This is a genomic window from Staphylococcus sp. 231237_7MaSpsaltlick (assembly GCF_043107035.1).
Map to the genome: position 1 here is coordinate 1 of NZ_JBICNX010000007.1, position 230,686 is coordinate 230,686.

Annotated in this window: 213 protein-coding genes, 1 other RNA gene, 1 riboswitch and 3 other annotated features (1 of these 218 cut by a window edge); of the genes, 27 read left to right on the plus strand and 187 right to left on the minus strand. The window is 32.7% G+C overall.

Annotated features, from left to right (window positions below; all coding sequences use genetic code 11):
• The 23 genes from comGC to ccpN form a co-directional block, all read right to left on the minus strand.
• On the minus strand, positions 1–186 hold a 186-nt coding region (comGC, locus tag ACF91D_RS14470), incomplete at its 3' end, for a competence type IV pilus major pilin ComGC (protein ID WP_392437250.1).
• Between the two features lie 19 nt (positions 187–205).
• Entirely contained in the window at positions 206–1,273 is a 1,068-nt protein-coding gene (comGB, locus tag ACF91D_RS14475) for a competence type IV pilus assembly protein ComGB (RefSeq protein ID WP_052253437.1), read from the minus strand.
• Positions 1,245–2,219 (minus strand): competence type IV pilus ATPase ComGA, encoded by a 975-nt coding sequence (gene comGA / locus ACF91D_RS14480; protein ID WP_039068406.1) that lies wholly within the window; start codon positions 2,217–2,219, stop codon positions 1,245–1,247. Before comGA ends, comGB begins: the two co-directional genes overlap by 29 nt.
• Positions 2,220–2,317: 98 nt before the next feature.
• Positions 2,318–2,941, minus strand: coding sequence for an MBL fold metallo-hydrolase (locus ACF91D_RS14485; protein WP_039068407.1), 624 nt, complete (start codon positions 2,939–2,941; stop codon positions 2,318–2,320).
• A gap of 1 nt (position 2,942) precedes the next feature.
• The gene (locus ACF91D_RS14490) at positions 2,943–3,266 is read right to left on the minus strand and encodes an MTH1187 family thiamine-binding protein (protein ID WP_039068408.1); all 324 of its coding nucleotides are present in this window, start codon (positions 3,264–3,266) and stop codon (positions 2,943–2,945) included.
• A complete protein-coding gene (locus ACF91D_RS14495) occupies positions 3,266–4,252 on the minus strand; it encodes a glucokinase (RefSeq protein ID WP_039068409.1) in 987 nt (328 codons plus the stop codon). The genes ACF91D_RS14490 and ACF91D_RS14495 overlap by 1 nt, the downstream gene beginning before the upstream one ends.
• Positions 4,253–4,659: 407 nt before the next feature.
• Positions 4,660–4,860: a YqgQ family protein gene (locus ACF91D_RS14500; RefSeq protein ID WP_237282755.1), complete on the minus strand. Its 201-nt coding sequence runs from the start codon at positions 4,858–4,860 to the stop codon at positions 4,660–4,662.
• Complete coding sequence (locus tag ACF91D_RS14505; protein WP_039068410.1) at positions 4,838–6,295, minus strand: rhomboid family intramembrane serine protease; 1,458 nt, start codon at positions 6,293–6,295, stop codon at positions 4,838–4,840. Before ACF91D_RS14505 ends, ACF91D_RS14500 begins: the two co-directional genes overlap by 23 nt.
• An 11-nt stretch (positions 6,296–6,306) precedes the next feature.
• Positions 6,307–6,849, minus strand: coding sequence for a 5-formyltetrahydrofolate cyclo-ligase (locus ACF91D_RS14510; RefSeq protein ID WP_039068411.1), 543 nt, complete (start codon positions 6,847–6,849; stop codon positions 6,307–6,309).
• A gap of 128 nt (positions 6,850–6,977) precedes the next feature.
• On the minus strand, positions 6,978–7,127 hold the full coding sequence (gene rpmG, locus ACF91D_RS14515; protein WP_002483181.1) for a 50S ribosomal protein L33: 150 nt from the start codon (positions 7,125–7,127) through the stop codon (positions 6,978–6,980).
• A 122-nt stretch (positions 7,128–7,249) separates the two neighbouring features.
• Positions 7,250–9,301, minus strand: a complete 2,052-nt coding sequence (locus ACF91D_RS14520) for a peptidoglycan D,D-transpeptidase FtsI family protein (protein ID WP_039068412.1) — start codon at positions 9,299–9,301, stop codon at positions 7,250–7,252.
• Between the two features lie 121 nt (positions 9,302–9,422).
• On the minus strand, positions 9,423–10,022 hold the full coding sequence (locus ACF91D_RS14525; protein ID WP_017724588.1) for a superoxide dismutase: 600 nt from the start codon (positions 10,020–10,022) through the stop codon (positions 9,423–9,425).
• 258 nt (positions 10,023–10,280) lie between these two features.
• The gene (locus ACF91D_RS14530) at positions 10,281–10,694 is read right to left on the minus strand and encodes a Fur family transcriptional regulator (protein ID WP_039068413.1); all 414 of its coding nucleotides are present in this window, start codon (positions 10,692–10,694) and stop codon (positions 10,281–10,283) included.
• Positions 10,684–11,544, minus strand: coding sequence for a metal ABC transporter permease (locus ACF91D_RS14535; protein WP_039068414.1), 861 nt, complete (start codon positions 11,542–11,544; stop codon positions 10,684–10,686). The genes ACF91D_RS14530 and ACF91D_RS14535 overlap by 11 nt, the downstream gene beginning before the upstream one ends.
• On the minus strand, positions 11,541–12,314 hold the full coding sequence (locus ACF91D_RS14540) for a metal ABC transporter ATP-binding protein (RefSeq protein ID WP_039068415.1): 774 nt from the start codon (positions 12,312–12,314) through the stop codon (positions 11,541–11,543). The genes ACF91D_RS14535 and ACF91D_RS14540 overlap by 4 nt, the downstream gene beginning before the upstream one ends.
• A gap of 225 nt (positions 12,315–12,539) precedes the next feature.
• Positions 12,540–13,430, minus strand: coding sequence for a deoxyribonuclease IV (locus tag ACF91D_RS14545; protein WP_327620698.1), 891 nt, complete (start codon positions 13,428–13,430; stop codon positions 12,540–12,542).
• Positions 13,431–13,439: 9 nt separating this feature from the next.
• A complete protein-coding gene (locus ACF91D_RS14550) occupies positions 13,440–14,780 on the minus strand; it encodes a DEAD/DEAH box helicase (protein ID WP_039068417.1) in 1,341 nt (446 codons plus the stop codon).
• Positions 14,781–15,056: 276 nt separating this feature from the next.
• Positions 15,057–16,160 (minus strand): Nif3-like dinuclear metal center hexameric protein, encoded by a 1,104-nt coding sequence (locus tag ACF91D_RS14555; RefSeq protein WP_101049453.1) that lies wholly within the window; start codon positions 16,158–16,160, stop codon positions 15,057–15,059.
• On the minus strand, positions 16,161–16,838 hold the full coding sequence (locus tag ACF91D_RS14560; RefSeq protein ID WP_039068419.1) for a tRNA (adenine(22)-N(1))-methyltransferase: 678 nt from the start codon (positions 16,836–16,838) through the stop codon (positions 16,161–16,163).
• Positions 16,839–17,048: 210 nt separating this feature from the next.
• Positions 17,049–18,155 (minus strand): RNA polymerase sigma factor RpoD, encoded by a 1,107-nt coding sequence (gene rpoD, locus ACF91D_RS14565; protein WP_017724596.1) that lies wholly within the window; start codon positions 18,153–18,155, stop codon positions 17,049–17,051.
• 131 nt (positions 18,156–18,286) lie between these two features.
• Positions 18,287–20,071 (minus strand): DNA primase, encoded by a 1,785-nt coding sequence (gene dnaG / locus ACF91D_RS14570; protein ID WP_327620588.1) that lies wholly within the window; start codon positions 20,069–20,071, stop codon positions 18,287–18,289.
• Positions 20,072–20,117: 46 nt separating this feature from the next.
• Positions 20,118–20,939: a pyruvate, water dikinase regulatory protein gene (locus ACF91D_RS14575; RefSeq protein WP_039068422.1), complete on the minus strand. Its 822-nt coding sequence runs from the start codon at positions 20,937–20,939 to the stop codon at positions 20,118–20,120.
• A gap of 14 nt (positions 20,940–20,953) precedes the next feature.
• On the minus strand, positions 20,954–21,586 hold the full coding sequence (gene ccpN, locus ACF91D_RS14580; protein ID WP_107549854.1) for a transcriptional regulator CcpN: 633 nt from the start codon (positions 21,584–21,586) through the stop codon (positions 20,954–20,956).
• Positions 21,587–21,916: 330 nt separating this feature from the next.
• Here ccpN and ACF91D_RS14585 point away from each other — a divergent pair, with 330 nt between their 5' ends.
• On the plus strand, positions 21,917–23,308 hold the full coding sequence (locus ACF91D_RS14585) for a glycine--tRNA ligase (protein WP_039068423.1): 1,392 nt from the start codon (positions 21,917–21,919) through the stop codon (positions 23,306–23,308).
• A 609-nt stretch (positions 23,309–23,917) separates the two neighbouring features.
• On the opposite strand, the gene recO is transcribed toward ACF91D_RS14585, so the two are convergent.
• The 18 genes from recO to lepA form a co-directional block, all read right to left on the minus strand.
• Positions 23,918–24,676, minus strand: a complete 759-nt coding sequence (gene recO, locus ACF91D_RS14590; protein WP_039069589.1) for a DNA repair protein RecO — start codon at positions 24,674–24,676, stop codon at positions 23,918–23,920.
• 33 nt (positions 24,677–24,709) lie between these two features.
• Positions 24,710–25,609, minus strand: a complete 900-nt coding sequence (gene era / locus ACF91D_RS14595; protein WP_069792159.1) for a GTPase Era — start codon at positions 25,607–25,609, stop codon at positions 24,710–24,712.
• The gene (cdd, locus tag ACF91D_RS14600; RefSeq protein ID WP_069792160.1) at positions 25,609–26,013 is read right to left on the minus strand and encodes a cytidine deaminase; all 405 of its coding nucleotides are present in this window, start codon (positions 26,011–26,013) and stop codon (positions 25,609–25,611) included. Before cdd ends, era begins: the two co-directional genes overlap by 1 nt.
• Before the next feature lie 100 nt (positions 26,014–26,113).
• Positions 26,114–26,452 (minus strand): diacylglycerol kinase family protein, encoded by a 339-nt coding sequence (locus tag ACF91D_RS14605; protein ID WP_327620587.1) that lies wholly within the window; start codon positions 26,450–26,452, stop codon positions 26,114–26,116.
• Between the two features lie 8 nt (positions 26,453–26,460).
• Entirely contained in the window at positions 26,461–26,922 is a 462-nt protein-coding gene (ybeY, locus tag ACF91D_RS14610; RefSeq protein ID WP_039069593.1) for an rRNA maturation RNase YbeY, read from the minus strand.
• A complete protein-coding gene (locus ACF91D_RS14615) occupies positions 26,923–27,870 on the minus strand; it encodes a PhoH family protein (RefSeq protein WP_327620586.1) in 948 nt (315 codons plus the stop codon).
• A gap of 386 nt (positions 27,871–28,256) precedes the next feature.
• Positions 28,257–28,925 (minus strand): hypothetical protein, encoded by a 669-nt coding sequence (locus tag ACF91D_RS14620; RefSeq protein ID WP_069792162.1) that lies wholly within the window; start codon positions 28,923–28,925, stop codon positions 28,257–28,259.
• A gap of 16 nt (positions 28,926–28,941) precedes the next feature.
• Positions 28,942–29,925, minus strand: a complete 984-nt coding sequence (floA, locus tag ACF91D_RS14625; RefSeq protein ID WP_069792163.1) for a flotillin-like protein FloA — start codon at positions 29,923–29,925, stop codon at positions 28,942–28,944.
• 12 nt (positions 29,926–29,937) lie between these two features.
• Entirely contained in the window at positions 29,938–30,621 is a 684-nt protein-coding gene (locus ACF91D_RS14630; protein WP_392437343.1) for an NfeD family protein, read from the minus strand.
• Between the two features lie 304 nt (positions 30,622–30,925).
• The gene (gene rpsU, locus ACF91D_RS14635; protein WP_002483157.1) at positions 30,926–31,102 is read right to left on the minus strand and encodes a 30S ribosomal protein S21; all 177 of its coding nucleotides are present in this window, start codon (positions 31,100–31,102) and stop codon (positions 30,926–30,928) included.
• Between the two features lie 245 nt (positions 31,103–31,347).
• Positions 31,348–32,100, minus strand: coding sequence for a 16S rRNA (uracil(1498)-N(3))-methyltransferase (locus ACF91D_RS14640; protein WP_327620584.1), 753 nt, complete (start codon positions 32,098–32,100; stop codon positions 31,348–31,350).
• 1 nt (position 32,101) lies between these two features.
• On the minus strand, positions 32,102–33,040 hold the full coding sequence (gene prmA, locus ACF91D_RS14645) for a 50S ribosomal protein L11 methyltransferase (protein ID WP_327620583.1): 939 nt from the start codon (positions 33,038–33,040) through the stop codon (positions 32,102–32,104).
• A gap of 3 nt (positions 33,041–33,043) precedes the next feature.
• Entirely contained in the window at positions 33,044–34,180 is a 1,137-nt protein-coding gene (gene dnaJ / locus ACF91D_RS14650) for a molecular chaperone DnaJ (RefSeq protein WP_069792164.1), read from the minus strand.
• A gap of 146 nt (positions 34,181–34,326) precedes the next feature.
• The gene (dnaK, locus tag ACF91D_RS14655; protein ID WP_039069599.1) at positions 34,327–36,171 is read right to left on the minus strand and encodes a molecular chaperone DnaK; all 1,845 of its coding nucleotides are present in this window, start codon (positions 36,169–36,171) and stop codon (positions 34,327–34,329) included.
• A gap of 55 nt (positions 36,172–36,226) precedes the next feature.
• On the minus strand, positions 36,227–36,838 hold the full coding sequence (gene grpE, locus ACF91D_RS14660) for a nucleotide exchange factor GrpE (protein ID WP_039069600.1): 612 nt from the start codon (positions 36,836–36,838) through the stop codon (positions 36,227–36,229).
• A gap of 26 nt (positions 36,839–36,864) precedes the next feature.
• Complete coding sequence (gene hrcA / locus ACF91D_RS14665) at positions 36,865–37,845, minus strand: heat-inducible transcriptional repressor HrcA (protein ID WP_039069601.1); 981 nt, start codon at positions 37,843–37,845, stop codon at positions 36,865–36,867.
• Positions 37,846–37,945: 100 nt separating this feature from the next.
• Entirely contained in the window at positions 37,946–39,070 is a 1,125-nt protein-coding gene (hemW, locus tag ACF91D_RS14670) for a radical SAM family heme chaperone HemW (RefSeq protein ID WP_069792165.1), read from the minus strand.
• 98 nt (positions 39,071–39,168) lie between these two features.
• Positions 39,169–40,992, minus strand: a complete 1,824-nt coding sequence (gene lepA / locus ACF91D_RS14675) for a translation elongation factor 4 (RefSeq protein ID WP_039069603.1) — start codon at positions 40,990–40,992, stop codon at positions 39,169–39,171.
• 320 nt (positions 40,993–41,312) lie between these two features.
• Here lepA and rpsT point away from each other — a divergent pair, with 320 nt between their 5' ends.
• On the plus strand, positions 41,313–41,564 hold the full coding sequence (rpsT, locus tag ACF91D_RS14680) for a 30S ribosomal protein S20 (RefSeq protein WP_017724620.1): 252 nt from the start codon (positions 41,313–41,315) through the stop codon (positions 41,562–41,564).
• A 359-nt stretch (positions 41,565–41,923) separates the two neighbouring features.
• Here rpsT and holA read toward each other — a convergent pair whose 3' ends face one another.
• The 33 genes from holA to sal form a co-directional block, all read right to left on the minus strand.
• A complete protein-coding gene (gene holA / locus ACF91D_RS14685) occupies positions 41,924–42,898 on the minus strand; it encodes a DNA polymerase III subunit delta (RefSeq protein ID WP_039069604.1) in 975 nt (324 codons plus the stop codon).
• Positions 42,899–42,970: 72 nt separating this feature from the next.
• The gene (locus ACF91D_RS14690) at positions 42,971–44,923 is read right to left on the minus strand and encodes a DNA internalization-related competence protein ComEC/Rec2 (protein WP_392437267.1); all 1,953 of its coding nucleotides are present in this window, start codon (positions 44,921–44,923) and stop codon (positions 42,971–42,973) included.
• Between the two features lie 262 nt (positions 44,924–45,185).
• On the minus strand, positions 45,186–45,647 hold the full coding sequence (locus ACF91D_RS14695; RefSeq protein WP_017724623.1) for a ComE operon protein 2: 462 nt from the start codon (positions 45,645–45,647) through the stop codon (positions 45,186–45,188).
• A gap of 85 nt (positions 45,648–45,732) precedes the next feature.
• Positions 45,733–46,455: a helix-hairpin-helix domain-containing protein gene (locus ACF91D_RS14700; protein ID WP_232785866.1), complete on the minus strand. Its 723-nt coding sequence runs from the start codon at positions 46,453–46,455 to the stop codon at positions 45,733–45,735.
• Positions 46,456–46,503: 48 nt separating this feature from the next.
• Positions 46,504–47,220, minus strand: coding sequence for a class I SAM-dependent DNA methyltransferase (locus ACF91D_RS14705; protein WP_327620581.1), 717 nt, complete (start codon positions 47,218–47,220; stop codon positions 46,504–46,506).
• 2 nt (positions 47,221–47,222) lie between these two features.
• Positions 47,223–47,576: a ribosome silencing factor gene (gene rsfS, locus ACF91D_RS14710; protein WP_039069608.1), complete on the minus strand. Its 354-nt coding sequence runs from the start codon at positions 47,574–47,576 to the stop codon at positions 47,223–47,225.
• The gene (gene yqeK / locus ACF91D_RS14715; RefSeq protein WP_318759977.1) at positions 47,577–48,161 is read right to left on the minus strand and encodes a bis(5'-nucleosyl)-tetraphosphatase (symmetrical) YqeK; all 585 of its coding nucleotides are present in this window, start codon (positions 48,159–48,161) and stop codon (positions 47,577–47,579) included.
• Positions 48,151–48,723, minus strand: coding sequence for a nicotinate (nicotinamide) nucleotide adenylyltransferase (gene nadD / locus ACF91D_RS14720; RefSeq protein WP_327620580.1), 573 nt, complete (start codon positions 48,721–48,723; stop codon positions 48,151–48,153). The genes yqeK and nadD overlap by 11 nt, the downstream gene beginning before the upstream one ends.
• Entirely contained in the window at positions 48,723–49,013 is a 291-nt protein-coding gene (gene yhbY / locus ACF91D_RS14725; RefSeq protein WP_039069611.1) for a ribosome assembly RNA-binding protein YhbY, read from the minus strand. The genes nadD and yhbY overlap by 1 nt, the downstream gene beginning before the upstream one ends.
• An 11-nt stretch (positions 49,014–49,024) precedes the next feature.
• Entirely contained in the window at positions 49,025–49,822 is a 798-nt protein-coding gene (gene aroE, locus ACF91D_RS14730) for a shikimate dehydrogenase (protein ID WP_327620579.1), read from the minus strand.
• A 12-nt stretch (positions 49,823–49,834) separates the two neighbouring features.
• Positions 49,835–50,941, minus strand: coding sequence for a ribosome biogenesis GTPase YqeH (yqeH, locus tag ACF91D_RS14735; protein WP_039069613.1), 1,107 nt, complete (start codon positions 50,939–50,941; stop codon positions 49,835–49,837).
• A complete protein-coding gene (locus tag ACF91D_RS14740; protein WP_069792172.1) occupies positions 50,942–51,469 on the minus strand; it encodes a YqeG family HAD IIIA-type phosphatase in 528 nt (175 codons plus the stop codon).
• 15 nt (positions 51,470–51,484) lie between these two features.
• Positions 51,485–52,171 (minus strand): 5'-methylthioadenosine/S-adenosylhomocysteine nucleosidase, encoded by a 687-nt coding sequence (gene mtnN, locus ACF91D_RS14745; RefSeq protein ID WP_069792173.1) that lies wholly within the window; start codon positions 52,169–52,171, stop codon positions 51,485–51,487.
• Between the two features lie 229 nt (positions 52,172–52,400).
• Positions 52,401–53,633, minus strand: a complete 1,233-nt coding sequence (locus ACF91D_RS14750) for an NRAMP family divalent metal transporter (RefSeq protein ID WP_069792174.1) — start codon at positions 53,631–53,633, stop codon at positions 52,401–52,403.
• Positions 53,634–53,636: 3 nt separating this feature from the next.
• A complete protein-coding gene (pxpA, locus tag ACF91D_RS14755) occupies positions 53,637–54,395 on the minus strand; it encodes a 5-oxoprolinase subunit PxpA (protein ID WP_039068284.1) in 759 nt (252 codons plus the stop codon).
• Positions 54,395–55,753, minus strand: a complete 1,359-nt coding sequence (locus ACF91D_RS14760; RefSeq protein WP_327620577.1) for an acetyl-CoA carboxylase biotin carboxylase subunit — start codon at positions 55,751–55,753, stop codon at positions 54,395–54,397. Before ACF91D_RS14760 ends, pxpA begins: the two co-directional genes overlap by 1 nt.
• A 23-nt stretch (positions 55,754–55,776) precedes the next feature.
• Positions 55,777–56,217, minus strand: a complete 441-nt coding sequence (locus tag ACF91D_RS14765) for an acetyl-CoA carboxylase biotin carboxyl carrier protein (protein ID WP_069792176.1) — start codon at positions 56,215–56,217, stop codon at positions 55,777–55,779.
• A 2-nt stretch (positions 56,218–56,219) separates the two neighbouring features.
• Complete coding sequence (locus tag ACF91D_RS14770) at positions 56,220–57,218, minus strand: 5-oxoprolinase subunit C family protein (protein ID WP_101049485.1); 999 nt, start codon at positions 57,216–57,218, stop codon at positions 56,220–56,222.
• A 1-nt stretch (position 57,219) separates the two neighbouring features.
• On the minus strand, positions 57,220–57,942 hold the full coding sequence (gene pxpB, locus ACF91D_RS14775) for a 5-oxoprolinase subunit PxpB (RefSeq protein WP_392437345.1): 723 nt from the start codon (positions 57,940–57,942) through the stop codon (positions 57,220–57,222).
• 296 nt (positions 57,943–58,238) lie between these two features.
• Positions 58,239–58,715: a transcription elongation factor GreA gene (gene greA / locus ACF91D_RS14780; protein ID WP_017724640.1), complete on the minus strand. Its 477-nt coding sequence runs from the start codon at positions 58,713–58,715 to the stop codon at positions 58,239–58,241.
• 27 nt (positions 58,716–58,742) lie between these two features.
• A complete protein-coding gene (gene udk / locus ACF91D_RS14785; RefSeq protein WP_039068289.1) occupies positions 58,743–59,366 on the minus strand; it encodes a uridine kinase in 624 nt (207 codons plus the stop codon).
• A complete protein-coding gene (locus ACF91D_RS14790; protein ID WP_069792178.1) occupies positions 59,366–60,634 on the minus strand; it encodes a peptidase U32 family protein in 1,269 nt (422 codons plus the stop codon). Before ACF91D_RS14790 ends, udk begins: the two co-directional genes overlap by 1 nt.
• A gap of 13 nt (positions 60,635–60,647) precedes the next feature.
• Complete coding sequence (locus ACF91D_RS14795) at positions 60,648–61,571, minus strand: peptidase U32 family protein (protein ID WP_039068291.1); 924 nt, start codon at positions 61,569–61,571, stop codon at positions 60,648–60,650.
• Positions 61,571–62,209, minus strand: a complete 639-nt coding sequence (locus ACF91D_RS14800) for an O-methyltransferase (RefSeq protein ID WP_039068292.1) — start codon at positions 62,207–62,209, stop codon at positions 61,571–61,573. Before ACF91D_RS14800 ends, ACF91D_RS14795 begins: the two co-directional genes overlap by 1 nt.
• 657 nt (positions 62,210–62,866) lie before the next feature.
• Entirely contained in the window at positions 62,867–63,193 is a 327-nt protein-coding gene (locus ACF91D_RS14805) for a DUF1292 domain-containing protein (protein WP_017724645.1), read from the minus strand.
• A gap of 16 nt (positions 63,194–63,209) precedes the next feature.
• The gene (gene ruvX / locus ACF91D_RS14810; RefSeq protein WP_039068293.1) at positions 63,210–63,638 is read right to left on the minus strand and encodes a Holliday junction resolvase RuvX; all 429 of its coding nucleotides are present in this window, start codon (positions 63,636–63,638) and stop codon (positions 63,210–63,212) included.
• A gap of 4 nt (positions 63,639–63,642) precedes the next feature.
• Positions 63,643–63,903, minus strand: a complete 261-nt coding sequence (locus tag ACF91D_RS14815; protein ID WP_029377131.1) for an IreB family regulatory phosphoprotein — start codon at positions 63,901–63,903, stop codon at positions 63,643–63,645.
• Positions 63,904–63,971: 68 nt separating this feature from the next.
• The gene (alaS, locus tag ACF91D_RS14820; protein WP_069792179.1) at positions 63,972–66,602 is read right to left on the minus strand and encodes an alanine--tRNA ligase; all 2,631 of its coding nucleotides are present in this window, start codon (positions 66,600–66,602) and stop codon (positions 63,972–63,974) included.
• A gap of 348 nt (positions 66,603–66,950) precedes the next feature.
• Positions 66,951–69,338, minus strand: coding sequence for an SF1B family DNA helicase RecD2 (gene recD2, locus ACF91D_RS14825; protein ID WP_039068295.1), 2,388 nt, complete (start codon positions 69,336–69,338; stop codon positions 66,951–66,953).
• A gap of 3 nt (positions 69,339–69,341) precedes the next feature.
• Positions 69,342–70,007: a tetratricopeptide repeat protein gene (locus ACF91D_RS14830; RefSeq protein ID WP_327620576.1), complete on the minus strand. Its 666-nt coding sequence runs from the start codon at positions 70,005–70,007 to the stop codon at positions 69,342–69,344.
• Positions 70,008–70,142: 135 nt separating this feature from the next.
• Positions 70,143–71,255, minus strand: a complete 1,113-nt coding sequence (gene mnmA / locus ACF91D_RS14835; RefSeq protein ID WP_327620575.1) for a tRNA 2-thiouridine(34) synthase MnmA — start codon at positions 71,253–71,255, stop codon at positions 70,143–70,145.
• Positions 71,256–72,401, minus strand: a complete 1,146-nt coding sequence (locus ACF91D_RS14840; protein WP_327620574.1) for a cysteine desulfurase family protein — start codon at positions 72,399–72,401, stop codon at positions 71,256–71,258.
• 60 nt (positions 72,402–72,461) lie between these two features.
• Positions 72,462–74,093: a Sal family ABC-F type ribosomal protection protein gene (gene sal / locus ACF91D_RS14845; RefSeq protein ID WP_327620573.1), complete on the minus strand. Its 1,632-nt coding sequence runs from the start codon at positions 74,091–74,093 to the stop codon at positions 72,462–72,464.
• A gap of 288 nt (positions 74,094–74,381) precedes the next feature.
• Here sal and ACF91D_RS14850 point away from each other — a divergent pair, with 288 nt between their 5' ends.
• Positions 74,382–75,380, plus strand: coding sequence for an LLM class flavin-dependent oxidoreductase (locus tag ACF91D_RS14850; RefSeq protein ID WP_039068299.1), 999 nt, complete (start codon positions 74,382–74,384; stop codon positions 75,378–75,380).
• Between the two features lie 380 nt (positions 75,381–75,760).
• Here ACF91D_RS14850 and ACF91D_RS14855 read toward each other — a convergent pair whose 3' ends face one another.
• From ACF91D_RS14855 to cymR, 3 genes are all read right to left on the minus strand, one after another.
• Entirely contained in the window at positions 75,761–75,928 is a 168-nt protein-coding gene (locus tag ACF91D_RS14855) for a hypothetical protein (protein ID WP_172643882.1), read from the minus strand.
• A gap of 35 nt (positions 75,929–75,963) precedes the next feature.
• On the minus strand, positions 75,964–76,146 hold the full coding sequence (locus tag ACF91D_RS14860; RefSeq protein ID WP_017724656.1) for a CsbD family protein: 183 nt from the start codon (positions 76,144–76,146) through the stop codon (positions 75,964–75,966).
• Between the two features lie 134 nt (positions 76,147–76,280).
• Positions 76,281–76,700, minus strand: a complete 420-nt coding sequence (cymR, locus tag ACF91D_RS14865) for a cysteine metabolism transcriptional regulator CymR (RefSeq protein WP_017724657.1) — start codon at positions 76,698–76,700, stop codon at positions 76,281–76,283.
• 86 nt (positions 76,701–76,786) lie between these two features.
• Here cymR and ACF91D_RS14870 point away from each other — a divergent pair, with 86 nt between their 5' ends.
• Complete coding sequence (locus ACF91D_RS14870) at positions 76,787–78,064, plus strand: replication-associated recombination protein A (protein WP_039068300.1); 1,278 nt, start codon at positions 76,787–76,789, stop codon at positions 78,062–78,064.
• A gap of 102 nt (positions 78,065–78,166) precedes the next feature.
• On the opposite strand, the gene ACF91D_RS14875 is transcribed toward ACF91D_RS14870, so the two are convergent.
• From ACF91D_RS14875 to ACF91D_RS14990, 24 genes are all read right to left on the minus strand, one after another.
• The gene (locus ACF91D_RS14875; RefSeq protein WP_039068301.1) at positions 78,167–78,937 is read right to left on the minus strand and encodes a tRNA threonylcarbamoyladenosine dehydratase; all 771 of its coding nucleotides are present in this window, start codon (positions 78,935–78,937) and stop codon (positions 78,167–78,169) included.
• A 162-nt stretch (positions 78,938–79,099) separates the two neighbouring features.
• A non-coding RNA gene (ssrS, locus tag ACF91D_RS14880) (6S RNA) lies at positions 79,100–79,290 on the minus strand.
• 64 nt (positions 79,291–79,354) lie between these two features.
• Complete coding sequence (aspS, locus tag ACF91D_RS14885) at positions 79,355–81,121, minus strand: aspartate--tRNA ligase (protein ID WP_327620572.1); 1,767 nt, start codon at positions 81,119–81,121, stop codon at positions 79,355–79,357.
• 12 nt (positions 81,122–81,133) lie between these two features.
• Positions 81,134–82,396: a histidine--tRNA ligase gene (gene hisS, locus ACF91D_RS14890; RefSeq protein WP_327620571.1), complete on the minus strand. Its 1,263-nt coding sequence runs from the start codon at positions 82,394–82,396 to the stop codon at positions 81,134–81,136.
• A gap of 326 nt (positions 82,397–82,722) precedes the next feature.
• Entirely contained in the window at positions 82,723–83,598 is an 876-nt protein-coding gene (locus ACF91D_RS14895) for an N-acetylmuramoyl-L-alanine amidase family protein (protein WP_039068304.1), read from the minus strand.
• Complete coding sequence (gene dtd / locus ACF91D_RS14900; RefSeq protein ID WP_039068305.1) at positions 83,595–84,047, minus strand: D-aminoacyl-tRNA deacylase; 453 nt, start codon at positions 84,045–84,047, stop codon at positions 83,595–83,597. Before dtd ends, ACF91D_RS14895 begins: the two co-directional genes overlap by 4 nt.
• Positions 84,048–84,059: 12 nt before the next feature.
• Positions 84,060–86,249 carry a RelA/SpoT family protein gene (locus ACF91D_RS14905; RefSeq protein WP_039068306.1) on the minus strand — a complete coding sequence of 730 codons (2,190 nt, stop codon included), beginning with the start codon at positions 86,247–86,249 and terminating at the stop codon, positions 84,060–84,062.
• 459 nt (positions 86,250–86,708) lie between these two features.
• Positions 86,709–87,227, minus strand: a complete 519-nt coding sequence (locus ACF91D_RS14910) for an adenine phosphoribosyltransferase (protein WP_039068307.1) — start codon at positions 87,225–87,227, stop codon at positions 86,709–86,711.
• A gap of 12 nt (positions 87,228–87,239) precedes the next feature.
• Complete coding sequence (gene recJ / locus ACF91D_RS14915) at positions 87,240–89,519, minus strand: single-stranded-DNA-specific exonuclease RecJ (RefSeq protein WP_107549611.1); 2,280 nt, start codon at positions 89,517–89,519, stop codon at positions 87,240–87,242.
• Between the two features lie 234 nt (positions 89,520–89,753).
• On the minus strand, positions 89,754–92,030 hold the full coding sequence (gene secDF / locus ACF91D_RS14920; protein WP_069792187.1) for a protein translocase subunit SecDF: 2,277 nt from the start codon (positions 92,028–92,030) through the stop codon (positions 89,754–89,756).
• 413 nt (positions 92,031–92,443) lie between these two features.
• Positions 92,444–92,704 (minus strand): preprotein translocase subunit YajC, encoded by a 261-nt coding sequence (yajC, locus tag ACF91D_RS14925; RefSeq protein ID WP_039068310.1) that lies wholly within the window; start codon positions 92,702–92,704, stop codon positions 92,444–92,446.
• An 18-nt stretch (positions 92,705–92,722) separates the two neighbouring features.
• Positions 92,723–93,862: a tRNA guanosine(34) transglycosylase Tgt gene (gene tgt, locus ACF91D_RS14930; protein ID WP_039068311.1), complete on the minus strand. Its 1,140-nt coding sequence runs from the start codon at positions 93,860–93,862 to the stop codon at positions 92,723–92,725.
• Positions 93,863–93,882: 20 nt separating this feature from the next.
• Positions 93,883–94,908, minus strand: coding sequence for a tRNA preQ1(34) S-adenosylmethionine ribosyltransferase-isomerase QueA (gene queA / locus ACF91D_RS14935; protein WP_039068312.1), 1,026 nt, complete (start codon positions 94,906–94,908; stop codon positions 93,883–93,885).
• A 2-nt stretch (positions 94,909–94,910) separates the two neighbouring features.
• Complete coding sequence (gene ruvB, locus ACF91D_RS14940) at positions 94,911–95,915, minus strand: Holliday junction branch migration DNA helicase RuvB (RefSeq protein ID WP_039068313.1); 1,005 nt, start codon at positions 95,913–95,915, stop codon at positions 94,911–94,913.
• 31 nt (positions 95,916–95,946) lie between these two features.
• The gene (gene ruvA, locus ACF91D_RS14945) at positions 95,947–96,549 is read right to left on the minus strand and encodes a Holliday junction branch migration protein RuvA (RefSeq protein WP_039068314.1); all 603 of its coding nucleotides are present in this window, start codon (positions 96,547–96,549) and stop codon (positions 95,947–95,949) included.
• 12 nt (positions 96,550–96,561) lie between these two features.
• A complete protein-coding gene (locus ACF91D_RS14950) occupies positions 96,562–97,017 on the minus strand; it encodes an ACT domain-containing protein (protein ID WP_017724673.1) in 456 nt (151 codons plus the stop codon).
• Positions 97,018–97,029: 12 nt separating this feature from the next.
• Positions 97,030–98,325, minus strand: a complete 1,296-nt coding sequence (obgE, locus tag ACF91D_RS14955) for a GTPase ObgE (protein ID WP_039068315.1) — start codon at positions 98,323–98,325, stop codon at positions 97,030–97,032.
• A gap of 131 nt (positions 98,326–98,456) precedes the next feature.
• Positions 98,457–98,741 carry a 50S ribosomal protein L27 gene (gene rpmA / locus ACF91D_RS14960; RefSeq protein ID WP_017724675.1) on the minus strand — a complete coding sequence of 95 codons (285 nt, stop codon included), beginning with the start codon at positions 98,739–98,741 and terminating at the stop codon, positions 98,457–98,459.
• Positions 98,742–98,753: 12 nt separating this feature from the next.
• Entirely contained in the window at positions 98,754–99,074 is a 321-nt protein-coding gene (locus ACF91D_RS14965) for a ribosomal-processing cysteine protease Prp (protein WP_039068316.1), read from the minus strand.
• A gap of 2 nt (positions 99,075–99,076) precedes the next feature.
• Positions 99,077–99,385, minus strand: coding sequence for a 50S ribosomal protein L21 (rplU, locus tag ACF91D_RS14970; RefSeq protein ID WP_017724677.1), 309 nt, complete (start codon positions 99,383–99,385; stop codon positions 99,077–99,079).
• A 12-nt stretch (positions 99,386–99,397) separates the two neighbouring features.
• Positions 99,398–99,471: a sequence feature (ribosomal protein L21 leader region), on the minus strand.
• A gap of 29 nt (positions 99,472–99,500) precedes the next feature.
• A complete protein-coding gene (gene mreD, locus ACF91D_RS14975) occupies positions 99,501–100,025 on the minus strand; it encodes a rod shape-determining protein MreD (protein ID WP_327620570.1) in 525 nt (174 codons plus the stop codon).
• On the minus strand, positions 100,025–100,867 hold the full coding sequence (gene mreC, locus ACF91D_RS14980; RefSeq protein ID WP_039068318.1) for a rod shape-determining protein MreC: 843 nt from the start codon (positions 100,865–100,867) through the stop codon (positions 100,025–100,027). Before mreC ends, mreD begins: the two co-directional genes overlap by 1 nt.
• A gap of 978 nt (positions 100,868–101,845) precedes the next feature.
• Positions 101,846–102,007, minus strand: a complete 162-nt coding sequence (locus tag ACF91D_RS14985) for a hypothetical protein (protein ID WP_172643883.1) — start codon at positions 102,005–102,007, stop codon at positions 101,846–101,848.
• 70 nt (positions 102,008–102,077) lie between these two features.
• Positions 102,078–102,536: a DUF4930 family protein gene (locus tag ACF91D_RS14990; protein WP_039068319.1), complete on the minus strand. Its 459-nt coding sequence runs from the start codon at positions 102,534–102,536 to the stop codon at positions 102,078–102,080.
• 149 nt (positions 102,537–102,685) lie between these two features.
• On the opposite strand from ACF91D_RS14990, the gene ACF91D_RS14995 reads away from it, so the two are divergent.
• Entirely contained in the window at positions 102,686–102,862 is a 177-nt protein-coding gene (locus ACF91D_RS14995) for a hypothetical protein (RefSeq protein ID WP_101049511.1), read from the plus strand.
• A gap of 243 nt (positions 102,863–103,105) precedes the next feature.
• Here ACF91D_RS14995 and ACF91D_RS15000 read toward each other — a convergent pair whose 3' ends face one another.
• The 6 genes from ACF91D_RS15000 to ACF91D_RS15025 form a co-directional block, all read right to left on the minus strand.
• Positions 103,106–103,387: a hypothetical protein gene (locus ACF91D_RS15000; protein ID WP_039068320.1), complete on the minus strand. Its 282-nt coding sequence runs from the start codon at positions 103,385–103,387 to the stop codon at positions 103,106–103,108.
• Between the two features lie 146 nt (positions 103,388–103,533).
• Complete coding sequence (gene radC / locus ACF91D_RS15005; RefSeq protein ID WP_039068321.1) at positions 103,534–104,211, minus strand: RadC family protein; 678 nt, start codon at positions 104,209–104,211, stop codon at positions 103,534–103,536.
• Positions 104,212–104,213: 2 nt separating this feature from the next.
• A complete protein-coding gene (locus tag ACF91D_RS15010) occupies positions 104,214–104,915 on the minus strand; it encodes a prepilin peptidase (protein WP_039068322.1) in 702 nt (233 codons plus the stop codon).
• Between the two features lie 279 nt (positions 104,916–105,194).
• Positions 105,195–106,013 (minus strand): squalene/phytoene synthase family protein, encoded by an 819-nt coding sequence (locus ACF91D_RS15015; protein WP_327620569.1) that lies wholly within the window; start codon positions 106,011–106,013, stop codon positions 105,195–105,197.
• Positions 106,014–106,260: 247 nt separating this feature from the next.
• Complete coding sequence (locus ACF91D_RS15020) at positions 106,261–107,526, minus strand: bifunctional folylpolyglutamate synthase/dihydrofolate synthase (RefSeq protein WP_039068324.1); 1,266 nt, start codon at positions 107,524–107,526, stop codon at positions 106,261–106,263.
• Positions 107,527–107,537: 11 nt separating this feature from the next.
• A complete protein-coding gene (locus tag ACF91D_RS15025) occupies positions 107,538–110,168 on the minus strand; it encodes a valine--tRNA ligase (RefSeq protein WP_327620568.1) in 2,631 nt (876 codons plus the stop codon).
• Positions 110,169–110,210: 42 nt separating this feature from the next.
• Positions 110,211–110,451, minus strand: a binding site (T-box leader).
• Between the two features lie 58 nt (positions 110,452–110,509).
• Between ACF91D_RS15025 and ACF91D_RS15030 the strand changes: the two genes are divergently transcribed.
• Positions 110,510–111,088, plus strand: coding sequence for a DNA-3-methyladenine glycosylase I (locus tag ACF91D_RS15030; protein ID WP_101049519.1), 579 nt, complete (start codon positions 110,510–110,512; stop codon positions 111,086–111,088).
• 156 nt (positions 111,089–111,244) lie between these two features.
• On the opposite strand, the gene ACF91D_RS15035 is transcribed toward ACF91D_RS15030, so the two are convergent.
• From ACF91D_RS15035 to ACF91D_RS15170, 28 genes are all read right to left on the minus strand, one after another.
• The gene (locus tag ACF91D_RS15035; protein ID WP_327620696.1) at positions 111,245–112,330 is read right to left on the minus strand and encodes an AbrB family transcriptional regulator; all 1,086 of its coding nucleotides are present in this window, start codon (positions 112,328–112,330) and stop codon (positions 111,245–111,247) included.
• A 94-nt stretch (positions 112,331–112,424) separates the two neighbouring features.
• Positions 112,425–113,708: a glutamate-1-semialdehyde 2,1-aminomutase gene (gene hemL / locus ACF91D_RS15040; protein WP_101049522.1), complete on the minus strand. Its 1,284-nt coding sequence runs from the start codon at positions 113,706–113,708 to the stop codon at positions 112,425–112,427.
• Positions 113,709–113,721: 13 nt separating this feature from the next.
• Entirely contained in the window at positions 113,722–114,702 is a 981-nt protein-coding gene (hemB, locus tag ACF91D_RS15045; RefSeq protein ID WP_039069373.1) for a porphobilinogen synthase, read from the minus strand.
• A complete protein-coding gene (locus tag ACF91D_RS15050) occupies positions 114,692–115,378 on the minus strand; it encodes a uroporphyrinogen-III synthase (protein ID WP_039069374.1) in 687 nt (228 codons plus the stop codon). The genes hemB and ACF91D_RS15050 overlap by 11 nt, the downstream gene beginning before the upstream one ends.
• Positions 115,379–115,396: 18 nt before the next feature.
• Positions 115,397–116,323, minus strand: a complete 927-nt coding sequence (hemC, locus tag ACF91D_RS15055) for a hydroxymethylbilane synthase (RefSeq protein WP_039069397.1) — start codon at positions 116,321–116,323, stop codon at positions 115,397–115,399.
• Positions 116,324–116,372: 49 nt separating this feature from the next.
• On the minus strand, positions 116,373–117,209 hold the full coding sequence (locus ACF91D_RS15060) for a cytochrome C assembly family protein (protein WP_039069375.1): 837 nt from the start codon (positions 117,207–117,209) through the stop codon (positions 116,373–116,375).
• Between the two features lie 21 nt (positions 117,210–117,230).
• Positions 117,231–118,565, minus strand: coding sequence for a glutamyl-tRNA reductase (gene hemA / locus ACF91D_RS15065; protein ID WP_119586007.1), 1,335 nt, complete (start codon positions 118,563–118,565; stop codon positions 117,231–117,233).
• Between the two features lie 174 nt (positions 118,566–118,739).
• A complete protein-coding gene (gene yihA, locus ACF91D_RS15070) occupies positions 118,740–119,327 on the minus strand; it encodes a ribosome biogenesis GTP-binding protein YihA/YsxC (RefSeq protein WP_327620567.1) in 588 nt (195 codons plus the stop codon).
• Between the two features lie 229 nt (positions 119,328–119,556).
• A complete protein-coding gene (clpX, locus tag ACF91D_RS15075; RefSeq protein WP_039069378.1) occupies positions 119,557–120,819 on the minus strand; it encodes an ATP-dependent Clp protease ATP-binding subunit ClpX in 1,263 nt (420 codons plus the stop codon).
• A 185-nt stretch (positions 120,820–121,004) separates the two neighbouring features.
• Positions 121,005–122,315, minus strand: coding sequence for a trigger factor (gene tig, locus ACF91D_RS15080; RefSeq protein WP_327620566.1), 1,311 nt, complete (start codon positions 122,313–122,315; stop codon positions 121,005–121,007).
• 170 nt (positions 122,316–122,485) lie between these two features.
• Positions 122,486–123,406 (minus strand): hypothetical protein, encoded by a 921-nt coding sequence (locus tag ACF91D_RS15085; RefSeq protein ID WP_039069380.1) that lies wholly within the window; start codon positions 123,404–123,406, stop codon positions 122,486–122,488.
• 12 nt (positions 123,407–123,418) lie between these two features.
• Positions 123,419–124,030 (minus strand): NUDIX domain-containing protein, encoded by a 612-nt coding sequence (locus ACF91D_RS15090; RefSeq protein ID WP_039069381.1) that lies wholly within the window; start codon positions 124,028–124,030, stop codon positions 123,419–123,421.
• A gap of 199 nt (positions 124,031–124,229) precedes the next feature.
• Positions 124,230–124,586 (minus strand): 50S ribosomal protein L20, encoded by a 357-nt coding sequence (rplT, locus tag ACF91D_RS15095; protein ID WP_039069382.1) that lies wholly within the window; start codon positions 124,584–124,586, stop codon positions 124,230–124,232.
• A 61-nt stretch (positions 124,587–124,647) separates the two neighbouring features.
• Complete coding sequence (gene rpmI / locus ACF91D_RS15100; protein ID WP_002507378.1) at positions 124,648–124,848, minus strand: 50S ribosomal protein L35; 201 nt, start codon at positions 124,846–124,848, stop codon at positions 124,648–124,650.
• 29 nt (positions 124,849–124,877) lie between these two features.
• Positions 124,878–125,405, minus strand: coding sequence for a translation initiation factor IF-3 (infC, locus tag ACF91D_RS15105; RefSeq protein WP_039069398.1), 528 nt, complete (start codon positions 125,403–125,405; stop codon positions 124,878–124,880).
• Positions 125,406–125,428: 23 nt separating this feature from the next.
• Positions 125,429–125,557: a sequence feature (ribosomal protein L20 leader region), on the minus strand.
• Positions 125,558–125,617: 60 nt separating this feature from the next.
• Positions 125,618–127,108 (minus strand): amino acid permease, encoded by a 1,491-nt coding sequence (locus ACF91D_RS15110; protein ID WP_039069383.1) that lies wholly within the window; start codon positions 127,106–127,108, stop codon positions 125,618–125,620.
• 215 nt (positions 127,109–127,323) lie between these two features.
• A riboswitch (Lysine riboswitch) is annotated at positions 127,324–127,498 on the minus strand.
• Between the two features lie 60 nt (positions 127,499–127,558).
• Positions 127,559–129,496 (minus strand): threonine--tRNA ligase, encoded by a 1,938-nt coding sequence (thrS, locus tag ACF91D_RS15115; protein WP_039069384.1) that lies wholly within the window; start codon positions 129,494–129,496, stop codon positions 127,559–127,561.
• A gap of 350 nt (positions 129,497–129,846) precedes the next feature.
• Positions 129,847–130,770, minus strand: coding sequence for a primosomal protein DnaI (dnaI, locus tag ACF91D_RS15120; RefSeq protein ID WP_327620564.1), 924 nt, complete (start codon positions 130,768–130,770; stop codon positions 129,847–129,849).
• Positions 130,771–132,150, minus strand: coding sequence for a replicative helicase loading/DNA remodeling protein DnaB (dnaB, locus tag ACF91D_RS15125; protein ID WP_327620563.1), 1,380 nt, complete (start codon positions 132,148–132,150; stop codon positions 130,771–130,773).
• The gene (nrdR, locus tag ACF91D_RS15130; RefSeq protein ID WP_017724710.1) at positions 132,151–132,621 is read right to left on the minus strand and encodes a transcriptional regulator NrdR; all 471 of its coding nucleotides are present in this window, start codon (positions 132,619–132,621) and stop codon (positions 132,151–132,153) included.
• Positions 132,622–132,957: 336 nt separating this feature from the next.
• Positions 132,958–133,983, minus strand: a complete 1,026-nt coding sequence (gene gap, locus ACF91D_RS15135) for a type I glyceraldehyde-3-phosphate dehydrogenase (RefSeq protein WP_039069387.1) — start codon at positions 133,981–133,983, stop codon at positions 132,958–132,960.
• Positions 133,984–134,263: 280 nt separating this feature from the next.
• Positions 134,264–134,884 (minus strand): dephospho-CoA kinase, encoded by a 621-nt coding sequence (gene coaE, locus ACF91D_RS15140; protein ID WP_039069388.1) that lies wholly within the window; start codon positions 134,882–134,884, stop codon positions 134,264–134,266.
• A gap of 15 nt (positions 134,885–134,899) precedes the next feature.
• Complete coding sequence (mutM, locus tag ACF91D_RS15145) at positions 134,900–135,772, minus strand: bifunctional DNA-formamidopyrimidine glycosylase/DNA-(apurinic or apyrimidinic site) lyase (RefSeq protein WP_069792194.1); 873 nt, start codon at positions 135,770–135,772, stop codon at positions 134,900–134,902.
• A 15-nt stretch (positions 135,773–135,787) separates the two neighbouring features.
• Positions 135,788–138,418, minus strand: coding sequence for a DNA polymerase I (gene polA / locus ACF91D_RS15150; protein ID WP_039069390.1), 2,631 nt, complete (start codon positions 138,416–138,418; stop codon positions 135,788–135,790).
• Positions 138,419–138,821: 403 nt separating this feature from the next.
• On the minus strand, positions 138,822–140,510 hold the full coding sequence (gene pnpS / locus ACF91D_RS15155; RefSeq protein ID WP_039069391.1) for a two-component system histidine kinase PnpS: 1,689 nt from the start codon (positions 140,508–140,510) through the stop codon (positions 138,822–138,824).
• Entirely contained in the window at positions 140,510–141,220 is a 711-nt protein-coding gene (locus ACF91D_RS15160; protein WP_039069392.1) for a response regulator transcription factor, read from the minus strand. Before ACF91D_RS15160 ends, pnpS begins: the two co-directional genes overlap by 1 nt.
• 510 nt (positions 141,221–141,730) lie before the next feature.
• Positions 141,731–142,996, minus strand: a complete 1,266-nt coding sequence (gene icd / locus ACF91D_RS15165) for an NADP-dependent isocitrate dehydrogenase (protein WP_039069393.1) — start codon at positions 142,994–142,996, stop codon at positions 141,731–141,733.
• A 113-nt stretch (positions 142,997–143,109) separates the two neighbouring features.
• Positions 143,110–144,228 (minus strand): citrate synthase, encoded by a 1,119-nt coding sequence (locus ACF91D_RS15170; protein WP_039069394.1) that lies wholly within the window; start codon positions 144,226–144,228, stop codon positions 143,110–143,112.
• 353 nt (positions 144,229–144,581) lie between these two features.
• On the opposite strand from ACF91D_RS15170, the gene ACF91D_RS15175 reads away from it, so the two are divergent.
• Positions 144,582–145,940 carry an amino acid permease gene (locus tag ACF91D_RS15175; RefSeq protein WP_069792195.1) on the plus strand — a complete coding sequence of 453 codons (1,359 nt, stop codon included), beginning with the start codon at positions 144,582–144,584 and terminating at the stop codon, positions 145,938–145,940.
• A gap of 257 nt (positions 145,941–146,197) precedes the next feature.
• Here ACF91D_RS15175 and pyk read toward each other — a convergent pair whose 3' ends face one another.
• From pyk to ACF91D_RS15215, 8 genes are all read right to left on the minus strand, one after another.
• Complete coding sequence (gene pyk / locus ACF91D_RS15180) at positions 146,198–147,958, minus strand: pyruvate kinase (protein WP_069792196.1); 1,761 nt, start codon at positions 147,956–147,958, stop codon at positions 146,198–146,200.
• A 20-nt stretch (positions 147,959–147,978) separates the two neighbouring features.
• Positions 147,979–148,947, minus strand: coding sequence for a 6-phosphofructokinase (gene pfkA, locus ACF91D_RS15185; RefSeq protein ID WP_069792197.1), 969 nt, complete (start codon positions 148,945–148,947; stop codon positions 147,979–147,981).
• Between the two features lie 268 nt (positions 148,948–149,215).
• Positions 149,216–150,160: an acetyl-CoA carboxylase carboxyltransferase subunit alpha gene (locus ACF91D_RS15190; protein WP_039069845.1), complete on the minus strand. Its 945-nt coding sequence runs from the start codon at positions 150,158–150,160 to the stop codon at positions 149,216–149,218.
• Positions 150,153–151,019, minus strand: coding sequence for an acetyl-CoA carboxylase, carboxyltransferase subunit beta (gene accD / locus ACF91D_RS15195; protein ID WP_039069843.1), 867 nt, complete (start codon positions 151,017–151,019; stop codon positions 150,153–150,155). The genes ACF91D_RS15190 and accD overlap by 8 nt, the downstream gene beginning before the upstream one ends.
• Positions 151,020–151,097: 78 nt before the next feature.
• On the minus strand, positions 151,098–152,330 hold the full coding sequence (gene ystJ, locus ACF91D_RS15200; protein ID WP_392437299.1) for an NADP-dependent malic enzyme: 1,233 nt from the start codon (positions 152,328–152,330) through the stop codon (positions 151,098–151,100).
• Between the two features lie 256 nt (positions 152,331–152,586).
• Positions 152,587–155,790 (minus strand): DNA polymerase III subunit alpha, encoded by a 3,204-nt coding sequence (locus tag ACF91D_RS15205; protein WP_069792198.1) that lies wholly within the window; start codon positions 155,788–155,790, stop codon positions 152,587–152,589.
• Between the two features lie 21 nt (positions 155,791–155,811).
• Complete coding sequence (locus ACF91D_RS15210; protein ID WP_069792199.1) at positions 155,812–156,747, minus strand: DHH family phosphoesterase; 936 nt, start codon at positions 156,745–156,747, stop codon at positions 155,812–155,814.
• 26 nt (positions 156,748–156,773) lie between these two features.
• A complete protein-coding gene (locus ACF91D_RS15215) occupies positions 156,774–158,066 on the minus strand; it encodes a DRTGG domain-containing protein (RefSeq protein WP_069792200.1) in 1,293 nt (430 codons plus the stop codon).
• A gap of 226 nt (positions 158,067–158,292) precedes the next feature.
• On the opposite strand from ACF91D_RS15215, the gene ACF91D_RS15220 reads away from it, so the two are divergent.
• A complete protein-coding gene (locus ACF91D_RS15220; protein WP_039069880.1) occupies positions 158,293–158,706 on the plus strand; it encodes a universal stress protein in 414 nt (137 codons plus the stop codon).
• A 73-nt stretch (positions 158,707–158,779) separates the two neighbouring features.
• Here ACF91D_RS15220 and ACF91D_RS15225 read toward each other — a convergent pair whose 3' ends face one another.
• Entirely contained in the window at positions 158,780–159,469 is a 690-nt protein-coding gene (locus ACF91D_RS15225) for a metal-dependent hydrolase (RefSeq protein ID WP_069792201.1), read from the minus strand.
• A 208-nt stretch (positions 159,470–159,677) separates the two neighbouring features.
• On the opposite strand from ACF91D_RS15225, the gene ACF91D_RS15230 reads away from it, so the two are divergent.
• Together ACF91D_RS15230 and ACF91D_RS15235 are read left to right on the plus strand one after the other, a co-directional pair.
• Positions 159,678–160,730, plus strand: a complete 1,053-nt coding sequence (locus tag ACF91D_RS15230) for a M24 family metallopeptidase (protein ID WP_327620562.1) — start codon at positions 159,678–159,680, stop codon at positions 160,728–160,730.
• Positions 160,727–161,356, plus strand: a complete 630-nt coding sequence (locus tag ACF91D_RS15235) for a copper homeostasis protein CutC (protein ID WP_101049554.1) — start codon at positions 160,727–160,729, stop codon at positions 161,354–161,356. Before ACF91D_RS15230 ends, ACF91D_RS15235 begins: the two co-directional genes overlap by 4 nt.
• Before the next feature lie 119 nt (positions 161,357–161,475).
• Here the strand turns inward: ACF91D_RS15235 and ald are convergent, their stop codons facing one another.
• Complete coding sequence (gene ald, locus ACF91D_RS15240) at positions 161,476–162,591, minus strand: alanine dehydrogenase (RefSeq protein ID WP_101049556.1); 1,116 nt, start codon at positions 162,589–162,591, stop codon at positions 161,476–161,478.
• 142 nt (positions 162,592–162,733) lie between these two features.
• On the opposite strand from ald, the gene ACF91D_RS15245 reads away from it, so the two are divergent.
• Both ACF91D_RS15245 and ACF91D_RS15250 read left to right on the plus strand, forming a co-directional pair.
• Complete coding sequence (locus ACF91D_RS15245; protein ID WP_017722132.1) at positions 162,734–163,237, plus strand: universal stress protein; 504 nt, start codon at positions 162,734–162,736, stop codon at positions 163,235–163,237.
• 246 nt (positions 163,238–163,483) lie between these two features.
• On the plus strand, positions 163,484–164,662 hold the full coding sequence (locus tag ACF91D_RS15250) for an esterase-like activity of phytase family protein (protein WP_327620561.1): 1,179 nt from the start codon (positions 163,484–163,486) through the stop codon (positions 164,660–164,662).
• Positions 164,663–164,862: 200 nt separating this feature from the next.
• On the opposite strand, the gene ACF91D_RS15255 is transcribed toward ACF91D_RS15250, so the two are convergent.
• From ACF91D_RS15255 to ezrA, 9 genes are all read right to left on the minus strand, one after another.
• Positions 164,863–166,062 carry an acetate kinase gene (locus ACF91D_RS15255; protein ID WP_039067111.1) on the minus strand — a complete coding sequence of 400 codons (1,200 nt, stop codon included), beginning with the start codon at positions 166,060–166,062 and terminating at the stop codon, positions 164,863–164,865.
• A gap of 85 nt (positions 166,063–166,147) precedes the next feature.
• Positions 166,148–167,095: a class I SAM-dependent methyltransferase gene (locus ACF91D_RS15260; protein ID WP_039067109.1), complete on the minus strand. Its 948-nt coding sequence runs from the start codon at positions 167,093–167,095 to the stop codon at positions 166,148–166,150.
• Between the two features lie 169 nt (positions 167,096–167,264).
• Positions 167,265–167,759 carry a thiol peroxidase gene (gene tpx / locus ACF91D_RS15265; protein ID WP_039067108.1) on the minus strand — a complete coding sequence of 165 codons (495 nt, stop codon included), beginning with the start codon at positions 167,757–167,759 and terminating at the stop codon, positions 167,265–167,267.
• Between the two features lie 91 nt (positions 167,760–167,850).
• On the minus strand, positions 167,851–168,393 hold the full coding sequence (locus ACF91D_RS15270; protein ID WP_069792206.1) for an RDD family protein: 543 nt from the start codon (positions 168,391–168,393) through the stop codon (positions 167,851–167,853).
• Between the two features lie 8 nt (positions 168,394–168,401).
• Complete coding sequence (gene sppA / locus ACF91D_RS15275; protein ID WP_202847933.1) at positions 168,402–169,394, minus strand: signal peptide peptidase SppA; 993 nt, start codon at positions 169,392–169,394, stop codon at positions 168,402–168,404.
• 281 nt (positions 169,395–169,675) lie between these two features.
• Complete coding sequence (locus tag ACF91D_RS15280; RefSeq protein ID WP_039067105.1) at positions 169,676–170,449, minus strand: sulfite exporter TauE/SafE family protein; 774 nt, start codon at positions 170,447–170,449, stop codon at positions 169,676–169,678.
• Between the two features lie 42 nt (positions 170,450–170,491).
• The gene (gene thiI / locus ACF91D_RS15285; RefSeq protein ID WP_327620560.1) at positions 170,492–171,715 is read right to left on the minus strand and encodes a tRNA uracil 4-sulfurtransferase ThiI; all 1,224 of its coding nucleotides are present in this window, start codon (positions 171,713–171,715) and stop codon (positions 170,492–170,494) included.
• Entirely contained in the window at positions 171,712–172,848 is a 1,137-nt protein-coding gene (locus ACF91D_RS15290) for a cysteine desulfurase family protein (RefSeq protein ID WP_039067123.1), read from the minus strand. Before ACF91D_RS15290 ends, thiI begins: the two co-directional genes overlap by 4 nt.
• A 170-nt stretch (positions 172,849–173,018) precedes the next feature.
• The gene (gene ezrA, locus ACF91D_RS15295; RefSeq protein ID WP_039067102.1) at positions 173,019–174,710 is read right to left on the minus strand and encodes a septation ring formation regulator EzrA; all 1,692 of its coding nucleotides are present in this window, start codon (positions 174,708–174,710) and stop codon (positions 173,019–173,021) included.
• Positions 174,711–174,934: 224 nt separating this feature from the next.
• On the opposite strand from ezrA, the gene ACF91D_RS15300 reads away from it, so the two are divergent.
• The 3 genes from ACF91D_RS15300 (at position 174,935) to ACF91D_RS15310 (ending at position 176,978) form a co-directional block, all read left to right on the plus strand.
• Complete coding sequence (locus tag ACF91D_RS15300) at positions 174,935–175,399, plus strand: GAF domain-containing protein (RefSeq protein WP_069792208.1); 465 nt, start codon at positions 174,935–174,937, stop codon at positions 175,397–175,399.
• Between the two features lie 255 nt (positions 175,400–175,654).
• Positions 175,655–176,257 carry a 30S ribosomal protein S4 gene (gene rpsD / locus ACF91D_RS15305; RefSeq protein WP_002483023.1) on the plus strand — a complete coding sequence of 201 codons (603 nt, stop codon included), beginning with the start codon at positions 175,655–175,657 and terminating at the stop codon, positions 176,255–176,257.
• A gap of 208 nt (positions 176,258–176,465) precedes the next feature.
• Positions 176,466–176,978, plus strand: a complete 513-nt coding sequence (locus tag ACF91D_RS15310) for a GNAT family N-acetyltransferase (RefSeq protein WP_039067098.1) — start codon at positions 176,466–176,468, stop codon at positions 176,976–176,978.
• Positions 176,979–177,067: 89 nt separating this feature from the next.
• Here the strand turns inward: ACF91D_RS15310 and ACF91D_RS15315 are convergent, their stop codons facing one another.
• Positions 177,068–177,808, minus strand: coding sequence for a glycerophosphodiester phosphodiesterase (locus ACF91D_RS15315; protein WP_069792209.1), 741 nt, complete (start codon positions 177,806–177,808; stop codon positions 177,068–177,070).
• A 79-nt stretch (positions 177,809–177,887) separates the two neighbouring features.
• Between ACF91D_RS15315 and ACF91D_RS15320 the strand changes: the two genes are divergently transcribed.
• The 3 genes from ACF91D_RS15320 (at position 177,888) to serA (ending at position 181,264) form a co-directional block, all read left to right on the plus strand.
• Positions 177,888–178,328: an SACOL1771 family peroxiredoxin gene (locus tag ACF91D_RS15320; protein ID WP_069792210.1), complete on the plus strand. Its 441-nt coding sequence runs from the start codon at positions 177,888–177,890 to the stop codon at positions 178,326–178,328.
• Between the two features lie 166 nt (positions 178,329–178,494).
• Positions 178,495–179,655 (plus strand): pyridoxal-phosphate-dependent aminotransferase family protein, encoded by a 1,161-nt coding sequence (locus tag ACF91D_RS15325; RefSeq protein WP_039067093.1) that lies wholly within the window; start codon positions 178,495–178,497, stop codon positions 179,653–179,655.
• Complete coding sequence (gene serA / locus ACF91D_RS15330) at positions 179,648–181,264, plus strand: phosphoglycerate dehydrogenase (protein WP_039067092.1); 1,617 nt, start codon at positions 179,648–179,650, stop codon at positions 181,262–181,264. The genes ACF91D_RS15325 and serA overlap by 8 nt, the downstream gene beginning before the upstream one ends.
• A 276-nt stretch (positions 181,265–181,540) precedes the next feature.
• On the opposite strand, the gene ACF91D_RS15335 is transcribed toward serA, so the two are convergent.
• The 3 genes from ACF91D_RS15335 to ACF91D_RS15345 form a co-directional block, all read right to left on the minus strand.
• Positions 181,541–182,662 (minus strand): HAD family hydrolase, encoded by a 1,122-nt coding sequence (locus ACF91D_RS15335; RefSeq protein WP_069792211.1) that lies wholly within the window; start codon positions 182,660–182,662, stop codon positions 181,541–181,543.
• Between the two features lie 199 nt (positions 182,663–182,861).
• The gene (nagE, locus tag ACF91D_RS15340; RefSeq protein ID WP_039067090.1) at positions 182,862–184,352 is read right to left on the minus strand and encodes an N-acetylglucosamine-specific PTS transporter subunit IIBC; all 1,491 of its coding nucleotides are present in this window, start codon (positions 184,350–184,352) and stop codon (positions 182,862–182,864) included.
• A 177-nt stretch (positions 184,353–184,529) separates the two neighbouring features.
• Positions 184,530–185,150, minus strand: a complete 621-nt coding sequence (locus ACF91D_RS15345; protein ID WP_069792251.1) for a lysophospholipid acyltransferase family protein — start codon at positions 185,148–185,150, stop codon at positions 184,530–184,532.
• Positions 185,151–185,316: 166 nt separating this feature from the next.
• On the opposite strand from ACF91D_RS15345, the gene ACF91D_RS15350 reads away from it, so the two are divergent.
• Entirely contained in the window at positions 185,317–186,615 is a 1,299-nt protein-coding gene (locus ACF91D_RS15350; RefSeq protein WP_069792213.1) for a S1C family serine protease, read from the plus strand.
• 291 nt (positions 186,616–186,906) lie between these two features.
• Here the strand turns inward: ACF91D_RS15350 and tyrS are convergent, their stop codons facing one another.
• Entirely contained in the window at positions 186,907–188,169 is a 1,263-nt protein-coding gene (gene tyrS, locus ACF91D_RS15355; RefSeq protein WP_327620558.1) for a tyrosine--tRNA ligase, read from the minus strand.
• Positions 188,170–188,555: 386 nt separating this feature from the next.
• Here tyrS and ACF91D_RS15360 point away from each other — a divergent pair, with 386 nt between their 5' ends.
• A complete protein-coding gene (locus ACF91D_RS15360; protein WP_069792215.1) occupies positions 188,556–189,455 on the plus strand; it encodes a biosynthetic peptidoglycan transglycosylase in 900 nt (299 codons plus the stop codon).
• A gap of 217 nt (positions 189,456–189,672) precedes the next feature.
• Here ACF91D_RS15360 and ACF91D_RS15365 read toward each other — a convergent pair whose 3' ends face one another.
• Both ACF91D_RS15365 and acsA read right to left on the minus strand, forming a co-directional pair.
• Positions 189,673–191,340, minus strand: coding sequence for a formate--tetrahydrofolate ligase (locus tag ACF91D_RS15365; RefSeq protein WP_327620695.1), 1,668 nt, complete (start codon positions 191,338–191,340; stop codon positions 189,673–189,675).
• A 320-nt stretch (positions 191,341–191,660) separates the two neighbouring features.
• Positions 191,661–193,370 carry an acetate--CoA ligase gene (acsA, locus tag ACF91D_RS15370; protein WP_069792217.1) on the minus strand — a complete coding sequence of 570 codons (1,710 nt, stop codon included), beginning with the start codon at positions 193,368–193,370 and terminating at the stop codon, positions 191,661–191,663.
• Between the two features lie 180 nt (positions 193,371–193,550).
• On the opposite strand from acsA, the gene ACF91D_RS15375 reads away from it, so the two are divergent.
• Together ACF91D_RS15375 and ACF91D_RS15380 are read left to right on the plus strand one after the other, a co-directional pair.
• Positions 193,551–194,183, plus strand: a complete 633-nt coding sequence (locus ACF91D_RS15375; protein WP_069792218.1) for a GNAT family N-acetyltransferase — start codon at positions 193,551–193,553, stop codon at positions 194,181–194,183.
• Between the two features lie 13 nt (positions 194,184–194,196).
• Complete coding sequence (locus ACF91D_RS15380; protein ID WP_119585797.1) at positions 194,197–195,354, plus strand: acetoin utilization protein AcuC; 1,158 nt, start codon at positions 194,197–194,199, stop codon at positions 195,352–195,354.
• 299 nt (positions 195,355–195,653) lie between these two features.
• On the opposite strand, the gene ccpA is transcribed toward ACF91D_RS15380, so the two are convergent.
• The 10 genes from ccpA to ACF91D_RS15430 form a co-directional block, all read right to left on the minus strand.
• Positions 195,654–196,643 carry a catabolite control protein A gene (gene ccpA / locus ACF91D_RS15385; protein ID WP_039067077.1) on the minus strand — a complete coding sequence of 330 codons (990 nt, stop codon included), beginning with the start codon at positions 196,641–196,643 and terminating at the stop codon, positions 195,654–195,656.
• A gap of 512 nt (positions 196,644–197,155) precedes the next feature.
• On the minus strand, positions 197,156–198,247 hold the full coding sequence (locus ACF91D_RS15390) for a bifunctional 3-deoxy-7-phosphoheptulonate synthase/chorismate mutase (protein WP_039067075.1): 1,092 nt from the start codon (positions 198,245–198,247) through the stop codon (positions 197,156–197,158).
• A 393-nt stretch (positions 198,248–198,640) separates the two neighbouring features.
• The gene (locus tag ACF91D_RS15395; RefSeq protein ID WP_039067074.1) at positions 198,641–200,062 is read right to left on the minus strand and encodes a hypothetical protein; all 1,422 of its coding nucleotides are present in this window, start codon (positions 200,060–200,062) and stop codon (positions 198,641–198,643) included.
• A gap of 80 nt (positions 200,063–200,142) precedes the next feature.
• On the minus strand, positions 200,143–200,637 hold the full coding sequence (locus tag ACF91D_RS15400; RefSeq protein WP_039067073.1) for a DUF948 domain-containing protein: 495 nt from the start codon (positions 200,635–200,637) through the stop codon (positions 200,143–200,145).
• Between the two features lie 70 nt (positions 200,638–200,707).
• Entirely contained in the window at positions 200,708–202,021 is a 1,314-nt protein-coding gene (gene murC / locus ACF91D_RS15405; RefSeq protein ID WP_039067071.1) for a UDP-N-acetylmuramate--L-alanine ligase, read from the minus strand.
• Between the two features lie 23 nt (positions 202,022–202,044).
• Positions 202,045–205,875, minus strand: a complete 3,831-nt coding sequence (locus ACF91D_RS15410; RefSeq protein WP_327620557.1) for a DNA translocase FtsK — start codon at positions 205,873–205,875, stop codon at positions 202,045–202,047.
• A gap of 17 nt (positions 205,876–205,892) precedes the next feature.
• Entirely contained in the window at positions 205,893–206,492 is a 600-nt protein-coding gene (gene ytpR, locus ACF91D_RS15415) for a YtpR family tRNA-binding protein (RefSeq protein ID WP_107548847.1), read from the minus strand.
• Between the two features lie 13 nt (positions 206,493–206,505).
• On the minus strand, positions 206,506–207,369 hold the full coding sequence (locus ACF91D_RS15420; protein WP_107548846.1) for a DUF1444 domain-containing protein: 864 nt from the start codon (positions 207,367–207,369) through the stop codon (positions 206,506–206,508).
• A gap of 130 nt (positions 207,370–207,499) precedes the next feature.
• Positions 207,500–207,808, minus strand: a complete 309-nt coding sequence (locus tag ACF91D_RS15425; protein ID WP_069792223.1) for a thioredoxin family protein — start codon at positions 207,806–207,808, stop codon at positions 207,500–207,502.
• A gap of 15 nt (positions 207,809–207,823) precedes the next feature.
• Positions 207,824–208,867 (minus strand): M42 family metallopeptidase, encoded by a 1,044-nt coding sequence (locus ACF91D_RS15430; RefSeq protein ID WP_392437348.1) that lies wholly within the window; start codon positions 208,865–208,867, stop codon positions 207,824–207,826.
• A 115-nt stretch (positions 208,868–208,982) separates the two neighbouring features.
• On the opposite strand from ACF91D_RS15430, the gene ACF91D_RS15435 reads away from it, so the two are divergent.
• On the plus strand, positions 208,983–209,300 hold the full coding sequence (locus tag ACF91D_RS15435) for a PepSY domain-containing protein (RefSeq protein WP_039067062.1): 318 nt from the start codon (positions 208,983–208,985) through the stop codon (positions 209,298–209,300).
• A gap of 208 nt (positions 209,301–209,508) precedes the next feature.
• Here ACF91D_RS15435 and ACF91D_RS15440 read toward each other — a convergent pair whose 3' ends face one another.
• The 8 genes from ACF91D_RS15440 to ACF91D_RS15475 form a co-directional block, all read right to left on the minus strand.
• A complete protein-coding gene (locus tag ACF91D_RS15440) occupies positions 209,509–210,336 on the minus strand; it encodes a YtnP family quorum-quenching lactonase (protein WP_039067060.1) in 828 nt (275 codons plus the stop codon).
• A 196-nt stretch (positions 210,337–210,532) separates the two neighbouring features.
• Positions 210,533–211,168 (minus strand): tRNA (guanosine(46)-N7)-methyltransferase TrmB, encoded by a 636-nt coding sequence (trmB, locus tag ACF91D_RS15445; RefSeq protein WP_039067059.1) that lies wholly within the window; start codon positions 211,166–211,168, stop codon positions 210,533–210,535.
• Between the two features lie 12 nt (positions 211,169–211,180).
• Complete coding sequence (locus ACF91D_RS15450; RefSeq protein WP_039067057.1) at positions 211,181–211,972, minus strand: phosphotransferase family protein; 792 nt, start codon at positions 211,970–211,972, stop codon at positions 211,181–211,183.
• 458 nt (positions 211,973–212,430) lie between these two features.
• Positions 212,431–213,276: a D-amino-acid transaminase gene (dat, locus tag ACF91D_RS15455; RefSeq protein ID WP_039067056.1), complete on the minus strand. Its 846-nt coding sequence runs from the start codon at positions 213,274–213,276 to the stop codon at positions 212,431–212,433.
• A 2-nt stretch (positions 213,277–213,278) separates the two neighbouring features.
• Complete coding sequence (gene pepV / locus ACF91D_RS15460) at positions 213,279–214,688, minus strand: dipeptidase PepV (protein ID WP_119585787.1); 1,410 nt, start codon at positions 214,686–214,688, stop codon at positions 213,279–213,281.
• 319 nt (positions 214,689–215,007) lie between these two features.
• Positions 215,008–215,421, minus strand: coding sequence for a YtxH domain-containing protein (locus ACF91D_RS15465; RefSeq protein WP_039067054.1), 414 nt, complete (start codon positions 215,419–215,421; stop codon positions 215,008–215,010).
• 18 nt (positions 215,422–215,439) lie between these two features.
• Complete coding sequence (locus tag ACF91D_RS15470; protein ID WP_069792227.1) at positions 215,440–216,138, minus strand: pseudouridine synthase; 699 nt, start codon at positions 216,136–216,138, stop codon at positions 215,440–215,442.
• A complete protein-coding gene (locus ACF91D_RS15475; RefSeq protein ID WP_039067052.1) occupies positions 216,135–217,772 on the minus strand; it encodes a putative polysaccharide biosynthesis protein in 1,638 nt (545 codons plus the stop codon). Before ACF91D_RS15475 ends, ACF91D_RS15470 begins: the two co-directional genes overlap by 4 nt.
• 129 nt (positions 217,773–217,901) lie before the next feature.
• Between ACF91D_RS15475 and ACF91D_RS15480 the strand changes: the two genes are divergently transcribed.
• The gene (locus tag ACF91D_RS15480) at positions 217,902–219,176 is read left to right on the plus strand and encodes a BaiN/RdsA family NAD(P)/FAD-dependent oxidoreductase (protein WP_327620555.1); all 1,275 of its coding nucleotides are present in this window, start codon (positions 217,902–217,904) and stop codon (positions 219,174–219,176) included.
• Between the two features lie 348 nt (positions 219,177–219,524).
• Here ACF91D_RS15480 and ACF91D_RS15485 read toward each other — a convergent pair whose 3' ends face one another.
• The 3 genes from ACF91D_RS15485 to ACF91D_RS15495 form a co-directional block, all read right to left on the minus strand.
• Positions 219,525–219,836: a rhodanese-like domain-containing protein gene (locus ACF91D_RS15485; RefSeq protein WP_327620554.1), complete on the minus strand. Its 312-nt coding sequence runs from the start codon at positions 219,834–219,836 to the stop codon at positions 219,525–219,527.
• Positions 219,837–219,854: 18 nt separating this feature from the next.
• Positions 219,855–222,269: a leucine--tRNA ligase gene (leuS, locus tag ACF91D_RS15490; RefSeq protein ID WP_069792229.1), complete on the minus strand. Its 2,415-nt coding sequence runs from the start codon at positions 222,267–222,269 to the stop codon at positions 219,855–219,857.
• Positions 222,270–222,835: 566 nt separating this feature from the next.
• Positions 222,836–224,005 (minus strand): MDR family MFS transporter, encoded by a 1,170-nt coding sequence (locus tag ACF91D_RS15495; protein WP_069792230.1) that lies wholly within the window; start codon positions 224,003–224,005, stop codon positions 222,836–222,838.
• 109 nt (positions 224,006–224,114) lie between these two features.
• Here ACF91D_RS15495 and mnmL point away from each other — a divergent pair, with 109 nt between their 5' ends.
• Positions 224,115–225,068, plus strand: a complete 954-nt coding sequence (gene mnmL, locus ACF91D_RS15500) for a tRNA modification radical SAM protein MnmL/YtqA (protein WP_039067044.1) — start codon at positions 224,115–224,117, stop codon at positions 225,066–225,068.
• Positions 225,065–225,625 (plus strand): tRNA 5-(aminomethyl)-2-thiouridylate-methyltransferase MnmM, encoded by a 561-nt coding sequence (gene mnmM, locus ACF91D_RS15505; protein ID WP_119586248.1) that lies wholly within the window; start codon positions 225,065–225,067, stop codon positions 225,623–225,625. Before mnmL ends, mnmM begins: the two co-directional genes overlap by 4 nt.
• A 99-nt stretch (positions 225,626–225,724) precedes the next feature.
• Here mnmM and ACF91D_RS15510 read toward each other — a convergent pair whose 3' ends face one another.
• The 3 genes from ACF91D_RS15510 to ACF91D_RS15520 all read right to left on the minus strand — a co-directional run bounded on the left by ACF91D_RS15510 (position 225,725) and on the right by ACF91D_RS15520 (position 228,289).
• Entirely contained in the window at positions 225,725–226,126 is a 402-nt protein-coding gene (locus tag ACF91D_RS15510; RefSeq protein ID WP_039067042.1) for a transcriptional regulator, SarA/Rot family, read from the minus strand.
• A gap of 150 nt (positions 226,127–226,276) precedes the next feature.
• Entirely contained in the window at positions 226,277–227,233 is a 957-nt protein-coding gene (locus tag ACF91D_RS15515) for an L-lactate dehydrogenase (protein WP_039067040.1), read from the minus strand.
• Positions 227,234–227,464: 231 nt separating this feature from the next.
• Positions 227,465–228,289: an alpha/beta fold hydrolase gene (locus ACF91D_RS15520; protein ID WP_039067039.1), complete on the minus strand. Its 825-nt coding sequence runs from the start codon at positions 228,287–228,289 to the stop codon at positions 227,465–227,467.
• Between the two features lie 267 nt (positions 228,290–228,556).
• Between ACF91D_RS15520 and ACF91D_RS15525 the strand changes: the two genes are divergently transcribed.
• A complete protein-coding gene (locus ACF91D_RS15525) occupies positions 228,557–229,558 on the plus strand; it encodes a proline dehydrogenase family protein (protein ID WP_119586104.1) in 1,002 nt (333 codons plus the stop codon).
• 199 nt (positions 229,559–229,757) lie between these two features.
• Here ACF91D_RS15525 and ribH read toward each other — a convergent pair whose 3' ends face one another.
• Together ribH and ribA are read right to left on the minus strand one after the other, a co-directional pair.
• Entirely contained in the window at positions 229,758–230,216 is a 459-nt protein-coding gene (ribH, locus tag ACF91D_RS15530) for a 6,7-dimethyl-8-ribityllumazine synthase (RefSeq protein WP_039067036.1), read from the minus strand.
• 13 nt (positions 230,217–230,229) lie between these two features.
• Positions 230,230–230,686, minus strand: partial view of a GTP cyclohydrolase II gene (gene ribA / locus ACF91D_RS15535; protein WP_101093709.1) — the final stretch only. It continues 725 nt past the right edge of the window; the window shows 457 of its 1,182 coding nt (coding positions 726–1,182); its start codon lies off the right edge, out of view; the stop codon is at positions 230,230–230,232.

A 230,686-nucleotide genomic window follows, 5' to 3' on the forward strand; every position in this document is an offset into this window, starting at 1 on the left:
ATAGGCTTCAATTTGACTATCTATCATTTTAAGCTGTGCTTCACAACTCTTAGTCTGTATATGCGAGGATTGTTTAGCTATATTAGGTATAATTAATATTAATAATAAACTTATTATTAGCAAAACCAATAACATTTCAATAAGCGTGAATGCTTTTTTATTAAATTTGTTTTTAAAAATATTCATATATCGTTAAAACCTCATTTCATTTTATTGTTTGCATTAAATCAAACATTGGTAACATAATGACTAAATATAATGACACAATCATAATTGCTATTATTAAAAATATGCATGGTTGTATAAACTTGATAATGAATTGCATAGATTGCTGAATTTTATCAATAATAATTTCACTGTATAATTTTAATTCAACTTCAAGATGTCCTTTTTTCTCACCTTCTTCTATAAAAATAACTAATTCATCTTCAAAGCATGATAATTTTGTTAAAATTTCACTCAAATTCAAACCTCTCTGTGTGCCAGTTGAGAGCGCGTCAGCTAGATAAGTTAAATAACTGTCGTCTTTTTGTTGGGAATATATATCAACAATCTTATGAAGACTAATCCCATTTTTATAAAATAGTGAAAACTCTGAAGACAATCGAAATGTTTTATAAAGTTTATAAAATTTTGAAACTATTGGTATTGATAACATTATCTTAAGTTTATGGTTTATTGGGAGTTTTACATACACTAAGTAAAATAGAATTATGAATATTAGTGCAACAATAAGTAAATAAAATAAAAAAGAAGGAAGATTCAATATTATAAAAGATAAATATCGTTGTGTTAAAGAAATTTCCACTCCCATACTATGATATAAATTTTGAAACTCTGGAATAATAGTATGATTTAGAACTATGAGCATAATGGTAAATATAGATAGTAAAAGCAGAGGATATTGTAATGTTTTAAGTAAGCGCTTCTTAGTTTTATAATTTTTCATTAAATATTCTTGCGCATGGGGTAAAGTCACTGTTAAATCACCAAACATCTCAGCAAAATAAATTAGCATAACAATTGTTTGTGGATACCTTAATAATTTAAGTACTTGAGAACAATCTGCTCCATGTTGTAATTCTTCCTTGATTAGCGCTTTAATGTTTAGAGACCTAATATTAGTATGCTGTAATAAAAAATTAAATGAGTCGCTTAAAGTAAATCCATGTTCCAGTAAATCTTTTAGTTTTGATAATAATATTATTTTCTCCTTTTCACTTAAAATAACACAAGGGATAAATTTAGAGATAACGTTCCATTGATGTTTCACAAATCATTCCCTCTTTTGACATTTTATTTAATTTATAAGACAAATTATGGAAACCTTCAGGTAATGTATAGCTATTTTTAAAGAAGTGATAGATATCTGCTTTGGTTATCTGTTCATATACAAGCTCTCTTTTATTTTCGTTAGTAGTGATAAGCCTTTGATTTAATATACTAACGATTGACTGTATAAGCTGTTGGACTGTTATACCCATTTCTAGCAGCCTTAATATTACACCTTTGCAATTACTGGCATGTATTGTCGAAAGCACTAAATGACCACTTAAACTGGCTTGTATAACATATTTAGCTACGTTTGCATCTCTTATTTCTCCTATTAAAATAATATCTGGATCACAGCGCAGTATCGCCTTAAAAGAATTCTCATAATTTATCCCTGCTTTTTCATTTAATGATATTTGTGTTATACCATTTATTAATTGTTCAACAGGTTCTTCAATCGTAATAATATTTAAATTTAAATGCTCTTTAGCATACATCAACATGTGATACATTAACGTACTCTTTCCTGAGCCAGTAGGACCACTCAATAAAATTAATCCTTGTTTTTTATTCATTAGATTGTATAGATGAGTTATGTTCTGATTGTTTTTATGCTTTTGAAAGTATTGCGGGATAATTCTAATAACGCAACTTTCATTTCCAAGAGATAAAGGAAGCGTAGAAATTCTAAGGAAATAAATTTGCTTTAATTTATAAATATATCTACCACTCTGTGCAGTATTATGTTTAGAGACATCTAAGCCAGCTTGATATTTCATATAGGTTAGTAATTTCAAATAATTATTTAATTGCAATGTCTCTATTGACTTCAATTCGTCACCGATTCTAAATTTAATCAAAACTTCTTTATCTGCAGGGATAAAATGAATATCTGACGCGTTAGAATTAATTGCCTTTTCAATCATACTATTAAACAATAATTTCAATAAAAAACACCTCCTACATATATACACGTAAGAGGTGTGAGAATTACTTTTATTTTTCATGACTAATATTAATATGAGCGTGCTTAATCCAAAAGAATTTAACCATGTAAATAAGGATTCAATTGTTCATCTTCCACTGTAGTATATGGTCCATGACCCGGGAATAAAGGTAAATCATCGTCTAATTCAAATAATTTATCTAATATTGAGTTAACTAATGTTTCGTGATCACCTTTATATAAATCTGTTCTTCCTATACCTTGTTTAAATAATGTGTCTCCAACAACAGCAAACTCATTAAAGACAAACGTTAAACTACCAGGAGAATGACCAGGAGTATGTAACACTTTGAAATTGAAACCTGCTACATTAGCATCGCCTTCTTCTAGTGATTGTGGCGTAGCATGGCTAATTACATTAGGTAATCCATATTGTTTGAACTTTTCTGAACCATTTTTAGTTGTATTTGTTAAGAAATCAAATTCCGATTTATGCATAAATACTGGCACATTGTATTTCTCAATAATATCGTCTAAAGCAGCAATATGATCAAAATGACCATGAGTAAGCAATACAGCTACTAATTTTTTATTAATTTGATTTAACTTTTTGATAATCAAATCACTATCATTGGCAGGATCAACTAAGATCACACTTGTATCATTTTCTATAAAATATACATTTGTTTCAACTAAACCTAAAGATAAACTCGAAATTTTCATTCTAGTTACCTCCGTTGTTTAAATATTGTTGTACAGCCTTAACTTTTTCGTTCATATTACGTGATTTATCTCGACGGTCATCAATTCTTATGTTAGTACATACACGGCTTAGTCCTTTATCAAATGGTAATTCATGAATCGCTTGTACAACTTCAAATAAATCTTTTAAATCGCCTTCAATTAATGTGTTCATTGGCGTTAATTGGTAATCAATTTTCCCTTGCGCTTTATATTCTTTTAATTTACTTTGAATTTCGGCAATATATTTACTTACACTCGGTCCTTCTGTTCCGACTGGTATAACAACTACATCTACGATAGCCATTATTTAACACCATCCTTTTCAATTATATAAGTATAAATTAAACCTGCAGCTCCTGTAATACCTGCATCATTTCCAAGCTGGGCTTGTACAATTTCAGTATTTTGTTGAGCAGGAGTAAATGTTAAATTATGATATTCTGTTTTAATATTTTCTATTAGTATCAATCCTGCAGTAGACATCCCCCCACCTAGGACAATGTATTTCGGATTGCTTGTTACACTGACGATGCTACATAAATAAGCAATATAATTAGCGACGCGTTCTGTTATAAAAATACAGAATTGATCACCAGCTTTGGCAGCATCAAAGACTGCTTTAGCACTCACGTTATTATCTTTGATTAATTGTAAAATTGAAGATTTAAATGTTAATTTAGGATAATAGAAATTAACAAGGTTTACTACGCCTGTAGCAGATGCCACTGTTTCTATACAGCCTGATTTTCCACAATTGCATTTGAAACGTTGGTCATGATCTACTCTGAAGTGACCTATTTCAGCGCCAGACCCGTTATGACCATGTACAATTTCACCGTTTGAAATAATGCCTCCGCCTAATCCAGTACCAAGTGTAATAGCAACTACATCATCAGCGCCGTTACCTGCGCCTTTGTGCTTTTCGCCTAAAGCAGCAACGTTTGCATCGTTGTCAACATAAACTGGACAATCTACAAATTGTTTGAAAATATTTCGCACATTGACTGTATCTTTCCAGTATAAATTGACTGCACCATTTACTTCGCCTGTTTCAAAATTCACAGGTCCAGGCACACCAATCCCAATACCTAAAACGTCTGAGAAAGTGTTTTCTGATTTATCTATATACTGTATGAAAGAATCATATATATTTTTTAATAGTAAATACCCTGTAGTATCTGAAGTATCTGTATCGATTGACCATTTTGATAAACGATTAAGATTTTCGTCAAAAATTCCTAGTTTACATGTTGTTCCACCAATATCTGCTGCTAATATAATTTTGTTCATTTAATTTTCATCCTTCTCTGATTTATTAAAAGGGTGCACTTCCTTTAACTTTAGTTCAAAAAATCTTATATATCAAGGTTTTTGGAGATTTTACACCAACAAAAGTTCCAGATACTAAAACTCTTTGAATCTAACCTTTATAAACCACTAAAATTAGATTTATATTTCCTTATTTACATTTTAATCTTAATCAATTCTCAATTGCAATAATTATGAAGCAACTTACTTAACAGTGCAAAATGCTTGTGATTTATATCTTTTATAACTAAAAAACAATTATACGTACAATATAAAAACATTGGATTTAGATTATCTTTATAATGCTTATGCTAGGTTAAGGTAATTTGTTATACATATATTATTTTAGGCCGAGACAACATTTGCCTCGACCTAAAATCTTTGTACGTTTATTTTTTTCTTTGATTAATAATTATTCGACATTTTAAATAATCATCGTTTGAAATAAGACCTATATTATATAGTGATTGAATTTCTTGTTCCATCATTTCATACATGTCTGCCTTATCTTTAAAATATACGATAAAACCAAATTTTTTAAGGAGTTGCTGCACGTCATAAAATGTATTAATTTGCTGAATCACTATCATCGCTCAATTCTTTATTTAAATTAATATAATCATTGTTACTAGGGTCAGATTTTAACGCAGCTTTTATATATTTCTTCGCTTTATCTTTGTTATCAAGTGACCTGTTCGCAATTGCTAATTGGTAGTTTAAGAGGCCTGAGTTAGGGTATTCTCTTAGCCCCCTTTCCCATGTTGCAATACCTTCTGCTTTCGAATCTAAGGTTGCTTTAATAAGACCGCTTAAATAATATGTTCCATCATCAGCATATTTCTTATTAATAGTATGCTTTACCATATCTTTTGCATCATCATAATTTCCTTGTTTCATTTCGTTTGTAATAATCGTATTGTATATATTATCTTCTTTAATCGTAAAAATTCTTATTTGAGAGGCTATAAATAATACTAGTATTAATATTAGCAGAAACCAAAACCGATTTTTATTTGTTTTAAAATAATAGCCTATTAATGTTATTAATAAACCACCAATGAAGCCTCCTACATGAGCAACAATATTTACATTTTGCATAAATAACGATAACCCAATCATAATGACAAGTACAATTAATAATTGACCAATTAATTTACGGTTAAATTGTTTTCCAACGTACATAAACGTAAAAATTGCTCCGATCATTCCAAATATAGCGCCGCTAGCGCCCACGGAAACTGTATCAGTATTAAAAGATAGTGATGCAAAGTTACCGAATAAACCAGCGACTATATATATTACAAACATTCGCCAATGGCCAACGATGGCTTCTACAATTTTTCCAAATATAAATAGACTCAACATATTCATTAAAATATGTTCAAAATTATAATGTAAAAAGATAGAGCTAATCAATCTATACCATTCACCGTGCACCACGTTAAAATGAACAAGTCCACCAACATCTAATAATTTTAAATCTGAGAAACGATTTAAAAACAATGTCATAGCTAACCAAATAATGATATTAATTGCTATTAGAGTATATGTAACGGGGGCAAACTTAAGCATATGTTTTTCAATAGGATTGTTATTTAGAGCTCGTTTTTTATAGTACGATTTTGTATGCTTTGTTGTACGATTATACATTTTTTTTACCAAAAAGTTTGGCATAATTCTTTCAACATGCTCTGTTTCTCTAATAATTTTAACTTTAAATTTAACCGGATGAGTTTCGTTTAAGTTCTCATCTGTAAACATTTTATCTGTAAAAATATATAATTCATAATTCTTCGGTTCAAATCCTAAAAAAGTAATGATATTATTTTGGTTTTCTTGAATTCGAGTTTTATCAAATCGAACATCTTGAGTTGAATTAGCGCCATATTTAAATATTACAATACTTTCTGATTTCTTATTCGCTAGCCAAATTTCATCATTATCTTTATTAGTATGAACAACATGATAATTCAGATATTTAATCCAAGTATATATGGACTTCCAATAATGTTTTTCGGTAACCATATTTGCCTCCATTATTTAGTTGTTGCTATGATTAATTTTTCAACGGGCTCATCATGCGCTTCTGTTTCAAACGAATTCAATTGAAAATCATAAAGTAAACTAATAGTTGGTTGCTTATTATTACTTAAGAATTTATCAAAATATCCGCCACCATAACCAATGCGATAACCAGTGCTATTAAATACGACTCCGGGTACTACTAGTAAATCTAACTTATTGGTAATTTCGGTTTTTGTATTTACATGATTGATACCTTTGTCGTCCGGACCAATGTGGTTTAAATCATCTACATGTTTAAACGTCATGTCCTTTATTTGATAATTAGTTTCAGGTACAAAAACAGTTTTTCCGTCGTCTATCATTTGTTTAATAATAGGATATGTATTCACTTCATGTGGCATTGATAGTACAATACCAATTCGTTGTGACAGACTGTATTCATCAGTTTTAAAAAAATGATCTCTTAGATACTGATCCGCCTCTTGCTTATTTGCTTGTTGCATAAATTGTTTCATTAAATTAATATTTTTTTGACGCAAAGCTTTTTTTGACATATGAGCACCTTCCATAATACATACTTTTATTATTATAACGTTAAAAATTTGTAATGTCATTCAACTGCTTTTTAGAATAAGCCAAAAAATAACCAGATCCTGAATCAGAATCTGGTTTAAAATATTAATTATTTTGTTTCACGATGCATAGTGTGCTTGTTATCACGTGCACAGTGTTTTTTCATTTCTATACGTTCAGGATTAGTACGTTTATTTTTTGTAGTAATGTAGTTTCTTTCTCCACATTCTGTACAAGCTAGAGTTACGTTTACGCGCATGCTAATTCCTCCTTACCTTTTCAAAATACGACCTATTAATCATACCATTTACTTATAAAATTGAAAAGTATTATTTTTCAATAAAGACGACTATATCAGTATTTATAACAAAAACGCTTATTTTATTTTTCAGCTCGTTCTTTGAAATAGTAGTTTATAACATCTCTACCTAAGTCCCCACCATTTAACCATGGTTCAGGTACAGGTTGGTTTGTATACACAATTGAAAACGCAAGTTTAGGGTCTTTAATTGGTGCATAACCTACATACGTTGAATTTACTCTTGATTCACCGTTTTGGAAAACTTCAGCTGTACCTGTTTTACCTGCAGATGGAACTTCAGTATCGTTAAAGCTTTGATAACCTGTACCAGGCTTTTCATTAAATGCCATTTCAAAGCCATCTTGGATTTGCTTAATTTGTTCCCCAGAGTTATTTACTCTATTAAGGACTTTCCCTTTAACTTTCTCTTTAACAGGCCCTAAAGTATCTTTATTTGTTGCCTGTCTAATTTCTAATCCAATATGTGGTTGAACTCTATAACCATTATTACCAATTGTAGAAACATATTGGGCTAATTGTAGAGGTGTATAGGTATCATATTGTCCTATTGCTAAATCAAGGAAATTACCTGGATTATCTGTTAATGGTTCAATTTGTCCGTTTGTTTCGTTAGGTAAATCAATACCTGTTTTAATGCCTAGCCCTACTTGGTTTAAGCCTTTACGAAGCTTTTGACCTGCTTCAGAGATGTCATTTGGTAATGTCATATTCGCTGAATATGGCGATCCAGCCATCTTCAAGGCTGTCTTGAACATATAAACGTTAGATGAGTGCATTAGTGCTTCTTTATCATTTATCGTTTTCCTACCATCTTGGTTAAAGTAAGAGCGTTTTGTCAGACCACCAGCAAATTTCAATGGCTCATCGACCATTTGATCACCAACATTAATTGCATTATTTTGATAACCAGCTAATAAAGTACCGCCTTTTACAGATGAACCAACAGCAAATTGTGATGTAAAGGTGCCTATATCATAATCTGTTAAATCGCCGTTCTTATCAATTTGTTTACCAGCCATTGCTAAAATATCGCCGTTATTAGGATTTTGTACAACAATTAATGCGTTGTCCATATCCTTAGCGCCTTCACTACGCAGTTTAGATATTTGTTTCTCTAGGTATTCTTCGGTTTTTTTCTGTAAGTCAATGTCAATGCTAAGTACTAAATCATCTCCACGGGAACCTGGATTAATTACTTTGGAATCGATGACTTCACCTGATTTATCAGTGGTATACTTCATCTCTTTTTTCTTACCTTTTAAAATGTCATCATATTGATATTCTAGATATGATTTTCCTACTCGATCATTACGAGAATATCCTTTAGCCAAGTATTGCTCAGTTAGTTCTTTAGGAATACCTTCTTCAGTAGTAGATACATCTCCAAAGATACCTCTTAATGTATCACCATTAGGATATTTTCTATCCCAATCCATTGTCGTATTTACACCTGGCAAATCAGATAATTTTTGTGATACCGCTGCGTATTCTTCATCAGTCACATCTTCGTTTTTAATCATCTGTGGATCAAGAGCTGAACCAGACATCATTTCTCTATAAATAGCTAAGACTTGTAAATCTTTGTCACTTAATGTATTGGTTTGTTTTTCCCCAATTTTTTTATATAAAGCTTCGTCATAGTCATCTTGAGAAATACTTCCATCATCAAGTAATGCTTGTTCGCTTTGCATTAATGTTCTCGCTTTATTTGGATGTAATTGAATCCAATAGTCTTGTTTATCTCGATCTGTTATTTTGTCAGTGTTCATTTTAATTAAATCTGATAAATCTTTTGCAATTTTTAAAACCTCTGTTTGCGAAGTTTTTCTACCACGCGCGTATGTAATCGCTTTTTTAGAAGCGTTATCAACAAGGACTTTACCATTTCTATCTAATATGCGCCCTCTTGGTACGGCTTCATTAACTGTTAAATTTTCGCTATTTTTAATCAGTTGCTTATAATGAGAACCTTGTGCAATTTGTAAATAACCTAACCTTAAGACAACTACTGCAAAAATAAATACAATCACACCAAATATAAAGCTAATTCTTTTATTCATTGTATTTCTAATTTTTTCATCATTTGACTTTTCTTTTAATCTTTTTAACAAAACAGCATACCTCAATTCAAAAGTTCTCACTACAAATGATATATGAAATTAGCGAATATTTCTATTATTTTAATTAAAAAAATGACGACCTAGTAAAAGGCCGTCATAATCGCTAGCTCAATTATTTAGCTGCGTTATATAATTCATCAACTTTTTCCCAATTTACAACATTCCAGAATGCACTGATATAGTCTGGACGTTTGTTTTGGTATTTAAGATAATAAGCGTGTTCCCAAACATCTAATCCTAAGATAGGTGTTTTACCTTCAGTAATTGGATTATCTTGGTTAGGTGTAGTAACGATTTCTAAGTTACCGTTATTAACTACTAACCATGCCCAACCTGAACCGAAACGTGCTGCTGCTTTATCTGCAAATTCTTCTTTAAATGCATCTAAAGAACCCCATTGTTCTTTAATTTTATCAACAACAGTACCTTTTTCTTCTGAGTTTGGAGTTAATAATTCCCAGAATAATGAATGGTTTAAATGTCCACCACCATTATTGCGAACAGCTGTTTGAATATTTTCTGGAACACTGTCTAGGTTTGCAACAATTTCTTCGATTGATTTAGATTCTAAATCAGTTCCTTCTACTGCTGCATTTAATTTAGTTACATAAGTGTTATGGTGTTTGCCATGGTGAATTTCCATTGTTTGTTGATCAATGTGTGGTTCCAATGCATCAAAACCATAAGGTAAATTTGGTAATTCAAAAGCCATAAATAATCATCCTCCTAATTAATCTTTAAATAAAGCATAACAACTAATTATGATAACAACAATTAATCTGCTTAAAGTTTAATTGAAAAGTTATTGAATAATATTTGTCATCTTTAGTTACTCTATTAGTATATCTCAAATTGACCTTATTTAAACATGTTTATTCAACAATTTTAAAAATTCAATTTAATTCATACGAAAGACCTATGATTTATGGAAAATTTTTTGTATTTCGAATCTTTTTTGTACAATTTACAATCAAGCTTGTTGGCAAGTTTCACACACGCCATAAACCTCTAATTTATGCGTATGGATATCTACTTTAGGAAGAAATGCTTTAATTTGTTCAATCGGACAAAAATCAATCACCTTAGTATCGCCACATGATTCACATATAAAATGATGATGGTGATGATCTGTGCAAGCAATTCTAAATTTCATTTCACCATCCAATTCTGTACCTTCGACAATGCCTAAATCTTTAAATAAATGTAAATTACGATAAATTGTGTCGAATGATATCCCAGGGAAATTTTTATCCATTTCCTGTTGAATTAATTTAGCGTTAATATATTTATCTTCTGAGACAAATATATCGAGCATTTCACGTCTTTTATTTGTATATTTGTGACCGTGGTTTTTAATGATACTAATAGCTTCTTCAGTTTTCATCGTTAGCATCTCCTTTTATTGTTCTTGTTTTAAATTTCTGATACATCATCGTAATAGCGAGTATAAGTACAAGGAATACTACAATTACACCACCAGGGGATATATTCATGTAAAATGCTAATACGAGCCCTCCAATAACTGAAATCTCTCCAATAACAACACTTAAAATGATTAACTGTTTAAAACCTTTTGTGAGTCGCATAGAAATTGCCACAGGTAAAGTGATCAATGCACTCACTAATAAGATACCTACCACACGCATAGAGGCAGAAATAACCATTGCTACAATAATAATAAATATAAATTGAATCCATTTAGGTATTCCTATTACTTTACTATATTCTTCATCAAAGGATAATATAAATAATTCTTTGTAAAAAGAAAGTATAAATACAAGGACAATGATGACAATTACAATAATTGTAAATAGATCACTTAAGGTTACAGCACTGATAGAGCCAAACAATAATCCTACAATTTCTTGATTGAAGCCATCTGCTAGTGAAATAAATATTGCGCTTAACGCAATACCAGCACTCATAATAATTGGAATAGCAATTTCTTGGTAGTTACTATAAGATGTTCGTAACTTTTCAATGAGTAATGCACCGATTACCGCATATAAAATACCAAACCACATTGGGTTAATAAATGCCAAAGTTGGCATTACGGTTACAATAAACATCCCAAATGAAATACCACCAAGCGTAACATGACTTAATGCATCTGCAATTAATGATAGTCTCCTGACCACAATAAAAGCACCAATTAATGGTGCAATCAAACCGATAAGTAACCCACTTGCAAGTGAATATCTCATAAAATCAAAATTTAGTAAGGCTTCAATCATGATGAACAACACTCCCTACTATGCTGATGATCAACAAATTGGATAGGGTGACCATAAATTTTTGATATTTCAACTTCGTCTAATGATTTAAAGTCTTCAGTTGTTCCGTGAAAATGTAAATGCTTATTCAAGCATGCTACTTCAGTCGCTGTATCTGCCACAACCCCAATATCATGTGTAACAAGTATGATGGTTACACCTTCATGTTTTAGTGTATCTAAAGTTTCATAAAATTCACTCACATGTTTTGCATCAATACCACTAGTTGGTTCATCCAGAATCAGTACTGATGGTTCACTAATTAACGCTCGTGCAATTAACACTCGTTGTTGTTGGCCACCTGATAATTCAGCTATATTTTTATCAATTAAATGTTCAATGTTAAGACGAGATAGAACAGCTTTTACGCTTTGTTCATCTTTTTTATTGAACCACTGAAATAATTTCTTACGCTTGGTAAGCCCACTGATAACAACTTCTTTAACACTAGCAGGGAACCCAGCTTTAAATGCCTGTGCTTTTTGGGAAACGTAACTAATTTTTAGTAAAGACTGATTACCATTATAGTCTTTACCATCGACGTAGATTTGCCCTTTTTGAATTGGTAATAAGCCAAGTATAATTTTTAATAAAGTTGATTTTCCAGCACCATTAGGTCCTACAATTGCAACAAACTCTCCTCGATTAATTTTAATGTTTATATTTTCAAGCACCTGTTTGTTGTCAAAATAATAATCTATATTTTTTAATTCGAATACTGGTGTAGACATGTTTTCACCTCGTTCTATACTATACATCGAGATATCAATTATGTAAATAGTAATGTTTCCGAATTAATAAAAAAGAGTAACATGTGAATTCTAATTAAATCATCAGAGTTCACATATTACTCTTTTTTGTTACGGTTAAATAAATTGCTAATCTTTTTCTGATTTTAAAGCGCAAGAATATTTAATTAAAATCTTTACATTCTAATCCATTTTCAAGGAAAATCATTATTGATGCAAAATTTTATTCTTTAAATCCGGATCAAATTGTTGTTGTTTTAACATTTCAATCTCTAGTTTATAAGGTGGTTTTTTGTTCTTCTTATCTTCACCTACATAAGGTGTTTCTAATATTTTCGGAATCTCTTTAAAAGTATCGTGATGTACAATATAGTTAAGCGCATCAAAACCAATATAACCAAATCCGATATTTTCGTGTCTATCTTTATGTGCGCCAATATCATTTTTACTATCATTCACATGCACAACTTTAATTCTATCAACACCTATAATTTTATCAAATTCATTTAAAACGCCATCGAAATCTTCTTTGACATTATAACCGGCGTCGTGTGTATGACATGTATCAAAACATACTGATAATCTTTCATTATGATCTACGCCATCAATAATTCTAGCTATCTCTTCAAAATTTCTGCCAATCTCAGATCCTTTACCAGCCATTGTTTCTAATGCTATTCTAACATCGTTATCATTCGTTAGAACTTCGTTAAGACCTTCTATTATCTTTTTGATACCTGTATCTGTACCTTCGCCAACATGAGCACCTGGGTGTAATACTATATCTTTTGCGCCTAGTGCTTGTGTACGTTCTATTTCACTTTGTAAGAACTCCACACCAAGTTCAAAGACATGTGGTTTAATTGTGTTAGCGATATTTATAATATAAGGTGCATGCACAACAATATTTGATAGACCATGAGCTTTCATTACTTCATGCCCTTTTTCAATATTTAATTCTTCGATAGGTTTTCTTCTTGTATTTTGTGGCGCACCTGTATAAATCATAAATGTAGACTCACCAAACTTTTGAGCTTCTTCGGCTGAACCTTCTAACATTTTTTTACCATTCATCGATACATGAGACCCTAATAACATAAAATTCACCTATCCTTTTTTATTTTTTCTTTCTTGTCTACTCTTTTGTTTACTAAATTGCTTACGTTCTTTACGTTTTAAATCATCCAAATCACGTTTGAATTTCTTCTTATAACCTGGTTTTACTTTTTTCTTATTGCTTTTAACTTTATATTTTAATTGATTTGTTAAGTGATCATCTTTATTTTTACGTGATTGGCGTAAATTATGAGCTTTAATTGCTTTTAATTCATTGTCTTTAATATCTACGTTTTCAAAATGATAACCACGTTGTTCGATTAGCGCAACATTATTTTCTTCATCGGGACTGTATAAAGTAATTGCAACGCCTTTATATTGCCCTCTACCAGTACGTCCTACACGATGTGTGAAGAAATCAATATCATTTGGTACATCAAAGTTAATTACATGACTTACACCATCAATATCAATGCCACGTGATGCTAAATCACTAGCTATCACATATTGGAATTCTAAATTTCTAATACGTTTCATTTGTTGTTTACGTTCTCTAGGTGAAAGTCCACCATGAATCATACCTAATTTCAAACCAGCCGCATTGAGTTGGTTAGCTAATTCATCAGCACTGTCTCTACTATTACAGAAAATGATACATAAATATGGGTTTAGTATGTCAATTAACTTTAAAGTCTTTTCTATTTTAGCTTCACCTTTTGTCGGGATTAAATAGAATTCTATATTTTTTTTGTTCTTTTCTGTATTTTCTATCTCAACAAAATCGGGATTTTCAAGATATTTATTTAAAAATGGATGTAACGATTTAGGTATTGTCGCACTAAACACTGCAATATGCGCTTTCTCATCTAATCTTGTAGCAATATGATCAACTTCATCTATTAGCCCTAAATCTATCATTAAGTCTGCTTCATCAATGACTAAGTAGGATGCTAAGTGTACATGTAAATCCCCGTGTTTAGCTAAATCATTTATACGTGTAGGCGTACCGATAACAAGTTGTGGTTGATTCTTTGCACGACTACGATCTTTTTCAATATCTGTGCCACCTATGAATAGTTTTACTGACACATCTTCTTTAAATTTTGTTATATGGCTAGCAACATCAAAAAGTTGTTGCGCTAATTCTCTTGTAGGAGCTACAACAATTGCTTGTGGTTCTTTGTATTCTGTATCTATTGAATTGATTAACGGTAATAAAAACGCATGGGATTTACCTGTCCCTGTTTGTGATTGGCCGATTAAATTTACTTGTTTTATTATTTTTGGTATTACTCGGCTTTGAATTTCAGTCGGTTGATCAAAATTCAAATCTTTCACAGCGTCAATCAGACTTGGTTCTAAATTAAATTTCTCAAATGGGTGATTTGCCATGTCTTGGCCTCCTTAAATCTTCATCTTATCCATTATAAAGCATTACCGTATAATTTTGAACTAAATTATTATATCAGGTCAAATAGGTAATAATTGCCACAAAATGTTTGTCAGTAGTAATATCAATATAATTTTATAGCAACATCCTAATATTTCTCTCTAAGAATGCTTACTTTAATAAATTATGTTTGTCAAATATCAATTATATTTTAATTGTCATGCAATATTTCATATTAACGGCTGAAGCATTGATTACGCCTCAGCCACGAATTGTTGTTATAAATATTCAAATGGGTCTGTATTAATCACAGACGCTTCAATATTAAAATATTTGCTTTCAGTATTTAGCCAATCTTCTAAAAGTTGGCATAATCCTTCTCTCATTACATATTCACTGTAATGATTAATATCTAATAAATTAACACCTGCGATTTTAGCGTCTAATGCATCGTGATGCTTAATATCGCCCGTTACAAAGATATCAGCGCCTTTTTGTTTAGCTGTGTACTCAAATCCAATACCTGAACCACCAATAATAGCTACTGTTTCTATGTTAGCATTGATATCACCAGAAAAACGTACGCTTGGCATTTTTAATTGTGATTTAGCATGGTCCACAAATTTTCTCGCTGTCATCGCTTCACTAAGTTTACCTATCATACCCAAACCATAATTCGCTTGTTTTTTTAGCTCTATAAAATCATAAACCGGCGTTTCATATGGATGGTGTTGCGTTATTAAATCTTGTGTTAAACTTCTTTGCTGATGCTCAATCATAAATTCCAATTTATATTCATCTACATGAGCAATTTGATTTTTTTCACCAATATGCGGATTCGCATTATCTACTGGCTTAAATTGACCAGTGCCCTTACTTTCAAAAAAGCAATATTGATAGTCTCCCTCTTGAGCAACGCCTGCTTCGCTTAATGCATCTTTAAAATTGTTTAAGTTTTCCTCAGGAATAAATACTTGCACCTTATAATAAGATATAGTTTCAGGGTTTAAAATTTGTTGCTCTTTTAAGCCTAATTTGTTAGAAAGCATCGCATTTACACCTTGTGGGTGAACATCTAAGTTAGTGTGTAATGCAATAAGATTAACATCATGTTGAATTAATTTACGTATGATTAACCCATAACCATCTTGTTGAGTAATATTTTTTATGCCTTTAAAAATAAGAGGATGATGACAAATAATTGTATTATAGCCTTTCTTTATCGCTTCATCAACAATTTCTTCAGTACAATCTAGTGCTGTCAATATACCTGTTACTTTGTTAGCCTTATCACCAATTAATAAACCCACGTTATCCCATGATTCAGCTGTATTAAAAGGTACATGCGTATTAACGGTTTTTAATAATTCATCGATAATCATTTATAACACCTCGTTAATTAGATCTAACTCATCATTTATCTCATTTAAACGTTTAGCATGAGTATTAGGATTCAAATTATTTTTTATTTTTAATAACGCTTCTTTTTCACGTTCCCATTTTTTGTTAAATAAATCATTTTTATCTTTAACTAATTCAGGGCCGAATTTTAATTCTGCTCGAGTCATAGTTGGTTTATTTTCAAAATACTCAGCAACAATAATTTCATATATATGGCCCTTTTCTTCCATGATTTCTTCATTTATTATGCCATAATTTAATTCTGTAAGTTTGATTCTAATAGCACTTGACTGTATATTACTTTGTAACACTAACCTTGGTTTGTTATGCAATTTATCAGCGCCATCACTAATAATTTTGGCTATTAGAGGTCCGCCCATGCCACAAATAGTAATTGAAGTAATTGCATCTTCATGTTGTATAACTGTTAACCCATCACCTAGTCGTACATCGATATGGTTACTGAGTTGATGTTCACTAACATTACGTTTAGAGGCATCAAAAGGTCCTTTAATGACCTCGCCTGCTATTGCTTTTTTAGTTAATTTATTTTTTATAGCAAAAATTGGTAGATAAGCATGATCTGAACCAATATCTGCTAAATAGTCACCTTTAATATAATTACTTACTCTTTGTAATCTTTGGTTTAATGGAATCATAAAAGTGCTCCTCTTTTAATATGTAAAAAAGGAGCGGAAGTGAAATCAAAATTTTAAATTTGATCTCGAATTCCCGCTCCTTTTATCACTGACTTAGTTTTTAAAGCTATTGGATAGCGTATTGTACACTCCATGAGCTACTGTACATGTGTACATAGAGACGTAACGACATTGATAAATGCGTAGTTGATTAGTCTCAAGCACTAAAAATTAGTCCATAAAATCTTTTAGACGTTTGCTTCTACTTGGATGTCTTAATTTTCTAAGTGCTTTTGCTTCTATCTGACGAATACGTTCTCTTGTAACACCAAATACTTTACCAACTTCTTCAAGTGTACGTGTTCTACCATCGTCTAATCCAAAACGTAAACGCAATACATTTTCTTCACGATCAGTTAATGTGTCTAATACATCTTCTAATTGTTCTTTTAATAACTCATAAGCAGCATGATCAGAAGGGCTTTGTGCTTCTTGGTCTTCAATGAAGTCACCTAAATGACTATCATCTTCTTCCCCGATTGGTGTTTCTAATGATACCGGCTCTTGAGCGATTTTTAGTATTTCTCTTACTTTCTCAGGAGGTAAGTCCATTTCTTCACCGATTTCTTCAGGAGCAGGATCACGGCCTAAGTCTTGTAATAATTGTCTCTGAACACGGATTAACTTGTTTATTGTTTCAACCATGTGAACAGGGATACGAATTGTACGGGCTTGGTCAGCAATCGCACGTGTGATTGCTTGACGAATCCACCACGTTGCATAAGTTGAAAATTTAAACCCTTTATTAAAATCGAACTTTTCAACAGCTTTAATTAATCCCATATTACCTTCTTGAATGAGATCTAAGAATAGCATTCCACGACCTACGTATCTCTTCGCAATACTAACGACAAGACGTAAGTTAGCTTCGGCTAAACGAGATTTAGCAACTTCATCGCCTTGCTCAATTTTTTTAGCTAATTCAATTTCTTCTTGAGCATTTAATAAATCTACGCGTCCAATTTCTTTTAAATACATACGAACTGGATCATTTATTTTTACGCCTGGAGGTGCACTTAAATCATTTAGATTCAATTTAGAATCTTTATCAGAACTATCTTTTTCATTAACTAAACTAATATCGTTATCAGTTAATTGATCAAATAATTCATCCATTTGGTCAGAATCCATTTCGAAGTTTTGTAATTTTTCAGCAACTTCTTCATGGCTTAGGTGCCCTTCTTTTTTACCTTTTTCAATTAATTGTTTTTTTACATCTTCTAAAGTTAGAGATGGGTCAATGGTTTGTTTTTTAACTTTAACTTTATTTCCAGACATGAAAAGGCCTCCCGAATATAATATCAACTTGATATCAAAATATTTTATAGATAAAATTAGTGAAATCTACTCAAAACATTGTATCGTATACACATTAAAGTGTTATAAACATACAGACAAGTACATATTTTTCAATTCATTCTATTTTTATTGTGATTTACAATTTTTTCTAAATAATATTTTTGCAGTTCTAAATCACCCAATCTCGAAGCTTCTCGGAGCTTTTGATTAAGCGATTCAATCGTTTCTTCATTTCTATTAGTTGTCAGTGTATTTATATAGTCATCAATTTCATGTTCAAAAGGTTCTTCATTTATCAAATAGTTATCTAATGATATAAATGCTTCTTTAATTTCATTGGAATCAATGTACTGTAATACATCACTAATATTGAACGTATCATTTTCAGAGTAAAACTCGTGTAAAATATTAAATATACGCTTAAAATATTCATTTGTAAAGTCTTCTAATTGAAGTAATTTGTGATAATTTAAAAAAGTATCTTTATCATTCATAAAATGTTTAAGTAAAGCGCGTTCTGCTTTCTCATTCTTATTTAAATTATTGAATTGCGGCACGGATGGCACATGATAATCTTGAGGTTGATAATAATCTTGTTGCTGTCCTATTACATTATTTAGACTATCCAAGCTAACTTTAAACAATTCCGAAACTTCTTGCAATATCTTTTTCTGTAAAATAGTAGAACTCATATAAGAAATATCATTAGTGATTTCCTTTAAATATCGCTCATACGCTAAATCATTATTTTCAATTTCGTCTTGATGAGTATGCACTTTATAAATAACGAATGATTTTTTCTCATGCTCTACAAAGTAATTAAATGCTTCGGTGCCATGCTTTCCAATATACTCATCAGGATCCATATCTTTAGGTAATTGCACTACAAATACATTGAAACCTTGTTGTAACAGTATTTGTCCAGTTTTTAATGTAGCTTCTGTACCTGCGTAATCACCATCAAACATTAATGTAACATTAGACGTTAACTTTTTGATAAATGCTATATGTTCTTGTGATATTTGTGTACCCATACTAGCAACAACTTGTTTAAGCCCAGCTTGATCAGCTTTAATAACATCCATAAAACCTTCCAATAAAATTAATTCATCAGTTTTTCTGATGGATTTTCTAGCGTGATCAACGTTGTATAGTAATCTACGCTTTTGAAATATTGGTGTTTCTGGACTATTTAAATACTTTGGTTCTTGATTTGTATATGTTCTGCCTGAATAGCCGACAGTCCTTCCTTGTGCATTGGTTAACGGAAACATAATACGATCTCTAAAACGGTCATAATAACTAAAATTTTCCTCGTTTCGAGATAACAATCCAGCTTCATAAGCTAGTTGAATATCGTACCCTTTTTTCTTTAGAAAATCATGACAAAAATGAGAATTTTTAGGCGCATAGCCAATTTTCCTTGCATCAATCAGCGCGTCAGTAAAACCACGTTCTTTCAAATAATTTAGGGCTGCTTCACCTTCAACTGTTTTTTTCAGTGCATAATGATAATACTCTTGCATTAACTCATGCATTTCAATCATTTTCAAATCGTCTGAGGCAACTTGGTGCGAAGTCTCTTGGTTTACACCAGATGACTCTGTTTCAACTTTAATATTAACGCGCTCTCCTAATTCTTTCACAGCATCAGTAAATGATATATCTTTTATCTCTTGTGTGAATTGGAAAACGTTACCCCCTTTTTTACAACCGAAACAATGGCAAATTTGCTTATCTTCTGAAACGGTAAAAGATGGAGTCTTTTCATCATGAAAAGGACACAAACCTATATAATTGCGTCCTCTTTTCTCTAACTTTACATACTCGCTAACTAAGTCGAGAATGTCAGTTTTTTCTTTTATTTCATTAATTGTGGATTGTTCGATTCGCAAAATAATCACCTATTAGACATTAGTTACACTATTATAAATGTTTTATTTATTTTTTGAAACTATTTTGCTCTATAATACTAATAATATCATTAGCAGTTTCTTCAATCGCTTTATCTGATACATCAATTACCGGACAACCGATTCTTTCAACTAAGTTATGGAAATAATTAAGTTCTTCTTCAATACGTTGTTCAGTTGCATATCTAGCACTGTCTCCTAACCCAAGCTGCTTTAGACGTTCTTTACGAATTTTATTTAATTTTTCTTCGCTAATTTTTAAAGCAATGCATTTAGATGAATCAATATTAAATAAATCATCTGGCGGCGTGACCTCTGGAACAATAGGAATATTCATGACCTTGTAACTTTTATGGGCAAGATATTGAGATAATGGTGTTTTGGATGTTCTTGAAATCCCCAACAGAACAATATCTGCTTTCGATAAACCTTTAGGATCTTTACCATCATCATATTTAACTGCAAATTCGATAGCATCAATCTTCTTGAAATAGGCTTCATCTAACTGATGGACAAGTCCCGGTTCAAAATATGGCTGTTCATCAATTTTATCTAATAAAATATTCATTAACGGCCCCATAATATCTACAGATTTAATATTAAATTCACTGATTTTTGCTTCCATATATTTTCTTATTTCTGGTTTTACTAATGTATAAACTACAATGGCTTCTGTATCTTTCGCGACAGAAATCACTTCATCTACGTTTTCTAATGCTTCAATATATGGGTATCTGCTAATTTCACTATCACATTGGTTTGGATTAAATTGTGAAATACAGGCCCTTGCTACTAATTCTGCTGTTTCACCTACTGAGTCAGATGCGACTATTATTCTAATATTTTCCATTAATTTAATACCACCTATTCATTTAATAATGATACAAAGATTTTAGTTATTGTTGTTTTTGAAATACGACCTTTAACTTCATATTTACCATTTTCTTTTTTAACCACAATAGGTAAAGAATCGATTTCCTTTTCAATCATGAGATTTGCTGCAAATATTACCCTTTCGTCCTCTAAAACGTAACTTAAATTTGGCATGCGTGTCATAATAATATTCACTGGCATTGTATGTATATCTTCTCCAATCATTGATGCTCTCAATAAATCTTTACGTGAACAAACTCCCATAAAATCCCCATTGTTGTTAATTACAAATAGTGTACTAACATCTTCTAAAAATATAGTACATATCGCATCATAAACAGTCATCTCACTCTTTACTACTACTGGGTGAGATGCGTAATCTTTAACTACATATTGTTTTAGTTCATCGGCTATTAATTTATTTTTCGGTTTCCCAGAATAATAATAGCCAACGCGTGGTCTAGCTTCTAAAATACCAGACATCGTTAAAATGGCTAAATCAGGTCTTAAAGTCGCGCGTGTTAAATTCAGTTTTTCAGCTATACGTTCACCAGTAATCGGGCCATTATTCTTCACAATTTCAACAATTTGCTGTTGCCTTTTACTCAGTTCTATAACGCTCACCCCTTTAATCAATTTATTCAATTATACATTGAAATTTAAATTGCTACAAATACATATATTTACTTGCTTATAAACTGCCAATACATTAAAATTAGATTTAAAGCGAGTTAAGGATAGTGAAAGCTTAACAAAAATTAATGGCTACAATTAAATGATTTGTAAAAGCGAGTGTTCACACTAACTTGGGTGGAACCGCGGGTTAATAATATTCAGTAAACAAGCGCATATCTTGAATATGTGATTAAAAATGATTAACTCGTCCCAAGGCACAGATAAGATTTTATTTTCCGTGCCTTGGGACGTTTTTATGTTAAAAGGAGTGTATTTTTTATGGCAAAAGATATGGAAACAATTGTTTCATTAGCAAAACATAGAGGATTTGTATTCCCTGGTAGTGACATTTACGGTGGTTTATCAAATACATGGGATTATGGTCCACTAGGAGTAGAATTAAAAAATAATATTAAAAAAGCTTGGTGGCAAAAATTCATCACTCAATCCCCATATAACGTAGGTATTGATGCTGCAATTTTAATGAACCCAAAAACATGGGAAGCATCTGGTCACCTTGGTAACTTTAACGATCCTATGATTGATAACAAAGATAGTAAAATTCGCTATCGTGCTGATAAAATTATCGAAGATTACATGGCAAATGAAAAAGGCGATGAAAATTTTGTTGCCGATGGTTTAAGCTTCGATGAAATGAAACGCATTATTGATGAGGAAGGTATCGTTTGTCCTGTAAGTGGTACAGCTAACTGGACTGATATCCGTCAATTCAATTTAATGTTCAAAACTTTCCAAGGTGTAACTGAAGATTCTACAAACGAAATTTTCTTACGTCCTGAAACTGCACAGGGTATTTTCGTAAACTATAAAAACGTACAACGTACAATGCGTAAAAAATTACCATTTGGTATTGGTCAAGTAGGTAAATCATTCCGTAATGAAATCACGCCAGGTAACTTCATTTTCAGAACACGTGAGTTCGAACAAATGGAATTAGAATTCTTCTGTAAACCAGGTGAAGAAATAGAATGGCAAAATTATTGGAAGACTTTCGCAAGTCAATGGCTTAAAGATTTAAACTTAAGCGAAGAAGCTACACGTTTACGTGACCACGATGCTGACGAACTTTCACACTACTCAAATGCAACTACTGACATTGAATACCGCTTCCCATTTGGCTGGGGTGAACTATGGGGTATCGCTAGCCGTACTGATTTCGACTTGAAACAGCATAGCCAACATTCAGGTGAAGATTTCCAATATCACGACCAAGAAACAGGCGAAAAATATATCCCTTATTGTATTGAGCCATCATTAGGTGCTGACCGTGTAACATTAGCATTCTTATGTGATGCTTATGATGAAGAAGGTGTTGAAGGTAGTAAAGATTCTAGAACAGTATTACACTTCCACCCTGCGCTTGCTCCATATAAAGCAGCAGTATTACCATTGAGCAAAAAATTATCTGGTGATGCAATTAAAGTATTTGAAGAATTGAGCGCTAACTTCTCTATAGACTTCGATGAGTCTCAATCAATTGGTAAACGTTACCGTCGTCAAGATGAAATCGGTACACCATATTGTATTACTTTCGACTTTGATTCTTTAGAAGATGAAAAAGTAACTGTACGTGACCGCGACACTATGGAACAAGTTCGTATGCCAATCACAGAATTAAATGCTTTCTTAGCTGAAAAAGTTAAATTTTAATTTTATTATACTTAATATTACTTAAAAATAAACCAAACGTTAAATATAGCGTTTGGTTTATTTATATATATTTATACCAAGAGATTTTTGTGTAATGATTTTACTAAATTGGTAAGCATGAACATAGAGTGTTTAATTAGTTTTTGTTGAGCATTTAACGTATTAGTCCATACCACTGCTTTCATTTTAATTGTTTTCACAGATAACAAAAGCTAGATTTAACTTTTATCTAAATTTAATAGCTTTACTTCCCTTAAACTTCGAAAGTTTTATAGTAAGTATCATAAGGTTGATGTTTCTATCTACTTTATCGTCAATCCTTATAATAGGTTTTTGATCTTATATAATTATATTATAGGGTTACATAATATAATTATAGTTTATTAAAAGTAAGATTTTTCTTTTATTCGGATATATATCATTTAGTAAAAAGCTATAGCGTTTTTACTTTTGACTGTTTATATGAACTATACTTAAAAATTAAAAAAAACACCCTAATACAAGATTATTATATCTTATATTAGAAGTGCTTTCATACTTAGTCTAATTTATGTTTATTTAGTTGATTTTATATGCAAACTGATAAGAACCAATGCTTATAGGACGTAATCAAGATAAATTATCTAATCTATGTAATTGATTGATTAGTTTTTGACTTTTAAAATACATTCCTACGTATTCTTTATATAATAGTATCATTAATTCAGACATCTCATCGACAACATCGTCATGAATACTAAGTGAACTCATTTGATTAATTGGTAATTTTTGAAGAACATCTAGCAAATAAAGCGTCTTATTAGATAACAACATTGCATGTGAATCTTGATATTTAACACCTTGAGAAATGGCTCCATCAAACTTAAAACTATATGCTATTAATTGGGACTGATCATCATTGCCAGTAACAACACACTTATCGAATGTAGCATTAAATCCGAAACGGTTCATACATTTTAATAAAACAACTACAGACATCAGTTGCGCTGACACACCATTTTTAATTTTATCCAAAACAAAATGTAAAAGATCATAGCTATATTTAGAAACTTCATCTGCTTCAAGTGAACGATCAATTGTTTCGGCACATAAACTAGCAAAACTACTTTCATAAATATCTAAACGTAAGTGATAATTTTGTTCAATCACATCGACGGAGCTCAATGTTCCCATGCCTTTCCACTTAGAATAAATAAACAAGCCATACACAAATAATTGGGTGTTGGCTTGTAAACCACTCTTACTCTTTTTAGCTCGCCTTACCATTAAAGGTACCTTTGCGCCATGTTCGTTTAAAATTGTTATAATTTTATCGGATTCGCCGTAATCAACTGTTTTAATGATTATACCTTTTTGTTTAATCAACATAATAGCACACCGACTTCCAAAAAATTCTTTGCCTTAATCTTGATCTTCTAAATAGCCCATTTGACGTATAAAGTTTACTTTATTACGCCAATCTTTCTGAACTTTAACCCATAGTTCCAAATAGACTTTAGAACCTAGTAAACGTTCTATGTCGAGACGTGCACGTTTACCTACTTCTTTTAACTTTTTACCGCCTTTTCCAATCACAATACCTTTTTGCGAGTCTCTTTCTACGAAAATAGTAGCTTCAATCCTCACTCTATCCTCATCTTCTTTAACCATACGGTCTACGTTAACCCCAATAGCATGCGGTATTTCTTCGCTTGTCAAATGTAGAATTTTCTCGCGAATAAGTTCACCGACTACAAATTGTTCTGGGTGATCTGAAATTTGGTCGTCCGGATAATATTTAGGTCCTTCTGGTAAGTAAGATTTTAATACATTAATAAAATGCTCCACATTGTGTCCTTCTAAAGCTGAAATCGGCACAATTTCAGTGAAATCCAAATATTTTTTATATTTTTCAATTCGTGGCATCAGTTCGTCTGGATGTACTAAATCAATTTTATTCAAAACTAAGAATACTGGTGTTTTAATAGTTTTGAGCATATCCATAATATACTCATCACCACGTCCGATATCTTCGTTAACATTCACCATAAACATAATGGCATCAATTTCAGATAAGGTGTTTGTAGCCACACGCATCATGTAATCACCTAATTTATGTTTAGGTTTATGAATACCTGGTGTGTCTAAAAAGATAATCTGAGCATCTTCTTGTGTCATAACTCCTTGTATCTTATTTCTAGTAGTTTGTGCCTTGTCAGACATTATTGCGATTTTATGTCCAATTACACGGTTTACAAAAGTTGATTTACCAACATTGGGTCTACCTATAATTGAAATAAATCCTGATTTATGTTCTGTCATTAATTTAAATCCTTTCCTGAAAATCCTAATGGTAATAGTTCATTTACTGTCGACGCTATCATGTCCCCGTGATGATTTGTCATGTACACTGGCATATCATCATCGCATAGTTCTTTCATCACCTGTCTACAAGATCCGCATGGCGAAGAAGGCTCATCTGCATCAACAGTAACAGTAATTGACTCAAAATCCCCTGGTCGATAACCATCTGCAATTGCAGCCACTAAACTAGATCTTTCTGCGCATATAGACATAGGATAAGCAGCGTTTTCTACATTAGCACCATAATACGTTTTTCCATCTTTAGTCCTTAAATACGCACCAACCTTAAAATTACTGTATGGCGCATATGCATTTGCTTGAGCGTTTCTTACTTCTGTAAAATAATGTGATTGGTATGTCATAGTTTATCTCCCCTACTTAATAATAAGTTATCCTCAAATATTTTAATTTTGTTAATAGTTACGTCTTATTAGTATAAACAATATTCACCGAATTGCACTACTATTTAAATACATATGGTAAGAAAATAATGAGTCCTATAACTAAGGCAACGAGAGAAGCAAGTACTACGCTGAAAGCAGCAACATCTTTAGCTTTTTTCGCTAAAACATGATAGTCACTGGTAACCAAGTCTACGACATATTCTACAGCGGTATTAATTGCCTCAAACGCAAGCACTAGCCCAATTGATATAATGATAAAAAGCCATTCTACTTCATTAATTTTAAAAGCAAAACCCGCGATAATAACTACTAAAGCCAATAAAAGATGTAATAAAAATTTATAATCTTTTCTTATTAACACTAACATACCATGAAAAGCGTAACTAAATCGTTTCATATGCGCCTCTAATCTCTTGTTAATCCATAAGCATTAAGTATTTGTTCTTGTCGGCCGAACATTTCTTTCTCATCTTGTTCATTCATATGATCGTAGCCTAATAAATGTAAAAAACCATGTAGTGCAAGAAAACCAAGTTCTCTTTCAAAGCTATGACCATAATTATTAGCTTGTTCTTTCGCAACATCAGTACAAATAATAATATCACCTAACACCCTTGGCATATCAAGACCAGTTATTTCTGGTTCATCCTCTTCTAATGCAAAAGAGATAACATCTGTTACTTTATCTTTGTCACGATACATTTTGTTGATTTCTTGAATCTCTTCTTTATCAACAAATGTTACAGATAATTCTGCTTCTTCTTCAATATTTTCCTGTTTTTTTGCAAAAGTAAGCAATTCATCTATTTGTGTTAACCATTCATTTTGCACTAATTCTGTATGATCACTAAAATCTATCGTAAACATTTATTCTTCTCCCTCATAACGATCAATAATTTTACTTACTAATGGGTGACGCACAACATCGCTTTGGTCAAGATTATGAATACTTAATCCTTTTACATTTTCTAACTTTTTAATAGCTTCTTTCAAACCACTTTTAACACCTTTTGGCAAATCTATCTGCGTTTTATCTCCAGTTACTACCATTTTAGAACCGAAACCTAATCTAGTTAAAAACATCTTCATTTGGGCATGAGTAGTGTTTTGAGCTTCATCCAATATGACAAAAGCATCATCTAATGTTCTACCTCTCATATAGGCTAACGGAGCAATTTCAATTATACCTCTTTCTATAAATCTAGCAGTTTGTTCTCTTCCTAAAACTGTATTCAAGCCGTCATATAACGGTCTTAAATATGGATCTACTTTTTCCTTTAAATCACCAGGTAAAAAGCCTAACGATTCTCCTGCTTCAACGGCAGGTCTAGTAAGTACAATACGTTTTACGTTACCTTTTCGTAATTGTTTCGCGGCATAAACAACTGCTAAGAATGTTTTACCAGTACCAGCTGGTCCTACACCAAAAACTAAATCATTATGGTGCATTGCATTGACATACATACGTTGTCCCATTGTTTTTGCACGAATCGTTTTTCCATATGCATCTTTAGTTATTTCATCTTCGTATAAATCTAATAAGTATTGAATCGTACCATTTTGTGCCATTTTCACAGCAGCTTCTACATCTTTAATAGATATCGAAACACCTTGTTGGATGACTTTCAGTAAGTTTATTAGTACGGATTCTGCTTTCTCAACATGCTCAACTTGCTCACCTTTTACAGCGATTTCTTGTCCTCGAGCATGTACAATGACATCAAAGCCTTCCTCAATTGATTTAAGGTGTTCATCATTATTACCAATGAGTGCTTGCGCTTCGTTATTGTCATCTATTTGAATAATTCCAGGCATATAAGTACTCCTTTACAAATATATTCGTTACTTCTTATTTTATCCTATTAGATTTTAAGTTACAAAAAGTTTTTAATAAACAATAAATCATTTCAGATATTTATTCATTTGAATTTTCATGATTCAAGCTTACTAATCAAGTTACATCTTCATTATATCACGAAAATAGCAGATATTATTTTAAAGAGGATTGAATCGTAAGTGATTTCTACAATTTTAACAGAAGATTTACATTCTATCTAATTGAATAAATTAAGTAGCACTCAAATTGAGTAATTATTCAATAATAGTTAAAAAGGTTTTATTTGTACAGTATTTTGTAACAAAAAATAACGCCTTATAAAAAACCTACATATGTTGATTTTTATAAGACGTTAAATATTAAATTATAACCTTTTAGGTCTTTCCAGTACTTCTGACCAAATAATACCATTCACAACTTCATCATCGGCAAATCTAAACTGATCATTATTAGCAGGACTTTGAATAGCATGTGCATTCATTAATTGTTTCAAACGAAATCTTTTCGTTCTTTCAGATAAGTATTTATCTGCAATAATTTCACGTGCTTGTTTCTCAGTTCTCTGAAGTCTTTTCTCATTTTCACGATCGATTTCAGTTCGAACATCTTGTATTTGTCCCATTAAATCAGCTTCAAGCTCTTTTTGTAGCTTATCATCTTGTTGTTGTTGAGCTCGTTTTACTTTATCTGCTTCAGTTTCATTATCTTTTCTTGTTTTACGTTCAGAACTTGGTGATTCCATTTTTTCTGCACGTGTTTCTGTTGGTGAAGATTGAGAATGATCAGGTTGAGACATTTGCTCGGGTTCTCTTTTTTGTGACATAGGATCTTCATTGATATGTTTTTCAATCTCTTTAAATGTTTTACCTATTTCGTCTAAGAATCCGCCTTTTTTCGGTTGCTCACCATTACTGTTTGGTCGTTTATTTACTGGTGGCTTTTGATTTTGTCTATCTTTATGGCTATTATCATTAATAGCTCCGATTATTGTTACAATCACAGATATTACAAAAATAATAATACCTATATTCATTTAATCACCCCTAAAGTTATTTATCCGGTGATTCATCATCTTGTTGATTTGTACTTTGGTTAATAGAATTTCTCATACCTGTATCTGCTTCAACATTTTTCAAGTTGTAATAATCTTTTACGCCTAAATTTCCAGAACGTAAAGCTTCTGCCATTGCCAATGGTACTTCAGCTTCGGCTTCAACAACTTTAGAACGCATTTCTTGTACTTTCGCTTTCATTTCTTGTTCTTGCGCTACGGCCATAGCACGACGTTCTTCAGCCTTAGCTTGTGCAATATTCTTATCTGCAAGTGCTTGCTCAGTTTGCAAGTCTGCACCGATATTTTTACTAATATCAACATCAGCGATATCAATTGATAAAATTTCAAAAGCAGTACCAGAATCTAAACCTTTACTTAAAACAGTTTTCGAAATATTGTCTGGATTTTCTAATACTTCTGTATGATGTTCACTTGAACCAATTGTAGAAACAATACCTTCACCTACACGAGCGATGATTGTTTCTTCACCGGCACCACCAACTAAACGAGCAATATTAGCACGTACTGTAATACGGGCTTTGGCTTTTACTTCGATACCATTCATAGCAACACCAGCTATAAACGGAGTTTCTATAACTTTTGGATTTACTGACATTTGTACAGCTTCTAAAACATCACGACCAGCTAAATCAATAGCAGCGCCACGTTCAAATGGTAAGTTAATATCTGCTCTTTGTGCTGCGATATTCGCGTCAACTACACGGTCAACGTTACCACCAGCTAAATAATGGGATTCAAGTTGATTTGTAGTTAAGTTAAGCCCTGCTTTATGTGCTTTAATAAGTGGTGAAATAACTTTTCTTGGTGATACTCTACGTAATCTCATACCTACCAATGTACCGATTCCTACTTTAACACCAGCGGCAATTGCTGAAATCCATAATCCGACTGGGACAAATGAAAATAGTAACAATAATGCTATTACTACTATAGCGACAATAATAATTAATCCGATCATACTTTCTCTCCTTTATGATTCGTTTTCTCTCACAACAACTCTTGTACCTTCTACTTCTAAAATGGTGACTTGTTTATTTCTTAAAATAAAAGAACCATCAGATACTGCATCAATACGTTCATTGTTGTAAGTAATAATCCCTGCAGGTCTTAAATCAGTTGAAGTTGTTGCAGTTTTCCCAACTAAATGAGAGCGATCTTCGTGTGAAGTGTAGCCTGCTTCTGCATTTGTAGAATCTTTCAATACAACCTTGTCTAAAAATGGAATTTTCCGTTTAAATATCTTCACAAGTATCACCCATTCAATAATTGATAGTATTAATGCAACGATGACATTGGCAATCATATAAACTAAATTATCTCCTAAAGTAATAATACTAAAAACTATAAGTGCCATACCGATAATACCGATAACTGCGCCGACTACAAAAAGTTCAATTATTACAAATATAACGCCTATGCCAAATAAAATTACAGAATATAAATTGACGTCTCCTTTTATATAAAATCCTAAAAAGAATATCAATAAAGTTAATGTGGCGACAATCCCTATTATATTAATTCTATTTGAATACAATTGGTATAAAAAACCTAGGAAGATAATACATGTTAAAATTAACGCAACTACTGGATTTACAATGAAGTTAGCCACATCGTCAATCCAGGTCCCACTTTCAACAAAATTAGCAGAAAATATTGTATGTAAACTACTTGAAAGAATCACTCTATCACCTCGCTCTCAATTTAATTATACATGAAATTAATACGTGATTATAGCGTTTACACCATAAAATTTCATAATCGACAAATTAAATTTCATGTGTTCCTTGATTGTTAGAATATACTAAGAAATGCTAATAATTTGTAGTGGTAATGACTGTAAATAACTATCGTTATATTAGGAGCTTAGATAAAAATAATAGCCTTTAGTTGGTCATCAACTAAAGGCTAATTTGGTTTATAATTAATGTTGGTGTTGAGGGAGTCAACGAAACAATTAATTATTTGAATTTACGTTTACGTGCAGCTTCTGATTTCTTTTTACGTTTAACGCTAGGTTTTTCGTAAAACTCACGTTTACGTACTTCTTGAATTGTACCGCTTTTAGAAACTGTACGTTTGAAACGACGTAACGCATCTTCAAGTGATTCGTTCTTTTTGACTACTGTTTTAGACATGTGTATTTCCCTCCCTCCAAATATCAACGAAACTTTATTATCATGACATGGTACTAACCATGTATAACTTAGTATAATATATCTGATTAATGTGGTCAATTAGTAAAATTTACATTTTTTAATTTAACGTTATTCTAACACTTCTTTTTAGCAGTATTTTAAATTTCTTTGTAAAAATTATTAATATCAATAAAACTGTCGTTAGGTTTAATATGTTAATTAAGTCCGAAAACTTTTATATAAAATTAATCAAACAGTTCAACTTCATAACTGACTATACTCAATACATATAACGGGGCTGTTTCAGCTCTTAATATTCTAGGACCAAGCCCTACTTGATATGCACTATCATTAAATAGTGCCAACTCTTCTTCGGCTAATCCGCCTTCAGGTCCAAAAACCACTAAAACACGATCATTAGGCTGAAATTGTTTTACCACTTTTTTTAAGTTACTACTTTCACCTTGCTTGGCAGCATCTTCGTATGCTATTAAAATATAATCATAAACATCAATTTGTTGAAAAACTTCTTTTAGTGATGCTTTATAATCGATAGAAGGTATTACTAATCTATAACTTTGTTCAGCAGCTTCTTTAATAATTTTCTGCCAACGCTCTAATTTCTTAGTTACCTTACTTTCATTTAATTTTACCACGGAACGTTTCATTCCTACTGCTAAAAATTCACTAGCACCAAGTTCAGTTGCCTTTTGTAACAACCATTCATATTTATCCGCTTTGATCAGACCACTACATACGGTAATATTTTGAGGTAATTCTGAATCTATATCAATTCGTTCAACTAGCTCAATATCAATTTCATCAATAGCTATATTTATAATTTTACATTTATAAACAAATTGATCCAAAAAGGTAATAATAATTTCATCATCAATTTGATGCCTCATTACATTCGTAATATGATGGATGTCACCTTTATCGATAATGGAAAAACGCTGAAGGGAATCAGCGTTTTGATTAATAAAATATCTTTGCATGTTAATCGCTCACTTTCTGTCCTACGATACAGACCCAGCTATTTTCATGATTAATAGATATAACTTTAAAACCAGCGTTTTCCATCTGTTCTACAATCGCTTCATGTTTTTCTTCTATAATACCAGACGTTATAAAATACCCATCTTTATTTAAAGTATTATAAGCATCATCTATCATTTCTTCAATAATATGAGCTAGTATATTAGCAATTACAACATCAAATTTTTCAGTTTCTTCTTGTAACAAATTTCCAGTTGTAGCTTCAATTGCATGTTCACAATTATTTTTCTCAAAGTTTTCTTTAGCAACTCTCACTGCCATTTCATCTACATCTAATGCTTTAATCCGTTTAACACCTAATAAATGAGCAGCAATACTTAATATACCTGAACCAGTGCCGACATCAATAACAGAATCACTTGGCTTCACATATGTTTCTATAGCTTTTAAACACATGCTAGTGGTAGGATGGTCGCCTGTGCCAAACGCCATACCAGGGTCTAGCTCAATGCAAAATTCACTCTGGTCTTCTTTTTGATATGTTTCCCAACTAGGAACTATCGTGAATTGTTCAGAAGCTCTAAATGGGTGGAAATAATTTTTCCATTCATTTTCCCAATCTTGCTCACGCAACGTTTGTTCTGTGTATTCAAAGAACGAATAATCCAGAGAGGCAACTTGCTCAATCGCATTAATAAGTTCTGTTTTTAACGTTTTTGTATATTTAATTTCATTGAAATATGCTTTTATTCTTACTCCTTTTTGAGGATAATCATTGGCATTTAATGCATAAATTTCACCGAATTTATCTTCAAAAGCATGTTCCAAATCTTTAGAGTCTTCTATAACTACGCCATTTGAACCAAAATCTTCTAATATATCAGAGATTATTGATGATGCCTCGTGATTAATGATAATTGATACTTCAGTCCAGTTCATATATTATTCTCCTTTAAAGAATCTTTTAGCTTTATCTCTAAAATTTGATGGCTGCTCTGAAATTTCTTCACCATCAATTTCTGCAAATTCTCTAAGTAATTCTTTTTGACGTTCACTCACTTTAGTTGGCGTAACTACTTTAATATTTATAAATAAGTCGCCATAACCATAACCATGTACATTTTTAATACCTTTTTCTTTAAGACGGAATTGCTTATCTGTTTGAGTACCTGCAGGAATAGTTAACATTACGCTACCGTTTAGCGTTGGAACTTTAACTTCATCACCTAACGTTGCTTGAGCAATACTAACGTCTAGAGAATAATAAATATCGTCGCCATCTCTTTCAAATTTTTCTGAAGGTTTAACTCTAAAGACGATATATAAGTCGCCTTGCGGTCCGCCATTTTCACCTGGTGCACCTTCCCCAGCTAATCTAATTTGTTGTTCGTTATCAACACCTTCAGGTATTGTTACGCTGATTTTAACATTTTTGTTTTCAGTACCTTTTCCGTGACAAGTTGGACATGGTTCTTCAAATTCTTGACCTGAACCACTACATACTGGACAAACTTTTTCTGTTCTAACTCTGCCAAGTATCGTATTTTGTTCAACAGAAACATGGCCTGCACCACTACAATAATGGCATGTTTTTTTCTTAGTACCTGGTTTAGCTCCTTCACCATCACATGTATGACAAGCAACATCTTTACGTATTGAAATCTCTTTTTCGCTACCAAAAACTGCTTCATCGAAAGTAACGGTCATTGTGTATTGTAAATCATCACCTTTTCTTGGTGCATTTGGATCACGTTGTTGTCTGCCGCCTCCGAAGAACGAACTGAAAATATCTTCGAAACCGCCGCCTCCAAATCCGCTAAAGTCCTGACCGCCAAATCCTTGTCCACCAAAACCACCTTGTGGTCCGTCATGACCAAATTGGTCGTAGTTGGCACGTTTATTGTCATCACTTAAAACTTCGTATGCTTCTGAGATTTCTTTAAATTTCTCATCAGCACCTTCTTCTTTATTTATGTCTGGATGGTATTTTTTCGATAATTTACGATAAGCCTTTTTAATTTCATCTTTAGAAGCGCTTTTACTCACGCCTAAGACTTCATAATAATCTCTTTTGGCCATTGCTATCTCTCCTTTTACGGTTTTATTAAATCTTTTATAAAAAAGGAAAAAGTCAAAGCCAATGTTCAATTGACTTTGACTTAATTTGGCTAAGCAATTGTGTCATATATTTCTATCAATAACAATTATTTAGTCCATGACTACACTTATTTTTGCTTATCTTCGTTGTCGTCATCTTTAACTTCTGTAAAATCTGCATCTTCAACATTGCTGTCTTGAGAAGCATTAGCATCTTCACCTTGAGCTTGTTGTTGAGCTTGTGCAGCTTGTTCGTAAACTTTAGTTGATAAGTCTTGAACAACTTGTTCTAATTCTTCTTTTTTAGCTTTGATATCTTCTGTATCTTCGCCTTCAAGCGCAGATTTTAATGCTTCTTTTTTATCTTCAGCATTTGTCTTATCTTCTTCGCTGATGTTTTCACCTAAATCAGTGATTGTTTTTTCAACTTGGAATACTAAGCTATCTGCTTCGTTTCTTAAGTCACTCTCTTCACGACGTTTTTTATCTGCTTCAGCATTTTCTTCTGCATCTTTAACCATGCGATCGATTTCATCATCTGAAAGTGCTGAGCTTGATTGAATTGTAATATTTTGTTCTTTGTTAGTGCCTAAGTCTTTTGCAGTAACATTTACAATACCATTTTTATCGATATCAAATGTAACTTCGATTTGTGGTACGCCACGAGGTGCTGCTGGGATATCTGTTAATTGGAATCTACCAAGTGTTTTATTATCCGCTGCCATTGGACGTTCACCTTGTAATACATGGATATCAACTGCTGGTTGATTATCTGCAGCTGTAGAGTATACTTGTGATTTTGATGTTGGAATTGTAGTATTTCTTTCGATTAATGTGTTCATACGTCCACCCATAATCTCGATACCTAAAGATAATGGAGTAACGTCTAATAATACTACATCTTTAACATCACCTGTGATTACGCCACCTTGAATTGCAGCACCCATTGCTACTACTTCATCAGGGTTAACACCTTTATGAGGGTCTTTACCTACTTCTTTTTTCACTGCGTCTTGTACTGCCGGTATTCTTGTAGAACCACCAACTAAGATAACTTCGTCGATATCAGAGCTAGATAAACCAGCGTCTTTCATTGCTTGACGAGTTGGTTCCATAGTTCTTCTGATTAATGAATCTGCTAATTCTTCAAATTTAGAACGAGTTAAAGTAAGTTCTAAGTGTAATGGGCCGTTTTCCCCAGCAGAAATAAATGGTAATGAAATTTGTGTTTGAGAAACACCAGATAAGTCTTTTTTAGCTTTTTCAGCAGCGTCTTTAAGACGTTGTAAAGCCATTTTATCTTTTGATAAGTCAACGCCATTTTCTTTTTTAAACTCTGCAACTAAGTGATCGATAATTACTTGGTCGAAGTCATCCCCACCAAGTTTATTGTCACCTGCTGTTGAAAGTACTTCAAATACGCCGTCACCTAATTCAAGGATTGAAACGTCAAAAGTACCGCCACCTAGGTCAAATACAAGTACTTTTTGGTCTTGTTCTGTTTTATCTAAACCGTAAGCTAATGCAGCTGCAGTTGGTTCGTTAATAATACGTTCAACTTCTAGACCAGCAATTTTACCAGCGTCTTTAGTAGCTTGACGTTCACTGTCATTGAAATATGCAGGAACTGTGATAACCGCTTTATCTACGCTTTCGCCTAAATAATCTTCTGCTGTACTTTTAAGGTTTTGTAATACCATTGCTGAAATTTCTTGTGGTGTATATGATTTACCTTCAACGTCTACTTTGTAATCTGTACCCATATGACGTTTGATAGATTGAATCGTATTAGGGTTAGTGATTGCTTGACGCTTAGCAACTTCACCTACTTGAGTTTCATCATTTTTAAATGCAACTACAGATGGTGTTGTTCTAGCACCTTCAGGATTTTGAATTACTTTTGGCTCATCGCCTTCTAATACTGCAATACATGAATTTGTTGTACCTAAGTCAATACCTATTACTTTACTCATAAATAAATTCCTCCTGTTATGTTTGAAAATTTGGTGTTTTCAACAATAAAATAATTTATTGATTTACTTTAACCATTGAAGGTCTTAAAATTCTTTCTTTCAACTTATATCCACTTTGTAGCTCTTGAGTAATTTGTCCTGATTCAAAATCAGGGTTATCATCTTGAACTACTGCTTGGTGAAAGTTAGGGTCAAATTGTTGACCTTCAGTTTCAATTCTTTCTAAACCATTATTTTTCAATGCATTTAATAAGCTTTCATGAACCATTTCTACACCTTTTTTAAGTGATTTAAACTGTTCATCTTCGCCATCAATTTGTAAAGCACGTTCAATGTTATCTATTGTTGGTAAGATATCATTTAAAACGTCTTGCGCTTTATACTCTTTCATTGTTTGGTTTTCTTTTTGAATTCTACGCTTATAGTTTTCAAATTCAGCGTATAATCTCAAATATTTTTCTTCATTTTCTTGAACATCTTTTTTCAATTGTTGAATTTCTTCATCTTTAGGATCTACGTCTTCTGAGATATTTTGTGAATCGTCCTCCTGCAGATTATCTTTTGATGTTTCTGTAGTTTCATCAGTACTTTCAACCGTGTTTTCTTCTGATGTTTGTTCATTTACATCTTCATTTTGGTCGAAAACTGATTCATTTTTTTCTGTCATTGTCTGCCCTCCAATACAATTGTTAATTACCAAATCGTATTTAGTAATCTGATTACGTTCTGATAATTCATTGCCGTTGGTCCGATAACCGCAATTTGACCTTTAAGTCTATCATCAATGTGATATTCACTTGTTACGATTGAAATATCACTTAAACTTGATTCGATTTCATGACCAATTTTGACATTAATAGCTGAATTAGACATTTCATCAAGTAATTGAGTGATTTTATTTGATTCTATATATTGTAGAATCGGTTGAATTGATGATACGTTCGTTTCATTCAACGCATCTATGAGTTTAACCTTTCCGCCCATAAAAATGCCATTACTTTGATTATCAAAATGAATATCTATTGTATTCAGCATGTCTTTTATAAAATCCTTCTCAATATCTGATTTCACAAAAGCATTTAAATCATTTTCGAAATGATGATTATTCCACTCATTATATTTAGCTGTAACAAAATTAGAAATGTTTGTAAGTTCATTATTTGATAATGGAACTTGAGATGCTAAATGTAAGTTTTCAACATGACCTGATGAGAATACAACGACCATTATAACCAAATAAGCATTCGCTCTAAACAAATGAATGTTGTTAATAATATCTTTTTTATGATTTGGACGCATTACCAACGTTGTATATTGAGATTGATTTGAAAGTTCATTTGCAAAATCACTGAGTGAAGTCGCAATATCATAATGATTTTCAACTAATAAATCTCTTAAACGTTGAATTTTTGTTTGTTGTTGATGAGATGTTTCCTGTAATAATTGATTCACATAATATCTGATACCTGATTCTGAAGGATATCGCCCTGACGACGTATGCGTCTTCTCTATTAGTTCGAGAAGCTCTAATTGCTTCATCTCATTCCTAATAGTAGCAGGACTAACATTCAATTTATGCCGTTCAATCAGTGTTTTTGAACCAATTGGCTGACCTAAATCAACATAATCTTCAACAATTGCATTTAGTATGCTTAATTGTCTATCACTAATCATGTTTTCACCTCATTAGCACTCTTTTGTTTCAAGTGCTAATTATAATTTATCAAATTGGTCAAAGTAAGTCAATGTTAAAGCACTGGATTTTTATAAATTTTTATACATTAAGTAAAAACGCTTCAAATACTAAGTTTCCAACAACTTTTCCACGATCAGTCATAGAAATATAGTCATCTTGTTCAACGATAAGCCCTTTTTGAATTAAATCTTTAAGCGCTTGCTCATAAACTTGCTCAACTGTTTGATCAAATTTTTCAAAAAACCTACTTTTACTTACACCTTTATTCATTCTCAAACCTAAGAACATTTCTTCTTCCATTTGTTCTGTTTTTGTTGGGGAAGTTGATTGTAATATAGGTCTTTCATTGTTCTTTATTTTTTTTATATAGTGATTTACAGGATTAACATTACTGTAACGTTCACCATTCACATAGCCACTTGCACCTGCACCAAAACCATAATACCCTTCATTTTTCCAATAAACTTTATTATGTTCTGATTCATGGCCTATTTTCCCAAAATTTGAAATTTCATATTGATGTAAATCAGACTTGTTCATTCTCTCAATTAGATATTCATACATTTCTTCACCAATATCTTCATTAGGAATTTTCAACTTACCTTTTTTATACATATTATAAAATTGTGTTTTAGGTTCCAATATAAGCCCATAACTTGAAATGTGGTCAATATCCATGGCCAATGCCTTTTCTAAACTATCCTTAAAATCCTCTAACGTTTGTTGTGGTAAATGGTACATCAAATCTAAACTTATAGAGGGAATACCTACCGCACGCGCATTAGTAACAGCTTGATATATATCAGTAGTATGATGCGTTCTACCTAATATTTCTAATAGTTCAGGTTTAAACGTTTGAACACCCATAGATAGTCTGTTAACACCAAAATCTTTTAATAACTGAACTTTTTCAAGTGTTAATTCATCTGGATTAGCTTCAAAACTAAATTCACCTTTAATTTCGAATATATCAGTAATTGCAATTAGTAACCGCTTGAGTTGCTTATAACTTAGGGCTGTCGGTGTTCCACCACCTACAAATACAGTTTCTAAAACTCTAACCTCGCTATCGCACATCTCTTTAATTAAGCAATCTAAATATTCATCCACCGGTTGATTGTGTATAAAATATTTATTGAAATCGCAATATGTACATATTCTTACACAAAATGGAATATGGATATATGCACTTTTCACTTCCATATTGCGTGCACCTTCTTTCGTTTATTGAAGACTTAAAATAATCACAAAAAACTGGGCCATAAATCTTTTGGATTTAAGGCCCCAATTTTTAATTTATATTAATCTTCGTCCATCTTAAGTACAGCTAAGAAAGCATCTTGAGGGATTTCTACATTACCTACTGCTTTCATTTTAGCTTTACCAGCTTTTTGTTTCTCTAAAAGTTTTCTCTTACGAGTAATGTCGCCACCATAACATTTTGACAAAACATTTTTACCCATTGATTTAATATTCGTTCTTGCTACGATTTTTTGTCCTACGGCTGCTTGTACAGGAACTTCGAACTGTTGTCTAGGTATCAGCGTTTTAAGTTTCTCAACTAAGGCTTTCCCACGATCGTATGCAAATTCTTTATGCACGATAAAGCTTAGAGCATCAACTTTCTCGCCATTTAACAAGATATCCATCTTCACTAGATCACTTTCTTTATTATCGATAAATTCATAATCGAATGAAGCGTAGCCTTTAGTATTAGATTTTAACTGATCAAAGAAGTCAAACACTACCTCTGATAATGGAATTTCATAAATGATATTCACACGGATATCATCCATATATTCCATATTTATAAACTGACCACGTTTACGTTGGCATAGTTCCATGACTGCACCTACGTAGTCATTTGGCACCATCATAGTCGCGCGCACAAATGGCTCATATATTGTTTCAATCTTATCTCTATCAGGCATGTTTGCAGGATTATCTACCGTTACTTCATCACCCGTCTTTAAGATACATTCATATATTACTGAAGGTGCTGTAGCAATAAGTTCTATTCCAAATTCACGTTCAATACGCTCTTGGATAATCTCCATATGTAGCATACCTAAAAAACCTGTACGATAACCAAATCCTAAAGCTTGTGATGATTCTGGTTCAAATTCTAATGAGGCATCATTTAACTGTAATTTTTCTAATGCTTCTCTTAAATCATTATAATCTTTGTTATCTATTGGGAACAAGCCACAGAAGACCATTGGGTTCATTTTTTTGTAACCTTGTAAAGGTTGAGCTGCAGGTCTATTTGCGTGAGTGATGGTATCCCCTACACGTGAATCATCTACATTCTTAATGCTGGCGATAATATAACCTACATCACCGACAGTCAATTCGTCAACTTGCAATTGTTTCGGTGTATTGATACCCACTTCAGTAACTTCGAATTCTTTACCAGTAGCCATCATCTTAATACGGTCTCCTGCTTTTACAATACCTTCCACCACCCTAATAGAAGATATAACTCCTCTATATGGGTCATATTCTGAATCGAATATAAGTGCTTTTAAAGGTTCTTCTGGATCTCCTTCTGGAGGTGGCACAACTTCAACGATTTTTTCCAAAATGTCTTCAATACCAATATTTGATTTTGCACTTGCTAGTACGACATCATCTTTATCGATACCGATAACATCTTCTAATTCTTGTTTTACTCGTTCAGGTTCTGCTGCTGGTAAATCTATTTTATTGATAACTGGTAATAATTCTAAATCATTATCAAGTGCCAAGTACACATTCGCTAAAGTTTGTGCCTCTATGCCTTGTGCTGCATCCACAACTAATATCGCACCTTCACATGCTGCAAGTGATCTAGACACTTCATAAGTAAAATCGACATGTCCTGGTGTGTCGATTAAGTGAAACGTATATGTTTCACCGTCTTTAGCATCATATTTCAAGCGTACTGCATTTAATTTAATAGTTATACCGCGTTCTCTTTCTAAATCCATAGAATCCAATAATTGAGATTGCATCTCTCTAGTTTCAACTGATTTTGTATTTTCTAAAATCCTATCAGCTAACGTAGATTTACCATGGTCTATATGTGCGATAATAGAAAAGTTTCTAATATTTTTACGTCGATTATAGCGTTCTTGTTTATCCATGTATTATCCTTCTCACTTTCATAATTCTAGCCCGTAATATGTATGACATTCTTTGATATAATAACGTTTTTAATAGTTAATTGCAAACTTGCAAAGCATTTTAACAGTAATACTTATTTATTCATAACATTCTTAAGCGAAATTAAATTGAATTTTTGTGTTGCTTTCTTATCTTTCTATAGTATATTGTATCATTTATATCTATTTTACGCGCCTTAGATAAATAAATGATTGCAGAAAGTTGCTTGTTTTGATAAAATATTTCTTGTTGTAATCAAATTAACTTTGATAGCGAAGATCACTTTTAGGAGGTGACACACATGCCAAACATTAAATCTGCAATTAAACGTGTTAACACAACACACACTGCTGAAGCTCGTAATATTTCTCAAAAAAATGAAATGCGTACAGCAGTTAAAAGAGCTCATTCAGCTATAGAAGCTGGTGCTGATAACAAAGCTGACTTAGTGAGTTTTGCTTTGAAAAAAGTAGATAAAGCTGCTCAACGCAACTTAATCCACACTAACAAAGCTGCTCGTATCAAGTCTTCATTGATGACAGCTGCTAAATAATAAACAGATTCAAGCAACTGCTCGAATCTACTAATCAAACAAACCAAATGCTTTTAGCATTTGGTTTGTTTTTTGTTGTTTTTAAAATTTATTGTGAGCTGATTTTTAGAGTTATTCTTCTAAATAACACTTCAAACTTATCTCTCCCATATTGAGAATATTACTTCCTACTTTTAACTTGCCAAAGTAATAAGCAAAAAACTACTGACAAAACAAAAGATATCATCAGCAGTCAAATCCTATATATACTCTTAATCTTTAACTAAAGCTAAATTTAAAACAATTCGCTGCTACCATTTACAACAATATGAACAACAGTCTTCAATTAATTAAAAATAAGCATAATTAATCCTATATGATCAGAGTGACAAAATAAAAAGTTCTAAAATTAATTGTTTATCCATATATGAGGACTTCAATTTATAATCCGTTTCTGCACATGTATCAATAATGTTTAATAACTTCTCTAATTGATAATTTCTTGCTTGGTTCAAAGCTAGTTTAACTCGGTATGGATGTACATTGATTGTTTTAGCTATTTGTTGGCCGCTGTAGCCTTTTTGCCCTAAAATTTTACATTGATAAAACAAGCGATAATTACTTGTAATTAATGCTAATAATTTAATGGGTTCTTCCTTCATTGCTATCAAGTCTTTCACCAATTGTATAGCTTGAGATTTTTTATTTTTCTGAATATAATCAGTTAATAAAAAGACATTTTGTTCTAAACTTCTATTAACAATTTGATGAACATCTTGCTTATTTATCGTAGCCCTATCGCCTAAAAATAGTATTACTTTTTCAAGCTCTTGTTTTACAATATTAAAATTAATACCCGTAAGTTCTAAAAATAAGTCTAACGCATCTTGTTTTATATCTTTGTAATTTTCGTGAAGTTCATTTTTTATCCACTTTTTAATTTCATCTTCAGTCATTTGTTCAATCTTGATTAAATTGGCATGTTTCTTCAAAGTTTTAACTAACTTTTTTCTTTCATCTAACTTTGATTGATAGACTTCAAATATTATTAACGTTTCACCATCATATTTTTCAATAAATTCAATAAGTTGATCAGTATTATGATTTAAGTCTTTTGGCGCTTTTTCGCCTGTAAACACATATGCATTTTGAACTAATACTGCTTTTTTGTCAGAAAAAAATGGTAAGGTTAATGTTTCTTCAATTATAGGAGATAAATCACTTTCATATAAATTATATTTAACAAAATTAAAATCATCTTTAGGGGCATTTAAGTAACGGGCAATGATATCAGCTGACTTCTTTTCAATAAGTTCAGGTACTTCACCGTAAATTGTAATAATCTTATCGCTCATTTTTAGCACCCTTTCTTCACTATTACACATTTAATCATTATAGCATGGTACAATTGATCTCTCTACTTAAAATCATTGATTTATCTCAGTATTTATAGTTAGTTTTGACTTCAATTTTATAGTTACCTCTCCATATTCACTTGATTGAAAAACTTGTGCTCCCAATCTTTTTAACTTGGCTATAATTTCTTGATTAGGCAGATGATAATGATTTTTCTTCCCTACAGATACTAGACAAATAGTTGGTCTTATTTTTTGTAACAATTCATCACTAGTGCTTGTTTTACTGCCATGATGGCCTACTTTTAATATATTTATCTTTGGTAATTTATATTTGCGTAAAAGCAATTGTTCATTATTAATGGTAGCATCTCCCATAAATAACATTTTTATTTTATTATATTCAATATAGGTAATAATAGACTGCTCATTTAAATCCTCTGAATGATTAATAGTTGAATCAAGTAAAGAAATATTTGCCTTACCTAGTTTAAATCGTTGTATATTTTTAAAATCGATAAGTTTTACATGATTTCTTTCACATTGTTTGATTAAAAGTTTTAGTTTATTTTTCTCAAAACTTCTTGTATTTATGATTATATTATTTATCTTATACTTAGTTATTAAATAACTTAATTCTCCCATATGATCAATATGAGGGTGTGTAATAATAATATAATTTATAGTTTTAAGTCGGTGCTTTTTTAATGTAGGGATAATATGATATTTAGCAATATTGTGATTTTCTTTTATGCCTGACTGCATCAATTTTCCACCAGTATCAATAAGTATGCTTTCGCGTTTATTTGTCTCGAATAGAAATGCATCACCTTGCTTCACATTTAACATTGTTAATTTATAAGAATTGTCGTGAGGTATTATTGTAGAAATGATATATAAAATACTCACGGTTATGATGAAACAGGTATAATATTTGTGAACTAACAAAACTAGTGCTATAAAAACAGTTATAAAAGTTAAAGTAGTATATAGTTCATTAAGTTCAGGAATATACCATTTATAAATATTCACATGTATAAAAAGACCCATGACTAGATCATGAATCGACATCAAAAAATTTAGGAGCTTAATAAAGAAACTTAGTTCAAATGGTAAATGTATGAGGAGGAATATAAAAATAACATACGGAAACAAAATAAACGTATAAAAAGGTACAAAAAACAGATTACTAATTATACCAATCCATTGAATATGATTAAAATAAATCGCACTTATTATAAAGGAGCCGAGTTGTGCAATTAAAGATATATATATGGTTTTTTTAACCCAATGAGCATTTTCTAATATTGGAAGAGCAAACAAAATAAAAAATGTAATGAGAAAAGAGAATTGAAAGCCTATATGATAAACAAAAGGAGGATAAAACGAAGTCATCAAAACGAACGCTACAGATAATAAATTAAGCGCATTTCTTGCAAGTGATTTAGATAATAATATTAATAAGAGACAAGTCATGGCCGCTCTTATTGCACTCGGCGCTAAATCTGTATAAAACACATACAATGGTAAAACAACACAAATTATTGATTTTACGATAACTATTGGACATTTTATAGGTTTCAACAAAAAATAAATTATACTTACTAACGCCCCTATATGCGTTCCGCTAATGGCTAATAAATGGTATATACCAATTTCTTTATATTTCTCAATATCGTCATCACTAATTGCTGTTGTATCTCCACTTATAAGTGCTATAATTTTGCCCGGATATTTAATTTGAAAATGTTTAAGTCGATCTAATACATACTGCTTATGGTAATCTAATATATTTGAATAAGTAATTTTGGAATTACTACAACTATCTAAATCTATATTATTTATAAAAAGTGAAAGTTGGCTGTAAGGGTGATTGTTCAACGACTGAATTGTAGTATCGATATAGCATTTTTGTCGAACAATTTTTGCTTGAATTTTACCAACGTTTTTACTTTTTATTCGATAATAATATTTAAATGTACGTTTTCCTATTTTAACTTTTCCTATTAACTTTTGATTGTTCAAAACTGGCTTATTTGTAAAATAAGCTTGTGTATGTATGGTTTGCTTCGTTAAAAAAGTTCGTTGTTCAATCGTAACTTTTAAATGGTGCTGAAAATAAGAAGTTGACAATACTGGTATTAATAGAATAAATAGTATTTTAAACCATTTTAACCGTTTCCTTACAGCGATTAATATTATGATTATAAAGATCAACGTCGACAGTAATTTGACATGTAGCCATAAAATACCAACTAAATATGCTATTGCATAAAAAATCAAAAAGTTATTGATTCATTAAGTATTGTGCTACATGTTCTTGGTTGAAAGGAATTTTCGTATGTTCGATACCTGATTGATCTAATAGTTTCAACGCATAATCATGATTATGATAATCTTCAGCGTAATAAATTGTTTTAATCCCTGCTTGTATAATTGATTTCGTACAATTTAAACATGGAAAATGCGTGACATAAATTGTTGCGCCGTCAGTTGACACTCCTTGTTTGGCACATTGCAATAATGCATTCATTTCAGCATGTATCGTACGTATACAGTGGCCATCTTCTAGTAAACAACCTTCATCAATACAATGAACTTCACCCGATACAGACCCATTATATCCTCCAGCTATAATTCTATTATCCTTTACAACAGTAGCACCTACTGACAAGCGTTGACATGTAGAACGTAATGCCAACAAATGACTTTGTGCCATAAAATATTCTTCCCATTTAATGCGATCCATGATGATAGCCCTCCGTATTATGATTAAAATATAATTTCGATTTAATTATAGGTTAATTTGTATCATTTAAAAATGCAACAAAAACTTAAACCACAAAAAAATCACTTATTCTTTCTAGCGTCTTTGTACCTATGCCTTTAACTTCTTTTAATTGCTCTACTGATGCAAAGTTTCCATGCTGTTCTCTATATTCAATAATAGCTTTAGCCTTGGTTGGGCCAATACCATCAACACTTTGCAATTGAGTTTCGCTAGCACTATTTAAGTTTATTTTCTCTTGTTGGCTATCGTTCAATTCAGTTTTCAAAGCTAGCGTTTGGCCTTGGCGAAGGTCATTAGAATTACGTAAACTGTTGGTATTTGCCGCTACAATTTCTCCTTTTTTTGGAATATATATAACTTTTTGATCTAACAATTTTTCTGCAAGATTAATTGTTGATAGATCTGCATTATCCAAAACTTGTGCTTTATCTAACAGCTGTTTAACTCTATCTGTACGTTTCATCTTATAAATATTAGGGTGTTTAACCGCACCTTTTATATCTACAATAATAACTTCATTTTCGGATTTCTGTAGTTTTTCTTTGCGGTTCATATTAACTTCAGCTTTTTCAGATTGTAGTTCATTACCATCTTTATTTATCTTGTTAATAGATATTGATGAAACTTCATTTAACTCATTATTATCCATATGAATGAACATATTGCATAAATAAATGATTACCAATAATGAAGCAATCGAAATAACGCTAAATAAAATTTTATTTTTGCTAATAATTCCTTTCCATCTTTCCCATTGTGAAAACATAAAAATCACTCCTTTATACAATACACGTACAAAGGAGTGATTTTACTTTTATTTTTTTACAATGAAGAACAAGCGATGTCCCTCAGCATCATGATTATCTATTTCAAAATCTACAAATGTCTGAATATGCTTAAAACCTACTTGTGTTAGCATGTCATTGTACTCTGTTTCTAAATAAGTACGCTGATAATGTGATTCATCAAATCGACTATATTGATTATCAGATTGTTTAATGAAAAATGACATATCATGCCATACGCTTAATGGTTCTTCGCCTTTAACAGCTTCCCATCCAAGAAAGATATCTTCCGATTCGTCAACATAGCTTTGATTGTTAAATAAAGTATCCATTTTAAAACTTGTGTGTACATCAAACATAAATACACCATGATCATCTAAATGTTCGAAAACACGTTTGAAAGTAGCAACAACATCCTCTGTCGTTGGCAGATAATTTAATGAATCACAAAAAATAGTGATAACATCAAATGATTTGTTGAGTTGAAAATCAGTCATATCGCCTTCTAACCAATTAACATGATTTGATTTTTGTGCTGCTATTGCAAGCATATCAATACTAAGATCCATACCAGTCACTTGTTTAAATTCATTGAACAAAGATGTTAAATTGCCTGTTCCACATCCTATATCTAAGATAGAACCTTTATTTTCTGTAAAATAATTTACAATTTTCAACCAAGATTCATAGGGGTGATCAAGCGTTAACTGATCATAAAACAAGCTCATTTCTTCGTATTGAGACATGACTAATACGCTACCTGTCTATGTGATTCTAATGGCGCGTCTCTATATAATTTTTCAATGTTATAATAATCTCTTTCGTCCTTGTGAAAAATGTGTACGACTACATTTGCCAAATCAATAAGAATCCATCTCGCTTCATTAAAGCCTTCCATACGCTTAACTTCAATTTCTGCTTCGTTAGCTGCGTCTTTAACTGCGCGTGCAATTGATTGAACTTGTTTTTCATTATTTCCGTGACAAACTACGAAATAATCTGTCATATCGCTGATACCTTTCATTTTTAATGAAATAATATCTTCTGCTTTTTTATTCTCTGTTGCTTCGACAGCTAGCTTTAATAACTGATCTGATTTCATCTAATCATCCTTTACTCTTTCGTCACTGTAATTATAATAATTTAAACATGCAATCGTAGCGTCATATACATTAATATCTTTATTAATTAAATACAACACTGTTCGCTTAGATATTTCATATATTGTTTTATCTAAGCTACCTTGATTGTATGCTAAATCTCTAATTTCTTCAACGCCTGGGGTCTGACGGCCTGGTTCTATATAATCAGCAATAAATACAAGTTTTTCGGTTTTCGTCATTTGAGCACGGCCAGTCGTATGGTTTTTAATGGCAAGTAAAACCTCTTCATCCTCAACGTTGTAGTGTTCTTTCATAATTATTGCGCAAACTGGACCATGTAGTATTTCAGAACCGTAACTTAATAAATTACGATCTAAATTATGTTGAGTAACAATTTGATACATTGAACCTAAATCATCGTACTTACAATAATCATGTAAAATGCCTGCAAGTTCTGCTTTATCTTTGTCACCATCATAAATATCTGCTAATTTCACAGCTGTTTCTGCTACTCTTAATGAATGATTAAACCTTTTTTCAGGCAATTTTCCTTTAACGATTTCAACTGCTTGGTCAATTTTCATATAATCCTTCCTCTCGGATATATTGCTCAACACTTGGAGGAACTAAAACTTGAATGTTCTTATTAGATTTTATTCTATCTCTAATTAATGTTGAACTAATATCAATACGTGGGATTGTAACTGATATCATCCCTGAATCAACGCTTTGTTGCGACTTTTCTCTGTTAACAATTACAAAAGTGATAAGCGTTTTCAATTTATCTATTTTATACCACTTATCTAGTTGATTATACTGGTCTGTGCCAATCACCAAATATATTTCAGCCTTTGGGTTTTCTGATAATATAGAACGAACAGTATCAAATGTATAGCTCTGTCCCTTTCGCTCTATTTCGTCTAGATAAACTTCGCCGAATCCAAGTTCTTTAATAACATTATGAATCATTGTTACCCTATGATTTGCGGCTAAATAATCATCATGAACCTTTAAAGGTGACATATAACTTGGCAAAAAATAAAATACATCCGGTTTAATGACATCATTAACTTCACTAGCCACTACCATGTGGGCAAGGTGAATCGGGTTAAACTGCCCACCATATATTACGATTGATTTTGACATTATGGTAATTGAATTTGCTTATTGTCTTGAGATTCTTTATACAACACAATCATAGACCCGATTACCTGCACAATATCACTACGTGTTGCATCACTTAAAGTTTGTGCTAAATCATTTTTATCTTCAAAATTATTTTGTAACACATGTATTTTAATTAATTCTCTATTTTCTAAAATATCTTGAAGTTGATCTACCATATTATCATTTATACCGGCTTTACCTATTTGAAAAGTTGGGTCGACATTATGGGCTTTACTACGTAAAAATCTTTTTTGCTTACCTGTTAACATAATTAACTCCTTTATAAATGCTTTAAAACTGCCTCTTTCATAATTTGGATTTGAGGTAGTTCATTAGTCCATATTTTAAAACTTTCTGCGCCTTGATATACAAACATATCAAGACCATTGTGAATGGGGTTTCCTTTCGCTTCTGCTATTTCTAAAATAGGCGTTTTAAAAGGTACATACACAATATCACTAACTAAAGTTCGCGAATCTAAATTATCTAAATTTATAACTACTTCCTTGTTTTCATGCATACCAGCAGGTGTTGTATTGATCACAATATCAAATTCATCTAGTGCTTTTTCAGCTTCTTTTAAAGTAATTTGGTTCACATCTAAATCCCAATTTTCAAAACGATGCAAAGTCCGATTGGCAATTGTTAATTTAGAGTGTACATGCTTAACTAATTCATTTGCAATACCTTTACTTGCACCGCCCGCACCTAAAATTAATATATAGGCATTTTCCAAATCTGGATATACTTGTTTCAACCCGGTTACATACCCAATACCATCTGTGTTGTAACCAATCCACTTGTCATTCACGATTTTCACCGTATTCACGGCACCAACTGTTTTAGATTGCTCATCTATTTCATCTAAATATGGCAAAATATTTTCTTTATGAGGAATCGTCACATTAAATCCAGAAAGTGCTTTTTCATCAATAATTTTTTTGATTAAATGAAATTGATCTTCCGGTATGTTAATTGCTTCATAAGATGATGGAATGTTTAACGCGTCAAAATTTGCATTATGCATAATTGGGGATAATGAATGTGCTATTGGATTACCTATTACCGCATATTTCATGTTTATTCCCCCTTACATTATTGAATTTCTTAATATTACATCAACATTTTTAGGTACGCGAATTATAACTTTAGCACCTTCATCAATTGTAATAAACCCTAAACCAGAAATCATCACGTCGCGTTTTTCTTTTCCAGTTTCTAACCTTACCGCTTTAACATTTTGTAAGTCAAAGTGTTCTGGGTTATTTGGTGGTGCAAGTACATCACCTAACTGATTACGCCATAACTCGTTTGCATTTTCAGTTTTAGTGCGATGAATATTTAAATCATTAGAAAAATAACAAACCAGTGGGCGTTTGCCACCACTTATATAATCAATTCGTGCTAAACCACCAAAGAATAAAGTTTGCCCTTCATTCAATTGATATATACGTTGTTTAACTTCCTTTTTCGGCATGATTGTCTTAAGTTCATTCTCAGTGACATAATGCGTCATCTGATGTTCTTGAATAACCCCAGGTGTATCGTACATGAAAGAAGTATCATCCAATGGAATATCAATCATATCTAATGTCGTACCTGGAAACCTTGAAGTTGTTACTACATCTTTTTCACCAACACTGCGTTCAATTAATTTGTTAATAAGTGTTGATTTTCCGACGTTTGTTGTACCTACAATATATACGTCTTCATTATTTCTCAATAAATTGATTGAATTTAACAACTCTTCAATTCCATCATTTTTTTCAGCAGAAATAAGCACCACATCATCAGCTTCTAAGCCATATTTTCTTGCGGTCTTTTTCAACCATTCTTTCACACGACGCTTATTAATTTGTTTAGGCAATAAATCAATTTTATTGGCTACTAAAATAATCTTTTTGTTACCTACAATACGTTTAATTGCATTAATAAATGAACCTTCAAAGTCAAATACATCAACAACATTAACAACAATTCCACTTCTGTCAGCTAAGCCATTAAGTAATTTTAGGAAGTCTTCACTTTCTAGACCTACATCTTGTACTTCGTTGTAATTTTTCAATCTGAAGCATCTCTTACAAATGACATCCTCGCGGTATAAATTATGTTCTGGTACATAACCCGGCGCATTTGGATCTTCAGCTTGTAATGGAGCGCCACAACCAATACATTTTAATATTTCAGTTTCAGCCAATCAGTTTTCCTCCCATGTGATATAACCTTTTTTTCTAAAATGTTGTAACAATCTTCGCTCGATTAACCGGTTGAACTTTGTTATAAAACCATCTGTTTGTTTAACAGGGACAACCATAATTGTAAATAGACCTCTTCTATTACCACCAAAAACATCTGTTAGCATTTGATCCCCTATTACTACAATTTCAGAAGGTTTCAATTTCATTAATTTTGAAGCTTGATTAAATGCTCTACCTCTTGGTTTTTTTGCTTTAAATATATAGTCAACTTTTAATGATTGTGAAAAACTTCCGACACGTTGTTTATTGTTATTAGAAACAATCGTCACTGTGATGCCTGCTTCTTTCGCTTGTTCAAACCACTGTTTAACAGCTTCTGTAGGATCAGCTACATCCCAACCTACGAGCGTATTATCTAAATCTGTAATTATACCTTTAACACCAGATGCTGCAAGTTTTTCAATATCTATTTGAAATATAGATTGAACATATTCATTTGGCATAAAATAATGCTTTATCATACCCATTTTATTTTCACCTTTTTATATAGTTTTAATTAAGCGTTCCACGATTTCACTTGAAGATATTGCTGCTTTTTCTAAAAATGCTTCAAATGTAATACCAGCATCGCCATCTGCTAAATCCGAAATTGCTCGAGTAATGATGAATGGCATGTTAAATTGATAACAAGTTTGTGCAATCGAAGTAGCTTCCATTTCTGCTGCCATAGCTTGTGGAAAGTTTGTTTTAATTACCATTCGTTGTTCACTTGTCCCAATAAAACTATCGCCACTAACAATCAAACCTGTTTGGGCTTTGATTTGTTGTTGCTCAATAGCTTCTGTTGCTTTGTGTATTAAATCTTTATCTGCCACAAATTGTGCTGGCATTTGTGGAATTTGTCCTAGTTGATAGCCAAAAGCTCGTGCGTCAGCATCATGATAGGCTACCATATCACTTACGACGACGTCTCCTACATTTAATGTTTTATCTAATGCACCGGCAGAACCTGTATTAATGATTAGATCAGGTTTAAATTGATTGATTAATAATGTAGTTGAAATCGCTACATTCACTTTACCAATACCACTTTGTGTGAGAATTATGTCTTTACCTTGTAATTTCCCTTTATAAAAAATTACATGCGCAATTTTAAGTTCTTCTAATTTTTCTATTTTATCTTTTAAGATTGCTACTTCTTCTTCCATAGCACCTATAATACCAATCACATTCATTCACCTCGTCTTAAAATCCTAGCCTTAGTTATTCTACCACATTTAGCGTAATAGCTCGATATTAGTTCTATGTTTTTATTTGAACTTTAAATATTCAATTCATTATATATTTCGATTGTTAATCTAAATCATTTCTATCACATTTAATTATTATATTTTCAATAGTTAAAACCCTGTAAGTATCCGTCAACGACTTTACTTACAGGGTATATAAAATTATTTATTAACTACCAAATAATTCAGTTAGTCCTTGTAGTGAAAACACCCCAGTGACAATAGTTACAACAACTGCAACAATACCGAAAATCAGCATCCATGTTGGGTGTTTATAATCTCCAACAATAGATTTACGTTTACTAGCAATCAATATTGTACCTAATGTAATTGGCAAAATCAAACCATTTAACGCCCCTGCAACAATTAATAATGTTACAGGCTTGCCAAGTGATAAGAAAACTAAAGTTGAGATAACAATAAAAATAATTACTATAATATTTGTTTTATTATACACTGATTTGTGAAGTGTTTTTAAGAACGTAGCACTCGTATACGCAGAACCAATGACTGAGGACATAGCTGCAGCAAATAATACAATACCAAAGATATTACGTCCTATTGGTCCTAAGACATGTTCAAACACAGAAGCTGGTGGATTTTCTGAGTTTAATGTTACGCCAGTAACTACTACACCTAACACTGCTAAAAATAGTAATGTCCTTAAAACACCTGTCGTTAAAATACCCGAGATGGCTGCTTTGTTTACAAATGGTAAATATGCTTTACCTTGAATACCTGAGTCTAATATTCTATGTGCTCCTGCAAAAGTGATGTAACCACCAACAGTTCCGCCGACTAAAGTAATAATAGGTAATACTAGTGCAAGCGGTTGTTCTGGCATTACTAAATGCTTAGCCGCTTCAGCATAAGGTGGATTAGCTTTAAACATAACAAAGGCTACTACAATAATCATTAATACACCTAAGAACATTGTAACTACATCCATAATTTTCTGTCCGCCTTTACTGATAAAAATACCAATTGACAAAACGGCGGTAATGGCTGCGCCAATTTTAACATCTAACCCAAATATGGCATTTAATCCCAACCCAGCGCCAGCGATATTACCAATATTAAATGCGAGGCCACCTATTGCGATAAGAATTGAAATAAATGTCCCTAGTCCATTGAATATTTCATTAGCTATCTCTTGTCCACGTTTTCCGGTTACAACTAGCACACGCCAAATATTAATTTGTGCACCTATATCAATAATTATTGATAACAAAATTGCAAACGCAAAACTTGAAGCAAACTGTGCAGTAAAGACAGCAGTTTGTGTTAAAAATGCTGGCCCTATTGCGGAAGTCGCCATTAAAAATACTGACCCTAATAGTAGTCTTTTATGATTCTTAGTAAACTTAAATTCTTGCTCATCTGACTTTAATTTATCCCCCATAATTTAGCCCTCCAGCCTTGAAATAGAAATACCTTCTTTCGTCAATCTTTCTCTTATTTGCGATACAAATTCAAGCGCATGCGCACCGTCCCCATGTACGCAAATAGTATCAGCTTCTATATCTATTGTATTGTTATTTTTGGTAATAACTTTTTGTGATTTTACCATATTTATAACCTGTTCGATAGCTTCATTTGTATCTGTAATAAGCGCATCAGCATCTTTTCTACTTACAAGTTGTCCATCATCTTCATAGCGTCTGTCAGCAAAAACTTCTGAAGCAGTTGTTAGCCCTACTGATTTAGCTTCAGATATAAGCAGTGTATTTGAAAGTCCAACAAACACCAGTGATTTATCAAAGTCATAAACTGCTTGCGCAATAGCTTGTGCAATAGCTTTATCTCTTGCCCCCATTTGATATAGTGCGCCATGAGGTTTTACATGGTTCATTGAAACATCATGTATTTTACAAAATCCATAAAGCGAACCTAGTTGATAAACTACAATATCATAAATCTCTTTCGGTGTAATGTCCATATTTCTACGACCAAACCCTTGCAAGTCCGGTAAACCTGGGTGTGCACCAATTCCAATGTTATGTTTTTTTGCGAGTGTTATCGTTTGGTTCATAACATGTTGATCACCTGCATGAAAACCACAAGCAATATTTGCAGATGTGATTAGCGGTATAATATCTTTATCTCCACCAAAAGAATAATTACCAAACGCTTCGCCTAAATCACAATTTAAATCTACTTTCATTATGTTACCTCCTTAATGATTTGATGCCTATCTAAAAACTTGATATCTACTTCTTCAGCATTCCCTTCTGCGTATAAAGGATATGATAGTACAGCATATAGAAAATCAGCAGTAGTTGTAAACCCATCTATAACCATTTCATCAAGCGCGACTTTTAATTTTTTAATCGCTAATTGGCGGTTCGATGATTTAACAATTACTTTAGCAACTAACGAATCATAATTAGGAGAAACTGTGTAACCATGATATAACAAACTATCTACCCGAATATTAAATCCTTGGGGTAAATGTAAAGCTTGAACAGTACCTGGCGAAGGTTGAAATTGCTTTTCTGGGTTTTCAGCATTAATTCTAGCTTCGATTACATGACCATCAAAAATAATATCTTCTTGATTAAATGGTAATGTCCCGTGTTGCATCAAATAAAGTTGCGCTTGTAATAAATCACGATTTGCTCTCATTTCAGTTACAGTATGTTCTACTTGAATTCGTGCATTCATCTCAATGAAATAGTACGCATCTTTAGTAACTAAATATTCTATAGTGCCAGCACTTCTATAGTTCGAAGCTTTTGCGACCTTAACTGCGTCTGAACACATTGATTCTCTCATTTCCTCAGTTATGGCTGCACACGGTGATTCTTCAATTAACTTTTGGTTTTTCCTCTGTACTGAACAATCTCTTTCCCCTAAATGTATGTAATTCTCGTTTCCATCACCTATCACTTGAACTTCAACATGTTTTGCAACTGGTATAAAGGCTTCTACATAAATTCGATCATCATCGAAATATTTTTTTCCTTCACTTTTTGTCTCTTTAAAAGATTTAGTTAGCGTATCTTCCGATTTAACAATTCTAATTCCTTTACCACCACCACCACTAGCAGCTTTCAATACGAGTGGATAGCCAATTTCTTGTGCAATGTTTTGCACTTCTTCAATTGATTCTACAGCTTTAGTTGACCCAGGAATAATAGGCACCCCTGCGTTATCGACAGTTTGTCTCGCTGTAATTTTGTCCCCCATCATTTCCATTGTTTTTTGCGTAGGACCTATAAAGTAAATATCATTATCTTCCACTTTTCGTGCAAAAGAGGAACTTTCTGATAAAAATCCATAACCAGGATGAATCGCATTCGCGCCAGTAATTTTAGCTGCGCTTATAATTCTATCTTGATTTAAATAACTTTCTAATGGATTAGCTTCTCCAATGCAAACTGCTTGATCCGCTAAACTGACATGCAAACTTTTCTCGTCACCTAGAGCGTAGATAGCAACTGTTTCAATATTAAGTTCTCTACATGCTCGAATAATTCTTACTGCTATCTCACCTCTGTTTGCAATTAAACAACGATACAATACAAACACCCCTTTTTTAAAACTTATTTCACTTTTATAATTTGTTGGTTATATTCAACATTAGATCCATGTTCCACAAGAATTTCGTCAACCACGCCAGAAACATCACTTATTACTTCATTTAAAACTTTCATCGCCTCTATATAACCAATCGTATCTCCTTTTTTAATTTCGTCACCAATATTTATGATTGGATTAGTTAACTCTTTCTCATCTTGCAAGAAAAATGTTCCGACCATAGGTGATTTGACTGTCTGGTAACTTGATTCATTTGACTCATCATTAGATGTATCATTTGAATATGATTCACTTGACTGATTCGATGGTTGATTTGAAACAACATTATTAGTTACACCTTCTGTGAAATCTATGGATATTTCATGTTCAAAATCTTTATATGTGAATTTCTTAACATCATTTGTTTTAACTAATTTAATTAATTGTTCTACTTTTTCTAAATTCATTATTATTCTCCTTTAAGCAATTTATTAATACGATTTGAAGTCATTCTCAGCTGAGATATATCAAAAATAGGTGATTTTAATACTTGTTTTTGTTTTTTATTAAATTCTTGTTCTTTTTGTTTTAATTTCTCTGTAGCTGCTTCTACCGTTATCCATTCAAACTTGATGGTTTCATTAGGTTTTTTCTGTGCAAGAATCGGTAAATCAGCAGCACACACTGTTGCAATTTTAGTATAACCACCCACTGTTTGTTTATCATTTAATAAAATAATTGGATTACCATCATTCGGGACTTGTATACTACCCAAAGCTAAAGGTTCAGAAATGATATCTGCAGATTCTATTGGTGCAATATTTTCACCTTGTAAACGAAAACCCATACGGTCTGATTTTTCTGAAATTTCAAAGTTTTCGTTTACTAACTTTTGTTTAGCTTCATCACTAAAACGCTCTATTTGAGGACCTTCTATTATATGAATTAATTCTTGATTTAACGTATCAACTGGACAACTCAAACCTATTCGCTCTGTGTACATTTTATTTTGTTGACATGTGATTACATCAGAAGACTTTAATGCTCTGCCATGATAGCCACCTATCTTACTTCTAGTATGTGTTGAATAACTATTTGCTACCTTTGGTATTTCGAGTGGGTTCCCGAACAATATATATCCTCTTGCCCCATCAACAACTGAACCTATTTTTAATTCATCACCCTTCTCAACAAAAATAACTGTTTGATGAGAGATAGCTTGATCGTTTAATGTTGCTTCAAAATGCCCACCTGTTAACACAAATGTATTATCGTTTAGAAATTGTATTGTCGGCCCAATTATCGTGAATTCAATGGCCGGTCCTTCATTGCCTATTAATGTATAACCTATTCTTAAAGCATAAGTATCTAGTGCACCAGCTGTTGAAAAACCTTGGTCTTGATAACCAACTCTGCCTAAATCTTGAACTGTACTAAATAAACCAGGAGTTAATATTTTAATACTCATACTATATATTCACCCACTTTGCAATTTCAAAATCATCTTGTAGTTGTGACTGTTGTATATGCTCAAATGTTTCTTCATCAATTGAATAAAACTTAATTGTATCTCCCGAATTATATAAACACATTGGAGAACGATTAATATCGAATACTCGAATTGGTGTGCGACCAATTATCTGCCATCCTCCCGGTGATTCCTTTGGATATAAACCAGTTTGATTATTAGCAATACCTACTGAACCAGAAGGTATACTTGTTCTTGGTTGCTGCCTTCTTGGAGTATGTAATTGTGGATTCAAACCTCCTAAAAATGGAAAACCAGGCATAAATCCAAGCATGTATATTAAATATGTATTATCTGTATGTAATTGCACAACTTCTTCTTCTGATAAATTATTATATGAAGCAACTTCACTTAAATCTTGACCATATGCTCCACCGTAAAGTACAGGGATATTGATTTGCTTAGTTTCCCTGTTTGTATGCGCTTCCAATTCATTGTCTGATTGATCCAATTTAAGTTCTTTAACTACTTGTTGAACATCATATTGTGTAATATCAATATTAAGCATAATTGCTCTATAACTCGGTACTATATCTATAATTGCAGGGTGTTTTTGATTTTTAATATGGTTTACTACTTGTTGAACTTTATTAAAAGTATCTAGATCTATTTGTGCTTCAAAGTAAATCATTATTGCTTGCTCATTTATTAATTTATACTCCAGAAACGTAGCCTCCTTTATGCTTTCTACAATTAATTTTAAATAAAAAATTAATTATGAGATTAACATTGCTATTATATCACTTATTTTAAATTCTTGTTTAATAGCAAATAATTATCAACTATAATAATAAATACAAATACATAAAACCTTAATATTCAAGTATTCAACAGAGCTGGTTTTTATCATTATTATATAAATTTTATTTGAAATCATTTTACTGAAATAGCTCGAAATACTTCAATATATTTTAAGTACCCCCCAACATTTAAAACTTTGTTAGGGGGTACTTAATTATATTATTTAATATTAACAATTTTTACGTTGATTTCTCCACCATTTGGTAGCGGCACGCGTACTTCATCATCTAATTTTTTACCAATCAGACTTTTTGCCATTGGTGATTCATTAGAGATTTTTCCTTTAAACGCATCAGATTCTGCAGAACCTACAATTTGATATTCTTCTTCTTCATCGCCTGGTAATTCTACAAAAGTTACTGTTTTACCTAACTGTACTTGGTTATTATCACCGTTATCTTCGATAATAAGTGCATTACGTAACATGTGTTCTACTCGTTGGATATCTTGTTCAATAAAACCTTGCTCATCTTTGGCTGCATCGTACTCTGAGTTCTCTGATAAATCACCGAAAGAACGCGCAACTTTAATTTTTTCAACGACTTCAGGTCGTTTTACAGTTTTTAATTCTTCAAGTTCGTTTTCTAACTTTTCAAATCCTTCTTGAGTCATTGGATATTGTTTTTGATTTTCCATTATGTCATCTTCCTTTACATATAAATACTATTGTTTACTTACTAATGTTTGAATCTTAGTTGTCATTATATCGATCGCTACTTTATTACTTCCACCTTCTGGAATAATAATGTCTGCGTACCTTTTTGTAGGTTCTATAAATTGATTATGCATTGGTCGAACTACATTTAGATATTGATTGATTACAGAATCCATTGTACGTCCTCTTTCTTCAGTATCTCGAAGAAGACGTCTTAATATACGTAAATCAGCATCTGTATCGACATAAATTTTTACATCCATTAAATCTCTTAATGTTTTGTTTTCAAGTGCAAATATACCTTCTACGATAATAACATCTTTTGGCTCAAATGCAATCGTTTCATCGCTTCTCGTATGATTTGTGTAGTCGTATGTTGGCACTTCAACTTGTTTACCATTTCTTAAGTCAGTTAAATTTTCAATTAATAAATCATTATCAAAAGCAAAAGGATGGTCATAGTTGGTTTCTAAACGTTCATCAAAAGTTAAATGTGATTGGTCTTTATAATAATAGTCTTGAGCCAATAGTGCAACACTATGGCCTTCTAAATTTTTCATAATTTCATTTGTGACTGATGTTTTACCTGATCCAGACCCACCAGCTATACCGATTATTGTTGTACTTTTCATTATCCAATTTCCTTTCTCATCATGTTATTTGCATAAATTGGATGATTAACTTTAATTTGCACAATTTGTAATGGGTGACGGGCAGCATCAAGTTTATTACCCTCTTCGTCATAAATTGTATCTACAACTTGTCGAAAAGTCTCAATTTCTGGGCCGAAAAATTCTATTTCTTGCCCAGGTTCAAATTTATTTCGTTGTTGAATCGTTGCAATCTTAGTTTTCTCATCATAATCTAATACTAATCCACAGAAGTCATAAGCTGAATTTTTCTTATTCTGGTGTCCAAACATCTGCTCTTCATAACCAGGAGTACCTTTTATAAAAGCAGAAGCTGTATCTCTATTGGCACATTTATCTAATTCAACCAACCATTCCGGTTTAATTTTGAAATTTTCAGGATCGTTTGCATAAGCATCAATCACTTTTCTATATACCGAAACAACGGTAGCAATATAGTGAATCGATTTCATGCGTCCTTCTATTTTCAAAGAATCAACGCCAATATCCATCATATTAGGAATAGATTCTATTAGCTTTAAGTCTTTCGGGCTCATTGCAAATGGTGTGACTTCCTCATCACCATAATATAGATCTAGTTCTCCATCAGATTCCACTTGCAGTAAATCATAATCCCAACGACAACTTTGACAACAACCACCTCTGTTTGAATCTCTTGCAGTCATATGATTACTTAAAGTACATCTCCCCGAATAAGCAATACACATAGCTCCATGTATAAATGATTCAATCTCGATATCTACTTTCTCTTTCATCTCTTTCATTTCCATTGCGCCCGTTTCACGCGCTAATACAACTCTGTCTAAACCTTCTTCTTTCCAAAATTGGACTGCTTTATAATTCGAAAGAGATTGTTGGGTGGATAGATGAATTTCTAGCTCTGGCGCGACACTTTTACAAGTCTCAATAATTAGCGGATCTGCAACAATAATCCCTGTGACACCCACTAAAGCTAAGTCGCGTAAATAGTCATCTAAACCTTCCATGTTTTCATCATGAGCGATTATATTTGTAGTAACATAAATTTTAGCACCATAACATTGAGCAAATTCTACGCCTTCTTTTATTTCTGCTAATGTAAAATTATCTGCATTTGACCTTAAACCATAAGCTTGTCCTCCAAGAAAAACAGCATCTGCACCATAATGTACGGCGATTTTCAGTTTTTCTAAATTTCCAGCTGGTGCAAGAAGTTCAGGCTTTTTCATTTTAGGTTTATTTTGAATGTTAATTTCTTCTAAAATTTTCACTGTTCAACCTCCATTAATATACTGTTTGTTTATATAAGAAACCTTCGTCAAATGGGCGATGTTCTGGTTGTATTGCTTCAATAGGGTCAACTAACATAAATTTTTCGTCTTCATATGCTTCAGAATCTTCATTATACAAATCAATGGCTTCTCTATATTGCTCTGTACATATATTTATATACTCTTCTGACTGTAATATACCATCTATTTTTAATGAATCTATACCAGCTTCTAATAGGGGTTCTAATTCTTCTATTAAACATATATCATGTGGAGACATAATATGCGTCCCATTATAATCTTCGAACACTGGATATTTGTTATCACGTTCTTCGTCATATAATAATAGTTCATCAGCTGCTAGATTACGTTCAATTTTTAATTGTCGTTCTTGGAAAGTGTAATAGTTGCCTAACAACATACGCTTAGACTGGAACATACATGTCATACCGTGTACTTGTACCTCAATTTCCACATTTGCATTGGCTTTAATATTTAGTATTTCTTCTAAATTCAATTCTCTTGCTAACTGTGCACGTTTAGCACCTTTTTTACCCCAGTAATTACACTGAAAATAATTTGTCACTAACGTTTCAGCATCCCAATTAAGTGGAATTGGATTATCGTGCTTTTTAACAAACATAATTACAGCGGGGTCACCAAAAATAATGCGATCAACGTTGATTTCGTGCAAAAACTCTATATAAGATTCAACGGCATTAAGATGGTAATTATGAAATAGCCCATTTACTGCTGCATAAACCTTTTTATTATTATTGTGCGCCAATTTAACAGCTTCTCTCATGGCTTCTCTATTAAATTCGCCTGCAAGCCTCAGACCAAATTTCTGCTCGCCTATCACAAATGCATCAGCGCCTTTTTCAATTAATATTTCAATATGTTTAACAGATTTGGGTGTAACTAATAATTCTGTCATTATGATTCTCCTTTAATTGAAATTGCTAAACCATCATCTATGTTTAAAAAATTAGTTGTGTAACCTTCATGATTGATTAACCATTCGTTATACTCTATAACTTTTTTAACCATTTGGCGTACATTACGTGTGCGTACTACTGATATATCAGAAACGAAACCGTGGTATAGAACATTATCTGTAATGACGACGCCACCATCTTTTAAAATTGGAGTATAAAGTTCAAAGAATTTCTTCGATTGCGCTTTTGCTGCATCTATAAATATCATATCAAATGTCCGATCATTCACATTATCGAACTGTTCTAATGCATTACCTTCCACCAGTTTCACTTGTTTATTAAACGCATATAAATCTATATTTTCTTTCGCTTTATTTATCATTTCTTCGTCACGTTCTATTGTCGTTACATGAATTTCTTTAGATATCGAAGCAAATTGCATCGCGCTATATCCGATAGCGGTACCAATTTCCAATATGTTAATAGGTTTATGTAACCTGATTACTTGTTTTATCATTTCAAGTGTTAGTCGGTCTACGATCGGGACACTATTTTCCTCGGCAAACGTTCTAAGAGTTTCTATATTTTCATCTGTTTGCTTGTGTAAATTTAATAAATAGGATTGATTATTATCCATTTCTTCATAACTTCCTTTGTTGTAAAATCATACTTTGGATTCAAGCAATAAAATAAATCAGTCATTAAGTGACTGATTAGATAATTTAAACAAAATATTAAATCCTAAATTCAATTTGCGTATTTAATTTTAATAATGATTCACTATAAAACTTTTTCTTTTATGTATGTACGCACAAATTTAACTTTATATATTTTATCACAAACGCATAAAGAATATAAGTGTAAAGTCATAGTGAATACTAAATAAGCAAAAATATATTTGAAAATCCGGTATAAATATAACTAGTTTTAATTGAGTTTAAAATTGAAATTTCTATTGATATTAAAATTGAAGTCGTTTTAGAACATTAATATAAAAAGCATCCCTTCTTAAATTATGTACGGATAATTTTATTATACGAAACTTCATATTTCCTTGTATTAAAACACATAATTTATTATCGTGCTAATATATGAAGGTACAGTATTAAGATTAAATTACAGACTCAACTTATACGCTCAAACTAAACCCTAAACAAGCATACACGGCCAAAGTTATAATATTTTAATATAAAAAGGGCTAATCCATTTTGTTACGGATTAACCCTTTATTTTAAGCATGAGATTTATATCCCAAGCTCTTATGCGTATTTACACTTTAATTAATTATTCTTTATTATTCGTGGTCGTGATCATGATCATCCATTTCAGTATTAACTACTTCTTCAATCATGTCCCATTCTTCATCTGTTTCTACAGGTAAGAATTTACCACCTTCACCATTTTCATCTGGTTCATTGATCATTGGTACCAATTCTATTAAATCATCATCGTCAGATTCTGCGCCTTCTTCAGCAAGAATCACATATTCTTTTTTAAATTCTGGGTGGAAGAATTCTAATACTTTACGATATAAAACTTCGTTACCTTCTTCATCGTATAGAGTAAGTAATTCTTCCTCGTTGTTAATTTCTAATTGAGAATCGTGATTGTGTTCAGTCATAATTAAACGCTCCTTTTTATTGTAATGAGTCTAAATAGCCTTGCAGAATAAAGACTGCAGCCATTTTATCAATTACTTTCTTTCGTTTCTGTCTAGAAACATCTGCTTCAAGCAGTGAACGTTCTGCAGCCATAGTGCTTAAGCGTTCATCCCACATGATTATTTCTAATGATGGCAGTGCTTCTTGAAGTTGCTCCTTGTATTGTAACGAAGCCTCGCCTCGAAATCCAATAGAATTGTTCATGTTTTTTGGTAATCCGACAATTACGGTACCAACTTTCTCTTTTTGTATAATATCTACAAGTTGATTTATACCTAATTCATTTTTTTCTTCGTCTATACGGAGTGTATCTAATCCTTGGGCTGTCCAACCCATAAGATCACTTATTGCAATGCCAACAGTTTTACTACCTACATCTAATCCAATGATTTTATGTTTTAACATTTAATTAGTTAGATTTCTCTTGTAAGTAACTAGAAACTAATTCTTCCATAATATCATCACGGTCTATGCGACGTATTTGATTTCTAGCTTCATTATTACGCGGAATATAAGCCGGATCACCCGATAGTAAATAACCTACGATTTGATTCACTGGATTATATCCTTTTTCTTTTAACGTATTATAGACATTTTGTAACACTGTTTTGACATCTTCTTTTGGAATTTCATCATAATTAAATTTCATAGTTTTATCAAAATTTTCCATATATTATACTCCTTTTGTATCGAATAAAAAAGTACTTAATTCACATTCTACATGAGAATGACTTGAAGTTATAGGGATTTAATGTAATCTTTAATAAATCGTAATGCTTCTGTTATGTTTTCTGGCTGAGTACCGCCACCTTGAGCCATGTCAGGGCGACCGCCACCTTTACCTCCAACAATTGGCGCCATATTTTTTATAATGTCACCAGCTTTTACTTTATCAGTAAGTGTTTTGGGCACAGTCGCTACTAAAGATACTTTACCATCTACATTACTAATTAATACAATCACTGTATCTTGTAATTTTGATTTGAAATCATCCATCGTTTCACGTATAGCCTTAGCGTTTGGCACTTCAACTTCGGTAGCAAGGAATTTCAAACCGTTAATTTCTTCAACTTGGTTTGTAATGTCTCCCATTTTCAGTGAAGTAACTTCTTTATTTTTTTGTTCTAGTTGTTTCACTAATTCTTTTTCTTCTGTTTGCATTTGTATTACTTTATCTAATACTTGGTCATCTGTTTTTACTTTTACTTGAGTTTTAACAGCATTAAATTGCGTTTGTATTGTTTCTAAATATAGAAAAGCTGATTTACCAGTTAAAGCTTCTATTCGTCTAACTCCAGCACCAGTACCAGATTCACTCACGATTTTAAATAGACCGATTTCAGATGTATTATTAACATGAATACCGCCACATAACTCAATTGAGAACGGCGCCATATTTACTACTCTAACTACATCACCGTATTTCTCACCAAATAATGCCATTGCACCAATTTGTTTAGCTTCTTCAATAGGCATTTCTTGGATATTAACTTCAATGCTGTTCCATATTTCTTCATTAACTCTGCGTTCCACTTGATCAATTTCTTCTTGAGTCATTGGACCAAAATGTGAAAAATCAAATCTTAAACGCTCTGCTTCAACCAATGAACCAGCTTGATTAACGTGTTCGCCTAATACTTCTTTTAAGGCTGCATGTAATAAATGTGTTGCACTGTGATTTTTCTTAATTGCACTACGGTCTTTATGGTTAACGCTTGCGGACACTTCTGCATTTGTTTTTACTGTACCAAATTGAATCTCACCTTTGTGTAAGTTTTGACCATTAGGTGCTTTTGTAACTTCAGTTACTGCAATTTCAAAGTTTTCATTACTTACTTTACCTTGATCGGCAACTTGACCACCACTTACTGCATAAAATGGCGTCTCTTTAAGGATGAAGTAAACGATCTCACCAGCTTCTGCAGTATCAACTAATTCGCCATTATAAATGATATCAGTTATTGTAGTAGCTCTGTCCATTACATCATAACCAACAAACTTACTTTCAGTCGTAATTTTCTTCAATACTTCACTTTGCACTTGCATTGATTGTGAATTTTGTCTTGCTTGTCTAGCTCTATCTCTTTGTTGCTGCATTTCAGACTCAAATGTGGCCATATCTACTGTTAAATTTTCTTGTGTTGCAATCTCTTCAGTTAGTTCTACAGGGAACCCGTAAGTATCATAAAGTTTAAAAGCATCTTTACCACTAATTTCATTAGATTGTTCTTTTGCTTGAGCCACAAGATTATTTAAAATAGCAAGCCCTTCTTCCAATGTTTCGTGGAAACGTTCTTCTTCAGATTTAATTACACGTTTAATAAAGCCAGACTTTTCTTTTACATTTGGATAATATGGTTCCATAATATCAGCAACTATATCAACTAATTGATACATAAATGGTTCATTGATATCTAAAGATTGGCTAAATCTTACAGCACGACGTAACAAGCGACGTAATACATAACCACGACCCTCGTTAGCTGGTAATGCACCGTCAGCGATTGCAAATGCAATCGTACGAATATGATCTGATATAACTTTAAATGCCACATCGTATGCATCTTTTTCTAAATATTTTTTCCCTGATAACGTTTCTACTTCACGGATTATTGGCATAAATAAATCTGTTTCATAATTTGTACGTACATTTTGAGCTAATGATGCCATTCTTTCTAATCCCATACCCGTATCAATGTTTTTATTTGGGAGTGGTGTATATGTGTGGTCTTTATTATGGTTAAATTCACTAAACACTAAATTCCACACTTCAAGGAAACGCTCATTCTCTCCACCTGGATACATTTCTTCAGCTGGATCATCTTTACCATAACTATCTCCACGATCATAGAAAATTTCTGTATTAGGACCTGAAGGGCCTTCACCAATGTCCCAGAAATTTCCTTCAATTCTAATAATTCTACTTTCCTCTAAGCCAATGTCTTCATTCCATATACGATACGCTTCAATATCTTCTGGATGTACAGTCACATATAACAATTTAGGGTCCATTGCCATCCATTTCTCACTAGTTAAAAATTCCCATGCAAATTCAATTGCTTCTTTTTTAAAATAATTACCAATTGAGAAATTACCTAACATTTCAAAAAATGTATGATGACGTGCAGTAAACCCTACATTTTCAATGTCATTTGTTCTAATTGCTTTTTGTGAATTCACAATACGTGGTTTTCTTGGCGTTTCCCTACCATCAAAATATTTTTTTAACGTTGCTACACCAGAATTAATCCATAGTAAAGAATCATCATCAATTGGAACTAATGGTGCTGATGGTTCAACCATATGACCTTGTTCTACAAAATAATCGATAAAATTTTGTCTAATTTCACTTGCTTTTAAGTTTTTCATACCTTAAATTCCCTCCATCTCAACTCAAGTTATAACAGTAATTCATAAAAAATGAAAATAAAAAACGCCCATCCTCATAAAAGGGACGAACGTTTCGCGGTACCACCCTAGTTATAAGCATCAGTAAATCTTTATAGACGTCATTGTTAAAATTATGTAATTCAACAGTCTTAACAAATTTACTAACATACACTTATCACTCAATTAGTTATTATGCTTACTGACACAAAGTAGCTTTCAACTATATTCATTGTACTTTTCACCAACCAGTACATCTCTTGGGATAAAACATAGTTTACTTATCTTCATGCGAAGTTATTTATATTGTATTTATTTTCAACGACAATGTCAATCTTCAACGAAGTCATATGGGGAAAACTCTCCCATATTAATCATTGGATTTATCTTAAATATATTTTCTTCAGATAAAATAATATCAGCATCAAAAGAATTACTGACATCATCACTTTCAGTTTCTTCATCATTATTAAAGTACATTTTAAGAAAAGTACACAATTGTGTCATTCTCACTTGGCCATGAGTCTTGAGACCAATATCAAATGCTTGTGGATCTCCTAAGAACACAAGTGACTGTTTGGCACGTGTTAAACCAGTATATAATATGGGTTTTTGTAGCATTCTAAAGTACTGTTTAACCATCGGCATAATAACGATTGGAAATTCTGAACCTTGTGACTTATGGATTGATGTACAATAAGCATGCGTTAATTCCATTAAGTCTTGGCGAACAAATGTAATCTCGTTACCTTCAAAATCAACCACCAAAACATCTTTGTTTAATGCATTTTCTTTAGCCCAGAAGATGCCTACAATAACCCCAATATCACCGTTAAATATATTATCGCTTGGTCGGTTAACAAGTTGTAATACCTTATCACCTTTTCTAAAAACAATATCACCAAACTCAATTTCTCGAGTATCCTGTTCTTTAGGGTTCAAGATATCTTGCAATATTGTATTTAGTTTCTTAATACCTGCAGACCCTTTATACATCGGAGCTAATACTTGAATATCACTCATATCATAACCTTTATTCACTGCACTTGATACTACTTTTTCGACAACAGAGGGTATCTGTTCTGTTGTACAGTTTATAAAATTACGATCATGAAATCTTTGTGTAATATCAATTGCTTCTCCTAGTTTCATCCTATGCGCTAATTCAATAATACTTGAACCATCTTGTTGGCGGTAAACTTCAGTTAAATTCACACGAGGAATCACTTTCGAATCAATTAAATCCTTAAATACTTGACCTGGTCCGACAGATGGCAGTTGATCTTCATCCCCGACTAGTATAACTTGCGCATCGATAGGTACAGCACTCAAAAACTGATGGAATAACCATGTATCAACCATGGACATTTCATCTATAATAATAAGTTTTGCAGAAATCTCATTATCCAAAATATCTTCCGGTTGTGTATCTTGATTCCAACCTATTAGACGATGTATCGTCATAGCTTCCAATCCAGTTGACTCTGACAAACGTTTTGATGCTCGGCCAGTTGGCGCACCTAGGACTACTGGATAATCATCATTTTGATAATCATCATAATCTAATGACAAACCATGCAACTCTGCATACAGTTCAACAATTCCTTTAATGACAGTAGTTTTTCCTGTGCCTGGTCCACCGGTTAGCAACATGATTTTAGAATTAATAGCTGTTTGCAAGGCTTCTCTTTGAGAATCTGCATATGTTACTTTATTTCGTTCCTCAATTTCTCCGATTTCAAGTAGCAAATCAGATTGTTCAATTTCTTTAAGTTTATTTGTATAACTAAAATTACGGTATAAATTTTGAACGCTTTTCAGTTCTGAATAGTATAGACTTGGAATCGCAACTTCATTTTCTTGTTGGATTAATTTAGTGTCATTGACTAAATCCTGTAACACTTGTTCTAATTGTTGTATTTCTATTAACTCGCCTGGTGGTTGTGACAACATATCTTGTGTCATCTCTAGTACATTATTAGTTGGTAAATAAGTATGACCCTGTTTTATGCATTCTTCTTCTAAGACATAAAGCAACCCTGCTTTAAGACGTTCTGCATCGTTAAATTGAATGCCGACATTACGCGCTAATATGTCCGCCTTATTAAAACCGATACCTTTGACGTCATATACAAGTTGATAAGGCTTGTTTTCAACTACGTTGAGCGTTTCGCCTAAATATGCTTGGTATATAGCCATTGCTAACTTTGGCCCAAAACCCAAATCATGAAGTCGAATAATAATTTGTTCTGTTTCTTGATTACTTGCGATTTGTTCAGCGATTTGTTTTTGTTTCTTTTTAGGTAAACTAGGTACTTTTTCCAATATACTTGGATCATTTAAAATGTCACTAATCGCATTCTCACCTAATTTATTTACTATACTTTGAGCCGTTTTTTTACCTATTCCTTTAAAAAGATCACTTGATAAATAACTTATAATCGCTTCTTTGGTTTGTGGTAACTCTTTTTCAAAAGTTTCAGCTTTTAATTGTTTACCATATTTCGCATGTGTAACTACTTGCCCTTTAAATGTATAAACGTCACCTTCTGCAATATCTGGAAAAAACCCTACAATTGTAGGCATTGAATCGAATGTCTCGTTGGATTCAATTGTATCAACTTTTAAAACCGTATAAAAATTTTCTTTGTTTTGAAACAAAATCGCATCAACGGTCCCTTTAATCATTGAATTATTAAATAGTGTAGGGTTTTCCATAAGTTATTCCTCCTCTGCGATAGATTTAAAAGTTTTAATAGCATGATGGCTCATGACATGATCTGGATTAGCATCGACAGCCGCTTCAAAGTGACGAATAGCTTCGTCAGTATTCTCCGTTTGCATATAAGTCGCTAAACCTAGATTATAAAGCGCATCTGCATGTTTTTTATCGATTGTTAATACTCGGTTTAGCTGGTCAATAGCTGGTTCAAACATTTCTAAATGACATAACACAAGCCCGTATTGGAATTGTACCTCAGCATCATCACGGTCATCTTGTTCCGCTGCAGTCATTAGGAATGGTAAAGCTTCGTTAAATGCTTCTAGTTGATTGAAAGACATTCCAATCATGTAATTTGTATCAACTTTATCAACGTTAAATTTCAGCGCTTGTTGGTATAATTTTATCGCTTCATTAAAACGACCTTCATTGTAATATACATTACCTAAATTATAATAAATTGCACCGTTTTCCGGATCTAAAGTGATTGCTCTTTGAAAGAATTTTTCAGCTTTTTCTACTTCTCCCGCTTCAGCCAATAATATTCCGGCATTTATGTAATTTTCAACTTCTTTTGGACTAGCTTCTATATTTTCAAATAATGCTTTAAGTGCTTCTTCAAAGTTACCCTGTTTAATTAATTTATATATTTGCTCTTGATTCAACTTTAACCCTCTTTTCTGACTATTAATTATAACATTTACTCATTTTTTTGAAATATTAATTTTAAAAAAAGAAATCGCTAGATACTATATTATATAGTCTACTAACGATTTCTAAATAATACTTCATCTTTTGGTTTATAAAACGTAACTTAATTGTCCAGATTCTTTGAAAACATCATCAATTGTAGCACCACCAAGACAGACATTCCCATCATATAGCACAACAGATTGACCAGGAGTAATCGCACGAACAGGTTCATCGAATACTACTCGAATTGCGTTATCACTCTCTTTTTGCACAAATACTTTAGTATCTTTTTGGCGGTATCTGAATTTTGCAGTACATTCAAATCCATTTTCCAAGTCAATATCATTTACAAATGAGATATCTGATGCAATCAAGTAGTCACTGTACAATGCTTCATGGTGGAAACCTTGTTCAACATATAATACGTTGTCATTTAAGTTTTTACCAACTACAAACCATGGATCACCGTCTCCACCAATACCTAGGCCATGACGTTGTCCGATTGTATAATACATTAATCCAGCATGCATACCGATTTTTTCACCTTGTAGTGTTCGCATTTCTCCAGATTGTGCTGGTAAATATTGTGAAAGAAATTCTTTGAAATTACGTTCTCCAATAAAACAAATACCTGTTGAATCTTTCTTTTTAGCAGTTGCTAAATTTTGTTCTTCAGCAATACGACGTACTTCTTTTTTATCGATATCACCTATTGGGAACATTACACGAGATAATTGATCTTGTGATAATTGATTTAAAAAATAAGTTTGATCTTTATTGTTATCCACGCCTCTTAACATTTCAACGTGGCCATCCTCATGACGACGCACACGTGCATAATGACCTGTGGCAACATAGTCAGCACCGAGTTTTAATGCGTGTTCTAAAAATGCTTTGAATTTAATCTCTTTATTACACATTACATCAGGGTTTGGGGTACGTCCTTTTTTATATTCATCTAGGAAATACGTAAATACTTTATCCCAGTATTCTTTCTCAAAATTCACTGCATAGTATGGAATATCTAATTGATTGCATACTGCGATGACATCATTATAATCTTCAGTAGCTGTACATACGCCATTTTCATCAGTATCATCCCAATTTTTCATGAATATACCTATGACATCATAACCTTGTTCTTTTAACAAATGTGCTGTAACGGAACTATCTACGCCACCAGACATCCCAACAACAACTCGTGTATCTTTATTTGACACTTACACGTCCTCCTTAAATTTATGATAAATTTTATGAATTTCTGTAGCTATATATTTTATTTCTTGTTCAGTTGTTTGTTCGTTAAAACTAAATCTTACAGAATGTTTTGCTCGATTATCTTCTTCATCATACATTGCTTGTAATACATGTGATGGTGTTGTAGTCCCTGCAGTACAAGCTGAACCTGATGAAACATATATATTGGATAAATCTAATAAAGCCAGCATTGTTTCTACATCTATAAATGGTAAATATAAATTTACAATGTGACCAGTTGAATCTGTCATAGAACCATTTAATTCAAATGGGATTGAGCGTTCTTGTAATGAAACTAAGAATAAATTTTTAAGATTCATTAAATGTACATTGTTTTCGTCTCTATATTGGTTTGCAAGCGTAACAGCTTCAGCTAATCCAACAATTTGCGGTAAATTTTCAGTACCAGCTCTACGTTTAGCCTCTTGTTCTCCACCTAATTGTTGATATTTTAATGAAGTACCTTCTTTTAATAGTAGTATGCCGACGCCTTTAGGACCACCAAATTTATGTGCAGTAATGCTCATAGCATCAATATCAAATTCATGAAAATCTATTTCTAAATGACCAATCGCTTGTACTGCATCAACATGAAACAGTGCATTGGATTTACCAATAATTTCTTCAATATCGTACATTGGTTCGACAGTACCTACTTCATTATTAACAAACATGATTGAAACTAAAATCGTCTGTTCTGTAATAGCATTTTCTAATTGCTGAAGGTTTATTATACCTTGTTTATCAACATCTAAATATGTGACTTCAAAACCTTCTTTTTCTAGTTGCTCAAATACATGGAGTACAGAATGGTGCTCAATTTTGGAAGTGATAATATGTTTTCCTCTGTGCATCTGGTCATAAGCCATCCCTTTAATAGCAGTGTTATTAGATTCTGTCGCACCGCTTGTAAAAATCACTTCACTTGGTTTTGCGTTAAAAGAAGATGCAATTGTACGACGTGCTTCATCTAAATACTTTCGTGCATCTCTTCCTATACTGTGAATGGAAGACGGATTACCATAATGAACAGAATAAATATCCATCATTTTATCAATTACTTCTTGCTTAACTGGTGTTGTAGCAGCATAATCTGCGTATACTTCCATGCTTGACACTCCTTAAATTTTTATCAATGTTCCAATGATAGCACCATATAATTAATTTTTCTAGTTGTCTGTTTCAAAATGACCATTTTCATCAATATCTTTAAAATCCTCTAATAATTTCATAGTGTTTTTAATATCTGATGGTTGTTTACTATTCAATGACATATTTTGCAATCGCTTATCATTAATATGCCAGTGCGTAGCAGTGATTTTTGATTGTAAATACTGATCATGTGTAACGATAAGTACTTGACCTTGAAAACTTTCAATCATTTTTAATATTAAATCTTGTGTAGCTATATCAAAATAATTGGTTGGTTCATCTAAAATAAGTAGATGTGGGTTAGAGAAATATAATAATACAAACTGTAATCTACTTTTCTCACCCATGGATAAAAATGCGATAGGTTGATTAATTTTTTCCTTATTAAAATCAAAAGAAGCTAAAATCGTTTGCGCTTCACTACGAGTTACACTGTCCAATGCCATCACCATGTCCAATGGACTGCTGTTAAAGTTCAAGTTGTTATTTTGCTGATCAAAACTAGCCATTTTAAGCGATGGTGTAATATATATATCACCTTTATCCGGTTTTATATCTTGTTTAATCATTGCGATAAATAATGATTTGCCACTACCATTCGGACCCGTTAAAAGTATATTTTCTTTATTTTTCATTTCAAAGTTAGCATTCCTATAAATTTCCTGTCGGTTTATAGTTATACTAACATTTTCAAATCTTATTAAGCTGCGCTTTCGTAAACGCGTTTGCTCATTAAAATGAAAATCCCTATTATCATTTTCGGGTGCTTCAATTTGTTTTTCATTAATATTTTGTTTTAGTTGTGATTCCTTTACTTTAGCTTTTTGAGCTAATTTACTTAATCTTTTTTGTTGTATTGGATCGCGCACACTAGTTGATTTTTGTGAAGCTGAGTGCCATTCATTCACTCGTCTAATAGTCGCTTCAAGTGCTATGATTTCTTTTTGTTGTTTTTCATAAGCGTTGACTTGTGATTGATGAGCCAAATCTACAACTTGTTTATAATGATCATAATTACCTTGAAATTTTCTCGTTCCGTTACGCGTTATTTGATAAATGTGTGATGCCGTTTGATTGATGAAACCTCTGTGATGAGACACAAAAACGATAGTCTGTTTAGATTTATTTATATTCGTTATCAAATTATCTAGCATTGTCATATCAAGATGATTAGTAGGTTCATCAAGTAATATTAACGATTTTTTTGATAAGAATGCTTTTAATATCGCTACACGTGTTTGCTGTCCTCCGCTAAGCGACGCAATCTTTTTATCTAAGTCGATTTCCGTTAAATCAAATAATTTTGCTTGCGTAATGATTTCTTGTTCAAATTCATAGCCTTCCAATGCAACGTAATCACTTATTTTTTCATAATTATATCGTATTTCTTTTTTCAATTGAGCTAATTGTGGTTTTAGAAATAGGATAAAATCCATTGCTGTCATCTCATAATAATCAGTCATATCTTGTTCCATTAAATAAGCACTTTCTTTATAGGTATCCTTAAGCGCATGCAAGAGTGTTGATTTTCCAACACCATTATCTCCTAAAAATGCAATATGTTCTCCTTCTTCTATCTCAATTAGCACCTTATCAATCAGCATTCGTCCATACTGTTCAAATGGTTTTTGTTCATAATAAAAAGACATATCAATTCCTCCACTTTTAGGACATGACATATCTTTACCGTGTTATATATTACTTTGTATGTGGTTGTTTAAGTATTTTCACGTAATTTAGACAGGGTCATATCCCATAACTTTTATTTATATTTAATTGGTTTGTATATTTCTTATGAGATTTATCCATTGTCTTAATTAAGCCACCTAACGTTTTAATTTTGTATAAGTATAACAATGAGCAATTTCTTACGCAAGTTTTAAATCGCCTGTTATACTACTTTGTATTAACAAGCTCAAGGAGGATTACGATATAAAATGAACAATTTAAAATTATCTGCGCTTAACTTAGTACCAATCCGCGAAGGTCAAGATGATCAAGCAGCAATCAAAGATATGGTTAAACTTGCGCAAGATTTAGAAGCACTTGAATTCGAACGTTATTGGATAGCTGAACACCACAACGCTCCTAATCTAGTTAGTTCGGCAACTGCATTATTAATTCAGCACACACTAGAACACACTTCAAAAATACGTGTCGGTTCTGGTGGTATTATGTTACCAAATCATGCACCATTAGTTGTTGCAGAACAATTTGGAACAATGGAAACTGTTTTCCCAAACCGTGTAGACCTTGGATTAGGACGTGCGCCAGGAACAGACATGATGACTGCTAGCGCCTTACGTAGAGATCAACATAACGGCGTTTATGAATTCCCTGAAGAAGTTGAACAACTTGCAACTTACTTTGGCCCAGCTAATCAGCAAGGATATGTACGTGCCTACCCAGCTGTTAATAAGCAAGTACCACTTTATATACTTGGTTCATCTACTGATTCCGCGCATTTAGCCGCACGTAAGGGGCTACCTTATGTCTTTGCTGGCCATTTTGCACCGCAACAAATGAAAGACGCGATTCAAATATATAAAGAACTTTTTGAACCATCTGATATATTAAGTGAACCTTATGTTATTGTTTGTCTCAATGCTATCGTTGCAGATACAGACAAGCAAGCTGAATACTTAGCAACAACACAAGCACAAGTTATGGTAAGTATCACAAGAGGTAGAATGCAACCTGTGCAACCACCAACTGATGATTTAAAAGGGCTTTTAACACCTACAGAATATGAAATTGCAAAACAAAGAATGCAACAATCCTTAATCGGGTCTGAAGAGACAGTTAAAGCTAAAATTCAAGACTTTATCAAAGAACACGGTGAAATAGATGAACTGATGGCGATTAGTTATATTTATGATCAAGACGCACAGTTAGATTCTTATAAAAAACTAAAAACAATTGTCGAAGAGATATAATTTATTAAATAAGCCAAGACTTTTCACAATTCAATGTTTAATATTCGTCCAAACAGTAATTAAGTGGATGAATATATGAAGTATAAACATTAACGTTTTAATTACTTTATCAATTTTTATATTTTTAAATTCATCTTAGTCAAATTTCAAAATATAAAATTTAGGTTATTAAGGTTAAATTGACACACGCTATATTATTGTGCTTCGCAAATCGTCACAACTTATCATAAAAATTAATGCCTACTAAACAATGGAAAGCTTAAACCTAGCCCTTATCCACTGTTAGTAGGCATTATTATTAATGTTTAAATTGCAAATAAAAAGGGGCAGGACAATATTATGCCCTAACCCTCTTTTAAATAATTTTGTTTCCACAAATATTATTTTTTATCGTCTTTTTTGTCATCTTTTTTATCATCATCACTGCCGCCAGTGAATTTATCGATTTGTTCTGATGCTTGTTTTGCTTTTTCATTATCTGTATCTTTTAATTTATCTGATACATTTTTTGCAGTTTCTTTTGCTTTATCTAAAAAGTTTTCAGCCATTTAAAATCTCTCCTTTAATAGTCATTAACTATAGATTATTTTTTAAATTTATCAATAACATCATTAGCTTTATCTTTTGCATTTTCTACAAATTCTTTAGCTTTACCAGAAGTTTTATCTTCTTTACCTTCGTTTTCTAAGTCTTTGTTATCAGTAACGTTACCTAATGTTTCTTTCACATTACCTTTTGCTTGTTCTACTTTGTTTTCGTCTGCCATGTAATTTACCTCCTTGATGGTGTATATATATTGTACATACCACTAATTTTAATAAATAAACATCTCAAACATTGATTAATAAATATTTTTTAAAATTGTTATAGCATCAATACAAAACTATATTTCGGTATAATTTAGATATAGAACATATAGCCATCTAAATTATTTGTATCTTTATATTCTGCTAAATATTTTAATGATGTATTATCTAGCACATCTCTTACTGCGTCTCTCATTCTAATCCAAAGTTGTTTTTGAGCAGGTGGTTCTGAATCAATACTTTCAACGAATGTGATTGGACCTTCTAATAAACGAATAATGTCACCCGCTGTTATCTCTTCAGATGGTACTCTTAACTGGTAACCACCTTTTGCACCACGAACACTTCGAATTAACCCGGCATTTCTCAATGGACCGACTAATTGCTCTAAATACAAATCGCTCAAATTATTTTCTTCCGCAATAGATTTTAAAGACACACACCCTTGACCTTCTTTTTTAGCAAGAGATATCATTAGTGTTAACCCATATCTTCCTTTAGTTGAAATTTTCATTATATTACCTCACTTAATTCGAATACTATATAATAACATTCTATCACTTTTTAAGTTAATATAGAATTAGAAAGGTGTGAAACATTGTGTCAAACGAACCACTAGCTTCAAGAATGCGTCCAAGTAATATTGATGAGATTATATCTCAAAAGCATTTAGTAGGTCCAAAAGGTATTATAAGAAGGATGGTAGAAACAAAAAGATTATCCTCCATGATTTTTTATGGACCACCTGGTATCGGTAAAACAAGTATTGCTAAAGCTATATCAGGAAGTACTCAATTTAAATTCCGTCAATTAAATGCAGTTACAAATACAAAAAAAGATATGCAACTTATAGTTGAAGAAGCTAAAATGTCTGGACAAGTTATTTTATTATTAGATGAAATCCATCGTTTAGATAAAGCTAAGCAAGATTTCCTATTACCACATTTAGAAAATGGAAAAATTGTGCTGATTGGAGCTACAACTTCAAACCCATATCACGCAATAAATCCTGCTATTCGCTCAAGAGCTCAAATATTTGAACTTTATCCACTAGATGAAGATGATGTCAGAACTTCACTGGATAGAGCTTTAAATGACGAAGAACGTGGCCTAGCAAGTTATAATCCTATAGTGGACGAAGATGCAATGTCCTATTTCACTACTCAAAGCCAAGGTGATGTGAGAAGTGCTTTAAACGCCTTAGAATTAGCAGTCTTAAGTTCCGAAACTACAGATGGCCAACGTCACATTACCTTACAAGACGCTAAGGATTGCTTGCAAAAAGGAGCTTTTGTAAGTGATAAAGATGGCGACATGCATTATGATGTGATGAGTGCGTTTCAAAAATCAATTCGCGGTAGTGATGTAAATGCTGCACTTCATTATTTAGCACGCTTAATTGAAGCAGGCGACTTACCAACAATCGTTAGACGGTTGCTAGTAATAAGTTATGAGGATGTTGGCCTCGCATCTCCTAGCGCGGGACAACGCACATTAGCTGCTATCGAATCAGCTGAACGCTTAGGCTTTCCTGAAGCTAGAATACCCTTAAGTCAGGCCGTTATTGAACTCTGCCTATCTCCTAAATCTAATTCAGGTATCGCTGCTATTGATGCTGCTCTTTCTGATATACGCAAAGGTCATATAGGACAAATTCCTGATCATTTAAAAGATGGACACTACGCTGGCGCTAAAGAACTAGGACGTGCTATCGGTTATCAGTATCCTCATAATTATGATAGTGGATTTATTCCTCAACAATATCTACCTGATAAATTAAAAAACAGAATTTATTATGAACCGAAAACAACTTCTAAAAGTGAGCAACAATTCAAATCGGTTTATGAAAATATTACCCAAGCGCAACAAAAAAATTAAAAATTCTGGATTTAAGCTAGAAAAACAGAGATTGAGATGTCATAATCTCAATCTCTGTTTTTTAATATAAAGTGTTGGATAACTAGAATACTAGCTATAATTTTATATTTTATCTTTAATACGCGATACGGGTATATCTTTTAAAATATCATTAACGACATAGCTGGCGCTAATCAAACCAACTACACTTGGTACAAATGCATTCGAAGATGGTGGGATTTGTCCCTTTCTGGTTGGTGCGTTTGCATCACCTACAGTATCTTTAACATCCTCTCTTATAACTATGGGGCTTTCATCTGAAAATACGACAGGTATTCCTTTATATATACCTAATTTTTTCAATTTACGACGAATGATTTTAGCCATTGGATCCATATATGTTTCAGAAATATCAGCAATCTTAAATCGAGTCGGATCTGTTTTATTTGCGGCACCCATACTAGAAATAACAGATATACCTCTTTCCAAACATTCTTTCATTAAATGCACTTTATACATGATGGTATCACTTGCATCAACAAAGTAATCAATATCATAATTATTGAACAACGCTTCATATGTTTCTTCTGTATAAAACATATGTAATGAAGTTACCTTGCATTCTGGGTTAATCAATTTAATACGTTCTTCCATCAAAGTAACTTTACTTTGTCCAACAGTTGTTGTTAATGCATGTAATTGACGATTCACATTAGTGATATCTACATCATCTTTATCTATTAAAATGATGTGTCCAATATTTGTGCGTGCTAGAGCTTCGGCAGCAAATGATCCAACTCCTCCAACACCTAAAATCACCACAGTTTTCTGTTTTAATAATTCTAAACCTTCTTGGCCATAAGCCAATTCATTTCTTGAAAATTGATGTTTCATGCCATTCTCCTTAATAATAAAAGCGATTAAATATAGTTTTTCGTTTAAAATTCTGTTTCTATTATTGAATTTAATACATTTATTTTATTTCAATTTAATTAAAAATATCAAGTTTTGTATTTTATATCAAAAAAATACGCAAGACCGAAGTCTTGCGTACCGATAGAGTCCATAAGTGCCGTAGTTATAAAATGCTTGATCATTCGGCCTGCTTAAAACAGGTGGGTGCCCTGTTTCTTGTTTTGCAAGTCCTCCTAATGAGGCGTGTGCGCTGCAAGAAAACCCATTGGGCTCCCGGATCAAAGTGTGTTAGGCCCAAATATAAAGCAAACATACGAACACTACAGATGACTATCTTATGGGATTAATAATAACACAATATTTGAAATTAGCAAGAATAAAAGCTTATAACAAAAATTAATGTCTAATTCGTAATGATAATTCTTCTAATTGGCTTTCAGAAACTTCACTTGGTGCATTTGTTAATAAACATGTAGCTGAAGCCGTTTTAGGAAACGCAATTGTATCACGTAAGTTTGTACGACCTGTTAATAACATTACTAGACGGTCTAAACCAAGTGCGATACCGCCATGTGGTGGTGCACCATATTTGAATGCATCTAGCAAGAATCCAAATTGTTCTTGCGTCTGTTCCTCGGTAAAGCCTAGTACTTCAAACATTTTAGTTTGTAAATCATCATTATGAATTCTGATAGATCCGCCACCTAATTCATAACCATTTAATACAATATCATAAGCGTTAGCTTGTGCATTTTCAGGTTCAGTATCTAATTTAGCGATATCTTCTTGTTTTGGTGCTGTGAATGGGTGATGAGCTGCAGTATAACGTTTTAAGTCTTCATCATATTCTAATAAAGGCCAATCTGTTACCCATAGGAAGTTTAATTTAGATTCATCAATTAAATCTAATTCTCTAGCTAACTTAAGACGCAACGCACCTAAACTCTGTGCAACAACACTTGGTTTATCTGCTACGAACAATACTAAGTCACCTGGTTGCGCTTCAGTTAATGTTTGTAGCTTAGTAACATGGTCTGCTTCAAAGAATTTAGCAATTGGGCCGTTCACACCTTCATCAACGACTTTCACCCATGCTAAACCTTTAGCACCATAAATATTTACAAATTCAGTTAAACCATCAATATCTTTTCTTGTATATTGATCTGACGCACCTTTCGCAACTATCGCTTTAACTTGACCATTATTAGTCACAGCATCTTTAAACACTTTGAAATCCATGATTTCTCCTAATTCTGATACATCTATCAATTCCATATCAAAGCGAGTATCTGGTTTATCTGAACCAAAACGTTGCATTGCTTCATCATACGTCATTCTAGGGAATGGTCTTGGAATTTCAACATCTTTTACATATTTCACTACATTTTGTAGCATTTCTTCTCCCATTTCCATAACGTCTTCTTGATCTACAAAGCTCATTTCAATATCGACTTGTGTAAATTCAGGCTGGCGATCGGCACGTAAGTCTTCATCACGGAAACATTTTACGATTTGATAATATTTATCGAAACCGCCAATCATTAATAGTTGTTTAAAAAGTTGAGGTGACTGAGGCAATGCATAAAATTCACCGTCATGTACACGTGAAGGTACCAGATAGTCACGTGCCCCTTCAGGTGTTGACTTAGTTAATACAGGCGTTTCAATATCAAAAAAGCCTTCTTTATCTAAGTATTGTCTGATTGAACGTGTAGTTTGGTGTCTCATTTTAAATGTTTGTGCTAATTCTTGACGTCTTAAATCTAGATATCTATATTTTAATCTGATATTTTCATCCACGTTTTGATTTTCTTCATTCAACGCAAATGGAGGTGTTTCTGCTTTGTTTATAATTTCAATTTCTGAAACTTGTACTTCTACTTGACCTGTAGCAATTTTCGGGTTCACTGTTTGAGGATCACGTTTTTTTACGATACCTTTAACTTGAACTACATATTCAGATCTCACTGTTTCAGCTATTTTTAATGCCTCTTCAGAAAAATCAGGATTAAATACGACTTGTACATATCCTTCACGGTCTCTTAAATCAACGAAAATGAGACCACCTAAATCTCTACGGTTGTGGACCCAACCTTTTAATATTACTTCTTGGTCTAATAATGATTCAGTTACTAAACCGCAGTATGTTGTGCGCTTACTCATGATATCTTCTCCTTAGTTTTTAAAATAATTTATGATTTCATCTAAACGAATAGTTTCACTTTCACCTGAAAGCATATTTTTAACATTTATTTTATTATTTTCTAATTCTTGCTCACCGATAACAATAGTATAGTTTGCTTTTAATCTATCGGCTTGTTTCATTTGCCCTTTAACCTTACGTTGTAAATAATCTTTATCCGCTTTAATCCCATTTCTACGTAAATCATTAAGTAATTTCACTGCATAACGATCCGCTTCTTCACCCATAGTTACGATAAATAAATCAAAATCATGATTAACATCAAGTTCGATTTGCTCTTCATCTAATGCTAGTAATAACCTTTCTATACTTAATGCGAATCCAATACCTGTTTGACTTGGTCCATCTAATAATTCAAGTAAACCGTTATAGCGTCCACCGCCACATAACGTTGTGATCGCACCATCATAATTTGGATTATCAATCATTAATTCGAATGCTGTATGTGTATAATAATCTAAACCTCGAACTAAGTTAGGGTCTTCTACATAAGCTACACCTAAGTCATCCAAATGTTGTTTGACATCAGTATAATATTTTTTAGATTGTTCATTTAAAAATTCAGTAATTCTAGGAGCAGTTTTAACGGCTTCTTTATCTTTGTCAACCTTACAATCTAATATTCTCATTGGATTTGTGTGTAAACGAGCTTTACAGTCATTACAAAAATCGTCAATTACAGGTTCAAAATGTTTAACTAGTGCATCATTGTATTCATGACGTGATTCAATATCACCTATACTGTTAATTACAAGTTTTAAATGTTTCAATCCAAATGATTGGTAAATGTGCATAGCCATTGCTAACACTTCAGCATCTATACCTGGGTCTTCAGCACCAATCGCTTCAACGCCAAATTGAGTAAATTGGCGATAGCGTCCTTTTTGTTTACGTTCATATCTAAACATCGGACCGTTATAATATAATTTAATCGGTTGATTAGGTAAACCTTGCATCTTATTTTCAATATAAGAACGCACTACAGCTGCCGTGCCTTCTGGACGTAGAGTAATACTTCGGTCACCTTTATCTTTAAAAGTGTACATTTCTTTTTGAACGACGTCTGTTGAATCACCTACACCTCGTGCAAATAATTCTGTGCTTTCAAAAATTGGTGTACGAATTTCTTGATAATTATAAACTTCCATTAATTCATCTAATCTTGATTCAATAAAACGCCATCTTTTTGTTTCATCTGGTAAAATATCTTGCGTCCCTCTAGGTATATTTATCATAGAATCTCTCCTTTTATGCAATAAAAAAACCCTTGCATGACTAATAAGTCATACAAGGGACGAATTTCCGTGTTGCCACCCTAATTGATTATAAATGTTATACTTATAATCCACTTCATACGAATAACGCTCGCTACACGGCTTTTATCAAAGCACCTGTTCTTGTGTTCAATTTTTCTAAACTACTATGCATAATTTTTCAGCCATGAATTATGTCTCTTCGCATATTTTGCTACCATTTCGTAAAGAAAATTCAAGAATCATATCGGTTTTAATATAGAATTCATACTTAATAATAACCAGTTTATGAAGATTATGCAACCTTTTTATTCTGAAAAATATGCACGTAAGCCATCTACAACTGCTTTTTCAAGTATATGTCTGTGTAATTGATCCGTAATCATATCTTCGTCAGTAGGATTACTAATGTAACCTAATTCTAATAATACGGCTGGAATGTCAGTCTGTCTCAATACTTGGAAATTTTCCTGTCTAGCACCTTTATTCGTCAGTAATGCTCTCTTTTGCAAACTGGCACTTAATGTTTCAGCTAATGCTTTTTGATTATCTTTGAACCAATAAACTGTACTACCATTTGCTTTAGATGACTTTAGTGAATCATTATGTATACTAATATAAGCATCACCTTTTATATTCCGCTCATCCAAGCTAACGTATTTATCGGTTTCACGAGTCATGTTAACCGTAGCACCTTCTTTTTCCAAAAGTGATTTTAGCTCTTTAGCGGTTTTTAAAGTGTATACTTTTTCGATACTTTTTTTATTTGTATTACTTGATGCCCCCTGATCACTACCACCGTGACCAGGATCAAGTACTATCGTTTTATCTTTTAAAGGTTTGGCGTTATGATTAGCATCTGCTTCAATATCTAAATTTGTATGCCATCCTGCTACCCAACCTTTTTCTTTCTTGTTAGCAGATTCTACTTCTAACCACTTACCTGTCTTACCTATTTTTTGGAAGTTTTGTCCTTTATCGATGTTACTAATAACTGGATAAGCTGAACTTGGACCAGTTCTTAGTTCTGCATCTTCTATAACATAGATACTACTACTATCCTCATCATTATGATTTAAGAAAGAGATAATCATAATGATAAAGACAACAAATGTTACAACGACAATTAGCGCGGGGAAATTTTTAAGCTTATTTTTTTCTAGCCAAGTATTGATTTTTTTCATATGATTTTGCCATCCTGACTTTCATAAATAATTGTTACAGGCCCATCATTGGCAATATTAACTAACATATCAGTTCCAAATTCACCTGTTAACACATTTATTCCATAAGAACGGAGTGTTTCATTTAATTTTTCATATAATTCATTAGCGCGTTCAGGAGGCATAGATTGTGTAAACCCAGGTCTATTACCTTTTCTCACATCTGCATAAAGTGTGAATTGTGAAATCGATAAAATCTCTCCACCAATTTGTTGAAGGTTTAAATTTAATTTTCCATCCTCATCCTCAAATAGTCTTGCATTAAGGATTTTTTTGGCTAATGTAGCTATATCTGCTTCTGTTGAGGATTTACCCACACCCACAAGCAAACAGTAGCCTTTATTTATTTTGTTTTCTATAGAATCATTTGAAACTGAAGCTTCTTTGACTCTCTGGACTACTACCCTCATTTAGTTACACCTCTAATTCCAAACTCTTGTTACAGTATATACATCTCCAAGTTGTTTAATCTTATCTACAACTTGATATACTTCATTCACATTTTTAACCATTACACTGATATTAATCACTGCATTCTTATCGATATCAGAACGTCCAGACACTTTCACTAAATTACTTTGTGTTGAATTTACCGCTTGTAACACTTCATTTAGCAGACCGTTTCGGTCATACGCAGAAACTTCTAAATCTACTTGATAACGTTGGGTCGAATCTTTAGAGCGTACCCATTCTACATGAATCAAACGTTCATTTTCATTTTTGATATTTGGACAATCTGTACGATGCACTTTTATACCATGGCCTTTTGTGATATATCCTACAATATCATCACCAGGGATTGGATTACAACATTTTGATAGTCTAATCAAAACATTTTCAATACCTTCAACATAGACACCACTATCCGTGGTTATATCTTCTTTAATAGGTACTGATTTAGTAATCTCTTGTGCTTCATTTAATGCTTTTTGTTTGTCTAAAATACGTTGTTTTTCAGTTAGTTTATTGACAATTTGCAACGCTGTCACACCACCAAAACCAACTGCGGCAAATAAATCATCTTCATTAGCAAAATTGTATTTATTGTTAACAACTTCGATATTTTCATCTGTTAAAACTGCGTCTACTCTATAGCCTTGGTCTTTAATTTCAGCCTCGACCATAAACTTACCTTTTTCAATGTTTGAAGAACGGTCTTGTTTTTTGAAGAAACTTCTAATTTTACTCTTAGCACTTGATGATTTTACAATTTTCAACCAATCACGACTAGGACCATATGAGTGCTTGCTTGTTCTTATCTCAACAATATCTCCTGTTTGCAACACATAGTCAATCGGTTCAATTTTGCCATTTACTTTTGAACCAATCATTTTATTACCTACTTCACTGTGAACAGCGTAAGCAAAATCAATTGGTACTGCACCGTATGGTAATTCAATGACATCACTTTCAGGCGTAAAGGCATAAACTTTATCACTTTGTAAATCAAATTTAAGAGTTTCCATAAATTCTTCTGCATCAGAAGTAGTATTATCTGTTTCTGCCAATTCTTTGATCCAATTTAATTTCTTATTAAAATTTTGAGACTTTTCAGTAACCTTTTTACCTTCTTTATAAGCCCAATGCGCTGCCACACCATGCTCTGCAATCTCGTGCATTTCATAAGTTCTAATTTGAATTTCAAGCGGATCACCATTCGGCCCTACTACAGTAGTATGTAAGGATTGGTACATATTTTGTTTCGGCATGGCAATATAGTCTTTAAATCTTCCTGGCATGGGTTTCCATAGTGTATGAACCAGACCTAACACAGCGTAGCAATCATTAATGGAATTGACAATAATTCTAATTGCTAATAAATCAAAGATTTGATCGAATTGTTTTTTCTGTTTTACCATTTTCCTATAAATACTATAAATATGCTTTGGACGCCCGTTTATGTCCCCAACAATATGCATGTTCGACAAGTCATTTTGTATTTGATTAATAGCATTTTGAATATATTCTTCTCGCTCACTACGTTTTTTCTTCATAAGATTTACTATTCTGAAATATTGAACAGAATCTGTATATCTCAATGCTGTATCTTCTAATTCCCATTTAATTGTATTAATACCTAGTCTATGTGCTAAAGGTGCGTAGATTTCAAGCGTTTCTTTTGAAATTCGAATTTGCTTTTCTCTAGGCATTGCTTTCAACGTTCTCATGTTATGTAAGCGGTCTGCTAATTTAACTAAGATTACTCGCACATCTTTAGCTATCGCTATAAATAATTTTCTATGATTTTCTGCTTGTTGTTCTTCTTTTGATCGATACTTCACTTTTTTTAATTTAGTTACACCCTCGACAATAACTGCAATTTCTTCATTAAACATACCCTTCACATCATCAAATGTATAAGGCGTATCTTCTATAACATCATGTAAAAAACCTGCAACAATGGTTGGGCCATCTAAATGCATTTCAGTTAAAATACCCGCAACTTGAATTGGATGCATAATATACGGCAAACCATTTTTTCTAAATTGGCCTTCATGTGCCTCATAGGCAATGTGGTAGCTCTTTAACACATATTCATACTCTTCCTTAGATAAATATGATTTTGCTTTGGATAGTACTTCATCGGCACTATATGGATATTCATTGTTCACTTAAGACACCCCTATACTAAATATTAATCGCTATTAGATACCCAGTATTATATTTCGTTAGCTTCAATTAATTTTCATTTAATTATGATTGTAACGTTTTTTCACGTTATTCGGCCAAATTATGTATAATAGTTATATAATACTACATGTTAATAAATAAATAAATGAGTATGCCATACTAATAGTAAAATATGGTTTTATTTTATCTTATATATACGGATTTAAGCTATATTATTTTCAAAATCATTAGTAACTCATGCCATTTTACCCTATATAGCTAATACATTCGAAATAATATTCTCAAATTTAGTTGATTCTAGTGACACAGAACTGTTTCTCACTTTTCGTTTGGTGCACTTATATTAAATTAAAAAAATACACCTCCATTCGTAAAAATGAAGATGCATTTTTATTTTAACTAACGTTAGTAATATCTAACCTTTGGCTTAATTATACTGATTACTCATCATATGAAATTAAACTCATAACATCATAATCTCTAATTTTTTCGATTCCATTTAAATATTTAAGTTCAATAATAAATGCAATACCTACCACAATACCACCTAATTGTTCTATAAGTTTAATAGCCGCTTCTATTGTTCCACCTGTCGCAAGTAGGTCATCTGTGATTAATACGCGTTGCCCTGGTTTAATCGCGTCTTTATGCATAGTAAGTACGTTTGTTCCATATTCTAAATCATACTCATAGCGAATAACTTCTCTTGGTAATTTGCCTTCTTTTCTTACTGGTGCAAAACCTATCCCCATTGAATAAGCCACTGGACATCCAATGATGAAACCACGTGCTTCCGGTCCAACGATAATATCAACATCTCTATCTTTAGCATATTCTACGATCTGATCAGTAGCATAACCATATGCTTCACCATTATCCATAATCGTTGTTATATCTTTAAAATTAACGCCTGATTTGGGCCAATCTTCAACCTCAGACACATATTGTTTTAAATCCATGCAAACTTCCTCCTAGTTATCTATCAGCTCTGATTTAATCCATTTTTTTAAGTTACTAAAGTCATCGTATAATAGAACTTTTTCAACTTCTATTCTATCTAATCGACCTTGGTAATATTTACTGGATTCAATCTCTCTCTTTGTGGAAACACTGTTCATCTTAATTATACCATTTTCGTCTTTTATAAACTCTAAATCGAGAAAAACTTTTAAGATAAATTTAAGCATACTCGGTTGTATATTTAAAAACTCACATAATTGCATTCCGTCTTTAGCTAAATTAGTTTCACGTTTAGTTGCTAATGCTTTAAAACATTGTTTGAACTTTTCCATTTTTGGCATACCTTCAAAGTATATTGAACGTTCGTGATTTAAAACTAAATAAATTTGTGAAACGTTTACGGTTTTAAGCGTATCTTTAATTTCTTGAATAGACGTTGGTAAATCACGAAACACATACTTATCATAATGTTGTTGAATCGCTTCGCCATAATAATAATAGTGGTCACCTAATTTTTCATTCTTATTATGAATTAAATATGCGACATCCTTAGTATCCTGTTCGAAATTACTAATATTACGTTTACTTCTATAATCTAAAATTTGTAAATTATTACTAGCCAAATCTTGTATCATAAATTGAGGGGACTGGAAGCCATTCCATTCATTAATTTGTAACGTGCCAATTACATTAATTGGTTGTTGCTCTCCCAATTCCTTAACTAAGTGACCATTTTGCCAAAATATGGCTTGTAACTTACTATCACCCATAACTAATTTTAAATGTTTATTATCTTGGCCAATCGCTTTACTTTGATTAACTATAATATCTTCTAACTCAAAACAGGGACTAGAAAAATCAGTACCGAACGGACGTAATCTTTGTATATCTTGAATATTTTTAATAGTAATATCCGATTCATTAATTTTCACATCAACTTTTCTACGGGGTTCCAATGAAGTTGTACTTGCTAATTGTTCCATCCAATCATTTAAACCATTACGTAACATATCAATATTTTCAATCGGCATAGTAATACCTGCAGCCATGTGATGCCCACCAAATTTTGTTATTAAATCAGTATGTGCATTTAAAATTTCAAACATGGACACTTGTTCAATACTACGTGCAGAACCTTTAGCATGATTTTGCGCTTCATCTACGTTTAAAATTAGAGTTGGTAAGCTATAAGTTTCTACTATTTTGGAAGCGACAATACCTAATACACCTTCATGCCAATCAGGTTGGGCTAAAAGTAAAAATTTCGCTCCTTGATTAACTTGAATTTCCGCTGCTGCTAGCGCTTCTTCAGTAATTCGAGCTACGATATCTTTTCGCTCTTGGTTGAAAAACTCAACTTGTTCAGCAAGAAATTCTGCTTCCTCATCAGAGTCAGTCATCAATAATTCTGCGGCAAGACCAGCGTCTTCAAGCCTACCTACGGCATTTAGTCTCGGCCCTATAATAAAACCAATCGTTTCTTCTGTAATACTATCACTATAACCTGCTTGACTTAGTATAGCTTTTACAGATGGTGGGCAATGATTGTTTAACACTTCTAATCCTTTTTGAACTAAAGCTCTATTTTCATCTGTTAATGATACTAAATCAGCTACTGTTCCAATCGCAACTAGCCCTAAGAAATATGCTGGAGGTTCTTCCAATAGATTTTGCGCCATTTTATATGCGACCCCCGCGCCACATAAATACTTAAACGGATAGTCAAACTTTGGGTGCATAGGGTGAACTATTGCGTATGCATTGGGCATTGTGCGACCAATTTCATGGTGATCAGTTACAATTACATCAACACCTAAATCCTGCACCATTTGAATTTCATCGTGACCTTGTATGCCGTTATCCACTGTGATAATTAATGATATGCCTTCTTCATATGCGTTTTTAAAGGCCATTTCATTAGGTCCATAACCTTCGGAAAAGCGATTCGGTATGTACCAACCTACATGTGCGCCTAATTCTTTCAGCGTATTCACTAAAATCGTTGTAGAGGTAACGCCATCTGCATCATAATCGCCATAGACTAAAATCTTTTGGTTTTGATCTATTGCTAAATTAATTCGTGTTATTGCTTTATCCATATCACTCATTAACATTGGGTCATGCATTACAGGAGTACTGTTAAGGAGATTATGAATTGCGTTTTTCTCTGTTAATCCTTTACTCTCTAGAATTTTTTTTACAATAGGAGTTAGCTTTAAATCCGAAGAATCTGCTTCTGCAATTTTATATTCTGGCAAATTAACATCCCAAGTATATTTTGATTTAATCATACTATTCTCCCTCATTTCCACAAGTCATTATACAAAAGATATACCAAAATAAAAAGTAGTTTCATTTATAGAATCGTTTAAATCGACCATTTGATAGTAAAATAATCATATAACGTTAAAAACAAACTATTTACACATAGACCAATTCATATCTTTTCATAAGTGATTTAAACAAGTAAAGACCACAATTAATGCATTTGCAAAAATTGTGGTCTTTTGAAATTTAATTTTAAATTATACTAAGATTTTTTCGTCATTTGATTTTTTCTCTTTATAAACTACAAGCTTATTGTTATCAGATTTCTTAAGTTGACGTTTCTTCATAATGCCCCATAACGGTACAGCAATAAATACGGAAGAGAATACGCCTGAAATTAGTCCAATTAATAATGCTAATGAGAAATTAAAGATACTTGGAGCGCCAAATAATAATAATGCAATAACCACAATAACTACAGTTAATACCGTGTTTATAGAACGCGTCATTGTCTGACGAATCGATCTATTAACGATATCATCAATTTGAGCATTTGTAGTAATAACTTTTACTTTATGCAAGTTTTCTCTAACTCTATCAAACGTAACAATAGTGTCATTTATTGAATACCCAATAATAGTTAACACAGCTGCTATAAATGTAATATCTACTTCTAATCTAAATAAACTGAACACTGCAACAATCATAAATGCATCATGTAACAATGAAAGAATTGATGAAAGTCCCATACGCCATTCGAATCTAAATGTAATATAGATAATAATACCTATAGCAGCATATAGCAATGCGAGCATAGCATTTTTAGCAAGTTCTTGACCTATTACTGGTGAAACCGTATTAACAGTTGGTTTGTGACCAAATTGATCATCTATCGTATCCTGTATTTTAGATACTTCATCTTTAGATAAATCTTTTTTGAATTGAACCGTAGCTGTTTTACCATTTTCACCTAAGGATACTTGATTAGGTGTGAAATCATTGTTTTCTAATGTATTTTTAACTTTAGTTTCAGTAACTTTATTATCAGATTCAAAGTCAACACGTGTACCACTTGTAAAATCAATACCTAAGTTTAACTTAAAGACAAATAAAATTATTGCACCGACTACGATAATAAGTACACTCAACGCTAACAATGGTTTAGCAAGTTTCATAAAGTCCCAACGTTCATATGGCGTTTTCAAATCATGAATTTCTTTTTTATCGTTGATATCAAATATTTTTTTCTTGCTAACCCCAAATAGCCAAGTTGATTTTTTGAAATAATTAGATGACACAAGTAACGATAACAACCATCTCGATAGGAATACAGCTGTTACAAATATCATTAAAATACCTAATAGTAACATTGTAGCGAAACCTTTAACTGAACTTTCACCAAAGAAGAATAGTACAGCAGCAGCAATAACTGTTGTCAACTGAGCATCTACGATAGTTAAGAAAGAGCTCTTATTCGCTTTTTTATATGCCTGTTTAAGTGTGCGTCCAATCTTAAGTTCATCTTTTATCCGCTCATACATGATTATATTAGCATCGACAGCCATACCAACTCCGAGTACTAAAGCTGCAAGGCCTGGGAGAGTTAATACCCCTGAAATAAAGTTAAACGCTAATAACGTTAAATAAATATATGCTGTTAACGCAATAACAGCCACTAAACCAGGCAAACGATAAAATCCTAACATGAATAGATAAATAATAGCAATACCGATTGCAGCAGCAAATACCGTTTTATCTAAAGCATCTTGGCCAAATTGAGCACCTACAGAATTTGAATATATTTCATTTAAATCAACTGGTAGTGAACCAGAATTTAGTAAATCCGCAATTTGTTTCGCTTCTTCTACGCCTTCTTCACCATTAAAGCCGCCTGAAATTTCAACGCTATCAGAATTTATTGGTTGATCTACTGAAGCTGCAGAAACATATTTAGGATCTTCCTTATTCATTTCTTTATGATAAGTGTCGCCTTTTTCATGGTCTAACCACACAACCATTACATTTTCATCTTTTTTAGAAATTTCTTCAGTTACTTTTTTAAATTTATCACTGTCTTTTAATTTAAATGTAACCGCTGGTTGATTCGTGTTTTGTTTAAATTCTTGTTTTGCAGAACCTTGCTGAATATCTTTACCAGTTAATTTGATATTGTCATCAGCATCACGAATTGTTAAATTTGCTTGAGAAGATAATATCTCACGGGCTTGGGATTGGTTTTTAACACCGGCAAGTTGTACGCGAATTCTATTTTTATCTTCTACTTGTATCTTAGGCTCTGAGACCCCTAATACGTTCACACGATTTTCAAGCGTTTTAGCCGTAGCTTTTACCGCTTTATCGTCTATTTTATCACCTTTTTGTAAAGGATCTACTTGGTATAAGACTTCAAATCCACCTTGCAAATCAAGACCAAGATTAACATCCTTAACTACGCTCTTATACGTGAGTCCCATGCCTGCAAACAGGAGGACTACAAGTAATATAAACGCAACTATTCTATTACTTTTCTTCACTTGAACACCTCATTCTAAGCTTATGTTTTAAGAATACGCTTCTAATATCAATTATTGCAAGTTTTATTAAACTTCATTAAATTATCTGAACGACCTATATATCTTAACATATTACATCCAGTGTAAAAACTAACTCTATTAAATATTAAAAGAAAATTTAATTGCAAGCGTTATAAACATTAGGATTAACAACTTTAGAAGTTTCTACGCTATTAATTAAATAATGTGTAGAATATATTACAAAGTATAACACGAGCTGTATAAATTGGCCTTTAAGTAAATCAAGTTGTGGCATTTATTTTACATATTTAATTAGAATTAAAATAAAAAAACAAACCAAAAGCTAATCATTAGCAATTGGTTTGTTTTTATTTTCGAAATTAATACATTCCCATGTATCAATACGTTATTTGTTACGAAGGATCAACTTGTTTGATAGCAGGTTTTTCTAAAGTGATTTCAGTACCATTACCATTTAAAGTTAATACAACTGTAGTTTCATCAACACTACGTACAGTACCTTTGATACCGCCGATAGTTGTTACACGTTGACCAGATGTAATTTGGCTAATCATTTCACGATGCTCTTTAGCCTTTTTCTGTTGTGGTCTAATTAAAAAGAACCACATTAATACTAATAATAAAATTGGTAATATCAATGAAGTAAATTGCATTATTTTATTTCTCCCTTTTTAAAAGTTTTTTGGGTTTTCAACATTTAGTCCATACTGTTCAAAGAATTCTTCTTTAAAATCAAGAAGTCGATCTTCACGTATTGCTTGTCGGATATTTTCCATTAATTTAAGCAAGAAATGTAAATTATGATAAGTAGTAAGACGGATACCAAAAGTTTCTTCTGCTTTTATTAAATGTCTTATGTATGCTCTACTATAATTTTTACAAGTATAACAATCACAATTCTCGTCAAGTGGCCCTAAATCCTCTGCATACTTAGCATTTTTAATAGTCACACGACCATGAGAAGTCATACAAGTACCATTACGTGCAATACGTGTTGGCAGCACACAGTCAAACATATCCATACCTCTAATACTACATTCTATTAATGCATCTGGTGAACCCACACCCATTAAATAACGCGGTTTATCTTTCGGCATAAATTGTTCCGTATGCTTTACCATATCATACATAACTGGCTTAGGTTCGCCTACAGACAAGCCGCCAATTGCATATCCAGGAAAATCTAAAGCAACCAATTCTTCAGCGCTTTGTTTTCTAAGATCTTTATATTCTCCACCTTGTATAATCCCAAACAAGGCTTGATCTTCAGGTCTCTTATGTGCTTTCAGGCAACGTTCTGCCCATCTAGTTGTTCTTTCAATTGAGTCTTTCACATATTTATATTCAGCAGGCATAGGTGGGCATTCATCAAAAGCCATCATGATATCAGATCCTAAATCATTTTGAATCTCCATAGCTTTTTCAGGACTCAAAAACAATTTCGACCCGTTTGTATGGTGACGGAACTCTACGCCTTTTTCACTAATTTTTCTTAAATTACTTAAGCTAAATACTTGGAAACCACCAGAATCAGTCAGTATCGGACCATTCCAGTTCATAAACTGATGTAATCCCCCACTCTTTCTGATGATATCATTTCCAGGTTGTAACCACAAATGATATGTGTTTCCAAGGATGATTTTCGCTTCCATTTGATTTAGTTCTTCTGGACTCATCGTTTTAACTGTTGCTTTTGTCCCAACGGGCATAAACATTGGTGTTTCAAAAGAGCCGTGAGGTGTGTGCACGATACCTAATCTCGCACCAGATTGTTTACAAGTTTTAATATGCTCATATGTTACTGCTGGCATATAAACGCTCCTTTCATTCCCTAAATAATTAACATTGCATCTCCGAAGCTAAAAAATCTATATTCTGACAAAACTGCTTGATTATAAGCATTTAAAATATTATCTCTCGAACTAAACGCCGAAACTAACATTACAAGTGTAGATTTTGGCAAATGGAAATTAGTAATCAGTCCGTCAATAGCTTTAAAAGTAAACCCTGGGAAGATAAATATATCCGTCCAACCACTTTGAGCTACAAATTCTTCATTTGATTGCATAATTGTTTCTAATGTTCTTGTAGATGTCGTACCAACCGATATAATACGATGCTCTTTTTCTTTTGTTTCATTTAATAGTGCGGCAGTTTCTTGATCCATTTGATAGTACTCGCTATGCATTTCATGGTCATCTATATTGTCCACGCTAACTGGTCTAAATGTGCCTAGTCCAACATGTAATGTGATGAAAGCAATATTAATACCTTTATTTCTAATACGGGCTAATAATTCGTCTGTAAAATGGAGCCCCGCTGTTGGTGCTGCTGCAGAACCTGATGCTTTTGCGTATACAGTTTGATAGCGGTCCTGATCGTCTAAACGTTCCTTAATATAAGGGGGTAAAGGCATTTCACCTAATTCATCTAAGCGCTCTTGTAAGATGCCGTCATAATGCAGTCTCATAATACGACCGCCTTGATCAAGCTCTTTTATGCACTCAGCTACGATTTTGCCTTCACCGAATGTTAATCTATTACCTACTTTAATCCTTTTTGCAGGTTTCAGTAACACTTCCCAATCATTACCCTCGATTTGAGTAAGCATCAACATTTCTACTTTGGCACCAGTTTCTTCTTTTAAACCAAATAACCTTGCAGGCATTACTCTCGTATCATTTAATACAAGCGTATCACCGCTTTCTAAATAATCAATAACATCTTTAAAGTGTTGGTGTTCAATATTACCAGATTGTCTGCCAAGAATTAGCAATCTACTTTCATCTCTGTTTTTCAGAGGCGTTTGTGCAATTAATGAGTCAGGCAAATGATAATCAAATGCTTCAATATCCAAACTTATTCCCTCTTTCCATTCGTCTTACTAAAATGCTCAAATGCATATGGTGTTGCTTTACGACCTCGGGGTGTGCGTTCGATAAATCCTTTCTGAATTAAAAAAGGTTCGTACACATCTTCGATGGTAACTCGTTCTTCGCCAATCGAAACAGCAATTGTATCTAGCCCAACAGGACCACCTTTATATTGCTCTAAAATGCAATTCATCATTTTATGATCTATATAGTCTAGTCCTTCATCATCAACTTGTAACAATCGCAAGGATGCTTTTGTGGTTTCAATACAGATTACTTCGTCATCATTGACTTGTTGAAAATCACGAACGCGTTTTAATAATCTATTGGCCACCCTAGGTGTGCCTCGACTACGTTTTGCTAACTCTATAGCACTTTCTTCATCAATTGAAGTACCAAGTACTTCTGCAGTACGCACAATAATTTCTTTTAATTCATGTTCTTTATAATATTCTAATCTCAGGTGTACACCAAACCTATCTCTCAACGGCGCCGTCAAACTACCGGCGCGTGTGGTCGCACCAATTAATGTAAATGGCGGTAAGTCTATACGTATACTACGCGCTTCTTCACCTTTGCCAATAACAATATCTAGAAAGAAATCTTCCATTGCTGGATACAGAACTTCTTCTACTACACTGCTTAGTCTATGAATTTCATCTATAAATAAAACATCACCAGGTTGCAAGCTAGACAGAATTGCAGCTAAATCTCCTGGTCTTTCTATAGAAGGACCGGAAATTGTTCTAATATTGACATCCATTTCATTTGCAATAATGTTAGACAATGTCGTTTTACCTAATCCAGGGGGCCCGAACAATAGCACATGGTCTAATGGTTCTTGTCTAATCTTAGCTGCTTTTATAAACACCTCTAAATTCGATTTAATCGTTGATTGACCTATGTACTGACGTAATTTAGTCGGTCGCAATGAAAACTCAAATGAAGATTCTTCATCATGCATAGACTGATCTACCATTCTATCGTCCATTGTTTACACCCCTTTTAAATATTATTTATAATTATGAAATCAATAATTGTAAACCTTTTTTAACTGCATCATCTACAGATTCGAAAGTCTCTTTTGCTAATGCTTTTTCCACTTTTGTTAACTCTCGTTTTGAGTATCCTAATGCTTCCAATGCTAAGAGCGCTTCTTTAATAATCGGTGTATTATCACTGAGTGATGCTTCAACATTTAATATTTGACTACTATCTACTTCATTTATTTGAACTTTCCCTTTAAGATCTAATACGATTTGACGTGCTGTTTTTTTACCAATACCAGGGAATTTTGTTAAATAAGAATCGTTTTCGTTCTCTATCGCTATCTTAACCTCATTAGGCGAACTACTCGCTAATATAGCTAACGCAGATTTTGGACCGATGCCCGTTACTTTAATTAAGCTTAAAAACATATCTTTTTCTTCTTGGTTTATAAATCCATAAAGAAGTTGAGCATCTTCTCTAACTATTAATGACGTATGAATGACAACCTCTTGATCCATAAACTTTTGAAAACGGTAAGAATTGGGTGTTTGAATTTCATATCCTACACCAGAAGCTTCCACAACTACATGTGTAGGATTCAAAACTGCTAATGTCCCTTTAATATATGCATACATAGTTACACTTCCTTATATAGTCATACTAATTAATTCTACTTTAGAAACGTGATCAATAACTCGCAACGCTTCCATAACATCATCAATTTCTAAATTTGTGCCTTTAGCATCTAATGAAAGTGTAATCGTCGCTCTACTTTCCATTGGTATACTTTGATGAATTGTTAATACTGACAAACTTAAACTTGATAAAGTATTTAAAACTTCTGCCAACATTCCTACGATATCATTCACATATAATATTAATGTGAATTCACGTGTAGATTCCATTTTTTCATCAATAGGAAATATTGTATCTCTATATTTGTAAAACGCACTTCTTGATAAATCGAATTGTTTAACTGCTTCAAATATGGACAATGACGGATCATTTTTCAAAACTTCTTTAATTTTTAAGGTTTTTACAACAGATTCCGGTAATACATCCTCGCGAATTAAGTAAAACTTTTTATAATCTTTTTTGTCCATTTTCAAGCACTCCTATTCAACGAATTCAAATTCTCCACCAAGGATTCTAACAATATCTCCATTTTTACATCCACGTGCTCTCAACGCTTCGTCAATACCCATAGAACGCATTTGACGTGCAAATCGACGTACTGCAGGATCACTGTTAAAGTCTGTCATTTTAAACATTCTTTCGATTGCTTTACCGCTTACAACGTACGCAGCATCGTCATCACGTGTAATTGTGAATTTATCTTGACTAGGTGTATGTTTGTAAATCACTCTATTGACACCTAAATCTTCTTCTTCATCTTTACTGAAGTCAATGTCTTTTACTTCTTCTAATTTGTCTGCTATAGCATAAAGCAGTTCATCAATATGGTCATGCATAAATGTGGAAAGTGGGATAATGTGCAGAGAATCATCATTCAAAGCTTCTTTAAATGCTTCTAAATTCTCTTCTGCATTAGGCATATCCATTTTATTAGCAACCACAATTTGAGGTCGCTCCTCTAAACGATGTTCGTAGGCATTTAATTCTTCATTGATAACCTTGTAGTCTTCATAAGGATCACGACCTTCAGAGCCACTCATATCTACCATATGAACAATTACTTTTGTGCGTTCAACGTGTTTTAAAAATTGGTGACCTAATCCAACACCTTCAGACGCACCTTCTATCAATCCTGGTAAGTCTGCCATTACAAAACTTCTTTGGTCTTTCGTAGAAACAACACCAAGGTTAGGTTTTATTGTTGTAAAATGATATGCGCCTATCTTAGGTTTAGCTTTAGATACAATAGATAATAAAGTAGATTTACCTACACTAGGGAAGCCAACTAAACCAACATCAGCTAGTAATTTTAATTCTAAAGTAACATCAATTTCTTCACCCGGTTCACCATTTTCACTGAAATCTGGTGCTGGGTTTCTAGGAGATGCGAAACGAGAATTACCACGACCGCCTCGACCACCTTTAGCCACTACTGCACGTTGACCATTTTCAACTAAATCAGCTAAAACCTCTTCCGTTTCAACATTTTTAATAATCGTGCCAGGTGGCACCTTTAGTACGAGTTCCTCAGCATTTTTACCATGCATATTACTACTTTGACCGGCGTCGCCTCTTTTAGCCTTGAAATGTGTTTGGTATCTAAAATCTAATAACGTTCTCAAACCTTCATCTACTTCAAATATAATAGATGCACCGTCGCCACCGTCACCACCTGCCGGGCCACCGAATGGAACATATTTCTCTCTGCGGTATGCTGTTATACCATTACCACCATCACCTGCTTTAAGTGATATTTTAACTTGATCGACAAACATGATTTCACCTCTTTTTCTTAAAATTTATTTTTCTTATTATTCTATACATTATATCATTATCTCATTAACTAGAAAATAAAGACAAAAAATAAACACCAGAAGTGATCACTTCTGGTGTTAACGATGACAAATTACTCAGCTGCTGCGTATACAGAAACTTGTTTTTTGTCGCGACCTTTGCGTTCAAATTTAACAACGCCGTCGATTTTAGCGAATAATGTATCGTCGCCACCACGACCTACATTTTCACCAGGATAAATTTTAGTACCACGTTGGCGGAATAAGATTGATCCACCTGTAACGTGTTGACCATCAGCACGTTTAGCTCCTAAACGTTTAGAAACTGAGTCACGTCCGTTTTTTGTAGAACCAAGTCCTTTTTTAGATGAGAAGAACTGTAAATTTAATTTTAACATTATGATTGCACCTCACTTATAGTTTAATCTGATATTTTCTTTATATTCTTCTTCAATTGTTTGCAATGAAACTAACATTGCCTGAAGAATTAATTGCGCTTGTTCATTAGAAGTATCAACACTTCTAACATGGAAATGTCCACCGTCATCATTGTAATCGATATCGGGCTTCTCAGTTGTTAAACCCATTATAGCATTAACACTTCCAAAAAGCACTGCGGATGCACCTGCACAAACTATATCATGTCCATACTCGCCATGTTCTGCATGGCCATCCATGATAACATCAGTGATTTGACCGACATCGTTCAATGTAACATCAACAGTAATCATAATTATGCGTTGATTTTGTCGATAGTTAATTTAGTGTAAGGTTGACGATGACCTTTTTTACGTTTTGAGTCTTTACGACGTTTATATGTGAATACAGTGATTTTCTTACCGCGACCTTGTTTTTTAACAGTAGCAGTAACTGAAGCACCTTCAACTGTTGGCGCACCAACTTTAACTGCGTCTCCACCTACGAATAATACTTTGTCAAATGTGAAAGAATCACCTTCGTTAACATCTAATTTCTCAACAAAGATTTCTTGTCCTTCTTCTACTTTAACTTGTTTTCCACCTGTTTCAATAATAGCAAACATACTTTGCACCTCCTATAATTTAAGTCACGCCAAATTTAGGTGACATACATGTTCTTTAACCTAAATCCGAGCGGTTGTATGTAGCTAAAAACTACTCAACTACTGCATTTTAGCATTAGGGTTTCTTACTGTCAATCTTCAATTGTACTTTTCTAAAGAATTTAATAATAATTGGATAGAAAATAATGAGTAATATAAAATTAAGCCCTAATGTAGGTATTAATCTATAAAGTACAAATTCAAATAAATTAAATGCTATTAATCCTAGTATGCTATAAATAATAGCTACATAGATTTCTAGGAATATTGTACTTAATAAAACCACAAGGAACAACATCGTATAGTCTCTATAAAATGTTTTAAAGAAAAAGTCTTGAATTACAACGAACAATATATAACCAAATAAATACAACCCATAAAAACTACCAAAATATAAATCAGTAATTAGGCCTAACACAGTAGATAAAATAATAGCTACACCAAAACTTCTATAAACACATATTATTAGTAAATACATTAGAGTCAGGTGTGGGACAAATATAATATCTTTCGTGCCAATTTGCATTGGTATAATTAACCCTATTGCAGTATCAATATAAAATAATACAATACCGATAAGAAAGTAGTATAATGCACGCATTAATTATCACCACTTTCATTATCCGGTATTGTCTTAGGGTCTCTTTTAGCTACATATACATGATTTAAATCTGATAAATTCGCTGCTGTTTTCACTCTTACTTCTTTTGATAAGCCGTATTCATCATTTTCTACTTTTGAAACTTCACCTATGTAAATGCTACTTGGTAATTGATCAGCTAAACCACTTGTAACAACTTTATCTCCTTTTTTCACACTATCCTTGTTATTAATATCAGTAATAATTAATTCTTCGTTTTTAGAATCATAATGATCGATTAATCCAAAAACATTTTTATCATCATGTTGGATATTAACTGATAAACGATTAGCGCGTGTGTTTGTTGAAATCAAATCTACTTGTGATGAAAATTGATTTACTTTAGAGATTCGACCTACTAGACCTTCTGAAGTCATCACGGCCATATTATTTTCTATTCCATCTTTAGCACCTTGATTAATAACTAATGTATTCATCCATTGGTCTGGATTTCTAGATAACACCGTACTAGAAATTGGTTCGAATTTAGATATGTCTTCTATATCCAGTTCTTTTTTATACTTTTTATTCTCTGATTTCAGTCTTTCGTTTTCAGCTTCTAATTGCTTAACCTTACTGTTTTGTTCTTTCGAACTATCTTTCGCAAAAAGGTTATTGATTGAACCTGTTACGAAATGAACAGGATAACTAACCGCCCTTTGACCGAATGCAACTGAATCTCCTACGTATTGTTCTACTGGTGATTGTGATTGCGAACGTAAAGATACACCAATTAAGGCAATAAACACAATGATTGCACATAAAATAACAATCAACTTGTTGTTTTTAAAAAACTTTGACAACCTAAACACCTCTATTACCCGACTATTTTACTACTTTATATCATTTTATATTACTCGTAGATTGAAATAAAGTGGTAACCTTATTATTCGCAAATAAAATTCTAAACCCCTATTTAATATAAAGAACGCTAGAAAAATCATGCTAAAATTCTACTTTAAAACATAAAATGTAATGTTAATTTGTATTATAACAAGTTTCAAACCAAATAGTGCATTAAAGTCTCGTTTTTTCAAAAATTTTAAATTCAAAAATATATATTAGCTAAATTTGTTATCCACTAAAAGAACAAACTCCAAAATAAGATCATTAAATAGCTATTTACTATATCGTAAATATTATATTGCCGTAACATTCGCTTTCTTAATTTTTTGTTCTGAATACAAACTATGAATGGCTTTATTTAGTATCAACTTTTTGTATATTATCATTTTGTACACAACTAAAAAAACATTTTAGGATGATATGATGTAGCGCCACGATGATGTTTGAATTATTCATCGAATTCATTTTCAAGGATTGTTTCAACGATTTTATTAACATGTCGTGACATATCACTTGTGGGGATAAGAACTGAAGTTTCCATTGGTAGTGTAAGTTGAGTCATATTATAATCTTTATATATAAGGCACCTCGTTAATTTAATTTAGTAGTCTTTATTAAATTATACGTAAGGGTCTTATTTTCCAAAAGTATTTTGGCGAGACCCTTGAGGAACAAGCCAAAAAGAAGCACTCAGATGATTTAATTCAATTCATCTGAGTGCTATTCTTCTGGGATTTGTCTCCCAGTCTCTTTCGATATAATTTTTATAATAAATAGAATAGAACTTACGCTATCTACCATTACAATTTTTAAATTGAGACTTTTAAATATAAAGTGGTCACACATCACTAAGGAGCCAGGCTTACAGTTTCAATTAATTAAAAATCATGTATTAGAAACTTCTTAACACCCATTTAGTACCAGTGAAAATATAGCTATTTTTCTTCTTCGTCACTTGTTTCACTAGATTTTTCAGCTTCTTTTTCAGCCTCTTTTTCGTCTTCTTTATATAAAGTTTCTTCTTTACGCCAACGTGCGAATAAATTTTGTGCTTTTGCTTGTTCATCTACTTTTTTATCTTTAGACTGTTCACTCATAATTAGACACCAACCTTTTACGTTTTTACTTATATAAGGCTAACGCATTTTAGCTGAGAATTCAAACCACTTACTCGTAATTAGATGGTGGTTGCAATTCGATATGTTCCCCAAGTTGATTAAGGTCTTGTTCCATCTCTATTTCTGTTTTATAAACACGAATAGAGTCTGAGCCAAATTTATAAATAATAAATTCATCACCACGTTGACCTGCTAAATATTTATCACTATACCCCATTCTACCAATACCTGATACAGACATAAATTCTTTCTTATCTATCCAATCAAATACATTCTTAGCCTGACTACGAGGCACATTTTTTAATATATCATTATCTTCTACAGAATAACGTTGACCGCCTGTTAAATCACCTTCTGTTTGCATGTTGCTAGTAGGTGGCTCGTTATTATGCACTGGGTTCCATTGTTGGTCTTTTAAAAACGGCGCATATTTCAATGCGAAGAAAACAATGACTATAATGGCTATAATAGCTATAAAATTTTTAATAATACTAAAAATAAACCGCATGAACCACCCTCCTATAATTCACTCTATATTATAAAATCAATTAATTTAAATATCATCAGTCTGTAGTAGTATTCAAAAGTTAACCATAGACTGATGCATACGTGCTTTATTCATAGTACAATTATGTACAAAGGGAGTGAAATATAATTATGAGTATTATATCTATAATCCTACTTGCCCTCTTAGTTATATTATTATTTAGAGTAGGTTTATCAATTTTAAGATTTTTAATATACGTTGGAATTATCGTACTTTGTATATATCTAGGTTATCAAGGTATTCTTTGGATAATGGAGAACTTTAATAGTTACTTTAGTTTTATATAAATCAGAGTATAAAGAACACAATCTATGCATGTTATCACAGGTATAAATCATTCCAGTAGCTGATAAGATTCTTACTTAAATATACATTTTTATTTTTTGTAAGGAGTTTACCTGCTTTTATGACGGAGAAAGAAGTCAAAAGTTAGATTTGACTTCTTTCTCCGTTCTTTTTGATCTCGTTGTGCTCACACATAATTTTACTATAACCATAATATACAAATTAATGCTTCCCAAACGTTATACCTATTTTTTAACATTGTTTGATAACACTTGATAAAAATAATAACATCCACACAATAGTAGCGCCCATATAATTGCGATAATTAATGCCCCGATTAAGTATAACCAAAAAGAGGTATGATTCGTATTAAAAATAAAGAATAACATAGTAGTTAATAAAATCCCTACAATTGAAATGATTACTGTTTTTTTAGTACTTTTAAAGTCTATAGGTTTTTGATTTTTAACTAACTGCATTAAATAAATTACAGGCAGCAATAAGCCAATCAATAATATTGTTCCCACTTCACAACTCCTCCTTAATTAACAACTCGATTATACCGTAAGTAATCAATTCCAGAAAGCTAAAATTAAGTGGAACGCGTATTATAATAAGAAGTTTATACTATACATGTATATATCTCCAAATAAAGAACTACAGGCATTTAGACTTAATCAAAATACCCTTCCTCTACCATGCTCAGATATGCATGATCCCCAATAATAATATGGTCTAGTACATCTATCCCAAGAATTACTCCACATTCTCTTAGTCTATCAGTTGTTCTAATATCTTCTTTAGATGGCGTAGTGTCACCAGACGGGTGGTTATGTAATACTACAATGGCGTTACTAGCGCATTTTACTGCTTCGCTAAAAATTTCTCTAGGGTGAACAATTGATGAATTTAATGTCCCAATAAATATCGTTTTCTGCTTGATAATTACATTTTTAGAATTAAGAAATAATGCAATAAATTTTTCTTGAGTTAAATGTTCCATTTTACCCATCATAAAATTAGCAACATCTTGAGGGCTAGTAATTTGTATTTTTTCTTCTAAACTACCTGAATGCATGCGTTCTCCAAGCTCAAATGCTGCTTTTAGAATTAATGCTTTATACAAACCAATTCCCTTCACTTTATTTAAATCATTAATAGATAATGCCTTTAACTGTTTTAAAGTTTCTACTGATTTCAATAATTCATTAGCTATATCTAAACTTGAACATCCTTTCCTACCAGTATTAATTAAAATAGCTAATAATTCAGCATCAGATAAATGGGTTGGGCCATTGTTTAGCAACCTTTCTCTAGGTTTTTGATTATTGGCCAGTTCTTTTATCTTCATAACTAAAAACCTCCAAAGATAAAATTTTGATATGTTAATAGTGTTATATTAAATGCGAGATAAATAAAAGGAATAAGCGGAATTTTTGAACTTTCATTATGAAATACAATTAATATGAACAAGGCAAAAAGACCGCCACAGATAAATGTAAATAAAAGTATGATTGAAAATTCAATAGAAGGCAAAGCTAATGCTAGCAAAGAGAAAATAATTATATCACCATAACCAATGGCATTATGAAATAGTATATAAAATACATGAAGTAAACTTGTTACGAAGAGAAATGACATGATGTGAAGAGGAGTAATAAAACAAATACAAATAGCAAAAACGACTATCACATGCAATGGAACTGTGTATGTCTTAAGGTCATATATAGCTAAGACGAGTAGAAATAAATAAATTAATAGTAAAGTAGCGTTATCAATTAAATTATGAGGTACATAAAATATGTAAAAGAGAGGAATCAAAGAGAGTAACTCACCAATCAAGTAAAAAATATTTATTTTTCGATTACAACAACTTGAAGTACCTCTTAAAAAAATAAAGCTTAAAACCGGTATCAATTCCAAAAGTCTTATTTCTTTGAGACAATCATCACACCTTGAACGGAGTGTGAGATAACTTAATTCCAGCTTTTCTACAAAACATAGTTGATATAAAAAACTAAACAATATAGGATAAATTAAAAGTAGCGTTACCAACACTTCACCTCCTAATAAGCATTATAGCACCAATCGATAAAACCAATAAGAAAAATAACAATAATTAAATAATTTCAACAACACTTACCTAACAAAGCAAATTTTGTAATTAGCGTTAATATTTTAATCATCATATGATAGTTCATTTGTGAATTATATGTTCGAATAATAAAACCAGCTCGAAAATTTAATGAGCTGGTTTTATATGTATAAAGCTGATATTGGTATTTAATTTTGTAATGTTAATAAAATTTAACTATTCAAAAACATTGTTAGCATCTAATCTTTTTGAATTTCATCTACAGTTTCTTCAACTTCTTTTCTAGATATCTTCTCTCTACCATTTTTCATTGCTTTAAGTGATTTATGAGCAAACGCTAATGGCAAACGACAAAATAGTAAAATTGTTTTTTTATTAATGTCTTTCATATATGCATCCGCTTTTGCTAAATTATCTTCTGCGTAATTAAACAAATCATCTCGTGTCCAATCATCAGGCATAAAACTAACTCCGCGTTCTGCAAAATCTTCTTGTTCATTTCTAAGAATATTGACAGCTTGTAAGCCTCGTCCATATCCAATAGCCAATTCTCTATCTGTTTTAACATTTGCACATAAATCCCATAATTGTGAGAGCATGACACCGACAAGGCCCGCTACGTAATATGTATAATCATCTAAATCATCTTTGGTATGAATGTCCCAATTTGCTTTCGCCCATTTCGCCATACCAAAAGCCATTTCGCTAGAAGCATCTAATACAATTGGCAATGTCTTACTAGGACAAGCTTCTATCCACTCACCTAATCTTAAAGTAACTTCAGGCATTTTACCTTTTACTGGTTCAAGAATTTGCATGTATTTTACTTCATCAAATGGCGCTTTAAATAACTCGCTCACTTGCATCAGTATTGAATGTTTTAAACCGTTATCTAATTCCTCATGATCTTCAATTTCATCAATAGCTCTTAATACTAAATAGGCAGATGCTACAGTATGTTTTAATTCTTTTTCCAAAAAAGTTATCGGAATATAAAAAGTGCGACTTGTTTCTTTTAAAACACGCATTGCATCTTTTGGGAATTTCTTTTCAGTCATTTTAATCTAATACCTCCCCTTTTTTAAATATTATCATACAATTACAAAATAAAATAGGAAATGCGCATCACTAAAGTTAATCGAATTTCTCTCGTCAAAAAATTGTCAAAGAGCCAATTTTTCAAACTAACTTTTAGCTCTTGGTTATAACTATATTTAGTTATAACTTTTCTTTTATTTGAAACAAAAATAAGCGAACGGTCAATAAACTGTTAAACCGTTCGCTTATTTAATAAAAATTTTATATTTAACTGAAATCGACTTTAGCTTTTACTTCACTTATAAAATACAAGCTTCCAGTAATGATTAAACCATCACCATTATAAGATTCGATAAATTTCACATAATCGTCAACAAGTGCTTTTTGGTCAAATCGAACTTCATCAAAGATTGCTTCTTTTGTTAAAGCTTTCGGAAAATCAAAATCTGTTATATAGAATGTAGAAGCAATCGTTTTAAGTTGATCAACCATAGCATTTAAAGGTTTACCTTTGATTGCAGAAAATAAAATATCAATATTTTCAGTGTGATAATAATTTTTCATTGTACTTATTAACGCTTCTACACTTTCAACGTTATGCGCGCCATCGACAATCATCAACGGACGTTCTTTCACTTGTTCTATCCGGCCTGTCCAACTCACTGACTCAATACCATCAATCATTTTATTGAAATCTAAATCAACGATGTCTGACTCATTTAATTCGATGAGTGCGGTAATTGCTAACGCGGCATTTTCTTTTTGATGTTCACCTAACATATTTAATAAAAGCGTCTCAAGTTCATAATCTTTATAGCGATAAGTGAATTCTTCATCTTCGGATATAATACTAATATCTCTATCTAACTCAATACCTTCAGCATTTTGTTGTTCAACATAATCGCGAATAACTTTGAGTGCTTCTTCATTTTTTACAGCATAAATGATAGGTGTGTTTGGTTTTACAATTGCACCTTTATCTTTTGCAATATCTACATATGTGTCACCCAATATATCAGTATGGTCTAAACCTATACTTGTTAATATAGATAAGATTGGTTTAAAAACATTAGTAGAATCGTTTTTAATACCTAATCCCGCTTCAATAATTACAAAGTCAACTGGGTGGATTTCACCAAAATATAAAAACATCATAGTTGTAATAATCTCAAATTCGGTTGCAGTTCCAAGGTCAGTTTCCACTTCTAAGGCTTCGCTTACTGGTTTTACTTTTTGAACTAATTTAACAATATCATCATCACTTATTGGCACACCATTCAAGCTAATACGTTCGTTGAACGTTTCAATAAATGGCGATGTGAAAGTCCCTACTTCATATCCGTTATCAACAAGTGCTGAACGTAGATATGACACCGTGGATCCTTTACCATTTGTACCACCAACGTGAATGCCATTTATATTAAATTGAGGATTGTTCAGTCTATCTAACATCCACTCCATACGTTTGACGCCAGGTTTAATGCCAAATTTAGTTCGTTCATGTATCCAATATAAGCTATCTAGGTAATTCATCTTAAGGACTCCTATGCTTTTAATTGATTAATTCGTAATTTTACACCATCATATTTTTCTTGATACGTTTGTTTTTTCTCACGTTCTTCATTAATAACTTTTTCAGGTGCTTTATTGACAAAGTTTTCATTTGCTAATTTCTTATTCACGCGATCAAGCTCTTTTTCCCATTTCAAGAGTTCATTCTCTAAACGCTCAATTTCTTTATCCATATCTATTAGACCTTCTAATGGTAACACAACTTCACCAGCAGTCGTAACAGAAGTCATAGCTTTTTCAGGAATTTCAATATCTGTATCAATTGTCAATTCGCTTGGATGACAGAATCTATCAATATAATTTGAGTTGTTTAACAGTGTATCTTTAATATTGTCATCTTTCGCTTTAATGAAGATTGGAATTGCTTTTGACAGAGGTGTATCTACTTCAAGGCGTGATTGTCTTACTGATTTAATAATTTCAACGAGTTGTTGCATCGTTTCTTTACTGTCATCAAAAGTAAGAGCATCATTCACTTTTGGCCAAGATGCATTTACGATTGTTTCACCTTCATGAGGTAGATTTTGCCAAATTTGCTCTGTAACAAATGGCATAAATGGATGTAACATTCTCATTGTATTATCGAGAACATACGTAAGCACTGAACGTGTAACTTGTTTTTGCGCTTCATCTTCACCATTCATTGGTATCTTACTCATCTCAATATACCAATCACAGAATTCATCCCAAATGAAGTTATAAAGAGTACGCCCAACCTCACCAAATTCATATTTATCACTTAAATCAGTAACATTAGCAATGGTTTCATTTAATCGAGTTAAAATCCATTTATCTGCAAGAGAAAGGTTACCTGATAAATCTACTTCTTCTACCTTAAAGTCTTCACCAATATTCATGATACTAAATCTCGCAGCATTCCATATTTTGTTAATGAAATTCCATACAGATTCAACTTTTTCCGTAGAATAGCGTAAGTCATGACCAGGCGATGAACCAGTAGCTAGGAAGTATCTTAAACTATCTGCACCATACTCATCAATGACATCCATAGGATCCACACCATTACCTAGTGATTTACTCATTTTTCTACCGTCTTCTGCCCTAACTAATCCATGTAATAGTACATCATTGAAAGGACGTTTACCAGTAAATTCTAAACCTTGGAATATCATTCTCGCGACCCAGAAGAAAATAATGTCATACCCAGTCACTAATGCATTAGTTGGGAAGTAACGTTGAAAGTCTTCAGCTTCCGTGTCTGGCCAACCTAACGTAGAAAATGGCCATAACGCACTTGAGAACCATGTATCTAATACATCTTCATCTTGGGTCCAATTTTCAATATCATCAGGTGCTGATTCACCTACATATATTTCACCCGTTTCTTTATGATACCAAGCTGGAATTTGATGTCCCCACCAAAGTTGACGTGATATTGTCCAATCTCTAATTTCTTCCATCCAACGATTAAAAGTTTTTTCAAAACGTGCAGGAACAAAATCAATTCTATCGTCTGTTTTTTGATTATCTAGTGCTTGTTCAGCAAGTGGTTTCATTTTAACAAACCATTGCGTTGATAAATATGGTTCTACAACTGCACCAGAACGCTCTGAATGACCTACTGAATGCTCATGAGCCTCAATTTTAATAACAAGGTCTTCAGCTTCTAAATCTTTAACTAATTGTTCACGACAATCAAATCGATCCATGCCTTGATATTTGCCAGCTTTATCATTCATTTTGCCTGCTTCATCCATTACGATAATACGTTCTAAATCATGACGATTTCCAATTTCAAAGTCATTAGGGTCATGTGCTGGTGTTACTTTCATTGCACCACTACCAAATTCAATATCAACATATTCATCTGCTAATATAGGTAGTTCTCTACCAAGAATAGGTAAAATAACCTTCTTGCCTATAACATCTTTATAACGCTCATCATTAGGATTTACAACAATTGCAGTATCACCTAACATTGTTTCAGGACGTGTTGTAGCAATTTCAATAAATCCATCACCATCTGCATATGGATATTTAAAATGATAAAACTTACCTTCAACATCTTCATGTATTACCTCAATGTCAGATAAAGCAGTACGTGCGATTGGATCCCAATTTATAATATATTCACCGCGGTATATCAAGCCTTTGTTATACATATCAACGAATACTTTTTTCACAGCTTTACTTAAACCTTCATCTAACGTGAAACGTTCTCTACTATAATCTAAACCTAGGCCAAGTTTTGCCCACTGTTCTCTGATAAAAGTAGCGTATTCCTCTTTCCAATCCCAAGCTTGTTCAAGGAATTTTTCTCGACCTAAATCATGTCGTGATAAACCTTGTTCGTTTAATTTTGCTTCAACTTTCGCTTGCGTAGCAATACCTGCATGGTCCATACCAGGTAAATATAAAGTATCGTAACCTTGCATACGTTTCATTCGTGTCAATATATCTTGTAATGTCGTATCCCACGCATGCCCTAAATGTAATTTACCAGTTACATTCGGTGGTGGAATTACAATTGTATATGTCTCTTTTGAACTATCTTCTGTTGCTTTAAAGTAACCATTATTAACCCATTGGTCATAACGTCCGGACTCGACTTCGTTCGGATTATATTTTGGTTTCATTTCCATACGTTAAAATCCTCCTTAAAAATAAAAATACCCGCCCTATCAATATAGGACGGATATTCCGTGGTACCACCTAAATTCAAGAAATTATAAATGTAATTTCAAGCACTTAATTATATGATTAACGCTCAAACACGCTTTAGCCTATACTATAATTATTTAAGAATTATATTTCAGCTAAAGTTCAATGTGGGCTACCTTCAATAAGTTAAATTATACATTTACACCAACCATGTACTCTCTTATAAATTTCAGCTTATTTACTCTTCCCAGTAGACAATATTCTTTTACTTAATTATAGTATAATGGATGTTAAAATAAGTCAATGCACTGGAGTGAAATTTATGAATGAATGCGCATTTGGAACCAAAGATCCACTATACCTCCACTATCACGATGAGGAATGGGGACAACCAATTTATGATAGTTTGAAATTATTTAAATTAATTGCACTTGAATCCCAACATGCTGGTCTTTCATGGTTAACTATTTTAAAGAAAAAAGAATCTTATGAACAAGCATTTTACAATTTTGATCCAATTAAAATTTCAAAAATGACAACTGACGATATTGAACGCTTAATGACTTTTCCTAATATCGTACATAATCGTAAAAAGATAGAAGCAATTGTTAGCCAAGCACAAGGTTATTTCGATATAGAAAAGGATTATGGAAGCTTTAGTGACTTTTTATGGTCCTTCGTAGATCATAAACCAATTGATTGTGGCTATACTATGGCAAGTGATCGCATTACTGTCGATGAACGTGCTACTGAACTGTCAAAGCAGCTTAAAAAATATGGCTTTAAATTTTTAGGTCCTGTTACTGTTTTTTCTTTTTTAGAAGCTGCAGGTCTATACAACGCACATCTTCAAAGTTGTCCGAATAATCCTAAAGTATATAACGGAAAAGGTTTCGATTAAATACTTTGCGAAAATCTTAATAGACAACCTTACTATTAAGATTTTCCAATACACTACTTATATAATTGAAAATACGTTCTATACTTATCATTTATAGATAAAACCACAGCAAACCCATAGTGTTTACTGTGGTTTTATTATATTTCATCGTAATTTTTAAAATTTCTTATTAATAGAATCTTTCGCTACTCTGTATTTTAGGAAATAACTTAGTAAAGGAGCAATTAGGAATAGTATGAAGAATATTCTAAAGATGTGATAACTTGAAATCAATGCTACATCTGCACCAGTTTCAATTGCAACTAACACGATTTGACTCATACCGCCTGGCGCAGCACCTAAAAATAATTCATTAACAGAATGGTCGGAAACCATTGAAATAAGTAACACCATTACAAAAGTCAGTAATATTAATAGTATATTTTGAAATGCAATTGCTACAGCAATTCTACCTTTCATTTGGTCTAATAATTTAGCAATTTGTATACCAATACGTATCATATAAATAACTTGTGCTGCCGCAATAATATAATTGTCTAAGGTAAATGTAACGCCAGTTAATAAATTCCAACAGATAAGTACTAATATCGGTGCAAGTAATTGTCTGGTCGGAAAATTAATTTTCCCCATAATGACATATACTAAAAATACTGCAAGTGCTAATAAAAGTATATTGGGAATAGTCAATGCTTCGGTTAGTGTATTGACTACACTATCCTTTGCAGAACGATTATCGCCACTGCCTTGAAAGAAATACGAAATAAATGGCACAAGAATAACAACAAATATAATTCTTGATGTTTGCGTTAAACTGACTACCATAATATTCGCTTTCTTATTTTCCTCTGCCATTATAAGCATTTGACTTAACGCACCTGGAATCACGCTTAAAATTGCAGTTTCAGTATTTACGTTAGCAATTTTTTTAAAGAAAAAGGCTATTATTAATGCAAGCCCTAATAGCATAACTGTGATTAATATAATGGTCAGCCAATCATCTTTGATATCAAATATTACATTTTCAGTAAAAGTTGATCCTATTTGGACACCTAATAATACCAACCCAATTTGACTTAGCCAAAACGGCCATTCAACTTCCATGTGAAAGCATCTAACACAAATGACACTGGCAATTATAGGTCCAAACATAAATGGTAACAATATATTTGCTGAATTTAAGATTAGACTTAATAAAATAGCTAGCGATAAAACGATGATATTATTTCTTAATTGCTTACTCATGTTCTCACAACTTTCATAGTTATCGTCATACTTAACTGAGCTATCCATATTAAAACCCGATCAACGCTATGGTTGTTCGGGCATAATTTAAGCTTTATACAATTCGACTTAGAGCAGTATCGAACGCTTCTATTGTTTGTTTAATATCTTCTTCGGTGTGCGCTGTTGAGAGGAACGTGCCTTCAAACTGTGAAGGTGGTAAAAACACGCCCTCATTAGCCATTTCTCTGTACATTTGGCTAAACATTTCTAAATCACTATTGTTTGCTTCTTCAAAATTTGTAACAGGCCCTTCATTCAAGAAATATCCTATCATAGAACCTGCTCGATTTACAGTGATTGGCACATTATGTTTTGTAAACACTGCTTTTAATCCTGCTTCTAATTGGTCACCTAATTTATTAAAATAATCATATGTTTCTGGTTTAAGTTGCACTAATGTTTCATAACCACTAGTCATAGCTAATGGATTACCTGATAAAGTACCGGCTTGATAAATATCGCCTGCAGGTGCAATATGATCCATGATTTCTTTTTTACCACCAAAAGCGCCTACTGGTAATCCACCGCCGATTACTTTACCTAAACAAGTTAAATCTGGTGTCACATCAAAGTAGCCTTGTGCGCAGTTATAACCTACTCTAAAACCTGTCATAACTTCATCAAAAATCAATAATGAGTCATATTTAGTGGTAATATCTCTTAAACCTTGTAAAAAGCCTTCGACCGGTGGAACGACACCCATATTACCTGCAACAGGTTCTACAATAACGCCTGCGATATCGTCGCCAAATTCTTCAAATGCAACTTTAATTGCCTCTAAATCATTATAAGGCACAGTAATTGTATTTTTAGCAATACCTTCAGGGACACCTGGAGAATCTGGTAAACCTAAAGTTGCAACGCCCGAACCAGCTTTAATTAGTAAAGAATCACTATGGCCGTGATAACAACCAATAAATTTAATAATTTTATTTTTTCCAGTATAGCCGCGTGCTAAACGCAAGGTATCTAATGTTGCTTCTGTACCAGATGAAACCATACGTACTTTTTCGATTGATGGCACACGATCTATAACAAGTTCTGCTAATTTGTTTTCCAATGTTGTAGACGCACCAAAACTTGTACCTTTATCAACTGCTTCATGAATTTTATCAATAACTTGCTTATTTTTATGACCTAAAATTAACGGTCCCCAACTCAATACATAATCAATGTAAGCATTGCCATCAATATCATATATTCTTGAACCTTCACCATGATCCATAAAAATCGCTGGCGTATCTACAGATTTAAAAGCTCTAACTGGACTATTTACGCCTCCAGGCATTAAATGTTGAGCTTTTTCCATTGCTTTTTCAGAATTACTATAACGCATTTTATTCATCCTCCTATTGTTCTTCATCTATATATCGACAAATGTCTTTTGAGAAATAAGTAATAATCATATCTGCACCCGCGCGTTTCATAGAAATCATTTGTTCCATGACTACAGCCTTTTCGTCTATCCACCCGTTAATTGCCGCAGCTTTAGTCATGCTGTATTCACCGCTTACATTATACGCAACAACAGGAACATTTGTTGTATTTCTAACGTCTCTAATAATATCTAAAAAGCTTAATGCAGGCTTAACAATCATCATATCTGCACCTTCATTTAAATCACTATCAAGTTCTCTTAAAGCTTCTCTACGGTTTGCTGGATCCATTTGATATGTTTTGCGATCGCCAAATTGTGGTGCAGATTCAGCTGCATCACGGAATGGCCCGAAGAAACTCGATGAATATTTAATACCATAACTCATAATAGGTACATTATGATAACCTGCTTTATCTAAGCCTTCACGAATCTCTGCTACAAAGCCATCCATCATATTACTTGGGGCAATAATATCAGCTCCTGCTTCAACTTGAGAAATTGCTGTTTTTACTAATAAAGGCAATGATTTATCATTGTCGACATCTTTCGTTTCTTCATTGATAACACCACAGTGTCCGTGGTCTGTATACTCACATAGACAAGTATCTGCTACAATCAATAAATCACTGTACATTGATTTGGCTTTTCTAGTCGCTTCTTGTATTATACCGTTATGGTCATAAGCGCCAGTACCTACAGCATCTTTTTCATTTGGTACACCGAAAAACATAATGCCTCTGATACCTAAATCATAAGCTTCTTTAATTTCATCACCTAGTAGATTCAAACTTATTTGGTATATGCCTGGCATTGATTTAATTTCCTCTTTAACATTATCACGTTCTACAACAAAAATAGGGTAAATTAAATCTTCTTTTCTTATATGTGTTTCACGCACCATACTTCTCATTGATTTACTACTACGTAATCTTCTATGTCTATCAAATTGCATTTGTTTCCCAACTTTCTATTATTTTGTTAACTAATGATTCAAGTGTTTGAATTTCTGATACTGTACCTTTTGCATCATATTCACATAAAGTCTCCAATGTTTGCAATCCAATTACGAAATAATGTTCAAAGTTCACTGGTTCTTCATGATTAAAAAAGTAACGTACAGCCGAAGAGCTTGCAAAAGCTACAGCATCGATTTCATTTTTTTTAATCATCATTTTAACTTCACAGATATTATCAGTATGTGGAACTGGTTTATACAAGTCAATTTTCTGAACTATATATTTTTGGTTATGCAATTCATCTTGTAATAACGACCTCGCCGCACTACTTGAAGGCAACAATATTTTACTTCCTTCATCAGCACAAAACGATTCGAGAAACCCTTCTTGTGAATAGTCTTTAGGGCAAAACGACACCTTCAATCCTAGCGATTTACAGTAGTCTGCAGTTTTCTCACCTATAACTGCTATTTTATCCACTTTAACACGTGTTAGATATGGTTGAAAAAACTTCACCGCATTTTTGGACGAAAAAATAAGCCAGTCATAGTTCACATTCAATAAATTTAAATCGAATGATAATGGCTGTACACGAATAAACGGTCTGTGTAAGATACAAGCATCATTTCTTTTAAATTCACTGGTTTGTGTCATAACTATAACTGGTCTCATTATTTTCACCTCGAAGGATTATTGTTCTTCGTTTAGTGCTTTAATTATTTCATAAGCGCCTTGCGCATTTAATACTTCAGTAACTTTTTCACCGAGCTCAACTGGATTTGTACCTCGCTCTGTGTGTTCGTAACGTTCTTTGCCATCAGGCGACATAATTAATCCGGTAAACTCAATTGTACCATCACTCTCTTTAGTTGCATAGCCACCGATAGGCACTTGGCAACTACCGTTCATACGTGTTAAAAATGTTCTTTCAGCAGTCACACACGACGCAACATCACTATTGTGCACTTTGCTTAACAAATCTAGTAATTCTTTGTCATCTGAACGACATTCAATCCCTAACGCACCTTGCCCAATTGCAGGAATTAACGTTTCTTTATCTAGGTAAGTCGTGACGATATCATCAGACCACCCCATACGTCTAAGACCAGCAGCAGCAAGAATAATGGCATCATAGTCTTCATTTTCTAATTTACTTAACCTTGTATCAATATTACCTCGAATCCATTTAATTTGTAAATTAGGATATTTTGCAAGAATTTGTGCACCACGACGCAATGAACTAGTACCTACAATACTATTGTCAGGAAGTTCGTGCAATTTAACGTGATTTTTTGCTATATAGGCATCATATGGATTTTCACGATCTGGTATACAACCTAACGTTAAACCTTCCGGTATAACACTTGGTACATCTTTTAAAGAATGAATCGCCATATCTATTGTGTGGTCGAACAATTCGTTTTGTATTTCTTTAACAAATAATCCTTTCCCACCAACTTTTGATAATTGTTTGTCTATTATTCGATCACCTTTAGTTACTATTTCTTTAATCTCGATATCTAAATCAGGCTCTATTGCTTTTAATTTATCTATAAACTGTTGGCTTTGTGTCAAAGCTAATTTACTTCTTCTTGAACCAACGACTAACTTACGCATCATGCGCAACCTCCTAAAAATACAACTATTTATCATTTAATTTTTATAATTATATTCCTGTCCATTGATGAAAATCAGAAACATGTGAAGCAAAAAATAAATTTACCATACTCAAACAAAATAAGATGATATTAAAATAAATTAATTTATGTTTAGTTAACGTATGCTTCACTCTAAAAATGATATAAATACCATATAACAAAGTGATTATTATTGACATAACAACTTTAGGATCTATTAAGATATTTAACCCTAAAGCGTTGAAGCCCCACTGGGCACCTAAGATAATACTCAAAATGATAAATAAAAAACCAATTAGACTACTATAAAATACTATTTGTTCAAGCGTAGCGACACTTGCAATTCTAAAATATTTTTGATCAAATCGCTTTTGCTTTAAATTTTTATACTGAATTAAGTATAAAATACTATTTACAAAGGCAAAGGCAAATAATGCGTAACTAATAATTGCAAATGTCACATGTACAATAAGCAATTCATTGATTAAGTTTAATTTTTCACCTGTACCATGGTAATGCATTGGTTGAAAAGTGCTCATAGCAATAAAGACAAAACCAATTAAGTTAAATAAAAAAATAGAAAAATCTATTTGTTTAATGACACTAATCACAATGGAAATAGAAATAATCAACCATGCTAGTGCAAAAAACACATCAAAAATATTACCCAATGGTACTTGTTTCGTAACGTTTATATAAAATGATAAAGAGATTGTTTGTAACACCCAAACAACCCCTAATGTAACAAAACCAATTCTTCTTACTTTATAAAACTTCTTGATAAAATCGAAAAAGTAACAAGCGATACTAAAAAAATAAAATAATAATATAAGTTCATTTAATCTTATGAACATAATTTCTTGCATATCATCACCATTTGAATATGCTTATTCAAAACTTAAGATTTGGCTGTTTGACACCTTATTAGTAGTTTCCTTTTTAGGCTCATATGCATTTTCAGCTTCAATATCAAAAATGTTTTGAAATAGCTCTAATTTTTCGGTACTTTTCTTATCACTACTTAATTCTTTAGCTTGTTTTATAGGATCTTTCAACATTTGGTTGATAATACTTTTCGTATGTTTAGAAATTATTTTTCGTTCTCTTTCTGATAAACCTGGTAATTTACGATCTAAACTGTCCATAGTATCTTCTTGAATATTCATAGCTTTTTCTCTTAATGCTCGAATAACTGGCACAACACCTAACATATTCACCCATTCATTATGCGCTACAATTTCATTTGGAATGCTTTGCATAATTTGCTCAGCTGCATTTTGACGTTCTCTCAAATTGGCATCTACCAATCCTTTTAAGTCATCTACATCATAATTAAACACATCTTCTATCGCATCGATTGTAGGTTCAATATCTCTAGGAACTGCAATATCAATTAATACTAATGAATCATTTTTACGTTCAGATGCACATGATTGTAACATACGATTCGTTACAATATATTCATCAGAACTCGTTGAACTAATTACTATGTCCACATTTGCTAAAAGTTGTGGTAAAGATGTCATTGCTTCAAATTTCACGTTATGTTTCATTGCCAAGTTTTGAGCTTTGCTCAAAGTTCTATTCACAATCGTAATATCTGTTACACCTGAACCGATTAAATTAAGGAGTGATAGTTCACTCATATCCCCTGCACCAATGATTAAAGCTTGCTTGTTATTAATTTTGCCAAACACTTTTTTACTTAGTTCAACTGCAGCATATGAAACACTTACTGCATTGTCAGCAATATCTGTTTCATTATGTGCTTTTTTCGCAAAAGTAATTGCTTGTTTAAATAAATGATTAAAGATTGTACCTGTTGTATCTTCTTCTTGAGCAATGAAAAATGCATTTCTTATTTGTCCAAGAATTTGTGTTTCTCCAAGAACTACAGAATCTAATCCTGAAGTAACTTGCAATAAATGTTTTACTGCATCGTCCCCCACTTTTACTTCAGTCATTTCTTTAATTTCTTCAACATCAAAACCAAACGATCTCGCTAAAAATCTTTGAATATAATAGCGACCTGTATGAATTTGATCTGTTACAGCGTATACTTCTGTACGATTACAAGTTGACAATATCACGTTTTCTAATATAGACTTCGTTTCATATAAACCAACATTGGCTGAACGTATGGCATCATCCTTAAAAGCAACTTTTTCTCTAAGTGCTACATCTGCTGTGCGATGATTTATGCTAACCGCAATTAAATGCATTTATAACGCCCTCCATACATATTACAATAAGTAAATTATAACACAATTATAGCTTGAGTTAAGTAACTTGCACCAGTAAATTAGAAGAATTATAATTTACATTCAAATTGTTGTCATAATTAAACCTAAATATAACTTCAACTTAAAAGTTTTAATCACTCTTATTAGTAGCTACTATAGATATTTGGCAATAATATCCCATATCTGTTGTTGGTTATTATTTTTGATTGAAGAATAGCTTATTATTTCATCTTCAGGTTCCATTTTTAATTTCTGTTGTACATTTGCTAAATGTTTTTGAACTTTACCTTTGGCAATTTTATCTTCTTTTGTAGCTACTACAAATGTTGGGATTTCATAATATTTTAAATAGTTATACATTAAGATATCATCCTCAGTCGGGCTATGTCTTAAGTCTATAAGTTGTATAACTAATTTTAATTCTTCTCTTCCTGAAATATATTTTTCTATCATTTTTCCAAAAGCTTCGCGTTGTTTTTTACTTACTTTTGCATACCCGTAGCCAGGCACATCTACAAATACAAGTTGGTTATCTATATTATAAAAATTTAATGTTTGTGTTTTACCTGGTTGTTGTGATGTACGCGCCATGTTTTTCCTGCCAATCATACTGTTTATAAAAGTTGATTTACCAACGTTAGATCTACCACTTAAGCCAACTTCACTTAGTCCAGTTTCTGGATATTGCTCTGGTTTTACAGCACTAATTAATAATTCTATTTCGTTAGGATTAATCTTCATTATCGACCCTCTTTTCTTATAAATTCACTTGTTAATTATATTACAATAACTCTAATATGAATATGTATTTTTAAAACATCGTATTATTTTCATAAAAAAATGAGGCCTGACGTCATAAACGTGTCGGCCTCAAATATGATGCTGGCAGTAACAAACAAAGTAAAAAAGTATTTACCTAAAACTTAGTTCAAAGTTTGTTTGTTTTGCCAAGCTAACATATATAGATAGTTTACGCAGAAGTTTGTTCCTTGTTCACAAGGTTACCTTCTTTATCGTATAGTTCAGGATCTTTTTCTTCAGTTATTGTTTGATCAGTAATAACTACTTTTACAACACCGTCTGTAGATGGTACATCATACATAATGTCGATTAAAGCCTCTTCAATAATTGAACGCAGTCCACGTGCACCTGTTTTACGTTCTATTGCTTTATTACTTATCGCAGATAACGCTTCATCTGTAAACACTAACTCCACATCATCTAGTTCAAGCATTTTAGTATATTGTTTAACTAACGCATTTTTCGGTTGTGTTAAGATATTTTTCAATGCATCGACATCTAACGTTTCAAGGTTAGCTACAATTGGCACACGTCCAATAAATTCAGGGATCAAACCATATGATTGTAAATCTTCTGGTCTAATTTGTTCAAGAATAGCATCTTCATCGTATTTAGAAGCTTCACTACTTGAGAAACCAATAACTTTTTCACCTAATCTACGCTTGATAACTTCGTCGATTCCGTCAAACGCACCACCAAGTACAAACAAGATATTTGTTGTATCAATTTGAATTAATTCTTGGTTTGGATGTTTTCTTCCACCTTGAGGTGGGACACTTGCAGTTGTACCTTCTAAAATTTTAAGTAAGGCTTGTTGTACACCTTCACCAGAAACATCACGGGTAATTGATGTATTCTCTGATTTTCTTGCAATTTTATCAATTTCATCGACGTAAATAATACCTTTTTCAGCTTTATCTACATCAAAATCTGCTGCTTGTATTAAACGAAGTAAAATGTTCTCAACATCATCGCCGACATAACCAGCTTCAGTTAAACTAGTAGCATCTGCAATGGCAAATGGAACATTTAATGTTTTAGCTAATGTTTGTGCTAAAAGTGTTTTACCGCTACCAGTTGGACCAATTAAAGCTACGTTACTTTTTTGTAGTTCTACTTCATCCTCATTAGGACCCAATTGTTGGACACGTTTATAATGATTATAGACTGCAACAGCTAATGATTTTTTAGCTTTTTCTTGTCCTATAACATAATCATTTAATTTGTCCATAATTTCTTTAGGTGTTGGTAATTCAGTTAAACCTTCAGGTTCTGCTTGAGCTAATTCTTCTTCAACTATTTCTGAACATAGCTCAATACATTCATTACAAATATACACGCCGCTTCCTGCAACCAATTTTTTTACTTGGTCTTGATCTTTACCACAGAAAGAGCATTTTAAATTTTCTTCATCTTCATTGAATTTGAACATTCTATTTACACCCCTATTCCCTAAAGACTATACTAGATAGTATTCTAATATGCAACTTGCAGCTTTCACAAGTTATTTGCACAAAATAGTGTAGCAGATACATTTTTGAATGCATCTGCTACTAGTTTACTATATTAAACGACTAACATATAATTCACAAAATAATTTGCTCACTCTATATTTAGTTACGCTTCTGAGTCATCTTTAGATGGTTCTACTAATTTAGCTTCATCAACTAATAAGTCAATCACTTTTTGGATACGTACATCATTTTTAACAATGTCAGTATTACCAAGCGTTTGTTTAATATCTTCAACAGAGATATTAAATTGTCCACTCATTTTTTCTAATTCTTTGTCAATGTCATCATCAGATACTTCAACTTCTTCTGCATCTGCGATAGCAGTTAATGTTAAGTTTGTTTTAACACGTTCTTCTGCATCATCTTTCATTTGCTCTCTTAATTGTGACTCATCTTGACCAGAAATTTGGAAATAAGTTTCTAGATTAAGACCTTGTTGTTGCATACGTTGTCCAAATTCTTGAACCATACGATCTAACTCAGTGTTAATCATTGCTTCTGGAACATCAATTGTAGTATTGTTTGCTGCTTTGTTAATCGCTTCTTCTTTTTGATTATTTTCAGCATCAGTTTCTTTTTGTTCAGTTAGACGTTTGCGTAAGTTTTCTTTGAATTCGTCAACAGTGTTTGCTTCTGCATCTAATTCGTTAGCAATTTCATCTGTTAGTTCTGGAACATCTTTGAATTTAATTTCATTTACTTTAGTTTTGAAAGTAGCTTCTTTACCAGCTAATTCTTCAGCATGGTATTCTTCTGGGAAAGTAACGTTAACGTCTTTCTCTTCTCCAGTTTTAACACCCACTAATTGCTCTTCAAATCCTGGAATAAATGAACCTGATCCAATTTCAAGGTCATAGCCTTCAGCTTGTCCACCTTCAAATTGTTCACCGTCAACATAGCCGTCGAAATCAATATTAACTGTGTCGCCATTTTCAATAGCGCCATCTTCTTTAACTACCATTTCAGCTAAGTGACCTAATTGATGATCGATTGATTCTTGTAATTCTTCCTCAGTTAATTCAACGTTTTGTTTTTCAATTTCTAAACCTTTGTAATCACCTAATTGTACTTCTGGTTCTACAACAACATTTGCTTCAAATGTCATTTCACTACCTTTTTCAATAGATGTTACATTAATTTCTGGTTGATCAACTGGTTTTATGCCAGTTTCATCTATAGCTTCACCATAAGCTTCTGGTAATAAGATATCAACTGCATCTTGATATAATGCTTCTACACCAAAGCGTTGTTCAAAGATTGGACGAGGTACTTTCCCTTTACGGAAGCCCGGTACGTTTATTTGTTTAACCACTTTTTTGAAAGCTTGATCAATTGCTTTGTCTACTTTTTCTGCTGGAACTGTAACGGTTAAAACGCCTTCGTTACCTTCCTTTTTTTCCCAAGTTGCTGTCATGTATAAAAACCTCCATGATTATCCTATTTTATTTTTTCAACTTCACTATTATAGCACACGTCTATGCTCTACACAAACACTGTGTTTATAACACGTGATTTAAATTGTAAACTTGAAAATTTTTATTATAGCCACTTTCTTCAATTACCCGAAAATCAAATGATTAATTATTATAAACTATCAATATTAGTTATAAATTTCACAACCTCATTTGACATATCTAAATTTTCTAATCCTAGCATGGATTTAAAATAATTTACGTATGCTTCAATCCACACTGGTTCTAATGCTATGCGTTTTAACTCTAATGGATAGAATAAAATCGCATGATTATTCATTAAGCGAAGCGCTTCTTCAATCAATTGCGGCGTACTATCTTCAATTTGATTAATTACTTTTGGTATTATATTTGTTTTGAACACCGTATGTTCTAAGCCAGATAAATTTGCTGGGACAACAACTATATTAAACCCAAATTTTTGAATTTGAATGGTCTGATTGTAACCAGCGAAACGTAAATATTCAAGCATTATACTTACCACATTGGGGGGTAGCGTCATTTCATTGATAATATTAACGATTGTTTCTTGATACCTAAATTGGTTATGATCAATTAATGTTAATATAGTATTTATTTGTTCTCTAAGTGAGATAGCATCAAAATTTTGCAACATATGTGTAGCATGTTCGTTATGCTTATCAATTTGGCTTAAAGCAAATTCTTTAATTGGAAATAGTTCCATACGTGTTCTATGGTCACGGACTTCATCAATAATTTGATTAATGACCTCCACTACTTCAAAATACTGCTCTAGACCATTCAAACTTTTAATATAATATATCATCAAGTCATCATACTTAGTTGTGCCTTGTTTTAATAAAATAATAGCCTCTTCACGTAATTCAAGAAAATGCCCCATTTTATATAACATTGAACATTTCAATAAAGACATTTGTTCATCTAATTCAAATTGCTCTTCAAAGTCTTCAAATAAGTTATAAGTATGCTCAAAGTCATTATTATTAAAAGATTGCTTAATTTCTCTCACTAATTTATCTTTCGAACGCGGAAAAGGAATGATATCAGACATCTTTAAACACCCCTATTTTACAGCTTGTAATATTAAAGCGCTCCATGTTTCAAACTCATCATAATCTTCAATTTTACTTTGATCTACCCATTTTATACGTAGCGTATCAGTTTCCATAGCTTCTACGTCGTTACTGTTCACATGAATCTTGAACACAACGCCAAGATGGACTTCGCCGACTTCATTTGTATCATCATTGATAAAACCTATGTAAGCTAAATTCTGTGATTTACTTTCTGACAAGCCTACTTCTTCTTCTAATTCTCGTTGCGCATTAACTCTTAACACTTCATTAATTGATTCAGCACCTTTAACATCATTCATATGGCCGCCTACACCGATAGATGACTGACCATGCAAACGGGATTCTCCTCCGCCAGTTAAACGTTCGTATACTAATAACTCATCGTTCTCATTTTCCAATAAACAATAAGAAATTAATTGCTTAAATGATGGGTCTTCTTCCATATCTCCACGACGTTTAACTTCAAATTTAGAAAGTGTGTCAAAAATTTCTTGCCCTTTAACAGTATTTTTATCTAAGAAACCATTGAATTTATTCTTTTCATCGTTAAATAAAATTTTTCTTGGGACTACTGTAATCATTTCATCGAATTTAGACATTAGTTTCTCCTCCATTTATGACCTCTAAGCTATTTTATCAAATGATAGTTATTTATCAAAATGATAATTCGCATCCTAAAATGCAGATAAATAAATTTATTACCGCTTATGTCATATGATTTAACCAAAAATAGGGAGTGCGACAGAAATCTATTTTTTATAATAGTATTTCTGTCGCACTCCCTCTATAATTTAGATACTATTTTAAAGCATCTTTAGCTTTAGTTACTAACTCAGCGAAAGCTTTTTCGTCTGAAATAGCAATTTCTGAAAGCATTTTACGGTTAACGTCGATTTCAGCTTTTTTCAAACCATTCATAAGTCTTGAATAACTCATGTCGTGTTGACGAGCTGCTGCGTTGATACGTGTAATCCATAATTTACGGAAATCACGTTTTCTTTGACGACGGTCACGGAATGCGTATTGACCTGATTTCATAACTTGTTGTTTTGCAACTTTATATAATGTACGTTTTGAACCGAAGTAACCTTTAGCTAATTTAATCGTCTTTTTACGACGCGCTCTTGTTACTGTTCCACCTTTAACTCGTGGCATAATAAATTCCTCCTCTAAATATGTTCAATATTCAAATTGATACGTTATGACATTTTAGTTATTATTTTTTGTAAGCTAATAATTGTTTTACGCGTTTCATATCTGATTTAGATACTAATGACGCTTTACGTAATTTACGTTTTTGTTTAGTTGTTTTGTTTGCAAACATATGAGATGTGAAAGCTCTAGAACGTTTTAATTTACCTGAACCAGTTCTTTTAACACGTTTAGCTGCTCCACGGTGTGTTTTCATTTTAGGCATGATTCATTTCCTCCTGTAATATCTTTTTATTATTTTTCATTGATTGGACTTAATGTAATAAACATTTGGCGTCCATCCATTTTAGGTCTTTGCTCAACTGTAGCGATATCTTTACATTCATCTGCAAATTTCTCTAAAACACGTTGACCAATTTCTTTATGCGTAATCGCACGACCTCTGAAACGAATTGAAACTTTACATTTGTCGCCTTTTTCTAAGAATTTACGTCCATTTTTCAACTTAGTTTGGAAATCATGTTCCTCAATCGTTGGGCTTAAACGTATTTCTTTAAGGTTAATTGTTTTTTGTTTTTTCTTCATTTCTTTTTCTTTTTTCTGTTGTTCGAATTTATATTTACCATAATCCATAATTCTAGCAACAGGTGGTTTAGCATTCGGAGCCATGATAACTACATCTAAACCTACTCTATCTGCCATTTCAAGAGCTTCTGTCTTAGTTTTCACACCAATTTGTTCTCCGTCTTGACCGATTAAACGTAATTCTTTTGCACGAATCTTTTCGTTAACTTGAGTCTGATCTTTTGCTATGGTTGACACCTCCAAGATTTTTACGAAATTATCCCAAGAAAAAAGAGCGAGTATATAATATACCCGCTCTTCTCTACACATGACTACATCATGCGTATATAAGACCTGCCAACAGCTTTTGCGTCGCAACAGGTGAGAAGCGGGAGCTTCTACTTGGTTCGTTTCGTATTCAACGTTACCTATCATAACAACAATAATGACATTAGTCAACTGTTTTTTTACTATTTATTAATTTTGTCCATTTCTACATCTTGACGTAAATCAACTTGTTCTAACGGAACGATTTTCGTTCTGTATCTCAACTTATGATAAATGAAGAATGCTAAAAATACAGGTATACCCATATAAGTTATAACAAATCTATTTAGATTGAAATCGCCCGTTTTTATAAAGTCAACGTCTTGCCCAATAATAACAAGCACACAAAGTACGCCTGCAAATATTGGTCCAAATGGAAATAACTTAGCTTTGTATTTTAATTTTGATTTATCATAATTTTGTTTATCAAATGCTTTTCTAAATCTATAATGGCTGACTGCGATACCGACCCATGCAATAAAACCAGTCATACCACTTGCAGCAACAATATATTCATACGCGTCACCACTTAAATGTTGTAATACAAATATACCAATTACAATAAGTGCTGTAACCAATAATGATACATAAGGCACACCATATTTATTTGTTTTACCAAATACTGGATAAGCTAATTTATCTTTGCTCATTGAATATAGCATACGCGTTGATGCATACATACCAGAGTTACCCGCAGACAGGACCGAAGTCAAGATTACCGCATTCATAAATGATGCCGCAAATGCTAGTCCGGCATTTTGGAATACAAGTGTAAATGGAGATGTTGAAATATCATCGCCACCACCCATTAATGCTGCACTGTCATAAGGAATTAACATACCGATTACAAAAATTGCCAAAATATAGAAAATCAGTATTCTCCAAAATACTTGTTTAATTGCTTTTGGAACAGCACGCTCTGGATTTTCTGATTCACCCGCAGTGATACCAATCAATTCAGTACCTTGGAATGAGAATCCAGCAACTAAGAAGACGCCTAAGATAGTCAACAAACTGCCACCTAAACCGTCACCAAGTATTGGTCCGCCACCTTTAGTAAAGGTATCAAAACCAACGAATTCTCCACCCATAATACCTAAAATTGTTAGTAGACCTATCCCGATGAATATGATAACTGTAACCACTTTAATTAATGCGAACCAGTATTCACTTTCCCCATATACGCGGACAGATAATGCATTAAGACCAAAAATAATTAATAAGAATAGACAACTCCAAGCCCAAGCTGGCATACCAGCTAAGGGTGTCCAATATTGTATAACCTGTGCTGCAATTGTAACATCTGCCGCAACCGTAATAACCCAATTGAACCAATAATTCCAACCTAATGCAAATCCTAGAGAAGGATCAACAAAACGTGTTGCATAAGTACTAAATGATCCCGACACTGGTAAATATGTCGCCATTTCTCCTAATGACGTCATAAGGAAGAAGACCATCGCCCCAATAATTGCATAGGCCAGTAATGCACCTAAGGCTCCGGCATCGTGAATCGCTCCACCTGAAGTCATAAATAGCCCTGTTCCAATACATCCACCAATCGCAATCATGGAAATATGACGATCTTTTAGTCCTCTTTGAACTCCATTGCTTTGATTTTCTTGTTTTGCCATAGAAGTGTCCTTTCTTTAAACTTAGAGGTTAATTTACTATATGATTAAAGAATTCAATTTTTACTATGAAAAATCTAAACGCAGTGTCAAACATTTGCAAAACCGCATTCACAATAATTTTCACTCAATCCCGTAAAAGTATTAATTTTAATCATTCAACCAAAACAAAATGGTTGCATACCTATTAGATATGCAACCATTTTAATAATAGCATTTATATAGGTAGCACATCACATATGTGACAGTCCAGTTTCTTTCGATAACTGTCCCAACTGATATTGTGTAAATGGTCAATACCAGTTTCGGCATTTTTACCTTTCATGAATTCAACATACGCCCCATACGGCTTCTGAATACTTACTCTTTAAAAATGCAACCTCTAACTCAAATTTAATTTTATATTTAACTCACTAACCTGTAATATACATGATTTCTATATTACTTTCAAGGCTATCTTTGTTTTTTCAATCTAATCTCATCGACCAAGTTCCAAATAAACTCATCTTTCTCTATAGTTTCTTGGTCTTGTGAGCCATATTTCCTCACATTCACTTCACTATTTTCTACCTCTTTATCACCTACGACAAGTTGGTATGGAATTTTTTGCATTTGTGCTTCTCTAATTTTATAACCCATTTTTTCATTTCTGTCATCAATTTCAACTCGAACACCTTGTGACTTGAGCTCATCTTGAATAAGTCTCGCATAATCATAATGTAAATCAACATTTACAGGGATGATTTCTACTTGTTTAGGTGCTAACCAAGTTGGGAAAGCTCCTTTTGTTTCTTCAGTTAAAAACGCAACAAAACGTTCCATAGTTGAAACAACCCCACGATGAATAACAACTGGTCTATGCTGTTCTCCATCATTACCAATATAAGTTAAATCAAACTTTTGTGGCAATAAGAAATCAAGTTGTGCTGTGGACAATGTTTCTTCTTTACCCATTGCAGTTTGTACTTGTACATCTAATTTAGGGCCGTAGAATGCAGCTTCACCGATGGCTTCTTCATAATCCAAGCCTAATTCATCAACAGCTTCCTTCAACATGCTCTCTGCTCTATTCCACATCTCATCGTCATCGAAGTATTTCTCTTTGTCTTCTGGGTCTCTATAGCTTAGTCTGAAGCTATAGTTTTCAAAGTTAAAGTCTTTATATACATCAATAATTAGATTAACAACACGTTTAAATTCTTCTTTAATTTGATCTGGACGAACAAAGATATGCGCATCATTTAGAGTCATACCACGTACACGTTGTAAACCTGACACAGCTCCACTTGCTTCATAACGATGCATTGTGCCTAATTCAGCAATTCTTATTGGCAATTCACGATATGAATGTGGTTTATTAGCATAAATCATCATATGGTGTGGACAATTCATTGGTCTAAGCACCATTTCTTCATGCTCATCAAGTTTCATTGTTGGGAACATATCCTCTTGATAATGATCCCAGTGACCAGATGTTTTATATAAATCAACATTAGCCATAACTGGTGTGTAAACATGGTCGTAACCCATGCTCACTTCTTTGTCTACGATATAACGTTCAATTTCTCGACGGATTGTTGCACCATTTGGTAACCAAAGCGGTAAACCTGCGCCTACCAATGGGTTGTTTGAGAATAGCTCTAGTTCTTTACCAATTTTACGATGATCACGTTCTTTTCTTTCTTCAAGCATTTGTAAGTGTGCTTTCAAATCTTTTTTATCGAAAAACGCTGTCCCATAAATACGTTGTAACATTTTGTTGTTACTATCACCACGCCAATAAGCTCCAGCTGTCGATAACAGTTTGAATTCTTTAATTTTTGAAGTTGAAGGTACATGCACGCCACGACATAAATCTGTAAATTCACCTTGAGTGTATAGTGTGACATTTTCATCTTCTGGAATTGCATTTATAAGTTCTAATTTATAAGGGTCTTCTGAGAAAAATGCTTTAGCTTCATTACGAGAAACAACCTTACGTTCAATTGGATAATTCTCGTTAACGATCTGTTTCATTGTCTTTTCAATTTTCTCAAAATCATCCGAAGAAAGACTTTCTTCCATATCAAAGTCATAATAAAAACCGCCTTCGATTACGGGACCAACCCCAAAGTTCACATTTCCATACAAACGTTTTAATGCTTGCGCCATAAGATGGGCTGTTGAATGTCGTAACACTTCCAAAGCTTCATCTGTACCAGGTGTAACGATTTCTATATCGCCATCTTCTTCAATTGGTCTAGTTAAATCAATTAATTGGCCATTCAACTTTCCAGCTACGGCTTTTTTTCTTAATCCTGGACTTATTGATTGTGCTATATCTTCTGTTGTTGTGCCTTTATCAAACACTTTCGCATTACCATCTGGAAATTTTATATTAATTTGGTCCATTTAACATTCCTCCTATTTATTCAAGCACTTAAACCAAAGCGAAATACAATTTATCAATAATCGCAGAGAAAATAAAAAGACCCCATCCCTAAAAAGGGACGAGGTCTTCGTGGTACCACCCTAAATTAAAGCTTTTCTGCATAATTACAAAATAGCTTCTCTCTACGTAAGATAACGGTCTTGAGCCGGATGTTCATTACAACATCACTGACGAAGGAGTAATCAATAAATATACTTACCATATCTCAACATCTAATGGCTCTCTGTGAAGTAGTGAAATATCAATCGTATCTTCGTTTCATTTCGTTTGATTTAGATTTAATTATATTATACAACATTTATTTTAGATTTCAATCGTTCCTATAATTTTTTCCTTCTAAATAATAAGGTGTCGCCAAAGTTTTGATACGTTCCATGATTCGGGCTGCTTTCGTTTTCTCAATACCATCACGTGTTACTGAAAGGTGATACTCTAATTCTTCAAAACTTAGGTTAGAGCTAAAGAATGTTGGTAATTCCTGTACCATTCTGTAATGTAATAGAGGTCCTATTACTTCATCTCTAGCCCATGGTGTAATTTCTTCAGCACCGATATCATCTAACATTAAAATATTCGCTTCTCGTACTCTGGATAATTTTGTTTCAAAACTTCCATCCTTAAAACCGCCTTTAAGTGAGCGAATAAATTCAGGTAAATAGACAATAGTAGAAGGAATTTTTTCTGTTTTTAACTGATTCGCAATGGCGCCTAAAATAAAAGACTTCCCTGTTCCAAATGGGCCGTGCAAGTATAATCCTTTAACTTGAGGATCGTGTTTCGTAATTTTATCGCAAATTTTGTTTGCTGCCATTGCAACATCTAATCTATCTCTTCTATCCATGTAAATATCTTCAAGTTTAGCGTCTAAAGTATCACGTTGCATATGGTGCGAAGTAATTAGATGAGAGTTAAACCTTTCTTCATCATACTTTATTTTACACGGGCAAGGTAAATAACGAATTTTGATATGGTTACTTTCAATATATAGTTCTGGAACATGACCTTTTACAAAGTTGGGACAATCCTTATAAGCATGTCCATCATAGTGTTTCACTTGGTCTTTGTATTCTTGTAAAATATTTAAGTCTTCATCTATCATGGCATTTGTCAATTCTGATTGGTGCTCATTTAAAAAGCGTTTAACATCAGAATCATTAATCACATCTTTTTTTATTTTTTCTATACGTTTTGATAAATCATCTGACTCTCCCATGATATTATTAAAAGATTTCATTTATTCGCCCTCCTTCCATCTATTTTTTAATTGATTTAAAAATCGTTCTCTGTCATTTTTTAGCTTCTCATCTTCTTCATCGTTATGCTGTTGTTTATCTTTTTCTGGTTTCTCATCTCGCTCTTCTAACCATTTCGGTGTCATTTCTCTAGAAGCTAATTGTTTTTGTTTATATCTATTTTTGGTAGGATAAGATTCTTTTTTAGGTTGGTTAACTTTCATTGCATATTCATATGCCTGTTCAGCCGTTTTAATACCTTTTTTCTTCCAATTTGATGCTATTTCAAAAATATAAGTTTTAGGTAATTTCATATCTTCCTTCAACATAACAAATTGCAATAGAATATTAATAACACCAAAAGATAAGTTTTCACGTTCAATCAATTCTTCAACCATGAATTTTTGCTGTGTTGTAGGTTCTGATTCTGACCACGATGCTAACATATCAATTGGGCTTGTTTGCTCCAATTGTACCAACCAATTATCAGGTTGACTTGATGTTTCTTCAGAAGTGTTTATTTTTGAAGGAACATTATCTTTTTCTGATTTAACTTGTAAATTTGGTAACTGTTGTTCATGTTCCATTAAATAATAAGTACGTGCATGTTTTCTTAATTCTTCAAAAGATAATTCTTGCGCACTAGTTATCGATTTTAAAATAATACGTTTCATTGATTCAGGCGTCAAACCATATAATGTTGCAATTTGTGTTATTAACGCTTTAGCATCATTCGTAACTATTTTTGAACTAATAAAATGATTTTGCAACAAATCATATAATGTTTCAAAATCAAAGTGAACGTGTGTAAGGTCTATACCTCCATACGGCTTATCATCTTGGATGTGTTCTGTATCTTGCGCTAACGCTTTATTAGGTATTTTAAAAACATCAGTAAATGTACGCGTTACATCTTGATAGCTATTTAAGTCTACAGAACTTTTGGTTTCAAAGTGATGTTTTAATTGTTGATATCGTTGTTTACTTACCTCACTATACAGATAAACTGATAACATGGGGTCACTGAAAAACTGTTTTGCAGTCGGGGGTTGGTTAAGGAAATAAACAAATGAGGAGTGTTGTTCATTATGATTTACATAAGTTTTTACCAAACCAATACCTTCCAACAAATCCATTTCTTTTCTAAATTCTAATAGATTAATTTTTAACTCACTCATAATAATATAGTGTGTCAATACCGCATCTTCTTCGTGTTTCACGAATTGATTTAAATAATGATATAGTCCTGTAGCGTTGACGCCAATCATCGGCGTAAACAATCTATTCAATATTTCTAAATGATTATTGTTTAAATAAAATTCACGCACGACAGTAAAATTATCATGTGGTCTCAATCCATAATCATATGATTGTAACCCCATTTATGAATCACTCCGTTTATTATTAACTAATATACCTTGCATTGATTGTAATAATTGGTCAACATCTTTGAATTCTTTATAAACAGATGCAAATCGTACGTACGAGACTTGGTCTACATGCATAAGTAAATTCATTACATGTTCCCCTATTTCTCTAGAAGAAATTTCAGCATGTCCCTCATCACGCAACTTCCATTCAACGTTATTGGTAATATCTTCTAATTGTTGATAGCGAACTGGTCTTTTTTCGCAAGAACGCACTAAACCATTCAATATTTTCTCACGAGAAAATTGCTCTCGTGTGCCATCTTTTTTCACCACGATAAGCGGTCTTTTTTCTATATGTTCAAAGGTAGTGAATCTTGTTTCACAATTTTCACATTCTCTTCTACGACGAATCGCATTAACTTCATCTGCATGTCTAGAGTCTACAACACGAGAATGAGTCGAATTACATTTCGGGCATTTCATCGAATTATCACCCTCTCATTTATGATTATTTTCTATTATACTATAAATATGCATGTCACAAAAGAATCGCTATTACACAATTTAGGATATGGTAATTAATGGCAAATTTTTTCAAATTAAGTCTTACACATTTTCAACTTGCGACAATTCCCACCTAAATAACTTGCGTTTATTACACTATATGTTTAAATATACACATGTAGTAATTGATCATTAAGCAACTAACATTAACAAAACTCCTTCTAAATTAGCGCATATTTAAGCGCATTAATTTAGAAGGAGTTTTTAAATTATTACTTTCATATTCATATTTATTGTTAATGGTATGAACCCATTTTAGTGTGTTACAGCTGCAACATCACTTTTAAGTAAATGACCAATTTGAGCTGCAACATCCACGACTCTGTTTGAATAGCCCCACTCGTTATCGTACCATGCAATCACTTTAACTTTCTTATCACCCATAACCATTGTACTTTGCGTATCAATGATGGCTGAATGTGGGTTCGTATTGAAATCCATTGATACTAATGGTGCATCTTCAGTTGAAATAACACCTTGCAAATCATTGTCTTTAAATGCTTTGTTAACTTGTTCCCTCGTTACGTCTGTATCTAAATCTACAACCAAGTCTACTAAAGATACATTTTTAGTTGGTACTCTTAAAGCCATACCATGTAATTTACCTTCTAATTCAGGCAATACTTCTTTTAACGCTTTTGCAGCGCCTGTGGAAGTTGGAATAATACTTTCATTGCATGAACGTGCACGTCTTAAATCTTTATGAGGGTTGTCAATATTATTCTGATCATTAGTAATAGCATGAACAGTAGTCATTAATCCATTTTGAATACCAAATTCATCATTTAAAACTTTAGCAACTGGTCCAATGCAATTTGTTGTACATGAAGCATTGCTAAAAATATCGTATTGTTCTATGTCTAATTGATCATTATTTACACCCTTGACGATCATTTGCACATCGCCACCTTTTGATGGTCCTGTTAACAATACTTTTTTAGCTCCTGCATGAATATGCGCAATTGCTTTATCTCCATGATTAAATTTACCTGTTGCTTCTATAGCTATATCAACATTTAATTCTTTCCAAGGTAAATTTTCTGGATTTCTATCAGATACCAATTGAATCACATGATTATTCACTTTAATACCTGCTTCCGTCGGCTCTACTTTTAAATCATATGGACCATGTGTTGTATCATAGTTAATTAGGTGAGCAATTGTTTCAGCTGGGTAGCTAGCATTTATCGCTACTACATTTAAATCTTTATTATTGAGCGCAATTCTCAATACCATTCTACCTATTCTACCCATTCCGTTAATTGCAATATTTGTCGTCATTCGAAGCACCCCTCGTTTTAGTGTTATACTTTATGGAAATAGTATAACATAAATCCGTTTATAAGAAAGCGTTTTCTAAAACAATTATAAAATTCTTTATGTTAAGTAATCTATGCTTATAGTAATACAAATACATATATTTTATAACCGATTCTCTTTTTAAATCAAAAACATAGCTAAATTTTTTGGCTCAAGATACATTATAAATACTATCCTTCGGTGTTCATACGTAAAAAACCATCCAATTTTATAATGAAAATTGGATGGTTTTACAATTCAATTATTGTGCTTCTTCAGTATCACTCTCAATGTAACCTTCTTCAAGCAATAAATCTTCTAAGTTTTGTTTAAGTTCTAATTTGGTATCTCTATTGTCTATGACATGATCTGCCATTCTTCGTTTTTTATCAATTGATATTTGACTGTATACACGTGCTTTTGCTTCTTCCATTGATAAATCATTACGTTCCATCAATCGATCTATTTGAATGCTTTCAGAAGTATACACTAACCACACTTCGTCTACAGTTTCCTGTAAGTCATTTTCAAATAATAATGGAATATCCATAATCACGTTATAACCTTGCCCAAGATATATGGCTTTTTCTTTCTCCATTATATCACGAACAATTGGATGAACAATTTCATTTAAAATCAACCTTTTTTCTGGTTGATTAAAAATAACTTCACCAACATATGATCTATTCATATTACCATCTTCATCTATTGCTTCATCGCCAAATACTTCTTTGACACGTGTTAGTCCTTTAGTTCCTTTTCCCACAGCTTGTCTTGATGCAATATCTGCATCAACAACTTTAAACCCGTGTGCAGTTAAAAGCTCTGAAACGGTTGATTTACCTGATGCGATACCACCAGTTAGTCCTATAACTTTTGGCATATTCTCACTCTTCCTTTATTTTTGGCAAGTAGGGCAGTAATGACTGTTTCTAGTTGCAATTACTTGGGTTTCTATGTCATTCCCACAAACCTTACAAACCTTTTGTTTATAAACATTAAGATGTTGTTGCATCGTTCCAGTACTACCATCTGCATGACGATAGTCGGAGATACTTGTTCCACCATATTTTATACCCGATTCTAACACATCTCGAACATAGTAAAACAATATGTCGCGTTCTTGATTATTTAATGATTTTGATAACCGAGCTGGATGTATACCTGCCCTAAACAATGCTTCGCACGCATAAATATTGCCACACCCCGAGATTACTCTATGATCTAAAATCATTTGTTTAATCGGCTTATTTTGATATGTTTTTTTATCAAACCAAGCTATATAATGCCCTTTTGCTTCTTCTTCAAAAGGTTCTGGAGCAATTTCTAAAAATGAAGGATAAGCCTCGAAATCAGGTACATTTCTAATTTCTCCAAACCTTCTAATATCTGAATAAACTAGTAGTTTATCGTTATCTAACTTAAATATAACATGCCAATGTTTTCTATAATTTGGCACACTAATATCTTCAATTTTATCAACCACAAAGAATCCACCAGCCATACCTAAATGACTGATGAGTATCCTTTCTTCTTCACCTTTTTCTAGGTGAAACACAATATATTTACTACGACGTTCAATCTCTTTAATCACATATTGTTCCGTGAATTTTTGGAATGTATCTAATGCCATACCTTTAATTATAGTTTCGCGTTGGCTTGCCTTACCTTCCTTAACTTTCTCGGAAAATATAACAGATTCAATTTTTTGACCGGTGGCAAACGGTTTAATACCTCTTTTTACATGTTCTACTTCTGGGAGTTCAGGCATTTAAGTACCTTCTTTCTATTTTGCATCATACCATGTTGCCCCATAACTAGATTCTACTTTTAATGGAACATCTAGTTCAAGGGCATTATCCATGATTTCTTCTATAAATTTACTGAATGCTTCAACTTCATCTTTCGGTAATTCAAAAATCAATTCATCATGTACTTGTAATAATAACTTTGCGTGAAAATCAGTATGCTTAATTTCTTTATCAAAGTTAACCATAGCTAATTTAATTATATCAGCAGCACTACCTTGAATTGGGGTATTCATTGCGGTTCTCTCTGCAAAACCTCGCAAATTGAAATTTCTGCTTGTGATATCTGGAATATATCTACGACGGTGTAACAAGGTTTCTACATAGCCTTGTGCTTTACAATCTTTAACGATATCCTCCATATATTGTTTCACGCCAGGGAAACTATCTAAGTAGTCATCAATAAATTGTTTAGCTTGTTTCCGAGTTATTCCTAAACTCTGACTCAAACCATAATCACTGATGCCATAAACAATACCAAAGTTAACTGCTTTAGCTTGTCTACGCATCATGCCGTCTACTTCATCAGGCTCTACATCAAATACTTTCATCGCTGTTGCCGTATGAATATCGTCATCATTAATAAATGCTTGTTTCATACTTTCGTCTTGTGTAATATGAGCTAGTACACGGAGTTCAATTTGCGAGTAATCCGCAGAAAAAATAACATTGTTATCATCACTAGATTTAAATGCTTTTCTTATTTTTCTCCCCTCTTCTAAACGGACAGGAATGTTTTGTAAATTTGGATCGATAGACGATAATCTACCTGTTTGTGCTAATGTTTGATTGAATCTCGTGTGAATACGATTATCATCACTTATAACCTTCTGTAAACCTTCGACATAAGTAGATTGTAACTTAGCAAGTTGTCTGTATTCTAATATATATTCTATAATTGGATGTTGTCCTTGTAATTGTTCTAGTACATCTACTGCAGTAGAATATCCCGTTTTTGTTTTCTTAATTACCGGTAACTCTAATGTTTCAAACAATACGACACCTAATTGCTTTGGTGAATTAATATTGAATGATTCACCTGCAGCTTGATAAATATTGTCAATCAGTACATCTAATTTAGTCTGAATTTCTTTTTCCATTTCTTCCAAGTCACTAGCAACAGTGTAAATCCCTGTTTCTTCCATATCACTTAATATGCGCGCTAATGGCAATTCTAAATTGTCTAATAAATCTGTTTGGTTATATTCGATTAATTGTTCTTGCATGATTGGTTTAACTTGACTAATTGCTTCTATCACAGTTGCAACATAATGATTCAATACATCATCTTCAGGTAAATGTCTTTTTTTACCTTTTCCATATACTTCAACACTTTGTTGAACATAGTGCTGACCGTAATTGGTAACTACAGAGTTAACGTCATCAATAGCTCGAGAAGGATCGATAATATAACTTGCAAGCATTACATCAAAAATAATATTTTTAATATCTATACCTAACCTATGTGCAACAATATATGTTTTTTTTGCATCATAAACGTTTTTTTCTGTTGTATCATCTTCTAACCAAGTTATAAGTTCAGGATAATCATGAATAGTTGTTGCATCAATAACAATATGGTGCTCACCATCAAACAATGCAAATTTCAAAATATCATCTTTCAAATAATTAGTACCATCTAATTCAAAATGTACAGTAGCAGAAGTTAAAGCTTTAAAGTTAATATTTGTAAAATCAGATTCTACATTTAGTTCTTTTTCTTCAGCTGTAGAATGTGTCCCATCAACATCTATTTGCTCAAGCAATTGTTTAAATTCTAATTTTTTAAATAGATCAATTTTAGCTGAAGTATCTGGATTTTCTGGTAACTTTGTATCTTCTAACGAAATCTCTATAGGACTTTCACAATTAATTGTTGCGAGTTCCTTACTCATCAACGCATCGTCTTTACTATTTTCTAGTTTTTCTTTCAATTTCTTGCCAGAAACTTCATCCAAATGTTCATAAACATTTTCCACGGTTGAAAACTGTTTTAATAACTTAATTGCAGTTTTTTCGCCGACACCCGCAACACCTGGGATATTATCTGATGCATCACCCATCAAACCTTTCATATCTATGATTTGATTTGGGACTAAACCGTCATATTTTTCGGCAATAAAATCAGGTGTGTAATGATCAACATCAGTCACACCTTTCTTTGTGTAATAAATTGTAACATCGTCCGTTGCTAGTTGTGTTAAGTCGCGATCACCTGTAACAATAATAGTTTCAAATTGTGCGCTATCTGCCTCTTTACTTAATGTTCCAATGATATCATCTGCTTCATAATTTTCTAATTCATATCTTTTAATTTGGTAAGCATCCAATAACTGCCTTACATAAGGAAATTGCTCACTCAGTTCGGGTGGCGTTTTCTGACGTCCCCCTTTATATTCACTATATTTATCATGTCTAAATGTAGTTTTTCCTGCATCAAATGCAACAAGAAAATGTGTAGGCTGTTCTTCTTTGATTATCTTTTCTAGTAACATTGCAAATCCATACACGGCATTAGTGTGTATACCTGCTTTATTTTGTAATAGTGGTAAAGCATAAAAAGCTCTAAAGCTTAGACTATTACCATCAATTAGAATTAATTTATTCACTATTTTAACCTCCAACACATATTTATTTAACATTTTAGCATAAATCACTAACTTACCTATATCGAAACGTTATTATACTTTTTTTATAATCAACATATTAATTGTAAATATATTGCTACTATCATTTATTATGAAAAATTCTCTTAGCTCTAATACTAGCTTAACATGTTTATCCCTTTTAAATATACGCTTAACTGTTCAATTTCACGCAGTTTCTACCATTTAAAAAAACATAAAAAACCGACGTCGATTTTAAAATTCAGACGTCGATTCCTCACTTATATACCTTAAGCTAAACTACAAATAGTGTCAGTTCAGTGTTTAGATACGATGCATTTTTATATTTTGCTAGCAATATGCTTAATTGATAATTGTCATATTCATAAATTTTTATTTATCATCACTATTTAAAAAAAGTGACTCTAAATGTAGAACCTTCTCCAAGTGTACTATAGACATTAATCCTACCGCCATGCGCTTCCATAATGTGCTTAGTGATAGATAAACCCAGCCCAGTACCACCTGAATCTCTACTTCTCGCTTTATCAACGCGATAAAAACGTTCAAAAATATGTTTTTGATCTTCTTCACTTATTCCAATTCCAAAATCTTGCACTTCCATGATACGCTTTTGGTCTTCTTTATAAACACGGATTATCACATCACTATCTTCCTTAGAATAACTAATCGCATTTGATAATAAGTTAAGCGCAACTTGAGATACTTTATCTTGATTTGCATCAATAACAATATCAGAATCAATTTCATTAATTATAGTTATGTTTTTGTCTTCCGCAATCTTTTGTATGTTCTTAATTGTTGTTTGTGCTATGTCAGACAAACTCATATACGCAGTTTCTATTTCTGTCTGTTGTTCTACATGTGATAAATCTAATAAATCAAATACTAAAGTCTCAATACGGTCGGACTCTTTAGAGATAATTTTTAAAAAGTCATTGAGTGTTTGTTCATCATTTTTAGCACCGTCTAATAACGTTTCCGCAAATCCTTTAATTGACGTAATAGGTGTTTTCAATTCGTGCGATACATTAGCTACAAATTCACGCCTTAAATTCTCAAGTTTTTTAAGATTCGTTATATCGTGTAAAACAATGACCATACCGTAAAGGTTTTTCCTTGTTCTTGATAATATTGGAACACAAGCTGTATCAAAATATTTCTCGTGCACTTGATTGATAGTTAATTTAATTTGGTCATAAATAGGTTTCTCAACTTTAAAAGCTTCAGTAATTAACCTTTGTAATTTAATATCGGTAAAATCAACATAACTTTTATGTTCAACAGCTTCATCTGGTGTAAATACATGATAAAACGATTTATTTGCTACAACAATTTCACCATATTTATCAATCATTAATATTGAACTCGGGATATTTTCAACAGTTGTTTTCAACCTATTTGATTGCAGTTTCTGTTTATGATTAAGTCTTTGCAACCTACGTGCTAGCTCATTAGTAGTTACAAACAATTCTCTTGTCTCTTTGACATTGCTTTCTGGTACCCTTACATGATAATAACCTTCAGCCAATAGATTTGTGGCGTAAGTCACTTCATTAATCGGTCTAATATATGTTCGATTAATGCTTCTTACAACTAAAAATATAATAATTAATACAAACAAACCAATAATCGCTATATATTTCCAGACTTCAATCTGTATTTCTAAAATCTCATTGTTTATACCACTAATTAAAACATCTTTATTATTTATAGATGTCTTAAAGGTAAATCTATGGTCATCATTTTGCTTATCATATGTCAGTTTAGAAGGAATAGCGGGATTATTTATATCATTATTAATTTGCGTCCCTTGTTTTGTCGAAAACAAGACATCGTTATTTTCTTTAATATACACTGTAAGTTCTTCGCTTTTAGCAACATCTTTCATCTCTTCTTTTTTATCATCATTATAGAGATTCACAAAATGTTGTGCTTGGTGTTCTAGATCGCCTTCTTGTCCAGTTGTAATAGTATTATGGATTACATGTGTGATAATAGTGCCTAATATTAAAAAGCTAATAATAACGATGGTACATAATAAAAATAAAAGTCTTTGGTGAAACTTGAGCATTAGACTTTAGGTCTTTCCAATTTATAGCCCAACCCTCGAACTGTTTTAATGAGTTTTGGTTGTTTAGGATTTTCTTCTAATTTATCTCTCAAATGACTAATATGTACGTCCACAATTCTAGAGTCTCCTGCGAATTCATAATTCCAAACTGAATTCAACATGTGCTCACGAGTGATAACTCTTCCCTGTCTTTCAATAAGGTATAATAACAATTCAAACTCCTTTGGAGTCAATTCTAGCAATTCGTCTTCTCTATATACCTCAAAATATTCTGGTCTGATTCTTATTGATCCAATCAGTATATCATCTTCATCATTTTCAACTGGTACTGCTTCATTAACAATCGCTGATCTTCTTAATATTGCCTTCACTCTCGCTACCACTTCTCTTGGTGAAAATGGTTTAGTCATGTAGTCGTCAGCCCCTAATTCAAGGCCTAACACACGATCAAATTCATCATCTTTGGCCGTTAACATCAGAATAGGCACTAAATTTTTATCAGAACGTATTGCTTTACAAACTTCTATACCATCTTTTTTAGGAAGCATGACATCCAACACAATCAATTCAGGGTTTGTAGAGTTAACTTTTTCTAATGCATCTTCTCCATCATAAGCAACTTCTACTATGTATCCGGCTTGTTCTAAATTATATTTTAATAAGGTTACGATTGATTGTTCATCATCTACTACAAGTACTTTTTGTGACATAGTATACCTCCATAATTGTGTTTACAAATTAATTATAACTTATATTTTAATAAAAATAACATAGTTTAAAATTTTTTAACAAAAACTTTACAATGCACTTATTAGCAAACTACGCCAATATACATACGATATTTGTGACTTTAGAACATACAGAGTATCTAGCCAAGTCACTTGATTGATTACACTATTCTAATTACCCTTAGTTAATAAAATCTTAACATTTAATTCATAATATGAACACTTATTATATGATAGTCAAACAAATATCAGCTAAAAGTCATTAAAAAATTACACTTTTACATTTAATCAAAAAAAGCTGACTTACTCTAGTTTACTCTTTTTATACTATAAGTTTTAAACTTATAGAGAGAAGAAATAATCAATTTTACTATAATAATTTCTTTACTATCCATCGAGATAACTAGATAAAGAAAAGCCTGAGACATCTTATCATGTCTCAGACTTAACTAGTGATTCTAATTCAAAGCATATTAGCTTTGTTATATAGAATTATAAGTTTTTAATTAATTCGTCTGCAAATTCTGAAGTAGACACTTCTTTTGCCCCGTCCATTAGACGAGCAAAGTCATAAGTTACAACTTTAGAAGCTATCGTTTTTTCGATTGAACTTGTAATCTTATCAGCAGCTTCTTGCCATCCAAGATGCTCTAACATTAATACAGCACTTAATAACTCAGATGATGGATTCACTTTGTTTAATCCAGCGTATTTTGGCGCAGTACCATGTGTAGCTTCGAAAATAGCATGTCCAGTTTCATAGTTGATATTAGCACCAGGAGCAATACCAATACCTCCAACTTGTGCAGCTAACGCATCTGATACATAGTCACCATTTAGGTTCATCGTAGCCACTACATCGTGATCAGCTGGACGAGTTAGAATTTGTTGTAAAAAGATATCGGCAATTGAATCTTTAACAATAATTTTACCATCTTTTTCAGCTTGATCTTGTGCAGCGTTTGCAGCATCTTTACCTTCTTTTTCAACGATTTCATCGTATTGTTGCCATGTAAATACTTTATCTCCAAATTCATTATGCGCTAAATCATAACCCCATTGTTTGAAAGCACCTTCAGTAAATTTCATGATATTACCTTTATGTACTAGTGTTAATGATTTACGGTTGTTATCTATAGCATATTGAATTGATGCACGAACTAAACGTTCTGTACCTTCTTTAGAAACTGGTTTCACACCAATACCTGATGTTTCAGGGAATCTAATGTTTTTGGCACCCATTTCGTCTTGTAAAAAGTCAATTAATTTTTTTGCTTCTGGTGTACCTTCTTTAAATTCAATACCAGCATAGATATCTTCAGTATTTTCACGGAAGATCACCATATCTGTATCTTCAGGACGTTTTACAGGTGAAGGGACGCCTTGGAACCAACGTACTGGACGTAAACATGTGAATAAATCCAATTCTTGACGTAAAGCAACATTCAGTGAACGAATTCCACCACCAATTGGTGTAGTTAATGGGCCTTTAATCGCGATTAAATATTCTTCAATTGTTTCAAGTGTTTCTTTAGGTAGCCATTCGCCAGTTTCATCGTATGCTTTTTGGCCAGCTAATACTTCTTTCCATTCGATTTTCTTTTCGCCGTTATAAGCTTGTTCAACTGCAGCGTCAATTACGCGGCTTGCTGCATTCCAAATATCAGGGCCGATGCCGTCACCAATAATAAATGGAATAGTTGGATTATTTGGTACTGTTAAACCTTCATTTGTTTTAACTACTTTTTCTCCTGCCATGTAAAAAAACCTCCGTAATTTTGAGTTCTATTTTAGTAGTACTAACCAATATCATACATGAATTGTTAATAATTTCAATTTTTATAAATAGAATTATTTATTCAATTAAAAATTTATCTTTTTTCAATTGGCTCATAAGTTCTATTTGTTTCACCAATATATTTAGCTCTTGGACGCATAATTCTGTTATCTCTATACTGTTCTAAGATATGAGCGATCCAACCAGAAGTTCTACTTACTGCAAAAATTGGAGTGAATAAATCGTGATCAATATTCATACTATGATATACAGTCGCGCTAAAGAAATCGACATTTGCTATCAATCCTTTTTCAGCTTTCATTTTATCTGCAATTTTGACTGAAATATCAAACAATTGACTTTGGCCTGTTTCTGAAGTGATTTTTCTACTCATTTCTTTTAAGTATTTAGCTCTTGGGTCGCCATCTTTGTATACGCGGTGACCAAAGCCCATAATTTTTTCTTTATTTTTAATTTTATTATCAATATATTCATCGACTTCATCAATAGACTTCACTTCAGATAACATGCTCATTACACGTTCATTTGCACCACCGTGAAGTGGCCCTTTTAATGAACCAACAGCTGCTACGATGCCTGAATACATATCAGATAATGATGATACTGCACATCTAGCTGTAAATGTCGATGCGTTCAACTCATGATCCGCGTGTAAAACAAGTGCTTTATTAAATGCTTCAATTTCAATTTCAGAAGGTAATTCTCCTCTTAACATATACAAGAAATTACCCGCATAGTTTAAATCACTACTTGGTTTTACAATTTCCTTTCCTTCTCTAACACGTGCGTATGCCGTGACTAATGAAGCAATCTTAGCTTGAATACGTACAGCACGATCCAGTGTTTGACTTTCTTCTTCATCTTCAGCATGCTCGTCAAAATGAGCAATATATGAAACTGAAGTTCTTAAAGCTGTCATTGGATGAACGTTGCCTGTCGCGTATTCTTTAAAGTGGTTATACACTCTAGGATTTAAAGTCATATATTCAAACAGTTTTTGTTTTAAGTCTTTTAATTCATCCTCATTTGGCAATCGATAATGCCATAATAAGAAGATAATTTCTTCAAATTCAGCATTCTGCGCTAAGTCATCAATATCGTAACCAGCATAAGTTAATTGGCTATCGATAATAGAACTTACTTTTGTTTCAGATGCAATTACCCCTTCTAAACCTTTCTGTAACTCTGCCATATATAAATTCCCCTTTTCTATTTCATTATGAAATGGCTTTCAAAATTCATTATATCCAACATTGACTCTTTTGTGAATATTTTGAGTATATTTTCTTACCAAATCAATATGAAATACTTATTTGTTTATATGCCCTATAACACACTTCTATCTTTTACATTGTTATAAATTCATTTTAATATGGAAAGTGGCTCACTTCAATTTTTATAGCTTTTTAATTGGTTATCAAGATTAATAACAAATAATTAATGTATTATTATACTAAACACCATAGACTCTATATAAAAAAATAGTTGTTTTATTTTATATTGCATAGCATAATAATAATTAACTAAATAAAGGAGTATAATTTTATGGCTAATCATGAATTACAAAGAGAACTAAGTAATCGTCACATCCAGCTAATTGCAATCGGGGGAGCAATTGGTACAGGACTATTTTTAGGAGCAGGTCAGACTATTGCGTTAACTGGCCCCTCTATTTTACTTACATATATCATAATTGGCTTTATGCTTTTTATGTTTATGCGTGGATTGGGAGAAATATTAGTAACAAACACAAATTTCAAATCATTTGCAGATGTCACAAACCATTATATCGGTCCATTTGCAGGTTTTGTAACAGGTTGGACATATTGGCTCTGTTGGATCATTACTGGTATGGCAGAAGTAACTGCTGTTGCAAAATACGTGAGTTTTTGGTTTCCAAATATACCTAACTGGATAAGTGCATTATTTTGTGTACTTGTCTTAATGTCACTAAACTTATTAAGTGCCAAATTATTTGGTGAATTAGAGTTTTGGTTTGCGCTTATTAAAATATTTACCATCATTGCATTAATAGTAGTTGGTGCAATAATGATTATTATGGCTTACGATACGCAATTTGGACATGCATCATTATCAAATTTATATAACAACGGAATATTCCCTAAAGGTATGAGCGGTTTCGTAATGTCTTTCCAAATGGCATTGTTCTCATTTGTAGGTATTGAACTTATAGGAGTAACAGCCGGAGAAACAAAAGATCCAACAAAGACATTGCCTAAAGCTGTAAATAGTGTTCCTATTCGTATATTAGTATTCTATGTAGGCGCGTTAGCTGTTATCATGTCTATTATCCCATGGAACCAAATTAACCCTGAGGAAAGTCCATTCGTGAGATTGTTCGCACTAATTGGTATTCCTTTTGCAGCAGGAATCATTAACTTTGTAGTATTAACAGCTGCGGCTTCTTCTTGTAATAGTGGTATCTTCTCAAATAGTCGTATGTTATTTGGACTTTCAACGCAAAAACAAGCGCCACCTTACTTTGAAAAGACAAATAAAAATGGCGTGCCGCATATTGCAATATTTGTATCGTGTGCATTGCTTATGATCGCAGCACTATTAAACTATATCATTCCAAATGCCACACTTGTTTTCACATATATCACAACCGTTTCAACCGTATTATTTATTGTTGTTTGGGGATTAATCACAGTAGCATATATAAATTACCATCGTAGAAATCCTGAACTACATAAAAGAGCAACATTTAAATTACCAGGTGGAAAATATATGGCGTATGTTATTTTAACTTTCTTCTTATTAGTATTTTGTTTATTATTTGTAAATACTGATACAAGAATAGCAGTATTTTTAACACCTATTTGGTTTGTCTTATTAACTCTTATGTACCTACGTTATAAACAAGTGTCACGTAAGCAGTAATAAGCTTATAAACAGTAACACCAGATAAACCGCAAAAAACGGGACATCTATTGATGTTCCGTTTTTTTGTGTCTATACTCAACACAATTTATATGAGTATGAATACTGTTTAGTATAACCTGCTTTAAACTTGGTAATACCACAAAAAGGACGAAGCCATCTAATTTATGGCTTCGTCCTTTTATTATAAATCTAAGTAAACATACTCTAGATTTAATATAGTTTAAATTAAGTTACCAAACTAAACATCTATTAAATTATAGTACGTTTGCATAACCTTCGAAGATTTTACCTTGATTAGCATCTACAGTAATTAAAACATCATTCTGGATATTTTTAGTAGCATTTTCAACGCCTACAATTGTAGGAATTCCTTTTTCCAATCCAATAATTGCGCTTGGTGATGTAATACCATTTTCTTCTGTAATAAGACCAATTGCTTTCTCAATATAAGGTACAAGCGTTTCATCTACAGAAGTTGTAACGATAATTGATTCTGATAAATCTTTACCTTCTAATTCACTAGCGTCATTCACAACTAGTGTTTGTCCGACAACTGAGTTTCTTCCAACGCCTTGACCTTTAGCAAGTTCGTCCCCTACAAGATGTAATTTCATCATGTTTGTAGTACCTTTTTCACCTGTTGGTACACCAGCAGTGATAATAATTAAGTCACCATTTTGAACTCTTTCAGTTTCAACTGCAGTTGCTACGGCATTATTTAATAATGCATCAGTTGTCTTACGTCCTTCTTTAACTACTGGGTGGATACCCCAAACTAATGCACATTGACGTGCTGTTTCTGCACTAGGTGTAACGGCAATAATGTCTGATTGCGGACGGTATTTAGAAATAGTACGCGCAGTTGAACCACTTTCTGTTGCGGCAACAATCGCTTTAACATTTAAGTTTAAAGCAGTATGCGCAACTGATACACCAATTGCGTTTACTAGTGAAGTTTCAACTAATTTAGTACGGTCAGATAATAATTTTTTATAATCTTGAGCAGCTTCTGCTGAAACAGCAATATTACGCATAGTTTTGACAGCTTCTTCAGGATATTGTCCTGCAGCTGTTTCGCCAGAAAGCATAACAGCATCTGTGCCATCATAAATTGCATTGGCAACGTCACTAGCTTCCGCACGTGTAGCACGTGGGTTACGTTGCATAGAGTCTAACATTTGAGTTGCTGTAATTACAGGTTTACCTAATTTATTACATTGTCTAATTAAGTCTTTTTGTACCATTGGCACTGATTCCGGTGGAATTTCAACACCCATATCACCACGAGCAACCATTAAGCCATCAGAAACTTCAAGAATTTCTTTGATATTGTCAATTCCTTCTTGGTTTTCAATTTTAGGAATAATGCTGATATTTGTATTATTTTGTGCTTCTAATAATTTACGAATGTCTAATACATCGCTTGGACGACGTACGAAACTTGCAGCAATAAAATCTACACCTTCACTGATACCAAATTTAATGTCTTCAGCATCTTTATCAGTGATACCTGGTAAACTAACTTTTACGCCTGGTAAGTTAACACCTTTTTTATTTTTTAATTCTCCAGTATTTAATATGTCACAAAGAACTTCACCATTAGTTTTATCAATTGATTTAACTTGTAATTCGATTAAACCATCATCTAATAGAATATACGAACCTTCGTCTACATCATTGATAAGATTATCATAAGTTACTGAGAATTTTTCTGAAGTGCCTTCTACTTCAGTCATACTAACAATTACTTCATTGCCCTTTTCGAGTTCAATCACGCCATCTTTCATGTTGTGTGTACGAATTTCAGGACCTTTAGTGTCTAGTAAAATCCCAACTGTTTTTCCTAATCTCTTAGAAACTTCGCGAATAGTATCAATTCTCGCTTTATGTTCTGCATGATCACCATGAGAGAAGTTTAAACGCGCCACATTCATTCCAGCTTTGATTAATTTCTCAAGCATTTCTTCTGATTCTGACGCAGGTCCAATTGTACAAACAATTTTAGTTTTTCTCATTATTATTTCCTCCCAGTATTTTATATAGATAATTCGTTCGTTAATTCAAAAGTTTCAAAGTCAAATTCATGTTCATTTGATCTAAATATTTCTTCAAATGACGTATCAGTAAGTTCATTGTTTCTAATCCCAACGCCAATTGCAGTTTTACCTTCTAACAGTAAATCCACTGCATGACCACCAAGACGTGAAGCTAGAACCCTATCTGCACCACTTGGACTTCCACCACGTTGGATGTGGCCAAGCACAGAAACACGAGCGTCAACATTAATGTATTTAGTTAGTTCTTGAGCACAAACTTCACCTGACATACAACCTTCAGCAACCATAACAATTGAATGTTTTTTGCCTCGTTTGATACCATTGTCAATCTTTTCAGCTACGTCTTTCATATCAGTCTCAACTTCAGGAACAATGATTGTTTCTGCACCGACCGAAAGACCAGCCCAAAGTGCTAAATCACCACAATCACGGCCCATAACTTCAATGATAAATGTTCTTGCATGACTTGATGCAGTATCTCGAATCTTATCAACACAATCAATTATGGTATTTAATGCTGTATCAAATCCAATCGTAAAGTCAGAACCATTGATATCATTATCAATCGTACCTGGAACTCCAATCGTTTGAATTTCTTCACATTCTTCACTTATACGTTGTGCACCTCTATAGCTACCGTCTCCACCAATAACTACAAGTCCTTCGATGCCTCTTTTACGTAAATTCTCAATACCTTTTTTACGAGCTTCTACTTCTTTAAATTCAGGACACCTTGCTGAATATAAAAAAGTTCCGCCACGTTGAATCGTGTCTCCCACTGAACCGAGTTCAAGTTTCTCGATACCATCGTTTAATAAACCTTGATAGCCTTGGTAAACACCATAAACTTCAATGTTATTGTAAATCGCTTTTCTAACTACAGCTCTTACTGCTGCATTCATGCCTGGAGAATCTCCACCACTTGTCAACACTGCAATTTTTTTCATGACGACATACCTTTCTAACATGTATTTCTTATTCTAAAAATACCATAAAATTACGCTTGGTGCCATTAAAATAAGGCTTTGCGACTAATGTAAACGTTTTTAATCTAACGAATCATTTAGAAAGCGTTTCCTTTATTTTGATTATAAATAGAAGTTTAGACCTTTTATATAATACCTTTTATTTAAAATAATTAAACAAATTAAATGGTAATTATTTACAAAAACAAAACGAAGCTCTAAATTATTAGAACTTCGCTTTGTCTTTATATTATTCTTTATAAGAACCTATCGTTCTGAATTTTTGATAACGATCTTCCACGAGTTTTTCTTTACTGAATGAACTTAATTCTTTTAAATGTATCTCAAAAGTGCGTTTAATATTTTGAGCTTGTTTTTCAATATCTTGATGTGCGCCACCTAAAGGTTCTTTAACTACTTCATCTGCAATCTTTAATTCATGTAAATCTTCTGCAGTGATTTTCATTGTTTCAGCTGCTATTTTTGCAAGGTTACTATCTTTCCATAATAATGCTGACGCGCCTTCTGGAGAAATTACAGAATATGTACTATTTTCAAGCATTAATATTCGATTAGTAATACCTAATCCTAGAGCACCACCACTACCACCTTCACCAATAACAATTGAAATAACAGGTACAGTTAACGAAGCCATTTCCACTAAATTTCGCGCAATAGATTCACTTTGACCACGTTCTTCTGCAGCTTTACCTGGGTATGCACCCTTTGTATCGATAAAAGTAATAATCGGCCTATTAAATTTTTCAGCTTGCTTCATTAATCTAAGTGCTTTACGATAACCTTCTGGATGCGCCATACCAAAATTACGATAAATATTATCTTTTGTATCTTTACCACGTTGTTGCCCTACAACAGTGACTGGTTGGCCATTCAAATAACCTATGCCACCAATCATCGCTGGGTCATCCCTATAATTTCTATCTCCATGTAATTCAATAAATGAATCAAAAATATATGGAATATAGTCTAATGATGTTGGACGCTCTTGTAAACGCGCTAATTGTACACGGTCCCAGGGTTTAAGGTTAGTATAAACTTTTTCAGTTTCTCTATCTAAAGATGCTTCAAGCATTTCTATTTCTTCTTGTAAGTCCACGTCATTTTTTTCTTGAGATTCTTTTAAGGATTCGATTTTATTTTTTATTTCAAAAAGTGGCTTTTCAAAATCAAGCATTTATTTTCACCTCTTGATGCATTTTTAGAATATTAGAGAGCGTCGTTCTCATTTCTTTTCTATGAACAACCTTATCTAATTGTCCATGCTCTAATAAAAACTCAGATGTTTGAAAATCATCAGGCAATTTTTCATTAATAGTCTGTTCAATTACACGTCTGCCTGCAAAACCTATCAATGCTTTAGGTTCACTGATGTTGATATCACCAACAGATGCAAAGCTTGCAGAGACGCCACCTGTTGTCGGGTTAGTTATATAGGAAATATATAATAAACCAGCGTCAGAATGTCTCTTCAACGATACACTAGTTTTACCCATTTGCATTAATGAAATAATACCTTCTTGCATTCTTGCCCCGCCACTTGCCGAGAACAAAATAAACGGCAATCGATTTTCAATGCAGTGTTCAATAATTCTGCAAATTTTCTCACCTAACACTGATCCCATACTGCCCATTCTGAATCGAGCATCCATTACAGCGACGCCATAGGTAATACCATCTAACTGTGCTGTTCCTGTAACTACAGCTTCATTTAGACCAGTCTTTTGCTGATCTTTATGAATTTTCTCTTCATAACTCGGAAAGTCTAATGGATTAGCTGAGGTCATTCCTCTATCAAACTCAGTAAACGTACCTTCATCTGAAATAGCCTCAATGCGTTTATGCGCTGTTAAAGCAATATGGTGATCGCAATTAAAACAAACATTTAAGTTTTCCGCTAATTCTTTTGTATACATAATTTTTTTACATTTAGGACATTTTGTCATAATCCCTGCTGGTACATCACTTTGTTTCGAATCAGATACAGTTACGTACTTTTTCTTTTTACTGCTTCTATTGAAAAAATCTTTAAACATTGTAAACCTCCACTTAACCATCGCGATCTCAATTCAATACTATTCTTGAATAATATTTTTGATCAGCGTTTATGAATATTATTTATCTAAGTCTGTTAATTTCATTGTTTTGTCATAAACATCTTCAGGATTAACGTCTATTCTAGCAACACCTGATTCCGTTGCAGCTTTCGCAACTTCTCTTGCTACTGAAGGTGCTACACGTTTATCGAAAGGACCTGGAATACAATAATCCGGGTTTAACTCATCTGCTTTAATTAGATTAGCAATTGCTTCAACCGCTGCTTGTTTCATTGATTCATTGATGTGTGTAGCTTCTACGTCTAATGCACCTCTGAAAATTCCTGGGAACGCTAACACATTATTAATTTGGTTAGGATAATCTGAACGACCTGTACCAATCACCTTAGCTCCAGCTTCTTTTGCTACATCAGGGTTGATTTCTGGGTTTGGATTTGCCATAGCAAAGATAATAGGATCATCTGCCATAGATTCTACCATTTCTTTTGATAATAAATCTGCTACTGATACACCAATAAATACATCGGCATCTTTAATTACATCACTTAAGCTACCATCAATTCTATCCCTGTTTGTCCATCTTGCAACGTAAGATTTCGTATCATTCATTCCAAACGAACGATCCTCATAAATCGCACCTTTTGAATCACACATAATCATATCTCTTACGCCATAAGAATAAAGTAATTTCACAATAGCTATACCTGCTGCACCAGCACCATTTAATACTACTTTAATGTCAGATAAATCTTTACCTACAATTCTTAACGCATTAATCATACCTGCAACCGTAACGATTGCTGTACCGTGTTGATCATCATGAAAAACAGGAATTTTTGTTTCTTTTTTTAAACGTTCCTCAATTTCAAAACAACGTGGCGCAGAAATGTCTTCTAAATTTATTCCGCCATAATTAGGTTCTAGTAATTTCACTGTATTAACTATTTCATCGGTATCAGTTGTGTCTAATGCAATTGGCACACCGTCAATTCCAGAGAAACTCTTAAAGAGTACAGCTTTACCTTCCATAACAGGTATACTCGCTTCAGGACCAATATCACCTAAACCTAAAACTGCTGTACCATCAGTTACAACTGCTACCGTATTGCCTTTCATTGTGTATTCAAAAACTTTACGTTTATCTTCATGAATTTCCTTACATGGTTCTGCTACGCCTGGAGAGTAAGCTAAGCTTAACTCTTCTTTATTCGTAACTTTTACTTTCGGTGAAACTTGTAATTTCCCTTGATTTCTTCTGTGCATTTCTAAAGCGTCGTCTCTCAAAGTCATGTAAACCTACCCCTTTACATTCGATTAGTATAAATATCATTTCATATATATTTTTATTACAAAGCAACTCAAATTACAAATGATATCGTTAACATTTTTGCCAATTTACTCTTGAAGTTATTATTTGTAATAAAAATATATACACAGCTAAATTATTATATATTTTTAGAATCTTAATTTATAGAAAATAAAAACTGATGGTAAATTTATGCTCAACCATCAGTTTACTATACCATAGTTTATAGCGCTATTAAAGTTAAATAATTCGAATATCCCATGGTGAAAAGTGTTGAATCAATTTTTCTATTATAATATTTTCTCTAGGAATAAAGCCGATTGTCTTTATTGCATTTTGACTTTCATCATAATATTGTACAGGAATATTACTTTCATTTGTATCTTTCGTTAAAATTTGATCTATCCCTAACTCATCGTCAAGGTTACGAATAACAATTTTTTGTGCATGGTGAAATTTTGATTGTTCAAAACTTTCAATTGATTCAATTTTATTTATAATAAGTTGCTGTTTATTATTTCTTTTTTCATATTTCCCACTTATTATTAACATTTGATCTTTGTTCAATTCAGTTTCGTATTTTTTAAATGTTTCAGGGAAAACAACGCCATCTAAATTATTGATACCGTCATTCAATGTTATAAAAGCCATATTTTGACCATTTTTAGTTCTAATCTTTTTAAAGCTATCAATTTGAATAAAAATAGGTTGATGATCTCTAGCGTTGGCTAATTTATAAATACCCAAATATTGTTTTTGTTCAAATGCTTTCTCAACAGGGTGTGTTGATACATAAAACCCTAAATATTCTTTTTCGTAATCACTTAGCACTTTGTCTGGCAACTCTTCTTTATCTTCGTAATTCGTTTTTGGCGTTAGTACATCAAATATAAACCCATCTTGTTCAACATCTGACACATCATCTAACACTTGATCTATAGATTGTAATAATGTAGCACGATTTTTACCTAATGTATCAAAAGCACCTACAAGTATCAATGCCTCTAATAATTTCCTAGATTTAATTCTTTTAGGTATGCGTCTTGTAAAGTCAAAGAAATCCTTGTAGTTACCATTTTCTTTTCGTTCTTCCACGATTAGTTTGACACTTTGATATCCTATACCTTTAATCGTACCAAGCGATAAATATATCCCTTTTTTAGTCGCTTTATAAAACCAATGACTATAATTAATATTGGGCGCTAAGATATTGATATTTTGATGTTTTGCCTCATCAACCATTTGTGCAGTTTTCTTCTCACTGCCAATTGAGTTACTTAATATATTCGCATAAAAATAGTTTGGGTAATGTACTTTTAAATATCCCATTATATACGCAATTTTTGAATAACTTACTGCGTGAGCACGAGCGAAGCCATAATCAGCGAATTTTAAAATCAAATCAAAAATCTGTTTACTCAATACTTCTTCATAACCATTTTTCATCGCACCGTTTACAAAATGTTGTCTTTCGCTTTCAAGTACAGCACGATTTTTTTTACTCATAGCTCGACGTAAAATATCCGCTTCGCCATAATTGAAATTCGCAAATTTACTCGCAATTTGCATGATTTGTTCTTGATAAATAATGACACCATAAGTCTTCGATAATATTGGTGCTAAATCTCGATGTAAATATTGTACTTTATCCGGGTTATGTCGGCGAGAAATATAAGTTGGTATCTCTTCCATTGGGCCAGGACGATAAAGTGAGGTGACGGCAACTATATCTTCAAAATGTTCAGGCTGTAACCTCTTTAATACATTTCTAATCCCATCGGATTCTAACTGGAAAATACCAGTTGTATCGCCTTGGGATAACAATTGAAATACTTGTTGATCATCAAAAGGTATTTGTTCTATATCAATGTCGATTTGCATGTCATATTTAACTTGTTTTATGATTTGATGGATTATTGAGAGGTTTCTTAATCCTAAGAAGTCAATTTTCAACAATCCGATTCTTTCTGCTTCAGTCATTGTCCACTGCGTCAACAATCCTGTATCACCTAATGTAAGTGGCGCATAATCATAAAGTGGATGATCATTTATAATTATACCTGCCGCATGTGTAGAAGTGTGACGCGGGAGTCCTTCTAGTTTTTTACATATTTCAAACCAACGTTCGTTGCGATGATTACGATGAACAAATTGCTTAAAGTCTTCTTGTTGGTAAGCCTCATCTAATGTGATGCCTAATTTATGCGGGATTAATTTCGATATTTCATTCAAAGTTATTTCATCAAAACTCATAATTCTACCCACATCTCTAGCCACAGCCCTTGCGAGGAGATGACCAAAAGTAACGATACCAGCTACATGATTATCACCATATTTCTCTTGGACATATTGGATCACTTTTTCTCGATGTGTATCTTCAAAATCTATATCAATATCTGGCATGGTTACACGTTCTGGATTTAAAAAGCGCTCGAATAATAGATTATATTGAATGGGGTCTATCGTTGTAATGTTTAATAAATAACTGACTAAAGAGCCAGCCGCTGAGCCACGTCCTGGCCCTACTAATACATCATGCGTCTTAGCATAATGAATCAAATCACTTACTATTAAAAAATAATCTTCAAATCCCATATCAGTAATAACTTTATATTCATGTAATAAACGTTGCTTATAAGTATCAAAATGCGCTTGGTTTAAATTCAAGTCATTTAATTTAGTTTCTAATATTTGCCATAAATATTGACTTGACTGTGTATTATTCGGTGTTTCGAATTTAGGTAAGAGTGACTGATTGTAAACCATTTCTGCTTGACAGATAGTTTCAAGCTGATTTGTATGTTCCCATACAGTTTCACTCAATTCTAAATATTCTAGCTCTACTTTCGAATATAGATGTGCATCATAATCTATCGGTTCACTAACTAAGTCTAGTTTACTATTATCTTTAATAGCTGATAGCGCAGTAAGTGTTTCTGCGTCTTGTTTATTTAGATAGCGCGTACTTTGTGCCCATACTACTGGCAAATCAAATGTATAAAGGCTCGTGTGATTGACATATATATGTGAGTGACCCTCTAATTTTGTTACTAAAGCTTCATTAGATGACGAAACGTCTTTAAAAATAACAACAAGGTGTTCAACATATTTTTTCAGCCATTCTAAAGGTGTTTCTGTTTTTTCTTTCATTTTTATAGCAGAAGATAACTTAAATAAATCTTTAAGGCCTTTATTGTCTCGCGCTAATACTATTGTTTCAACGACATCTAATCCATCGGTAACATTGAGTGTCATACCAAAGATAGGATGAATATTTGCTGCGATACACGCATCATAAAATTGTGGATAACCATATAATACATTTGTATCTGTTATAGCTAATGCTGTGTAACCTTCTTTAGCAGCTTTAGCAACGACATCTTTAATTCTCAAACTCGAATACAACAAATCATACGTCGTATGAACATTTAAATGTACTACCATCAGCAAATACCTCCAATCTTTCTATAATTTATTATTTAACGCGTCTGCCAATTCGTTAAAATGGTTCCAATCGCTTACAGATACACCTGAAGCATTTGGGTGTCCGCCGCCACCAAAGTCACTAGCTACATCATTAATTATGATGCCTTTAGATCTGATACGACATCTAATCTCGGTACCTTCATCTACAGCAAACACCCATATTTTCAAACCTTGTATATCTGCAATTGTGTTTACAAATAATGATGCTTCATTCGCTACAATATCAAATTTTTCAAGGATGTCTTTAGTAATGATAACTTTACAAAACCCTTTTTCGTTCAAGTCAAAATGTTGTAAGACATAACCTTGGAAAGGTAATAATTTTGGATCTTTTTCACCCATTTTATTAAGTTCCTCATTGTGACTGAATGGGAAGGTCAATAATTGGCTCGCAACGTTCATTGTATGAGAAGTTGTATTGTTAAATAAGAAACGTCCCGTATCTCCTACAATACCTAGATAAAGTACCCTTGCCACCGAACCATCTATAATTGAAAAATCATTAAAATGTTCAATAAAATCAAATATAATTTCACTTGTTGATGACGCTTGATCATTCACGTAATTAATATCACCATATTGATCCACCGCTGGGTGATGATCAATCTTGATTAACTTACGCCCTTTGTTAAAACGTTCATCACTAATTCTAGGTGCGTTAGCAGTATCACAAACAATAACTAGTGCATTTTTGTATTGCTCATCAGCTACGTCATCAAATGTACCTATAAAGTCTAGCGAAGGTTCGGACTCTCCAACTGCATATATACTTTTATCAGGAAACTTTAATTTTAGATAATTTTTTAATCCTAATTGTGAGCCATAGGCATCTGGATCAGGTCTTACATGCCTATGTATAATAATTGTTTCTGCTGCTTCGATTTCTTGCATAATTTGGTTAAATGCTTTAGTCATCTCTATCTTCCTTTTCAATTTTGTATTTAATCTATCATCTGACATATAATCATAGCTTTAGCTACTTGCTGACCATCGCTTGTCATTGTCGTCTCTAATTTAGCAAAATTTCTTCCGACATCTAACATTTCATAACGTACATGTATTTCTGACTCAATTTGAACGGTTTTGATATATATAATATTCAAACTTTCTATCATAACTTCCAGTTTTTTTAGTTTCCTCATTTCATAACGTACAGTTTCTTCTATGATTGCTACAAAAACTGCTTTACTTAATGTACCATACTGGTTAGTTAGTAATGGGGTGGTTTGCACTTGTATACCATCATTAGCAATCGTGATATGCTTTGCAATTTGATCGTTGATTGTTTCACCGACTTGAGGCTGTCTACTTAGTAATTGCATAGCTGTCAGTACATCTTTTCTTGTAATAACTCCTATAAGCTTCTTACTTGGAGTGATCACTGGTAACAACTCAATACCTTCCCATATCATCATATGCGCACAATTAGCAACAGTCGTTGACAATTGAACGTTAATTGGCGCTTTGGTCATAAATTGTGCAAGTGTATCATTTTCTTCCATCTTTATAATCTCTTTACTAGTAACTATCCCAACAAGTCGCCATTCGTCATCTATAACCGGAAATCTTGAATGTCCCGTTTCACTTGCTTTAACTTTATAGTCATGAAGAGACATATGATCAAAGACTACTGTATCTTCATTTACAGGTTTAACTATGTCCTCCACGACCAAAATTTCTTTGCGAATCATTTGATTATACATTGCTCTATTAATAATATTTGCAACTAGGTATGTATCATAATTCGACGATAGTATAGGTAAATCGTGTTCATCTGCATATTTGATTATTTCGGGTGAAGTGTTAAACCCACCTGTAATAAGTACTGCACTCCCTCTTTTTAATGCTGCTAATTGTACGTCTTTACGGTTACCTACAATGAGTAAAGTATGATTACTTAAATATTTTACAACATCTTCTATTTCCATCGCGCCAATCGCAAACTTTGTAAGTGTTTTAATTAATCCATTTCTACCACCTAGTACTTGTCCATCTATAATCTTTACAATTTCAGCAAAAGTTAATTGTTCAATTTGTTCTCGTGATTTCTTCTCAATGCGAACAGTACCAACCCTATCAATTGTAGCTACTAAACCTATTTGGCCAGCATCTTTGATAGCGCGATAAGCTGTTCCCTCAGAAACGTTGAGATCTTTCGCAATTTTTCTAACAGAAATTTTTTGCCCAACTGCTAGAGATTCTATATATGATAAAATTTGTTCATGCTTTGTCATTTCAATAACCTCATTTATTTTGAACAGTTTCTATCATATTATAACTTTTTATAACTAAAAATGCGATGTAACGAACCAAATAAAATAATTTATATGGATTTAAGTAAAAAGGTTTCTTCAAAATTATATAAAACAGCTTTATTAATAATTTAATATGTTAAATCCAATATTTTAGTTGGCTTTATCAATAAACTTTTATTAGAATGAAGTTAAGGAGGGATGAACAATGTTCAAAAATATTTTACTTGGTGTTGATACAACACTTAAAAACGAAAAAGCACTTGATGAAGTTTCAAAATTAGCAGGAGAAGGTACAAAGGTTACAATTTTAAATGCAATTAGCGAACAGGATGCCCAAGCATCAATCAAATCCGGTGTTCATTTAGATAAACTTGTAGAAAAACGTAGTGAAGGTTTAGAAAGTACACGTAACGCTTTAAAAGAACACGGTATTGAATATGATGAAATTATCGTCCGTGGCAATGCCAAAGAGCAACTAGTCAGAGAAGCTAATAGTGGTAAATATGAAATTGTTGTTCTTAGTAACCGTAAAGCCGAAGATAAGAAAAAGTTTGTATTAGGCAGTGTAAGTCATAAGGTGGCTAAAAGAGCACGCATCCCTGTATTAATAGTAAAGTAATTATAAAAAGCCTGAAGTTCTATAAAGTACTTCAGGCTTTTTATATATAATATGTTTTAAGTTTTATTTTAATTTAAAACTGTACGGCATCTCCAGGTTTCAAAATTTGAACTTCACTTGTTGTTACAGCTTCTTTAAATGCATTAGGGTCTTGTTCAATAAGCTCAAATGTATCATAGTGTACTGGCACAGTAATATTTGGTTTTATAAATGTATTTATTGCATAACTAGCATCGTCTATTCCCATTGTGAAATTATCACCAATAGGAATAAAGCATACGTCAATTGGATGGCGATCAGCTATTAATTTCATATCACTAAACAATCCTGTATCACCTGTATGGTAAATTGTCTTACCTTCTGCCTCAATAATCACTCCCATTGGCATGCCTAGATAGACTGGCACACCATTATCATCCGTTAAACTTGAACTATGAAATGCTTGTACAAATTTCACACTTCCGAAGTCAAATTCTGCCTTACCACCTATATTCATTGGTCTTACATGCTCTACATTATGATATGTAGTTAAATAATCTCCTAATTCTGCAGATCCAATGACAGTTGCGTGGTTTCTATTAGCAAGTTCAATCGTATCCCCAAAATGATCACCATGACCATGTGTCAAAATGATATAGTCAACTTCCAAAGTAGATGCATCTAAATCTGACATACCATTACCCGTTATAAATGGATCCACAATGACCTTCTTGCCGTTCGCTTCGAAATATATTGTTGATTGTCCATGAAATGAAAGTTTCATTTTTTAATTCCTCCCATAAATCTATTTATTCTACTTATACCACGATATCACTCTTATATAACACACTAATTCATTTAAAATCGTTATGTAGCATATTTAACCAACACATAAGTGAATGAAATATGATTATTATAATATTTAACTTTTGAATTCCTTCATGAAGTGGCATAAAATTGAAATGATTATAATTTTAGGAGGATGAATAATAATGAAATTAGAACAGATTACTAAAGAATTGCAAACACAACAAGCTGATGCAGCTTGGATTACTACACCACTTAATATCTTTTATTTCACAGGCTACTTAAGTGATCCTCATGAACGATTATTAGCTTTATTAATTAAAGCTAACGGGGAACAAATATTATTTTGCCCACAATTAGAAATGGAAGATGTTAAAAATTCGCCATTTGAAGGAGAAGTTATTGGTTATTTAGATACTGAAAATGGTTTGGATAAATATCCTCTTAAAATAAATAAATTACTTGTTGAAGCGGAACATTTAACACTACATCGTCAACGCGCGCTCATAGATGCCTTTGGTGTCCAACATTTTGGCGATATCGATCAAACAATTAAAGAGTTACGCAATGTTAAAAATGAAAATGAAATTGCTACTATTAAGAAAGCATGTGAACTCGCCGATAAATGTATTGAAATCGGAGTAGCATTTTTAAAAGAAGGTGTCACAGAGCGTCAAGTTGTTAATCATATTGAAAATGAAATCAAGGTTTATGGTGTTAATGAAATGAGTTTTGATACGATGGTATTATTTGGCGACCATGCAGCCTCCCCTCACGGAACTCCAGGTGACCGTCAACTTCAAAATGATGAATTTGTATTATTTGATTTAGGCGTAATTTACGATAATTATTGCAGTGATATGACAAGAACCGTTAAATTTGGCACACCAAGTGCTGAGGCACAAGAAATTTATAATATCGTATTAAAAGCAGAACAAGAGGCTATTGCAGCAATCAAACCTGGTGTAACAATTAAAGATGTTGATGATATCGCACGCAATATCATTAGTGACGCTGGTTACGGCGAATACTTTCCACATAGGTTAGGTCATGGTTTAGGTTTAGAAGAACATGAATATCAAGATGTTTCTAGTTCAAATACAAATCAATTTGTCGCTGGTATGGTAGTTACAGTAGAACCAGGTATCTATGTACCCGGTGTAGCGGGCGTGCGTATAGAAGACGATATTCTTGTTACTGAAGATGGACATGAAAGCTTGACTGGATACGAAAAATGATTAAAGAGGCAGTAGTTGAAACAATTCAGCAAGTCGAACAAGCAATCAGCAACGGTGCGAATCGCATTGAACTGTGTGACAACTTAACTGTTGGTGGCACAACGCCAAGTGTTGGTATGGTAGAAATTGCTACAGAAATATGTCACGCAAATCGCGTTGAAATAGCAATAATGATTCGGCCACGTGGCGGAGATTTTGTCTATAATCTATATGATTTTGAGATTATGCAACGTGATATAAAGACATTAAAGCAATTTAATGTTGATTATTTTGTATTTGGTTGTTTGACGCAAGATTCAGTCTTAAATGAATGGCAAATGAAAACATTAAAACAAATTGCTGATTCTATTCCTGTAGTTTGTCATATGGCATTCGATGAAATTCATGAGCACGGTCAAATCAAAGCGCTACACCAACTAATTGATCTTAAATTCACCAGATTGCTAACCCATGGCGGTCCAAGTGATACTGATATCTTTGATAATTTAAATCATTTAGGTAAATTAGTCGTTAATTCAGGTGGTAATATTGAAATCATGCCTGGTGGCGGATTAAATAAGGATAATTTACAAGAACTTCTTGAATCCTTCCCTTTTCAAGAAGTTCACGGGACAAAAATTGTCTAATACGTTTTAATCAATATGACGATTTATAAGATTTGGACAAAATATTTAGTAATAAAAAACTGGTAATGCCCATAATGTGTTAATTCACATCGGTTTACCAGTTTTTATTTTTTATATAATTATTTTAATGCACTTTCAATATCGGTATACGATAATTTTAATGCTTCAGCTACACCTTTGTTCGTTAACTCACCATTAATTGTGTTTAAACCTAACGACAATGCTTCGTTATCTTGTAATGCTTTTAAATAGCCTTTTCCAGCGATTTGTTGTGCATAAGGTAACGTTGCATTATTTAAAGCGATTGTTGATGTACGAGGTACTGCGCCAGGCATATTTGCTACTGCATAGTGTACTACACCATGTTTCTTATATGTTGGATCATCATGTGTAGAAATACGGTCAGTGGTTTCGAATATACCACCTTGATCAATTGCGATATCAACTATGACAGCACCATCTCTCATTTCTTTAACCATGTCTTCAGTAACAAGGTTTGGAGCTTTAGCTCCAGGAATCAATACCGCACCAATGACTAAATCGCTATCTTTCACACATTGCTCTATATTTAAAGGATTAGACATGATTGTGTGTACTCGACCATCAAATAAGTCTTCCAATTCTTGTAATCGTTTAGGATTAACATCTAAAATCGTAACATCTGCGCCTAGTCCAAGCGCAATTTTTGCAGCATTTGTACCTGCTTGACCCCCACCGATAATTGATACGCGTCCTTTAGAAACGCCCGGTACGCCACCAAGTAGTATACCCATGCCGCCTTTATATTTTTGTAAAAATTCAGCTCCAATTTGAGCAGACATACGCCCCGCTACTTCACTCATTGGAGTTAACAGTGGTAACGAACGATCTGGCAATTGCACGGTTTCATATGCGATACCAACAACTTTATTATCTAATAAAGCTTGCGTTAACGCTGGTTCGTTCGCTAAATGTAAATAAGTAAATAAAATTAAGCCTTCTTTAAAATATTGGAACTCTTCTGCTAGTGGTTCTTTAACTTTCATGACCATATCTACGTTCCAAACTTCTGCTTGCTCATTAACAATTTTAGCCCCTGCTGCAGTGTAGTCCACGTCTTCAAAATATGAACCCAAACCTGCAGATTTTTCAACGATAACAGTGTGACCTTGTTCAACTAGTGCATGTACACCACTCGGCGACAAACTCACTCTATTTTCGTTATTTTTAATCTCTTTAGGAATACCTATAATCATTTCATCCACCTCCAAATTCATAGTAACGCGTATCCGATGAAAGCGCAATCATAGTTTAGGGTAGTTTTACAACATACAAATTGTGTTAATATTCTGTAAACGGTGGTATAATATAAGTAAGAAAAATAAGGAGGTAATTACGATGCTAACTTATAAAAATATTTTAATAGCAGTCGATGGTTCACATGAGGCAGAGTGGGCATTTAACAAGGCTGTAGACGTAGCAAAACGTAACGATTCAAAACTTACTGTTGTGAATGTGATCGATTCAAGAACATATTCTTCATACGAAGTATATGATGCGCAATTCACTGAGAAATCTAAAAATTTCTCTGAAGATTTGTTAAAAGGTTATAAAGAAGTCGCTACAAATGCAGGTGTAACTGATGTTGAAACACGTTTAGAATTCGGTTCACCAAAAGCAATTATTCCTAAAAAATTAGCTGCTGATGTCGATGCAGATTTAATTATGTGTGGTACGTCTGGTTTAAATGCCGTAGAAAGATTCATTGTTGGTTCTGTGTCTGAGGCTATTGTGCGTCATTCTCCTTGTGATGTATTAGTTGTACGTACAGAAGAACTTCCTGAAGACTTCCAACCACAAGTTGCTACTGATGAATTCAGATCACAATACCAAGCTCGTTAAGTTGATACGAATAGTGAATGTTATACATTGTATTATTCACGTATAACATAATAATGTTTGAAGCAGGATAGTTTGTTCACACTAATTGGACACTTTATCCTGTTTTTTTTGATTAAGTTATTAACACTACATAAATAATACTTTAATAACATTCACTTTTACAACATTGTTATCCAAAATTCAAGAGGACTTCACAATAATGACTTATCCTTTAATTAACAAGCATTTGAAAGGAGTAAAGTAATTATGCAACAGCTCAAAAAAGCCATCTTATTTACATTTCTAGCTTTTATAATGATAAGTATGATTTCATTTAATGCTTTTGCATCAAGTGAAATTGACATCGGGTCATCTTCCCGCCATGTTGATCAACTCAAACTTATAGATAGTAAAACGATACCACATAATCAAATCTACAATAACACCAAAATTGGTGGTATATCAGGCATTACATACAACCCTAAATCTAATAAGTGGTACCTACTTAGTGACGATCGCTCGGAGCATAACCCATCCAGATTTTATGAAGCAAATTTAAATTATAATCATCGTCAATTGAATAACATAAACATAAAAAATGTTCATACGTTAAAACAGCAAAACGGAAATAATTATATAAGTAAAAAACAATTTAATAACAAATCTAAGGATGTTGTTGCAGACCCAGAATCAATCCGTTTTGACCCTTGGACGAACAATATTTTATATACAAGCGAAGGTGATAGAAGTTTAGGATTAAATCCTTTTATCAGATTTAGTAATTTAAAAGGTGATTTTATTTCTGAAGTACCTATTAGTGACTCATTAAAAATGGATACTCAAACAAAAAAAGGATTCCGTAATAACCTAGCCCTTGAAGGCAGTACGTTTTCAGTTGATGGAAATTCTATATGGACTTCTATGGAAGCACCATTAATACAAGACGGTCCAGTTCCTACAGCCAATTCAGGTGCCTTATCACGTATCACACAATACGACCGCCAAGGCAACGTATTATCTGAATATGCCTACCCAGTTGATTCAGTACCTTACGCGCAAGACAACGTTAAAACTGCAGAAAACGGGGTTTCAGAGATATTAGCAATTAATAATCATGAATTTTTAACATTAGAAAGAGCCAGTGTCCAGTCATCAGATGGTTCCTTTAAAAACTATGTACGTATTTATAAAATAGATGTTAATCACGCATCTGACATAAAAAACATAACTGCTTTGCAAAATAGTCAAGTAACACCTGTTAAAAAGAAATTAGTCGCTAATTTAAATAATGAACAATTAGATAAAATAGATAATATCGAAGGCATGACGTTTGGGAAAAAATTAGCAAATGGTAATGATTCCCTTGTAATTGTATCAGATAATAACTTTAACAAATCTCAAGTATCACAAATCATTGTATTTGAAGTATTAAATAATAAAGATTAATTCCAGCACTTTAGATATATTGTTATTCACAAAAAGCACCACGAAAATCTTATGCGTGGCATGAGATTTTCGTGGTGCTTTAATTTTTAAAAGTGGTCTATGAAATACACCATTTGTTTCTAAACAGAATTAGATGAATACAACGAATTATATTTGCTATTGTATTTAGTCTAACCTTTAAGATTTTATTGTTATAAAAATTATTTAACGTCACCAAATTCTACAACGTCACGTGCGATCATAACTTCTTCATTCGTTGGGATAACAATTACTTTAACCGGTGAATGTGGGTAGTTAATAAATCCTTCTTCACCATGAATTGATTCATTTTTCTTAGCATCCCAATAAACACCCATAAATTCTAGACCTTCTAATACTTTTGCTCTAACTGGGTCTGAGTTCTCACCAACACCAGCTGTAAATACAATCACGTCTACGCCGTGCATACGCGTTGCATATGAACCGATGTATTTATGGATACGAGAAGCAAATACATCAAGTGCTAATTGTGCTCTCTCTTTACCTTCTTTAGCTTCATCAATAATATCTCTCAAATCACTAGAAGTTCCTGAAATACCTAATAAACCAGATTCTTTATTTAAAGTATTTAAGACTTCTTCGGCATTTTTACCAGTTTTCTCCATGATGAATGGAATTAATGCTGGGTCAATGTTACCTGAACGTGTTCCCATTGTCACACCTGCTAATGGCGTGAAGCCCATAGAAGTATCTACAGATTCCCCACCATCAATAGCGGCAATAGAAGCACCATTTCCGATATGACATGAAATAATGCGTAATTCTTCAATTGGTTTACCTAAGATTTCTGAAGCACGTTGTGATACATATTTATGACTCGTACCATGGAAGCCATATTTACGAATTCCAAAATCTTCATAATATTGGTACGGTAAACTATATAGATAAGATTTTTCTGGCATTGTTTGGTGGAATGAAGTGTCAAACACAGCAACATGTGGTATCTCAGGAAGTAATTTACGGAATGCACGAATTCCCATTAAATTGGCTGGGTTGTGTAATGGCGCAAGCTCACTTAATGATTCAATTTGTTTTTCAACTTCGTCATCTACATAAGTTGAAGCTGGGAATACTTCACCACCATGAACGACACGGTGTCCAGTACCATCAATATCGTAAATACTTTCAATAATACCATGTTCTTTGAAACTTTCTAACATAATATTAACAGCATCTTCATGATTATCGATATCTTTTGTTTCAGTTATTTTTTCCCCATTCACTTCAATAGTGAAAATAGAATTTTTTAGTCCAATACGTTCAATAAGTCCCTTAGTTACAATTTTTTCTTCCGGCATTTCAATAAGTTGAAATTTCAAAGATGAACTACCAGCGTTAATGGCCAAAATTAATTTTGACATAAGCATAATGCCTCCATTTTTTTAAGTTTTTAATATCCATATCTATTTAATCATTAATACAGTTCAAATACAAGAATATTACAGCTTAATTTTCAGGGTGATTTTCTTGCATCCATGCATTTAGATCTTGTAAAAATCCTTGGAATTGTTGTGGACTTTTGAAATCAGGAATATTTGCTAGTAAAACTTCTACAGATTTGGTTACATTCGTTTCTTTTTTCTGTAACACAAGTATAGATTTACGCGCTTTTTCGTTTTTAAATAGTGTAGCAGGTAAATTTAGAAAAGCTTGCATCTCTGTTTCTGTAGCAATGAAATTTTGTAACTGTTTCACATTTTCACCTTCAAAAATATTGCTTGGTACAACTAAAAAGGCATAACCAGACGGTTTCATTGCTGTAATAGCTTGTTCTATAAGTAAGAAATGTGAATAACTATGTCCTTCTTCAAAACCAAGCGACATTTTTTTACTTCTATCATCTACTGGATAATATCCAATCGGCAAATCACCAATAACAACATCTGCATCTTCAAATGGTAATGGCATAATCGCATCTTGTGGGTATACGTCAAATGGTATTTCTAAGAAATTGGCTAAATGTACACTTACTCTAGATAATACTGGATCAACTTCTACTAAATGATGCATTAATGTATGATCTGAAAGCACTTCATGCACAGATGCACTTAAATGCCCTGCTCCACTAGCAAGATCGGCGATATGCATAGCTTCACTATTTTTCAAGAAACGTTCAGAAAGAAAGCCTAGGATCAGGCCTATAGAGTCTGGTGTAATTTGATGATTCGCTTGTATATCTTCATTTTGCATCAAACTTAGATAAGCAAATTGAAATGCTTTTCTTCTATCTTGCAAAGTAGCTTGTTCTAGCAAGTCTCTCTCATTTGTATAAACATATTCCATTGCAAGTCCTAAATTCTCAATAAAACTTTGTCCATTATCTTCGTTTAACGATTTAGCTTTTTCATCTAATGTCTGGAATAACTTCTCCATTACTGTTTCTTCTTGTGTCATTTAATAGTCCTTTCTAAAAAAACTGTCCATAATTTAATTGAAATCAAGTTAGTTTCAGCTAACTTATTTTACCAAATAATTATGGACAGTAAATTTTATAATGTCAATGATACTGTTTCTCTGTATAACAATATTTTAACATATGATATTTTAAATAAAATTAATCGACTTAAATGCTACGATAAGCTTCTAAAGCAGCATCAAAATCTGGGAAGTCTGTACCTTCTGAAACAATTTCAGTATATACAACTTTATTATTTTTATCTAAGACAAAAACTGAACGTGCAAGCAAACGTAATTCTTCCATCACAACGCCATAGTTTTTACCAAAAGATAAATCTTTATGATCACTTAATGTAATAACATTATCTAATCCGTTTGAGGCACACCATCTTTTTTGTGCAAATGGTAAATCAACAGAAACAGTTAATACAACGCCGTCTTCTTTTGAAGCTTCTTCATTGAATTTACGTGTTTGTTGATCGCAAACACCAGTATCTATAGATGGTACAACACTAATAAGTTTTTTTTGACCATCGTAAGTTGATAAGTTTACTTCATTTAAATCATTATCTAATACAGTGAAATCGGGTGCAATTTCTCCTTTTTTCACTTGTGAACCTAATAAAGTAATTGGATCTTGCTTGAATGTAATTTGCGCCATTAGAACGCCTCCTAAATTAAAAGTGTTTACTCTGTAATTATAACTGTTTGTGTTTCTGAAATAAACTATTCAACTTATAAATTGTGTTAAACTACTTCAAATAAAACAATTTATCTAATTTATTTTTTATAACGACTGTATCTGCAAAATAATCGTGAATACCTCTATGTTTGTTTGTAAATATAACTACTAAGTATGGCAAATTCATAAATACACCGCTAATAATACGTCCTATCCACTCTCTAAAAAATACATCTGGCCAAGTCAAACGTTGTCTGTCTATACGCTCAACTCTTATATTACATATCATTTTCCCTAATGTTTGTTTAAAATACTTTGTAAGTAGTACAAAATACAAGTAAAATACTAATGCATTTAGCAAGTGTCCGACACTAAAATAATCAATCCACAACTTTAAAGAATCCATGTTTGTAAAATGATAAATAGGTTTCAAAACAAAACTCTCTATACCAAAAATAATCAGTAAATCTATGATAAATGCACAAAACCTTATTCCAAATCCTGCGTATAATGCTTTGGAAATTTGTGCATGGTAAAGATCACTTGTTTCGACTTCCCTGTTGTCATTGTTTATTTTTTCTTTATCTCTATATTCATTTTGTATATTTTCCATGGTCACACCTAACCTTCGTAAAGATACATAGGTTCAGTTTTAGTATCATTATTGATTACTGACTTAATATCTTTAAAACTATCTGTAAACTTAGAAACGCTCATCTTCATATCTGAAAATGATGAGAAGAATCCACCGCCTTCTGTATATTCAAATACTTCAGCATCTTTAGATTTAATATCTTTCTGTAAAGCTTTTATAGTCTTATCTTCATAACCTATTTCATCAATCAGACCGTTACTTTTTGCTTGTTGTGCACTATAAATGCGGCCGTCAGCTAACTTCCTAACTTTATGCTCTGGCATATCTCTGCCATCTTTAACAATATTCACAAAACGATCAAAGCTATCATCTAATACAGATTGTAAGATGCTTCTTTCTTCTGAAGTCATCTCTCTTGAACTACTTAAAATATCTTTATGGTCGCCAGATTTAATTACATTTTGTTTTATTCCTAGATTCTTTTGTAATTCCGAATAATCGACACTGGACATGATTACTCCGATAGAACCTGTCATTGATTGTGGTCCTGCATAAATTTTATCGGCAGGCGCTGAAATATAATAGCCTCCTGATGCTGCCATCGATTCCATATGTACATAAACTTTTTTGTTCTTCTGTTTAATTTCTTTTATTTTTTCGTATATTTCATCACTTGGGTAGGTGCCACCGCCAGGTGTATTGACTGTTAATAACATACCTTTAATAGTGTCATCTTTTTTCACGTTATCTAACTGTTTAAGAAAAGACTCATGATTATAGCCACTTTCACCAAATAATCCACCACCCGTGCCTTCAGCGATTTCTCCATTTAATGTTAAATGTGCAATACGTTTGCTCGAATCACCTTCTTTTTCTATTTTTTCTGTAAAGGGATCCATCGCTGTAGAAGACGAATCATTAAACATTGTGGTTACAAAAGCTGATATCGAGCTCATAACAATACCACCAACCACTATAACAATTGCAATTATAATAGCAATAATGCGTTTTTTCGACATTTAATCGTCACTCCTATATTTTAATAATCTTGTTATCTCACGCTTAATTTAAACACAATTAATTCATTAATGTATACCTTTTTACCAAACAATTGAAAACAAGGCAGAACAGAAATCGTAAACGTAAAGTTGATTTCAGTGTTCTGCCTTGTCATACGGTGAATATAAATTTTGCAACAATTCAATTTCAAAAAATTGTGTATTACATTTGTATATTTTTCTACTTAATAACTGCTTAAGTCACGTTTTACTATTGCTTAGTTGTCAGAAATTAGATTCTTTTATATTATTTGCATGATATAATCATATGTATTTTTCAAAATCAAAATTGCAGTAACAATAATGAATAAGCCTTTAACATAGCCAACGCCTTTTTTAATAGCAAACATCGCTCCGATATAAGACCCACAAATCATACTAGCTGCCATGATAAAGCCATAAAAATAATCTACTTGATCTAAAAAGATAAAAAGAATTAATGCGCCTAAATTAGATGCAAAATTGAGTACTTTAGCATTCCCTGCTGCACCTAAAAAATCAAAACCAAACATTAGTAATATGAATAGCATAAATGACCCCGTACCGCCGCCAAGAAAGCCATCATAAAGACCAATCAAACCCATTAAAGATGTAAATAAAATCGCTTTAGGTATAGTTAGTTTTGTGAAAGTCCGTACATTACCCCAATCTTTTTTCATGATTGTATAAATCATCACAACTGTTAATACGACAATTACGACAGGCTTTAATAATTGAGAAGGCAAGAATGTTGCAATACTTGCGCCTCCCATTGCCATAATAAATACAATTGGAAATAATTTCCCTACAATCTTTAAATCTACATTACCTGACCGTAAAAATCGAAAAGCACTTGTCATTGAACCAAATGCACTCGCTAATTTATTTGTACCTAAGGCCATAGACGGCGGCATACCTACAGCTAGCAGTGCAGGAATAGAAATTAACCCGCCACCACCTACAACAGCATCAATAAATGCCGCCAAAAAGCCTAAAAGAATAATGATGATTACGATAGATATGTCCCATTCCAACATCCCATCACTCCCCTTGTTTAATTAATTAATTAATTTTTAAAGCTAAAATAGATCATCAGCTAGCGCTTGTGTAGCTGAATCTTTCTCACTTTGGTAATCGCTTGTAATATATAATGTCTCAATTTCGTCCGCAGCCTGTTGTACAAGTGGTTTAAAATCGTAACCACTTTCATATTTTTCTACTTTTTCTAACTCCGGTTCAGTAACTGGATTTTTAGGAGTGAAAATTGTACAACAATCCTCAAACGGTTGGATAGATACATCAAATGTACCTATATCTTTAGCTTTTTTAACAATATCTTCTTTATCTAAAGTCAGTAAAGGACGTAATACAGGCGTAGATGTGACATGATTTATCGCATACATACTCTTTAATGTTTGACTTGCAACTTGGCCTAAATTCTCACCATTTACAATCGCATGCGCGTCAATATCATGCACCACTTTGTCAGCTACTCGCATCATCATACGACGTGTTGAAGTCATGGTATAACGTTCATGAACTTCTTTGTTCACCTGTTTTTGTAGTGCTGTAAATGGCACGATGTGTAATTTAATTGGTCCAACACGTTCTGATAAAATTCTCGTTAATTCGATTACTTTTTCTTTTGCTTTTTCACTTGTAAACGGTGGACTATGGAAATGTATCGCTTCTACAGTAACGCCTCTACGCATAACTTCTACACCAGCAACTGGAGAATCAATACCACCAGATAGCATTAATAAAGTTTTACCTCCAGTACCAACAGGTAATCCGCCAGAGCCTGCAATCACTTGATCATACATGTATATAGCATCTAAACGCACTTCAACTTTAATCACGTGATCTGGATTGTGAACATCTACATTTAAATGATCAGTTTCACTTAATACAGCTCCACCTAAAGTTCTTTGTAATTCATATGTGTCATATGGGAAGTTTTTATCCGAACGCTTTACATCAATTTTAAACGTATCGTCTTGCTCATACTCTTTAGCAAATCGAACAGCTAACTCTTTTGCCGCTTCTACTGTTTTATCAATTTTTAATACAGGGCTTATTGAATAAATACCAAAGACTTTTTTTAATCTATTGCACATTTCTTCAATATCTGCACCTTCCGCTAGTTCTATATACATTCTATCTCTATTTGCCTTTACCATGTATCCTTGTAATGGCATTAACGCACGCTTTACATTTGAACGTAATTTGTTCACAAATATTTTACGGTTAGCTCCTTTTAACGTTAGCTCGCCGTACCTCACTAATATATGATCATATATCATACTAATAACTCCCTCACTTCTTCATAAACTAATTTGAATTTATCTTTAAACTCTTGTATATCTTTTGATGTAGTATGACTTCCCATAGAAATTCGAATACTACCTTCAATTTGTTTCACAGGTACATTCATAGCCAATAACACTTCGTTAAGACTCGCTTTTTTAGATGAACAGGCACTTGTTGTCGATAACATGATGTCATTTTTAGAAAATGCATTCACTAAAACTTCACCTTTAACACCTGGTAAGCCAATATTCAGTATATGAGGCGCACCTTCTTGTAGTGAATTAATCTTAACTCCAGTAAAGTTAATTAAGAACTGACTGAGTTCATCATGATAACTACGCAACTGGCTATTTAAAATAGATGTTTGATTTACGGCTGCTTTAATCGCTTTTACAATTGCAATATTCATTGGCAAGTTCACTGTGCCGCTTCTTACACCGTACTCTTGACCTCCACCATGTACAATAGGCTCTAGTTGGTGAATATTACGCACAAAAAGTACGCCTTGACCTTTCAATCCATTAAATTTATGTCCGCTTAAACTGAGCGTATCTACGCCCTCAAATATAAGTGGTATTTTTCCTAAAGCTTGCACTGCATCTACATGTAAATGTGCTTTAGGATATTGGTGGACAATTTTAGCTACATCTTCAATAGGTTGTATTTGCCCCATAATATTATTAACATGCATACAAGTTACTAATCCCACATTGTCAGTCATTAACGTTTCTAAATGTGCCAAATCTATTCGCCCATCATCTAAAACATTCACATATTTAACTATAAACCCCTCTGCTTCAAGCGAACGAACTACTTCTAAAACTGAAGGGTGTTCTAATACTGAAGTAATAATTTCATTGGCAAATACTTTTTTCTTATATGCGATACCTTTAATTGCTATATTATTACTTTCAGTAGCACCGCTTGTATAGATAATATCAAATGTCTGTTTCAAATCAAATAGGTCTTTAATTTGTTGTTTTGATTGCTGTAATAATTGTTCTGCCTGTAATCCTGATTGATGTGGGCTGTTAGGGTTAAAGTATAGTGACTGATTCACTTTAACAAAGGTGTCCAATACATCTTGATTGGGCTTTGTAGTCGCAGCATTATCTAAATATATCACCGCGTTCACTCCATTCATTATATATATTATAAACGATTCAATTTTTAACATTTTGTCTGCGTTTTTTGTTTTCCCTTTTAGCATTATACTCGCTTTTAATAAAAAGAAAAGACACGAAATGTTAAATCATTCCGTGTCAACTTACTATTTTATATGAGCTATAACTGACCTTAACCGATAACTTTTGATTCAATTTGTTTTGTAACTCCTGGCTCTACACTTTCTAAAGCTTGCTCAGAGATTTCTATTGAACGTTTGTAACGGTTATTTTTAAAGAGACGTTCTGCTTCGTTAAGACTCTTATCTATATTCGAACTGTCTTTGCGATAGCGGTTACCGTATTCAATTAATTTTTCAGCATAAACAGCGTTCACAAGCACATCGGTCGCTTCATCTTCAAATTTGTTCATTTGTAGTACAACTTTAGAGACTTTATCTTTTAACTGTTTAACATGTATTGGTCGTACACTGAATTTTTTATTTACTTCTCTTACTTCGTAATCAATTTCATTCTTCATGATGATAAAGCGTTCTGGTACACTTGGCAAGTTTGAAGCAAGTAATTTTCTATATACTTCTTCTTTTTTACTTTGTACGCGCAAGATATTTTCTTCTGCTTCCGCTTCATCTTCACGTAATTGAATTAAATGATTTTGTAATTTTTCTTGTTTCTCATTGATAACATCAACATGCTCTTCGATATATTTCAAGTTATCTTGAACTTCACTATACCGTACTGCTGATTTTGACATTTCTCTAAGAATGTCATCATATACAGCAATCATATTTTGAATTTCATTTTCAAACTGTCTTACGTTTTGAACATCGCTTTCGTTAATATAATAATTTTCACGAACATATTCAATTTCAGTTTGTAGTGTATAATTCATTTCTTTAGCTCTAAATAAATTATCAGTGATAACTTCTTTTGTTTCTTCCACTTCATTTTTAGCCGTTACTTCATGTTCAATTAAATCATACATTTCATCTAATCGATCATTAATACTATTAAGCTTTTCATTTGCTTCATCAAGCTCTAATCTACTAATCATTGGTTCAACAAAGCTAAGTTCTGTTTTCAATGTCTGTAATGTACTATCAATTTTCACATGGTCTAAATCATAACCTTCAACTTTTAGGTCTCTACAGCCATATTTAAGGTCTTGAAATTGGCCAGGTAATTCTTTTTGTGCTTCTCTAATCAAATCAGGAATTTCATCCATATCTTTTTTTAAATAATTCATATCATCATTTAACGTTTTAATATGGTCATGTGCTTGATTATAGTTGCCTTCAGTTTTTAAGGTTTCGTAAGTCTCCATTTCAGGTACAAACGATTCAATTTCTTGTTCAAGTGGCGCAGCTGCTTCACCGAATTGATGTCTATTTGCTAATACATCACGTTTCATTTCACGATAATCTGTTGTGCATTCTTCGTATAAATGATCGCTTTCTTTATGTAGTCCTATAATATTTTCTACTTTTGTAGTAAGTTCATTATAGTTCGCTTCATATTGATCCATCATTTCGTGGGCCTCATCCACTTCGGTTTGCGCTTGTGAAAACTTAAATTTATCTAACAAACCTTCTGCGTTATGAATTTTTTCTTCTACTGGCACTAAATATTGATTTTTACTATCTAATGATGATTGTTTTAAATTGTCATATGTAGATTTTGTTTCACCAGTTAAATTTAGCTCAGATAACTGAGATAAACTTTCATCATAAGGTAATTGTTCTACTTTTACTTTTCGCTCTTCTGCCTTTTCAATAATTTGGCTTTTGTTTGAACGCATATAGAACAATACACCAACAATAATCAGTATTATGACAATAATTGCTAAAATGATATACAATACCATACGTTTTCTCCTCCTATTTTATCACTATTTATTATAACGTAATTTACCTATGCATTAAAAGAGAAAATGAATTAATTCATACGAATATTTCAATATTTGCGTTAAATCCACCTCTAGTAATTATATGTATCAAGTTATTTAAAAAAAGCCCTTACAAATCATTTGTTTGATTACTATTAAAACAGTCTTTATACTAAATGAAAAGTAAAAAGTGAGGTTTTTGTATGTCAGAGGTTAAAGAAACTAATTATAATTTATTAGAAAAACAAGTTTCTAGTTTAATAGAAGATGAATCAAATTTAATTGCTATCCTTAGTAATGTGTCTGCTTTATTAAATGATTCCTTAGATCAAGTCAATTGGGTTGGTTTTTATTTAATAGAAAATAATGAATTAATTTTGGGTCCCTTCCAAGGTCACCCAGCATGTGTTCACATTGCTATAGGTAATGGTGTGTGTGGTACTGCAGTTGCTCAAGATGAAACACAATTAGTTGCAGATGTTAATGCCTTCCCAGGTCATATAGCCTGTGATGCTAACAGTAAATCAGAAATTGTAGTTCCTATTCATCAAAATGAACAAGTAATTGGTGTATTGGATATAGATGCGCCAATCACAAACCGTTTTTCAGAACTAGATAAGAAAACATTACAAAACATTGTTAAAATTATTGAAAATCAAATTGTATAAGCGTAATTGACAAATACTTATTATTAAAATCCTCATTAGTTGTTGACAGTTAGTAATATCGTGGTACAATGTTCTTTGTGTGAATAAACGAAATTAGCAGTTGTATATTATTTGGCGCTATGTTGTTCCCAACGCGGACGTGCCGTGTAACCGTAGCTATGAGGCGAGGACACATAAAACAATATATCCAAATAAGCATGCAACACTCTTTTTTGTTTTTTCATAACAACAAAAAAGAAAAAGGAGGAGTCTACTATGGCTCGATTTAGAGGTTCAAACTGGAAAAAATCACGTCGTTTAGGTATCTCATTAAGTGGTACTGGTAAAGAATTAGAGAAGCGTCCATACGCACCAGGTCAACATGGTCCTAACCAACGTAAAAAATTATCAGAATATGCATTACAATTACGTGAGAAACAAAAGTTACGTTACTTATATGGAATGACTGAAAGACAATTCCGTAACACTTTTGAAATTGCTGGTAACCAACACGGTGTCCACGGTGAAAACTTCATGCAATTATTAGCTGCTCGTTTAGATGCAGTTGTATATTCATTAGGTTTAGCACGTACACGTCGTCAAGCTCGTCAAATCGTTAACCACGGTCACATCGAAGTTGATGGTAAACGTGTTGATATCCCATCATACACATTAAAACCTGGTCAAGAAATCTCAGTTCGCGAAAAATCTTTAAAATTAGATATCATCGCTGAATCTGTTGAGATTAACAACTTTGTACCAGATTATTTAGAATTTGATGCAGACAACTTAAAAGGTAAATATATCCGCGTTCCAGAACGTAGTGAATTACCTGCTGAAATCAACGAACAACTTATCGTTGAGTACTACTCAAGATAAGCGTGATTATGTCGAACCAAGAAATCTTATTGATTTCTTGGTTTTTTTATTGCTTTTTAATCTTACATCCCTCTCTCCTTGTATCTATATCACTTCATTAAGGAAAATTGAATTTTTCTACACATCCTATGCACTAAAATATAGTCAACGTTTACAATCATGCTAGATTTGAGTATGATGAGCATATAGAATTAAAGGAGTGTATAATTTGATTATTAGAGCTTTAGAAGAAACTGACCTAGAATTTGTACATCATTTAAATAATGAATATTCAATTATGTCCTATTGGTTTGAAGAACCTTACCAATCATTAAGTGAACTTCAATCATTATATAAAAAACACCTATTGGATGAATCTGAGCGTCGTTTTATCATAGAACATGACAATATTCGAATCGGCGTCGTAGAATTAGTAGAAATTAACTTTGTTCATAGTAATTGTGAGATTCAAATTATTGTTGATCCTCGCTATAGTGGCCAAGGATATGCCAAAAATGCATTTAAAAAAGCAATCGATTATGCATTTCTAGTGTTGAACTTGCATAAAATTTACCTTTTTGTAGATGTTCAAAACGAAAAAGCTGTCCATATTTATAAGAGTCAAAATTTCGTCATTGAAGGTACACTACAAGAACACTTTTATACTCGCGGAAAATATAGTAATTGTCATATTATGGGCTTACTTAAAAAGCATTGGATTAATACACACGATAATGATTAACCGTAAACAGTTTCCCTCCTATAGTTATTATAAAAATATGTGCGCTTAGTTGACTTCAATTTATCTACAGAGTGCACATATTTTTTATATTAAGTTAATTTTGTCGGATTATCAGAAATCAAACCATCAACGCCTAACATGATTAATTTTTTAGCAACGTTTGGTTCATTAACAGTATAAGGCATAACAGACAAATCAAAGCTATGTGCAGCAGTAATAAATTTATGATTAACCAAAGAATAATGGGGATTTACATAATCCGCATAAATTGCAATTTTGTCGAAATTTGGCATCCTATACCAGTATTTCTTTTTGCTGATTAAAACGCCAAGCTTAAACCCCACCTTCATTTTATGGAGATTACGAATACACTTTTGATCAAAAGATTGTATAACCACTTTTTCGTCAGGAATATCATGTTTTTCCAGTATATGTATTAATTGTTGCTCAATACCTGGATAAAAATGAGGTTGTTTAATTTCAATTAAAAGCTTTTGTGGATAATGTTTAATTAGTACCAATACTTGTTCTAACGTCATCAAATGTTGTCCTTTAAATTTTATATGCTTAACTACACCATAATCAAATTGCATTAATGAATTAAAAGTATAGTCTTTTACTTTACCCTTCCCATTCGATGTACGATTTATTGTGTGATCATGAATCACAACTAAATAATTATCTTTTGTTCTATGTATATCTATTTCAAGCATATCGACATTACTTTCTAAAGCAGGTTCAAATGCTGCTCGTGTGTTTTCTGGAAAATCAGTTGAAAACCCACGATGTGCAATTAACATTACCTTGCTATCTTCTAAATAGTTATGCATTCTTACAATGCCCCACTTTCATTATCTCTTAGAATCGTCTAAACTAAAGTTATCATAATTATACTGGAGGTCAATCTATATGGTACAACATGAATTTGTAGTACAAACAAATTGGTCAGGTGGTCGTGAATCAGTCGGTGACCTCAAAGGCGATATTTTAAGCGAGCAAATATCAATCCCCGCTGGGCTTGGTGGTAATGGTACAGGCACAAATCCAGATGAGTTATTAGTGTCTGCTGCTTCCTCATGTTACATTATCTCACTCGCAGCTGTATTAGAGCGTTCTGGTTTTGATAATATTACAATAGAACAATCTTCTATTGGAACAGCAATTTTTGAAAACGCAAAATTCCGTATGGATACAATTATCCATTACCCAATTATTTCAGTTGAAAAAAATCAAAAAGAACTTTTGTCTCAAAAGTTACCTAAACTATTAAAGGTTGCAGACAACAATTGTATGATTTCCAATTCTATTAAGGGCAACGTTTCTGTAAAAATAGAACCAAAAATAAAATAATTTTAAAAAAATTTTATGTGTGACGGAATATGATTAAATTAGCAATGAATACCCTTACATTCTCTTAATAACATGTCTATTCCGTCTGTTTTTTAAATATTTGCACTTTTATATTGTCTGAAAATTTGCTAAACTTGTACAATCTTAAGCATTGGGGGAATTACTCATGAAATATTATCATCCTTTGTTACTAACACCAGGACCTACACCAGTACCAGAACAAATTTTACATGCTACACAGTCACCTATGGTCGGTCATCGATCAAGTGATTTCGAAGCAATTGCTGAAGAAGCATTTCGTGCCCTTAAACCAATATTCGGCGCGCAAAATGATGTAATGATACTTACTTCCAGTGGTACAAGTTCACTAGAAGCAAGCATGCTAAATCTTGCAAATCCAGATGATGAAATTGTTGTTATTGTATCTGGCGCATTTGGTAATCGTTTTAAACAAATTGCAGAAACTTATTACAATAATGTACATATTTTTGAAGTCGAATGGGGTAAAGCAGTTAATGTACCTGACTTCATAGATTTCTTAAAATCTTTAAACACTAATATTACGGCTGTTTATAGCCAATATTGTGAAACTTCAACAGCTGTATTGCATCCTGTAAGTGAATTAGGCCATGCACTTAAAGCTTACGATGACACTATCTATTTTGTTGTCGATGGCGTAAGCTGTATTGGTGCAGTAGACGTTGATTTACAACGTGATGCAATTGACGTCCTTATCTCAGGTAGTCAAAAAGCTATTATGTTACCACCTGGTTTAGCATTTGTAGCTTATAATGACCGTGCTAAACAACGCTTTAGTGAAGTGACAACACCTCGATTTTATTTGGACTTGAATAAATATTTAAAATCACAGTCTGAGAACTCAACTCCTTTCACACCTAACGTTTCGCTATTCAGAGGTGTGAACGCATATGCGAAATTAGTTGAAGAAGAAGGTTTTAACAACGTAGTCGCACGTCATTATGCAATACGTGATAGCCTGAGAGAAGCATTGAAAGCACTAGAATTAGATTTACTAGTCAAAGACGAACATGCTTCGCCTACTGTCACTGCATTTACACCTAAAACCAAAGATGAATTAAATTTCATCAAAAATGAATTAAAAAATCGTTTTGCTATAACAATTGCTGGCGGTCAAGGTCACTTAAAAGGTGAAATATTACGTATTGGTCATATGGGGCAAATCTCTCCATTTGATATTTTACAAGTAGTTTCAGCTTTAGAGATTCTGTTAACAGAATTTAGAAATGAATCTTATGTTGGCAAAGCAATCACTAAGTATATGGAGGTCGTCAAAGCTTATGTATAAAATTTTAGTCTCTGATCCAATCTCACCAGAAGGTTTAAAAAGTTTAATTGACCATAAGGATTTCGAAGTTAACATCAATACAGAATTAACTGAAAATGAATTAATTGAAGAAATTAAAGATTACCAAGGGTTGATTGTACGTAGTCAAACTCTAGTTACTGAAGCTATTATTGAAGCATCACCTAACCTTAAGGTAATTGCACGTGCAGGTGTGGGTGTAGATAATATCGATGTAGATGCCGCTACCAAAAACGGTGTCATAGTAATCAACGCGCCAGATGGTAATACTATTTCTGCCACTGAACATTCGATGGCAATGATTTTATCAATGGCTCGAAATATCCCTCAAGCGCACCAATCATTAAAAGATGGAAAATGGGACCGTAAAACTTATAGAGGTACAGAACTTTTTAATAAAACACTTGGTGTAATCGGTGCAGGTAGAATTGGACTTGGTGTTGCTAAACGCGCACAAAGTTTCGGTATGAATATATTAGCCTTTGACCCATATTTATCAGAAGATAAAGCTAAAGAATTAAACGTAACACGTGCAACAGTTGAAGAAATTGCAGAACAAGCAGATTTCGTTACTGTACACACACCATTAACACCTAAAACAAAAGGCATCGTTGGTAAAGCATTTTTTGAAAAAGCAAAACCAACATTGCAAATTATCAATGTAGCACGTGGTGGTATTATTGATGAAGAAGCATTATTAGAGGCTTTAGATAATAATCAAATACAAAGTGCTGCGATTGATGTTTTTGAAACTGAACCAGCAACTGAATCCCCTCTTGTAGAAAATGAAAAAATTATCGTTACGCCTCACTTAGGTGCGTCTACAGTTGAAGCACAAGAAAAAGTAGCTGTATCAGTTGCTAATGAAATCGTAGATATTTTTGAAAATGGTAACGTATTAAATGCAATTAATGCGCCACGTATGACTTATAGCGAAATTAACGATGAGTTAAAGCCATATATCGAATTAAGCAAATTAACAGGTGAAGTTGGTATCCAATTACTTGAAAAAGCACCTCGTGAACTCCACATTAAATACGAAGGTGACATCGCGCTAGATGACACAAGTTTATTAACTAGAACCTTAGTATCAGGTGTATTAAAACGAGATTTAGCTGAACGTGTTAACTTGATTAATGCATTAGTGCTTCTAAATGAACAAGGTGTATCTTATAATATTGAAAAAAATACTAAACACCGTGGTTTTAGTAACTATATTGAATTAACACTTATCAATAAAGACAAACAAATCAAGATTGGTGCTACTGTGTTAAACGGTTATGGTCCAAGAATTGTTCGTATTAATGACTATCCAGTAGACTTTAAACCTGAACAACATCAACTTGTTATTAATCATAATGATAGACCTGGTATTGTAGGACGTACCGGCCAAATCTTAGGTGAATATGGTATCAATATTGCTTCTATGCATCTTGGGCGTACTAATCAAGGCGGTAACGCACTCATGATTTTGTCAATAGACCACCCAGTAACAGAAGATGTCATTGACGGTTTATACCAAATTGAAGGTTTCAATTTGATTAGAAGTGTAGAATTAGAAATTGATAACAATATTAATTATAATATTTAGTTAACTTTCGTTATAAATAAATGTAATACTATAAGCGCGAATAAGGAATTTAATTCAAATTTCTTACTCGCGCTTTTTTGTTATTCAGTTTCGATTAAATACTGCTAAAAATATAAATGTAACACCGGCTCAACTATTTCACGTACAATGAGCTTAATATTTTCAACTTTATGAGTGTTAAAATATTGGTCGTAAACTTATTTGAATATAAAAAATGACACATATACAAATTTATAATCTTTTTCAGAAAATAACTTTGCAATGTGTCAATAATCATTATAATAAAATATTTCTTATCTCGCCCACATGATCGACTATGTAGTCTGCTTCATAAGCTTCTAGTTCTTCACGTGCACTTTGACCTTTCAATCCAGTTAAAGGACCAATAAATGTTGCACCTATTTTTTTAGCGCTTAGCAAATCAGCTAATGAATCGCCTACTACAAATACCTCGTTTTTAATAACTCGATTTTCTTGATCAGTTGCATACTTTTTATAATCCGCTTCGAAATTGCCTTCAAGTGTTGCTAAATAGCTAAATGGGTTCGGCTTACCTAAAGGTTTCAACTCAGGATAAATATCTTCAGCGATTAATACTTCGCTTGCTGTAACGATGTGTTTATCTTCGAAGATATCTTTAATACCAATTGCATCAAATGGAACTAACGTTTCCGTACGTGGTCTACCTGTGGCAATTGCGATATGATATCCTGCGGCTTTTAAGTCTTCTAACAATTGCTTAATTTCAGCCACTGGTCTTAATACTACTTCATTATATATGTAACCTTTTTTAAAGTCTGAACGATTCAATTTTTGTTCAACTTCATTATAAAGTTGATTACCTAGGTACCATTCTTGATAAATTTCCTGTGAAAGTAACCAAAATGGACTTTTCAGCTCAAATAGTGCTGTTTGTTGAGTGTCTAATTGTTCACTTGCGTACTTAACCAAGTCTTGATAAATATTATCTTTCCCAGTACGCACATGTTCTAAAAATGATAATGGTGCATCAAAATTCAATGTTATATTAGAAATTTGCTCCCCTAATTTTTGTAATGTTGCTTGTTCAAAACTTTCGGGATTTAAAATTTCCTCCAACACATCATCTGATAAAGTTTTACAAATATCAATGAAATGTATTGCTATTACAACAAATAGCATATCCCAATTAGAGTTTAAGCCAAGTGATTTTAACTTAGTTAATATCTCATCATGATAGAATACAATCTCCCTAATTTCTGTGATTTGTTCATCACTTAAATCTTTAAATTGTATCGAGGGATCTAAACCAATATAATCTTTACTCATAAGCATTTCATATACAGTTAATGCCGATACATCAAAACATCTTTCTTCACTTAAAAAAACGCCATCAACATCAAATAATACCGACTTCATACTACCTACTCTCCTTTAATCAGAAAATTCTGATACTATTATATCGTACTATTTTACTTACAAAAGAGCAATGCATTTACAGCGTTTTGTTAAACAAATTAATAGAACTTTCTATGGTAATTTTTATAAAAAAAACACTTAACAATTCTGAAACTATATTATGCATTTCAGATTGTTAAATGTTTAAAATATCACTATTTTATTCTTCCATTTGAAGTTCAATTTCATCAGCAACTTGTTGTACTTGAGTTCCAATGATAACTTGTGTATTATGTTTACCACTCTTTGTTACGCCAACAGCTCCAGCGCCTTTGATTTTCGCTTCATCAATCACATTATTATCATGTAATTCCATGCGTAATCGTGTAGCGCAGTTTGTTAATGTTACAATATTTTCTTTACCACCTAAGCCTTCTAAGATTTGTCTAGCTGTCTTTGAATACTTATTCGTTTGTGTCTTTCCTGAAGTTCCAGTTGGATTTGCGGTATCCCCTGTTGTAGCTTCATCGGATGTCGGATCAGGTAATAAGTTATCACCACGACCAGGCGTATTGAGTTTCAACCATTTGATTGCTAATCTAAATACGACGTAATAGATAACAAAGAATACAACACCTTGTACCATTAGCATCATCGGATGGTTTGCTACTGGATTAATCAATGATAATAAAAAGTCGATTAACCCTGCACTAAATGAGAAACCTGCTGTCCAATGGAATAACGCTGCAATAAACAAAGATAAACCTGTTAACACAGCATGTATTAAGAATAATACCGGTGCTACAAACATAAATGAAAATTCAATAGGTTCGGTAACACCAACGAAAAATGCTGAAATAGCTCCACCAAACATTAGACCGTAAACTCTTTTCTTCTGTTTTGTCTCAGCAGTGTGATACATCGCTAATGCTGCTGCTGGGATACCAAACATCATCACTGGGAAGAAACCAGCCATATAACGTCCTGTAACACCTTGAACTGCGCCATCCCCAGTTTGGAATTTTGCAATGTCATTAATACCCGCTAAATCAAACCAAAATACCGCGTTTAATGCATGATGTAACCCTGTTGGAATCAAGAGACGGTTGAAAAAGCCATAAAGAAATGCCCCACCAGGCCCTAAATCTAAGATCCATGTTCCAAAAGTAACAATTCCTGAATACACAATTGGCCAAACAAATAACATAATAACTGCTATAAATATACTAAAGAATGCAGTTAAAATAGGCACCAAACGTTTCCCACTAAAGAATGATAAAGCTGTTGGCAATTCCGTTGTGCTAAATCTGTTATACGTATATGCTGCTACTAAACCAATAACTAAACCAATTAAAACATTTTGATTGTTCATTTGTTCAAATGCTACATTTACACCAGATTCTTTCACGCCTAACAACGGCGCTAACTTTTCTGGACTAAGTACAACTGTTGTTAAAAAGAAACCAACGGCTGCTGCAAGTGCAACTGCTCCATCATTCTTCTTCGCCATTCCTAATGCAACACCAATTGCAAATAAAATACCCAATTGTTCAAGAATCGTTGATCCTGCTGTAGAGAAAAAGGCAGCTACTGTAGGTAATACACCAAGTGCAGTTAAAGCATTACCAATACCAACGATAATGGCTGCTGCTGGCAAGACAGCTACAGGTAACATAAGCGATCTTCCTAAACGTTGAAAGAAACTATACATAAATATTCCCCATTTCAAAATAAATTCCCAAAAAAATCACCACATGCACAATATTGTCCACGTGGTGTTTGTAAACCCTTTCCTAACTGTTATTGTACAGTTATATAATAACATATGATTTAAAGATTACGTATCAAAATTAAAAAGTTTAATTATTTCAACATACTAATGTTTTAGTTAATTATTTTTTACATACTCATTTAATTCTGATTGTAATTGAATCGTTCTTTGCTCTAATTCTTTAGTTAAATACTCTAATTTTTCATTACGCTTCATGTCTTTTGGAAGATTTTTAGTTTCTATTGGTTCACCAAATCTAATAATTGCCTTTCCAGTAACTAATCCTTTTATTTCTTTAGGTCCGACATAAGCTGCAGGTAAGATTGGCGCTTGAGCCATCATCGCAATAGTAACGGCACCTCTTTTCATTGGCGAACCTTCATCATACTTCATGCGATGTCCTGTAGGAAAAATACCCACTGTTTTATTCTCTTTTAACAGTTTTATCGGTTTTTTTAACGTGCTTGGACCAGGATTATCTCTATCTACTGGAAATGCATTTAATGACGATAAAAATTTACCAAATAATTTATTATTAAATAGTTCTTTTTTAGCCATATAATGTATTTGATTTGGATAAATTGCTGTTCCTAACATAATTACTTCGTTATAACTTTCATGAGTACAAGTCACTACATACCTATGAAGTTGCGGTATATTTTCTTTCCCTTGAACTTCTAATGAATTACTCAATTTTATAATAATAAACTTCAACAAACCACTTATAAATTTATACATTTTTGCACCTACTTCATTTTGCTTATCTTTACTCATTGATTTTATCATTTAGTATGACTATGGACAAGAAGATTTATATTTCAGTCTAAAGTCGTATAGTGGTATACTAGAAAAAGTTGCACAAAACTTTCATAATAGGATATATAGTAATAACTGGAGGTAGAATATGTCAGAATTTAACAATGATCAAAATACAAACAACAACCAAAATAATCAACAAAATGCAACGCAATACACCCCAAATAAGAGAATAAGGCAAAAACCTAAATTTCCATGGTTTAGAACAGTTATAGTTGCCTTAGTCGCAGGCATCATTGGGGCCCTTATCGTATTAGGCGTCGGTAAACTTATGGAAACTACAGTTTTAAACGATAATGGCTCATCTGTTAATGAAGCATCAAATACTGGAAATGGCGGAAACACACTTGATGGAAAAAGTGATAAGTATGATTCCGTCAATCAAATGATTAATGATGTCTCCCCATCAATTGTTGGTGTCATCAATATGCAAAAAGCTCAAAACCTAGATGATTTACTAAAAGGTAAATCTTCGAAAGCGCAAGAAGCTGGTGTAGGATCAGGCGTAATTTATCAAAAAAATAATGGTTCTGCGTACATCGTTACTAATAACCATGTGATAGATGGCGCGAGCGAAATTAAAGTTCAACTCCATAATTCTAAACAAGTGGATGCGAAATTAATTGGTAAAGATGCCTTAACTGATATGGCAGTGTTAAAAATCAATGAAACTAAAGGTACAAAAGCAATCAATTTTGCTAATTCTTCTAAGGTTAAGACTGGAGATAGTGTATTTGCAATGGGTAACCCACTAGGCTTAGAATTTGCTAATTCAGTAACTTCTGGAATTATTTCCGCAAGCGAACGTACAATTGATACACAAACATCAGCTGGTGCAAACAAAGTCAATGTACTTCAAACTGATGCAGCCATTAACCCAGGTAACTCTGGTGGCGCCCTTGTTGATATCAATGGTAATTTAGTAGGTATAAACTCAATGAAGATTGCTAATGAACAAGTAGAAGGTATTGGTTTTGCTATACCAAGTAACGAAGTCAAAGTTACTATTAAGGAACTAGTAGAAAACGGTAAGATTGATCGTCCTTCTATAGGTATTGGATTACTCAATGTAAGCGAAATTCCTGATCAGTATAAAGATCAACTCAACACTTCACGTAAAGATGGCGCATATGTGGCGAAAGTTGATGGTGATAGTGGTCTAAAAGAAGGCGATATTATAACTGCTATTGATGATAAAAAAGTCAAAGAAGACACAGACATCCGCTCTTATCTTTATGAAAATAAAAAACCAGGTGATTCAGTGAAATTAACTGTAGAACGTAAAGGTAAACAACAAACAATAGATGTGAAATTGAAAGAACAAAAAACAACATCATCACAATCTTCTGATGAATCAAATGAAGAAAAAAATTCACCGTTCAATTAATCCCATCTAAGATATTTGTAAATCATTAAATATGATGTGCTTAGGACTGCACAAACCGCTCTCGGTTTTGTCTCCTTTGCACATCTTTTTTATAGTTATTTTATTTATATTTACAAAGATATTACCTTCCACACAATATTCACCGTGTATCTCCTATATTAGTACAGTAAAAAATTAAATTTCGTTTTATCCAACCTTAATACAAGTTTGATATGCACTTAACACACAAATCTAACTATATTAATAAAGCAGCAATCTACTAGATTCTAATAGACTGCTGCATAAAAATTATTATTTATAATTAACCATGAAGTATTTTTTCTTACCTCGACGTATGATCGTAAACTCATCTTCAATTTTATCATCGTTTGTAAGTTCATAATTAACGTCTTGTTGTCTTACACCATTAATATAAATAGCACCATTATTCACATCTTCACGCGCTTGTCGTTTAGAAGAAGAAATGCCAGCTTCAACGACTGCTTCTACAATATTTGTAGTCTCATGGTTTAATTCTACTTGAGGTACGTCTTTAAACCCTTCTTTTAATTCCGTTGCAGAAAGTGATTGTAAGTCCCCAGCAAACAACGCTTTAGATATACGTATTGCATCGTCTAATGCACCTTGACCATGAATAAAGCGCGTTACATTTTCAGCCAATGCCTTTTGTGCTTCACGTAAATGCGGTGCCTCATTTAATGATTTTTCCAATGCTTCTATCTCTTCTTTGTCTAAGAAAGTAAAGTATTTTAGAAACTTGATTACATCATCGTCTGTCGTATTAATCCAAAATTGGTAAAATTCATATGGGCTCGTTTTGGCAGCATCTAACCAAATTGCGCCACCTTCAGTTTTACCAAACTTTTTACCATCTGACTTCACAACTAATGGAATTGTTAATCCATATGCTTCAGTTTGACCGTACATACGACGCATCAATTCAATACCGCTCGTAATGTTACCCCATTGGTCTGATCCACCAACTTGAATTTTACAATCATATGTTTTATTTAAATGACCAAAATCAATTGCTTGTAGTATCGTATAAGTAAATTCTGTAAATGAAATGCCGTGTTCTAAACGTGTTTGGATAGAATCTTTACCCAACATGTAATTTACACCAACATGTTTACCGTAATCACGTAAGAAATCAATTAAAGAAATTTGGCCTAGCCAATCTTTATTATTAACTAATTTAGCGCCTTTTTCAGTACCAAATTCAAAAATTTTATGCATTTGGTTACTGATACCTTGTACATTGAGTTCTACTTGATCTTCAGTCTGTAATTTACGTTCTTCAGACTTACCAGAAGGGTCACCTATCATACCTGTACCACCGCCGATTAATACAAGTGGTCTATGTCCCTGTTCTTGGAAACGACGCAATGTTAAAAATGGTAATAAATGTCCAATATGTAAACTATCTGCTGTTGGATCCGCACCACAATATAATGTGACTTGCTCTTTATTTAATATTTCTTCTATACCAGACTCATCAGTTTGTTGATAAATCAAGCCTCTCCATTTTAAATCTTCTAGTAATGCATTTGCCATTGTATCAGCCTCCTGTGTTAATTTATGATTTCGTTTTGAATAAAAGTTTACTTAAATATAATGGCTATCTTTTTTAAAATTAAAAAAGCGCCCCTACAAATTAATGTAAGGGCGCATGCGCACGGTACCACCATACTTAAGTCGAACAACTTTATTAATGATACGTTCATTAACTAAAACGTTTGGATTACTTTGATTAATAAGGTGTATTCACAAAATGCGTAACGTTAGTTCACAACAACCACTAACTCTCTGAAGATAACACAAGAAGTTACTTCTCCTTTATCCAAAAACGATATCGAATTGATACTAATTATAAGTAACTATAATTTAAAAGTCAATATGTTAATTTATGTTATAATATTGCATACGTAAGGAGGTTCTATATGACGCATCAAAGAGTTGATAGTCAATACCAATCGTCACGGTTTGATAAATTTGAAAACATCTATAAAAAATTAAAACATATTTTCATCGGCTTGTTTGCGATTCTAACATGTACCTCGGTGATCATATTAGCAATTACTGTTTTTTATTTTCAAAGTATCACAAAAGAAGCAATTCATATGTCTGACGATGATTTAAGACTTAAACTACTTTACATACCGGGTAGTCAAGATATAGATTACGACAATAAACATATTTTAACTGAGTATAACGAATCCATGAACACTCTAATTGTTGGCCCTAAAAATGTAAATAAAAATGTTATTAAAGCATTAACCGCTTCGGAAGATAGTTTGTTTTTTAGGCATAATGGTATTTTACCTAAAGCATTGATTCGAGCAGTTGGCCAAGACGTTTTTAATACAGAAACTGCTACTGGTGGCAGTACAATAACGCAACAACTTGTTAAGAATCAATTACTATCAAACGAAAAAACATACAATCGCAAAGCAAACGAGTTAGTCTTATCCATGAGAGCAGAAAAATTATTGACCAAAGATGAAATTATATATACATACTTAAATATTGTGCCATTTGGTCGTGATTATAACGGCTCAAACATATCCGGCATCGCTTCAGCTTCGTATAGTTTATTTGGGAAACCGACATCAGACTTAAATATTGCTGAATCAGCCTATTTAGTAGGATTATTACAAAGCCCTTATTTTTATACGCCCTACGAGGAAAATGGCACTTTAAAATCTAATGCAGAAATTCAAGTTGGACTAGACAGACAACATTATGTATTAAAGCGTATGTTAGTAGAAAGAAAAATCACAGAATACGATTACAAGCGGGCTGAAAAATTTAATATCCCTCAACACTTATTATCAAAATAAACTTTTTAATTTAAATTGCTATAGTAAAATTTAAGGGAGTAGGACTAAAATCATAGATTATCAAATGATTTTAGTCCTACTCCCTTTATAAATATTATTTTTTTGGTATTAATCACATTAAAATACATTGTTACTTAACATAAATATGACAGTTTAATTATTTCAATTATTTATTTCTGCTAAATTGCAATATACATAATATCAATTATTATTAATATTAGAATAATCCAATTGCGTGACCATCATCAGTTACATCCATGTTTAAAGCTGCTGGTTTCTTAGGTAATCCAGGCATAGTCATAATAGCACCTGTAAGTGCTACAATAAATCCTGCACCAGTTTTAGCTTCTAATTCTCGAATTGTAATTTCAAAATCTTCAGGCGCGCCTATTTGTGTAGCATCGTCACTAAATGAGTATTGCGTTTTAGCCATACAAATTGGGTAATAGTCCCAACCATTTTCTTTAAATTGCTGTAATTGTTTTTGCGCTTTACTACTAAATGTCACTTTTGAACCATCATAAATTTCTTTAACAATCGTTTCGATTTTATCTTCTAAAGGTTGTTCTAACTCATATAGATGTTTAAATGTTTGGGGCTGTTCAATAACTTCTAAAACCTCGTTAGCTAAATCAATACCGCCTTTGCCACCTTTTTCCCATACTTCAGTTAAAGCAAGACGAACTCCATTTTCTTTTGCCCATTGTTGTACAAATTCTGTTTCTGCATCTGTATCATGTACAAAGGCGTTTAATGCTACAACAGGTTCTAAGCCATATTTCCTAACATTCTTAACATGACGTTCTAAGTTAACAATACCGGATTTCAAAGCTTCTACATTTTCTTCTTTTAAGTTATCTTTACCTACACCCCCGTGCATCTTAATAGCACGGATAGTTGCAACAACAACAACTGCTGAAGGTTCAAATCCTGCTTCACGTGCCTTAATATTAATGAATTTTTCTGCACCTAAATCAGATCCAAATCCTGCTTCTGTGACAACAATATCCGCTAAATCTCTAGCGGTCTCAGTAGCTAATATTGAATTACAACCGTGTGCAATATTAGCAAATGGTCCACCGTGTACAAGTGCCGGTGTGCCTTCAATAGTTTGTACAAGGTTAGGTTTTATCGCATCTTTCAAAATCATAGCTATTGCGCCTTCAACTTTTAAGTCTGCTACTGTCACTGGTTTACGTACACGTGTATACCCAATTGTGATATTACTAATTTTTGCTTTCAAATCATTTATATCAGTAGCTAAACAAAGAATCGCCATGATTTCAGATGCTACAGTAATATTGAAGCCATCTTCACGTGGTACACCTTGAGTCGGGCCTCCTAAACCAACAATTACATTACGTAACGCACGATCATTCATATCTAATACACGTTTCCACTCGATACGTCTTTGATCTATTTCTAGCTCATTACCCTGATGGATATGGTTATCAATAAATGCTGATAGTGCATTATTTGCTGTTGTAATCGCATGGAAATCCCCATTAAAATGTAGATTGATGTCTTCCATAGGTAGAACTTGAGCATAACCACCTCCAGTGGCGCCGCCTTTAATACCAAAGGTTGGTCCTAATGCGGGCTCACGTAATGCAACCATTACATTTTGTTTAAGCTGGTTAAATGCATCAGCTAAGCCAACTGTAACTGTTGATTTGCCTTCACCTGCTGGTGTTGGACTCATAGCCGTTACTAAGACTACTTTACCTTTACCATTTTTTTGTTGAACTTGATTAATATCAATCTTTGCTTTGTAATGACCATAAGGTTCTAGTGCATCCGCTGGGATACCAACTTTCTCTGCAACTTCCCCAATTGGTTTTAATGTAGATTGATTTGCAATATCTAAATCAGATAAATGTGTCAAATTCATTCGCCCCTTCTAAAATTAATTTTTAAATCAATAATCACTATATATTTATCATATATACTACTGACAAAAATAAATCCTTACATACATTATATTAACCAACTTAAGTTGCGTTGTCGACTTTTATAGACAGCGCTTTCATCAACTATAGTGTAATAATAAAACTTTAGTATACATAGAAACTAATTTATTTTCTCACAGAAAAAACCTTTATATCTCTTAAAGTCACAAGAGATATAAAGGTAGTTTAAGTTTAGTAGTTTGAATGTAACTTAATGTTAAATTACAATTCGTTATATTTTGAAAAAAACCTTTATTTAATCTTCCATTGTACTTAAATCGCCTTCTGGTAAATCAAGTTCCCATGCTTTAAGTACACGGCGCATAATTTTTCCTGAACGTGTTTTTGGTAACTTATCTTTAAACTCAATCTCTCTTGGTGCAGCATGCGCAGCTAATCCTTCTTTAACAAATTTACGAATTTCTTCTTTCAATTCATCTGATTCGTCATATTCAGGACGTAATGCAACGAACGCTTTAATAATTTCACCTCTAACAGGATCAGGTTTACCAATGACACCCGCTTCAGCTACTGCTTCATGTTCTACTAATTTAGACTCCACTTCAAATGGACCAACGCGTTCTCCCGCCGTCATAATTACATCATCTACACGACCTTGGAACCAAAAATATCCATCTTCATCTTTATAAGCAGAATCACCTGATACGTACCAGTCACCAATGAAATAGGAATCGTATTTTTCAGGATTTTTCCAAATAGAAATCATCATTGATGGCCAACCTTTTTTAATCGCAAGATTGCCCATTCTATTTGGTGGTAATTCATTTCCTTGATCATCAATAATTGTTGCTTCTACACCAGGCAACGGTTTACCCATAGAACCTAATTTAACATCCATAGAAGGATAATTAACTATCATATGGCCACCAGTTTCAGTCATCCACCAAGTGTCTAATACACGTTTACCAAAGACGTCTTTAGCCCATTTGATGACTTCAGGGTTTAATGGCTCACCAACGGATAAGATACTTTTAACAGATGATAAATCAAATTTTTCAATAATGTCATCGCCTGCACTCATTAACATTCTTAATGCTGTCGGTGCTGTATACCATATAGTTACTTTAAACTCTTCAATCATACCATACCAAGCTTCAGGTGAGAATCTGCCACCCGCAATACAGTTTGTGACACCGTTTAACCAAGGACTAAATATTCCATAAGATGTACCAGTTACCCATCCTGGATCAGCAGTACACCAATAAACATCATCGTCTTTAAAATCTAATACATATTTACCAGAGATATAATGTAATAACATGGCTTTTTGGGCATGTAATACACCTTTAGGTTGTCCTGTAGAACCTGATGTGTAATGTAAGATTAAGCCATCATCTAAGGATAACCATTCAGTATCAAATTGATCACTTGCTTGCTTAAATTCAGTATTAAAATCAACGTATGCGTTATCTACCTCATCATCTACAACGACGATTGTTTCTAAATGTGGTAATTTATCTTTTGGTATTCTAGGTAATAATGCATTTGTAGTAATTATAACTTTAGCTTCACTATTCTCTAATCTATCGCCTACAGCTTTTTCCATAAATGCTTCAAATAATGGCCCGACGATGGCACCAATTTTTAAAGTCCCAAAAAGAGCAAAATAGAGTTCCGGTGTTCTTGGCATAAATACAAAAACACGATCTCCTTTTTCGACATTAGCTTTATCTTTAAGCACGTTTGCTGCTTTATTAGCATTTGCTTTCATTTCGTTAAAAGTATAACTTTCTTTGCGTTGATCATCTTTATAATGTAAAGCAATTTTTTCCCCTTTACCTTCATCCACATGACGGTCAATACATTCATGTGCCATATTCACATTTCCTGTCTCATACCATGAAAATGACTTTTCTACCTCTTTCCAATCAAATTGGTTATATTCTTTTTCATAGTCTTGAAGGTTAAAATCTCCACTTTCCCCTTTATATACTTCTACTTTCATTTTAAATCCCCCTCTGAATGAAATCGTCTCTTCAAAAATTATTATAACTAACATTTTCAAAATTTTCAAAATAATTAGTGTAAGCGAATTCATTTATATGTTGCTTTATTCAATTATCACTTATAATATAAATGATAAGATTGATTACAGAATACCCATGTGGTAGTTTGGAGTGAAAAAATGAAACATATTAAAACGTATCAATCTCAAACATATCAGTTAGACGAAGGACAGTTTGTCATAGAAGGGCCTATTCCATGTAGCACACTTGATCAAATGACATTTGATCAAGGTTTATCTGCATTTCGTCCGCCGAAAGATCAATTTGAAGCAGTCAAAGAAATCAGTGAATTAGAAGAAGGAAGAATATTTATATTACGTAAAGATCAACACATTGTTGGATATGTCACTTTTCATTATCCCGATCCATTAGAAAGATGGTCGAGTGGTAATTTAGAATATTTAATAGAATTAGGGGCTATTGAAATCAGTTTACCCTATAGGCATTTACATTTAGGAAGTGAATTAATTAAAATTAGTCTCTCTGCAGATGAATATGAAGACTATATTGTATTAACGACAGAATATTATTGGCACTGGGATTTAAAAAATTCTGGTCTCGATGTATATGAATATAAAAAATTAATGCAAAAACTTATGGGTTATGGGGGCCTTGAAATTTTTGCAACAGACGATCCAGAAATTACGAGTCATCCAGCAAATTGTTTGATGGCTAGAATCGGTTCAAGAATTTCTATTAACCAACTACAAGCATTTGATGACATTAGATTCATGAATCGATTTTTCTTTTAAAGGGGAGAAAAATATGAGTAATATGCAACAAACAACGGGCTATGTTTACGCTAATGAACTTTTACAATATCGCTTTAGTAATAAACATCCATTTAACCAAATGAGATTAAAATTAACGACAGAATTACTTATGGAATTAGGATATTTAAAGCAACATCACGTTATATCACCTAGAATTGCAACAGATGATGAGTTATCATTGATACACTCATACGATTATATACAAGCAATAAGGCATGCTTCTCACGGTATTTTAAATGAAACTGAGGCTAAAAAATATGGCTTAGATGGTGAAGATACACTTCAATTTAGAATGATGCATAAGCATAGTGCACGTATAGTTGGTGGTGCGTTGAACTTAGCAGACCAAATTATGAACGGTACGTTAACAAACGGTTGTCATTTAGGTGGTGGTTTACACCATAGTCTTCCTGGACGTGCAAATGGATTTTGTATTTATAATGATGTGGCCATTACAATTTCATATTTAATAAAAAAATATAATCAACGTGTGCTATGTATAGATACAGATGCTCACCATGGCGATGGCACGCAATGGAGTTTCTACACTAACGATCAATCTTTAATCTATTCCATACATGAAACAGGAAAATTTTTATTTCCAGGTTCAGGTCATTATACAGAACGTGGTACTGAAAAAGGGTTCGGCTATACGGTTAACATTCCGTTAGAGCCTTACACAGAGGATCAATCCTTTTTAGATGTTTTTAAACAAACTATTGAACCTGTCGTAGCGTCATTCAAACCAGATATTATTGTAAGTGTACATGGTGTGGATGTACATTACCTTGACCCACTCACACATATGAGCTGTACATTAAATACGCTTTATGAAATACCTTATATTATTAAATCACTTGCTGATACATATACTCAAGGCAAGGTAATCATGTTTGGTGGCGGCGGCTATAATATTTGGAAAGTTGTGCCCCGTGCATGGTCACATGTATTTTTAGCTTTGATAGATGAACAGCCTCCAACGGGCAATCTTCCAGAACGATGGCTTACTAAATGGCAGCCTTATGCTACTTGTGAACTACCTACTAATTGGAGTGATAATAAAGAGAATTATATAGAAATACCTCGAAGAAAAGAAATAAGTGAGATTAATATGAAGCATGCTCAAAAAGTGTTGAGCTGGTTTGAATAAAATTACAATTATTAAGTTGAAACGTAAAGATTTTTGGAAGTAAAATAGCCGTCAATCTATATATTAATCTGAATTGGCGGTTTTCTTTATTTCATGAAATTTTTTAACATAACTATTGTTCGCAATAATGTATGAGTATACAGCCTCAAATCATAATATATCGCCGGCAAGTATATACAGTTTAATCGTAAGTTTTTAAATATAAAGGAGAGCTAATCCATAATGGACTAGCTCTCCTATTTTGAGAATAGATATTTATGCCCCATTCCCACGTTATAATTTCCAAATGAATATATGAATTATTTTGTAGTACCTCTATATTCAATTCTATGAGGTAAAATTACATTAGGTTCATCAATGTCTTCTTCATTCATATATTTTGTAAGTAATCTCATACCAACTGCGCCGATATCATACAACGGTTGAATTACACTAGAAAGTTGTGGCCTAACCATTTCAACAAGTCTTGTATTATTAAAGCTAACAATTTGTAAATCATTCGGTACACTTACGCCAGCATCTTGAGCGGCATGTACAAGGCCAATGGCTTGTTCATCACTGATTGATAAGATTGCGTCCGGTTCTGCAGATGCTAACGATTCAAATGCACGTAATCCATCTTTGTATGTTTCATTGCCATTAAAAATTAATTGTTCGTCTAATTCTAATTTATGTTGAACCAATACATCTTTCAATCCTACTAAAACATCTTCTTGTGCTTTTTTAGAATAATCTCCACCTACAAAGGCAAATGATTTAGCACCTTTTTCAATTAAGTGTTCTGTTATTTCTTTAGCAGCAGCTTCGAAATCGATATTAACTGATGAGATACCTTCATCTTTACCATTTGTTCCTGAAACAACTACTGGTACTGAAGATTTATTAATTAAATCTTTTATTTCTTCAGAGATTGTACCTCCTAAGAAAATGATACCGTCTACCTGTTTACTCAATAGATTATTAAAAATCTCTTTTTCTTTACTTGGATCATTATCAGAATTTGAAATAATAGAATGATATTTATACATTGTTGCGATATCTTCTAAACCGCGTGCTAATTGTGAATAATACACGTTTGAAATATCTGGAATGATTACGCCAACTGTTGTTGTACGTTTACTTGCTAATCCTCGTGCTACTGCATTTGGACGATAATTTAACTTCTTAATAACTTCATTTACTTTGTCACGTGTTTCAGGCTTAACATTTTGATTGCCATTAACAACACGAGAAACGGTTGCCATAGAAACTCTAGCTTCTCTAGCTACATCATATATTGTAACAGTCATATTTTCCTCCTTGAAAGCGATTTCTTTATTATTATAATCTGTTTTCATAACATTTTCAAAGTTTACCACATTTTTAGAAAATGTAAAATCATTTTGTTTTGATTGTTATAATGTTTTTCATTTCATAGTATTAAAAATCTGGTTTATATTATATGTTTTAAATTTCTACTATAATCTAACTAGATTAAATTAAAGATATACAATGATATGGTTTGTAACGTTTGAAACTAAATTTTGCGTAAGGAGAATCAATCACAATGTCGCTAAAAAAGCAAAAAAGAGTGGGACAGAAACCTAATTTATTTTTAAAAAGGTTTCATCGTCCCACTCCGGCAAAAATTGCCACAGTTGATAGAGATTAAAGGTTTACATGAGCTAAAGATTTTGTACAAGAACCACTAACTCAATAAATTGAGTAGTGGGACTTTAAGTTACTGCTAATATAATGATTAAAGCCAGGACAATTAATTTGTCTTAAACTCATATTAATATCAACTCAAACTTTGCAACAATTATTTAAGTTTTTTACTATTATACATATCTGCAAGTGGTTTAATTTCATTGTAGAATTTATCGAATTCATTGAAGTCCATTTGTTGACCACTATCACTTAATGCAACAGATGGATCAGGATGTACTTCAGCCATAATGCCGTCAGCTCCAACTGCTAAGCCAGCTTTTGCTGTTGGGATCATGATATCTTTACGTCCAGTACTGTGCGTAACATCTACCATAACTGGTAAGTGTGTACCTTGTTTTAAGATTGGTACAGCAGAAATATCTAAAGTATTTCTTGTTGCTTTTTCATATGTGCGGATACCTCGTTCACATAAGATAATATTTTCATTACCTTGTGATGCGATGTATTCAGCTGCATATATAAATTCTTCAATAGTAGCTGATAAACCACGTTTTAATAATACAGGTTTGTTTGAACGGCCTGCTTCTTTAAGTAATTCAAAGTTTTGCATGTTACGTGCACCAATTTGGAATACATCTAAGTAATCATCAGCTACTTCAAAGTCAGCAGGGTTAACTATTTCACTTACGACATTTAAGCCGTATTTATCTTTAGTATTTTTAAGTATTTTTAGACCTTCAACGCCTAATCCTTGGAAATCATATGGAGATGTACGTGGTTTAAACGCCCCACCTCTAATGAATTTTTCTCCTCTAGCTTGTAAATTAGCAGCAACGGCATCAACTTGTTCTTGGGATTCTACTGAACATGGTCCAAATACAAAAGATTTGTTGCCATCTCCAATAATACCTCCATTATCAAATTGAACAATAGTATCTTCTGGTTTTAATTTTCTAGATACATATAAGTGTTTTTCATTTTCAGATTTTTGTAAATCAGTAGAGGCTTTAAAAATTTCTTTAAACAATTGTTTGATTACATTGTCATTGAATGGTCCTTCGTTCTTATCTAATAATTGATTAATCATTTCTTTTTCACGTTGAGGATCATATACAAGCGTGCCTTGTTTTCGTTTTTCCTCACCTATTTTTTGTGCTATTTTTCCTCTTTTAGATAATAGTCCTAAAATCTCTTCGTTAATCTCAGCTATCTCATCTCTGTATTCTTTTAATTTGTCTGTCATTTTATTCACCTCTATGAAAAATTTAAAAAGCGATATTTTATTCTGCTTTAAAGCGATAAAATATTTGTTAAACGTTATTCTAACAATAACTACTTATAAGTTCAAGTAGCGATTGAAAAAAATCACTTTAAAAGTGAATAACATTAATAATAACTGAATTTTCAGTCAATATCTAGGCCATTTTTACACTATTATGTGTTTTTCAATATTTCTTCCTAATATCAAATTTTAAGATATAGATATAAAGTCTACGGTTCAATATAAAAGCAACAAGTGATAAAGCAAATATGCATGGAATTTAATTGATAAATGATCTAATCAACGTTTCATATTAAATAAACGAAAAGGATCCAAAACAAATATTATGCCTCGGACCCTTTCTTATTAATTGAATTAATCATTGAAAGTTCTTTTATCAATTTTACTTTCAGCTTTTTCTGTCTTATTCATTTGTGTTCTATTTTTAGTATACGTTTTTTTACTTGATTTGTTTTTACTTGAGTTATTTTTAGTTGAATTTGCCACTTTACTAGTCGTTTGTGATTCATCGTGATTAATAATACCATCATTTGATTCAGTCGATGCTTTTTTATCTTTTTGTGTTGTATTACTTGTACTACCTTGTGCAACTGATTGTTCACTTAAATTTCTGCTAGCATTTTCATGGACAATAATACCATCTTTAAATGATACCGTCTTGTGCGTTTGTGTAACACGTTGTTCAGCTGCTGTTGGTTTTGGAATTTCTGTAGTTGTTGCTTTTTTGTTATTTTTATCCGCACTATTATCAACTTTATCAGTAGATTCTACTGCATTCTCAATATTTGGGGTAATTAAATTCGGTACTGATTGGTGTTTAGCTTGCTTTGGCGACTCTGGAATTAGCAAATTAGCAGTATTATCTGCAATATTTTGATTATTATTGATTGCTTGTTGTTTATTGTTAGCTGCTAATGCTAAGCCTGAAGCACTAACTGCACCAGAACTAGCTACTTCTGACTTATCGTTATCATAAGATGATGATTCAGTAGTTGCTTCTTGTGTTACTAAATTTGGCGCATTTTTAGCTGATTCTTTTGGTCTATCCTCTTCATTTATTAGTTTTGAAGTGTTTTCTGAAACCTCTGAATTATTATTTAATGCTTCTTTTTTATTTTGTGCCGCACTTGCTAAACCACCTGCAGCAATAGCACCTCCTGCAGTTGCTGCAGCTGTTTTGCCATTGATACCTTCATTTTTAGCTGAGTCAGCTGTAGAGGTTACTTCAGCATCTGTATTATCCGATGTTTCCTCTTTTATAGCGTCTTGTTGAGCACTGACTTCATCTTCAGTTGGTTCAGCATCTGGGTCAATATGTTCAGTAGATAAATCACCGGATACCACATCATCTTTATTATTTTCATTTTTTGCTTCTTGTTGTTCTTGTGCCTCAGGTGACATATTAGCTAATTCATTATCAGATGTTTCTTTTTGAATAGCAACTTTTTGAGCTGCTAATTCTTTATCTGACACTTCTGTGTTATTTTTTTGAGAATCTGCAATAGTTGATTTCAGTCCTGCTAGTTTATTTTCAGCATCTTGTTGTTCTTGTTCACTTTGTGCGACAATATTTGATTTAAATTGTTCTTTATTTTCCGGAACATTTTTATTAGAAGATCTAGATTTACTAATGGAAACTAAACCTAAAGCTGAACCAATCACAGCGCCTACGATAAATCCATACACAAATTCGTTTCTGGCACCTTTAGTAAAATATTCTGGTACTTGATAACTTTCTAAGTTTCTTTCATAATTATCTCGATTATAGTATTTCATAATTGAATGCCCCCTATAACAAATGCACTTAAATAAGTTTCAAACCTCATTTAAGTGCATTTGTTTTTTAAATATATGAATTATTTGTTATCTACACGTGTAGTATAGCTATGATTTGAATCGTTTGCTACACTGCTCGCTTTATAATTTGCACTATCTCTACGATTTCTTCTGTTTTGCCATTTATCAGCAACTTCCATTGCTACATTTGACCATTGTACAACTTGAGAAATTTTATCTTCATTTTGAGAAATGTTGTGCGTAATTGAGTTTGTAACTCGATCAACTGAACCATTTAAAGTTTGTACAGAATCACCGATACCTTTAACAGCATCAACTACTGAATTTAAACGATCTGATTTATCTTGAATATCTTCAGTTAAGCGATTTGCTTTATGAAGTAAATCTGTAGATTCACGTGTAATACCTTGAATTTGTCCTTCAACTCCATCAAGTGTTTTTGCAACGTGATCTAAATTCTTCTTAACTGAAAGTAAAACTACAACGATACCAATTACTAATATTAGAAATGCAATCGCCGCAATAATTCCAGCTATAGGTAAAATCCATTCCATTAAAAACGCCTCCTATTAATCATATGTTGTTATTTAATATAAATACCCCCATCATTTTAACATAAACATACTAAAATGACGAAGTGACACCAACTTTTTCCATATAAGCTCGTTGAATTTTTTGAATATCGCCAGCGCCCATAAATAAAATAACTGAATTACTATATTGTTCTAATATATTTACACTTTCCTCATCGATTAATTTTGCCCCGTCTATTCTTTGAATCAAGTCTTGAATAGTTAAATTACCAGTGTTTTCTCTTATAGAACCAAAAATTTCACATAAGAATGTTGTATCGGCTAAGTTTAAGCATTCTGCAAACTCATCTAAAAATGCTTGCGTTCTACTAAATGTATGAGGTTGAAATACGGCAATAACATCTTTATTAGGATATTTCTTTCTCGCTGTCTCAATTGTCGCACTAATTTCTCTAGGGTGGTGGGCATAATCATCAACTAACACTTGATTACCAATTTTTGTTTCGTTGAATCTTCTTTTCACGCCACCAAACGTTTCTAACGCAGCTTTGATATTGTCTACGTTTAGGCTTTCTAGATAGCTTATTGTAATTACAGCAAGACCATTTAGAATATTATGGTCGCCAAACTGTGGTGAAAGGAATGTGTCATAGTATTCATTTTTGATGTATACGTCAAATTGAGTACCTTTTTCACTGATTTTTAGGTTATCTGCATAAACATCGTCATCTTTAGAAAAGCCATAATAGTAAACTGGTACGTCAGCTTCAATTTTTCGTAAATGCTCGTCATCACCCCATGCAATGATAGCCTTTTTCACGTTCTGCGCCATTTCTTGGAACGCATTAAATACATCATCAACGTCTTTAAAATAGTCTGGATGATCAAAATCTATATTTGTCATAATCGCGTAATCTGGATGATAACTTAAGAAATGTCTGCGGTATTCACAAGCTTCGAATGCGAAATAATCACTTGCAGGAATACCCAGACCAGTACCATCACCGATTAGAAATGAAGTCTTTTTATCACCATTCATGACATGTGATAGTAAACCTGTAGTAGATGTCTTTCCATGTGCTCCTGTAACTGCTACAGACGTATATTGGTTGATAATATGACCTAAGAAATCATGATAGCGAATAACTTCAATTTTCAATTCATGTGCACGTACAATTTCCTCATGTGTATCAGGAAACGCATTACCTTGTACGATGACCATATCTTCTTTAATATTATCCGCATTGAAAGGTAAAATTTTGATACCATTATTTTTTAAAGCTACTTCTGTAAAAACATAATTTTGAATATCTGAACCTTGAACTTCATTTCCAAGATCACGCATGATTTGTGCTAATGAACTCATACCGGCACCTTTTATGCCAACAAAATGATAATGTGTCATAAAAACACTCCTTTATCTCTATATTAATTCTCATTTAAATCTGATTCTGTAATGTATACATCTCTTGGTTTTGAACCATTAGCTCCCGAAACATAACCTAGCTGTTCTAATTGATCAACTATTCTGGCTGCACGGTTGTAACCAATTTGGAAATGTCGTTGTATTAATGAAGTTGAGATATGTCCCTCATTCAACATAAATTGACACACATCATCGAATAAATCGTCTTGAGGTTGACTTTCAGTTTTTTTCAATAATTCTTTTTCTTCAAATAAATATTCTGGCTCTCTTTGTTCTTTAATAAAATCAACAACATCATCAATTTCTTCATCAGATACAAAGGTACCTTGAACACGAATTGGTTTGTTCATCCCACTACCTAGATAAAGCATATCACCATATCCTAGTAAACGTTCCGCACCACCACTATCTAGAATAGTACGAGAATCAACGCTTGATGATACCATGAATGCAACTCTTGTTGGAATATTTGCTTTGATTAAACCTGTTATTACATTAACTGATGGTCTTTGCGTTGCAACTAACATATGGATGCCACAAGCACGTGCTTTTTGTGCTATACGAGCAATCGATTGCTCGACTTCTTGTGGTGCCATCATCATTAAATCAGCTAACTCATCTATAACTATAACAATTTTTGGCATTCTATCCTCATATGTTGCTTTCTTATTAAAGGCAGTAATATTTCTTACATGATATTTAGCAAAGACTTTATAGCGTCTTTCCATCTCTTCAACAGCCCATTTCAAACTTTGTGTAGCTGCTTTTACATCTGTAATAACTGGTGAAACTAAATGTGGTAAATCATTATATGGAGCCAATTCAACCATTTTTGGATCGATTAAAAGTAATTTTAATTCTTCTGGATGATTTTTATATAATAAAGACATTAAGATACTATTTATACATACTGATTTACCAGAACCTGTAGCACCGGCTATTAAAGCGTGTGGTGTTTTGGATATATCCATTAATAATGGCTCATTGTTAATTCTAAGACCCATAGCTACAGTTAATTTAGATTCTGAATTTTTAAATGCAGGCTCTTCAATTATTGAACGTAAATTTACTGTTGTCGAATTTTGGTTCGGTACTTCTATACCTACTAAGCTCGTGCCGGCTATTGGTGCTTCAATACGAATATCTTTCGCAGCTAACGCCATCTTAATATCATCTTGTAAAGCAGTAATTCTTGAAACTTTCACACCTTTTTCAACGGATAATTCAAAACGCGTTACACTTGGGCCTTCTGTTACATTCTGCACCTCTGCTGGCACATTGAAATAATAGAAAGCTTCATTTAATTCTTGTTTTTTATCCTCTATCCAAGACTTATCTACTTCATGTTGTTTAGGTGCTTCTAATAATTCCACACTCGGTAATTTAATATTGGGCCCTCGACGTATAGTTGGCTTATTTTCATCCTCTTTTGATGTTTTTGTACCACCTAGCTGTGAAGTAGGCTCTGATTTTAGTAATGGTTCTTGAACAGATTGTTCAGAGTGCTCGTTTGGATTAACTGGCTGATGATTACTAACAACATTGTTATCTATGGAAAAATCTGACTTACCAGATTTTTGATTATTACTAGTAGTCGTTTCAGCTTCAGCATAATTATTTTCTGTTGTATTCGTCGGCGTTTCATCTGAGAATGTTTCAACTTCAATGTCTGATGTATTATTTAAATCATTTTTTGAAGTACTGTGTTGAACATTATCTGACTCAGTTGTCATAGCTTGATTTTGACGTTCTGAAGAAATCGTATGACCTTTCTGTTGCTCTGTCGTAGGTTCAGAAACGTTATTGTTTGTTGCATGTTCAATATTTGAACTAACTTGGTTTTGATTTTGTGATTTTCTTGCGTCTAGCATACGTTTTTTATCTGAAGGCGTCATGACTACGTTGAAAGGTTTACTCCCTTTCTTTTTAGCTGATTTGGCTTGAGTTGACTGGTCACGATGTGTTGCTTTACCAGTATCAACTTTTGAATCTACTCTATCATTAATTTCTTGTTCATTTAAATCTTTATCTTGTGAAATATCTTTATTGTCTTGAGCTACTTCTGAATGGCTAACATCTATATCATCTATTGTATTTTCTTCGGAATGAGATAGATTTGAGTCTTCACTATTACCTTCAACTGATAAAGATGAACTAGAAGATTCGAAGGTATCATTTAACATTTCTGCAGATTCAGAAACCTGTGATGTTTCTACGTTTTCATTTGTATTATCTTCATTTGAATGTAAGGTCTCATTATTTATTGAAGTTAATTCACTCGTATCACTATCTGTTAACTCTCTGTAATACGCATCAGCTATGTCATAATCTACACTTTCTGCAATTTGACTTTCTTCTGTTTCTGATTGCATTTCAGAAGTTTCATCATTTAGCTTTTCGTTAGATTGTGAGTTAACTAATTCATCTGGAGATGTATCCCCAGGTGTATTAGCTATGTCTTGAGATATATCATCATTTGTATCTTCTGATACATCGTCAATTATTTCGTGAGATTCTGTAGCGCTTTTTTCAGTTTGTGTTTCAGAATCAACATTTACATACTCGTCATTGATTGTATGTATATCACGAATATTATCTAAATTAATTTCTTCATAATTATATGTTGAGTCTATCTCGTCTTCTTGTTTATCGTTAGATGTATTTTGCGTAACGTTAGGATTTGAAGCGTCTTGAATTGATGCTTCCGAATCAACTTCAGTAGCATTTGCCGTTTGATCTTCAGCATCTAATGAGCTTTCACCTATGTAGTTTTGAGCTTGTTTAGCATACATTTCATCGATTGCTTTTTGTATACTATCTTCTTGCTTCTCTTGATGTTCATGACGTTTTTGTTGTAACGCTTTTTTAAATTGGCGCTTTTGAAGCACTTTTCTTTCACGTTCACGACGTATTTCTTCAACAATTTGTGAAGCATATCTATTTTCTATATTAATTGTATTATCAATTTTAGCACTCTTAGCAAGAGGTTCTTGTTTGGAGACGTCTGTTGACTCAAACGAATTGTTTGGTGACTGTTCTTCTTCCCCTTCACTATCTTCTGTTTGTTCAATAGTTGATGAAGATGTCACAGCATTATTGTTTTCACTAGGATCAACGACATATTGATCGTTATAATACGTAGTATCATCTGAACTCAAATTTTGAGCATCACTTTGCATAGTATTTTCAAATTTCGAATTATCTTTATCGTCGTTTGAATCCTCTTCACCTTCCTGATCTTGTTTTATAACACCATTAACTAATGGACTAGGTTTTTTTGTACCAAAAATCGCAGAAGGCACCTCACTCGCTTTAAAATCACTTTGATGATAACTAGGTGTATTAGATTTATGTTTTGAAGTCGCGTTAGCGCGTAAAACATCCGTCTGAATTCTCATTCTTTTACCTTTGTGACTTCTATGTTCACTTTTTGAATCAAAAGCTGTTTCGTCACGTGTGTGATTTTGTTCTATATGTTGTGAATCAACATTATTAGAAACGTCATTTTCATACATATGTCTACGTCTTCTTTGCTTGTGGTTAACACTTATATTGTCGTCATTCTTGCGATAAATATGATTATAGTTAACTTTATTATTCGAATTGTCTTCAGTTGTATCGTTGTTTACGTCATTCGTTTCATTTGCTTCTTCCAAAATACGCATTGGAAATCTAAACTTTCCTTTTGGTCTTTCATAAACATCATTGTTCTGAGGAAGTAATGAATCTTGGTCTTCTTGTTGTGTAGCTTTTTGACGTCGTTGGCTTCTTTTATTAAGATAATCTTCACTTGAGTCATTATCTTCTCCAAATAACTTGTCGAACCAGCTCATACGCACATTACCCCCTTTTATTCTTCAAAAAATGCTTGCCCTACTGTGTAATCATCAGTTAAGACCATAATACCTTTTTCTTGTAGTGCGTTTGGTAAATCTAACTCTTTCATTGAACATATCATGCCACTTGAGGCAACGCCTCTAAGTTCAGCATCTTTTATTACCATACCGCTAGGCATAACAGCTCCAACTTTTGCTACAACAACTTTTTGTCCTGCTTCAATATTAGCTGCACCACAAACAATTTGTAATTTTTCAGTAGCAACATCAACACTCAATACACTTAATTTATCAGCATCTGGATGCTTTTCTTTTGTCTCAACATAACCTACTACAAATTTAGGTGAAAAATCAGCATCTAACTTATAAGTGAATCCGGCTTCTTCAATAGCAGTTTGTAATTCATTTACTAAAGTTTCATTTAATTTAATGTGGCCGTTGCCATCTATAGATGATTTTTGTGATGCGTTAAATATATTGAATCCTACAACTTTATTTTCATGTTGTATTTCGACGACATCGCCTTTATATTCATAATTAAATTCACCATTAGCAGGCTCTATTTGTAAAAATGCTACATCGCCTACTGCTTGTTTATTATAAAAAAGATTCATTAAAATTTGCTCCTTACTTCTTATCTTTATTTTCGTATTGTTTTCTTGTAGCTTCTAATCTTTGTATTACATTTGGATCTCTTTTTTGTTTATTATTTTTACCTAAGATAAAAATAGGTTCAAAATGTCCTTTATCATACCCTAAAGATAGTGAAGTAATGGGCACTAAACCATTTGTGAAAAACTCCATAGTTAAATGTGCCATCACATCATAACCTGTTTTATTTCTTATATCAGCTATGATTAATACATCTTGGTGTGGCACCGCTACTAACATTTCACCTTCACATTGTTTTTGTATATTATTTAAAAATGAAGTGTTTAATACTCTACTAGCATCATAACCATCATTAGTATTAACAAAATAGAATATATTACCTTTTACTTCATCAGTCGTATATTTATTTTTTAATTTTCTTACGTTAAATAACGCCATCTCTTTTAATTGTTGTTTAGTGAGATTCATTTGTTGTAGTGTTGTTTCATCAATTAGACGGTAAGACTTACCTAAATCCATCGCATAGTATATATTAGTTTCTGCAGTATGTTCATCTATAACAAATGCGTTTCCACTTTTGTCCTTTTTATCAAAGCTTGGCGATCTTAATACTGGCATTACTTTAATGTCATCAGTATTAGATAATGCCGCATCATTCATTTGTGCTACAGCTTCTTCCACATAATAGACGATTTCATCAACTATTTTTTCTTTTTGAGATTTATATTTAGCTACAATCGGAGAAAGTTTAACAGTAACGCCTTTATCATTATCTACTCTAGATATACGTAATGTTTCTTCATCACGATTAAAATTAAATTTAACGTCTAAATGGTTCAATCGATTTTTTAATTTATCTCTCATTTGAAAGACATTCATGTTTAACACTCCTATTAACGTGCCTTGTTCTAGTTTACAATAAAAGTACCCTTAGGAACAGAAAAAATGTAAGTTCTAAGGGTATATATTTTTATAAATTGATCTTGGTTTCTTTACAAAATGAATCGACTTATAACGAAGATAAAAATGCATCAATTTGTTCAATTGATTTACGCTCTTTACCAATATAACTGCCAATTTGTTGACCAGCACTAAACACAAGAAAACTTGGTATACCCATAATGCCATGCTCAACGCATAAATCAATAAATTTGTCTCTATCTACTGATATAAATTTGTATTCAGTGAATTTCTCTTCTATTTGAGGGAGTTCTGGTTCAATAACTTTACAGTCAGGACACCAGTCTGCAGTAAATAAAAATACAGTTTTTTCATTTTTTAATTGTTCAAATTGTTGTTCACTTTCTAAATGTTTCATCTTAACACTCCTATATTATTTATATTGTAATATTTCAATTTTTTCTTGATTTAAATGCGTTATACTCTCTACTAATAATTTTCTTGCAGCTTCATAATCTCTAATATCAAACACTGCATTTGTACTATGGATATATCGTGCACAAACTCCAATTACTGCTGTAGGTATACCGATTTTAGCTTTATGAATTTCCCCGCCGTCTGTGCCACCTGGCGAAACATAATATTGGTGAGTTATGCCAAATTCTTTAGCAAGTGAAAGTAAATAATCTCTAAATGTTGGCTTTAATAACATTGTGCCATCTTTAATTCTAATTAAAGTACCTTCTCCTAATTCACCTGATAAATTTTGTTTTCCTTTCATATCGTTTGCCGGAGAACAATCGACAACAAAGGCAACATCAGGATCAATGAGTTCAGCAGATGCTCTTGCACCTCGTAGTCCTACTTCTTCTTGTACGTTAGCACCTACATACAAATCAAAATCTAATTCTACATCTTTTAGTAATTCTAATAATTCGATACCAAGTAAACAACCATAACGATTATCCCAAGCTTTACTAGCATAACGATATTCAGACAATTGTGTAAATGCAGTATCAGGTACAATACTATCACCGATTTCAATACCCCGTTGCGCTACTTCTTCAGAATTTTCACAACCAATATCTAACAACAAATCTTCAATTTTAGGAGCACCTTCATTGCCGGATCTAAAGTGCTTAGGTATATTTGCAACAATACCACTAATTTCTTCCCCATGACGTGACTTTACTTTAAGTTTTTGTCCTTGCCAAATATCATTGGCAACACCACCTAAATTGGTAAACTGTATCATACCGTTACTAGTTATATTAGTCACCATAAAACCAATTTCATCCATGTGAGCAGCAACCATTATACGTTTAGCATTAGGATTTTTAGAGCGTTTCACTCCGTAAAAGCCACCCATTCGATTATAAATAAATTCATCTACAAAAGGTGACATTTCTGATTCCATATACGATTTTACATCATCTTCGAAACCAGGGGCACCATGTAATTCTGTTAATATTTTCATTCTTGTTAATGTTTTATTATTGTTTATATCCAACGTGTCTCACTCCTTAAGATTTATTATATCATCTTCATTATGGTAAACTATAATTATGACTTTATTGGGGGTAGATTGTGTTATGTTGAATAAAAAAAATAGGTTCATCATCTTATTTATTACGCTGACAACTATTGTCGGATCTATTTATTTTTATACTCGCCGCAAGCATCAACAGCATCAAGATCCAGAAAAAATCATTTCTGAAGTTAGAACTTATTTTATGAATGTTATAGGCTCATACATATTGCATGAACCAATTACTTATAAAAATACTAGTGATACTACACTTGTTTTTCAAGGGGGTATTACTACCCAACACAATGGTTCACTTGCTTCATATGATTTTTTTGTCGATGCAAATAGTGGAGAAATCATTAATATTATTGAATGTGAATGATAGAAGGTTAAAGTTATGAACTTAAGATGTATATAGTAGGAGCATTCAAGTCATCTATTAGAGATGCGCTAAGATTGTTTCATATCACAAAAACTATATACATAATTGAAGTCGAAGATTTAAAACGGGTTATGCTCAAGAAATATACACGAATATTTCTTAAATCATGTTTTAACTCTGAAACTTAAATTCATAACTTTAACCCTTTTTAATTTCTAGAAATAAATGTCTCAATGTCTGTCATACTCTGCTTATCAAATTTCACTGCAAAATAATTCACATCATGATAATATAAGAACCAGTAATCATCTAAAATATAATTCGGAATTAAGCGTTCTTTCTCTCTTATTGATTGCATAGGATAATCGTCATAAGCTGTTACCCACAATGGGTTTCTATGTGCAATTGTCGGAAATATGTCTCCCATGTGAATAGCTTTTTCACCCTCACTCTCTATCGTAATAATAGAATGACCAAAGCTATGTCCTCCAGTATGCATAATCTTAATACCTGGCAAAACTTCCATTTCTCTATCAAACAATAATAATTTCTGCTGGAAATCACCGTTATTTTTCTTCCAATAAGTTGATTTGCTTCTCAAGTTTGGACTTTGAAATTCATGCCACTCGTCTTGTTGAATAATATGGATAGCATTTTCAAAAATCGCATGCCCTTCATTATCAGTTAAACCTGCAGCATGATCAAAATGCATATGCGTCATTAACACATAATCGATATCCTTCGTCGTCATATCTAATGCTTCTAAATCCTCATTGATGTGACTTTCATATTCTGCACCGAAATTTCTACGTTCTTTATCTGTCAACTTACCAAAACCTATACCAGTGTCTATGATGACATTTTTATCATCAGTTTGTACTAATATTGGATGTGTAGGTAAAGGAATTTGATTCTTATTATTCACTTCATATTTTCTTATCCATAAAGCTCGTGGTACGACACCAAACATCGCTCCTCCATCAATATTTGTAATACCGCCGTTTAAATAATGTACGCTAAAACGTCCTAATTTCATAAACCAATTCCTCCTCAGTATCCAGTTAGCCTTAGTTACTCATTATCTTTTATATTAATACAAACAATCTATTACGTAAAATAATGCACTATCGAACATGTTATGCTCTTTTTTCGTTTTATAATGTAAAATTACGATATAAAGTCAAAAAAAATTGATAAGGCTTTGCCCTATCAATTGGAATCATTATATTAACTTAATGGAATTTTGCTTCCATGCGATAAATTCTAGAACCTTTGTCAGAGAATTTTCTTTCATATTCTGTCTCTATATTAGTTTCATCATCTTCTTGATGTAAATTCAAATTAATTTTGGTGAAATACATACCAAATTGTGACATACTTTCTAAACTATATGCAAACAGTCCTCGATTATCAGTTTTAAAATGAAGTTCTCCATCTTCCTTTAATACTTGTTTATACAAAGCTAAATAAGTATGATAAGTCAAGCGACGTTTAGTATGCCTTTTCTTTGGCCATGGATCGGAAAAATTTAAATAGATGCGAGAAATTTCCTCATCTTTAAAATATTCATTGAGTTCTATCGCATCATTACAAATGAGTTTGATATTAGTTAAACCCTGGTCCAATACTTTGTCTAGAACTTTAACCATTACATTTTTTTCCCGTTCCATAGAAATAAAATTGATTTCAGGATTTTGTGCAGCAAGTGTGGTTATAAACTGTCCCATCCCTGAACCTATTTCAATGTAAATCGGTTGATCCTTATCAAACCAATCACTGATTTGCCCTGCATGACTACCGTCGAGATCCACTAAATTTGGTTCCTTTTTTAAGTAGTCTTCAGCCCATGGCTTGTAGCGCATTCTCATTTTGATAACTCCTTATATAAATGCATTATTATTCATGACTTCATTTAAAAATTTAAGCCACATATTCATATCTTTATAACGTTTTTGTTCTTCATACCACTGTACCATACCAATAGATTGTACCACTGTGTACCATTTCATACGTTTTTGTAAATCCATTGAATCTTTAGTGCCATAAACGTTTAACCATTGAGGCCATATCTTCTCTGGAACGTAATTGTATAGCAGCATACCTAAATCAATCGCCGGATCAGCAATCATCGCACCTTCCCAATCAACAAGATATAATTCATCGTGGTCAGACAATAGCCAGTTGTTATGATTAACGTCGCCGTGAACTACTGTAAAGAAACGAGGATCCAAGTTCGGCATATGGTCTTCAAGATAAGTTAAAGCTTTTCTAACAACATGATGCGTTAAAACTTCTCGTGATAAAGAAGCGTTAATCTTGTTTAATAAAATATCAGGAGTAATTGGTTCCATTTCCATACGTTTTAACATATTAAGTAATGTTTTAGAACTATGAATCTTTTTCAATAAATTTGCTACTCGTTGTTCATGCATTTCGTTGAAAGTAAGTTCTCTACCATTTTTCCAATGCTGCGCCGTTACCACTTCACCGGTTTCTATGCGTTTTGTCCACACTAATTTCGGCACAATACCTTCGGCTGATAATGCCGCAATAAATGGGTTTGAATTTCTTTTTAGGAATAGCTTTTGCCCATCCTGTTCAGCCATATACGCTTCACCAGATGCACCGCCTGCTGAATCAAGCGTCCATCCCAATTGATAAAACTGCTCCAACACGTTCACCTCACTTTCAATTAGAAAATGGCTCAAGAAAACAAATTTCGAGAGCCATATATAATCATTTTCTATTACAGTATTTTAAACTTCAACCCAAATTTATGTCGCCTCAAGTTTTATGACTGACACAATGTCCCATGTGGTTCAAGTTAAGTTATTTAGCAACAGTACTGATTTTCAAATTATAGTAACTTTTACATCATACCATAAATCAATCTCAAACAAAGTACTATTTTAATATTTCTATATCTTTTTTTTATGAATTTCTTACGGTCGATTTCAAGACTCATAAAAGATTTTATAATGTTTGAGGTTGAATTTCAACCAAAAATGAGAAACAAAAAGATACATTTTACTTTCAATTTTATATTGAAATCTCTTAAACGGCTCAGTTAGCATTATAACATAATTTCAACATAATTTATGTGACATTTTATATCCATTTATGGAAAATATTAACTATGTGTGTCAATGTATCTATTAAATCCTTCTTGCAACGATTTCGTAATACTACCTACTTTACCGTCACCTACATTTTCACCATCCAGTTTAACAACAGGCATGACTTCTATTGATGTACTAGACACAATAATTTCATCTGCACCTTTTAAGAAATCTAAAGTAAATACTTCTTCATTAAAAGGTATACCTTTATCCTCAGCAACTGATTTAATAACCATACGTGTTATACCATTTAATATATAATTATTTACTGGATGTGTGTAAATCTCGCCGTCTTTTATCGCATAGACGTTACTCGAAGAACCTTCTGTGACAATGTCACCACGATGTTGAATAGCTTCTTGAGCATTATATTTTGTAGCATATTCTTTTGCTAATACATTTCCTAATAAATTCAAACTTTTAATATCGCATCTTAACCAACGGATGTCTTCAGTTGTAATAGCATTTATACCTTCTTCAAGTAGTTTGTATGGACGGTCATAAGACTTCGTAAACGCCATGATATTCGCTTCTACTGATGGTGTAGGGAACGCATGGTCACGAGGCGCAGCTCCACGAGTTACCTGGATATAAACACCGCCATTAACGATGCTGTTTGTAGATAATAATTCTTGAATTAGTTCTGTCAATTCGTCTACATTATATTTTAGTTCCAAACCAATCTCTTTAGCACTGCGTAATAATCTTTCAAAATGTTCTCTAGCTGTGAAAACATTATTATTATAAACCCTTATATATTCATAGATACCATCGCCAAAGACGTAACCTCTATCATTGTACGGTACATTAGCATCTTGTTCATCAACAAGTTTTTCATTTATCAGAACTTTTGTCATATTTATTCCTCCACACACAATTTATATAATGACTCCAAGTAAATGCTTGTCGCATTAAATAATTGTTTTTTAGTAATATACTCATTTTTTTGATGCATTAAATCTTCAGAATCACTAAACATTGCACCAAATGCGACACCTTTATCTAAATTACGCGCGTAAGTACCGCCGCCTATTGTATATGGTTCAGTTTGATCACCAGTTTGGTTTCTATATGCTTCTACTAAACTTTGTACAAATGGATCATCTTTTTCCACATAATGCGGTGTTTGGTTCTTACCTAATTTAATTGAAAAACCTAATGGATTTATTTCACTCTTGAATCTCGTCAGTGCTTCTTCAAATTCGAAGCCTTCTGGATATCTTAAGTTGATACCAAATGATCCAGCTTTTTGATTATCATAAGTAATTACGCCGATATTAGTAGTAACATCTCCCATTACATCTGTATGGAACTTCATACCCATTTTTTCTCCAAAATGAGATTCAAATAAGTATTTATTACTAAATTCTACAAAATTAGTCGCTGTTTTATCTAAGTCTAAATTAGATAAGAAATTCAGTAAATATAATCCTGCATTTACGCCAATAGATGGGTCCATGCCATGTACTGCTTTACCATACACTTTAAGGACTAATACACCACTATCAACAACACTTTCACCCTCGACTTGCTTTTCATTTAAGTATTGTTCAAAGTTTTGAATGACATCGGTCATATTTTCTTTAACAGCAACATGTGCTACTGCTTCGTCTGGGACCATATTATATCTTTCACCAGACTTAAATGAACGTAATTCGTATTCAGGTTCATCTTGATCTTCAGCTTTTTCGTTTTGAATCACGTCAAATGTGCTGATACCTTTTTCTCCGTGAATAGCTGGAAATTCAGCATCTGGAGCGAAACCTAACACTGGCATTTCCTCTGTTTCGAAATAACGATCTGTACATTTCCAATCAGACTCTTCATCCGTGCCGATGATGATATGTATACGTTTCTTCCAATTTACATTCATTTCATTTAAAATTTTGACTGCATAATAAGCCGCAATTGTTGGGCCTTTGTCATCCAAAGTACCACGAGCTACAATTTTGTCCTCAGTGACTACTGGATTAAATGGTTCTGAATCCCATCCATCGCCAGCAGGTACAACATCTACGTGACACAAGATACCGAAAAGATCCTCACCTTTACCCGCTTCAATTCGTCCAGCAATATGGTCAACATCATGTGTTCCAAATCCGTCACGTTCTGCAATTTGGTACATATAATCTAGAGCTTTGCGTGGCCCAGGCCCAACAGGATTCTCTGAAGATGCCTTATCATCTTCTCTTACACTTTCGATAGATAAAAGTCCTTTCAAGTCTTCAATAATTTGACCTTCATACGCTTTTACTTTATCTCTCCACATTTGCAATCAACTTCCTTCTTATAACTAATATATTTAATATTTTACATGAAGTAATGAAGAAACTACAGTGAGATGTGTCTAATAATTCAAAAAACTAACTGTTATGATTTGAGTTATAACAGTTTAAACGCTATAGATAACCGTATGAAAAGTCTGTATTAATATAAAAAGAGAGCGAGCCAGAAACCAAAATGTTGAATTTGATTTCTTATTCTCGCCCCCTATAGGCTGATTAACTATTTAAGGTGTTTGATCACTTTGACTTTTCACAGCCTAAGATTTTCATAACTCACCTATACATTTAAATACAGTTTAAACTTTATTTTTCATCATGTTTGTTATTGTTATTTTTTAGTTCTTCTTCTGTTACAACGCGTAGGTTATTTGATGGATCAGCAGCGCCTTCGTCGGTAAATCTCGCTTCTTCAATATGTTCTTCTTCATTTTCACTAACATTTTTGAAGCGATCTTTTTGTTCATTGATGAAACCTTTAGGATCTTGCTTAACTTTTGAAGCATATCCTTTAGGATCTTGTTTTACTTCACTATATGTTTCACCAGCTTTAGAACTTATTTGACTTGCGATGTCTTTGGCATTTTGTTTATAAGACTCTGGGTTAGATTTATATTTACTATACTCATCTTTTAGTCTATCTCTATTTTCTTTTTTAGAGAGAACAACGGCTGCAGCTGCCCCACCGATGCCTACGATTGCTTTAAATAATTTTGACATAATAACTACACCTCTTCTTTATTTTAATCCTAAACTTTTAAAATCTTGCTCATTTAATTGACGATACTCTCCTGGTGCTAAAGTTAAATCAAGATGAAGATCGCCAATGCTAAGACGTTTCAATTCTAAAACTTCATTATTTATTGCATGAAACATACGCTTAACTTGATGATAACGTCCTTCATGAATTGTAACAAATGATTTATACATTTCATCACTTTTCACTAATTCCGCTGGTTTTGCCAATCCCTCATTTAATTCAATACCCACTTTAAATGCATTTATATCATTTTTGGTAATATTTTTTTTAGAAATCACTTCATAGGTTTTAGGAACATGCTTTGTGGGGCTCATTAATTCATGATTGAATTGCCCATCGTTTGTAATTAATAAAAGACCTTCTGTATCTTTATCCAAACGTCCCACCGGAAAAACATTTAAATATCTATATTCATCAACTAAATCAATCACAGTTTGTTGATGGTCGTCTTCAGTTGCTGAAATGTAGCCTTTAGGCTTATTTAACATTAAATATACCTTGTCGATATAATGAATGTGCGTTTGATTTACTTTTACAACATCAATATTTGGATCCAATTGCTTTTTAGGTGATGTTTCTACATTATCATTCAAAGTTACTTGTTTCTTTTTTAATAATTGTTTTACTTCGGTACGTGTGCCAACACCCATGTTCGCTAAAAACTTGTCTAATCTCATTTAATAATACCTAATTTACGTCTAAGCTTATTTGGTATTTCACCTAAAAATTGATCAGCCAGTTTCGTCTTCATGGTGATACTTCCGTAAACAACCATACCAATTACCACGCTAATAATTAAAATAATTAATGAACCTATTTTAGATTCTGGTGAGATTAACATTTGTAATATAAATGAAGATAATTCAACTACAATCATCATGATTAAACCGAATAAGAATATTTTACTAAAATGTAACCATGTCTCTGAAAAATCGAATTTTGCATATTTTTTAAGTATATAAAAATTACATAAAACAGCAAACAGTAACGCAATTGCTGTACTTAAAATTGCTCCAGCTGTATGGAAAGCCATGATGAGGGGTGTGTTTAGCACAACTTTTAAAACAACTGCTGATAAAATTACAAATACAGTCAGTTTTTGTTTATCAATACCTTGTAGCATGGACGCTGTCACACTTAACAATCCAATTAAAATAGCAACTGGTGCATAATAGAATAATAACTGACTTCCATCAACATTATAACTATAGAACACAGTATATAATGGTAAAGCCAAAGCCATAATTCCTAAACTCGCTGGTACTGTAATATACATTAATACACCTAAAGAAGTTCTAATTTGTCTATGCATTTCACTTAACTCACCAGATTCGTATGTCTTTGTAATAAATGGAATTAAACTTACTGCAAAACCAGCTGATAGTGACGTTGGAATCATCACTATTTTATTGGTTGTCATATTTAAAATAGTAAAGAAATAGTCATGTAATTGACTCGGTACACCTGCTAAATCTAAAGCACCATTATGTGTAAATTGGTCAACTAAATTAAATAATGGGAAGTTCAAGCTAACAATAACAAATGGAATACTATATGAAATAATTTCTTTATACATTTTGCCATAAGAAACGCTTATGCCTGAAACATCTGTTGCAACCATTTTTTCAATATTTGGTTTTCTTTTTCTCCAGTAGTACCATAATGTGAAGATACCAGCTACGGCACCTATTGCTGCAGCAAACGTTGCTATACCATTAGCTTGTAATACACTACCGTTAAAGACATTAAGCACTAAATAACTTCCAATTAGAATAAACAAGATACGTGCAATTTGTTCTATAACTTCTGATACTGCTGTTGGGCCCATTGATTTATAACCTTGAAACACACCACGCCATGTAGCGAGTAATGGAATAAATATTACGACCATACTGATAATTCTAATAATCCAAGTAATGTCATCGACTGACCAACCACCTTTAGCTCCTGATTCGTGAGCTAACGTGATGCTCGCTATACTTGGTGCTAATAAATATAAAATGAAAAATCCTATAAATCCTGTAATGGTCATAACAATAAAACTGGATTTATACAACTTTTCACTTACTTTATATGCACCTAAAGCATTATACTTAGACACATATTTAGACGCCGCTAATGGTACACCAGCAGTCGCAACTGCAATGGCAATATTATAAGGCGTATATGCATAGTTAAAAGGTGCCAATTTTTCTTCCCCACCAATAATGGCGTAGAATGGAATAATATATAATACACCCAAGACTTTAGTAATCAATATACTAAGGGTGATTAAAAAGGTACCCCTAACTAATTCTTTACTTTCACTCATTCAGATCTTCCTATCTCAAATTAAATTTTTACACTCGTAACTTCAATAATAACGTTATAACCACTTTTTTTCAAAACTATATTACTATAAACTATAAAATAACACTATTTAGTAAAGGGAGGCAATGAAATGTATCAAACAATTATCGTCGGCGGTGGTCCAAGTGGCCTTATGGCAGCTGCTGCAGCGAGTAAATCAAGCGACAGCGTTTTATTGATTGAAAAGAAAAAAGGACTAGGCCGTAAATTAAAAATTTCTGGTGGTGGTCGTTGCAATGTAACCAACCGTCTTCCTTATGATGAAATTATAAAAAATATTCCTGGGAATGGAAAATTTTTATATAGCCCTTTCTCAGTTTTTGATAATGAATCAATCATTCATTTCTTTGAGTCTAGAGGCGTATCTTTAAAAGAAGAAGATCATGGACGTATGTTTCCTGTTTCTAACAAAGCTCAAGACGTCGTAGATGCACTTATCAAAACCTTACAACAAAACAATGTAGAAGTTAAAGAAGAGGCAACTGTTGCTTCGATTACATACACTGAGAATCAAACTTTCCACGTATTACTTAACGATCACCAATCTTTTGAAAGCCAAAGCTTGGTTATTGCAACAGGTGGTACTAGTGTGCCTCAAACCGGTTCTACTGGAGACGGGTATAAATTCGCTGAACAATTAGGTCATTCCATCACTGAATTATTTCCTACTGAAGTACCGATTACTTCTGCTGAGCCTTTTATTAAAAACAAACGTCTAAAAGGATTAAGCCTAAAAGATGTCGCACTTTCAGTATTAAAAAAGAATGGAAAAACGAGAATCACACATCAAATGGATATGCTGTTCACACATTTTGGTGTCAGCGGCCCTGCTGCATTGAGATGTAGTCAATTCGTTTATAAGGAACAAAAAAACCAAAAACAACAAGAAATACAAATGCAAATTGATGCTTTTCCAGAATTAACGAAAAATGAATTAGAACTAAAAATCCGAAGTTTACTTGAAAATACACCAGATAAGTACATCAAGAACAGTTTACATGGGTTAATTGAAGAACGTTATTTATTATTTATTATCGAACAGTCTGACATCGCTGATGATTTAACTGCGCACCACATTTCCAATGTACAAATCAATAATATTGTAACGTTATTAAAAGGATTTACTTTTTACGTCAATGGTACATTATCTATTGAAAAAGCATTCGTAACCGGTGGTGGTGTTTCACTAAAAGAATTACAGCCTAAAACAATGATGTCCAAAATTATACCTGGCTTATTTTTATGCGGTGAAGTGTTAGATATTCATGGTTATACTGGTGGCTATAACATCACTAGTGCATTGGTTACTGGACACGTTGCAGGTTCCAATGCAAGTGAATTCGCGCTCACGACCCAATCAACTTAAATTTAAATCTTAGAAAGAAATTTATTTTCGTAATCACACAATATTTTTAAACTTTCACAAATTATATAATCTATAATTTTTTACAAATACTTAAACAGCTCAATTTACATATATTGATGTGTTGGGCTGTTTCTTATTATATCGCCTCTCAATCTACATACAATTCTAAAGTATTCAAGCGCACCCATTTAAAAATTGAATATCCTACCAAAAATTTAACATAAAAAAAGCACTTCAAAGTAGACACTTTAATAAAGTAAATACTTTGAAGTACATTATAAATTAATTCAGAATACTCATATCATTATCTGTAATGACACGCGTATGATTATTTATTTTCTAGTGAAATCAGACACTTTTCAGTTCTAAACCTTCGTTTCCCCAAGCATCCATACCACCTTCAACGTTAACTGCATTAATACCGTTTTGTTCTAGATATTGAGTAACTTGCGCACTTCTCCCACCAACTTTACAGATAATATAATAAGTATCATTTTCATTAAATTGGTTAAGGTTCTCTGGTATTTCATTCATTGGAATTGTTTTTGCACCAGGGATAATCCCAGTCGCTGTTTCTTCATTTGTTCTAACGTCAATGATATTGACGGGATCAGCGCTTAAAATTTCACTTTTTAATTCATCAACTGTAATTGATTCCATAGTTATTCCTCCTATTAATTATTTAGCTACAATATTAACAAGCTTTTTAGGAACTGCGATAATCTTCTTGATGTCTTTACCTGTAATCTCAGCTTTAACATTTTCATTCCCTAAAGCGACTTCTTCCATCTCTTCTTTAGAGATGTCTTTAGGCATGTTAACCTTAGCGCGCACTTTTCCATTAACTTGAATTACAATCTCAATTTCATCATCAACTAATAGTGATTCATCATAAGACGGCCATGGTTGATAAGTAATTGTTTCTTCATGTCCTAAACGAGCCCATAATTCTTCTGATATGTGTGGTGCAATTGGCGCCAACATTTTAATAAAGCCTTCAATATAAGGTTTATATATCTCCTCAGCTTTATAACAATCATTGATAAATACCATCAATTGACTAATCGCAGTGTTAAAGTTTAAAGAATTATAATCCTCTGTAACTTTTTTAACAGTTTGATGATAACTCTTATCTAAAGCTTTACTATTATTATTTACCACTTTACTAGATATTAAATCATTTTCAGTAACTAATAAACGCCAAATTCTATCTAAGAAACGTCTTGAACCATCTAAGCCATTTTCACTCCATGCGATTGCTGCATCAAGTGGCCCCATGAACATTTCGTATAAGCGTAAAGTATCTGCACCATGTGATTGAACAATATCATCGGGATTAATCACATTACCCTTGGATTTGCTCATTTTTTCATTTCCTTCCCCTAAAATCATACCTTGGTTATATAATTTTTGGAAAGGCTCTTTCGTAGGTACGACACCTAAATCAAATAACACTTTATGCCAGAATCTAGCATATAATAAATGAAGTACTGCGTGCTCTACTCCACCAATATATAAATCTACTGGTAGCCAATGCTTTAATTTTTCTGGATCGGCAAGCATTTTATCATTATTTGGATCAATATATCTTAGGTAATACCAACAGCTACCAGCCCATTGTGGCATTGTATTCGTTTCACGACGACCTTTCATGCCTGTAGCTTCATCAACAACATTTACAAATTCATCAATGTTTGCAAGAGGTGATTCTCCAGTTCCTGATGGTTTGATTTCATCTGTTTCAGGTAGTAACAATGGTAGTTCATCTTCTGGAACAGTTGTCATTGAACCATCTTCCCAATGAATGACAGGTATCGGTTCACCCCAGTATCTTTGACGACTAAACAACCAGTCTCTAAGCTTATAATTTACTTTTCTACTACCAGCATTTTTATTTTCTAATAGTTCAACTGCTTTTTCGATTGCGGCATCATTATATAGACCATTCAATTCTCCAGAGTTGATATGAGGACCATCACCAGTATAGGCTTCTTGAGTCATATCCCCGCCTTCTATAACTTCAATTATTGGTAAATTAAAGGCTTTTGCGAACTCATAATCACGTTGATCACCACTTGGGACTGCCATTACGGCACCTGTACCATAAGTAGATAACACATAGTCAGCTATCCAAATAGGAACTTCTTCTCCAGACAATGGGTTGATTGCATAAGCACCTGTAAATACACCTGATTTTTCTTTGGCTAAACCAGTCCGCTCTAAGTCAGATTTTTTAGCAGCTTCTTTTTGATAAGTCTCTATAGCTTCAAGTTTATCCTCAGTTGTAATTTTATTTACAAGCTCATGTTCCGGACTTAAAACTAAGAAAGATGCACCATAAATTGTATCTGCACGTGTTGTAAACACTTCAATTTGTTCATCCAAGTTAGCAACTTCAAATGTAACCGACGCACCTTCAGAACGACCGATCCAATTACGTTGCATATCTTTTAATGATTCCGGCCAGTCTAAGTCATCTAAATCTTCTAATAATCTATCAGCATATTCAGTGATTTTTAATACCCATTGCTTCATAGGTCTTCTATAAACTGGATGTCCACCTCTTTCTGACACACCATCTACTACTTCTTCATTTGAAAGAACTGTGCCTAATGCTGGACACCAATTTACTGCCACCTCATCTACATAAGCTAACCCTTTATTATAAAGTTGAATAAAAATCCATTGTGTCCATTTGTAATATTCAGGATCAGTTGTATTTACTTCTCTATCCCAATCATAACTAAAACCTAGTTCTTTGATTTGGCGTTTGAAAGTTTGAATATTTTCTTTAGTAAATTCTCGAGGGTCATTACCAGTATCTAAAGCATATTGTTCTGCAGGCAAACCAAATGCATCCCATCCCATTGGATGTAAGACGTTATAACCTTGCATACGTTTGTATCGAGATATTATGTCTGTGGCTGTATAACCTTCAGGATGCCCTACATGTAATCCCGCACCAGAAGGATAAGGGAACATATCTAAAGCGTAAAATTTCTTTTGACCTAAATTATCGCTTGTTTTAAATGTTTTATATTCTTCCCAGTAATCCTGCCATTTTTTCTCGATTTCATTATGATTGTAATTCACTACTTCTCCTCCTAATTAATAAAAAGACACCTCAAACTATTATTGAATTACATAGGGACGATTTTCACCGCGGTACCACCCAACTTCACATTATCTGTGCACTCATTTTAATAAAATAGTAAGAGATGTCATCATTTATCTATAAGTCCTGGTAAGTTCACTTTTAGTTTAACGCTAAGTTCCACCAACCCTAGCTCTCTGTAGATAAACCTTGAAGCTACTACTCCATATACATTATTAATCATATTTGAAAAAGACTTTTATTTCAAGGGTAAAACTAAAGAATCACTTCTCAATTTATTGAGTTAGTGATTCTTACACATGAGCCTTGGCTCAGGTGTTCCTTATTTTAAAAAACTGGTCTTATACGATTACTTCAACTCTTTTAGAGATTATTGAGTTAGTGATTCTTACACATGGGACTAAGCTCAAGTGTCATGTTTATAATATTAATTAAACACACAAAGTCCGAGACATTTATTTATGCCTCGGACGCTAATTATAATTATTTTTATTTAAAATATCACTTTAACTACTAACTAAAGTTTATTCCGTTATATTAACTATTAAATTTCTTTTGATAATTTTCTATCATAAATCATTAAAAATATTAGTGCTATCACTAGTAAGAAAATCATACTTAAAAACATAGCCTGCATATTAAATGTATCAACCACTACACCGCCGATTAATGGTCCAAAGGCTTTCCCTACCGTAGCAGCTGAATTAACATAACCTTGGAATGACCCCTCTTTACCATTAGGCGCAAGTTGGTTAGCGATAGTCGGTACCGCTGGCCATACAAACATTTCACCCAATGTAAGTATAATCATACCGACCATGAATACAGAAAATTGTTCAGCAAAGCTTGTAACAAAGAATGACAGTATAAATATAATTATACCTACAAGCATTTGATATTTTAAATTACCTTTTAACAATCTAATCACCGGTAAAATCAATGGTTGAGCCACTAAAATCATAATACCATTTACTGTCCATAATAAACTGTATTGACTCATAGAAACATTTATTTCTTGTGTGAATGAAGCAATGGTGCTTTCCCATTGAATATATGCTATCCAACAAATACTAAACATGACACACAGCAACGATAGTGCTATAAATTGTGGTCGGTATTCCCTAGATAACAAACTCATCGTATCATTCGATTTTACTTTCACATCTAGTTTAATATTAAATTGGGTAACTGCAACAATTGCAAAAGTGATATACATCAATAAATTGGCAATAAATATATAATTAAAACTTAATTCTGCAACAAACCCACCTGAAGCTGCACCAATAGCCACACCTAAGTTTTGAGCTAAATAAATTGCGTTAAATGTTTGTCGGCCACCATTAGGCCATACGGCACCAGCCAATGCATAAATAGCTGGTATTATCATACCACCACCAAATCCCAATGCCACTAACCATACTGCATACCATGGCCAACCATGAAAGAAATTCAATAATGTGGTACTCATCAGACAAATGACAGTGCCAATCATAATTGTCCGGTAACCACCCAGTTTATCAAATAAATTACCACCTAATAAATTACCGATAACCATTCCAAAAGAGTTAATCATTAACACTAACCCAGCCATAGTCAAACTTTTATCTAATTGTTCATTCATATAAATTGTATTTAACGGCCATAAAAAACTTGAGCCTGTGATATTTAATGCCATACCAATAACTAACCACCATACTGATTTAGGCATATTCATAACATTAAGCTCCCTTCTAAAATTAAATTTCTCATTTTACTCTAAACACTATATCACTAAAATATGTTAAAATCTTTAACTAGAATGAATTTAGAAAGGAAAATGTTATATGGGGCAATTTTTCCCTTACGCATTCGAGAATAAGAGATATCACACATGGAATTATCACTTGAAAAATAAATTTGGTCAAAAGATATTTAAAGTTGCAATTGATGGTGGCTTCGATTGTCCAAATAGAGATGGTACTGTTGCGCATGGCGGTTGCACATTCTGCTCTGCAGCAGGCAGTGGTGACTTTGCCGGAAATCGTGTGGATCCAATCGAAGTACAATTTAGACAAATTAAAGATAGAATGCATGAAAAGTGGCATGATGGACAATATATCGCATATTTCCAAGCATTCACTAATACACACGCACCCGTAGAGGTATTACGAGAAAAATATGAAACAGCACTAAAAGAACCAGGCGTCGTCGGTCTATCTATAGGCACACGTCCTGACTGTTTACCTGATGACGTTGTTGAGTATTTAGCAGAACTTAATGAACGTACATATTTATGGGTAGAATTAGGTTTACAAACAATCCATCAAGAAACTTCAGATTTAATTAATCGCGCGCATGATATGGAAACTTATTATGAAGGTATAGCTAAATTACGTAAGCATAACATTAATATCTGTACACATATCATCAACGGTTTACCTGGTGAAGATTATAATATGATGATGGAAACAGCTAAAGAAGTAGCACAAATGGATGTTCAAGGTATTAAGATTCACTTATTACATTTACTTAAAGGTACACCGATGGTCAAACAATATGACAAAGGTATGCTTGAATTTATGTCTCAAGAGGAATATACAAACTTAGTTTGTGACCAATTAGAAATCATTCCAAAAGAAATGATTGTACATCGTATTACGGGTGATGGCCCGATTGACTTAATGGTTGGTCCGATGTGGAGTGTCAATAAGTGGGAAGTATTAAATGAAATTGATAACGAACTGACACGTAGAGGTTCTTATCAAGGTAAATTTTTCGAAAGCGCCGTAAAATCATGAAATTAGAACGTATTCTTCCTTTTACCAAGACGTTAATCAAACAACATACTCACGATGAGAGTATCGTAATCGATGCTACATGTGGTAATGGACATGATACACTATTTCTAGCACAACATGTTACAAACGGTTGTGTACATGCTTTTGATATACAAGAAGCAGCGATTCTAAATACACAGCAAAAAACGAAAGATTTTAACAATGTAATAATTCATCAAGCAAGCCATTCCGAGGTGAAGAAATATATACCTGCTGAATCACATGGCGTGGTAGATGCTGCAATATTTAATTTAGGTTATCTTCCTAAAGGAGATAAATCGGTTGTTACACTACCGAATAGTACTATTGCAGCTATCGAAGCTATATTTGATATTTTATCATCAGAAGGTATCATTATTTTGGTAATTTATCCTGGTCATGAAGAAGGAAAAATTGAACGTGATGCTGTAATAAATTACTTGAAAAACTTTAACCAAAATAAAGCCCACGTTTTACAATATCAATTTATAAATCAGCAAAATGATCCGCCTTTTATTTGTGCAATCGAAAAAAGATAATAACTAGACATATGCAAATACAAAATAATATATGTATCACAGTATTTATTTTATATAAAATAAAGCCACAGTGCCTATGCACTGTGGCTTTACTATTCCCTATAGATTAATGATAGATTTAAGACTGTTTTGAATACTTGTTGATTTGCCATCAATTTCTTCTTTAAAGAAGTTTAAAAGACTTTCCCGTTGATCTTTTAAATCTTCGTTGAAATGAATGATCACTGTACGTTCATCATTTTGTGGTCTTTCTTTAATGATCCAAGTTTTTTCAACTAAATCATTATACGTTCTTGTACGTTTATAAGACTTAATATGAACAAAATCATCCATTTCCTTTAAAGTCATTGAACCTTCTTTCCAAAGTGTAAGAAGAATCAATATTTCTTCTTTTGACATTTTGTATTGCTTTTGTACTTTGGCAAAAATATCGTCAATTTCTTTTAAAACCGATTCCAATTGCAATACACCATCAACTTTATCAGTAAATGTCTTCCCCATATAATAATCCCCCAATCATAGAATAAAGTTTAAACATGTAAAATTAATTCATAAAATCCATCATTCATTGTGATATAAAATCTTCACTGAATAAATATTAGAATTTTTAATAAAATTAATCTTATATACAGTTTAAATTCAAACTATGAATTATGCAATTAAATGAGATATTTTATTTTGCATTTCTTTCAAAATATTGACAGAATTGTTGAATAATCTTTTTTCTTCCTCGTTTAATGGTATTTCAAATACTTTCACAGCACCTTGTCGATTAATTTTTGTGGGTACACCGACATAGACATCTTCTTGATTGTATTCTCCTTCTAAATAACTAGAAACAGTTAAGATAAGATTTTGATTGTTTAATATAGCTTTTGTAATATGGACCAAGCCCATAGCGATGCCATAGTATGTCGCACCTTTAGCTTGAATAATGTCATACGCAGCATCTCGAGTGTTCACAAAAATTTCTTCAATTCTGTGTTGTCTTTCAGGGTCATCTTTCAGTAATTGATATAATGGTTGTCCTGCAATATTCGCTTGTGACCAAACCGCTAATTCTGAGTCTCCATGTTCACCTATAATTTGGCCATGAACACTTCTATCTGACACACCAAATTCTTCTGCTAATTCGTATTTAAATCTTGCAGTATCTAATATTGTTCCAGAGCCTATAACTTTTTCTTTTGGTAAACCTGAGACTTCTCTTGTCACATAAGTCAGAACATCAACTGGATTTGTAGCTACTAGGAAAATGCCATTAAAACCTGACTCCATTACTTCAGATACTATGTTTTTAAATATTTTTGTGTTTTTTTCGATTAGATCTAATCTTGTTTCACCAGGTTTTTGCGCAGCTCCTGCAGTAATAACCACTAAATCTGCATTATCACAATCTTTATAGTTACCTGCTTTAATTTTTATAGGTGATCCACCATAGGGTGCAGCATGGTTTAAGTCCATCACATCACCTTTAACTTTTTCTTCTGCTAAATCAATAATCACTAATTCATCTGCCACGCCTTGAGCGACTAATGCAAATGCATAACTAGAACCTACTGCACCATCACCAATTAAAACTACTTTATTACTTTTAATATATTCCATAATAAGACTCTCCTTACTTATATGAACTGTTATTTGTGATTTATTTCACAAGTTTAATATAACAGTCTCTAAATTAATTTGCAATATTTTTGTGATTTATTTCACAAAATAAAATACCTTTCTTCTTGTTATGTTGAAAAATTAAAAAGAAGAAACCGCACGCGTTGATACGATTCCTTCTTAAATGTGCATTTGCAACAAATATTATTTTAAATTTATAATTCCAGGTTATTATGAGACTTCATTTTCATCATGGACTATGAAACCATTATTACTAGAACTATTATTCAAGAAAGCTAGAATATATCTCATCACTTCATCTCTTTCAGGTTCGTTATGTATTTCATGATATAACCCATCCCATGCTTTGAAATATAATTCTTCTGTAGTTATTTTTTCTTTTATTAAATCCATTGCCGCAACATCGGCTACTTTATCTTCTGTGCCATACATTAAAAGTAACGGCAATGATTTCACATCTTTTAAGTGATTTACCGTTTCTTTCATTATCTCAATAATTTGTTTATACCAATGGTACGTCACTTTTTGTAGCATGAGTTGATCATTATTTGTTTCATCGATTACTTCTGAATTTCTGGTTAAATCTTCAACCGTAATACCAACTTTAAATCTAGTATCTTTTGCTAGTTTGCCTATATTAGAAATAATTTTATCTTTTCTAGTTTTATTACTTTTTTTAAACTCAAGTAATGGCGAAAGTAACATTAACCCTTCGATTGGTACTTCTACTTTTTCAAGTAAGTTTAAAACTATTAAACCACCTAATCCTACGCCTAAGACATAAGTCGGTAATTTATATTCATTTGCGATTCTAATCCATTCAAGTATATGCTCATGATATACATCAAAATTATCAATTTGTCCTTTATTTGAACGTGAAGTTTGCCCTTGACCTGGCAAATCTCCCATAATTACATGATATCCATTACGGCGAAGCATTGTAATTACATATGCGTATCTGCCTGTATGTTCAAGCATGTTATGTGCAATTACCACAACACCTTTGGCTTCATTTTCGGTTTCCCATTTCCACATTATCCATACTTCCCCTTCTACTTTTAAATTCATTAACTATATTGTATCAAAATATGATGTAGTTTTTCCATTTTAAACATAACAATACAACTCTAAAAATTAGTTTATTTCCTACAATAAAATTTATAATTCTCTTCAATATGCAACTTATGAGTACATTTAATAATATAAAGTGTAATATATTTTATTGTAAACGATTTCATTACTATTTGATTCATGCTACACTATTAATGAAACATAGCTATAAGCGGAATAGGAGGAATTAATATGCCAATTGTGAAGAATTTTTTTATCGGATTATCAAATAATCCGCTTTTGAATAAGACTGCCAAAGAAATCGGGCCAATGCTCGGGGCAAATAAAGTAGTTGCGGGTAATACTATTACTGCCTTGGTGGACACAATTGAACGTTTAAATAACAAGGGAATTACTGTTACAGTTGATTGCCTTGGAGAGTTTGTTCTAACTGAAGGTGAAGCAATCCAAGCAAAAGACCAAATCATAGAAGTGATGTATGCAATTTACAATCATAACTTAGATGGTCACATGTCTATTAAACTGAGTCAGCTAGGTTCAGAATTTGATATAGATCTTGCTTATCGCAATTTACGTGAAATATTATTGAAGGCAAACCAATTTGATAATATGCATATTAATATAGATACTGAAAAGTATGATAGTCTATTCGATATCACCCAAGTTTTAGATCGCTTAAAAGGTGAATTTAAAAATGTGGGCACTGTAATTCAAGCATATTTATATAAGGCTGATGCACTTATTGATAAATATCCAGAATTAAGACTACGCATGGTAAAAGGTGCCTATAAAGAAAGCGATACTATAGCGTATCAAACAAAAGAAGAAATAGATAAAAACTATATTCGTTTGATGGAGAAAAGGCTTTTAAATTCAAAAAATGTAACTTCAATTGCTACACATGATGATGAAATCATCAAACATATGAAACAATTTATTAAAGATAATAATATTGAAAAAAGCCAATATGAATTTCAAATGTTGTACGGGTTCCGTACAGATTTAGCAGAAAAAATAGCTGGAGAAGGTAATAACTTCTGTATTTATGTACCATACGGTAATGATTGGTTTAGTTACTTTATGCGTAGGCTAGCAGAAAGACCACAAAATTTAAACTTAATGTTTAAAGAAGTTATCAAACCCGATATTCTTAAAAAAGCCGGTGTAATTAGTGGCGCTGTAGCATCATTCGGACTAGCAACTACATTTTTATACCATATTTTTAAGAAATAAAATAAATAACGGGTATGCAACACCAAATTTAATAAATTGATATTACATACCCGTTTTACCATTGTTGGCTAGATTTCTAAATAGCTTAATACAAGTAATTTAGTTTTCTAGTCATCATGTACTGTTCATATATTATACTTTTCAAGCATATAAATTTATAACTCTTAACCACAATCCTAATTCAAATGCTTGAGGATTTTTATATTTCTCTTAATAAATTTGCCATTTCAATGGCACTAACAGCCGCTTCTGAACCCTTGTTCCCTGCTTTAGTACCAGCACGTTCAACAGCTTGTTCGATATTTTCAGTTGTTAAAATTCCAAAAATCACTGGCGTATCAGTTACATCATTTGCTTTAGAAATACCTTTTGCTACTTCGTTACAGACATAATCGTAATGTGAAGTCGAACCTCTAATTACACAACCTAATGTGATAACAGCATCATAATCACTTTTTTCTGCTAATTTTTTAGCCACTAATGGAATCTCAAATGCGCCAGGTACATAGGCAACATCAATATTTTCTTCTGGTACTTCATGTCTAATCAAAGTATCTTTCGCTCCGTCTAATAAACGATTTGTTATAAAATCATTAAACCTACTTACAACTATCGCAACTTTTAAATCCGAACCTATTAGTTTACCTTCAAAATTCATTTTAATTTCCTCCTTATATTAAGTGACCCATTTTTTCTTTTTTTGTATCCATATAATCTTGGTTATATTTATTAGTTGGTACGACAAGTTCAACACGTTTAGTAATATTAATGCCATAGTTCTCTAAGCTTTCAAATTTTTTAGGATTATTACTCAATAAATTAACACTTTCAACGCCAAAATATTTTAATATTTGGGCAGCACTTTGATACTCTCTTAAATCTTCTTCAAAACCTAAAGCGATATTTGCTGTTACAGTATCATAGCCTTGCTCAATCAGTTCATATGCTCTTAATTTATTAATTAAACCAATCCCTCTACCTTCTTGAGGTAAATATAAAATAATTCCGCCGTGTTCCTTAATATATTTCATCGACGCTTCTAGTTGCTCACCACAATCACATCTTTGGCTATGAAATATATCTCCTGTTAAACAAGCTGAATGTATACGTACATTTTCAGTCTTTTTA

What these genes read in the sequence shown, in the direction of transcription:
- ACF91D_RS14485 (WP_039068407.1), bottom strand. Translation starts at nt 2,941, where the DNA reads ATGAAAATTTCGAGTTTATCTTTAGGTTTAGTTGAAACAAATGTATAT.
- ACF91D_RS14490 (WP_039068408.1), bottom strand. Translation starts at nt 3,266, where the DNA reads ATGGCTATCGTAGATGTAGTTGTTATACCAGTCGGAACAGAAGGACCG.
- ACF91D_RS14495 (WP_039068409.1), bottom strand. Translation starts at nt 4,252, where the DNA reads ATGAACAAAATTATATTAGCAGCAGATATTGGTGGAACAACATGTAAA.
- ACF91D_RS14500 (WP_237282755.1), bottom strand. Translation starts at nt 4,860, where the DNA reads ATGATAGTGATTCAGCAAATTAATACATTTTATGACGTGCAGCAACTC.
- ACF91D_RS14505 (WP_039068410.1), bottom strand. Translation starts at nt 6,295, where the DNA reads ATGGTTACCGAAAAACATTATTGGAAGTCCATATATACTTGGATTAAA.
- ACF91D_RS14510 (WP_039068411.1), bottom strand. Translation starts at nt 6,849, where the DNA reads ATGTCAAAAAAAGCTTTGCGTCAAAAAAATATTAATTTAATGAAACAA.
- rpmG (WP_002483181.1), bottom strand. Translation starts at nt 7,127, where the DNA reads ATGCGCGTAAACGTAACTCTAGCTTGTACAGAATGTGGAGAAAGAAAC.
- ACF91D_RS14525 (WP_017724588.1), bottom strand. Translation starts at nt 10,022, where the DNA reads ATGGCTTTTGAATTACCAAATTTACCTTATGGTTTTGATGCATTGGAA.
- ACF91D_RS14530 (WP_039068413.1), bottom strand. Translation starts at nt 10,694, where the DNA reads ATGAAAACTGAAGAAGCTATTAGTATCATTAAAAACCACGGTCACAAA.
- ACF91D_RS14535 (WP_039068414.1), bottom strand. Translation starts at nt 11,544, where the DNA reads ATGATTGAAGCCTTACTAAATTTTGATTTTATGAGATATTCACTTGCA.
- ACF91D_RS14540 (WP_039068415.1), bottom strand. Translation starts at nt 12,314, where the DNA reads ATGTCTACACCAGTATTCGAATTAAAAAATATAGATTATTATTTTGAC.
- ACF91D_RS14545 (WP_327620698.1), bottom strand. Translation starts at nt 13,430, where the DNA reads ATGTTATTAGGGTCTCATGTATCGATGAATGGTAAAAAAATGTTAGAA.
- ACF91D_RS14550 (WP_039068417.1), bottom strand. Translation starts at nt 14,780, where the DNA reads ATGGCAAATCACCCATTTGAGAAATTTAATTTAGAACCAAGTCTGATT.
- ACF91D_RS14555 (WP_101049453.1), bottom strand. Translation starts at nt 16,160, where the DNA reads ATGATTATCGATGAATTATTAAAAACCGTTAATACGCATGTACCTTTT.
- ACF91D_RS14560 (WP_039068419.1), bottom strand. Translation starts at nt 16,838, where the DNA reads ATGATTCCATTAAACCAAAGATTACAAAGAGTAAGTAATTATATTAAA.
- rpoD (WP_017724596.1), bottom strand. Translation starts at nt 18,155, where the DNA reads ATGTCTGGAAATAAAGTTAAAGTTAAAAAACAAACCATTGACCCATCT.
- ACF91D_RS14575 (WP_039068422.1), bottom strand. Translation starts at nt 20,939, where the DNA reads ATGGAAAATATTAGAATAATAGTCGCATCTGACTCAGTAGGTGAAACA.
- ACF91D_RS14585 (WP_039068423.1), top strand. Translation starts at nt 21,917, where the DNA reads ATGGCAAAAGATATGGAAACAATTGTTTCATTAGCAAAACATAGAGGA.
- recO (WP_039069589.1), bottom strand. Translation starts at nt 24,676, where the DNA reads ATGTTGATTAAACAAAAAGGTATAATCATTAAAACAGTTGATTACGGC.
- era (WP_069792159.1), bottom strand. Translation starts at nt 25,609, where the DNA reads ATGACAGAACATAAATCAGGATTTATTTCAATTATAGGTAGACCCAAT.
- cdd (WP_069792160.1), bottom strand. Translation starts at nt 26,013, where the DNA reads ATGACATACCAATCACATTATTTTACAGAAGTAAGAAACGCTCAAGCA.
- ACF91D_RS14605 (WP_327620587.1), bottom strand. Translation starts at nt 26,452, where the DNA reads ATGAAACGATTTAGTTACGCTTTTCATGGTATGTTAGTGTTAATAAGA.
- ybeY (WP_039069593.1), bottom strand. Translation starts at nt 26,922, where the DNA reads ATGTTTACGATAGATTTTAGTGATCATACAGAATTAGTGCAAAATGAA.
- ACF91D_RS14615 (WP_327620586.1), bottom strand. Translation starts at nt 27,870, where the DNA reads ATGCCTGGAATTATTCAAATAGATGACAATAACGAAGCGCAAGCACTC.
- ACF91D_RS14620 (WP_069792162.1), bottom strand. Translation starts at nt 28,925, where the DNA reads ATGAATATAGGTATTATTATTTTTGTAATATCTGTGATTGTAACAATA.
- floA (WP_069792163.1), bottom strand. Translation starts at nt 29,925, where the DNA reads ATGATCGGATTAATTATTATTGTCGCTATAGTAGTAATAGCATTATTG.
- rpsU (WP_002483157.1), bottom strand. Translation starts at nt 31,102, where the DNA reads ATGTCTAAAACAGTAGTCAAAAAGAACGAATCACTTGAAGATGCGTTA.
- ACF91D_RS14640 (WP_327620584.1), bottom strand. Translation starts at nt 32,100, where the DNA reads ATGCAAAGATATTTTATTAATCAAAACGCTGATTCCCTTCAGCGTTTT.
- prmA (WP_327620583.1), bottom strand. Translation starts at nt 33,040, where the DNA reads ATGAACTGGACTGAAGTATCAATTATCATTAATCACGAGGCATCATCA.
- dnaJ (WP_069792164.1), bottom strand. Translation starts at nt 34,180, where the DNA reads ATGGCCAAAAGAGATTATTATGAAGTCTTAGGCGTGAGTAAAAGCGCT.
- dnaK (WP_039069599.1), bottom strand. Translation starts at nt 36,171, where the DNA reads ATGAGTAAAGTAATAGGTATTGACTTAGGTACAACAAATTCATGTATT.
- grpE (WP_039069600.1), bottom strand. Translation starts at nt 36,838, where the DNA reads ATGACAGAAAAAAATGAATCAGTTTTCGACCAAAATGAAGATGTAAAT.
- hrcA (WP_039069601.1), bottom strand. Translation starts at nt 37,845, where the DNA reads ATGATTAGTGATAGACAATTAAGCATACTAAATGCAATTGTTGAAGAT.
- hemW (WP_069792165.1), bottom strand. Translation starts at nt 39,070, where the DNA reads ATGGAAGTGAAAAGTGCATATATCCATATTCCATTTTGTGTAAGAATA.
- lepA (WP_039069603.1), bottom strand. Translation starts at nt 40,992, where the DNA reads ATGGATAAACAAGAACGCTATAATCGACGTAAAAATATTAGAAACTTT.
- rpsT (WP_017724620.1), top strand. Translation starts at nt 41,313, where the DNA reads ATGCCAAACATTAAATCTGCAATTAAACGTGTTAACACAACACACACT.
- holA (WP_039069604.1), bottom strand. Translation starts at nt 42,898, where the DNA reads ATGAGCGATAAGATTATTACAATTTACGGTGAAGTACCTGAACTTATT.
- ACF91D_RS14695 (WP_017724623.1), bottom strand. Translation starts at nt 45,647, where the DNA reads ATGGATCGCATTAAATGGGAAGAATATTTTATGGCACAAAGTCATTTG.
- ACF91D_RS14700 (WP_232785866.1), bottom strand. Translation starts at nt 46,455, where the DNA reads ATGTTTTCACAATGGGAAAGATGGAAAGGAATTATTAGCAAAAATAAA.
- ACF91D_RS14705 (WP_327620581.1), bottom strand. Translation starts at nt 47,220, where the DNA reads ATGTCTCAATACGAAGAAATGAGCTTGTTTTATGATCAGTTAACGCTT.
- rsfS (WP_039069608.1), bottom strand. Translation starts at nt 47,576, where the DNA reads ATGAAATCAGATCAGTTATTAAAGCTAGCTGTCGAAGCAACAGAGAAT.
- yqeK (WP_318759977.1), bottom strand. Translation starts at nt 48,161, where the DNA reads ATGAAAATTGACCAAGCAGTTGAAATCGTTAAAGGAAAATTGCCTGAA.
- nadD (WP_327620580.1), bottom strand. Translation starts at nt 48,723, where the DNA reads ATGTCAAAATCAATCGTAATATATGGTGGGCAGTTTAACCCGATTCAC.
- yhbY (WP_039069611.1), bottom strand. Translation starts at nt 49,013, where the DNA reads ATGTTAACAGGTAAGCAAAAAAGATTTTTACGTAGTAAAGCCCATAAT.
- aroE (WP_327620579.1), bottom strand. Translation starts at nt 49,822, where the DNA reads ATGAAATATGCGGTAATAGGTAATCCAATAGCACATTCATTATCCCCA.
- ACF91D_RS14740 (WP_069792172.1), bottom strand. Translation starts at nt 51,469, where the DNA reads ATGGGTATGATAAAGCATTATTTTATGCCAAATGAATATGTTCAATCT.
- ACF91D_RS14750 (WP_069792174.1), bottom strand. Translation starts at nt 53,633, where the DNA reads ATGGGGGATAAATTAAAGTCAGATGAGCAAGAATTTAAGTTTACTAAG.
- pxpA (WP_039068284.1), bottom strand. Translation starts at nt 54,395, where the DNA reads ATGAAAGTAGATTTAAATTGTGATTTAGGCGAAGCGTTTGGTAATTAT.
- ACF91D_RS14765 (WP_069792176.1), bottom strand. Translation starts at nt 56,217, where the DNA reads ATGAATTTAGAAAAAGTAGAACAATTAATTAAATTAGTTAAAACAAAT.
- ACF91D_RS14770 (WP_101049485.1), bottom strand. Translation starts at nt 57,218, where the DNA reads ATGAGTATTAAAATATTAACTCCTGGTTTATTTAGTACAGTTCAAGAT.
- greA (WP_017724640.1), bottom strand. Translation starts at nt 58,715, where the DNA reads ATGGAAAATCAAAAACAATATCCAATGACTCAAGAAGGATTTGAAAAG.
- udk (WP_039068289.1), bottom strand. Translation starts at nt 59,366, where the DNA reads ATGAAAAGTACAACAATAATCGGTATAGCTGGTGGGTCTGGATCAGGT.
- ACF91D_RS14795 (WP_039068291.1), bottom strand. Translation starts at nt 61,571, where the DNA reads ATGACAGAATTATTAGTTACACCCAAATCTGTTAAACATATTGAAATA.
- ACF91D_RS14800 (WP_039068292.1), bottom strand. Translation starts at nt 62,209, where the DNA reads ATGGATAATAATCAATCCTATTTATTAAATTTACACAAGCAAACAGAT.
- ACF91D_RS14805 (WP_017724645.1), bottom strand. Translation starts at nt 63,193, where the DNA reads ATGACTGAACACAATCACGATTCTCAATTAGAAATTAACAACGAGGAA.
- ruvX (WP_039068293.1), bottom strand. Translation starts at nt 63,638, where the DNA reads ATGTTAAAACATAAAATCATTGGATTAGATGTAGGTAGTAAAACTGTT.
- ACF91D_RS14815 (WP_029377131.1), bottom strand. Translation starts at nt 63,903, where the DNA reads ATGGAAAATTTTGATAAAACTATGAAATTTAATTATGATGAAATTCCA.
- alaS (WP_069792179.1), bottom strand. Translation starts at nt 66,602, where the DNA reads ATGAAAAACTTAAAAGCAAGTGAAATTAGACAAAATTTTATCGATTAT.
- recD2 (WP_039068295.1), bottom strand. Translation starts at nt 69,338, where the DNA reads ATGGAAAACCCTACACTATTTAATAATTCAATGATTAAAGGGACCGTT.
- ACF91D_RS14840 (WP_327620574.1), bottom strand. Translation starts at nt 72,401, where the DNA reads ATGGAAGTATACGCAGATTATGCTGCTACAACACCAGTTAAGCAAGAA.
- sal (WP_327620573.1), bottom strand. Translation starts at nt 74,093, where the DNA reads ATGTCTTTTTATTATGAACAAAAACCATTTGAACAGTATGGACGAATG.
- ACF91D_RS14850 (WP_039068299.1), top strand. Translation starts at nt 74,382, where the DNA reads ATGAACAATTTAAAATTATCTGCGCTTAACTTAGTACCAATCCGCGAA.
- ACF91D_RS14855 (WP_172643882.1), bottom strand. Translation starts at nt 75,928, where the DNA reads ATGGCTGAAAACTTTTTAGATAAAGCAAAAGAAACTGCAAAAAATGTA.
- ACF91D_RS14860 (WP_017724656.1), bottom strand. Translation starts at nt 76,146, where the DNA reads ATGGCAGACGAAAACAAAGTAGAACAAGCAAAAGGTAATGTGAAAGAA.
- cymR (WP_017724657.1), bottom strand. Translation starts at nt 76,700, where the DNA reads ATGAAAATTTCAACTAAAGGAAGATATGGGTTAACACTAATGATATCT.
- ACF91D_RS14875 (WP_039068301.1), bottom strand. Translation starts at nt 78,937, where the DNA reads ATGAAACATCAATTTTCAAGAAATGAATTGGCTTATGGCCAAGAAGGT.
- aspS (WP_327620572.1), bottom strand. Translation starts at nt 81,121, where the DNA reads ATGAGTAAGCGCACAACATACTGCGGTTTAGTAACTGAATCATTATTA.
- hisS (WP_327620571.1), bottom strand. Translation starts at nt 82,396, where the DNA reads ATGATAAATATACCTAGAGGGACGCAAGATATTTTACCAGATGAAACA.
- ACF91D_RS14895 (WP_039068304.1), bottom strand. Translation starts at nt 83,598, where the DNA reads ATGAAAAAAATCAATACTTGGCTAGAAAAAAATAAGCTTAAAAATTTC.
- dtd (WP_039068305.1), bottom strand. Translation starts at nt 84,047, where the DNA reads ATGAGGGTAGTAGTCCAGAGAGTCAAAGAAGCTTCAGTTTCAAATGAT.
- ACF91D_RS14910 (WP_039068307.1), bottom strand. Translation starts at nt 87,227, where the DNA reads ATGGATTTAAAACAATATGTGTCTGAGGTTGAAGATTGGCCCAAATCA.
- recJ (WP_107549611.1), bottom strand. Translation starts at nt 89,519, where the DNA reads ATGATTAAATCAAAATATACTTGGGATGTTAATTTGCCAGAATATAAA.
- yajC (WP_039068310.1), bottom strand. Translation starts at nt 92,704, where the DNA reads ATGCAATTTACTTCATTGATATTACCAATTTTATTATTAGTATTAATG.
- tgt (WP_039068311.1), bottom strand. Translation starts at nt 93,862, where the DNA reads ATGCCAGCAGTAACATATGAGCATATTAAAACTTGTAAACAATCTGGT.
- ruvB (WP_039068313.1), bottom strand. Translation starts at nt 95,915, where the DNA reads ATGGACGATAGAATGGTAGATCAGTCTATGCATGATGAAGAATCTTCA.
- ruvA (WP_039068314.1), bottom strand. Translation starts at nt 96,549, where the DNA reads ATGTATGCATATATTAAAGGGACATTAGCAGTTTTGAATCCTACACAT.
- ACF91D_RS14950 (WP_017724673.1), bottom strand. Translation starts at nt 97,017, where the DNA reads ATGGACAAAAAAGATTATAAAAAGTTTTACTTAATTCGCGAGGATGTA.
- obgE (WP_039068315.1), bottom strand. Translation starts at nt 98,325, where the DNA reads ATGTTTGTCGATCAAGTTAAAATATCACTTAAAGCAGGTGATGGTGGT.
- rpmA (WP_017724675.1), bottom strand. Translation starts at nt 98,741, where the DNA reads ATGTTAAAATTAAATTTACAGTTCTTCTCATCTAAAAAAGGACTTGGT.
- ACF91D_RS14965 (WP_039068316.1), bottom strand. Translation starts at nt 99,074, where the DNA reads ATGATTACTGTTGATGTTACATTGAACGATGTCGGTCAAATCACTGAT.
- rplU (WP_017724677.1), bottom strand. Translation starts at nt 99,385, where the DNA reads ATGTTTGCTATTATTGAAACAGGTGGAAAACAAGTTAAAGTAGAAGAA.
- mreD (WP_327620570.1), bottom strand. Translation starts at nt 100,025, where the DNA reads ATGCGTGCATTATACTACTTTCTTATCGGTATTGTATTATTTTATATT.
- ACF91D_RS14985 (WP_172643883.1), bottom strand. Translation starts at nt 102,007, where the DNA reads ATGAGTGAACAGTCTAAAGATAAAAAAGTAGATGAACAAGCAAAAGCA.
- ACF91D_RS14990 (WP_039068319.1), bottom strand. Translation starts at nt 102,536, where the DNA reads ATGCGGTTTATTTTTAGTATTATTAAAAATTTTATAGCTATTATAGCC.
- ACF91D_RS14995 (WP_101049511.1), top strand. Translation starts at nt 102,686, where the DNA reads ATGAGTATTATATCTATAATCCTACTTGCCCTCTTAGTTATATTATTA.
- radC (WP_039068321.1), bottom strand. Translation starts at nt 104,211, where the DNA reads ATGAAGATAAAAGAACTGGCCAATAATCAAAAACCTAGAGAAAGGTTG.
- ACF91D_RS15015 (WP_327620569.1), bottom strand. Translation starts at nt 106,013, where the DNA reads ATGACTGAAAAGAAATTCCCAAAAGATGCAATGCGTGTTTTAAAAGAA.
- ACF91D_RS15020 (WP_039068324.1), bottom strand. Translation starts at nt 107,526, where the DNA reads ATGAATTACCTAGATAGCTTATATTGGATACATGAACGAACTAAATTT.
- ACF91D_RS15025 (WP_327620568.1), bottom strand. Translation starts at nt 110,168, where the DNA reads ATGGAAATGAAACCAAAATATAATCCGAACGAAGTCGAGTCCGGACGT.
- ACF91D_RS15030 (WP_101049519.1), top strand. Translation starts at nt 110,510, where the DNA reads ATGAATGAATGCGCATTTGGAACCAAAGATCCACTATACCTCCACTAT.
- ACF91D_RS15035 (WP_327620696.1), bottom strand. Translation starts at nt 112,330, where the DNA reads ATGAGTAAGCAATTAAGAAATAATATCATCGTTTTATCGCTAGCTATT.
- hemL (WP_101049522.1), bottom strand. Translation starts at nt 113,708, where the DNA reads ATGCGTTATAGTAATTCTGAAAAAGCAATGGAAAAAGCTCAACATTTA.
- hemB (WP_039069373.1), bottom strand. Translation starts at nt 114,702, where the DNA reads ATGCAATTTGATAGACATAGAAGATTACGTAGTAGTAAATCAATGAGA.
- ACF91D_RS15050 (WP_039069374.1), bottom strand. Translation starts at nt 115,378, where the DNA reads ATGAGACCAGTTATAGTTATGACACAAACCAGTGAATTTAAAAGAAAT.
- hemC (WP_039069397.1), bottom strand. Translation starts at nt 116,323, where the DNA reads ATGCGTAAGTTAGTCGTTGGTTCAAGAAGAAGTAAATTAGCTTTGACA.
- ACF91D_RS15060 (WP_039069375.1), bottom strand. Translation starts at nt 117,209, where the DNA reads ATGCAAGAAATTATGTTCATAAGATTAAATGAACTTATATTATTATTT.
- hemA (WP_119586007.1), bottom strand. Translation starts at nt 118,565, where the DNA reads ATGCATTTAATTGCGGTTAGCATAAATCATCGCACAGCAGATGTAGCA.
- yihA (WP_327620567.1), bottom strand. Translation starts at nt 119,327, where the DNA reads ATGAAGATTAATCCTAACGAAATAGAATTATTAATTAGTGCTGTAAAA.
- clpX (WP_039069378.1), bottom strand. Translation starts at nt 120,819, where the DNA reads ATGTTCAAATTCAATGAAGATGAAGAAAATTTAAAATGCTCTTTCTGT.
- tig (WP_327620566.1), bottom strand. Translation starts at nt 122,315, where the DNA reads ATGACAGCAACTTGGGAAAAAAAGGAAGGTAACGAAGGCGTTTTAACC.
- ACF91D_RS15085 (WP_039069380.1), bottom strand. Translation starts at nt 123,406, where the DNA reads ATGTCTGATATCATTCCTTTTCCGCGTTCGAAAGATAAATTAGTGAGA.
- ACF91D_RS15090 (WP_039069381.1), bottom strand. Translation starts at nt 124,030, where the DNA reads ATGTCTAAATTCGATGAAATGATTACAGTAGTCCCAAGAAAAATTTTA.
- rplT (WP_039069382.1), bottom strand. Translation starts at nt 124,586, where the DNA reads ATGCCACGAGTTAAAGGTGGAACAGTAACAAGAGCGCGTCGTAAAAAG.
- rpmI (WP_002507378.1), bottom strand. Translation starts at nt 124,848, where the DNA reads ATGCCTAAAATGAAAACACACCGTGGAGCAGCTAAACGTGTTAAAAGA.
- ACF91D_RS15110 (WP_039069383.1), bottom strand. Translation starts at nt 127,108, where the DNA reads ATGGCAAAACAAGAAAATCAAAGCAATGGAGTTCAAAGAGGACTAAAA.
- thrS (WP_039069384.1), bottom strand. Translation starts at nt 129,496, where the DNA reads ATGGACCAAATTAATATAAAATTTCCAGATGGTAATGCGAAAGTGTTT.
- dnaI (WP_327620564.1), bottom strand. Translation starts at nt 130,770, where the DNA reads ATGAAATCTTTTAATAATATCATGGGAGAGTCAGATGATTTATCAAAA.
- dnaB (WP_327620563.1), bottom strand. Translation starts at nt 132,150, where the DNA reads ATGGGGTTACAATCATATGATTATGGATTGAGACCACATGATAATTTT.
- nrdR (WP_017724710.1), bottom strand. Translation starts at nt 132,621, where the DNA reads ATGAAATGCCCGAAATGTAATTCGACTCATTCTCGTGTTGTAGACTCT.
- gap (WP_039069387.1), bottom strand. Translation starts at nt 133,983, where the DNA reads ATGACGACAAATATTGCAATTAACGGAATGGGTAGAATAGGTAGAATG.
- coaE (WP_039069388.1), bottom strand. Translation starts at nt 134,884, where the DNA reads ATGCCAAAAGTTATAGGACTAACTGGTGGTATCGCATCAGGTAAATCA.
- mutM (WP_069792194.1), bottom strand. Translation starts at nt 135,772, where the DNA reads ATGCCTGAACTCCCAGAAGTAGAACATGTAAAAAGAGGTATTAAACCG.
- pnpS (WP_039069391.1), bottom strand. Translation starts at nt 140,510, where the DNA reads ATGCTCAAGTTTCACCAAAGACTTTTATTTTTATTATGTACCATCGTT.
- ACF91D_RS15160 (WP_039069392.1), bottom strand. Translation starts at nt 141,220, where the DNA reads ATGTCACAAAAAGTACTTGTAGTAGATGATGAACAATCAATCGTAACC.
- icd (WP_039069393.1), bottom strand. Translation starts at nt 142,996, where the DNA reads ATGGCAGGAGAAAAAGTAGTTAAAACAAATGAAGGTTTAACAGTACCA.
- ACF91D_RS15170 (WP_039069394.1), bottom strand. Translation starts at nt 144,228, where the DNA reads ATGGCAGAGTTACAGAAAGGTTTAGAAGGGGTAATTGCATCTGAAACA.
- ACF91D_RS15175 (WP_069792195.1), top strand. Translation starts at nt 144,582, where the DNA reads ATGGCTAATCATGAATTACAAAGAGAACTAAGTAATCGTCACATCCAG.
- pyk (WP_069792196.1), bottom strand. Translation starts at nt 147,958, where the DNA reads ATGAGAAAAACTAAAATTGTTTGTACAATTGGACCTGCGTCAGAATCA.
- pfkA (WP_069792197.1), bottom strand. Translation starts at nt 148,947, where the DNA reads ATGAAAAAAATTGCAGTGTTGACAAGTGGTGGAGATTCTCCAGGCATG.
- ACF91D_RS15190 (WP_039069845.1), bottom strand. Translation starts at nt 150,160, where the DNA reads ATGCTTGATTTTGAAAAGCCACTTTTTGAAATAAAAAATAAAATCGAA.
- accD (WP_039069843.1), bottom strand. Translation starts at nt 151,019, where the DNA reads ATGTTTAAAGATTTTTTCAATAGAAGCAGTAAAAAGAAAAAGTACGTA.
- ystJ (WP_392437299.1), bottom strand. Translation starts at nt 152,330, where the DNA reads ATGACTTTGAGAGACGACGCTTTAGAAATGCACAGAAGAAATCAAGGG.
- ACF91D_RS15205 (WP_069792198.1), bottom strand. Translation starts at nt 155,790, where the DNA reads ATGGTAGTACATTTAAATGTTCATACGACGTATGATTTGTTGTATTCG.
- ACF91D_RS15210 (WP_069792199.1), bottom strand. Translation starts at nt 156,747, where the DNA reads ATGACTAAAGCATTTAACCAAATTATGCAAGAAATCGAAGCAGCAGAA.
- ACF91D_RS15215 (WP_069792200.1), bottom strand. Translation starts at nt 158,066, where the DNA reads ATGACAAAGCATGAACAAATTTTATCATATATAGAATCTCTAGCAGTT.
- ACF91D_RS15220 (WP_039069880.1), top strand. Translation starts at nt 158,293, where the DNA reads ATGTTCAAAAATATTTTACTTGGTGTTGATACAACACTTAAAAACGAA.
- ACF91D_RS15225 (WP_069792201.1), bottom strand. Translation starts at nt 159,469, where the DNA reads ATGAAACTTTCATTTCATGGACAATCAACAATATATTTCGAAGCGAAC.
- ACF91D_RS15230 (WP_327620562.1), top strand. Translation starts at nt 159,678, where the DNA reads ATGAAATTAGAACAGATTACTAAAGAATTGCAAACACAACAAGCTGAT.
- ACF91D_RS15235 (WP_101049554.1), top strand. Translation starts at nt 160,727, where the DNA reads ATGATTAAAGAGGCAGTAGTTGAAACAATTCAGCAAGTCGAACAAGCA.
- ald (WP_101049556.1), bottom strand. Translation starts at nt 162,591, where the DNA reads ATGATTATAGGTATTCCTAAAGAGATTAAAAATAACGAAAATAGAGTG.
- ACF91D_RS15245 (WP_017722132.1), top strand. Translation starts at nt 162,734, where the DNA reads ATGCTAACTTATAAAAATATTTTAATAGCAGTCGATGGTTCACATGAG.
- ACF91D_RS15250 (WP_327620561.1), top strand. Translation starts at nt 163,484, where the DNA reads ATGCAACAGCTCAAAAAAGCCATCTTATTTACATTTCTAGCTTTTATA.
- ACF91D_RS15255 (WP_039067111.1), bottom strand. Translation starts at nt 166,062, where the DNA reads ATGTCAAAATTAATTTTGGCCATTAACGCTGGTAGTTCATCTTTGAAA.
- ACF91D_RS15260 (WP_039067109.1), bottom strand. Translation starts at nt 167,095, where the DNA reads ATGACACAAGAAGAAACAGTAATGGAGAAGTTATTCCAGACATTAGAT.
- tpx (WP_039067108.1), bottom strand. Translation starts at nt 167,759, where the DNA reads ATGGCGCAAATTACATTCAAGCAAGATCCAATTACTTTATTAGGTTCA.
- ACF91D_RS15270 (WP_069792206.1), bottom strand. Translation starts at nt 168,393, where the DNA reads ATGGAAAATATACAAAATGAATATAGAGATAAAGAAAAAATAAACAAT.
- sppA (WP_202847933.1), bottom strand. Translation starts at nt 169,394, where the DNA reads ATGTCGAAAAAACGCATTATTGCTATTATAATTGCAATTGTTATAGTG.
- ACF91D_RS15280 (WP_039067105.1), bottom strand. Translation starts at nt 170,449, where the DNA reads ATGTTGGAATGGGACATATCTATCGTAATCATCATTATTCTTTTAGGC.
- thiI (WP_327620560.1), bottom strand. Translation starts at nt 171,715, where the DNA reads ATGATATATGATCATATATTAGTGAGGTACGGCGAGCTAACGTTAAAA.
- ezrA (WP_039067102.1), bottom strand. Translation starts at nt 174,710, where the DNA reads ATGGTATTGTATATCATTTTAGCAATTATTGTCATAATACTGATTATT.
- ACF91D_RS15300 (WP_069792208.1), top strand. Translation starts at nt 174,935, where the DNA reads ATGTCAGAGGTTAAAGAAACTAATTATAATTTATTAGAAAAACAAGTT.
- rpsD (WP_002483023.1), top strand. Translation starts at nt 175,655, where the DNA reads ATGGCTCGATTTAGAGGTTCAAACTGGAAAAAATCACGTCGTTTAGGT.
- ACF91D_RS15315 (WP_069792209.1), bottom strand. Translation starts at nt 177,808, where the DNA reads ATGCATAACTATTTAGAAGATAGCAAGGTAATGTTAATTGCACATCGT.
- ACF91D_RS15320 (WP_069792210.1), top strand. Translation starts at nt 177,888, where the DNA reads ATGGTACAACATGAATTTGTAGTACAAACAAATTGGTCAGGTGGTCGT.
- ACF91D_RS15325 (WP_039067093.1), top strand. Translation starts at nt 178,495, where the DNA reads ATGAAATATTATCATCCTTTGTTACTAACACCAGGACCTACACCAGTA.
- serA (WP_039067092.1), top strand. Translation starts at nt 179,648, where the DNA reads ATGTATAAAATTTTAGTCTCTGATCCAATCTCACCAGAAGGTTTAAAA.
- ACF91D_RS15335 (WP_069792211.1), bottom strand. Translation starts at nt 182,662, where the DNA reads ATGAAGTCGGTATTATTTGATGTTGATGGCGTTTTTTTAAGTGAAGAA.
- nagE (WP_039067090.1), bottom strand. Translation starts at nt 184,352, where the DNA reads ATGTATAGTTTCTTTCAACGTTTAGGAAGATCGCTTATGTTACCTGTA.
- ACF91D_RS15345 (WP_069792251.1), bottom strand. Translation starts at nt 185,150, where the DNA reads ATGTATAAATTTATAAGTGGTTTGTTGAAGTTTATTATTATAAAATTG.
- ACF91D_RS15350 (WP_069792213.1), top strand. Translation starts at nt 185,317, where the DNA reads ATGTCAGAATTTAACAATGATCAAAATACAAACAACAACCAAAATAAT.
- tyrS (WP_327620558.1), bottom strand. Translation starts at nt 188,169, where the DNA reads ATGGCAAATGCATTACTAGAAGATTTAAAATGGAGAGGCTTGATTTAT.
- ACF91D_RS15360 (WP_069792215.1), top strand. Translation starts at nt 188,556, where the DNA reads ATGACGCATCAAAGAGTTGATAGTCAATACCAATCGTCACGGTTTGAT.
- acsA (WP_069792217.1), bottom strand. Translation starts at nt 193,370, where the DNA reads ATGAAAGTAGAAGTATATAAAGGGGAAAGTGGAGATTTTAACCTTCAA.
- ACF91D_RS15375 (WP_069792218.1), top strand. Translation starts at nt 193,551, where the DNA reads ATGAAACATATTAAAACGTATCAATCTCAAACATATCAGTTAGACGAA.
- ACF91D_RS15380 (WP_119585797.1), top strand. Translation starts at nt 194,197, where the DNA reads ATGAGTAATATGCAACAAACAACGGGCTATGTTTACGCTAATGAACTT.
- ccpA (WP_039067077.1), bottom strand. Translation starts at nt 196,643, where the DNA reads ATGACTGTTACAATATATGATGTAGCTAGAGAAGCTAGAGTTTCTATG.
- ACF91D_RS15390 (WP_039067075.1), bottom strand. Translation starts at nt 198,247, where the DNA reads ATGACAGACAAATTAAAAGAATACAGAGATGAGATAGCTGAGATTAAC.
- ACF91D_RS15395 (WP_039067074.1), bottom strand. Translation starts at nt 200,062, where the DNA reads ATGAAATACTATAATCGAGATAATTATGAAAGAAACTTAGAAAGTTAT.
- ACF91D_RS15400 (WP_039067073.1), bottom strand. Translation starts at nt 200,637, where the DNA reads ATGGAATGGATTTTACCTATAGCTGGAATTATTGCGGCGATTGCATTT.
- murC (WP_039067071.1), bottom strand. Translation starts at nt 202,021, where the DNA reads ATGACACATTATCATTTTGTTGGCATAAAAGGTGCCGGTATGAGTTCA.
- ACF91D_RS15410 (WP_327620557.1), bottom strand. Translation starts at nt 205,875, where the DNA reads ATGAGCTGGTTCGACAAGTTATTTGGAGAAGATAATGACTCAAGTGAA.
- ytpR (WP_107548847.1), bottom strand. Translation starts at nt 206,492, where the DNA reads ATGAATCTTTTTTATAATAAACAAGCAGTAGGCGATGTAGCATTTTTA.
- ACF91D_RS15420 (WP_107548846.1), bottom strand. Translation starts at nt 207,369, where the DNA reads ATGAATGTCTTTCAAATGAGAGATAAATTAAAAAATCGATTGAACCAT.
- ACF91D_RS15425 (WP_069792223.1), bottom strand. Translation starts at nt 207,808, where the DNA reads ATGAAACATTTAGAAAGTGAACAACAATTTGAACAATTAAAAAATGAA.
- ACF91D_RS15430 (WP_392437348.1), bottom strand. Translation starts at nt 208,867, where the DNA reads ATGAAAATATTAACAGAATTACATGGTGCCCCTGGTTTCGAAGATGAT.
- ACF91D_RS15435 (WP_039067062.1), top strand. Translation starts at nt 208,983, where the DNA reads ATGTTGAATAAAAAAAATAGGTTCATCATCTTATTTATTACGCTGACA.
- ACF91D_RS15440 (WP_039067060.1), bottom strand. Translation starts at nt 210,336, where the DNA reads ATGAAATTAGGACGTTTTAGCGTACATTATTTAAACGGCGGTATTACA.
- trmB (WP_039067059.1), bottom strand. Translation starts at nt 211,168, where the DNA reads ATGAGAATGCGCTACAAGCCATGGGCTGAAGACTACTTAAAAAAGGAA.
- dat (WP_039067056.1), bottom strand. Translation starts at nt 213,276, where the DNA reads ATGACAAAAGTTCTGATAAATGAAAAACTTGTTGATGAACAAGATGCT.
- pepV (WP_119585787.1), bottom strand. Translation starts at nt 214,688, where the DNA reads ATGTGGAGAGATAAAGTAAAAGCGTATGAAGGTCAAATTATTGAAGAC.
- ACF91D_RS15465 (WP_039067054.1), bottom strand. Translation starts at nt 215,421, where the DNA reads ATGTCAAAATTATTTAAAGCAATCGTAGGCATCGGTGGGGCAGCTGCA.
- ACF91D_RS15470 (WP_069792227.1), bottom strand. Translation starts at nt 216,138, where the DNA reads ATGAGATTAGACAAGTTTTTAGCGAACATGGGTGTTGGCACACGTACC.
- ACF91D_RS15475 (WP_039067052.1), bottom strand. Translation starts at nt 217,772, where the DNA reads ATGAGTGAAAGTAAAGAATTAGTTAGGGGTACCTTTTTAATCACCCTT.
- ACF91D_RS15480 (WP_327620555.1), top strand. Translation starts at nt 217,902, where the DNA reads ATGTATCAAACAATTATCGTCGGCGGTGGTCCAAGTGGCCTTATGGCA.
- ACF91D_RS15485 (WP_327620554.1), bottom strand. Translation starts at nt 219,836, where the DNA reads ATGGAATCAATTACAGTTGATGAATTAAAAAGTGAAATTTTAAGCGCT.
- ACF91D_RS15495 (WP_069792230.1), bottom strand. Translation starts at nt 224,005, where the DNA reads ATGAATATGCCTAAATCAGTATGGTGGTTAGTTATTGGTATGGCATTA.
- mnmL (WP_039067044.1), top strand. Translation starts at nt 224,115, where the DNA reads ATGGGGCAATTTTTCCCTTACGCATTCGAGAATAAGAGATATCACACA.
- mnmM (WP_119586248.1), top strand. Translation starts at nt 225,065, where the DNA reads ATGAAATTAGAACGTATTCTTCCTTTTACCAAGACGTTAATCAAACAA.
- ACF91D_RS15510 (WP_039067042.1), bottom strand. Translation starts at nt 226,126, where the DNA reads ATGGGGAAGACATTTACTGATAAAGTTGATGGTGTATTGCAATTGGAA.
- ACF91D_RS15515 (WP_039067040.1), bottom strand. Translation starts at nt 227,233, where the DNA reads ATGGAATATATTAAAAGTAATAAAGTAGTTTTAATTGGTGATGGTGCA.
- ACF91D_RS15520 (WP_039067039.1), bottom strand. Translation starts at nt 228,289, where the DNA reads ATGTGGAAATGGGAAACCGAAAATGAAGCCAAAGGTGTTGTGGTAATT.
- ACF91D_RS15525 (WP_119586104.1), top strand. Translation starts at nt 228,557, where the DNA reads ATGCCAATTGTGAAGAATTTTTTTATCGGATTATCAAATAATCCGCTT.
- ribH (WP_039067036.1), bottom strand. Translation starts at nt 230,216, where the DNA reads ATGAATTTTGAAGGTAAACTAATAGGTTCGGATTTAAAAGTTGCGATA.